Genomic DNA, 230,686 nt, shown 5'->3' on the forward strand with positions numbered 1-230,686 from the left:
CATCGTACGCTTCACCTGTTATACGAGGATGACGATTTCCAATATAAAATGGATTGTTTAATAATTCCTCACGATTTGTACCTACATCTAAAATTACTGGTAATACACGGCTAGGATCGATTCCAACTGCGGCCGTATATACAGCTAATTTCCCAATTGCGATGTTAATTCCACCAACACCCCAATCACCAATTCCTAATATACCTTCTCCATCCGTTACAACGACTAAATCAATATTTTCAGCTGTTGCACCGATATCGGCAAATGCATCTTCAATACCTGATGGATCGTTAATTGATAAATAAATACCACGTGGTTTACGGTATTCATGACTATACCTTTGAATTGCTACACCTACAGTTGGTGTATATACAATCGGTAACATTTCACGTAAATGATCTGTTAATATACGATAAAATAATACTTCATTTCGATCATGTAACGCCGTTAAGTATACATTTTTTAATAAATCATCCGGCTGAGAACTAAATTGTTCATATGCTCGGCGTGCTTGTTCTTCTAATGTTAAAACCGCTGGCGGTAATAAACCTTTTAAACCTAACTCTTCTCTTTCCTCTTGTGTGAAAGCTACCCCTTTATTTAAAAGTGGTGTTGATAATACTTCTGCTCCTCTTAATGTTGTTTCTAATGCACCATTAGAAGCCACTGTAAACTTACTCATAACATCCCTACCTCTATTCATATATAGCATTTCTATATTGTAAACAAAAAAGAGGGGATTGTCCCCCTCTTCTTTTAATTTTTCTTTAAAAGAGTTGCTCCTGCAATCCCTGGATGTGTCATTTCAAATGGATCTAGAATTAACTCTAAATCTTCTTGTGACAATACACCATTTTTCACACAAAGTTCACGAACGGATTGACCTGTTGCAATTGCTTCTTTCGCAACACGAGCTGCTGCTTCATAACCGATATGAGGGTTCACGGCTGTAATAATTCCTACACTTTTCTCAACATACTCTTTTAAACGATCTTCATTCGCTTCAATTCCTTTTAAGCAATTATCTGTAAAGGCACGGAAACCGTTATTCATAATGCTAATAGATTGAAGTAAGTTGAAAACAAGTACTGGTTCCATAACATTTAATTCTAATTGTCCTGCTTCTGAAGCAAGGCAAATTGTATGATCGTTACCAATAACTTGGAACGCAATTTGGTTAATAACTTCTGGCATAACAGGGTTTACTTTCCCTGGCATAATAGAAGAACCTGGTTGACGAGCTGGTAACATAATTTCTGCTAAACCAACACGTGGACCTGATGCCATTAAGCGAAGGTCATTCGCAATTTTAGACATGTTCATCATACATACTTTTAGTGCTGCAGACACTTCTGTGTACGCATCAGTATTTTGCGTTGCGTCCACTAAATCTTCTGCACCAACAAGCGGTAATTCACTAATTGTAGCAAGATGTTTTACAACTGCTTCAATATACTCTGGATCTGCATTTAGGCCTGTACCAACTGCAGTTGCTCCCATATTTACTTCATATAAATGTTGACGTGATTGCTTAATACGTTTCATATCACGTTCAAGTACGCGAGAATACGCTTTAAACTCTTGTCCAAGACGAATTGGTACAGCATCTTGTAAATGCGTACGACCCATTTTAATAACATGGTCAAATTGTTCTGCTTTTAATTCAAATACATCATGCATATAACCCATCGTTTGTAATAAGCCTTCTAATGCATTTAATGTCGCGATATGAATCGCCGTTGGGAATGCATCGTTTGTTGATTGTGCCATATTCACATGGCTATTTGGACTAATATAATGATAGTCTCCCTTTTCCATTCCTAATAATTCAAGAGCACGATTGGCAATGACTTCATTTGCATTCATGTTCATTGAAGTACCCGCACCGCCCTGAATTGGGTCGACGATGAAATGATCGTGCCATTTTCCATCTAGAATTTCTTGAGCAGCTTCTGCGATCGCGCCGCCTTTATTCAATTCCAATCTACCTACATCTGTATTTGCAAGTGCTGCTGCTTTTTTTACAACTGCGAATGCTTGAATTAAACCTTCATGAATTTTGTAACCTGTAATTGGGAAGTTTTCTACTGCACGCATTGTTTGTACGCCGTAGTATGCATAATTTGGTACTTCTTTTTCACCTAAAAAATCTTTTTCAATTCGCACACCATTTTTAACTTCAGTTAATGTTGCCATGATTATTCACTCCTTAACGATTTCTTATGCTGCTTTTGTTTCTTTGACTGTTTCTACATATTGTTTTGCTTTCTCATTATCGAATTCGCCTTCCCACTTCGACATAACAATGGCCGCTAATGCATTTCCTAATACATTGACAGATGAGCGAATCATATCTAAAATGCGGTCAATTCCCGCAATTAATGCGATACCTTCTAGTGGTAACCCCATTGAACCTAACGTTGCTAATACAACAACGAACGATGCACCTGGAACTCCCGCCATACCTTTGGATGTTAACATGAGAACGAATAATAACGTTATTTGCTCCGTCAGTGACATGTGTACACCATACATTTGTGCAACAAACAATGCCGCTAACGCTTGATAAATAGCCGATCCAGTCAAGTTAAATGTATAACCTGTCGGAATTACGAAAGAGGCAACTGCCTTTGGACAACCGAACTCTTCCATTTTTCTCATTATATTAGGTAAAACAGCTTCTGAACTTGCTGTCGTAAATGAAAGAATAAGTTCTTCTTTTAAAATTTTTATTAATGTAAAAATGTTTACGCCAACCATTCGTGCATTAATACCTAATACAATCACAACGAATAGTATAACAGTTACGTATACAGCTAGCACTAGTTTTCCTAACGGAAGTAGTGTTGCTACACCAAATTTTGCAACCGTAACAGCAATTAATGCGAATACACCGAATGGTGCAAACTTCATAACTTGATTTGTAACCCAAAACATTGCTTCGAGTACACCTTCAAAAAAGTTAAAGACAGGCTTTCCTTTTTCTCCAATTGCCGCAACTCCTAAACCAAATAACACGGAGAAGAATATAATCGGTAATAAGTCACCTTGTGAGATAGATTCAAATACGTTTTTCGGTACAATATGAACAATCGTTTCAGCAAATCCTTTCTTCTCTGTTGCATCTGCAGTTTGTTTATAAGAAGAAATATCACTTTGCTGTAAATTGCTCATATCAACGCCAGTACCTGGTTGGAATATATTCGCTGCAAGTAATCCCATTAAAATAGCAATCGTCGTAATAATTTCGAAATAAAGAATTGTCTTACCGCCCAGTTTCCCAAGCTTTTTCATATCTCCCACGCCAGCTACCGCAACAATTAATGCTGAAATAACAATTGGTACTACAATCATCTTAATTAAGTGAATAAATATATCCCCAATTGGTGTGATATAAGAAATCGCCGTTTTATTGCCATAAAAGACTGCCCCTACTACAATCCCTAAAACAAGCGCGACAAAAATTTGTGTTGCCAATCCGAATTTTTTCATTTATGTTCATCCCCTTCATGCGAACGCTTTCAATTTGAATTTATAAAAGCTACTCACACATCATATAAGCGAACCTACAAAATCATACAAAAACCTACAAGTTTGTCACAAAAAATTCAAATATTTTTCTTCTATTTTTCATTGACACCATTTTGTTAAAAAACGATAAAATATACTTGATAAGTAATCAGATTGTTTCGTATAATCAAAAAGATATATACTTAAAACAAATCGAAATGAAAAGGAGTGGATAGTATGAAAAACTACACAAAGCAATTCGTCCTATCTTCTTCTTTTCTTTTTCATTTTCTTAAAAAGGAACAAAGGCATTCGCCTTTGTTCCTTTTTTATTGCGATCTATATAGGGGGAATTGTTATGAGGCCATATAAAAGAGTTTTAATAAAACTAAGCGGCGGCGCTCTTGCCGATCAAACTGGAAATAGCTTTAACTCCAAACGATTAGAACATATCGCAAACGAAATTTTATCCATTGTTGATTTAGGTATCGAAGTATCCATTGTTATTGGTGGCGGTAACATTTTCAGAGGTCATCTAGCTGAAGAATGGGGAATTGATCGTGTAGAAGCTGATAATATCGGTACGTTAGGTACGATTATTAATAGCTTAATGCTCCGCGGTGTTTTAACTAGTAAAACAAATAAAGAAGTACGCGTTATGACTTCCATCCCTTTTAACGCAGTAGCTGAGCCATATATTCGCTTGCGTGCAGTCCATCATTTAGATAACGGTTATGTCGTTATTTTTGGAGGTGGTAACGGGCAACCTTTCGTTACGACAGATTACCCAAGTGTACAGAGAGCAATCGAAATGAATAGTGACGCCATATTAGTCGCAAAACAAGGAGTAGACGGTGTCTTTACAAGTGACCCAAAACATAACAAATCGGCGAAAATGTATCGAAAGCTGAACTATAACGATGTTGTTAGGCAAAACATACAAGTCATGGACCAAGCCGCTTTATTGCTTGCTCGGGACTACAATTTACCAGCACACGTCTTTAACTTTGATGAGCCTGGGGTGATGAAGAAAATATGTTTAGGGGAACATGTGGGGACGTTGATTAATGATGATGTTTCGATGCTTGTGCATGAATAATAGTTATTCCCATCAAAAAAGGTGCCTATAAAAGACACCTTTTTTTCCTTATTTATCACAAATAAAAATCAACCACACCCGCAAATTTCTCCTTGCATCGCTCCCAAAATGATAACTTCTCAAAAAACTCTTTCGTCATTTCTTTCGAATCATGAAAGTCTTGCGTTAACGCCTCATTCACTTCTGAGACGATAGATCCACCATGAATATACAAATTCATCTCATCATTTATATAGAAGCTACGTGCAGTAAAATTTGTAGTACCGATAACAGTTAATTCATTATCAATTAGCATTAACTTTCCATGGAACATTCCTTTTTTATAGCCATATACCTTAATTCCATTATTAACAGCTTGCCGGATATAAGGATATGCTGCCTCTTTAATAAGAGGAATGTCTGGTTTATATGACCAAAGTATTTTCACTGTAACACCACGTTTTTGCGCCGCGATTAAAGCATTCATTAACTCTTTATTTTTCGCTATAAAATATGGCGTCGTAATGACAATCGAATGCTTGGCTTGGTTTATTAACTCTACATATTTTTCAGCGACGTGATGCCCATTGTAACTAACCATTGTATGTAACGTGTTCCCTTTACTAGCCTTATTCGTACTCCTCTTTATATCTTCATTCGTGTCTCGCTTCCAGTCTAAAGCGAACTGTTCTTCTAAATCCTTTGCCCCTTCTCCTCTTACCCTTACATGATAGTCACGCCAATATCCAAATCGCTTATCTTTCCCTAAGTACTCATCCCCGATATTAAAACCACCCGTATATCCAATCTCACCATCTATCGTCGTAATGCGGCGATGATTACGATGATGCAGAGAATAAAAACCAAATGGTAATTGCGGCTCCCTACTATATGTAAAATGCACACCACTTTCCTGTAATTCTTTTTTCATCTTTCTTTCAAATGATAAATCATTAATTAAATCAACCGATAAATATACGTTTACTCCTTCTTTCGCCTTCCCTTTTAATAAGTTTAAAAACGTATGGCTGCTTTTATCATCCGACAAAATAAAAAAATACGTGTAAATAGAACTTTTCGCTTCTCTTATATCAGTAAATAATTGTTTATAAAAAGACTTTCCTTCTACATATAATTGAAAGTCACTATAATGAGGTGCATACTCTGTCGGCATGTTTTTCCCAGCTTCCATTTTCCTACCGAGGGTAACATCGATATGCATCCAAATTAAAATAAAAACGAAAATAGCAATAATAATAGAAGTAACTCGTAATATTTTTTTAATCATTTTGATTTCCTTCCGATCATTTTCTTTCCACCCTTCTATTTTGTCATTCAAGTTTAGATTTCATGCTTCATACAAAAAAAGGATGCGACTTAACGTCACACCCATTTCACATTAAACAAAATTCCTCGCATCATTATTTCTTCCAAACTTATAAATCGCAATTAAGAAAAATGCTATTGCAAAGGCGAATAAGATTAAAATATTCAAATACAACTCAGAGAATGGAATACCTTGCTGTAGTTTTGCTATCGTATCTAGTAACCAGCGCTGCGGTAGGAAATCAGCTACTTTTTGTACCGCTTTTGGCATAATGTCATATGGAAAATAACATCCAGCAAGCAAACATGTTGGTACTATCACTAGATTTTGCATTGCATTTGAAGCAGCCGAACTTTTTGAAAAAGACACAATGACTAATGATAAACCAATTGCAATTAAAGCGAATATCATAAGCACACCAATCATTACTATGACAGGCATATTAATATTTGTATGAAAAACATTCGTCATAAATAATACTGCAATGACAATTTGCAATGTTAGTATCATCATATTTACCGCGACGTTGGACAATATAAATTTCTTTCCATCAATTGGTGTTGATAATAATCTAAAGTACGTTCTATTCTCTTTTTCTTTTAAAATAAATCCTGATAAGTTCACTGCTGAAAACAGCATAAACATAATAAGGTAACCCATCGTTTGGTTTGTCATATCTTTATTTTTCGAAGTATCTTCTAGCGTCTCAGTTTTCATTTTAAATGAACTTTTTTGATACCCTGCGTACATAGTATCAAATGTACTTTGATCTGTTCCTGCTACTTTACTAATAGCTGCTACATTATCAATATAGTTATATAAATATGATTTTATAAATGCTGTTACTTGATCACCTTTAATCGATGCAATCTCGATATGATTAGGTTTCCCTTCTCGAACACTTTTTGAAAAACCAGAATGTAATGTAATAACTCCATCAAGTTTTTTGGAAGTGAGTTTATCTTCTACTTCCGACTCCTTAACCTTACTCACTTTCACATGATTTAACCCTTCTAAAAACTTTATCGTATCATTTGCTATCGGCTCATTTTCTTTATTTACAATCCCGATATTTAACGTACCTTGCCCCGCATTTCCGTATATCGAAAAAGAGATGAGCGTTCCGATTATCGGCAAACTAATAATAATGAATAATCCTTTTTTATTTTTCAAAAGGACAGATAGTGTTTTTTGTATGAGCCATAAAATATCTTTCATACTATAGCCCCTCCCGTCTACGTAATGCAATAATTGCAATTAATAAAAAGAGTGCTGAAATCCCAAGATTTAAACATATTACCGGCAGTGCCGCTCCTACATCGTTTGCATAAATAATTTTCATGACAGCTGTGTTTGCCCACGTTAATGGTGATAAGTTCGTAACGAAATTTTCTTCTACTACGAAGTATGCACCACCAAAAATAGAAGCTAACTGTATAACAACAAGAATAATTGCTCTCGATGATTCAGCTGTTTTCGTAATATACCCGATCCCTAAACCGAAGCTAATTGCTAGAAAGACTTGTGTTAACAAAATAATAAATATAATTCCAAGATGGTCGCCCCAATTCGCTTGAAATACAAATTTGCTAAATAACATGACAAGTAATACGCAAAGGGCGTTTGCTACTAGGCTACCAAGTACTTTTCCAATGAATATTTCAGCCTTACTTATAGGCGCAGCAATGAGACGATCTCCTGTTTTACGTATTCGTTCTCCTCGAATTAAAGAACTCGCTCCCATCCCAGCATATAGTGCGATCATCGTCGTCATTACAACCGCATAGTAATCCATAGAACCTGGCTTTTTCGCAGCTTGTAAAGATGTTTCTTTTATATAATCATTATGATTCCCATTTGAAATAACTGCGCTCACCTTACTAGGATCTACTTTTGCCACTTCGGTTGCTACATTGTACTTATCAACAAATGTTGTAAGCATACCTTCCACAATACTTCCCTCAATACTACTTTTGTCACTTCCGTAAAACTTTGCACCATCTTTATTTAATTCTACATAAGCAGCATATTTATTTTGCTTCACTGCCTCTTTCCCATCTATACCTTCAGAAGCTTTTTTAAAATGAATACCCGATTTATCGACTTCTTTCGTAAATGCTTCAAACGATTGAGAAAATGTGCTACTCGCTTCATCTTTATATAGCACTTGTATATCCTTAATCGATTGACTATCACTATTAAATGCATTCGTTAACGCTGTCCCTAGCACAAGCATAAGCACAATAGGAAATGCTAACATAAAAACTAAAGTTCTTACGTCCCTGAAATCTCTTTTAATATGCATAACTGCAATATTGAAGATGTTCAATTGATGAACCTCCCTTTACCTTTTCTTCATTTACCTTTTATTTATCTCGTAAGTTTCTTCCAGTCAACGTAAGGAATACTGTTTCTAAGTTTGGAGCCTGTTCCTCTAACGAACGGATTTCAATGTCATGATTAATGAAATGCTGAATAATTTTATTTAAATTGTTTAATCCTGCATCCGAGTTTACTTTAATTACGTTCTCTTCAATTTGAACAGCTTTCACACCGTTTATCTCTTTTAACTGCTCTACATCTAATTTTTCTACCGACTTTACTTCAATCCAAATATCTTTCGTGTCGGTAATAATTGCTTTTAACTGTTCTTTCGTTCCTTCTGCAATCACTTTACCGTGATCTACAATTGCTATTTTCGTACAAATCTCTTCTACTTCTTCCATGTAGTGGCTCGTGTAAATAATGGTACTTCCCATTTCATTTAATTTTCGAACAGACTGGAGAATATAGTTTCTTGACTGTGGATCAATTCCAACTGTCGGCTCATCCATAATAATTAACTTCGGTCTATGAGCGATCGCACAAGCGATATTCAGTCTTCGTTTCATCCCGCCAGAAAAGTTTTTCGGGTAATTTTTATGTTTATCACTAAGCCCCACAAATTGAAGTGCTTCCTCTACTCTCGCTTTTAATTCAGCTCCTCTTAACCCGTAAAGTCCAGCAAAGAATTTCACATTTTCATAGGCAGTTAACTCTTCATAAATTGCAATATCTTGCGGAACGATACCAATATTCATCTTCGCAAACCGATTATGCTTCTTTATATTTTTTCCTAATATGCTAATTTCACCTTCATTACTTCTTAACAACCCAGCAATCATATTTATCGTTGTACTTTTACCAGCACCATTTGATCCTAAAAATCCAAATATCTCTCCTTCTTTAATAGATAAAGACATATTATCAACTGCGATGAAATCACCAAATTTTTTCGTTAAATTTTTAATTTCTAATGTATTCATCATTTCACCCCTATTTCGGTTTCTCTGCTATTTATTATAAACAAAAAAAATGAACCTGCTCAGTGCAGAAGTTCATTCTTTTCACATGAGATTATTCACTTTTTTCATATGAGATGATTCATCTTCGTCCCATTCTTTTATATCGGCAGCAACATTGTTACTGAAAAACCACTTGTCCCATCTACAATAATTTTTCCGTTTACTGATGCCGTTCGCTCCTCCATCCCCATAATTCCGAGACCTTTCTTAACGAGAGCTGCACCTTTTCCGTTATCCTTCACTTGTACTTTCACCATCTTGTTAAGTACATAAATATCTATGGAAATGACTGTCGCATCAGCATATTTCATTGCGTTTGTAAGTGTCTCTGTAACATTTTCACCGATAATTTTCCACTGAATAGGAGAAATCATATCTAAGTTACCTTTATATACGAAAGGAATATTTACATCATGCTTACCGGCAAATTCCTCTATGAATAATTTCATACGATGGATACCAATTTGCTCAGTTGGTGGCTTCATATTTTTTAATGTAATGCGAATACTTTCAATTCCATCTTTTGAAATGTGAATTGCATTTTGTAATAACTCGGCAGATTTTTCTTTATCTATTTCCATTAACCTCTTTGCTGCTTCCATTTGAATTAGTGCACCCGTCATCGAGTGGCCAATTTTATCATGAATTTCTTGTGAGAGCCGGTTTCTCTCTTCTAACTTAAATGTGTATTCTGATTGCTTTATGTACTCTTTATTTTCATGTAAGCTTTTCGTCAGCCGCTGCATATCTTTTCGCATCTTATCATTTTGTGATTCAAGCTTTACTACACGCGATATATATCGATCTGCCATAGTTAAAACGAGAAAAGAAAATGCAACAATTAATCCATACGTCATTCGAATATTTTCATCTGTAATAATAATAGGTATCATCATAATGATAAAAAGTTGCCATTTCTTCTCTATATAATGAAATGTCACTTCGTATACATTCAAAGGTAAAAACAAAATAAAAAACGGATGAATCTTCCATGTAAATAACATAACTACGCCAATTGACACAGAAGTTAATATGTTTTTGTACGTATCTTTTTTAAATATAGAAATCAGTACGTTTACAGAAAGATATAAAAGCAAAGTAAATATAATCCATGGTAAGTTCGCGACATTTAAATAAATGTAACTAAACACAATATATATAAAAACAATTAATTTACTTACAATTAACCAAAATTCCATATCATTAATCTACTTTCCCTGTTAAGTAATAAATCGCAATTTGTGTGCGATGTTCTAGTCCAGTTTTCCCTAAAACCGATGTAATATAATTTGCGATTGTTCCCTCTGATATGAAAAGCTGCTTTGAAATTTCTTTATTCGAGAAACCTTTCGCAATTAATGCGATAATACTAAGCTCTCTTTCTGTAAAAAGACTTGTATCTATTTTACATTCGTCCTCTTTGCTTTCCATTAAATTGCACTTAATTTTATCAAGCACTACATCTTGCATAACAGTTTGACCGTTATATACTCCTTTTATTGCATCACGAATACGCTCTGGATCATTATTTTTTAATAAATAACCTTTCGCTCCATTTTTTACTGCGTCCAAAATATATTCATCATCATCGAACGTTGTTAAAATTAGCGGTTTCGTTTTCGTCTCTTCACAAATGAATTTCGTCGCCTCTACCCCATTCATGTTTGGCATACGAACATCTAAAAGAGCGATATCAACGTCGTTCTTTTTGCAATAGTCCACTGCTTCTTTCCCATCATTTACTGTATCTACCACTTCGAATTCTTCATATGTATTTAAAATAATTTTCATGCCTTCTCTAATAAAAGAATTATCATCTGCTATTAATATTTTTATTTTCATGTTTGTTAGTATGGATCTTCCTCTACTAACATTCACATCCTTTCTTCCCGTAACATTTCCCACTTGCTCATTATATACTCCTTTTTACCATTTTTTCACACCTTTTTTCATATAGCCTCCTTTCTAAAAATATATTATTCTTTTTTTACAACATGTGTAGGGTGACCAGTCATTTCTTACGTCTATATAATAGAATGCGTCAAAAAGGAGGGAGAGACCCATTGAGGAAAAACAATTAATTGAAAAAGCACAGCAAGGAAGCGAACATGCTTTTCGTATCCTTGTACAAACGTATCGTCATTATATTTTTCAAGTTATCTTTTCTATTTTAAGACATGAAGAAGATGCGAAAGATGTTACACAAGAAGTATTCGTAAAAATTCACGCCTCTCTCCCAAATTATCAATTTCGCGGATTAAAAACGTGGATGGCGCGTATTGCCACCAATCACGCTATTGATTATAAAAGGAAGAAAGCTAGAGAACACGAAGAACTCTCCTTATGTAAAGAAACTGAGGAAAATATAAAATCCTCTCATAACATTGAAGCTTTACTATTGACGAAAGAGCAAAAATTACTCATTGCTCAAAAACTAAGAGAACTTCCTGAAAATTACCGTGATGTCGTTCTCTCGCATTATTTAGAAGAAAAAAGTTATCAAGAAATTGCTTTGCAGGAAAACATCGAAGTGAAAACAGTCGAAATGAAACTGTATCGGGCAAGAAAATGGATTAAAAAACATTGGAAGGAGGAAGAGTTTCTATGATGCATTATTCAAAAGAAGATTGGCGCAATTATACATTAGATTTTATAGAAAGCAATGAACGTGAATCTATGGAAGAACATCTTTATGAATGTGATCATTGTTTAGCACTTTATATGGAAAGTATTGATGAACAACATGAAAACCTTCCAATGATAAATGATGATTCATTTACGAACGAAGTTATGACGCAAATTAATTTTGAAACACTACAGTCTAATGAATATATAAAAACAAACTCACTAAAACGCACGATTATTCACTACATAATTGCGACTGCGGCTACAATTATTTTTATGGTAAGTGGTTTATTCCAATATATTTTTACAGCGACATCAAATTTCGAGAAATCTTCAAAACATAACGAGTCTTCTATCTCACAACAAATTGTAAACAAATCGGTAGACACATCAAAAAAGGACGGAGGTTCAAAGCATGAATAAAAATCCCTTTTTAGCACTTGTATTAGGGCTAATTCCTGGGCTTGGACATTTATATTTAAAGAAGTTTGGACGGTTTATTTTATATGGCGGAGGGGCTGTATTTCTATTTATCTTTGCAGCATTTTGTACAATAGCATTAGGAGCACGTGATATTGCTTTTCTTTCTCTATTTTTACTTGTCGTGTTATGGGCCATCAATTTATTAGATTTAGTTATTACGATTATTAATCAATCGAAAAAACAAGCTACCGGAGAATTTACAGAGTCCTCTAAAGAGAGCGAGCGATTTTATATCATTCTCCTATCCATCATCCCTGGACTTGGTCATTTCCAATTAGGACTTATGCAACGTGGACTTACATTTTTAGTAGCTTGTACAGGAATTGGAAGTATGATCATTTTCGTTGCCCTTTTAACATCTCAAGAAAGTTTCCTTATCTTTCTCGTAACGTTACCTGTTTTATGGATTTATAATTTCTTCGATGTTGTTCAGCAACTCCAGAAAAAAGAACGCGGAGAGCAACTAGATGACCGTACTATTTTCGAAGAGTTTGAAGAGCATCGAGAACAAGGAAAGAAAAATAAAACATTCGCTTCCATTTTAGCAATGTTTCCTGGAGCAGGACATATGTATTTAGGCCTACAGCGCCGTGGTCTTCAGCTTATGGCAGCCTTTTTACTTTCCATATATTTACTCGACTTATTAAGACTTTCAGCGTTTTTATTTTTAGTACCCATCATTTGGTTCTATAGCTTTTTTGACGCTTTACAGCAAACTGCAAAATACGGAAAAGAACGTGTAAATGACGAGCCTATCATTGATTATTTTATCAATCATCAAAGATGGATCGGTATTGGGTTAATTACACTAGGTGGTTATTATTTATTAGATCAAACAGTCCTTCCTATTTTGAATGATTACTTCGCAACTATATTTAACATTCATCTTAGCGAACTATATTATCGCTATTTCCAAACATCTATCGTTGCACTCCTCTTAATTGGTGGCGGCTTTAAATTGTTACTTGGAAATAAAGAAAACAAAGGTGGTACGAAAGAATGAGAACATGGCGCGTTGGAACATTTTCAATGGGGCTTTCTATTATTGCATTAGGTTGCTTCTTACTATTTTCAGTTATAAAAGGTACTGAGGTATTAGATTCCTTAACAGCATGGTGGCCAGTTTTACTTATCATACTTGGAGCTGAAGTTTTACTATACCTTCTATTCTCTAAAAAAGAGCAATCTTTTATTAAATATGATATTTTTAGTATTTTCTTTATCGGCGTTTTAGGAAGTGTCGGAATTGCTTTTTACTGTTTATTATCAACTGGATTACTAGAAGAAGTTCGTCATTCTATTAACACAACGAGGCAAACGAGTAATATTCCAGACGGACAATTTGATATACCTGAATCTATCAAAAAAATCGTAGTAGATGCAGGACATCAGCCTCTAACGATAGAGGGAAATAATACAAATCAAATTCATCTTTTGGGAACTTATGAAATGACGACGAAAGCAAATGAAAAACTCAATTTAAAACGAGATGATTTCCTTTCCGTTCAAACGGCTGGAGAAACGATGCATATCACATTAAAATCATTACCTGTTCAGCATACGTTCTTTAATTCAGCACCACAGGTGAAACCAACGCTTGTTCTTCCGCAAAATAAAAATGTGGAAATCCGTGCTTCAAATAACGAACTATCTCTTTATCCAGGTCAATTACAAAATAATTGGTTTGTACAAGAAAGCTCAAGAGTGTCTGTCCATCTTGCAAAAGAGAGTGATGTATCTTTAACAGCAGTAACAAATCAAAAAGAAACACATGGAAACACACCTTGGGAACAAGTTGAAGATTTAACGAAAAAAGAAAATAATACTTCAGAAGAAAATCCAGAATTAATCGACCGAGAACATTGGTATAAAAATTCGATTAAAACTGGAAATGGAACGTACAAATTAAATATTGAGAAAGCTTATAATTTGAATATGAACGTTATCGAAAAATAAGAAAAACCTTCCACAAATGTGGAAGGTTTTTCTCATATAATCGCTTTAATTCCTTCTAAAATTAAGCCAATCATAAATCCGCAAACAGCCCCGTTCACTCGGATCCACTGCAAATCTTTACCGACGTTATTTTCGATCATTTCAATTAATTTTTTATCGTCTAGTTTATCAAGGTTTTCTTGTACAAGTTTTCCAATTTTCGAATGATTCTTTTCAACAAGTGTGACAACTTGCTTTTGTAACCAATCTTCTATTTTTTGAACCGTCACTTCGTCTTCTTTTATTTTATTCATTTGCGTTTGTAAAAATGGAATAACATATGTATCAGCAAATTCTTCTTTGTTTACAAAGGTAACTGCTCTTTGTTGTACTTGCTCCAGCATCTCTTTTATTTTGTCAGTAGCATCCCAATTCGCAATCCACTTTTCTTTCCAATTTTCTAATTCCTGTAGTAAAGCTTCATTTTCTTTCACATTTATAATTTCTTGACGAATCTTCGCTAATATAAGTTGTCTTGTGATATTATCAGCATCTTGTAAGCTGTTAATATTACTAATGATAAACTTCTGCAAAATGCCTCCAATTTTATCTTCATCTACAATATTCATAAACGATTTCAAAGTAAACTGCAAAAATCCATCTACTTTTATATTTTCCATCGCCTTCATTCCTAAGCTTCCAAGCTGGTAACGAGCTTCATCTTGCGCTGTCCAATCTTTCACTTTTACTAATATGTAATCAAGTGTCTTTTCATCATATTCTTGCACAACTAATTGATCAACAAGCACTTGTAAGATGTTACTCGTATTAATTGTATGCAAATATGTTTTAAGTTCTTTTTCAATAATAACAGCTAACTTTTCTGTATCTATTGAAACAATCGCTTTCTCAGCAATCGTTACAATTCCCTTTTTCACAGCATCAGACTGCATTTCTCTCTCAGCAATTTGTAGCACCATTTGCGCTAACTGCATTTCTTTTACTTTATTCGTAATACTCTCTTTCGTCAGCCACTCATTTTCTAGCGTATGAATGAGCCCTTTCGTTACTCGTTTACGGTTTTTAGGTAACAAAGCTGTATGCGGAATTGGGATTCCCATCGGATGACGAAATAATGCTGTAACCGCGAACCAATCCGCAAGTCCGCCAACTAATCCAGCTTCAAATCCCCCTTGTATAATCTCTCCAGCTATCGTTCCTTGAAAAGGGATAGAAGCAGCAAAGCCTATTCCCATAACCCCAAGCGAAATACCCGCTATATATTTAGTCTGTAATGACATCGTATACACACATCCTCTTATTATGTAAAATAAAGCTGTTTTGTTATATTTATTCGATATTAGTAATCCTTCATATCTATACTATAAAGAACTATTGTGAAAATAACAAAGATTTTTATGTACATGAAAAAATGAGGCTACAACTAGCCTCATTTTTCTTATATTGTTAATTCCAAACCTTTCTTATAATACCCATTCATCACATCTTCTGGAACCATGCTCCCACCAGTTCCCCACACAATATGAGTACCTTTTTTCACCGTCTCTGTTAACTGTTGCTTTTGTAAATACTCATCTTCTTTACATACATTCACTGGCCCAACCATACCAGCTAATGCAGAAGGCTCTAAATTAATATTTTCCGTATCAGCTAGTTCTTTTAATAGTCTATATAACTCTTCATCACTTACTGTGTAATTTCCACTCAAAAATGGTTCCATCGTTTTACCGACAAATCCAGACGGTCTTCCTACTGCTAGTCCGTCCGCGTCTGTTATATTATCAATCCCGATATCTTGAACGGCGATTTTATCATGAAGTCCTGTCATTAACCCGAGTAACATACATGGAGAATGTGTTGGCTCTGCAAAGAAACAATGGACGTTGTCTTTATACAATAACTTTAAACCAAATGCTACCCCGCCAGGTCCCCCACCTACTCCACACGGAAGATAAACGAATACAGGATGTTCTTCATCTACTATAATCTCTAACTCTTCTAATTGCTTTTGTAAACGAGATGCTGCTACTGCGTATCCTAAAAATAAATCATGTGAGTTTTCATCATCTACAAAATAACAGCTAGGATCTGCATCTGCTTGCTCACGCCCCTCTTCTACTGCTTTACTATAATCAGCTTCATATTCAATAACATTTACACCTTTACTTCTTAATAAATCTTTTTTCCATTCTTTTGCGTCTGCTGACATATGAACAGTTACGTTAAAACCTAGTTTCGCACTCATAATCCCAATGCTTAGCCCTAAATTACCTGTAGAACCTACCGCAATTGAGTATTTTGCAAAAAACTCTCTACATGTATCACTATCTAAAATAGAATAATTATCTTCCTCTGTTAACATTCCATGCTGGAGTGCTAATTTCTCAGCATGTTTTAACACTTCATAAATACCGCCCCTAGCTTTAATTGAACCTGATATTGGAAGATGACTATCACATTTTAATAATAATTCTCCTAGTATAGGTTGCCCGTATTTTTTCTCTAAAGATTGTTTCATAGCTGGTATTTTTACTAAAGGTGATTCTATAATACCATTCGTTTCTTTCGTTTCAGGAAAAACTTTCGCAATATATGGTGCAAAACGCTTTAATCTCTCTTCCGCGTCTTTTACATCTTCTTCATTAAGTGGTGAAGCTGTTATTGCTGTTTCATACTTTTCTATATTCGGGTTTATCCAAAATACTTCTTCTGTTGCAATAAGCTTGTTAACTAATGGATACTCTGCTTTTAATACCTCTATTTCCTTCATTCCGTTTCCTCCTCATATCCTTGTAGCTTGCTATACAATAAATTATAATTAAATTAATTTTAATATAGTTTAACATAAATTATTCATTTCAGTTAATTTTAATTTAATTTATTTAAATATAATTTAATAATCATTAAGGAGAATGTTTTATGGAAAATATAGATATTGGTAAAAAGATTGAAAAGCAAAGAAAAGAAAAAGGTTTAACTAGTAAACAACTAGCAAATATGGCTGAAATTACACCATCTATGTTAAGTCAAATTGAGCGTGGTTCTGCTAACCCTTCCATTCAAACGTTAAAGGTACTCGCAAAGGCACTGGATGTTCCAACATTTAGTTTTCTACTTGAAGAAACAAATACAGACGATTTAATCGTGCGCTCTCATAAACGAAAAAAAATGATTATCGATAATTTATCATATGAAATGCTATCGCCTGATTTCACAGGTAATTTAGCAACAGCAATTATGACTGTTCCCCCAAATACTTCTTCATCAGATAATATTCTAGAACATAAAGGTGAAGAATTAGCATTTGTATTAGACGGAACAATTACATTGTATTTAAATGAAGAAGAGTACACATTAGAAACTGGTGATAGTGTAAAAATACCTGCTTATTTAAAGCATAAATGGGTAAATCAATTCGAGAAAAATGCAATTGTCTTATTTTCTGTTACCCCGCCGATTTTTTAATATATAAAATAAAAATAGCCACGCACGGATACTCTCCGTACATGGCTATTTTTATTTTTTCGGCATGAACAAAATGCCTAAACTAATAACACAAAAACTAAGTATTTGCTGTATTGACAGGCCAAATAGAACCGAATTTTGTTCACTAATAAGCGAAATAACAATATGAGCAGTCCCCTCACAAATTAGAAAAACACTTATATTTTTTCCAGTTCCTAATCTTTCATTTTTCATCCATAACAAACCCATTACACAAAGGGCGAGGATGATCTCGTATACGAAAATTGGATGATATAAAAATTTAGATTCATATATTTTCATTCCCCATGGTAGTGTCGTTTGTGCACCTACTTCTCGATGAAATAGAAAATAAAAGATACTACTCACGCACAATGCAAAAGGCAATGCATCAAGTAAAATACGAAGCGAAAATTGCTCCTTTTTACTTTTCCAAACAATATATGCACTCGCAATTATGCCCCCTATTAAAATGTGCTGCATGCTTCCTACAGCTAGTAATGCTTGCAATGGCGACCTAAAAGCCCATACTGGATTTAAAATTGCCGGTGCAAATTTCCATACAAATACGATAATAAGAAACGCATTTGTTACAGCATCCATCATTTTTTCATACGGTACATTTTGATGCTTCATCTTTCGTTTCATCAGCATAAATCCAAATAGACTTCCAATTATAAGAGATACGGGTTGTAACCTCATGATCCACTCCATCACTGCAAAATCCCCTCTTAACCCTCAATTAATTTTTGAAATTTCTTTTCTAATTGATCTGGAGGTAATACCCCTCGTACATGATCTACTATAATTCCATCTTTATTAACAAAAAATGTCGTTGGTAAAGAAAATACTTTATAATCTAATCCAGCTACTCCATCCATATCTAGAAGAACTGGAAACTCAAATCCATAGCGATCCGCAAATGCAGTTGCTTCTTGTACTGGGTCACTAACAGTTGCATTTACTGCAAAGATTTCAATATCCTTTTTATATTTGTCATAAAAACGAACTAAGTCAGGTGCCTCCATTTCACATGGTCCACACCACGATGCCCAAAAATTAATAATATATGGTTTTCCCTTCGCATCATTTAGCGAATACAACTTTCCATCTAATCCTTTTAATGTTATATTTGGTGCTTTAAATCCTATTTGTGGTAATACTTCTTTCTCTTTTAACTCCGCTTGTTTCGCTTTTCTTTCCTTTTCTTCTTTCTTTGAATTATAAAAGTTAACACCCGCCCAAACGAGTGCTCCTACTAATATAATAGCAATTAGTTTCTTCACTTTTCTTCCTCCTCATTTTTTAAAATCCTGTAAATCCACCAAATAGGCGAATAAAGAACGCTGTAATTTTCGTCATTTGATTTGTATACAATAAAACACCTGTTACAATCATCATTCCGCCGCCAATTTTCATCATGACATTGGCATATGTAACAATCCACTTTACCTTTCCGATAAAGAATGCCATCACGAAAAATGGAACTGCAAATCCAAGCGTATACGCTGTAATATAAAGAAGTGCCCCTTCAGGATTCGTCGCACCAAGCATGAGTACAGCTGAAAATATCGGCCCAACACATGGCGTCCATCCCGCTGCATATGTCATACCGACTAAAATCGAACGAAGATATCCAGTCGATTTACTTCTATACTGCACCTTTTTCTCTGCCATAAGCCACTTAGGCTGAAACAATCCAGTCATAAATAACCCCATCAAAACAATAAAAACCCCACCAATTTGTTGAATCAATTTTTGGTTAGATGAGAATGTTATTCCAATCCAGCTTACCGACAAACCTAACGCATAAAATATAACCGAAAATCCAATCATAAAAAATACGGTATGTATAATCGCTGATTTTTGCATAATCCCACGATTCTCTTTTAAATCTTGAATAGAAACACCTGTAATATAAGATAAATAAGATGGATATAGAGGTAAAGAGCATGGCGATATAAATGACAATACTCCCGCCCCAGCTACAAGCCAAATTGTTAAATCTGCTGCGTTCATTTTATTCCCCCCAAAAACACTACACCTAGTAGTGTTATTTTTTAAAAAAAGAGGCTATATGCACTCTCCGACAATAAGTACAATCGACATACAGAATAAACCTAGTGTTACATATACCGAATTTGTATGTAATGGGATAGTAAGCTTCACAACTTTTTCATTTAACACTTGCTCAATTCGTAAATTTATTGCTGTTTTTGCAAATGAAGCTGTCACACATCGATTTTCCATTGTCTTTATTTTAATTAATTTTAATAACGCGCTACCTAACTCGAATGAGGATTTCATTTTTTGCATCGCATATTTATCTGCTGCTAACTCTTGATACGTATGGTATCGCTGTAGCAGCCCTTTTAGTATCGGGATGTACAACATTCCTTCTGCTAATAACGTAAAACAAAATAATTTTAGTGGATCCCGATTGTTTTGATGATATTCTTCATGAAAAACAATCGCATCAATTTCTTCCTCTGAAAACGTGTGAAGTATCCCTTCTGACATGACAACTTTCGGACGAAATAATCCAATTGTAAATGCTGCAATTTCCTCGGTCGGTAATATATATATTTGTTTTCCTTTTCTAATAAAAGGTACAAGTACTTTTTGTAATTTTTTACTATAGAAAAATTGCCGCCAAACTCTTTTGCACACTATCAGTACAGTAAGTAATAATAATCCAGCTATTATGATACGAATCAACGATAGTTCTTTCATATGTTTTTCTAACTGAAACAAGCAAAACTTTGAAAGAAAGAACGCCTTATTTTGAAAAAGAAATGGATATGTAACGTAATACGTTAACATACAAAAAAAGAGAGTACTAACAATTACTGCTAACAATACGATTTTACGCATTTGCCATTTCATTTTATCGATCCTCTTTTTTTAACTGACTCAATTTATCTTCTAATTTTTTTAGTAAAGTCGGATCAGCCTGCTCTAACTCATCTAACATATGATTTACAACTAAATCTCCAAATTCCCCCATTAATTCCTGCGTCATTTTCTTCGTTTGATTGGATAAAAATTCTTCTTTTGTTTGTACTGCATGATATATGCCACTTCTTCTCACAGTCTGTTTTTCTAAGTGTAGTTTCTCTACTAACCTGTTCATAACTGTCATAACAGTATTAAAATTCACCGGTGATTCTTCACTTAATTTCTGCTGTACTTCTTTAATGGTAATACCTTCAGTGGACCAAACAATCTCCATTATTTTCGCTTCAAGCGGTCCAAAGAAGTGATTTAACCCTTGCTCATTTAACTTATAATTTTGAGTAAACATAGTATGGCTCCTTTCACACTACAGATTGTAGTACAAATTAAATGAAAGGTCAAACACGAATGATATAAACTGCTATCCACTAATTATGAATATCCATTCATTGTAAACCTAACTTCTCTCCAAATGTATCAAAGAGATACTGCTCTAATATTTGTACACTAAACTTCTCATTACGCCCAAGTGCAAATAATTCCCGATTTTTCGCTACGATAGTGTCTAACGGAATAGCTACATTATCCACTATTTTTGTAATTTCAATTATATTACTTTTCACATTGACTTCCGTTTTAAATTCAACGTTCTCCAATACTATATGTGAACGTCTTCCTGATGCAAAAAAAGTAAAGTTAGGATTTTTAACGACGCCAATTTCACTCTCTAATGCATATAAATAATGAAAAATTATATCTCTATGTCCATCTTTTATTACTTTTTCATCCTTCTCATCATCTAAGTATTCTTTCAACTTCGTTGTAAATTCAAATCGAAAATCCACTTTTTTCACGCTCCTTTTTTCATTCTATACCGAATAAATATATTAATATAATTTTACCATATTGTAATACAAGTTCCTATAAAAAGTGAAAAATACGTTTGTAAAATCCCTAGTATTTCCGACGCCTTTATAAAATATATACACTAATTCAATATTAATTAATGAGTCGTTATATCCATTTAACCATATTGTTTCCATATTTTGAAACAATAGTATGCAATATTATATATCAATAAACTGTTTCTAATTCATCACTCTATATAATCATCGTTCCCTTTACTATTCCAATATATTTAAACTGTATTTTCTCTTTATTCATTACATTAGAGAAGGAATGTAACTCTCTTCTATCGAATTTTTACATAACAAAAATGATTAGGTGGTGCTTTACTATGAAATTAGCTGTCATTGGTGGTGGTGATTTACAAGATTTAAATCACTTTCATATTAATGAACGACTTATAGAATTAACAAATAAACAGTACCCAAAAATATTATTCATTCCAACAGCTAGTCATGATGATGAAAGCTATATAAAATTATTTTTAGACACGTTTGAAAACCAATTCCATTGTGATGTACAAATTTTACGTACAATAACCGATATACCTTCTAAATATGAAATAGATGAGATGATTCATTCAGCCGATTTCATTTACCTTGGTGGTGGAAACTATGTTGAAATGCTTACACAATGGAAAGAACATAAACTAGATGAGAAATTACTATTGGCTCTCGAGCAAGGAACACTCATTGCAGGGTATAGTGCTGGTGCTATGTGTTGGTTCACATCTAGTATCCGATCAGATTATGAAGGTTCTGGTTATGTAGAAAGTAACGGATGGGGGATTGTTAACAAAAGGTTTTGCCCACATTATAATCAATTAAATAGAATGAATGCTTTTCATTCCTTTTTACAAAATCACCAAGGTAATATAGAGGGGATTGCACTAGAAGATGATTGCGCTTTATATATTACAGAAGAATCCTTTGAAATTATCGGTGCACCAGAAAAAGCGTGGGAGTTTTATATGAGTGATAAAAAACTTATTAGACAACATTTTGATATCACTTTAAAAAGCTATTTATAAAGTGATACTTTAATCAGTGGGGGTTTTCTTCATCCCCACTAATTATTAGCCCTCATCAATCAGGCTTTTGCGAGATAAACATACGCTTCAAAAAAATGTCCCTAAGTATAAATAACTTAGGGACATTTTCACTATTTAACTAACTAATCGTGTAATTCGTTTCTTCTGCCATGAAAGCTTATAATATGCATACTGTAATATGAGACTAACAATAAATGCTGCTGGGTATCCAATCCATATCCCTTCAATTCCAAGGCTTGTATGGTAAGAAAGATAATATGCTACTGGTACTTCAACTAGCCAAATTGATACAACACCAATAACAGTTGGCCATAATACTGTACCACTCGCTCGCATTGTCGCACTAATAATTTGTGCATGACCGAAAATTAAATAACTCCATAATGTAATCATAACTAAACTATGAGCAATATCAATTGTAGTTTGACTCGTTAAAAATAGTGATAAAATGTCTCTTGAGAACAAGTAAATAAGAGATATTAACATACCACCGATAACATAGTTCATAATAATTCCAGCCTTTACAACTTTCTGCAATCGATCAAATTGATTTGCACCAATTGATTGTGCCGCAAAAATAGAGACTGTAATGCCAAGGCTAACGGCTGGCATTTGTACATAACTGGCAACTTGATTCACGACGCCATAAGCAGCTGTTGCATCCGAACCATAACGATTTACAAACGCGATTACCGCAATTTCAGATAATGAAACTAATATCATATTAATACTCGCTGGAATACCGAGTCGTAGCAATAGCTTTAATAACTCACCATCCATTCGAAGGTATTTCCTTACCGTTCCATCTAGTTGTAGTGGATGATTTTTCTTCTTTAAATACACTAGCATGACAATAAACGTAATAACTGTCGATATAACAGAAGCATATGCTGCTCCATACACATCTAATTTCGGAGCTCCTAACCAGCCAAAAATAAGAATTGGTAATAAGATCATATTTAGCGCTGTACTTACAATTAAAAAGTAAAATGGCGTTTTAGAATCTCCTGTCCCTCTCATAAATGTTGTGTATGCAAAATATAAAAATAATACTGGCATCGATATAAATAAAATTCTTGCATAATGTACACTTATTTCAATTATATTTTCTGGCGTTCCCATTAGACGCATAATATCCATTGCAAAAATACTGCCTATTATCGCCAATGCAACTCCGATAATAAACGTAAATGTAAGTGTCGTACCAACGATAGCTTTTAAACGATCTTCATTTTTAGCGCCAAACGCCTGACCAATTAAAATAGAACTACCCGACCCAATTCCAATTACGAATGAAACGAGTAGGAAAAATAAAGGAAAGAATGCTGATATAGCTGCTAAATCATTGACACCAAGCCATCTCCCTACTACGACCATACCAAATAATTGTCCAACTGATTGAAGTACATTACTTAATAATAACGGTACTAAAAACATAGACATCGATTTCCAAATCGGTTTACTCTCACTTTCTAACTTATGTGACTCCACACCTTCTTTATTGTTATCTGTAGGTGGTTTCAAATTACATTTCTCCTTTTATTAAAAATCTTTTTTCCATCTCTATCTCTTTGTATAGTTGTTATAATGATTTGCTTCTATTCATTTTCTTTCCGCATTATTATAACTTCACCCAATATTGACTTCCATCTACTGTTCTATCTAAAAATCCATATTCAATCAAATATCTTCTTAAAGTCACGAAATCTGGATATACATTTTCTAAAATTGTATTCACTTCTTTTTCGGAATACTTTTGATTACTATCAAACTTTTTCACTAAGTGACGTAATATAATTAATTTACGCTTTTGCTTCTTCGGAAATTTAGAAAGCGGCCCATCTAATCCATCTATAAAATGAGTTTTTAATACTTCATCATTTTCTTCTTCCGTAATATTATATCGATCATCCACCATCGTTGCTGTTCTATGAATTGGTACAAATTTCGTTTGTACCTTCGATTTTTCTTCTGATAATTCCATTAACGCTAAAAATACTTTTGCTTGCTTCATCTTCTCTCGCAATGTAAAACGATGATTACGAATCGTCGATGTGCTACCGCCGTCCATCTCTTTTACAATTTCTTTATCATTCAGTCCCATATGGAAAAACTGAACCATCTTCTTTTGTAAATCGGTTAAACCAGTAAACTTCTTATCAAGATTTAATAAATAATCAAACATAGACGTATGCTCACTATGCATATGCAATTGGACAAACTTCTCTGCTTCATACAAAACTTGATTATGTTGATAAATAACTCCTTTAATAAACGCTTCTCCACATGCTAAACAAATATACTCCTCTGCTTCCTCATCAAACACATACCCTTTTTTCAATTCCTCTACCGACGCATCCCAAAACTTCTCTGAAATATCGTTCACACTAAACACTCCTTCAAAATGTTTATTTAAAAACAAACAAATTACAATTACGTTTATTACCACTTCATCATCTTAACATACAGAAATCAGACATTTCAATGTTTCGTTTACCTATTTTGCAAACTTTTATAAAATCATCTATAAATTCCTCGAATAACCGCTAACTATAATGAAATTATTATTCCATGGAGAAACTGTAATAACTTAATTAAAGTGATATCCGAAATGAAACAAACCCTCTATTTACCCCCTATCAAATATTCCATTTTAACTACAAAAAAGGCGCTTCCTTTTATGGAAGCACCCTTTCATCTTTTATATTTTTTGTAAACAACCTCTACTAAAACTTTACTTGTCTCTATAAATACATGTTTTCGGTTTCCATCCTCAACCATTTTATTTGAACAGCCACTCATAATCATTATACAACTAAATATGACTAGCGCTACATTTCTATTCTTATAAGCCACTTCATGCCACTCCACTATAAAAAAACTTCATTTACATTTATCCTATCAAAAAATTTTACACGAATAACAAACCCCAAAAATATGCAATCTTGCATATTTTCGCGTTTCATTAAGATATTGTGATTTAATTTATTTAAAGAACACTTTTATCGAGGTGACTTACTTGAAATTTAAAGCAAAAAAAAATCCATTTCACGTCATTTTCATTATATTATTTATAATTATTTTTTTCATTTCACTATTCTTCCAAAATGAAAATTCTATTTTTTTTACTCTTATGATGCTGTTAAATATCGTGAATCTTTCTTCATTCTATTTTTCACACTATAATATAACGAAATCATCAATTGTTGTAAAACACGGTTTCATACTGCGCACTGAAATTCCATTTGAAGACATTCGTCACATTAAATACTCTGGCAAAAAACTCCGTTCAGAAAAATGGACTCGACAACAATTAGAAATTGATTACAATTTATTTGATGCCGTGAAAACTTTCGTACCACAAGACGAAGAAAAATTCATTTCACTCTTAAAAGAGAACTGCCCACATATAAAAGTAATCCATTCGACCACTACCAAATAATATTTCAGAACTTACAGTTGTGCAGTTGAAGAAAACATAAAAAGGGATTAAAATTTATATGTGAGAAAGAAGCCCAGATTCGAAATTTCGAATCTGGGCTTCTTCTATTATTCTTTTGGAGCGATCATTTTTTTCGGATCTACAATTTCGTCAAATTGCTCTTCTGTTAATAATCCCGATTGCAATGCTGCCTCTTTTAAAGTTAAACCATCTTTATGAGCATGTTTTGCAATTTTCGCTGCATTTTCATACCCAATATGAGGGTTTAATGCTGTAACAAGCATTAATGAACGATTCACGTTTTCGTTAATTACTTCTTCATCCGCTTCAATACCAACTGCACAATTATCATTAAACGAAACAATTGCATCCGCTAATAAGTGCGCTGATTGTAAGAAGTTATAAGCAATAACTGGTTTAAATACGTTTAACTCAAAATTCCCTTGGCTCGCAGCAAATCCGATTGTTGTATCATTTCCCATCACTTGCGCCACAACCATTGTTAACGCCTCACTTTGTGTTGGGTTTACTTTACCTGGCATAATCGAGCTTCCTGGCTCATTTGCTGGAATAATAATTTCTCCAAGACCACTACGTGGACCACTTGCAAGCCAACGTACATCGTTAGCAATCTTCATTAAATCAGCCGCTAATGCCTTTAATGCACCATGAGTATATACAACTTCATCATGGCTCGTTAATGCATGGAACTTATTTGGTGCAGAAATAAAGTTCTTACCTGTAAATTGGCTAATTTCCTCAGATACCATATCACCAAATTTAGGATGAGCATTAATACCCGTTCCAACTGCAGTACCACCAATTGCTAACTCTTTCATATATGTATTGCTCTCAGCAATCATACGCTCAGTTTTTTCAAGCATACGGTGCCATCCACTAATTTCTTGTCCCAAAGTTAACGGTGTTGCATCTTGTAAATGTGTACGACCGATTTTTATAATATGTTCAAATGCAGTTGCTTTTTCTGCTAAAGTTTCTTTTAACTTCGTAATTGCTGGTAATACGTGATTTTCTACCGCAATTACACATGCTACATGAAGCGCTGTTGGAAATGTATCGTTTGAACTTTGAGACATGTTCACATCATCATTCGGATGAATATGTACGTCAGATCCCTTTTCTTTCAAAATTTGATTCCCGCGGTTTGCAATTACTTCATTCACATTCATGTTAGATTGTGTACCACTACCCGTTTGCCATACGACAAGTGGAAAATGCTCATTCCATTTCCCTTCAATCACTTCATCAGCAGCTTCCACAATTGCTTTTGCTTTCTCTTCTGATAACTTCCCTAGTTTTTGATTGCTAAGGGCCGCACTTTTCTTTAAAATCGCAAATGCTTTTACAATTTCAAGCGGCATTTGCTCTGTTCCAATTGGGAAGTTCTCTTTACTTCTTTGTGTTTGCGCTGCCCATAATTTATCAGCCGGAACTTTTATTTCTCCTAATGTGTCTCTTTCAATTCTGTACTCCATTTTTTCATCCCCTTGAAAATTTAATACCTACATTTCTTATATTAACAGACTTCCCTTCAAATGATAAGGATTCTCACTCATATATATAAATATTTGATATTTATTTTTTAAAATTCCTCTTGACCTAAACTTAAGTTTAGGCTGTATCCTTTCCATTGTGACCTACTAAAAAGATACTGGAGGAATTCAATATGAAAAAATACGCTTTTGTAACAGGTGCAAATAAAGGAATTGGATATGAACTCGTTCGCCAATTAGCAGAGAAAGGCTATCACGTATTTTTAGGTGCTCGCAATGAACAACTTGGTCAAGAAGCTATGAAATCTTTAAATATTTCCAACGTTTCTTATGTTCAAGTAGATATTTCAAATTCACAATCCATTCAAAAAGCAATGAAAAAAATGTATGAAACGACTGATCACTTAGATTTACTAATCAATAACGCAGGTATAGCACTAGACTTCAATACGCTACCTAGCAAATTAAATATTGAAACTTTACGTCAAGGATTTGAAATTAACTTTTTTGGAACTTTCCAAATGATGCAAGCCTTTTTACCATCATTAAAGAAGTCAAACAACAGCAAAATAATAAATGTAACAACTGACATGGCTTCACAAACAATGTTCGCTAATGGTGAAACACATCCAATTAATGCTTTAGGATATAATTCTTCAAAAACAGCTATTAACGCTTTAACATTAGCTTTTAGCAAAGAATTTGGTACTAACGGTCCAGCAGTTTTCGGGGTAACACCTGGTTTTACAACTACCGACCTTAATGGAAATGCACCTGGTGGCCATACAACCAATGAAAGTGCTAAGATTATTATTAAATATGCATTAAGTGCAACAAACTATAATGGTAAAATATTAAATAAAAACGGAATTATACCCTGGTAACAAGAGGATGAATCGCATGTATTATACAATTGGTCAAGTCGCCAAAATGCACCACTTAACTATTTCTCAAATACATTATTACGATCGACAAGGACTGTTCCCTTTTCTTCAAAGAAATGAAAAAGGAGATCGAGTTTTTAACGAAGAAGCACTCAAATATTTAGAGATGATTTTATGTTTAAAAGAAACTGGTATGCCTATTCAAAAAATAAAACAATTTATTGACTGGTCCATGGATGGAGAATCTACTATCCTTCAACGATTAGAATTAATGAAACAACAAAAGATAAATGTTTTACAGCACATTCAAGATACTGAAAAGAACTTAAAAAAGATACAACAAAAAATCACTAAATATGAGCATGAAATAACCTCAATAGCTCAAAATACAAAATAAAAAAATCACCTTCTACAATGTGTAGAAGGTGATTTTTCATTTATGATGCTTGCTTTCCTTTATCCGCATCATCTACATACCAAATGAACTTGCCTGTATATCCGTAAATAACTGCTAAAATTAACGATACAAAACTTAACCACATAAATGGAATATATGATAACGTTGCTACCCCTAAAATACCAGCCATAAAAATACCATTATCCGACCATGGAACCATACCTGAAGTTAACGTTCCACCTACTTCTGAGTTACGTGCTAATACACGACGGTCTATTTTTAGTTTATCATAGCTATCTTCCATAATTTTCGGCGTTAAAATAAGTGATACGTACATCGCACAACCAAATACGTTCGCTAAAAATGCAACGATTAATGTAGACAACGTTACATTACCTGCAGAATTTAATTTCTTCTCAAATTTCGATACGATTACTTTAAGAACACCTAGCTTTTCAAGTAATCCACCAAAACCTAAGCCAAATATAATAACGGCTACTGAGCCAAGCATACCGTTAATTCCACCACGGTTTAATAACTTATCGACAAACTCAACACCAGATTGAATTGAGAATCCATTATAAGCTGTTCCAATTGCCTCCCCAAAGTTCATCCCTTGGAAAAGAGTTGCCCAAATTGCACCGATTAAAGCTCCCATTGCAATTGTTGGCATCGACGGTTTCTTCATTGCTAATAGAACGATAACAATGACCGCTGGAACAAGCATCCATATTTTAATATCAAATTGCTTTAATAAAGCTTCTTTTAAAAACTCTACTCGGTTCAAATCTACATTATCCCCGCCGTACATCCAGCCAGCTACAGTAAACATAATACTAGTAATAATATACGCTGGAACGTCTAATACAAGCATAGCTCGAACGTGAGCAATAACATCTACTTTTGCCATAGAAGCTGCAAGAACTGTACTATCAGAAAGTGGTGATAATTTATCTCCGAAATAAGCTCCCGAAAGAACTGCACCAGCAACAAGCGGAAGTGGTAATCCAAGACCTTCACCAATCGCCATCATAGCTATACCAGCTGTTCCAACTGTTCCCCATGATGTTCCGGTCGCAATAGAAGTTATGGAACAAATAATTAAAGTTGCCAGTAAGAATATGCTTGGGTGGATAAATTCTAATCCATAATAAATTAATGTTGGTACAACCCCACCAGCAATCCACGTCCCAATTAAAGCCCCTACTGCAACTAAAATAAGAATTGCTTCTAATCCATTAGAAATTCCTTTTGTAATTGCATCTTGCAATTCTTGATAACGAAATCCTAACCTTAATCCAAGCGCAATAACTAAAAACCATGAAATAAACAGCGCTAATTGAATTGGGAGATCAAAAATCGTTTGGAAGGAAAAGACGACAGCAAGAAATAGCATTAAAAGAACGATAATTTCTGGTATCGATGGTAATCTTACACTTTTCATTTTTTTCTCTCCTTACAAGTCGATAACATGATATATGTCGTCTTACATGTATGTAGTATACAATTAGCGAAGACAAAACAAAATTTTCATATTATTTCGATTTATTTTTCCAGTATAATATATTGGACACCTTTTCTATTGTAAAAGTAGATGTTACTTTTCGCAATGGAAAATATAAAAAATGTTACATTTTTATTTAGATAGAATAATCTAAGAATAACTTTTTTAATATTTGCCACAATAAGATTTTTTACTATTATCTTCACCTTTTAAGGACTACCATTTTTCTCCCCCAAAAAAGCACACATCATTAAAATGATGCATGCTCCACTTTTATTTATACAAATTTTGTATTTCTTCTTTATTTTTAAGTATCTCCGAAAACTTATCACTACACCCTTTCGGAAATAATACTCCGAGTCCATATGAATGTCCAAACTGAAAATGAGGGTGCTTCGCCTTGATCTCATCCCAAAACTTATACACGCCAAAATCACCACTTCTCACTTCAATATCATGAAATAATACAATACCGTTTTTGGCGACTTTAGGTAACCACGTTTTATAATCATGAGAAACAGCTTCATACGTATGGTAGCCATCAATATGCAAAAGATTTATCGTTTCATCTTGAAACTGATCTATAGCATCATCAAAAGTAGACCGAATTAATTTTCCTATATTAAGGTAGTTAGCGCTCACAACTTTTTCTACTATTTGAAAAACCCCTTCTCCATATGGACCTGTATGCCCATCTCCAGCCCAAGTATCTACAGCAAAACATTTTGTAGTTAACCCACCATCTTTTACTCCCTGACAAAAACTGAAGAAGGAAGCACCTAGATGTGTGCCTAACTCAACTAAAGTTGCTGGTTTTTCAAATCGTACTAAGTCATATGCGAAATTTAAATGCCCACTCCACGCAGATTGTGACCGAATAATAGGACTAAATTTTTCAAAGTCAAACGATGGTTTATGAGTAACCCAGTTCATTGCATATCTCCTTATACACATATTTTTAACAAACCAAATTACTCTTATCTTTATTTTTTTTTCATTGCGATTATGATTATATTTCATAAAAATATGCAGAATTTATTCTTTTGAAATTCAATTAAAGATTCATTGTCTCGCCTTCACTTTAAGCCGGATGATTGTCAAAATGATTCCTAATACAGCACAATTTTTATGGTATATTCCAACCTTAAATCGTAATCATTATGATTTATCATTGATTTTTTCTTTTCTATCTATTATCATAAAACGTAATGATTACGATTTAAAGGAGAGAAATTATTTTATGAAAAAAGTACCTATTACCGTTTTAAGTGGTTTTTTAGGAGCCGGAAAAACCACTTTACTGCATCATATTTTGACTAATAAAAACAACTTAAAAGTAGCTGTTATCGTTAATGATATGAGCGAAGTAAACATTGATGCGTCCCTTATAAAAAAAGGTGGTTTTTCACGCACAGAGGAAAAATTAGTAGAAATTCAAAATGGTTGTATTTGTTGTACACTACGAGAAGATTTAATGATAGAAGTGAATCGTCTTGTTGAAAATGGTGATATTGACTATATAGTTATTGAATCTTCTGGTATAAGTGAGCCTATTCCAGTTGCCCAAACCTTTACTTATACAGATGAAGTTCTTAACATTGATTTAACGAAAAATTGTCACCTCGATACGATGGTTACAGTTGTAGATGCACATAGATTTTGGGATGATTTTGCAGATGGAGAAAGTTTGCTAGACCGAAAACAGGCAATCGATGAAACTGATACTCGGGAAGTTATTGATTTATTAATAGATCAAATTGAGTTTGCAAATGTAATTATTCTTAATAAGATAGACCTACTAGAAAAAGAAGATGTGATAGAACTCCATCATTTACTAAAGAAATTAAATCCTAGCGCCAAGGTTATTGAATCTTCATTTAGCAAAGTACCATTGCAAGAAGTTTTAAACACAAATTCATTTAATTATGAAGAGGCCAGTCAATCGGCTGGCTGGATGCAAGAATTAAATAGTGACCATCATACACCTGAAACGGAAGAATACGGTATTCATTCCTTTGTGTACCGTCGTAAATATCCTTTTCATCCTGAACGCCTTATGAATTGGCTAGAAAAATGGCCATTAGATGTTGTAAGAGCGAAAGGATTTTTCTGGCTCGCCTCTCGTAATACTATGATAGGGCTTCTATCACAAGCTGGTTCCTCTATTACAATTCAAGGTGCTGGTGAATGGATAGCGGCATTACCTGAGGCTGAAAAAAATCAAATCATTACAGAAGAACCAGAAGTATTGAAAAACTGGGATGAACAATATGGAGATCGAATAACTGAACTCGTATTTATCGGAATTGACATGGATCGTTCTTTAATTGAACAATCATTAGATAGTTGTCTATTAACAGAAAAAGAAATGAAACAAGATTGGAATAGCTTTGTTGATCCTATTCCAGCTTTTACTTATACTTCATAACAAAGTGAAAAAAGGCTTCCGTAGCATGGAGCCTTTTTTCACTTTGTAGCACTCTTATTTAACATATTTGCTTTCATAAGAAACACCATTGTACCCAAAACAATTAAGGTAGCATATACGACACCAACTACATCACCTATTTTTTCTAAGCCAAACGGTAATAGTATAGTAGCAACTCCGACTATATAGGAAAATACTCCTGAAAGCTTCGCTAATTTATTTTTATCTCCAACAAACGTTTCTTCTTGATATCCTGCAAACAAAAACAATCTCTTTTTCACATGTATTTGATACCCTAAAAAAATGATAAGTAATCCAACAAATAAACAAACCAAAAATCCTGCTAGCATTTCAATACCACCCTCTCTACAATATTTTACCACGTACAAAAAAAAATTCGTCTCCATTATTAATAACTTTTCATTTAATTAGAAGTTTCAGTTTATTGATGCTCTTTTTTGTGATATATTGCATATTGTATCCAATATATATTTTTGGAAGGAGGATTATATGTCTTATGGATCCAAATCGATTAAAAGGAATTATAATGGTCATAATCGGTGCTTGTTTATGGGGCTTGTCCGGAACAGCTGCGCAACAACTTTTTCAATATGAAAATGTTTCAACCGAATGGTTAGTTACGATCCGTTTGCTTATATCTGGGGTTATTCTACTCATTATTTCATCATTCGGAACGAGAAAAAAAGAGATTTTTGCCATCTGGAAGCAAAAATCCGACGCTAGTAAAATGATTTTGTTCGGTCTTTTCGGCATGCTTGCTGTACAGTATACGTACTTCGCCTCTATTAAAGAAGGAAACGCTGCTGTTGCAACTTTGTTACAATATTTAGCCCCTATATTTATCACTGTATACTTACTTTTCAAATGGAACGTTCGTCCATCAAAAATTGATTATATTTCAATTACACTCTCATTAGTAGGGACTTTTCTCTTATTAACAAACGGGTCTATGCATAACTTAGCTGTATCTACACCAGCTATCATTTGGGGCATTTTATCTGGACTATCTCTTGCATTTTATAGTTTGTATTCAAAAAAATTGTTAGAAAAGTGGTCTTCATCTGTTACCGTTGGCTGGGGTATGATTATTGGGGGTATTGGTGTAACGATTTTACACTTTGTTTCCACAAACGAATTCATTTTATTATCCACTATAAAGTATGTAAAACTAAGTACCCTCCCGCTCATTACATTTGTAGTCATTTTCGGGACACTCATAGCATTTTATTTGTACTTAGATAGTATAAGATACCTTACGCCGAAAGAAACAACGTTATTTGGTTGTACAGAGCCGCTCGCAGCTATTATTTCTTCCGTACTTATTTTGCACGTACCGTTTCAATCTTTTCAGTTATTAGGTGCTTTTTGTGTCATTGTAATGGTGCTTATATTAAGCCAAAAGCCGGATGAAGGAAAACCGAAGCTAAAACTTATGAGTAGAAAAAAACAAAACATACAATGAAAGGATTGAATTATTTATGCCTATCCCTCAAAATTATAAAAAACCTGGAAGAGTTTCCGCAAAGTCACTCGTTTTAACCCAACTACAAGATTGGATTATAGAAGGTGTATTACAACCAGATGAAAAAATTAATGATGGGGAATTGGCGGAAGCACTAGGTGTAAGCAGAACACCAGTTAGAGAAGCTTTACAAATTTTAGAGCTTTCTGGGCTAGTAGAAATGATTCCCGGTCAAAAAACGAAAATTGCTCCTATTAAATTAGAAGACGTATCTATCATTTATGAGACGCTGGCCGGTCTTCACTCAATTATAGGAAAACAAGCACTTCAAAAAGTTACAGATGCTGATATTAAACTACTTTCCGAGATAAATGATACTTTTCAACAATCTATACATGAAAAAGATTCAAAAAAAGCTTTAAAACTAGATATACAATTTCACAATACAATTACTTCTATTGCTAAAAACCGATATATTGAACCTTTTCTAGAAAATATGCAGCTTCACGTTTTACGACTTGAATATTTGTTTTTCCAAAACTTTGTGCCTGCAAGTCAATCTATTAAAGAACATCACTCTATCATTCAAGCACTTCAAAAGCAGGACGAAAAACAAATGGAACAAATGATGGCTCAAAACTGGCTCCGTCCCATGAAAGAAATACAAAAAATGATTTCTATGAAAGAATAAGAAAAGCTGGTTACACAAAAGTGTAACCAGCTCCCTCTTTACTAATCTATATACTATGCCTGAATATTCGCGTAATCTTCAATATCTTCGTACTCTTTTTCCAATTCCTCTAAAGATAGCTCGTATAATTGTCTGTCGCGAATCTTAAACACCCCTGCTCCAATTAACTCATCAATTAAATGCCTCTTACGATTTTCAACAGCAAAACGGAGTTGACTACTCATCTTTTAAAAAACTCCTTTCTACGATCATTGAAAATGATAATCCTTATCAATTACCACTTTTGATTATAAAAGATGATTCTTAATAAGTAAAGTAATCTTATGAAATATTTACCTTACAAAGTATTTGTGGCCACATTATATATATGTATGCCCTGCGAAAAATGTTATGACACTTTTTCTGATCCTTTTTCTTTCATACTTTGCAAGTTGTCTCGCTATGATAAAACTCACCTTCCTTTTCTACTTGGATGGTGACATGTTCTACATGAAACTTCTCCTTTAATACATCCGTAGCTTCTTTTAATACACTTTGCGTTTCATTACCTTTTATAATCAGGTGGCAAGTTAATACTTGAAAATCCGATGTGACAGACCATATGTGCAAATCATGAACTTCTTTTACAATCGCAATCGTTAATAATGTATTTTTCACCTCATCCATATCTATGTGCTGCGGTGCACCTTCCATTAATATATGGACTGTATCACGTGTTACACGCCACCCACTAATAATGACTAAAATAGACACAAGAATACTAGCAATTGCGTCTGCAACATTCCATCCGAAAAATTTAATAAGTAACGCAGCAATAATCGCTCCAACTGACCCTAATAGATCACCTAGTACGTGTAAGAAAGCACTTCTTAAGTTCAAATTACCTTTCACATCTCCGCCTCTCATTAATATCCAAGCTGATAAAATATTAATAAGCAAACCAAGTACAGCAATAATGAGCATCCCATTACTAGCAATCTCAACTGGTTCTTTAAAACGACGAATTGCTTCAATAAAAATGTATATAGAAATGACGATAAGAACGACACCGTTACATAATGCCGCTAACATTTCGACGCGCTTATACCCGTATGTTTTTGCAGTCGTCGCTGCTTTTTCTCCAAGCTTAAACGCAAGTAAACTTAAAGCCAAGGATACTGCATCACTTAACATATGCCCCGCGTCAGATAATAGTGCTAAACTATTTGTTACAAATCCGCCAATAACTTCAGCAACCATAAAGCTTGTTGTTAGTAAGAATGCAAGTAGTAACGCCTTTTTATTTTTAGAATACCCGTGATCATGTGAATGTCCCATACTTATACTCCTTTAAGTGCCATATCTGTATGTTAGTATGAAACAAACTCCCCATCTTTATCCCGGATTGACCGCCCGTAAACCCCGCTTCCTCTGTATACACACTTCGCTACTTTTTAAACAATCCCTTTTTCTCAAATAAAAACAAGACTACTTCTTTTTTATTTTCATATTGTTTACTATTGAAAGAAATTTTAAGGAGGTTACGAAAATGAAACGTTTATTTCTCTGTATGGAGCGTGAACTTGTTGTAGTGAAAGAACAAGATGGTAACTACGAAACGACTTGTCACTTGCAAAATATGCAACCTACCTGTATTGCCGTTGATCCGTTCCAACAAAATCGTATATATTGCGGAACATTTGGACGAGGTTTATGGTTAAGCGACAATGGCGGAGATTCGTGGAGACCAATTGGGGATTCCTATCGCTACTTTGATTTCCCTAAAGAAGATGGTATTTTACACTCCTCTATCACTTCTATAACGATAAGCCCTAATGAACAAGTTAACAGATATGGAGTCGTTTATGTAGGGACTGAACCGAGCGCTTTATTCCGTTCAGAAAACGGTGGTGAAACGTGGACGGAACTTAAAAATATGAAATCATTATTATCTTCTTATACGTGGGCTTTCCCGCCTAGACCTTTTACCCATCACGTACGCTGGATCACAGTTGATCCAAACAATCCAAATACAATTCACGTTTCAATCGAAGCTGGTGCTGTTATTCAAAGTAACGATAAAGGGCATACATGGATTGATAAAAAATTCGGTGCTCCTATCGACGCCCATCAATTACTCATGCACCCCGAAGCCCCCAATCGCCTTTATGCATCATGTGGTGACGGATTTATGGGCGGACCTGATCGTGCCTATCTTGAAAGTTATAACAGTGGAAACAGCTGGATCTCATGTAGTGAAGGACTTGAGCATCATTATTTATACAGCATGGCTATCGATCCAGCTGATTGCGATACTGTTCTCGTTTCTGCTGCGCCAAGTGCCGATCTCGCTCATCACCGTATTCCTTATGAATCTTATATATATCGAAAAACGAAAGATACTCCTTTTGAGCAAGTACAGCAAGGACTGCCGTCTGCAATCGGTACAGTCATTTCGATGTTTGCGACAAATCCAGCAGAACCACATACGTTTTACACTTTAAATAACAATGGCGTCTTTCAATCCAATGATAGCGGCGAATCGTGGGAACAACTAAACATTCCGTGGAAAGATGAGTATAAAACGCAGCATCCGCATGCTTTACTCGTAACTAGTTTTTAACGAAAAAGAGACTGCCTAATGTTTTTAGGCAGTCTCTCTTTTATTTCTTTAAATCAATTACAATATCATCTAACACAATACCCTTATTGCCTCCCAGTTTTCGAGACACGAAACTCTCCTTTACTTGTCCTCCAACTATTGTTACCGAACCATAATTTTCAGGAGTGTGAATTCTTAAATTAACGTGAGGCGTTATTATTAGCTTGGTTGCATTCTCATTGAGTTGTTGGAATGTTTTACTCCAATTAAAATTATAAGAATCCTCACCTGAGCCTCCATTTCCTTCCCCAGAATACTGATTACCTAAATCATCCCTCACTTCTAAATCGATATCCACTCCATCCCATACACCCCTTATTTCTTGAGATACTTCTTGGTTGTAGTATAAAATAAACGACATTGGTGTTATTTCCATTCTCTCCATATTTACTTTTACACCATCTTTTTCTGTACTACCTCTAATCAATTGCTCCTTATTTTCTATTCCTCTTAGATTAATATTAAAATTCCAATCCCCTTTTATCGTTTCTTCTGTTTCTAAAATGTCTATACTTTTTATACTCCATTCAATGTTCACTGTAGTTTCTTTACTACTAACTAGATCGCTGCTTGTTTTTATTAAACCTGTATATTTTCTATCAGCGACTTTAGTAATTTCATTGCTTCCTGATTGGGCACCTGCTCCTTTAATAGTTAAAAAATCCAATGTACTTGGATTTTCGCCTAAATCTCTGTTACTTTCTATAGAATAGTTTATTGATACTGTCTTCCCATCGAAAATCGCATCATTTACCGTTATCTTAATTCCATTGCTTTCTTTTATCATATTTAGTACTATAGCGTATTGTTTATAATTATTATGAAGCTCCGCCGTCTTCTCTACGTCAGCTTTATAATTTTCATATAACCCTGTTCTACCATTATCTAAAAATCGGAATATGTCCCCTACTATTGGTAGTCCTCCAGCGTATGTAGGAAATCCGATGCCAAGCATGGCAACCGATACGCCGACTAAAATAGATGCTGCAGCAACACCTTTTTTCCAACTTTTCATCTTTTTCTTCGTACGTATCGACTGTTTTAAGTTACGCTTCACTTTTTCTTTTTCAATTTCAGAAGTCCCAATTTCCTCAAGTTCTTTTTCATCTATATCAATATCATTTAATAGTTCATAAATATCTTTCATATTGCACTACCTCCAAAACTAATATTCGTAGCATTTTGTTGTAGTTTCTTTTTCCCACGGTACACGCGATTATCGATCGCTGCCCGAGTTAACCCTAACTTGTCTCCTATTTCTTCTGTCTTCATACCGAGAAGATATTTCATAATGAATACTTTTTGATCTAACGGTTCCAATTGATTAATAAGATTCAATAATTCTTCCCTATCTTCCATAACGATTAATTCGTCTTCTGCCGATTTTTTGGTACTAATATGAAACTCATCTGAAATGATTTCTACTTTTTTATTCGCTTTTCGGTAATAATCAATTGCTTTAAACTTTGCAATCGCCGCAATCCATTTTTTAAAGTCACTCGGCTCTCCATGAAATTTATTTGCGTTATTCCAAATGGAAAGAAATATATCATTTATGCATTCCTCCATCAATCCATCATTTTGAACTGGAAGAAGAACTTTATGCGTGATCCCCTTTATAAGTGGTAAGTATGTATCAACAACAAATTCTAAGGCATCTTCTTTTTGCCGCTGTAATCTTTTTATAAAATTTTTCTCATTTGATTTCATGTAGCGATTCCCCTTATTTTTTTGTAAAAGCTTTTACACCCTATATAACGTCCTGAAAAATGTTTTCTCTCATCTTTTTTATTATTTTTTTATGTAATGGAATACTTTTCCTCAGCCATTGTCTCATATAACTTTGCATTTGAAGAAAATTTTCTCAAGTCTACAGTTTAATTCATGTAGTACACTATTTATGTAGTCATTTTTTAACTTAGTGTACATTTTATTTTGTTAATCTACTTTTAATTATTTTAAATTAGGAGATGAGATGTGTATGTGTGGAATTACAGGCTGGGTAGATTGGAAGAAGGACCTTTCCAATGAACATGTTGTTTTAGAAAAGATGGCGAATAGCATTGAGCATCGTGGTCCGGATGCTGAAGGATTTTGGTTTTCACCTAGAGCGGCTTTTGCACACCGGCGATTAATTGTAATTGATCCAGAAGGCGGGACACAACCAAAAACATTCCGTGCTGGTGATTATACGTATGCTCTTACTTATAATGGAGAAATTTATAATTTCCGTGAGCTGAGAGAACAACTTCAAAAATGTGGACATGCATTTGAAACTCATTCAGATACAGAAGTGTTACTACATGCTTATTTAGAATGGAAAGAAGACTGCGTACAACATTTAAATGGAATTTTCGCTTTCTCCTTATGGGATGATCAGAAACAACAATTATTTTTAGCGCGCGATCATTTAGGTGTAAAACCACTTTTTTATACAGAAAGAAATGACAGTATTATTTTCGGTTCTGAAATTAAAGCATTATTAGCGCATCCATCTGTCCCTGCTGAAATTGATGCGGATGGAATAAATGAAATATTTGGATTAGGGTTATTTCGAACTCCAGGATGTGGTGTGTTTAAGCATATTCAAGAAGTACGTGCTGGACATTCTATAACATTTACACGTGATAAAAAAGTAGTTACGAAGTATTGGAACTTAGAAAGTAAGATCCATACAGACTCTATAGAAGATACATCTTCTCATATTTTATCTATTTTACAAGATACAGTAAAAAGACAATTAATTGCCGATGTTCCACTCGTTTGTATGTTATCAGGCGGATTAGATTCTAGTGGTATTACTGCACTTGCGGGGAAAGAATTTGCAGAGGAACACAAAACACTTCACACATATTCAATCGACTTTTTAAATAGCGCGAAAGATTTCGAACTGACATTTGCTCGAACTGGTCTAGATGCTCCTTGGGTAAAACGTGTTTCTGAACATGTAGGGACGTCGCATCATGACATTATTGTGAATGCTGAAGAATTAGCAAATCACTTATTCGTTCCCCTTCATGCGAAAGACTTACCAAGTGCAGGCGAAATGGAAACTTCACTATATTTACTATTTTGCGAAATGAAAAAAGATGCAACTGTAGCTTTATCCGGGGAATCTGCCGATGAAGTATTCGGTGGGTATCCTTGGTTTCATCAAGAAGAACTATTATATGTAGATAAGTTTCCGTGGTTAACAAACTGGAAAAACACATCTTCTCTAATATTAAACGACGTATCAAAGCAATGTAATCCTGAGCATTATATTCATACACGATTCCATGAAGCTGTTCTTGAAGTACCTACTCTTGAAGGGGAAAGTAAAAAATCCGCGAAACAACGCCAAATGTTTTATTTATTTTTAACGAGATTTCTCCCGTTCTTACTTGATCGTAAAGACCGTATGAGCATGGCTGTAGGATTTGAAGTTCGTGTACCGTTTTGCGATTACAGATTAGTTGAATATTTATGGAACGTTCCTTTCAACATAAAAAGTATTGATAATATTGAAAAAGGCATTTTACGTAGAGCACTAAAACCAGCTTTACCTGACGATATACGAAATAGAAGAAAAAGCGCTTATCCAACTTCACAAGACCCACACTACTTACAAACGATTCGTAATTTAACACTTGATATGTGTAGTAATAAAAACAATCCTATTTTCTCACTCATTAACCATTCCATTCTACTTTCAATTGCTGATCAAAGTAATAAAGAGATTAACACTTTTGAAGCGAGGAGTGCTATGGAGTATATGCTACAAGTAAATGAATGGTTGAAAACGTATCATATTCATATTGCTTAACAAAAAGGAGTTCAAGGACAACAAACCTTGAACTCCTTTTTATTATGAATTAGCGCATTGTCTATTTTCAGTATCGATAGACCATCCGATAATGGTGGCACAATCTCTACCTTTCCACTGCAGTACATTTGTTAATACCGGCTCAATCTGTAAGCTATTTCCGTCGTGTAATATTTCTACTAAAGATTGATCATCATCAAACCTTCGTTTATCACACTCTAAAATACCGTCCGTTGCCATTACAATGTGATTCGTACCTTTTTCTAATCCCCTCACACCTGAAGTAAAACAAGGTGTATTTGCTGCGAAAATATTTTTCCTGCCAATATATTCGTAATTCTTCCGTTTATTTAATCGTCCTTTTCCATTCTTCGTTTGCTCAGAATGGAATAAGTATGCGAAACAATCACCAACTGATAGCCAATATAAGAACTCGCCTTTTCGCAAACAAATTAAACATGCAAGTTCTTCATCATTTTGATCACATTTTTCAATAAATAACTCATCTGTGAATAAGGCTAATAAGTACATATGTGTATGATGAAAAGCTAAATGTATTGGGTATGAAAATAATTCTTTTAGTTTCTCTTTTCTTTCTGAAATTGCTTCTATTATATAATTGATATTTTTCGTTTTATGATGTGTATCAAAAATCATAACAAATTCAAATTGTAATTCAGGATCCCACCAAGCAAGCACCGCATCTCCTCTTTCATATGCATCACTTTCTTGATTTCCACCGTATACGCCGACTGAAAGAGGACCACATTTTTCAACATGTATTTCATCTACATACATCTGTTCATGACTAATCCATTTAAATGTATTCACAGCTATCATCCTCTCTCTTGCTAAATGTATACCTTTACACATAGATTACCTTATATTTCAATAAAAATAAACTTTTTCAATATTTTTTATCCAAATAAAAGGATTTTATTTCTGTATTAACGAATATATCTTATTATACGATATAAAAATAGGGGGATTTATTATTATGAAAGACATCAATCAACATTGGGAGAGCATTTATTATCACTTACGATGTGAATATGAGGACAACCTTTCCCACCAAGCAATTCGTATTTTACAAATCGTTTCCCGTGAGAAAAATATAACAATTGGAAAAGTTGCTTCTGAGCTTAGTCTCTCTCATAACACAGCATCTGAACACGTAAAGCGCCTTATTCAAAAGGATTTCCTCCTTAAAGAGAGAAATAAACAAGATGAAAGGGTCGTAAATCTTACATTAACAACCGAAGGAATGGAAGTATTAGAAAAGCATACTTTACTAGATAAAGAAAAGATAAAAATATTAGAATCACAGTTATCAAAAGAAGAACAACAATTAATTGAAAAAGCCTTTTCTTTATTAGCGAAGGAGGCAAAATATGCATTTCCTCGTTAAAGTTATCGTTTCGGCACTTATTATCGGTATCATTACTGAAGTCGCTAAACATTATAGTACGATAGGCGGCTTTATCGCTGCCCTTCCTCTTGTCAGTTTACTTAGTCTATTTTGGATTTCTTTCGAAGGTGGTAACAAACAAGAATTGAGTCAATTTGCTTTAGGTGTATTATATGGATTTCCTGCATCAGCACTACTACTATTTATCGTCTATATTAGTTTAAAAAATTCATTTGCACTTAGTACATCTGTCCTACTCGGTATAGGTGCTTGGTGTATCGTTTTTGCTTGCCAAAAATTATTTCAAACTTAGGAGGAATTATTATTCATAAATTTGTAGAGATATTGGGACAAAATATAGAAGTATATATAAAAGGAAGTAGTAAACAAACTATAGTCATTCAAACTGGAATGACTTGCTCCTTTTATGATTGGCTTCCCATTATGAAAAAGCTTTCCGAGCACTTTACAGTCGTTTCATACCATCGCCCAGGTTACGGAAAAAGTGAGTTGGGAATGTATCCGCGTACTACGATACAAGTAGCAAAAGAACTACATATGTTACTAGACAAACTATATATTCATGAGCCAATCATTCTAATCGGTCATTCCTATGGAGGATTATGTGCACAACATTTTGCGATGTTACATGAAGATAGGCTACAAGCAATTCTTTTAGTTGATTCTACTTCCATGAACTTACACCGATTAGACGAACTTCATTTACCGATTTCTGATCAAACTGATTCTGATGATATGTGGCTTCAAAAATATAATACGTACTCCAAAATGGATGTCGACACACTTTATAATGAACAAAAACCTATGCTCGTCAACAAACCAAAACATTATATAGAATTCTCTACATCACCCTCATTATATAAAGCGACGGTTTCTGAACTATCCGAGTGGAAAAACTGTGCTCGTTCAATAAAAGAGCTAGATATAATATTAGAAATACCATTAATCGTTATCGGTAGAGATCCTCATTATTCTATTACTCAAATGATTGAGGGCGGCATGCCAAAAGAGGAAGCAACACAACTTGAATCGACGTGGCAAAAACTAATTCGTGAACAATTTCACCTCTCTATAAACAGTCAATATATTCTAGCTGAACATGCTAGTCACGGAATAGAAAATGATCGACCAGATATTATCATTGAAGCTATTCACTCATTACACACAAAAAAAGGAAGCAACTAAAGCTGCTTCCTTACTTATCTATTCATAATCTTCTTCATCATCAATTTCTTCATAATACGAATACCCATTGCTTACATATATAGGACCATTCGCAACATCAATACGTAGTACCCATGCCCATGGCACAGCTAAACGTTTATGTAGTGCTCGCCAAAAGTTCATCGATTTTCTTTCATACTCCTGGAACTCCTGTAGTAACTCTTTATAGGAGGAACCGTCTAACTGAATATTTGCTTCTAACAAACGAGAATGGGCACAGTACTGTAACTCTAGCTCAGCAGCAATTTCCATTTCTTCTTCCGTTGCCATACCAATAATTGTTCCATCTGCTGGTGCAATTTCATATACGTTGTGAACTTCAATAAGCCCTTCTTTCTCTTTCTCAAACATGTAAACAGCCTCCTTTAACATATATTTTTTATGTTACAAAGTCATACTTCTACAATAACTTCTCTCTTTCCTCTTTTTTTGATAAACTTTTACAAAATATTTATCCAATGACCTGCTTCCTCTATTCTTTCAGCAGAAATGAAACGATTATTATCAAAAGTTAATTTGTACACGTCAGGCATTTGAATTGTTTTCCAAAACTGAAAATCATATTTCGAATCAAAATAATTCATAAGTAACACCATAATATTCCCATGAGTACCTATTACAATATTCTTCCCTTTATATTTTTCCAATATATTTTGCATGCATAATATAGCACGCTTTTGTGCTACATCATTTGATTCTCCGCCTTCATATGCAAAAGTCCAATCTTCCCACACATTCTCAATGGCATCATTAAAATCTTCTACTGGCTCTGAACTTAATAACCTTTCCCGTAAATCTTCTTCTATTTGTATCGATACATTATATGTATTCGCAATTCCTTGTACAGTTTGAATTGCTCTTTTGTACGGGCTAGAGATCACAACATCAATATGCCCATCTTTTAATAAGCGTGTTACATTTTCTGCATCACAGTGTCCCTTTTCAGATAAAGGCCGTTCACATTCTTCTTTTGTATATGTTGAGTGGGCATGGCGAACGAAATATATTGTCGTCATTTTTCAACTTCCTTTCTTATTTTCAATCTATATTCAATTGCATAATTAGAAAATCCTGTATCATTTATAGAAAAGAGTGCTTTTTAAAAAGCACTCTTTTGTTTACATAATAAAATTATTTCATTATAATTTATTTCTAAATTCCTTACTTGTTATAAAATCTTGAATAAAATAATCTATGTTATTTCTAAGTTTTTGATATGCAACTTGATCATCTATATCGTTAAACATAATTACAACTTCCACCTTATTGCCGTTTTTATCCGTAGTATACAAACTTTTTGTCAATACGAATGCGGTAGAACCACCCTTTTGTCCAGCGTATTCAAACTTACTATTTTTAACTGTTCCGTTAAAAACATTCTCAATTTCATCTTGCATTGATTTTGGAAAATAATTTCTACTATTTATTTTCCCCATTATACTCATATAATCTTTAGCGTTTGCACCCACTAATCGATCTGACCAAATTCGCTGAAATTCCATATCTACCTTTAATGGGATATCCCGTTTTTTCCATTCTTCTTCATCTTTCATCCATTCATGTATTTGTAACACATGTTTATTATACTCATCCTTTGACATGTTACGTATCGTTTCTAAAGATTGATTTTCTGGCTCATGAAGCTCTTTTTCTACATACCCTCTCATATATAGTGAAGCAGTATACGAAGAGAACTTGTCATGACTAGTAAGCTCTAACTCTTTTATACTTTCATTTACTCTTTCTATTCCAAGCTTTTCTAACAAATATGTTGTATTTGCATTCGAACTATAATGAATCATCCCTTTAGCGACTTCTTCCAAAGCGATTTGTCCATTTTTCACTAACTCTCTCGCTTTAGCATCTTCTAACCAGTTAGGATGCGCTCCACCATCAGTGTTTTTAACGTAATATTTTTCTAGCTCCTGCAATGAAATTTGTTCATCTCGACTTATTTTCCCTTCTGATACTTGCTTAGCAAATTCAACTGCTATTACGATTTTCGCCGTACTCGCCAATGGTAATTTTTTATTGGCATTTATAGAAGTTAATACTTCTCCATTTCTTTTAATAAATAATGAACATGTTTCATCGTCTTTATGTTCTTTTATGTACTTTAATACGTAATCAGGATCTTCTTTTGACAAATAGTACTTCATAATGACAAAGAAAGCTATAACAGCTACTAGAATCACTCCTGCAACAATTCCTATAATCTTAAATATGTTCACAATATACCCCCACTGATTATTAGTTGAACCAATCGGCGTTTACGGGCAGCCCGACTATCACCTAACATCTTCGCTCCAGCCGAATTTTAAGGTGGGAGTTTTACTGCCCGTTAATGCCAGATACATTCCCTTCTATATAATTATTATAACGAATTTAATTACAAAATTATACAAAACAGAATAACTCTTCCTAAAAAAGAAAGAGTTACTCTATTTCACATGAAGTTATTTGTCCATTTAACGTAACGACTATATTTGAGTCGTCACTTTCTTTAACATCTTTTAGCCGTTTGGAGTTAGGTGGACCAATTACAACTGACTCCTTAATTGGCGAAAGGTCCTTCTCTAATTTCTCTGCACTTACACCGTATGCAGCTTGAAATACTTCTGGTGGTGTTAATCTAAGTATGTCTGATCCTTCTGCTGTTTCAAACTGATCGTTATTGAAGAACAAATGTAATTGTACTTCTTCTGTTATGGCTGTGATCCAATGCCACCATCCCATTGGAATAAAGACAATTTGCCCCGCTTTTACATGATAATTTTGCAATTGATTCGTTTCAGGATTTAAAATGGATGTAACTGCTTCTCCTGATACAACAACATCTAATTCCCATGCATTCGGATGCCAATGCGGTTCTCGCATATGTCCCTTCGTCATAAATAAATCAACAAATGCTCCTCCAATCATTGCTGGTAACTGCGTTGAAGTAACTTCATATGCAACGTTTTTCTCATCCCTTTTAAAAAAGACATTTTTTCTTGAATCAAAGAAAAGGTTTGGAGTTCCTGAGCTTTTCTTTAAATTTTTATTATCTGGAACATAACCTGACGTACTCATATCATCCCTCTTTTCCGCTCCTAACATTTTGTACTTAACGATGTATCGTATGGAAAAAATAGATGATATGTGCCTATTCAGCACATAATAAAAAAACATGCTTTCATTAGGAAAACATGTTTTGTGATATCCTTCACATTGTTTAGTTAAATAATAACTCTTTTACTTACCATGATGTAACATTAAATCACTAAGTTCTTCTTCAATGTGATTTAATTTCGCAACGCCTTCTTTCCATTTATGAATATAACGTGAAACTCCAACGAAAAATAAAACAATAATTGTAGAAAGAATAATACCATACACGATTGCTACAGTACTCATAGTTACACTTCCTTATAATTAGTAATGTGGTTATTAGTTATATTTTTATTATAAACCTTTTTCTTTTAAAATACTTCGATTTCAACTTTTTGTAACAAAATTGATTTTTCTAATATTTCGTTCGTAAAAATGGCATATTTTTCACAAATTATACAAAACTTCACCATATGTACTATTACCATATGAGTTATATTATTAAATAGAATAAAGGGGATGATATACTATGACGACTTGGTTTATTGTACTGTTAGTTGTATTTGGGGCATTTAAAATTATCGTTTCTAGCCTTCCTAACTCTGTTATTGAATCCATTATTAGCAAGTACGAAACACATCCACAACTTGAAGAAGAGAATGTGACTGTTACTATTAATGGGAAGAGCGTAGAAGACGAAAAAAAGTCTCAAATCATTCATGATTTTAATGAAGGTTTATTTTTAGATCGCTATTATGCACCGCCTCACAATGAAGGCACTCCTTTAATTATCAATGCAAAACGTGGCAAAAAGGATTTTACATTTTATATTTATAGTCACGAGGAGCATGTTGATGTTGTAAAACAACATAAAAAGAAGGTAGTTGCTTATAGTTTACGCTCTAAAAATCTTCAAAATAGTGATATGTTCGTGTCAGCTGACTTAGCTTAATACTCATATATTAGAAAAAGGAATCCACGAAATATGGATTCCTTTTTTCTCATTTACTGAAAAATAAGCTCTGTCTTCAAACTATCTTTCGGTAACAACCATCCTTTTTTCTCTATACTCGCCATTAATAATTCTCTTTGTTTTGTCGCAATACTTTCCTCATTTGTTTTAAACGACACTTCTATTACGAAGTCATCTTCTATCTTCCCAGTATTACTTAATGGCCAAATTTCAATATTCGTTTTTATATTTTCAAATTCACCTGTATATCGTTTCATTAATACAGGACCGTAAATGTGAGAATCCCTTAACATTTCTTCTCCCCAATTCGTATACAACCATTTGTTCATTTTCCCTGGTAACTTTTCTATTAACATATTTTGAGAAGCTTGTTCATTTGGTAAATCAAGTACCCCATATCCTTTCGCACTGTAACTTTTCTTATTTGAAATACTTAACGTTTTCTTCCCAAATCCCCAATCTATTTCCGCCTCATAACTATCAGTTTTACTATCAAATCCTTCTTTTTTAGCTACTTCTAGTGCATCTTGAATTACACCATTTTGAATAGGATATCTTTTTTTATATGTTAGCTCAAAATCTTTACTAAATTCTTTCTTTCGAATTCTCGCAAACCAACCTTCGTTACTTAAACTTTTATTCGCCGTATCTAAAAATTGCACTTGTATTCTTTCATCATTTGTACCAGCTTGGAAATGTTCTAGTACCTCTTGCTTCATCTCTTTGTTATAACCTAATACTTGTTCTGGCTTTAATAATAACTTCACTTCAAAACTAGGTTTCATTGGACTAGCAGCAAACCCTTCCATCACGTTATAAAGGAAACAACAAAAGAAAATGCTTACGAATACAAATACTTTTTTCATATACCTATCCCCTTTACATTTTAAATGACTTCTATACGTTCCATTGCAAGTGAATATATATTTTCATATCCTGCTGTACTTAGCTTTTGTTGTAATCGATCCGTATCCTCTTTATGAGCGTGCACTAACAAAGTATGTTCCGGTAATAATATATTTAACATGGCCTTAACATCACCCATACTTTGATGAACTTTATACGGAACTCGATTCACCCTACATGTATTCCTTACATGCTCTTTCATAACTTTTTCTGCAAAACTCTCTTTCGCAATATGTCCTGTAAAAATAATGGAATTCCGTTCTTCATGCCGAAGTTGTTCATAGTATAACTGTGCGCGTTTCGTTTGCATATTCGCATCACTCATTACAACTATTCCGTAACTATTTTGTATACTAATGTCATGATCCATAACGATTATGTTTCTTTTTAAACTCTCCATAACCCATTGAAGTTCTTCATTATTTCTTATCCAATCTTTATATAGGAACATCTCTTCAAATCCAGCCAAAATTTCTTTATCTACTATAAGCGGAAATTCTTTATATCGTTCATATAAATACAATACTATATCTTGCGCCCTACCAAGTTGCGGCAGCGGTAGTAATGCTATTCCTTTATTTTTCATAACTCGTTCAATTTCTGCACATAGATCATCTAATCTTTCATTTTGCGAAACATCATCAGTATGGTAAGCGGCATCTACAATTGCAATTTTTATATTGCTTCGCAACTTTTCAGGTAAATTAGCTCGTAGTATATTAGATTCTGCGGAATAATCACCAGAATAAAATACGTATGTATTACACATATCCACTAAAAACCAAACCGCTCCTAATACATGCCCACTATACCCCCATTGAAACCGCAATGTAGGAGTAATCTGTATCCATTCATTTGGATTACTAATCTCATCAATACATACATAATTTAAATCTTTTATATTTTGATCGTTATAAGGTACATTCCACCCTTGCGAAAGATTGTAGTTTCTCCATTTTTCAAAATAAGCTGGAAGTTGTTCCTTTGTATAACGAGTTGTCCAAATTTTTTTCTTATATCCATACTTCGCTAATAAAGGTAAACCCATCGTATGATCTTCATGAATATGCGATAAAAATACCGCCTCTAAAAATGGAACGACTTCTCTTTCTATTTTTGGATAACTATCTTCATACGATCGATTAATACCACAATCAAATACGATTTTTGTCTCTTTATTTTTTACAAAATAGCAGGAACGACCGTACTCTCCTGCTCCTCCCCATACTTCTACCCTCATCATGCGACCCCTTTTCTTTTTTGCTCCATATGTTGCAGAAGTAATAAGCATAGTGTTGTAAGTCCAACAGAAACAACTGCCATCGCCATTCCTATAGATACTTCCCCCTGTTCAAATTGAGCAAAAATAAACGTTGCTGACGTTTCTACTGATGGAGGTAATACGAGAAGCGATGCTACTAACTCTCGTATTGAAATCGTAAATGTCATCGCCCATCCAGCGAGAATGCCAGGAATAATAAGAGGCAATATTATTTTCCTAAAAATATAAATATAATTCCCGGAAAAAATACTTCCTGCCTGCACAAGAGAGTCATCAATTTGTCCGAGCGATGATTTTATATACTGCACTGTATAAGGTAAAAAAAGAACAACATACGTTACGATAACCATAACAGGTGTATTGTAAATGGACATAGGCATATATGGTGAATTCCAAAATAAAATAAGACCTACAACCATCACTATTCCTGGTACCATATTCGGTAACATACCGCACATATCAAGCCATTTTTCAGAAGACTTCTTCCCCTTTCGAATCATAAGTGCTAAAAAGACTCCAATCATTACAGCAACAACCGCTGTTACGAGCGAAAAAAGAAAACTGTTCCATAAAGCTTCTAATCCTGGAGAACCCATTGTAAACAATGCTTCATAATGACTTATTGTAAAGTTATTTACATGTAATCCACCGCCTCTTAATTTCGACAATGAAGCAATTAGTATAGAAAAGTATGGGATACCAATTGATACGATTAGCAAACTAATCACATAAACCCATGCTACAACGCGCGCAAATATAGACAAAGTATACCTTTTAGATTTCACACCTTTTCCACTAACCATTGCATATGAATACTTTCGATTCAATACATTTTGCATATACCAAATGAGCATACATGCACTAAGTAATAAAGAAGATAATGCTGTTGCACTACTAAAATCAATCGGCCAACTCGAAATAAATTTATGGATTTCTGATGTTAACACGTGGAATCCTATTCTACGCCCAAATGTAGCTGGTGTTCCAAATTCAGCAATCGTCTTTACGAAAATGAGTAAAGCACCCATGACATAGCTTGATACTAATAACGGCAATATTATTTTTCGTAAACGATAGAAAAAGCTCCCACCATGAACTGCTGCCGCTTCTTCTTTACTACTCCCAATCTGAAGTAACGTGTTTTTCAACATGAAATAAAGGAATGGGAATAAATGCAGACTCATAATTAAGACCATACCTCCTAAACTAAAAAACGATGATGAAATCGTCTTTAGCATCGGAAAAAATTGTTCAAAATAGCCGTTAGGTTGCATGAACAAAATCCATCCCATCGATCCGATATAAGGCGGGGTCATAAATGGAATCATAAAAACAATATCTAACTTACTATACTTTCCTACATCTGTTTTACTCATAATGAACGCCAATGGAAATGCAAATATTGTAGCTCCTATTACAACGAGTACACCTAGCAGCATCGAATTCAGAAAAATCCCAGCTAATCCGCCACTCTGCATGACTTCAAAAGGCTTTAAAAAATTCCAACTGCTATTTTCATATACACTAGAAAATAAAATGAGAAAAAGCGGAATGACGATTAACATCGCCACAAGTAACAACGCTACTGTCATTCCAACTTGTCTTACTGACACGAATCGATTTACCATGTAATCACCATCTTATTGAAATACTTTCTTAAATTGTTTTCCTATTGCATCTTGTTCTTTCTCAACTGTTTTCCAGTCAATATGTAATACTGGAATCTCTTCTACATTCGGTCTATTTTCAGCTTTTATATCTTTTCTACCTGGCAATAAATACGCTTTAGAAACTTGTTTTTGTACATCATCTGATAATAAATAATCAATAAACTCTTTTGCACCTTCTACATTTTTACTACCCTTCATAATGCCTGCTGCACGTGGACTAATAACTGTTCCGCTTTTTGGATATACGATATCAACCGGTTCACCCTTAGCTTTTGCACTGTACGTCATATAATCAACACCCGCAATTACCATATCTTTCGCACCTGTTACAACTGGGTCTAACGCTTCTTGGTTTGCCCCCGCTACTGTACCTTCATTTTTCTTAAGTTGTTCAAATAATTTCCATCCATCTTGTCCATTCTTTTTCACATATCCTGTTACAAAGTCTAAAGCTGAACCTGAAAGTGCTGGATCTGGAAGATTCACTTTTCCTTTCCATTCTCCTTTCGTTATATCGCTCCAATCTTCAGGTGCTGTTTTCACATTTTTTGTGTTGTACACAATTCCTAATGCGGAAGCACTATATCCGAAATAATGTCCTTTATCATCTGACCATTCAGAACGTAGCTTATCAGCTTGTTTCGCTTCTTTATAAGGTAACGTTTGACCATCTTTCTTTAGTCCTTCCATCGCTGGTAAAGAAGCGAGTACGACAACGTCAACGACTGGATTTTTCTTTTCAGCTTCCATTCTCGCTAAAATCTTACCTGTTGTTCCTTGAAACATTTCCACTTTTATACCGGTTTTCTTTTCAAAGTCCTTTTGAATTTTTTCTGCTAATCCTTTCGGTCCTGCACTATATACAACAATTTTCTTTTCATTAGAATTTTTATTTTTTGCATCTGCACTACCTGTCTTTGAACTACAACCTGTTACTACAGCTGAAAATAGTAAAGTACATACAAATAAAGACTTAAGCGAACTGAATTTCTTCATACGACTCTCCCCCTATATGATGAATACATTTTTTTGGTACATATAACGATACCGGTTTACCGACGCTTAGCTTACTATTGTGATAAGCTGTCCATACACCGAGTGTCCCCATGTTTACTTTCACTTCATAACGTTCTCCTACATATGTAACGTGCTGAATTTCACCTGTATACGTATCGCACACTTCATTTTTTGCCCAGTTCACGTGCTCTGGACGAACCATTTGTTTATTCTCTACAAGCCAATTTGCCTTACCAACAAACTTTGCAACAAATTCATGAGACGGCTTCACATAAATATCTTCTGGCGTTCCTTTTTGTAATACTTCTCCTTGTTTCATGACAATAATTTGATCTGACATTGACATAGCTTCCGTTTGATCATGCGTTACATACAATGCCGTTAAGCCAATAGAATGAACGATATCCATAAGCTCTAAGCGCATTTCTTCACGCAAAATTGCATCGAGTGCACTAAGCGGTTCATCAAACAAAATAAAATGAGGTTTTGTTACAATTGCTCTAGCAAATGCAACACGTTGCTGCTGTCCACCAGAAAGTTCGTGTGGATATCTTTTCTCCATACCTTGTAAACGAACTCGTTTTATCGCATCTTCTACCTTTTCTCGTAAATGATTCGTTTGCTTTGTAGCCCTTAATCCAAATGCAACATTTTCAAACACAGTCATATGCGGCCATAAAGCAAAATCTTGAAATACCATACCGATATTCCGTTCATGAGGAGATGTTTTTATTTTTTTCGCACCAGAATACATACACTTATCTCCAAAATATATTTCACCTTTATCCGGCTCTTCAAGCCCTGCAATCATTCTAAGTAAAGTCGTTTTTCCGCATCCAGAAGGTCCTAAAAGTGTGGTAAATTCCCCTTGTTTCATGACAATTTGCAGTGGTTTTAACGCCTGTGTTTGTCCAAATGTCTTTTCTAATCCGTGAATTTTAATATCCATTGTTTCACCTCTCTCCCCTCATTCTTAACCTGCTTTCATTCTATATGGAGGATTTATACTGAATGTTAATGTACTGTAAAGATTAAATTAAAAAACTTCTAATAAACTATTTATTTCTATAGATTTTTTCTATAGTTAAAATAAAAAAGGCGGGCAATTCATAATGAATATCTTAAAATTAGAAATTGTAGTGCTTATTAAGAAATACAAAAAGCTTACGATTGTTGCAGAAAAACTTGGCGTGAAACAACCTACTATTACATTTCATATAAAAAGCTTAGAAGAGGAACTCGGTGTGTCTTTATTTGAATTACGTTCCGGAAGGTATTTCTTAACAGAGGCTGGCGAGGCATTGCATCATTATGCTTGTAAAATAGATGCACTTATGAAAGAAGCTAGGCGGGTCACACAAGAGTTTAAAGATTTTCATAAAGGTGCTATAACAATCGGTGCTAGTTATGTACCAGCGACTTATCTTTTACCAGAAGTTGTTCACCAATTTCAATGCGAATTTCCTAATATAAAAATAACACTCATGGTAAAACCAGCTCCTGAAATTCGAATCATGCTACAAAATCATGAAATTGATCTCGGAGTAATTTCTGCTGCACCATTTGATGAACCACTTTTAAAACAAACGAATGTAATGCCTGATACACTTGTTCTCGCTTTTTCCAAAGAACATCATTTCGCTAAAAAGACAAATGTATCATTACAAGATATCGAAAAAGAACGTATATTATTGCATCGTAATCCATCTACAACGAGAGATTTACTTACACAATGGACACTAGCACATAACATCACATTCCAATCTGAAATTGAACTAGATTCATTAGAAACGATGAAACAAATTTTAAAATACGGGAATGGCGTCGCTTTTATTTCTAAACTTGCTATTGAACAAGAAATACAGCGAAATGAGCTATGCTATATACCAATTCCAAGATTTGAATTTCAGCGTAACATTTATACGATTCATCATGAGGACAGATGGAATTCTAAAATCATTTCTTTTTTACTACATAACATCATTTCTTTCGCAGCCAAAAATTAAAAGGCTGTCGTTATACACGACAGCCTCTTAAACTAAAACTCTATTTATTTTTCTTCGCCTCAATTTTTGCTTGTGCCTCTTCAGCCTTATCTAATGCTTCTGAAACTTTTTTCTCTTTTTCTTTCACTTCATCTATACTATCGACAGCTTTAATAAGTTTATCGATTCCTTCTTCTTCTACTTTTCTCCGCTTTGCCACTCTTTCATTTACTTTCTCTTCCACATCTTTTGCTTTTTGAAGCATATTCTCTGCATTTGATTTTACAGCTTTTTCAAGTTCATCATCTTTTTTCTTTTGTAACACTTCATTTGCAATATCTTTCGCTTCTAAATACTTACCGTCTTTTAATGCTGTTGCTCCGTGATCCATTATCTCGGCAATTTCTTTATATGATTTCGCTTCATTTCCTGATTTCTCTTTTTCTGCTTTTTCGAACCACATTGTTGCATCACTATATTTTTCATCTTTCAATGATTGCATACCTGTTTCAATATACGTGTCATAATTGCTACATCCAGCCATTACAACTAACAGAAAAAGCATAACAAAACTTATTTTTTTCATGATGTTTTCTCCTTTTCTTTGTCTGCTCACTTTACTGTAACATACATGAAAAAGAGTTTCAAAAACTAAAATACTAATTTGGTCATTTTTTATCATTAAGTCAAATTTTCTTTTAGGCTGACACATCCACTTGCTTTTTTGCTACATGCTTCTTCACTCCAACTAAAACAACTAACAATAATCCTCCGCCTATTGTCATCATAACAATGCTAGTCGGTAACATATCTAATAATAATCCATATACAATCATACCAAGCGGTGCAATGGCAGTAGCAATTGTTTCAAGCAAACCGAAAACGCGGCCTAAATAACTTGGATCTGTCGTCTTTTGCAAATGTACTTGCATCGGGATATTTACAGCCATCATTGATATACCCGTTAAAATCATAAAAGCAATATAGTACATAAAACTTACTACTTTCGGAATGGTAACTAACAATGGGAAGACTGTACATAAACTTAAACCCGCAAATAAAAACAGCCCAATATAAACAGAGCGAAACGGATTATTCACTTCTTTACGTACTGATAATGCAATCGCACCAATTAGCATCCCGACTGCTAACATTCCCTCTACAACACCGAGTTGCTTCGAGGATAAATGCAGGTTTTGAATAATAATAAATGGTAGTGAAACGAACAGTGCACTTGCAAAAAAGTTTACCCATAGCCCTATTTTCATTAAACCATATATTTCATGCTGTCTTTTTATATATGAAAAACCTTCTTTTATACTCATCAAGAAATGCTCTTTACTTTCAACCATTTCTTTTTTATATAAATCAAATACGATAAATAATTGTACAATTACCGCTAAAAAGAATGTAATACTATTTAACAGAAAGAACGACTTAATTGAAAAGAAACCAAATACAACTCCGCCAATAATTGGTGCTAAAATATTCGATAATGATGCTGCAGTCTGGTTCAAAGCACTCGCTTTTTGAATACGCTCCTCATCTACTAAATTAGGAATAGACGAAGTTAATGCTACAGAATAAAAACTTGCACAAATTGATAATAATGCCGCTGATACATAAATAAACAGTAGTGATGGCCCAAAAGTAGTTGCAAGAATAAACATAATAAGCATCGTTAAACTACTTAATAAATCTGTGCCAATGACAAGCCATTTTCGATTGACGCGGTCAGCTACAGCACCTGCAATTGGGCCACAGATCATTCTTGGTATTGATCCGCAAATAAGAGTAGTTGCAAACCCCATTCCTGAACCAGTTGTCTTTAATACGTATAACCCCATTGCAAACGTATAAATACCCGCCCCTAACAAGGACGTCATTTTTCCAATCATCATTAAAATAATATTTCTCGTTGCAATCTTCATTTTCCAATCATGTTGACCTATACTTACATCCCCCATTATGACACTCTCCCCTTAAAAGTTAAATTGTGTTAAACTTATTATATAATCAACTTTCCAATTTTTACAACAAAAAGTTTAATTGTGTTTAACTTTTAAATTATAAAGGAGCATATAATGGCTACTCTCGGTGCAAAAATTAAAACGTTACGAAAAGAAAAAAAGCTTACTCAAACTGATTTAGCAGGTTCAGAACTGACAAAAAGTATGCTAAGCCAAATTGAAAACGGAAAAGCTACACCTTCCATGAAAACATTACAATATATTGCTGAAAAACTTGGATGCGAAACGAGTTTTTTACTAGAAGATGATGATGTGGAAACGATAGAACTCATTCAACAAATGGAACAACTAATAAAAGCAAATAAGTACGATGAAGTATATGAGATCTTACTACCTATCGTTCAAAAAGAGCTACCTCCTACTTTGAATACCGCTCGTTTATATAAACAATTTGTAACAGCTGCGGCTAAAATGAAAGATTACAATATTGAACATTACGTGGAAAAGGCTACTTCTATTTTTGAAAAATATACGTTATACCGGGAAAGTACGGAAACAAAATTAAAATTATCCTTTACGATATTCACACGTAAAAAGTATGCTGAATGTTTACAACTCATTGCTAGCATCCGAAATGACTATGAAGAGAAACATTTAGAAATGGATCTCATTATACATATCGAGTTATATTTATATGAGGCGATTATTTTTCTTGCATATGGTAATTACGAACAATGTGAAAGTGTCATTTTAGATGCACTTGCATTTTCAAAAAAACATCAAGTGTATTATAAAACAGATGAATTTTACCGTATTTTATCTTACCAAAAAGTCCTAACGGCTGATAAAGAACAATATTTACATTACATAAAAAAATCAGAGCAATTTGCCATTTTTACAGAAGATACTTTATCTGCAGCGGTTATTAATCTTTTAAAAGCTTACTACTACAACACAATTACTCATGAATATACTATTGCATTAGAACATGTAGAACAATTTCGAGAAAAACTAAAAGATGAGCGAATTTTTCAAGATGATGGATCGTATTATCTTGAAAAAGGAAAAGCTTTGTATGGTTTAAAACAATACGAAGAAGCTTTAAAAACATTACAACGTGCTATCATACCAGATTATATAAACCATCCACTTGATCACGCACGGCTTACAACAGCTGGGGCATATCGTGCTCTTTGTTATGTCAAACTTAATGATAAAAAAAGAGCTCTTGAAGAAGTAACAGAAGCATATGAAATCGTACAGTCCTATCCTGATTCCATCTTCACTTCATTTATTAAAGAAACATTACAAATAATACAAAAACTTTAAGAATGTCTCGAAATGGTATATTATTCCTCTTTTTTAGCAAAGATAATAATGATGGGAGGAATATAAATGAATATTCAACGTGCAAAAGAGCTTTCTGTGTCAGCGGAACATGCCAATGTCAGTTTTCAAGGCATGCCTGTTATGATTCAACACGTCGACGAAAGCAACGAAACCGCCCGCATATATGAAGTAAAAAATCCAGGTCGCGAATTAACTGTTCCAGTTAATAGCTTAGAGGAAATATAAGAAACGCCACTTCAATTTTTTGAAGTGGCGTTTTTCTTTCTTTAGATTATTTATTATAAATTTCTTCTATCTTCTATTTTACATGGGATGAAAAAATTAGAATTTTCTACTTCTTTTCTTTTTGTGACCTGCTAAAATACAAACTATGGATGAATTATTCGTACTATACATTAAGGAGGAAAGACAATGAAATCTGATTTAGAAAAAAACAAACCTTATTATGCAGTTATATTCACTTCTAATTTATCAAATGATACAACAGATTATAGTACCGTTGCCGAAACAATGGAGGAACTTGCGAAACAGCAACCTGGATTTTTAGGTGTAGAAAGTGCACGAGATAATTCGGGCCTCGGCATTACAATCTCTTATTGGGAATCACTTGAAGCAATTGAAAATTGGAAAAAGAACGCCTTACATAAAGAAGCGAAAAAAAGAGGCCGTGAGCAATGGTATGAAAACTTCCACTTGCGTATTTGCCTTGTAGAGAAAGAATACAAGTTTCAAAGAGAAATTTTGTAATGATGAAGAAAAAATTAGCTCTCGTTGTTTCACATGAAATATATGGTGTAAATGATCATATGCATCATGTAATTGACCACTTCACTTCATCTCAAATAGATGTATTTTGCCCGAATCTTCTAAAATTACAACAGGCATTTCATTATAATAATGAAGAAAAAGCATACCAATATTTTATGAACCACATTGGATTTGATGGTGGAAAAAAGCAAATTGAGGAACTCATTCATAGCCTTTCCAATCGTTACGCACATATTGGACTTATCGGCTTTAGCGTTGGAGCTACCATCTCATGGCTATGTAGTAACAATCCAAAACTAGATTTTATTATTGGATGTTACGGCTCTCGTATACGTGATTATGTTCACATGAAGCCTGCATGCGCTACATTACTGATTTTTCCTGAAAAAGAAATTAGTTTTTCAGTATCCTCCTTAACGAAAACATTACAGCAACAAGATAATCCTTTATTAGAAATAAAACAACTACAAGGTGAGCATGGATTTTTAAATCCATACACTGAAAAATATAACGAACACTCTACAAAACAAGTATACAATTTAATAGATTCATTTCTTATGAATGCACTCTTATAAAGGAGGTTCTAATGCCCCTTACATTACTCTTACTTATTTTCATAATCATTGCCTTTATATCAGCGCTAACTCTCATTTTTATAACAGTTAAAAATGAGAAATTTTTAAAACGTCCCTATTCACAATCCATTATCGTTTGTATTTTATTTTTGACAAATTGGGTACTATATGTAACAACTTTTTATTCGTTACTCCCCAAGAAAATGAGTGAGTTCATATTTTTACCCATTTGGTTTTTCCTTTGCATTTTAGGATTTATCGTCTTCTGGCGCGAATGGAGAAATAATCGTGTGTTCTCGATATGTATCGGTTTTCTTTCTTTTATTAGTTTTCTATTCGGAGTGTTGTTGTTAGTTCTTTCAGGAATGTAAAAGAAAAGGAAGAAAAGCACGACATCAACTTTTCTTCCTTCTATCTTTACCTTTAGACTTCACTGTCACTGATTCACAAGGTGTATAATAAATTTGAGGTGTCGCCTTATCAACAAACATCATAAACGTAATAAAGCCGATAATAAAGAAAATAAACAACGTTAACAATATTGCTCCTATCGTTAAAAGTATCATAACACCACCCCTATATATTTCTTATTATTACATCTTTCGCTATTATATAAGCCGAATCCTTTCTAGAAAAAGAAACGTAACAAAATAATCACAATCACTCCAGTTAATACGGTTCCTAATAGACTACGAGTATAGATTGCGACAAGAAATGTTGGAATTGCGGCGATAAGATAATCCCACTGCATCGTCTCATGCATAAATAATACTTGTGCTAAAAGTGCTGCTAATATCGCAATTGGTATGTAATTTAACCATTTTAAACCCCAGTCTGGAATTTGTATTTTACTAAATACGAGAAGAGGCAAAATACGCGGAACGAGTGTGACAGCTCCTGCCGCTAGTAATAGTAATAATACATCTAATCTCATTTCCATTTTTCAATCAGCACTCCAATCGTCGCAGCTAGTAATGTTGCAATAATAACTGCTATACTATCTGGCATAAATAAGTGTGAAACGTATGCGATAATAATCGCTACAATTGCTACACTGAGATGAATTGCTAGTTTCGGTTTACTACTTATTAGCTGAAGTACAAATAATCCGATAAACATCGCTGGTAATGCATAATCCATCCCGTACGTATGAGGGTCTGGTATCCACTCACCAAAAAGCCCCCCGATAACTGTAGCAAGAATCCAATTTAAATACGCTGTTACATTAAGGCCCATCATCCATTTCTCGCCTAAATATCCTTTTTGCGCTGCTTGTTGCACTGCAACGCCGAAAGTTTCATCTGTAATTTGCGAACCAATTATTACATTTTTAAAAAGAGGTATCTTCGTGAAGTAAGGCGCAAGTGCCGCACTCATTAATAAGTGACGTAAATTAACAAAGAACACGGTAAAAATAATTGCTGAAGCTGGGGCACCTGCTGCATACATCCCCGCTAATATAAACTGAGCAGAACCTGCGTAAATTAATGTGGACATAAAGGCGATTTCTATGACCGAAAAACCTGCTGTTTTCGCAATAACACCAGCTGCTATACCAATGCTCAAATATCCAAATACAGTTGGTAAACAATCCTTTACACCTTGCTGAAATGAATCATCGCTCTGCAGTGTCATATGTGCTTGAGCTTTATTCACCATTATCTCCCTCCATTTCTTCCATCGTGCGTTTGCCTGTTACGACATGAACTAAATCTATGTTTTCACGCCATAATGTATCTAATTTATCAGCTCCAAACTCCTTCGTAATCTCTTCCACCATAATATCGTGCCGAACATACTCTGTAGCGACGAGTACTAAAGCTGGATCATACGTTGTCACCGCCCATGAAGTGCTATCATTTGAAAAGTTAGCAATTAATACTTCTTCCCCATCACGCGCGATAACAGTTAAATGACCTCCCATTCTCTTTTCAACGACGTGAGGTGTCATATAATTATGATGAAATGTCGCTCCTATTTTTGTTTCTGGAGCACCAAATAAAATGGAAAAAATATGTACGCCTTCCTCTTCCTTTTGATGAATGAACGGCTCAATCTCGTGCACTTGATCTTCCCATACTGAAATCCATAGCTCTTCTTTTGCTCTATTAATTATATTGCATATTTCTTTCAAAACACGATCATTTGAGCGAATATGCGAAATTACATCAATTTGCCGCTCTTGTTCTAAACAATTTAATTTCTGGTCTAAAAATGCAAAGGACTTTTCAAAGTCTTTTCGCATTCGATCCATTAATTCCGTAGCTGGCACTGGTACATATTTCACTGGTTCAGAAGGAACGATATGCACCGCTCCTTTATCCATCAACTTGCCAAGTACTTCATAAATCATCGAACGAGGTACCCCTGTTTGTTTACTCACTTCGTATCCTGTTACTGGGGAATGTTTTAATAATCCAATGTACGCTTTGCATTCATATTGGGAAAAACCTAGCTTTTGTAACTCTTTTATTATTTCATCCATCGGTAACCCCTCACAATCTACATAGCTCTCATTTGAAAACGATGCATTCATTTTATATTAGTAGTTATTACTATACCTACTAATATAAAAAAAGAAGACCTATAAAGTCAATTGATAATTCTGAAATTTTAACATAAAAGAAAAAGCCTTCTTATGAAAGGCATTTTCTACATAGTATTCCACTTATTTTAACAGCAAAGTATTTAATGAAGTCCCCTCTAAATGTTCACGCAAAGTTGAACCTGTATATTCTTCCCTAAATACACCCGCCTTCACAAATAACGGAATAACTTCACTAAAGAATAGATCCAATGATTTCTGAGGCCCACCTGGAATTGCAATAAATCCATCTAGTGCTCCTGCTTCAAATCTTTCCATAATTTTCCTGAATACATCTTGTGGTGTACCAATCGCAACCCAATGAGCAGAACCAACAACTTCTGGTCGTTCTAGTATTTGTTCAACAGTTGGTTCATTTTCAATGATGAAATTCCGTAATAATTCGGCATGTGTTTTACTGCGTACAGTTTGCTCTCTACTTGGCAACATATCTTCCTTTATCTTACTTTCTAGTGGAATTCCTCTAGCATCTAATCCGAGTACCATTTCAAGTAAAGCCAATCTCTTCTCCATTGTGAGATGTTGATGAGCTTGCCTATGCATCTCTAGCGCTTCTTCATATGTATCACCGATAAAGAAATACAATCCAGGTAATACCCGTACATCATCTTGCTTTCGGCCATGCTTTTCTGCTCTTCTTCTTAAATTTTGACGAAGTTCGATTCCTGATTCTATATCTGGCATCGCGGCGAAAATCGCATCCGCAACAGAAGCAGCGAAATTCCGGCCAGCCTCTGAAGCACCCGCTTGAAATAATGGCATTTCTCCTGAAATATGCTGCGGAATATTAAGTGGTCCTTTCACCTCAAAGTATTCACCACTGTGCTCAATAGGCTTTACCATCTCTCTAATGACTTCAGTGTTATCTACTTTCAAAACTTCATAAGGATGGCTTCTCCAAAGTTTCCTTACTAACTCTGTACATTCGGCAGCTTTCGCATATCGTTCCTCAGATGGCGGCATCCCTGTCTCACCAAAGTTTTCTGCACCATCAATGGATGTGACAATATTCCAACCTACTCGGCCATTACTAATCCAATTTAAAGATTGTAATTGCCTCGCAAGTATGTATGGTGGATAAAACGATGTGGAGGCAGTCGTAACCACTCCAATTTTTTCTGTTGCATACGCAATAGCAGTAAATAATAATGTCGGATCTAACATTACATTCCCCTTATTACGAGCGATTAAATCCGGGTGCGCCACTAAATAATCTGCTTTAAAAACAAAATCTAACTTAGCCTCTTCTGCCTGTAGTGCCAACTCTACTTGTTCATCTATCCCTGAATTAAACATACTCTCTTGTTCTTTCTTTCTAGAAATTAAACATAATCCAATGCAAAGTTTCTTTTTAGTAGACATAAATACACCTTCCCCTTCGTTTTTAATTCACCTAGTTAAACAATTGATACGACCATCACAACTTCCATTCTTATTAAACAACATAAAATGATAATGATTATCATTTTATGTTGTAACTGTAATAAAAGCAACCAAAAAAAGACTCCCCTTAACGGGAAGTCTCCTTTATCTCAATATTTCATTCGCTTCTTTTTCATAAATTTTATCAAATGAAGTCATAATACGCTGAGATGCTTGAATCATTTTTTGACTCGACATAAGATCTGCCATCTCTTTCGTCATATCTACATTTGAATTTTCTAGCATATGATTTTTTACTATTCCTGTTCCATTCGGTAAATTAGCAATATTTCCTTCTGCTAGTGTAAAGCTTTTGTTTTCACGCTGCACGAGACGAGCATTTGTTTCTGCATCTACTGTTTTTGTTTGCAACTGTGCAATTACGATTCTCTTAATATCTGGTTTTTGCAAAGTTCCCTCGTTAATTTCTCTATAAATTTCTCCATTATTAGATACGAAGAAATTCACATTTTCAGGAATACGAATACGTTCATTATTTACATCCATAACATATGCACCAGACGATGTTTGCAAATAACGATCACTATTTAATGTGAAGCTTCCATCTCTCGTTAAAAACGTTTCATCATTTTTAGATGTAACGAAAAATGATGATGTGCCTGCCGCACCGTCATCTAAAAAGAAATCTGTAGCACTATTTGTAATTTGTACATTTCCTTGTACTAAGTTCACATGCGTCGCAGCTGGTACTACAGCGTAATCGACCGAACCGATATTTGTCATAGCCCCATCTCCGCGGCGATATGTGTCTTGTACATCAAATACTTTAGAAGTCATATTTTCTGCTTTAAATCCTGTCGTTTGGGCATTTGCAACGTTATTCGAATGAACATTAATACGCTGCATGTAATTCATCATTCCCATAGAACCTATATAAAGACCGTTCATATTCCTTTGAATAAGGCAACCGCCTTATTCTTCACCTCTTTTCTTACGATGTTTGTAACATTTGTTTCGCTAAATGTTCAGCTGTAGCGATATGTATATGTTGCTTTACGTCTTGTCCGTCTGTCATTAATACAATTGGAGCTGATGAAACTGCTGGGATTTTCAACAATTCGCCACTACTTGCAGTTTCATCAAATTTCGTAAACACGATACCATCTATATGAATATCTTTAAAGTTCGTAATAATTTCAATCATATCTTTACTTTTCATAGAAGCTGATAACGTTAAACAAATATAATCTGGTTCTACTTGTCCCATCGTTTCAATCATTTCTTCTACTGTATCTGACGTACGATAATTTTTTCCGGCTGTATCTATTAAAATATAATCGACGCGTGCTTCTTCTTTAAAATACGTAAGTGCTCTTGTCATTGCCGCTTCATCACGCACAGCGATTACTTCTGATCCAATTGTCTTTACGTAACCTTGCAGTTGCTGTACTGTCCCAATGCGAGAGTGATCTGTCGTAATAAAGCCCACCGTTTTTTTCTTACCGTGAAATTGCCATGCCATTTTCGCAAGCGTCGTCGTTTTCCCAACCCCGGTTGGACCGATTAATGCAATTGTTTGTACTTCTTTTTCAAATACATTTTCAGTGTTGAAGTGAGACCTCATATCTTCCAATATATAGCCGATTACTTCTTCTTCTGTAATCATCGTTGCATTTTCAAACTTCACTTTTAACTTTTCAGCATATGCATGAATGAAATATTGTTCTACATCATTTTGTTCTAGCATCCGAATTACTTTTTGAATAATAAACGGTACAGATTCTTGATTTTCTTTCTTTGCAACTACTTCTTTTTTCTTGGCCGTAACGACTTGTTTCACAACTTTTTGCTTTTTCGTTACTTTCGTTTCTTCCGTCTGTTTCACCACGACGATTCCTTTTTCAAACAGCTTTAATAGCTTCTCTTTCTTTCTTGCCCATTCTTCACTATTTCCTGTTTGCATCGCCGCGTATGACATAGAAGTCGTTACGTTTTCTAAATTGTGCAGTACTGATTGAATTCCATTCGCCTTCACAATTTGTTCTGAAGGATCATTCACAACATCCATTAATTGTTCATGAAATTGTGCTGTTCCTTCATTCACTTCTTCCTGTTTATCCTCTGGAAAAGCAACTAACATTTCATAATCCTTTTTCCAAAAAAACGGGATATTTCGTTTTACACTTTCATCGACAACGTAATAATAATCTGTACCATATTGGTCAAATAACTTTCGATACAATTCATTTTTCGAAGCTGCTTTTATTCGCATTAACGCTTCTTTCTTTTCTGTACTTTCCATTACTTCACCCCCTACTATTCAATATAGGCAATTTGATCTACAACAATTTCTGGTGCTAATTCGCTAATACACAGTACTTGTGCTTCCACTTGATAACGTTCTAGCAGTCTTACAATCGCAAATCTGAAATCTTTTCTACGCGTTAATAACACTGGCTCTCTTCCCATTAAACGGGCTTGTTTAAAGACGCGCTGTACTTGCTCAATGACACGTGTTTCTAAATCTAAATCCCAGTTTAATAAGTAACCTTGATAGGAATTGTTCACAACATCCGCATCTAGCTCTATTGAATCAGAGAAAAGCGCCGCATAAATTTTCCCGTCCGGATTTTTCGCATTTTCACAAATAACTTTTGAAATACATTCACGGACGAATGCCGTTACACCATCAACATGATTTTGATACACTTCTTTTCCGTCAATAATACCTTCAATAATCGTTGGTAAATCACGGATTGAAATACCTTCTTTTAGAAGTTGTTTAATAACATTTTGAACGAGTGATAAATCGATTTCTTTCTTCTTAATCTCTTCTAATAAAACGCCATTATCATTTTCAAGCGAGTTAATTAAGTCTTTCACATGTTGACGCTGAATTAACTCATGAAGATTACGTCTAACGACAACATCTAAATGTGTAATTAATATACTAAGTGGCTCTAACACTTGATAGCCTTTCATTTGCGCATCTTGCACCATATGCTCTAAGATCCAATATCCATCTTCACCGAAGATTGGATCTTTCGCTGGTTCTGCATCTAGATCAGCCATTACGTTCGGTGTTTTTAGTGCTAATAAATAACCTGATTTTAAAACACCTTCAGCCGCCTTCGCACCTTTAATACGAATAATGTAACGACCACGTGGTCTAAAACTCGTATTATCTTTAAAGTTAATGCCAGGAACGTTAATACCAAGGTCAGTAATAATCGATTTCCTCATAAGAACAACTTTATCACGAGCTGTTTCCCCATTAATTTTCTGCTTTACAAGTGCCGCTAAATCTAAACCGAGTTCTACAATAATCGGATATTTATCTGTAAAAACTCCAAATGAATCTTCCACTTGTTGTAATTGCTCATCCTCGCCTTGAATCATTTCTAATTCTTTTTGGAGCTCGTCTTCTTTCTCTTTCTTTATTCGCTTTTTATTGCGAATTCCTAAGAAGATAATTGTTCCACCAACGAGAGCAAACGGTAGGAATGGTAGCGGAGTAAAAATACCCATTGCGATAAACAAACCACCGAGCGCATATACAACAACTTCATGCGCTAATAACTCTTTAAAGATTCCTTCCGTTACCGTATCCGGTGAACCATCAAATACACGCGTTACGATAATACCTGTTGAAATCGCAAGCATTAACGAACCGATTTGGTTTACGATTCCGTCACCGACAGTTAACTGTGTATAATGAAGAGCCGCATCTGCAAAGCTCATTCCTTGCTGCATCATTCCGACAATTAAACCGAAGATGATATTTACGAATAAAATGACAATCCCGAAAATAACGTCCCCTTTAATGAACTTCCCGGCACCATCCATCGCCCCGTAAAACTCTGTTTCCATATTTAACTTTTTTCGTTTTGCTTGTGCATCTTTTTCTGAAATAATACGCTGATTTAAATCCGCATCGATAGACATTTGTTTCCCTGGTAAAGAATCAAGTGTAAAACGAGCTGCTACTTCAGCAGTACGAGATGCACCGTTTGCAACGATAAACTGGAAAATGATTAAAACGATAAAAATAACGATACCAATTAATAAGTTTCCGCCAATTACGAACTGACCGAACTCTTCAATAACATGACCCGCATTTCCGTCTGTTAAAATCGCTCGCGTCGTCGAAACGTTAATCGATACGCGGAAAATCCCGATTAATAACAACATCGTCGGAAATGACTTTAATTCATCCCACTCGTTAATACTTGTAGCTCGCATATAAATAAGTACTGACATACTTAGTAGAAAAACGATAACGATATCAAGTATAAATGGTGGAAGTGGAATTAGGAGCGCCACAACGAATGACGCTGCTAAAAAGATAGAAAAATAGGTTCTTGCAGAATCCATCTTAAACAAAGAGATCCCCTCCAAACGCGCTATTATACTTCAAGTTCATTCGTTTGAATTAAATAGCGCATAACTTCAATTACAGCTACGTATAAATCTTCTGGAATCGTCTCATCTTCCTCGACTTGATAATATAAAGAACGAGCGAGCGGACGGTTTTCCACCATCGGTATTTCTTGTTCACGGGCAAGCGTTCGTATGTATAATGCGAGCTCATCTTCCCCTTTTGCAACGACAATTGGCGCCGCATCAACTTGTTTATTGTAACGAAGTACGACTGAAATATGCGTCGGATTATTTACAATAAACGTTGCACCATCCATCTTTTTCGCAATAGTCCCTTGCAAGATGGCATGCATAAAGTTTTTTCGTTTCCCCTTTACTTGTGGGTCCCCTTCATTATCTTTATGCTCTTGTTTTACTTCTTCTTTTTTCATCTTAATATCTTGCTCGTACTCCCACTTTTGATAAATGAAATCAATAATGGAAAGGACGATTAAAATAATTAAAATAGCTAAAAAGATAAATTTAATTTGCCTAATAATCTCAGTAAGTGACGCCGTCCAGTTAAATCCAATCATACTCACGATCTTCTCTAAGTTCTTTTTAAAAAGAACGTACGCAACGTAACCGATTAATCCCATATAAAACAGTGATTTCAAAATATCTACTAAACTTTTACGACTAAACAATCTCGTAAAATAGTTTTTCGGATTAATACGTGATGCTTTCGGCTTAATGACTTTAGAAGAAAATAAGAAACCGACTTGAATCATATAATTAAATAAATGAAAAGCATATACGAGTATTAATATAGGAGCTGATACTTTTAGTAGCAAAATCCCCATTAAATAAAAATACTCGGTCGAATCTGTATTTTTTCCGATTTGATCAAACAGCACCGCTACAGAATTGGCAATCTCAAACCCTAGCCAATCTCCGAAAAAATAAACGACAACTGCTAATACGAGAATAGAAAATAAATTATTTAAATCTTTACTCCGGGCGATATTCCCTTCTTCACGCGATTTTTTACGCTTCTGCGGGGTGGCCTTTTCTGTTTTATTATCCTTTGCCATACGCGTCCCCCTACTTCGTTAAGAAAAAGTTAAATAGTGTCGTATACTCTTCCAGTAATACATCTGTCATATTTTTAAACACATAACCGAGCATTGGTACGCTCATCGCAATAAATAAAATACCACATGTAATTTTAATGACGAATGCATTCATAAAAATATTTAATTGCGGTGCATTTTTTGCGATTAAAATTAGGACGAAATTAATAATGAATAAGCTTCCCATAAGCGGCAAAGCAATTTCGACCGCTGATGTAATCGCAAATAATAATGTGGCAAGTAGACTATCTAAAAAACTAGTCGTCAACAATTTTGAAATCGCCTCTGTATATTGAAACGACTTTAAAATCGTGGCAACGAAATAGTTAATGCCGCCAAGTGAAATAAAAATAATGAGAAAAAATATATCGAAAATTGTTGATAGTAAAGTAGACTGTGACCCTGCGTTTACATCAAACAAACTTGCCTGTGATAAACCGATATCAAAGTCTAAAATATGTCCGGCCATTTTCGGAATGTTCCACAGCATTTCTACAATTTTTGCAAGGGATAATCCAATTACAATTTGCGTTGCTGCATAAGCTGCGACGTCCCAAACTGTCTTTATGTGAGAGACATCAACTTGATCGGCCACTGTAATCGAAAGACCAAGTCCAAATGTAACCTTTGCCATTGCAGGAATCGACCGTCCTGAAAAGAAAGGTAAAAAATATAAAAATGAAGTAATACGGCAAAACGCAAAAAACGTCGCCGCCCATAATTCCATATTCATTTCAGTTCACCTATCTTAGTACGAACGCAATAGCGATGGAATTTTATCAAATAAATCTAAAATAAGTGTCGTTAACTCTTGAAACATCCACGGACCTAAAATGATAATAACGAGCACTATACTCGCCATTTTCGGTAAAAACGTCAACGTTTGCTCTTGAATTTGCATCATCGCCATAATGACAGCGATGATAATAACGACAATCATACTTACACCGGCAACCGGCATTAAAATCATAACCCCTTTATAAAAAAAGGTTTGAAAAATATCTATAATTGGTGACGTATTCATTTATATGACTCCTATCACATAGCATCAAACGCTTCAGGCGACCGTTTTAAACATTATATCGACGATTTTTGTATATCCACCTAAATATACGAAAACGAGTATTTTAAACGGTAAACTTAAAATCATCGGCGGTACCATCATCATCCCGAGGTACATTAAAAGTGTACTAATAATCAAATCTATAAATACAAACGCTAAATAAATGAACATCCCCGTTAATAATCCTTTTTGAATTTGCGTTAACGTAAAGGATGGTACGAGCGTAAATAATGAAAGGTCTTTCAAATCTTTCGGCAACTCTTCACCGCGTACTTTCAGCATCATTTTTAAATCATGCTTATACGTATGCTTCGCCATGTAATCTTTCATAATTGGAGCTGTCGTCTCCGCAGCTTGACTTACAGTTATTTTTTCTTTCGTCATCGGATCCCACACATCACTCTTTAACTGACCTAACACCGGTTGCATCGTAAATAGTGATAAAAACAAAGCAAGTCCAACAAGCACTTGGTTTGGTGGTAAGTTCATTACCCCAAGTCCTTGACGAGTTATTCCAAGAACGATCATAAAATAAGTAAAATGCGTAAATAAAAGAACGATAGAAGAAGATAATGATAGAAGGGTAACGAGTGCAAATAACTGTACACTTGAATTACTCGTAAACTCTTTTCCATTTTCGAAATTAATAAAACCGTTCGGGGCTGCATACGCTGGATTTACAAAAATAATTGAAAAAACGATAGAAAATACGAAAATAACGGCTAATAATGATAACTGTTTCTTTATTCTCATGATGGATCCTCTACTTTTTTCGTTTCACTCTTCACCGCGTCTTCTAGCGCTTGTTGAAACTGATTTCCTGTTCCTGTTAATTGCACAGACTGCACTCCGTTATTACTAATAACAGTGAATACTTGCTTGCCATCCACTTCAAATAAAAAAGCACTCGTTTGATGATTTAAATATACACCGTCTTTTACTTGAATATGGCCATTTTCACCTTGCTTAAAAAACTGCTGTTTGCGCGTCTTTTTCGTCATATAATATGCACCGTAACCGAGTGCACCAAACAGTAAAACGACTTGAAATAAGGTCGTCATATACGACATATGACTCCTCCTCTACTCTTTATCTTGCATTTGACTTTGCGCCTTCATAAGCGCAGCTTGCTTCTTATCAGCTTCAATTTCAGAAATAATAATGCCGAACTTCTCATCCATTACGATTGCTTCACCGATGCCGACCTTCATATTACTTAAATACACATCTACTTTATGTCCTAAGTTTTTCTCTACTTCAAGAACATCGCCAACTTTTAATTGCTTCACATCACCGAGCGTAATAGATGACTTCCCAAGCTTTACACCAAGTTCAATCGAAATATCTGAAACAGTATCTATATGTGCTTTACTCACTTCATTTCGTTTCCCTGCAAAATCTTCTAATCCCATTAAGGACACAGGAGATACTTCATGCTTCATATGGATCCTCCTACTCTACAAAACTTTTAAATAGGAGCGCCTTACGCGTTCCATCTTTCCCAATAAAACAATTAAATTTATGCTTTCCATCTACATAACCAAGTAATTCATCCGAAACTTTCGTATGAAGCGGAATAATATCGCCTTCTTCAATTTGTTCAATGTCACTCATTGTCATTTTCTGCTCACCAATCGCAACATGAACAGGTTTGTACACTTGATTTACTTTCACTTCCACTTCAGACGTATACTTTTTACGTTTATCTGAAGAATGTTCGACAATATTTTCAGACGTTAATTTATCCATAATTTCTTCAACAGATAAGAATGGAATCCCGATACGCACCGTCGTATTCCAAAAATCTGTTTTCATATTTACGTTCAGTAATGAAATTATATCGCTCGCTGTCGTAATCTTTAATGCATTCGGATCTGTCTCCGTCGTTACAAACTTCGGTTCAATCGCAACAACACTTTCAAATGATTGCTCTAAATTTTTACAAAGAAGCAAGAATATATTATCAAGCGTTAAAAACTCAAACGCCGTTAGCGGTCTGCGCATCGTAAAGTTACGCTTACTATCCCCACCAAGCCAACATTCATGAATATAAATAACAAATGCTAAATCAATCTCAATAACAATTTCTCCAAGCTCTGGTAAACCGAGATCAATTACGCAATATAAATAATAATCTTTCGGCATTTTCTCCACATACTCACTCGTAAATGGAACTTGCTCAACTGTTGAAGGCTCTAACTCAATCGGAATACGCATACGCGCTGACAACGTCTGTGACGTCTGTTTTCCAAACGTAGAAGCAATCGCTTGCAAACTACGTAAATGCTCCACACCGAACTTCTCTGGTCTATTAAAATCATACTCTTGAAATTTCTCTTGCTTCCCTGCTTCTTGTGCAAAAGCTGGCATTTCCTCGCCTTCATTTACCGCCTTCAGCAGGGCATCAATTTGCTCTTGGCTTAATTTTTCGCCACTCATGACAATCCCCTTCCCTACCTTTTCAATTCAACGATTTCAACGTACATCTTCCCGTTTTTCGTCAAAATCTTTCCGGTTCCAATCTCTTCATTCTCAAGCATAAGACGCACCGTATTTTTCGTTGAATTTTCAAGACGATACAATGTACCTTTCGTAATATGAAGCAAATCTTCAATTTTCTTTTTCGTATTTCCGATTTCAAAATAAATTGTTAACGGAATATCATCTTGTAATTTCAAATCTAGCCAACTCCCATATCATGTTCACGAAAATTTCATGTTCTCTCTATATATGAAACTTCTTATTTTGAAACGTCGATATTTAATATTTTTTTAATATATCCTTGCGTTTCTTTAAATGGTGGTACGCCTCCGTACTTTCTCACATTACCAGGACCAGCATTATAAGAAGCAAGCGCCAATACTAAGTCACCGTTATTTTTCTTTAAATAACCGCTTAACTCTTTCACGCCGCCTTCAATACTTTCAGCTGGTGAAAATGGATTCTTCACACCCATCTCCTTCACATTCGCTGGCATAAGCTGCATAAGCCCCATCGCACCTGCATGTGACACCGTTTTCGGATTAAAATTAGACTCTACTTCAATCATTTTTTGAATTAACGTTTTCGGAATTCCATATGTACGGCTAACGCGATCAATAATATCCTCATACTTCCCTTCATTGGAAGAACGTATTTTTTGAATATTATACTTCTTCGTTAATTCCCACGTATCAACAGCCTCATTTTTCGTTTCTGGGAAACGTCGTTCAAACTCTTTTTGCGCGACTTGCACTTCATCTGCTTTCTTCGTTTCAGCCTTTTCTTCAGGCTTACTCACTTCCTCTACTTTATGAATAGATTGTTCCGGTTTAGTAACAACCGTTTCTATTTTCGTAGATTGTACCGGCTGACTCATATCTTCTATGTTTGCCGGCTGCGTAGTACCCTTCGTCTCCTTTGCAGGTTCACTCTGCAACTTCTCTTGAAAACGACTACTAACGAATGCTTGCGGACTACTTAGCTTTTGCTGAATTTGTCCTTTCTTATATGCAAGCACTTCTTTTACTATATTTCCAACTACCATAATATCACCTTTTCGGTAAACAAAGATAATCTAATATTAGAGTTTTTTTTTAAAGTTTGCAATAATCCTTTTAATAATTATGTAATAAAAAAATGAATATATTGTTAAACTGTTATTTTTTTATATTTATTAATTCGAATTTTTAGTTGACACCCGTTGTAGCAAGGATTACAATAAATCTCGAAATTGATTTTTTCGCATATTACCGTTTTTCAATTTGCAGAAAAGTCAATATAAAAAAATGGGGGTTTCTTAACATGAGAATTAATACAAACATTAACAGCATGCGTACTCAAGAGTACATGCGCCAAAACCAAACAAAAATGAGCAACGCTATGGACCGTTTATCAAGTGGTAAACGTATCAACAACGCTTCTGACGATGCAGCAGGTCTTGCAATCGCAACTCGTATGCGTGCACGTGAAAACGGTTTAGGAGTAGCTGCTAACAACACACAAGACGGTATGTCATTAATCCGTACAGCTGACTCAGCTTTAAACTCTGTATCTAATATCTTACTTCGTATGCGTGACATCGCTAACCAATCTGCGAACGGTACGAACACTAGCGATAACCAAAAAGCATTAGACAAAGAATTTTCTGCATTAAAAGAACAAATCGATTACATTTCTAAAAACACAGAGTTTAACGATAAGAAATTATTAAATGGCGATAACAAATCTATTGCTATCCAAACTCTAGATAACGCTGATACAACGAAACAAATCAATATTAATCTAGCTGATTCATCTACTTCAGCTTTAAATATTGATAAGTTATCTATCGAAGGAACTGGTAATAAAACAATCACACTTACAGCAGCAGATATTGCTAAAGATAAAACAAATATTGATGCTGTAGGTACTGCTAAAACAGCATTAGCTGGGTTAACTGGTACTCCAGCTGCAGCAGCAATTAATTCAGCAGTTGCTGACTTTAAAACAGCATTTGCTAAAGCTGACAAAAACTTAATGAGTGATGCACAAATTAAATCTGTTACGGATGCAATTACAGCTTTCGAAGCTGATGCTACTCCAGATCTTACAAAAGCTAAGGCAATCGGAACTGCTTATACTGCACCTGCAGCTGGTGATATTACAAAAGCTTCACCAAACGCTTCTGAAGCAATTAAATCAATTGATGCTGCATTAGATACAATCGCTTCAAACCGTGCAACTCTAGGTGCTACATTAAACCGTCTTGACTTTAACGTAAACAACCTAAAGAGCCAATCTTCTTCTATGGCTTCAGCTGCTTCTCAAATCGAAGACGCTGACATGGCGAAAGAAATGTCTGAAATGACTAAGTTCAAAATCTTGAACGAAGCTGGTATCAGCATGCTTTCTCAAGCAAACCAAACTCCACAAATGGTTTCAAAATTATTACAATAAGCCATTTGAGTTAGTTTCATGAATAAACCTCTCTGCTTGCGGAGAGGTTTATTTTTTCTATATAGATAGATTAAAGCTTCCCTTTTAGCTTAAAGAGAGGCTCTAGCCATATTTAGGTGCGGTCAGAGCTTATATTGACCCCGTCTCATGTATGAAAACAAAAAGATAACGTAAGCATAGGCCTTTTTATCGTTTCATAGCTGTTTATTTGCTTTAGAACACTAACTATATAAATCTATAAGGAGTGTCTATTATGCGTATTGGTACGAATGTTTTGAGTATGAATGCTAGGCAGTCGTTGTATGAGAATGAGAAACGTATAAATGTTGCGATGGAGCATTTGACGACTGGTAAGAAGTTGAATAACGCTTCCGATAATCCCGCTAATGTTGCGATTGTGACTCGTATGCATGCGAGAGCAAGTGGTATGCGCGTGGCAATTCGTAATAATGAAAATGCGCTATCGATGCTTCGCACAGCAGAAGCTGCCCTTCAAACTGTTACGAATATTTTGCAGCGTATGCGTGATTTAGCTGTTCAATCTGCGAACGGTACAAATTCAAATAAAAACCGTGATTCACTAAATAAAGAGTTTCAATCTTTAACAGAGCAAATTAGCTATATTGGTGAGACAACTGAGTTTAATGATTTACCCGTATTTGGCGACCAAAACCGTCCTGTTACATTAGACGATATCGGTCATACAGTAAATCTAACGAAACATATTCCCCCTTCCCCTACACAACATGACATCAAGATTTCAACAGAACAAGAAGCAAGAGTGGCGATTCGTAAAATTGAAGAGGCATTGCAAAATGTATCACTTCATCGTGCTGATCTTGGGGCTATGATGAATCGTTTACAGTTTAATATTGAAAATTTAAATAGTCAAAGTATGGCCCTAACAGATGCTTCTTCTCGAATTGGAGACGCGGATATGGCGCAGGAAATGAGCGATTTTTTAAAGTTTAAATTGTTAACTAAAGTTGCGCTCAGTATGGTTTCACAGGCTAATCAAATACCGCAAATGGTTTCTAAATTACTACAATCGTAAACATTCATCTTCCTTTTTTGGAACGATTCCACACAAAACAAAAGGGAAATACATATAAACTATGTATCTCCCTTTTATTTTGTACCCAAATTTTATTACTGTGTTACAGTCATAACCTGTCCACTACGATCAACCATAATTTTCATTTTACCGTCTTGTGCGTTATATAACCCTAATTTATGCAAATCTTGTTTACATTCTTTTACGAAGTAAGGTAATGTACGAATTTGATCGATATCAGAGCTCGTAATGAAATGAATTAAATGATGCGTCATTTCTTTTATATCATGAACAAGTTCTTCCTTTTCACGCTTTAGTCGTTCATTTTCAGCTCGTAATACATGTAATTCGCCTTCGAGACCACGTACGTTCTTTTCATTTTCCGAACGCCCAGCAGCCATGCTTGAAAGCTTATAAATGCCTTCCATAAACTGTTGGAGTTCATCTTCTTTTCTTTCACTACATTGACTAATTGTTTCAAAATTATCAACGATACCAGATATAACTGTTACAAGGCTTTTTTCATTCTCTGTATTTTGAACTTCTTTTCTTACTTCTTGCTTGTTTTCTTTTTTCATTTCAACGATTTGTTCTTTTACGGGTGTATATTTTCGCTTTCGTCCTGGTTTTTGTTTTTCAATATTTTCAAACGGTATTTCACGTTTTTTCAATTTATAATACGTATTTTGCAATTGACTTTCTGTTTTCGGAAAAAGATTTAGTTCATTTTTACTAACGTATTTTGAAATATTTAAAATGTTTAAACCGTGACGTTGACAAAATTGATACACTTCATACAGTAACTCTAGCTCAGACTTCAGCCATGTAATTGTTGATTTTTCATAAGCTCGCATACCGCCCTGTTTTTCTATATCTATTTGGAATAAAACCATTCTATTATATAAATCGACTAACTCTTCATACTCCACTCGGAATTGTTTCTCTATTTTTTTAAATTCCGTTTCTAATTTCATATCATTCATTTTATTATTTGACATGTTTTGTAAAAGTTTTAATACATTGATTGCTGTGTGGTGATACATAATCTGTGCCACTCCCCCTCATCCTTTCACAATTCTCATCTGACTCCCATGTCTTTTAAGAAATAGCAATTTTTACATATCCATATTATAACATTTCGAAATTGTCTGTCAAATAATTAACATACAAAAACGTATGGAAAGTGTAAAAAAGAAAGAGTATTTTTTAATTAATATGCAATTATACATATTAATTACATATAATTATATTATATGGTATTTTTAATATATTTTCACCGAAAAAGTTTGCGCTACCACGAAATATTACTAACATAAACCCAAATACGTTCTCTTATATTTTTAAACAAAAAAACGTTACTTATTAATTAAACCAATTGAAAATCTCGAAATAGAGACGATTCTTACAACCACAAATACTCCTTCTACCTGTACAGCGTATAGAATACTAAAAAGGAACTAGCCAGTACTACTATAATGGCTAGCTCCTCTATTCCAGCTAAATAGAAAAGATTTGTACACCGCCTCTTCTATAACTATCTCAATGACTCTCTTCTCCTGCTTACTTGAAACCACTCCATATCTTTGGTCTTACATCGTACAGAGCTCTATTAGGCACTGACCGCTTCCAAACTTCCCTAGAGGTTCTATTCCAGCAAAAAAACGCTTTTTAAAACTCTTTTACAACACTAACTTATCAACTAAGCCAATTAACTCTTGAATATCTGGCTTACTTACTTGAGCATTTGCTCCTACAGCTTCACCTTTATGGAATAATTCATTTGTAATTAATGAAGAGAAAATAATAACCGGTAAACGATTCATTATTTCACCATCCTTAACCACTTTCGTTAAATGATGCCCATCCATTTTTGGCATTTCAATATCAGTAATTAGCAAGTGAATGTGTTCAAACATTTTTTCACCTTGCTCTTTCGCTAATTTTTCAATTTGCGCTAACGCTTCTGCACCATTGCTGAAGAAGTTCATTTTCGTATATCCAGCTGATGCTAATGTTTCTTCTAGTATTTGGCGCAGCATTGCTGAATCTTCTGCAATATAAATAACTTTTTCAGCTCGATCTGTTTTTTGTTCTAAGCCTGAAAGTGATTTATTATCATAACCAGTGCCGCTAATTTCACATACAATCTTTTCATAGTCTAATAGTAAAATGATTTTCCCATCTAGTTTTACAATACCAGATGTCGTTTCTTCTAGCCCCATTGATAAGGAAGCTGGTTCATCAATTTGTTCCCATGAAATACGTTGAATACGATGTACTTCATCAACGCGGAAAATAACTTTCATTTGGTTTAATTCTGAGATGATGAATTTCGTTTGATCAAGTGGCTTTGTTGATTTTAAATTAAGAGCCGTTGCTAAGTTAATAACAGGTAAAATTTCACCACGTACTTGAACAACACCTTCAACTGCATGATGAGATTCTGGCACAGTTGTAACAGGGAATGGATTAATGATTTCACGTACTTTCATTACATTGATACTAAATAGGTTTTCACCAACAGTATATGTGACAATCTCTAATTCATTTGTTCCACTTTCTAATAAAATACTTTGTGCTTGTGACATAAAGGTGTCGCTCCCCTTCCAATAATTCCGTATATTTAATTATTAAGCTTTATAAAAGCGAAAAAGTCAACTACCTATATAAAAAATATAGATAGTCGAACAATTTATTTACGCTTAATCTTGTATAAGTGAAGCAAGTGCCTCTAATAACACTTCTTGTGCTCCTACAATTTCTGTCGGCATTGCTTCCCATTTTTTTGAAAGTTCCGTTTCTACTCTCATTCTTAACTCTTGATTCATTTCTTCGAGTACATATTGTTTCGTCGCTATATCAACATCAAGTAACGCGAGTGCATATAGTTCTGGGTCATTTATTTTTTTAAATAATTGTTTTAATATAGCCGGCGCTATATGTTTTAATTTTTCAATATGAATTTCCTTATCCGAAAATAGTAGCTCGTATTGAATAAACGTAACATTTTCTTTAATCACTTTAAAATAGCAATTATTTTTTTTATCATTCACAAAATAACCGTTCGGATCTGCGATAATACTCTCTACTTTACGAATTAGATCTGGCAAACTATTCGCCGCCATTACAGTCCGCTGCTCAACCTCACTTGGCGAAATGAATGTAACGCGATACTTATTCTGCGCCATCCTCCTCACCTCTCCTTTTATAAAAATGTATCCCCACAAACTATCCAAAAGGCACTGGTTTGCTATGAGACAATTATCTTATCTCCAACCATCACAATACCCTTCCATAGCTCTATTTTTACATCTACGAGCCCCTCACAGGACCAAAGATATCACCCATACTATAACTACACTTCGCTTACCACTGCTTAAACTACATTAGTAACTCTCCATATCTCTGTCCTTACACACCAGTCGAGACTCTATTAGGCACTAACCGCTCCAAAACATTGCTGGGTTCACTATCCAATCCTAAAAAAGAGCTTTTAAGAGTTTTTCAACAACTCGATATTATTGAACCAAAACGCAATTTGCTGATCCGTTATCCCTGATAACGTAACAAAAAACTCACGGCACTTCATCTCGTCCTTAAACAGTTGATACTTCCAAACTCCATCACTACCAACACTTACGAAATAAAACTCATGAATACGGCCAATGATGGCTTCCTTTTCACCAAATGAATACGGAGGCACTTGCTTAATTTCAAATTGATCCGGTAAATATATATGCTCTTCTCGTTCCATTTTTAGCACTTGCTCGGCAAGTTCACGTTTATTTTCGAAAAAAGGCAATTGTAAAACTCGCTCTTGTCTTGTCATACGAATAAAAAACCCTTTCTACTACATTACAAGTTTTCTTTATAATATATTATCGAATTAAGTTTACAACTTCATTTAATACTTCATCTGACACTTTAATTACTTTCGCATTTCCTTGGAATCCACGTTGATACAGCATTAAGTCAACGAACTCAACAGATAAATCTACATTGGCCCCTTCTTGTGCGCCACCACGTACTTTACCTGCACCGTTTTGACCAGATGCTCCAAGTGCTAAAATACCTGTTGTATTCGTCGCTGTATAGTTACCATTACCTGTTTTCATTAGACCGCCTTCGTTCGGGAACATCGCAACAGCTAATTGGCCAGCAGATTTCATACTTCCATCAGAATATTTTACCATTACATATCCACCGTCAGCAATGAAGCAATCTTTAACAGTCGCTGCTGCTCTACCATCTACGTCTGTTACTGATAATGTTTTATCTGTTGGATGGTTTGTTAAATGACTTAAGTCTAAATTTATAGAGCCGCCATCAAATGGAATATTGGCTCTTTGCTCTTTTGGATTAGGATTTCCAACAGCATCAAATGTCATATTACCACCTGCACCTTGAACATCCTTAAACTCTGTTTCTTTTTTCGAGTCATTACGCATCTGTACTTTATATGTATAATTATGTTCGCTCGTTTGTTTAAACTCTACACGCATTGTCCATGTATTCCCAGCATTATCATATACAGGTAAATCTTGTGTAATTTGTTTTTCACCAGTTGGAATATTCCCTTTAATTGTCCCTTTCGATGTTCGAATACCACCAATTGCTGTTCCCATTGGAATTTGCAACGGTCCTGGGATTCCAGATAAATCAACTTCACCAGTTGCTTCATTTGCAGGATATGCAAATACATATTGACCTTCAGTATTCGTAATATAGTAATCTGAGGATATCCCAAACGTACCTTTACGAGTAAATTCCATATTTCCGCCTTTTGAATCACCTACAACGAAGAAACCATTACCTTCCATTGCTGCTTGTGTTTTACCACCAGTTAACGTAATTGTACCATCACTATAATCTGTAACCGTACCACTCATTTTCACACCGTTACCAATACTTTTCGGATTCGTTCCTGCGTATTTACCGTCACCTTTTGCACCAATCGAATTGTTATATAGTAAATCATCAAACATTGCTTTTTGTTTTTTATAACCAACTGTTTGTGCATTAGCAATATTATTTGAAGTTACACTTAATGCATTTTGTGTTGCATTCATTCCTGTAATACTTGTATATAACGCTTTAATCATAACGTATGGACACTCCTCATGAATTTGTAGTTTTTACTTCTTCAGTTGTTTTTTGCTCTTCTTTCTTGACATCCTCTGGATTCGTTTCTCCAATCGGTTTATCAGACACTCTCTCAACGAAACGAAGAGATACGACTTTATTATTAATAATGAGCTGTACATCATTATTCTCTGCAAGGCGAACCGTCTCTACTTGACCAGTTACTTTGTTTCCGTCGCCGTCAACACCTCTTACGTACTTCCCTAAAAACTTCATACCGCCATCAAGCGCTGTCGAATACATCGTCGTTCTTAAAGAGTCAACTGCTTTTGTCATATTTTGCACTTGTTCCATAAGAGATAACTGCGCTGTCTGGTTCATCATTTGATTCATATCCATTGCATTAAATGGATCTTGATGTTGAAAACTTGATAAAAACAATTTTAGGAAGTCATCTTTCCCCATTACCCCAGGAGTCTTTTGTGCTCCTGCTGAAACTCCGTTTGTTTGTTGAACTGGCGATTGTACACCATTCACAGATGCGTTTTTTGCTTGCGCTCCTGCTTGTAACGGAATATGATTTGTACTCGTTGTATTTAACCCAACTGTTGGCACGCTTTATTCCTCCAATAATCCCGCAAATTCTTTTGATTGTTGTTTCTCATGTTGCGTACTTGCTAATTTCTGCTTTTGTCTTTGTTCTTGTTCTCGCTGTTCTTTACGGTTTTCATCTTTATCCGAATAGCTAATTTGAATATTAATTTCTTTTTCTTTTAGCTTTAGCCTCAATTCATCAAAAATGATTTCAACACGTTTTTTTGCATCGTGTTTTTCCATTTCTACATGCACATCAATTTGGTCGCCATGCTTTTTCATAAATACAGTTAACGTTCCAAATTTTTCTGGATTTAGCTGGAATAAAACACGTTCTTGTTTCACTACAAATTTTTGCAATGCTTCTACTTGCGCTTCCATTTTCTTTCCTAAGTCAGGTAATGTAACCTTCTCAGCGCCACTACTTGATTTTCCGATTTGATCAGTACTCGTCGCTTTATTTAATAACTCCGCACCCGTGGAACTCGAATCGCTTAACGAATCGACTTCTGGCAACTCTACCTTCACATCATCACTCTCTGATTTCAGAAGATCTACATCTTTAGACTCTTCTTGTTTTTTTGCAATATTACAAGTTTCTGTCTCTACAACTTTCAAAGCATGCATCATTTGCTCTGGCATCTTCACTTTGTCTAACACCATTTGCATTGTATCTTCTAAACATATAGCATTTTTAATATTCATATTTGAAAGGAGCTCTTGTAATTGTTGTAATTCACCTGCGGGTAATTCGTTAAGTTTTATATTTCCATATTCTTTATACAGCTCTTGTATTTTTTGTATGTATTGATATAACAATTCTGGTTGCACACGTAATTGCTCAATTGCAACCATTTGCTCAGATACAGCTAATAACAACTGTTCTGTCTCTTTTTTTTCTTCTTTCTTTACACTTGGTTCTTCTTTCGTTACCGATGGTTTAGAAAGATTATATTCTTTTTTCTCTTCTTTTGGTGCTTCTTCTCGTTTCGTTTTCTCCGTTTTCGGCTGCTGTTTATTTTCCATTCTCAACGTACGATCAAATGAAGAATTTTCATTTTTCGATTGTATTTCTAGCCCTTTTTCTTTTTGCGGAGGTAAACTTTGTTGCACCGGTAATACAGACTGTATCACTACATTCACCTCATCCATTCATACACATTTTTAAATCAAGAAGCATTTTTTCTTCTAGCTTTTCTTGCACTTTTGCAAGCTTCTTACAATCTTCTTGATACATTTCATCAATGACACGTTCTTTTTCTTTTACTTGCTCTAAAAGGCTTTCATTTTTTTGAATAAAACCTTCTGTTTTTTTAATTTTTCGATTCCATTCTTCTATTCTTTCAGGTGAAAACGTATGTGAAGAAAGCATGCCAGCCATAATACGTTGACCAGTTTGTACGACTTTGCTACGTGATTTCACAACATATAAATCATATTCTTTTTTTTGTTCTATTTTTCTTTTTTCAGCTGTTAGTTCGTACACTTCTTTTAAAATATGTTCTTTTTCTTGATTTATTTGCAATTTTATCGTGTCGTACTGCTGTTTATCCACCTGTTTTCATAGCCCCTTCCTATTATAACGCTCTCTTTTTCTATTATATAGTTTTTTTCCAAAAAAATCTGTGAAATATTAAAAAACAAAAAAATAAGACCCCTTTAGTAGAGGCCTTATACTATATGGTGTATCGCTTGAACGATATCATCAAATTGGAAACTATCCGATCGACCTTGCTTTAAAAACGTATTTATATCTTCTACTTTATTTTTACATTCAAAAATATAAGCATTTTCTTCATTTTCTTGAATCGTCCCTAATTTAAAGTACAATTCATTTTCTTTATAAATAGATAAGATTTTTCTCATTTCATTTGCAAGTTGCCAATGGTTAGGCGACACAATTTCTTCCATAATCCTACTTACTGAATCTAACACTGAAATGGCAGGATAATGACTAAGCGTAGCAAGCTCACGCTTTAATACAATATGCCCATCTAAAATACCACGTGCTAAATCTGGTACAGGACCGTTTAAATCGTCTCCATCAACGAGTACGGTATAAATCCCTGTTATAGATCCTTTTTTTGTTTTACCAGATCGCTCTAACAGCTTCTTCATATAACTTTCCATTAACAGTGTTTTACCACCAATCGGTAACTCTTTCACTGCAATATCAACACTTCTACGCGCATCAGCAAAACGAGTGACAGAATCCATCATGAGTAGTACGTCGTTGCCTTGATCACGGAAGTATTCAGCAATAGATGTGGCAAGCTTTGCCGCGCGAAGTTGCATCAGATGGCTTTCATCTGACGTCGCTACAACAACAACGCTTTTCCTCATACCTTCCTCGCCTAATTCTTTTCGAATAAAGTCTTTTACTTCTCGGCCACGTTCTCCTACTAAACTAATAACGTTAATATCAGCTTTTGCATTTTTTGCAATCATTCCAAGTAAAGTAGATTTACCAACACCTGATCCAGCGAAAATACCAATCTTTTGACCGATACCAATTGTTAACATAGAATCAATTGATTTTATTCCCGTTTCAAATACATTAGTAATCTCTTCACGCTCAAATGCATGAATAGGGGGGGCATCTAATTTTATTTTCTGTAGTGGAATGTTTTCAGCGTCCTCATTTAACACTTCACCATTCGCACTTAACACTTTTCCAAGTAAATGATCACCACGAGGTACAACAACATCTTCTGCAATTAATGTAACTGAATCCCCGTAACATACTTTTTCTGTCTGTCCAAATGGGAGTAACATATTATTCTCTTTTTCAATTGCAATTACTTCACATAAAACATTATGTTCTCCAACGAAACAAACATCTCCAATTTTCGCTTTCGGTCCTTTCGCTACGAAGAACTGTTCTTGTACACTATGAACTTTACCAATTTTCGTATAAAACGGTGTTTCGATAAACATATTCCACTTATTCTGTTCATTTATGAGCTTGTTGTTCATACATTTTGCTCCTCAAACAACTTCTCTTCTTCCCATTTCTGACGAAGTTTCGCAAATATAGGTGCAAATTTAAATTCAAAAAACTCTTTCTCTTCCTCCAAAACAAATTCACCGAACTGCAGGGAGAAATCATATTTCCATTCTACTAATTGTAGTAACCAATACTCTTTCGTATTTTCCTTCTCTTCTTGAATACGTTCAAACGTTTCTGGATGTACTGTTATTATTAATTTTTCAAATGAAGTAGGCAACGTTTGAACGATGCCAGTTAAAATTGGTAACACATCAAGTAATCGCGAATCTACCGCTTGGTTTACGATTTTTTCTGCTAGATGAAAAGATTGATCCCACAATAACTCTGTCCATTCGTATGCTGTTTCCTGTTGTTCTTTTTGAAACTGCATACGTGCTGCTTCCATCTGTTCCATTTGTTCATGAATATGCATTTGAAATTGTTCTTTATCTTGTACTAGCTGCTGACGCTCTCGTTCTAGCATTTGCTGCCCTTGTCTTAACTGATTCATTTCCATATGTAATGATTCTTGCTGGGCGCGAAGCTCTGCATGATCAGCTTGTAATTCTTCCTCTTCTATTTGGACTGAAGCTGGTTTTGGAAATTGTAATTCATACGTTTCTTCAGAAAAAGAAACAGAATTCTTCGGAATTCTGTTTTTAAATAAGGACATCCCCTTCACCTCTTTGAACGATAATTCTTCCTTCTTTTTCTAGCTTTTTAACTGTACCTGTAATCGTTTGCTGCGCTTTTTCAGCATCCGTCATCTTAAGCGGTCCTAAGCCATCTAATTCTTCTAGAATCATCTCTTTACGGTTTGAAGACATACATGTAAATAATTTCTCTTTAATTTCTTCTTTTGCAATTTTAAGTGCTTTCGCAAGAACACCGTTATCTGAAATTTCTTCCAATACACGGCGAAGCGCAAGATCTTCAAGACCAAGTAAATCTTCAAAGACAAACATATTTTCTTTAATTTTCTCAGATAACTCATAATCGACTTCATCCAGCTTTTGAAAGACTGTTTTTTCAACACCTCGTGAAACATTATTTAAAATGTTCACAATCGTTTTCAAGCCATCAGTTTTATTAATTGCACTAAATGCCATATTATTTAATTTCGCTTTTAACAACTCACCAATTTGATTAATTAATTCACCATCAACTTGTTCTAGTTTTGCAATACCCATTACCGTCTCTACTCGTTTATGATCTGGCAATCTCTCAATTAATTGAGAAGCAAGTTGCGGTTTAATGTAAGAAGCAATTATCGCAATCGTCTGTGGTGATTCATCATTGAGCACTGTAAGAAGTGGTTCTAAATCTGTAAGTGAATTTAAGAACTCAAACGGATTATCTTTGTTATACCAAAGATCTTCCAATAATTTTTCCAGCTCGTCTTCGGGCATGTTTTTAAATATGCGACGAATGTACTCTTTATCTGGAGTGACTAAGTTTAATTCTTTTACATTTAATTCATATAAGAACTCCCCTAGCACATTTTCTAACGTTTCTGGTTTATATACACGAAACTTCGCAATTTCACGAAGTAATACTTCTTTTTCCTCAGCTGTCATATATTCAATGACTTTTGCTGCCACCCCTTCGTCTAATGTACGAATGAGGATGGCAGCTTTTTCTTTGGAGGAGATTTCATCTAACATCGTTGTTCCTCCCTTACTGTCCGTTTAACCATTTTTTAATTACTTTTGCAGTACCTTCTACATGTTCTTTCGTAGCTTCCTGCACTTGATCATCTAACGTTGGTTCTTTCGGTCCTTCTGGTTCCGGTGTTGGCTCTGGCACTATTTTTTCTTCAGGAATTTCCAGAATACTTTCATTACTTGCGGCAATTTCCTCTTCGGCTAAGTATTCTTCATATTCCTCTTCTTCTCTCTTTTTCTTACGTCTTGCTAAGAAGAACCATACTAGACCAATTAGTGCTAACAAGCCAGCTGTAATTCCACCGAATAACCACCAATTCATACCACTTTTTTCTGGCTCTTTCTCTTTTTCAACTTTCGGCTGGTCGAACTGAACAGTTACAACGTTAACTTGACCGTTTGTAAAGTTTCCATTCGGATCAGCTTGAAGCCCAGCTGCTGTGCCAATCGCTTCTTTGAAAGTAGTCATATCAATTCTTCGTTTTACTAACGTATCATTATCTACCCATACAACAACATTGGTTTTCGTTAATTCTGGATGTTTCTTAATTGTTTCAACTGTTTTATCTATTTCATAGTTTTCAATTTTGTTACCATTTTTATTATCGTAGACAACTTTACCGTTTTGATTATTGTTCGTACCGTAGTTTGGCACGTCGCCGTTCGCTGTAATACCAGCACCTTGCTTCGTATCCGCTCCTTCTTGTGCAGTAGAGCTTTCCTCTTGCTCTTGTTTACTACGAAGTACACCTTTATCGCCATATTTTTCTGACTGACGTGTAACCTCATCGTAGTTTACAGACACTTTCGTATTCACTTTATATTCATTTGACTTAAACATCGTCATTAACGTTGCGTCAATATCTTGCTTTAATTTACCTTCAATTTGATGCTGCATCTCTACTTCTTTTTCATAAGAAGAGGAACTGTTAGAGTGCGCTTCATCTGCTCCTTTTGAGATGATACCTTTTTTACTATCAATAACACTTACTTCTTCTGCTTTCACGCCAGGAACTGCCGCACTAATCATTTGCTGTATACCAGCAACTTGATCAGCTGTTAATAATTGTCCACGCTTCACACCAACAGTAATCGCCGCTGTTCCTTTTGCTTTTTCTTCATCAAAAATTGTTTCTTTTTCAGGTAATGTAATTTGAACATTTGCCGTTTCAACCGTCGCAAAATTTCGTACAATATCTTGCTCCAATTGTTTTTTCGTACCGACAATTTGCTTCATTTTTTTATCTTGCTCACTTGACCCGAGCGAGCTTTCTAATAATATTTCCTCGCCGCTCTTAGAATTAAACGGTAAGCCCATTCCATTCATTTCTTTTCGAACCCATGGAGCATCATTCTTTTGCACACGAATTGAACCATCGGCCGCTAATTGGTAATCGACACCTAACTTCGATAATTCTGCTGTAATCTCTTGTTTATCTGCATCATTTAAATTTTGATATACAACAACATATTTATCTGGCAAGGTGAAGTATAAAAGTGCTCCTGTTACAACCGCTAAAAGCGCAGCACCGATTACTAACTTATGCCACGTTTTTAACGATTGGATAACATTTTTTATCTTTTCCATTTAAACACACCCGTCCACTTTCCTAAATTTGCATATTAATTAGTGACTTATAATTTTCAATAAGATTATCACGTACGAGAGCAGCCGTTTTCATTTGAGATTCAGCTTTTTTTTGCTGAATTAAAACGTCATGTGTTTCTCCTACCCCTTTTGTTAATAAATCATATACTGCTGTTTGCGCATTATTTTGCGTTTGATTCATATCTTCCAATAAATCAATAAACTTTTTTCCCGGAGCTACAGAAGTTTCCGAAGTTTTCGGTGCACCAATTGACTGAATTGCTCCAAATGGCTGTGTATGTAACATTGGTTGAATTTTCATATCCCTATCTTCCCCCTTATCCTCGTCCAATTTCTAAATCTTTATCGAGCATTTTTTTGTTCGCATTTAATACACTTGTATTTGCTTCATACATTTTTTGAGCAACCATAACATTCGTCATTTCAGCAGTTACATCAATATTTGGATAACGTACATATCCTTCTTCATTTGCATGCGGATGCGTCGGATCATACACTAAGTTTTCCGTTTTGTCTGCTTCAATACTTTTTATTTTCACTCCGTTAGTAGGAGCCCCGTCTAACATACTTGCAAAACTATTATTTGATTCTAGCACCACACTACGACGCTCATATAAATCTGCCCCCGGAGCGGCTGTCGTATTCGCATTTACAATATTGTTTGAAGTAACTTCCATCCACTTTCTCGCTGTCGTTAGTCCTGAGCCACTTGCATTCATTGCCTGAAACATCGTTGTCTCTCCTTCTACCTTTAACGTCCACGTGCCGCTTGGTTAATTGCGTATTGTGTATTAATTGCATTAATTGAAATACCGTATAACTGATTTGCTTTCATTAAATCTAGCATTTCTGTCGTTACATCCACACTATTTCCATCTTGATTCTTTTGCATTGATTTCGTTTGAATCTTTGCATATGTATTTTTCATATTTACTGTCGGTAAGTGCATTTCATTCGTTTGATATAAATCTGGATTGCTCTTTAAATCAGCCGCATTGTTCTTATATAACGCACTGCTCTTACTCATCTGCTCAGCAAATGTTACATCTTGTGCTTTATAGCCAGGTGTATTCGCATTTGCAATATTACTAGAAACAGTATTTCGTTTCGTTACTAAATAATTCATATAATGGCTTACATCACTCACTAAATCTGGCATATTCCACACCCTTCCTTTTCTACCTTAATGATCCACTGATGGAAGTTTCACTTCATTATTTATTTTATTATATGTATTTATTAAAATATTAACTATTATGTACCCTTACATATTTTATTCCATTTTTCCATTGTTGTCTTTAGAAAAATACAAAAATATAAAAAAGAATACAAAAAACTGTATACAGACAGTGATCTGTGAACTATTTTCATATATGCACTACACACTAAAGTTCATTTTTATATTATTTAGATTACTACTATTTTTTCATTACAGTCATAAAATGAAACCTCAATCAGCGGAACTATTTACTTAAACAAAGGAATGGATCCCCTTTAAAAAGGGGAAATCCGTTTCCAAACTGTATTATTAATATTTACCGTAAAATGAATTAGCTTTCATTCGTCCATCATTTGTCATAATCATTTCTTCCAAAATCTTTTGCTTATCTCGAATATGCTGCGCTGCCTTAATAATGAATGGACTTACTTCTGCTGCAACTTGCGCACGCGTTTCTTCATCCAATGTCATCATCCAGCGATTTAACATCTCACTCTTCTCAGCAAACTCTCCATCTGACACTTGCAATTCACCGATTTCATTAAAACAGCCGACAAACGTCCGATAAATATCATTGTTCATTTTCAAGTGCTCCGCGGTAACCGTCTATTAAATCTTGTAACACTTTCACAATCGCATCCATATCTTTTGCTTCACGCGTTACTTTCATCGTTTGAATTTGAATGCTAATCCAATCGTATAAACCATAAAGACTATCGTATAAGTCTTTCGTAATTTCAGGGTTTAATTGAAGCTTCAATTCTTCAAAAATACGTTCTAACTTTTCAAGAAGCGCATCTCCTTCTTGTAGTTTAAAAGTGTTTAAAAGCTCTTCTAAATTACGAAACTCTACAATACATCTTTCATAAATAAAAATTGTATTTTTAATCGGATTACTCGTCATAATATCATTTTGCATATAACGTTGCCATGCTTGCATACGATCACTTCCTCAACTTTCATTAATCATCACTTTTTTGTTTTGTCATTGCTTTAATTGTTTTTAGCTGGCTATCAAGCGCCGCTAATGTACTTTCTAATTTTTGATACTTCTTCACAATTTCATCTTGCTTTTGCAAGTTTTGCGTCTCAATATCTTTAATCTTTTTATCTAAATCACTTACACGTGAGTCAATATTTTTTACTCTCTCACCGACTACACCTTTATCACCAAATAGTTTATCAAGCGGCTCTTCCATCATTTTCCCTAAACCGTTAGAACTAAAGAAAAATTGCTTCGCTGCATCGGGTTTTTCTTTTAATGCTTGTGTTAATTTTTCATCATTAACTTCCATCGTTCCATCTTGCTTTAATTGAATACCAAATGTGAATAAATAATTACCATCTTGAGAAAATGTTACGACATTGTTCATCGCTTGACGTACACTTTGCATAATGGCTTGACCTTGGAAAGCCCCACCTTTACCAGCAAAGATATCTACTGTAGCAACAGCTTTATTATAATCTGCAACCATCTTTTTAATAATATTTGATGCGTCTGTTACGTTTGAGTCATTTACTGTGAATTTTAGATCTATGCCTTTTGCTTTTTGATCTACATCTGTACCAGTTCCGCCTTCTGGTTTATTTTCCACCTTTGATTCCGTTACTTTCAATAGCTCAATCTTTACACCTGGCAATGCTTCAATTGTATTACTATCACTTTTCCCCTCAACACCATTAATGCTGTATTTTGCATCTAACGCTTCATTAATAGTATTTAGCTTCATCTCTGTCGTAGGTTTGTTATTCTCATCTATACCTTCCACTTTCGAATAAAACAAATCTGTAAGTACATTAGGCGGTGTCTTTTCTAATTTAATTTCATTCGTTGCCCCTTCTTTTTTCGAGGTCATGAAAATTTTATTTCCAAGTGTATAAGCTGATACGCCATAATCTCCATCATTAATCTTATTAATTAAATCTTTATATGTCATATCAGTTGTTACTTTTAATTCTTTACCGCCTAGTTTTAATGTTTCATCTTTAGGAAGCTTTGCATTTATATCTGTAATGTCATTTGAAGCTATTTGATGACGCTGCGCTAGCTGTGTAATTGTCATATTAAAAGTTCCTGCAATCGCACCACCATCAGCTTTTACATTTATATAACCATCTTGTGTTGTCGTTACTTTTTTCTCATTCCCTTTAAAAGCCGCTAAGTTTTTAAATGTTTGTGTGAAAGAACTAAATTCTGATTTTAAGCTTGTATATAATAATTTATCATTTGTAAGGTCATTCTTTTCTTTCGTATATGGTGTTTTCCTCATATCTAACGCATTCATTTCTAATTCGACGAAGTTTGACGTATCGATCATATTATTTCCGAGGTTCCAAATTTGTTGTCTACCACCAATACCTGTCATCGTTGTTCCTGCCATTTTTCTCACTCCTTATAAGTTACATGTAGTCTAAAATACTCGTTTTACTCATCGTACTAACTGCTTTAAGCGTCGCTTCATACGTTGCATTTATATACGCTAAGTCAGAAATTGCTACCGCTAAATCGACATCCTCAATTTCTTTACGATTTTCTTGAAGCGCTAAATTTTGCTCGCTTAAAATTGTTTTAAATGTTTCCATTGTGTTCATTGTTGAACCAACTTCAGTTGTACGGTTAATGATGCCATCTAAGTTTTTCTTATTTTCTCCTAATAACGGTTGTAACGCTTTTTGGTCACCTTTTTGCATCGCTTCGCTCATCTGTTTTAACGTTTTTATAACTGGAGATAATAATGCTTCTCCGTTACGAAACGCTTTTAATTCATAACCGTCATTTAGTTGCCAATTTACATCATTTTTTCCACCTTGGTATGTACCATCTTCTGTAAATGGTTGCTTCTCCGCACTATCACCACCGAAAATATAACGACCTTGCTCTTTCGTATTCGCTAAATATACAACTTGTTTTAAAATTTGATCAATCTCTGCACCGATGGCTTTCAATTCTTTTTCACCATTTGGCTCATTTAATGCCTGCACCGTTAATTGATCTGCTCTCGTTAAAGATTTAAAAATACCTTGTAAAGTATTCTCAGTTTGTGTTAATACATTTTTCGAATCGGCTAAATCTTTTTGCATTTGTTCCATATTTGCCAATGAATGTTGAATTGCAAATGATTTACTTGCTGCTAGTGGGTCTTCACTCATAAGAAGGTTTTTCTTCCCCGAAGTTACTTGATTTCGGTGATATTGCTGTTGCACGTTCAAATCCATTAACTGATTCTTTGCCCAGCTTGCATTTTGAAATGTAGATACTCTCATCTCTCTCTTCTCCTTTATCTATATTTGAATTGGCGTTAAGAAGAATCCACAGCTTCCTATCGCTATCCTCTTAACTCACTTAACCTACAACTATTTTATATTTCTAGTCTCACATCGATTGGGCCAATGATAGGCATTGAACGCCTCTACCATCCGTAGGTCCTCTTTCTAACCATAAAAAAGAGGGGATTTCTTTTCTAATTCACATTATCTAATAATCGAAAATAGACTATCAAACACTTCATTCATCGTAGTAATCGCTTTAGAGTTCGCCACGAAATATTTTTGGAAGGCCATTAAATTTACCATTTCCTCTTCCATATTTACCCCTTCGACGCTCATCTTCTCTTGCTGAATACCTTCTAATAAGTCTCCATGAATTTTTTGATAAGCATTCACTGCACTTTTATCAGAAGCTACACCTACTATGAATTGGTCTAATGCTTGTTTATTAGAAAGGCCTTCTTTATAATCGCCATCTGTAATTGCTGCTAGTTTATTTGCTGTTTCAGCAGATATTTTCATTTTCGAAATGTCTTTTGCAAATTCTGGATTTAATTTCATATCTTTCGCATAATCGCCAACGAAGAAATCTTTTCCCATCACTGTATTCACTTGATTTTTCACTGAACTCATTAAACCTTCAAGGTTTTTTTTATATTCAACAATCTTCGCTTTCGTATCAATCGCTGATTTTATTGCCCCGCTAGTTACAGAGATTTCTGAACCGTAAATCTCAACTGACATTGGGTCTTTTACTTTATTTAATTGAAGTGGATATGTATCTTGTCCACTTACTGTTAAAACACCATTCATTCTAACGCTCGCAATATTAGGATTCATAGATTCATAAGATACTTCTATATTGGCATACTTAGACATCTCTGTAACGATGCGATCTCGTTCGTCTAACAGTTGATTCGGTACTTGTGTGCCTGCTTGTCCAATTTTTTTATTCGCTTCTGCTAAACTAGCAGCAAGACGATTAAATTCATTAACATGTGCTTCAATATCTTCTGTCGTCTGTGCTTCCACTGTATCTAAATTTTTCGCAAGACGATTTACTTGGCTTGTGAACTTCCCAGTTTCAGAAATTAATGTATCGTAGTAATTTGGTTGTTCTGGATTTTTTGCCACTTCACGAAAAGCATTAAAGAAGCCGTCCATTAAACTAGATAACGAATTCTTTCCTGTCGTCCCAACCATAGATTCTACTCGTGATAACGTTGAATTCATGTAGTTATAGTAAGAGAGTTGCGATAATTGATCATTAAACTGTTTCGTCTTCACTTCATCAGTAATACGATCGACACCTAACGTTTGTACACCGTAACCAATTCTCTGTTCTGGCGTATGACCATTGCTTGCTCCAACAGATCCGTAATTCACCATTTGACGCACATAACCCGGTGTATGAATGTTAGACAAGTTTTGTTTCGTTGTTTGTAACCCCATTTGAGCCGCTAACATACCCGATAGCGGTGTATTATAATCAGATAATCTCATAAAGCTTCACTTCTCCTTTACAATAGTTCATTCATAAAGATTTGCGAATTATTGTTTCGCTCCAAATTATATTCAGAAACGGAATCCACAATACTTTCTGTAGTTTTTAATAGTACGTTTAAGTAATATTGATTTTTTAAAAGAATCATTTTTACATTCTCTTCTAATTCAACTACTTTTTTTTGTATTTTTTCCATTTTTTCAATTTCTTCATGGGAAAAATACGAAAATAACGCACTCACGCGAGATGGTTCAACACCCTTTTCTTTACAAAACTGAACAACCATTTCTTCAAATGCGCTCGATAATCCTTTTAAACCATCAATGTACTGCAATTGCTCTACTTGTAACTTTTGAACTGCATTTACATTTTTATGTTTTAAATTCTCATATATTTGTTCTCCAAGCGTTTGAATGTTTTCATATGCTTTTTGAATAATAACGAGCTTCTCATATAATTGTATGTACATATAGCTTCCTTCCTTTTACAAGACTAAATTTACAATTAAACCATGGATTTCTCCAATTTGATTTAACATTTCTAAATGTCCAGTTTTTGTATTAATTAAGTTCATCACATCTTCTAATTCATTTAATCCCATTTCTGCCTGTTTCACAATCGTCATTTTCTGTGAATATCCGTAACGCGGATGACGAGACATAACGTCTTTATATTGCAATACATTATCTACGTAAAAATTCAAAAATGATTTCACAGTATTTTTGTATTCCATGACATTATCAAGCGTTAATTCCATTTCAATTTTCTCTTTTATTTCTCCAATATTATCGACAAACGCTTCCATTTGTTCTAGCAATTTATCTTTTTTCGGATCTGCATGCAAATTATCCGAAAATGCAAGTCCTGTCCTGACATTTGCTTCTTTCGGCATTTGAGTAGCAGGCGGTATATGCGATAAAATTGGATTATGCGAGATAGAACGTAGCATATATATCACCTATTTATTTTTTTATTTCTTCCTAAACTTAATCGTAAAATCCAGTTATTTATAATTATACTCTGAACAGTAATATTTTGCAGTTATTTTTTATAAAAGATATGTTACAATTTAGCATGAGGTGGCACAATTCTATGAATATTTTTCTTTGTGGTTCAAATCAATTAACGGCATTAGATCAAGATGAAATTAAAAAATTTTTAACTGACTATGCTCACAAACATAAAATTTACATATTATGTTATAAATCTATCGAAAATGAAGTTCTTCGTTTTTTCATCGAAAACGAAAGACTCGCTCAAAATTTATGCCTTTACACGCTACAACCGTTACAAGCATTAACAGATGAATTTCAAGAAGTCGTTCATTACTTAAAAAAACACGGAGCCGAGTATGTTGCTTTTGATCATCCTTCCGACTCCATTTATCGATCAGATTTTATGTTTTTTGTAAAACAAATTATTGAAGATACCGATTTAGTTCTCTGTTTTTATAACGGGGACAAACATACATCTGTCATTCCCATTGACGTTGCAAAAGAAGCGGGTATTGATGCTGTTATTTATGATTTACCAGGTTTACATGAAAAACAGATGAAAAAAAGCTTTGAACAAAAAATTCGTATGATGTAAAGGGGGAGGCACAATATCATTATTGTGCCCATTGTAAATATGATAATTGAACAAGATTATGATCATTTTATCGCGAGTTTTAAACAACAATTCAATATGGATATCGCTTCGTATAAACAAGATAGAATGCGCCGTAGAATCGATGCTTTCATTTCAAGAAAAGGATTTGACAACTACGTAAATTTCTTAAATCATTTACGTACCGATCAAAATTTATTTTTAAGTTTTATAGACTATATTACAATTAACGTTTCAGAATTTTTCAGAAATAAAGAACGCTGGCAAACGTTAGAGACGAAAGCACTGCCAAAATTACTTGAACAAAATAATGGGAAATTAAAAATATGGAGTGCTGCTTGCGCTGCCGGTGAAGAACCATATACACTCTCTTTAATTTTATCAAAACATCTATCTCCATTTCGCTATGAAATTCAAGCAACGGATCTTGATTTTCATATTTTAGAAACTGCGAAACGCGGTCAATATACAGAACGTTCTTTAAAAGAATTACCTATCGATTTGAAAGAGCGTCATTTCACAAAAGAGAATGATACATATTCATTGCATCAAAACATTAAGCAAAACGTTTCGTTCAAACAACATGACCTCTTAATGCAGTCATTCGATACAAATTACGATTTAATTATATGTCGTAATGTAATGATTTACTTTACAGAAGAAGCAAGAGTAAAGCTTTATGAAAAGTTTAGTCGTTCTTTACGAAAAGGCGGTGTACTATTTGTTGGTAGCACTGAACAAATTTTAACACCTGAACGTTACAACCTTCAGCGGTTCGATACATTCTTCTATGAAAAAATATAAAGCGAAACTTTAATCAGCCCATACCAATCGGGCTTTTACGGGATTAAAAAGGTCGTCACAATGAAGTGACGACCTTTTTATATAACTCGAATTAAAATGATACCAACAATCCATATAAAGAGAAAAAGAAACGTCATAGACCATTTATGTTCTTGCATTGTATGTTTCAACGCCTGTGACAATTGTGTCATATTCATTTCTGCGAGCGCTCTCCATACACTGACATCCCGATCTTTTGCCGTGCGGTCTGTAACGCTAATTAAAATGGTTTCGTTAGACAACTTCGTTATATAAGCAGTAATAACCGTTACCATTAAATTTATATTTCCTTCTGAAGAATCACTCTCCACTCTAGAGATAAGTGCACTTATATCTAATAACGGAATATGTACCTTTCTACCAAATGATAGTTGTACTTCAGCGAAATCATATGTTCCATCTAATAAAGGAAGATCTTTTATATGCGCCTGCTTAACAAGTCCTTGTAAACTTCTAATTACTTGTTCAAATATTTTTTCTGTTTGCTTACCTTCTCCAGATAACGTATGTAACTTTTTAAAGAGTTGTAACACTGTATCCATCTCTTTAGAAAGTATTTCCTTCATAATTTTCCCATCGCCTAAACTTGCAAGTAAAATGCCTATTTCATTATTTTTCGAAATGATTTTAGACTGCCCACTAAACACTAAATTACTATGCTTTCGTTCTTTCTGTATTTCATGTTCCGAAATAGCTGCAGGCTGTTTTAATGGTTGTAGCGTCTTATTTTCAACTGTCGTACGGTTAATTTCCATTTAAATGCCTCCACTACTACGAAATAATTAGCCCCATTCTTTATTACTCTTTAAAACTAAAAATAGTACAAATAAACCTGACATAATAGTAAACACATTAGAAGCTTGTACTCCTTGTTCACTTCTTTCTTCTTTCTTATCTTCTGGCTCTGCTTTCTTTTTCGAAACGTCTTGCTTGTCATTTTTACCTGTTTTCTCTTTTTGAGCCTTTACATTACTTACTTCCTTATTATCTGCCAATGGGTCTTTTATAACGTGAGGGAATTCCTCTTTCTCTTTCAATGTTTCTTGTATAAACTCATTTACTTTCTCGTCTTGCTTCGGAATTTGAACAACTGAAAGTTTTTCTTCTGGAAGCACGATCTCTACTTTCGAATCTTCTTGCTTACTAATTTCTTTCTTATCTTCTACTTTATTTTCATTCTCTTGCTCTTCTGTTTTTTTATCATCTTCCATTTTTTGTCCCAAAACAGAAACGATATATTCACTTTCCGCAACAAGTTTATTGCCTGCAGCATCCACTATTTCTACAAATAGTTTATATTGTCCATTTGGCAAGGCATCAGTTAGTTCAAATACTTTTTGCCAATCCATGTCACGCTTGTTGTAGTCTAATAAAAAGGGAATTTCTTTATCATCTTTCCCTTTTAATGTAACGCGCACTTCTTTCACAGCAGATTCTACATCGGCAGCTTTCACTCGTATATGTATAGAATCTCCCTGTTTCCGTTCAATTAAGTTCTCTTTTGCTTCATCAATAGTAACTTTATGTAACTTCGGCAATTCTTTATCTATAGTTGGTGTTTCATTTCCAATACGAACGAGCGGGACTTTCACTTCATTTTCTATGAGCTCTTCCTTCTCATTTTCTTTGTAACTTTGAACGAGATGAAGATTCCAATCACCTTGTAAATCAAAACTCTCGACTTTATAGTTAGCAATCCATCGCTTCGTTTCTTCATCATACTCAAAAGATAGCATTCTTTCTTGTGCATACTGCTCGCCATTTCTTTGTAACTGCAATATACCTTTCATACTTTGAATGTCTTTCTCGTTTGGTTCTACAGTAATCCGCATTTCTTCGCCAACTTTTAGCTCTGGCTTATTTACTGTAATAACACCTTGATCCGTTTCTATCTTTCTTTCGCTCTTTTGTTCATTCGTCACTTCTTTTTGTTCATCTTCACCTTGATTTATTTCTACTTGCTCTGGCTGTTCTTGAAGTTTCTTATTTTCTTCTATTACTTCCAATTTATTCATTTTTTGCTCTGGCTCAATTTGTTCTTCCGCCTGACTTTGCAGGGGGAAGAACAAGCACACATGTATACATAGCCAACTCATTAGAAAAAACTTTACGTTTTTCATCTACTCGTTCAAACTCCTATTTCAACGCCTTATAGCGATTTCGTCACTTTTACTCCGAAAAACCCATCTACATTTACAAGTTCACCATATGCCACTAATACATCATTCACATAAATTCGAATCGGTTCATCAATATCTTCATCTAGTACAACCGCTTCATTTTCTTGTAAACTTAATATATCTTGAATGGTTTTCACAGTACTTCCAAATACAAATTTCACGTTCATTTCTACATTTTGTAGAATGGATGTATCCATATATACTGGCTCAATTTGTTTTACTTCTTTAAATTCAATAGGTTGTACAACTGGTGCCGCAATTTCTTCCTCTTCAATTTCTTCCGGGACAATCTCTTCTTGCTCCTCCACCATTGGATACAGAAGTCTTCTTACCATTTCTTTCGCTTCGGAAATGGGTAAAATTTGATACATTTTCGATTGAAGAAGATCGCCAATTTCAAGATTGAACGTAATTTGAACGAGTTCGTCCACTTCCATTGACTCTCCCAAGTATTCCATTTCTTCTTTTAACGTTACAAATTTGACATTTGGCGGCGTCATGTCCATTTTTTCTTGAAACATTTCCGACATCGCTGTTGCAGCATGCCCCATCATTTGGTTCATGATCTCTTTAATACCGCTTAGTTCTAATTCACTAAGCTCTTTTTCCGGATCAACTTCCCCTGTTCCCATCATCATTAAATCTACCATTGTTAAGGCAACATCTTTCGTAAATACGAATACATTCTCATTCTTTAGCCCTTCAACAAAGTCGACATTTAAAATGACAAATGGCACTGGTACTCCATCATAATGACGAACATTAATCGCCTCTACATTTGGTGTACTAATCGTGACTGGCTGATTTAAAAGCGTTGATAATACCGTTGAAGCTGAACCGATTGAAATGTTCGCAATTTCACCGAGTACATCTTTCTCTTCTTGTGTTAAATGCTCTTTTTCAACATGTTCCTCTACAATCTCAGTTTCAACCAGTTCCGCCGGTTCATCTCTTTCTTCTACTTCACCAGATAATTGCAGTAATTTATTTATCATTCGTTTCGCATGTTCCACCGAAACAATTTGTACAAGTTTAGAGTTTACAAGATTATCTATTTTTAGATCGAACGATACTTTAACTATTGTGTTATTTCCAGTTATTTCAGAGATTTTCTCCATCTCTTCTGATAGCTTTACGACTTTAATTGTCGGCGGAGACATATCTACTGTATCTTGGAAGAATTCCGACATAGATGTAGCTGCGAATCCCATCATTTGATTCATCGCTTCTTGTACAGCACTTAGCTCTAATTCACCAAGTTCTTTTCCTTCTTCCACTTCACCTGTCCCCATCATCATTAAATCAGCAATTGATAGTGCAACATCTTGCTTAAGAACAAGAAGGTTTTCCATATCTAATCCTTTTGTAAAATGAATATTTAACACAACATGTGGAACTTCAACATCACTTGTATCATATAAATCTACCAATTCTACACGAGGAGCAGTAATGTTTACTTGCCTATTTAAAATTGTTGATAATACAGTCGAAGCTGAACCAAATGATATATTTGCGATTTCGCCAAGAATATCGCATTCTTGAGGTGTTAAATGCTCATTTTCTTTTTCTAGCACAATTGTGCTCGTTTCCCCGTTTGTGTGTTGCTCAGGCATTTTCCCTGCCTCCTCATTTCTGTTTTTCTATCAAATGATATAAAGTGACACTTTAATCAGTGGGACTTCTATCCATTCCTCACTGATTATTAACCCGCAACTAGCAGGATAAACTCTCAACTTATTACATTCATTATATTTTAACAAACTGATTATACAAATCGTTACTCTGTATTTATTTCCAGTTATATAATTATTTTTATACATTCATAATAATTAACCAAAAAGCTCCCCAATTGTATACAAGTGGGGAGCTTTCCTTCATTCCTATTATAAACCTTCTGGGTTTAAAATGAGGACCACTCGTCCATCACCGAGAATCGTCGCACCAGAGAAATAGTTAGAACTCTCTGCAAAGAAGTCACCTAATGACTTTAAGACGATTTCTCTTTGACCGATAATTGTGTTTACAATAAGCCCATAGCTACGATGTGTATTACGAACAATTAACACAGGAACCATTTGACCATCATATGACGCAAACGCCTCATCTACTGTTTTTTCACCAAATACTGTACTTAAATGTTTCACTTCAATAATTTGGTTACGATAATTTAACACATCTTTTCCTTGTAAGGATTGGATGTCTTCTCTCTTAATTCGAATTGCTTCCACAATATTTCCAAGAGGTAAAGCATAACGCTTATCGTTCGTTTGAACAAGCATAGATTGAATAATAGACAAAGTTAACGGAAGTTCAATTCTGAATGTACTTCCCTTTCCTTCCTCAGAATCAATAATTAAATGTCCACCTAAACTATGAATCGTATGTTTTACAACATCTAATCCAACACCACGCCCAGAAAGATCCGATACAACTTCAGCTGTACTAAATCCTGGTTGGAATATAAGATCAAACACTTCACGATCTGTTAATCTATTCGCATCTGCTTCTGTTACAACACCATTTTTAATCGCTTTTTCTAATACTTTCTCTTTATTAATACCGTTTCCATCATCCGTAATTTGAATAACGACATGATTTCCACTATGAAACGCCTCTAATTTAATCGTTCCTGTCTCATTTTTACCTGCATCACGTCGTTTTTCAACAGTCTCAACACCGTGATCAATTGCATTTCGAATTAAATGAACAAGCGGATCACCGATTTCATCAATTACAATTTTATCAACTTCAGTAGTTTCTCCTGTAATTTGTAAATCGATTTTTTTACCTAAATCTTTCGCTAACATTCGTACCATACGTGGGAAACGATTGAAGACCGTTTCAATTGGAACCATGCGCATGTTTAAAAGTACATTTTGAATATCTTTTGAAATATCTCCTAATCGATTTAAATGCTCAATTAATTCCTTGTTTTGAATCGTTTGTGCCAATTCATCAATGCGCCCACGCTCAATTACACTTTCTTCAAACATATTCATTAATGTTTCGATTTTCTCTAATTGAACACGAATGGAGCGATTCTCCACTTTAGCATTTTTCGTTTTTACTGTGCTTTTAGCTGGTATAGTATTAGCTGGTTGTTTCGGTGCTTCTACAGGTGATACAACCTGCGCAACTGCAGAAGATTGTATCATTTTCTCTATTTGCACAGCTTCTTGTGATGTATGTCCTTGCTTCACTTCTACTTTCTCAATTTCAGAAATATGAAGCACTACTTGTTTCAATTCTTCTACATTATAATCAGTATCCATAAATACTGTGAACTCAAATCCGAAAGCATCCGCTTCAATTTCTTCAATACTCGGAACAGTTTTTTGTATATTACCTACATTTTGCAATGCTTCTATACACATAATGGCACGTACTGCTTTTAAAATAGCTTGCTGTTCTACCGTTATATGTACTTCATGCGAAACTCCACCATCGTTACCTATATGATCTTGCTCTATATGTTCTGTAGGAGTTACTACATTACCGTGCAATAATGCTTCTAATTTCTGTTTAGTAGAAACTACATCAATATTACCCATTCCGCCTTGTTGTACATCTGCAACCATCTTCTCTAAATTATCAATGCACTCAAAAATCACATCAATAATATCCGCATTGACCACGATATTCCCATGACGGATTTCATCTAACACATTTTCCATCTTATGCGTTAAATCCGCCATTTCCGCAAATTCCATACTTGCAGACATACCTTTAAATGTATGGGCTGAGCGGAATATTTCTCCTACAACATCCATATCAGCTGGATTTTGTTCTAAAGTTAGCACATTTTCATTTAGCGATTGTAAATGTTCTTCTGATTCCTCAAAAAATATATTCAATAGATCTGTTTGCATTTTAATCCCCTACCTGTCTAACAAACATTTCATTTATGTATAACAATTTAGTGTTTTAAAACGAGAAAAAAGGGGGCCACACGTGTATCCTCTATCACTGTTTTGATTCCTTGTGGCACCCCTTTTATATTAGCTATTTGCTACTTTTGTTAAAGCTTCGATTACACGATCCGCTTGGAATGGCTTTACAATAAAGTCTTTCGCCCCACCCTTAATTGCATCTAATACCATACCTTGTTGTCCCATTGCCGAACAAATAACAACCTTTGCACTTGAATCAATTTTAATGATTTCTTTTAATGCTTCAAGTCCGTCCATTTCTGGCATAGTAATATCTAATGTTACAATATCAGGTTGAAGTTCTTTATACTTTTGAATTGCTTCTACTCCATTCTCCGCCTCACCGATAATTTCAAATTCAGAATTACTTTTTAATAAGTTTTTAATCATCGTTCGCATGAACATCGCATCGTCTACAACTAAAATTTTATGTGCCATTCTTTTTGATTCTCTCCTTCTATGTATAAATATATCTTAATATTTCACCTTATCATTCTCACTCATTATACAAAATAAAATGATAAAATTTAATATTTTTTTAAAAGAATTTTCGTATTTTTATTATTTTATTATTAAAATAACAATATACTATTCTTTTATATAAATAACAACGCGACGATTTTTCTCCCAGTTTTGCGGTGAATCATTTGGTACAACTGGCTTTGTGTCTGCATATCCTACCGCAGCTAACCTCTTATCGTCCACATTATACACTTCGATTAAGTGGTGAATCATATTAGCTGCTCGTGCTGAAGATAATTCCCAGTTAGAAGGGAATTTCTCATTATGAATAGGTCTACTATCTGTATGTCCTTCCACAACGATTGGATTTGGTACTGATTGGAAAAATCCGACTAATTGACTCATTATCTCTTTTGCTTCTGGTTTAACGTTCGCATCACCCGTATCAAATATTAAATTATCTACGATAACGACACTTACCCCTGTATCTTCTCGATATACATTCACTTGACTAATACCGTTATTATCTACATATGCTTTTAACTTTTTATATAATTCATCCATTCTCTTTTTTGAGATCATTTTTTCATCATTTTTTTCATGTGTTATATCTGGTATTGTATTTTCCATTACTTTTGCATCTACTTGCTCCGCATCGCTAAACTTTTCAAGCATCTTTGACAATTTTACTGCATCCTGCTTTGATGTAGCAACTAGTAATACAAAGAAAGTTAATAATAACATCGTTAAATCTGTAAAAGTCGTCATCCAACGAGGCGATCCCTTTTGCGGTCGTTTTATCATCATACCACTCCTTGAAATATTAGGCTGCTCGTTTTTCTTTTTTTATCTTCGTTTCGTACACATACGTATCAAGTTTCAACTTTAATTTAGAAGGAATTTGCCCACGATACAATTCTGAAATTGCTTCAATTACAAACTTCTTCTCTGTATATAAATCCTCAATACCACGATACACCTTTTCCGCAAGAGGTATTGCGATCATATTCGCAAGTACTGATCCATATAATGTCGTTAGCATCGCCACTGCCATTCCTGTACCAATTTGTGATGTATCTTGCAAATTTTGAAGCATAATGATAAGACCAATTAAAGTCCCTATCATACCCCAAGCTGGAGCGAAATCACCAATTTTATCTAATAATGTTGCCCCTTTTCTTAGCTCATACACTTCTGTTTCTATATCTTTCATTAACACTTCTTTTAATTCATCTTCATCGTAGCCACTTAACATTAAACGAATCCCCTTTTGAATAAAAGGGTTGTCTACTTGTTCTCCATCAACTTCTAAAGAAAGTAAACCGTTCTTTTTAGACTTTTTCGAAAAATCAACGAACAAATCCGTTAACTGTTCTAAATCTTCTTCTCTTCTATGTAAAACAGTAAAAATACTTTTCGTATATTTTTTTATTTCTCCAAATCGATACGCCACAACAATTGTCGCTGCCGTTCCCCCTATGACAATTAAAATAGATGGAATATCTAAGAAGTTTTTAAAAGCTTTTATTCCACCGCCACTAAGTACGATCGCCGCTATTACAATAGCGAAGCCTACTATAATGCCCATTGGACTAGAAATATCAAACTTCCTTTTTTTTCTTTCTGGTCTAGCAAATACTTGTTTTTCGTCTCCCATATTCCTGCCCTTTCCTTTTCATTTTTATAAAACATTTTTTTATTTTAATAATGCGTTTTCACATATAACGTTCATTATACGCTTATCATCTATTTATCGCAATATACTCATAAAATTGACACATTTCATTTCCATATTAGAATTATGGTATGGAAATAAGAGGAGGATCACGATGGAACATAACATTTTACAAGTCATTGCATTAGCAGAAAAACTAAAATACGAAATGCGACATAGCTGGCTTTCTAACGGACGCCAAGAAAGTGTTGCCGAACATACATGGCGCATGTCTCTAATGGCCATTTTAGTTGAGCCTTATTTAGATCAAAAAGTAAATATTGAAAAGTTACTTAAAATGGTTATTATTCACGACCTAGTCGAAGCTGAAGCTGGCGATATCCCTGCTTTTGATACAATGAATAGTCACGAATTACAATTACAAAAACAAAAAAATGAACTTGAAGCAATTTTAAATATTAAACAAACATTAAAAGGTTCTCTCGGTGAGGAATTATATAATTTATGGATGGAGTTTGAAGCGAAAGAAACGTACGAAGCAAAAGTTGCTAATGCGCTTGATAAATTGGAAGTAAAAATTCAGCATAACGAGGCTGACATTAATACGTGGCTACCAATTGAACATAAAATGACATTCCAAGTCGCAAAACATACAAACTTTGACTCTTTCCTCTCTAAATTACAAAAACTTATTGAACAAGATGGAGAAAAGAAGTTATTAGCTGCTGGCATTGACGTTGAAGCTTGTAAGAAATAATGAAATAAGACACTCTACTAGAGTGTCTTATTTCATTATTGTTGATACTGCCTGCTTGTAAATCAGCTGTTGCTTTCCATCTACTAACATTAAAACTGTAAATTTGTCTACGCCAGCAACTTCTCCGACTATTCTCACACCACTCTTTAAGAAAACTGTAACAGTACCTTTTTCTTCTTTTATTTGTTTATAAAGCTCATCTTGTAAATGTTCCAATAACGTTTCTCCCCTTTCTTTCGTTTAATATCTTAATATGAAAAACTATAAATTATTCATTTATGGACCTTATCTTTTACATTCATAAACTTATTAATTAGTATATCTAAATCTCGGCTAAATAACAAAACTTTATCATGATCCAATCCGTGTCTCGCAACAAGTTGAATTAACTCTTTCTTTTTGTTTTCTATTTTATTTTGTAATCGTCCCATCTCCATCTCTAAACTAAAACTCCCTTTTCCCATAATATTACTTGTAAAATTATAGTACATATTCCCTCATAAAAAAATATAAAAATGGTTTTTTTTACAATTTTTACGTTTTTAACATACTCTTAATCCGTAAACGCTTTATTTAGTAAGATTTCCCGCACATGTAATATAGAAAAACCTGAATCACACAGACATTTGTCTAATTCAAATACAGACTGGCTCCTTTTCCACATGAAAAACATATTGTATATAGTAGTCCATGAATTATATAAATTAATTTACAAAAAGGAGGAAAACACATGAGCTATGGTGGTAGTTGTGCTGGTTTCGGCGGTGGATTTGCTTTGCTTATCGTACTATTCATCCTTCTAATCATTATCGGATGTAGCTGCTGGGGTGGCGGCGGATACGGATATTAATCATCCTATCCTTACTAAATGAACTAAAAACTATACGAAAACAGCTCATATTTGAGCTGTTTTTTCATACTTTCGTATGAATTTATATCCCTCTTATTTCTGATTTGATTTAACAAAATATCGTTTACTATGAAATAAGAAACATTTTTACTAAGGGGGATTACAATGATTAAAGGTCTTTATGAGGCACATTTACCCGTCCGTAACTTAGAAGTATCAATACCTTTTTATGAATCACTAGGGCTAAAATTATATAAAAGAGGTGACGATATTGCTTTCTTTTGGATTAAAGAAAATGAGAGTTGGCTCGGACTTTGGGAAGGAACAGAATACAAAGTTACTTATCACCCATCTTTGCGACATATTGCCTTCCAAGTAAGCTTGCTTGATTTAGAAAATGCAATACATTGGCTAAGTCAAAAAGGAATTTCAGCAAGAAAAGACTTTGGAATGGAGCCAATTGAACCGATCGTTTTTCCAGAATTGGCACACGCCTCCGTATACTTTAACGATCCTGATGGAAATAGTTTAGAATTGATTGCACAATTACCTGTTGAACTTTCTGCAGCAGAGAACATGTATTTAAGTGAATGGAAAAGACAAGTTCAAGCATCATTAATACATGAGGATTAATCTTTTATGTCAGTTTCTTATTCCACACTGCTTAAAACAAATACAAACTTTAGAAAACTGTTTTATGGTCAAACATTAAGTGTACTGGGAGATTGGTTTCATACGGTAGCTTTATTCACATTCGTTTATAGCGTAACAGAATCTCCGTTTATGATCGCACTAACTTTTATGAGTAAAGGGTTACCTCAACTTCTTCTTAGTCCTTTTATTGGAGGGTTTGTGGATCGATTTCCAACAAAGAAGATTATGATTTCCACCGATGTTTTAAGAGGAGTTATTGTACTCACTTACTTATTAGCAACCTATAAGATTGAAATTATTTTCGTAGCTAATATATGTTTGTCGGTCCTCTCTTGCTTATTTGAGCCTGCTAAACAATCAACTCTAAAAATGATTATTAGGCAAAAACATTTAGTAACTGCAAATACACTTTCTAGTACAGTTAATGGCTTTATGTCAATTATGGGCGCCTCATTAGGTGGGATTATCGCCCAGGCTTTAAGTATAGAAATTGCTTTTATCATTAATAGCCTATCCTACTTTGTTTCCGCTTTAATCATTTATAAGTTGAATATCCCTTCTCACAAAAAATTTAACATAAAAAAGTCATTTTTTGTGGATATAAAAGATGGATACACGTACATATTACAGAAAAAAATTATATTAGCATTAATTCTTGTCGGAATTTCATGGGGGATTATTGGTGGTGCTTATCAACTTCTTTTAACAATTTATGCCGAAAGGATCTTCCATGCTAATATTGGAATTTTATATAGTGTTCAAGGATTAGGTCTTATTATTGGTAGTCTATTCGTTAATCTATATGTATGTAAAAATAAGGAGACAATGAAAAAAGCATTTGGCTTGGCGTACTTACTACAAGGATTTTTCTTTCTCGGATTCGTTCTATCCAATCAGCTTATTATCGGTATTATTACTTTACTCTGCATGCGTATCGCAGGGGGGATTATCGTCCCTTTAGACACAACCTTATTACAAATGTATACCGAAGAAAACATGATTGGTAAAGTTTTTTCATTTCATTATTCCATATATGGTTCTCTCATTCAGCTATCTATGTTTATTACAGGCTGGCTTTTAGAAACCCTTTCTCTCCAAGTAATTGGTAGCCTGTTAGCTATATGTTGTATTTTTGTTAGTTTTATATGGCTTTTCTTATTTTATCGCGGGAAGCTTAGTGAAGATCCTACTGATACTATATAGCTCACTGCTAACTTTTATTTGCTCTCATTCATTATTTTTGTATAACAATTTAATGAAATAAAATACAAGTCATTTCATTTCATTAAAAGGCCCTTTACTTGAACACCATTTGAGAAAAATCAAATATTTATGTTAAAATAAAAGTAAGATTGTGAAAGATTGCACTTATTCTATAGGCTCAAAATAGCTAAATTCGATTTTTGTAGTAATAAAATACGTATTGAATTTGATTAAATAGGGGGGCTATTTTGGAGATTACATTAATTTTCATATGCATAATATTGGTGGCTTCTGTTTTGCAAGCCAGTACAGGATTTGGCTTTTCCATAATGGCAACACCTTTCTTACTCATGTTATTTTTACCACAAGAAGCTATACAAATAAACATTATTCTATCATTAATTATTTCCATATCACTCATTTGGAAAATAAGAATGGACGTTGATTTTATTTTACTGAAACGGTTTATTTTTGGAAGTATAGCCGGTGTACCTTTTGGAATTTTAATCTTCATTTCCGTTAACATAAACACTTTTAAATTAACAATTAGCATCCTACTCTTACTATTAACATTGTTGCTACTATGTAACTTTAAGGTTAGATCAACACCATTTAGAGATTTCGTAGTTGGTGGATTATCAGGTCTTTTAACGACAAGTATCGGTATGCCAGGACCTCCCTTGTTACTTTACTTTACAGGAACTGATACTGAAAAAGAGAAGTTAAGAGCAACTACTTTAGCTTTTTATCTGTTTATATATTTCATTAGTCTACTAACTCAAATACTCTTTACTGGAACGGACATAACAATTTGGAAATCAAGTTTTTATGCAATTCCAATTGTATTTTTAGGTTTGTTTATAGGTCAAATTATTTTCAAATGGCTTAATCAACAAGTTTTTAAAATATTTACATATATCCTTTTGAGCTGTACAGGTATTTATCTTCTTATTGATAGTTTGAATTCGTTATAGAAAATGCTTTAGATTGCGCAATAACAGCTTGGTTTAAATGAAATTATTGTTGTATTTTTAAGTACGGAGCAGTATTTCACTCCACAAATCAAATAACTTTATTTTCAATTTACAAGTACTAATCCACCAATAATTCTTTCATGAGTAGATTATTTGAAAACTACAAGATCCTTTTAATATTAATTAAGCGATAAAAAGCGGCTATTATGCCGCTTTTTATTTTTATATTAAATATGGTAAAGCTAGAAGGCTACCCATTGCTATTACAAATACACTGAAGAAAATCATCCAACCTTTTTCTAAATCTGTATACTTTCCTACTTTTACTCCGCGTTTTTTTAACTCTATAATAATCATTGCAATTTCATGTGCATACGCAACACTTCCAAATTGTATATATTTATTATTATATTTAATCTCAAAGACATTTTTCATTTTTTTTATGTTGCGAAACGGATTGTATATCCTCTATTGGCACGCTATGTTCATTTGTCTTTTTAAAATAACAATCTAACCCTTTCATTATCACCCTTTTATTCGTTAAAACGATATAATAATAAAAGGTAGCTCCTGCGTATAATATATTTGGTATGACTTTACTATTTACCATACATCCTTCGTCTACTAGCAGTTCCTTCTCAATTTCTTCACCAGTTTGTAATTCGTTGCGAATTGATTCTTCTAACATTTGTACAGTTAATTTTTTTAATAGTTCTCCATTTCTTACATAATACTTATCTATATTTATAGACTCATTCGCTTCTTTCTCTAAACGTGTAATTTCTTCTTCTGAATATTGGAGCTCATTTAACATCGATAATAATCTTTTATCCATATTACACACTCCCTTTCCACAGTTTTTGAAGTTTTTTCTTTCCACGAGAGATTCGATTGTATATATAGTCAGCCGTTACTTTTAATTCTTTTGCAATATCGTCAATGGAATATCCATCAATATACCTCTTTAAAAAGATATATCGATCCTTTGTATTTAAATCTTGTACGATTTCCATAATCTCTTCTTGTTCTATTTCATACTTATCATGGATACCTGCATCTATTTCTACGTCTTTATCAATTTTATTCTCTTTATATACTTTCTTTTTATATTCCAATGCCTTTAATTTAGTAATACCAATCATCCAAGATTTTAAGTTGCCCTTTTCTATATCAAATTGTTCGATTTGAAACCAAATGATAGTAAATACATCATTATAACAATCATCCACATATTGTTTTTCAATAGGGGTACTTAATGATTTATGAATAATGTACAAAATTAATTTTCCATATTAATCAATCACTTCTTTCAAAGCATCTTGATCACGTTTTTTCATTGCTATAATTAAATCCTCTTCAGAATCGAAAATCATAAACATCTTCCTTCCTCAGTTCCCCTTTAGCAGCTGCCTTTACTTACTATTGGCATTTCATTCTCATTTTCTATCACTTTTGTAAAAATTTATTAATTTTTTATTTCTATGTATATGATAACAAATAAAATACCTAAGTTCAGAAAGTAGTATCTACAATCTGAACTTAGGTATTAACAATTAATTTATTCACTTATACTAACGTTTCATCACAAAGCTCTGTTACATTTTTAAAGTATTGCAAGTTCTCCTTCGCTTCAGCTTCATTAAATAAATTGAGTTGCTTCATTATTTCAGTAGCAAATTCAACATATGCAGACCCTACCGCTGTTATTATTTTCCCATCAACAGTTACATCTTTGTTTTGTTTATATTCCCATTCATGTAAATGTGCTAATTGTTTTTCATCTGATGTTAATGATGTTGAGAATTTCTTCTTATTCAGCACTCCTGCTGCATGTAATAAAGATGTTCCTGCACAAATACCCGCTATCCATTTATTTTGCTTATGTAATTTGTTCACAATAGATAACAATTGTTCATTTTCTAAATGATCAAAAATATGTCCGCCTGGTACGATAAACACTTCATAGTTCTCTATTTTAATTTGCTCAATAGAGACATGTGGTTGACACAAAAAACCACCTTCTCCTGTAACGTTTTTTCCATCTACAGTTGCCGTTATTATTTCAAATTCCTTACTTTTCAAAAACAAGCTCGCTATATTCACTTCAAATTCTGCAAATCCATCAAATAGAAGTATTAAAGCTTTCTTCATTTTATCTCCTCCCTCTATAGCTATTCGAACACTATCTCATTTCTCTTTTTACTCATTTTTTATTTAACCCTTTCTCACTTAAAAACTCTTTCATATGCATTCTTTTCTCTTTGGACATAAATGAGCTCATTGATTCCGTCCATGTTATGTTTTTTTGATTTGATGATCTTTCTTTGTAATATGCGCTCATCGTTTCATCATATTCGTTTAATAATTCATCATATTTCTTTTCATCATATCCATTTTCATGAAGAATTGCTGCTACCGGTAAACGTGGTTTAACTCCATGTTCTTCATCTGGCACACCGACTGTCATTCCAAACACAGGATATACTTTATCCGGTAAATGAAGCAATTCACTCACTTCTTTCGGGTTATTACGAATACCACCAATATAACAAATACCGTATCCTAATGATTCCGCTGCTAGTGCTAAGTTTTGCGCAAAAAGTGAAACATCTACCGTCGCAACGATAAAATCTTCCACCCCTTCATGCTTTATCTCTGTACCATGCTTTTCACACGCCATTTCAAGTCGCTTTAAGTCTGCACAACAAACAAAGAATGCTGCACACTCTTTCACGTGACGATTTCCGGATAGTTCTGCTAGTTTAGCCTTTAGGTCTTGATCGGTTACATATACAACAGAATAGGCCTGTACAAAATGCGAGGAAGCGGCATGCTGCGCAGCTTGAACCATTCTTTCTACTACATCTTTCGGAATGGATTCTTCTTTATATTTACGAACTGAAACGTGTTGCTCCATTTTATGTATGATCTCATTCATGAAAAACACTCCTTTTTTCTCTTCATAATGAAAAATTAACATATCTTTTTCAATATTCACAACTTATAAGCACAAAAAGAGCAATTCTTTTTGAATTGCTCTTTTTAAAATGTCTATCGATACGGTAAATGAAATTATATCAACGATAATTTAAATATATCAACGATTCCTTGCACTATATCAACGATTTTTCGAATATATCGACGATTCGACAAGAAATATCGATTTACCGACAAATAACGACGAAATTACCCCAATTTATTTCTCGTCTTATTACGCTGCTTTCAAAACTTTAATACCTTTTACGATATTCCAAATGAAGTAGTAAATTCCTACAAGAATGAATACTGCATATGTGATAGCCATCCCAATTCCCGCGCCATCAGATTGATCGAAGCCTAAACCGTATACGCCTGATACTGCTAATCCAGCAAATAAGATTGCGTACGGAAAAACATGTGACCAAAATGCTTTTTTCGCGTGATATTTCACTTCATCTTCCGCAACGAAGTACACGATAATTGGCAGTAAAAATGGTGCAAAAAAGATACTAAAGTAACATAGTGAAGATAATATATTATTTCCTTTCATCCGATTCACCTCTAAATAGTTTTTGTTATCTTTATTATGTCAGGAATCCATTCTAGAAACTATCGCTTTACCTTTCATTAAGATGACAGTTTTGTAAGATTTTCCTCAAAATAAATCCCGCCTCGAATTTCGGGCGGGATTACTTTCACTATATTCGATTCATAAACCAATATTGCGTAATGGCTAAATATTCTCGGACATTCGATGGGATGATAATTGGCTTCGGTGTTTTGGCAGGAAGCCCTTCTAATTGCAAACCTTGTTTTGCTGCTATTTTTTTCGCTCTAAACATATGGAAATCGTTTGTTACGATCATACCTTTTTTCATATTGGCTGGAATTAACGGTTTTGAGAATGTAATATTCTCATCTGTACTCGTTGATTTATCCTCCATTATAATACGGTCTTCTGCAATATTTTGTTTCATTAATCCTTGTTTCATCGCTAATGCTTCTGAAATATCTTCACATTTTCCTTGTCCGCCAGATACGATAGCAATTGTTTTCTCATGTGATTTTAAATATTCAGCTGCTTTATCAATACGATATTGTAATGAGTACGATGGTTTCGTACCATTTACTTTCGAGCCTAATACAATGATATAATCAGCATCGTCGGTAGCTTTCATATGCCCATGCTTATAAATGTTATATTGTAAAAAAACCGCGTACACGGCGCAAACCGTTATAATTGCTATAATATACTTAATTATTTTCTTCTTTCTCATATCCATATACTCCTATGTTCTTTGCTTCTTTCATCATAATATCCATTTATTCGTTTGTATACAGAAAAATTCCAAATAACCCTTATTTATCCTCTAAAAGGTAATATTTCTATTATTTTTGGGAATAGTAAGTACAACTTCGCACGAAGGAGTGTCCCTATTGCTTCTCTTTTTATGTAACGTATCATTCTTTTTTATTTTATTTTTACTATCGCTTAAGTTACTCGGTAAATCCGCATTAGCACAACTAATTCCTCATGATTTTGGAGCTATTATCTTTTTATCTTATTTAGCTTTTCAAGCCATACCAGTCGCTGGTGCTTTACAAGCATTTCTCGGTATGGTCGTTATTACATGTTTGCACTTACTTCTTACAAAATTAAGCTTACTCAACAAACTAAATCGTTTCATTCTCGGACACCCCATTATTTTAATTAAACATGGTGATATTATTTTTGAGAACTTACAAAAAAGTAGATATCCCATACCCGAATTGCTTTCTAACCTTCGCGTCGCCGGATATCCAAGTGTTCATGAAATTGAATACGCTATTTTAGAAGCGAATGGAGCCATTAGCATTTTACCAAAGCGAGAACTTGTACCATTGACTCCAAAGGATATGAATATACATGTTAAGTATGCTGGATTACCAATCGCCCTTATTGTCGATTCTCAAATTCAATACGATAACTTAAAGTTGATCCATAAAGACGAAAAGTGGTTATATAAAGAGTTAAAAGAAAAAGGCATCACAAATATTAAAAATGTGGCTTTTGCGTCTGTTCAAGAAACGGATGGGTCTTTTGCGATTAGTTTAAAAGAATGAAAAAATCCCCTTACTTGCTCAAGGGGATTTTCTTCATTATATTGCTTCTTTCTTTCCTGCCATATGTAACGGAACAGGATGTTTCATACGATTCATCGTAAATACGATAATTGCTGTCAATACTTCCGCAACCGGCATAACGAGCCAAATTCCGTTTATTCCAAATAACTTTGGCATAATCCATAACAACGGAATAATAAATAGTAACCCTCGGCTCATTATAATAAGTACTGATTTCTTCGTTTGTCGCACTGATTGGAAGTACTCTCCATACACAATGTTGTAGCCTAAAAATACGTATTGGATAAAGAACAAGCTAATACCTGTTAACGTTAACTCCAATAGTTCTGGCGATTGGACATCAAATAGACCAATGATATATTTCCCGAAGAATAATCCGACAATTATCGCAATGCCTCCGAGTACAACCGCAATCTTCACAGCAAACTGTAATCCTTCACGCAATCTTTCTGATAAATTTGCACCGTAATGGAAACTGGCGATTGGTTGTAATGCTGCTCCAACACCAAAGAATAATAGTAATGCCATCGCATGAATGCTATTCACCATTGCATAGGAAGCGACTCCTACTTCTCCTGCATATTGAACGAATGCGATGTTAAAACCAATCGTTACGATTGCTACTGTACTTTCTGCTGTAAAACTTGGGAAACCAATCACCATTATTTGTTTAACCGTATCCCATTCAAAATGGAATTTCGTCCACTTTAAAATACTACTCTTTCTAAAGAAGTGAGTTAATAATACAAGGAAACCAATTGTTGCCGAAAGAATAGTCGCTGAAGCAGCACCTGTTACACCCCATCCAAAGATGAAAATAAAGATATAGTCAAACACTATGTTTAATACAGCCGTTACAACAAGACCTGCCATTGCTAAATTAGGATTTCCATCATTTCGTATAAATGTACTTAAAATATTTTCTAACACGTATATCATTCCAAATGTTAATAACACGTGTAAATAGTCTAACGCATACGGTAAAATCACTTCATTTGCACCGAATAAGTATGCTAAATCTTCTATTCTCCATACGCAAATAGCCGCTAAAACGCCTACGATAATAACTGCTACAGTCATAGATTGCGTAAAAATAGACCTTGCTCTTTCAAGTTTATTTTCGCCTAGTGCAATCGAATATAATGTTGCTCCGCCCATTCCAATCCATAATGAAATGGAGAAGAAAATCGAAAATGCTGGAATAGCGACGTTTACTCCCGCTAAACCGTTCGCTCCAACTCCCCTACTAATCATGACCGCGTCAATCACAATATTAACTGACATTAATACCATTCCGAGAACTGCTGGTATTAAATATGAAATAAATAAACTTTTTATCGGTTTTTCTCTTAATTTTTCTGTTGCTTCCATACTAATATGCTCCTTTTTTCAACGCTCTGTTCACAGTTTAAACCTTCAAGTAACTTGAAGGTCAAGAGAGAATTTAAAAATAGGTAACTTAATTATCGTCATTGATGCCGATTTGTAATTAGTACGAGTCTTACACCTTATTTCATTGTTTTTTCATTATAGGGATTTGAATTTCCGTTACTTGCTCCTCTGGATTTTCTGTTACAGACCAATCAATTAATGCAATCTCAATCGAATCTCCGCTCACTTCATATCCCTCTTGAGAGATGTATTTCATTAACTCCTTGTATGTTTCATCTGTTTCTTCATATGGTCCATGATGATAAGCACACGCAAATATACCTGCTTTAATTTCATCTGAACTATGTACTTGAAAAGGCATATAATCCAAAAGAATAAAAACACTATTGTATGATTGAAATTCATTTTGAATTAATGCTTTTTTGGCAACCGTTACACCGATATCTCCAGAGAATAAGCTATTATCTATTTGTTTCATATTTTTCTGCAACGAATGGATATAATACTCAAACATATCATCTGTTGTATTTGGTGCAACCGCAATCGCTGTAATCTTTCGCTGCGGGATTTCTTTAACTATGATTTTTTCAGCTTTTACTTTCGTCGCTTCCTTAATTACATAAATTCTATGTTCCATTTTTGCTAAAGCATACTCAATTTCTCTTTGCTTCTTTAACATCATTTCTTGTTGCTTTTCAAGTAAATTAAGCGCATAAGATGGGTTCCGCTCATCAATATATTTCTTAATTTCCTTTAACGGAATATTTAACTGTCGTAAAAATTTAATCGTATCTAACAGTGAAAACTGATCAATTGTGTAATAACGATAATTCGTTTGCGGATCGACAATAGACGGGTGAAAAATTCCTTTTTCATCATAATACCTTAATGTAGATTCTGCGATATTATGCATTTTTGCCATTTCTCCAATTGTAAAGCGTTTGTTTATTAACATATTCCATTCTCCAATTCATTAAAAATGTTTCCTTATTTCTTCTTATTATATATTGATTCCCTCTATACCTAAATCGAATCTCATCATGAAAATCTGCTATTTTTTCATTGATTTTTTATAAATTTTATTATATATTGATTACAGGTTCAAATTACAAGTTCAAAAGAACCTGTAATAAGACCCTTTGTTTAATGGGTTTTACATATTTTCATTAGGCAAATTCCGAGAAATCGTTTAATAAAAATACAAAGTGATAAGGAGAGGATCAAATGGAATTCGAATTTTTCTTTCAAATTGCACTTATTTTATTAAGTACAAAGCTTGCTGGTGACCTTAGTGTTAGATTAGGTCAACCTTCTGTACTCGGTAAATTAATTGTCGGTATCGTTATAGGTCCAGCTGTATTAGGTTGGATTGAAAACTCAGAACTTCTAACACAATTAAGTAATGTTGGTGTTATTCTTTTAATGTTTATGGCTGGACTTGAAACAGACTTAGAAGAATTAAATGCAAATCGTAACTCTTCTTTAGCAGTTGCACTCGGAGGTATCATTCTTCCATTCGTAGGTGGTTATGTTTCCGGTCTTGTTATGGGAATGGAACAAGGGAACGCTGTATTTTTAGGATTACTTCTATGTGCGACAAGTGTTAGTATTTCCGTTCAAACACTTCGCGATTTAGGTAAGATGAAAACACGTGAAAGTACAACGATGCTTGGAGCAGCTGTATTTGATGACATTCTTGTTGTTATTTTATTAGCATTCGCAATGAGCTTCTTAGGTACAGACGATGTTAACTTAACAATGGTTATCTTGAAGAAGGTCGTATTCTTCGCTTCTATTATTTTAATCGGATGGAAAGGTGTTCCAGCGATTATGCGTTGGTTATCACCACTACGCGTATCTGAGTCTATCGTGAGCGCGGCTCTTATTATCTGTTTCTCATTCGCATATTTCGGCGAATTATTAGGAATTGCTGGTATTATCGGTGCTTTCGCAGCTGGTATCGCAATTTCTCAAACGAACTACAAACATGAAGTAGAAAAGAAAGTAGAACCGATTGCTTACGCAATGTTCGTTCCAGTATTCTTTGTTAGTATCGGTATGAATATTACATTTGATGGTATTGGTAATCAAATTTGGTTCATCTTAGCATTAACAGTTATCGCTGTCTTCACAAAACTAATCGGTTGTGGATTTGGTGCACGCATGACTGGATTTGATGCAAAGTCTTCTGCAATTATCGGTGCTGGAATGGTTTCACGTGGTGAAGTTGCACTTATCATCGCAGGAACAGGTCTTTCTTCTGGACTATTAGCACAAGATTACTTTACAGCTATCGTTATTGTCGTTATTTTAACTACAATGATTACACCACCAATGTTAAAATACACTTTTGGTGCCAAAGATAAAGCAATGAAAGCAAGTAAATAAGTTTACTATAATAAAAGGAGATTACTATTTTATAAAATAGTAATCTCCTTTTTCATTTTCTCTTTAAACAATCTCATTCGTCTTTAACCATTTTTCAAAAATAGTCCTTGCTTCTTCATCATCAATATTATCACGAAATGAATATACTTTAATGCCATAGTCATCGATATATTCACCTAGCTTCATTTCCTCCACTTTCTTATAAAAATCGTCTACCTCATAGTGCGGAATATAAGCATCCCAAACTGGTTCCTTTATTCTTTTGTACGCTGTCACTTCTAAATCATATCCATCTTCATAATATCCGATGTGATAATGTTGACTAGGGTCATATTTCTCCATTCATATCCCCTCCCTTTAAAAAACTACCATATTTCACGTAATAAACAAAAGCGAGCCTTATATTACAGCTCACTTTTGTTCTTTTATTTGATTAAATACGCTCCATCGCTGTCTTCAACGTACCAACAACGAAAGCAATTTCTTCACTTGAAATAACAAGAGGCGGCGCTAATGTTAAAACATTATTATACCCTGCTGTTGTCATACCGTTTCGTCCTATAATTAAACCTTTTTCTTTACAAGCATTTACAACAGTCGCGATTTTGTCGTTATCAATTGGTTCTTTCGTCTCTTTATCATTTACTAGTTCAATTCCTACTAATAGACCTTTCCCTCTAATATTTCCAACTAGCGGATGTTCCCCGATTTCTTCTTTTAATTGCTCTAATAAAAGTGAGCCCATTTGTGCAGAGCGTCCAATTAAATCTTCATTTTCCATAATCTCTAAGTTTTTAAGTGCTAATGCACAAGCCGCCGGGTTTCCACCAAATGTATTAATATGGCGGAAAAATTCATATTCCCCAGTTCCTTTAAATGCTTCATAAATTTCTTTTTTCACAGCTGTTGCTGATAATGGTAAGTATGCACTCGTAATACCTTTCGCCATCGTAATGATATCAGGCTTAACATCATAGTTCATAAATCCAAATGCTTTTCCTGTACGCCCGAAACCACAAATCACTTCATCACTAATGAGTAGCGCACCGTGTTTTTGACATGTTTCATGAACAGCTTTCATATAGTCTTGTGGTGGCATTAAAATACCTCCGCCTGTAATGATCGGCTCCATAATAAATGCGGCTATCGTTTCACTTAATTCCCATGTCATAACACGATCTACTTCTTTCACACACTCTACATCATAAATATTTTGTGATTCCATTTCTGGCATACGATAACAATCTGGCGGTGTTACGTGTAAAAATCCTGAGGCAAAAGGCTCATATTGATATCTACGCTGCGCTTGTCCCGTCGCTGCCATTGTCGCCATTGTATTTCCATGATATCCTCGGTAACGTGACATAAATTTATAACGATGTGGTTCACCTTTATGTGCATAGTATTGCCTTGCTATTTTAAAAGCTGTTTCATTCGCTTCTGACCCACTATTTGAGAAGAAAATAACATATTCTCCTCCAAGCCACTCATTTAACTTTTCAGCAAGCTTTATTGCTGGCTCATGTGATTGCGACATCGGAAAGTACGATAATGTTTGTAATTGTTCATAAGCGGCTTCTGCGAGTTCTTTTCTTCCGTACCCACTATTTACACACCAAAGACCACTCATACCATCTAAATATCTTTTTCCATGTATATCTTCAACCCAGCACCCTTCTGCTTTTGCCCCTACCATTGTACTACTTGGACTAAAGGGACGCATGCCGTGCCAAACATATTGCTCATCTTTTGCTAATAATTCGTCAGTTTGTTTCGTTTTCATCATTTCTTCCACCTTCCATAACAACTTATTTTTCACAAAAGCTGCGCTGGTGCCATGATGATTTAAATTTCTCCCTGCTTATTTTCATTCCACAAAATTATGACAAATCCTACTTACAACACAGTAATATTTATCCCGCATTCACGGGCAGTAAAACGCCCACCCAAAAATTCAGCTGGAGCAAAGAAGTTAGGTGGGAGATTAACTGCCCGTAAAAGCCCGATTGGTGCGGGCTAATAATCAGTGAGCATGAACCCCCCCTACTGATTAAAGTTTCACTTTATAAGAAAATGACAAAAGAAAAAGAGCTTTTCTTTTAATACGAAAAGCTCCTCTTTTTTAATGTGAAGATGCGTCGTTAATACCATGACCAGTATTCGATTTCACAAGAATTTCATCAAACTTCGCTACATCTTCTTTCTTACTAGAGAAAATAGTTCCTAAATATGCTGCTAGGAAACCAAGCGGAATCGAAATAATGCCAGGTGTCGTATATGGGAATAAGGCTTCTCCAACAAAAATAGCTTTTCCAGCTACAGGGTTCCAGACGTTTGGACTTAACGCTACAAGAACAATTGCTGATACGAGTCCAACGACCATACCAGAAATGGCACCCGTTGTATTAAAACGCTTCCAATAGATTGTAAATAATATAACTGGTAAGTTTGCACTAGCCGCGACTGCAAATGCTAATGAAACTAAAAATGCTACGTTTAAGGTTTGCGCAAATAACGCAAGTATAATAGATACTACAGCTACTCCAATCGAAGCATAACGAGCCATTGACACTTGCTCTTTTTCAGTAGACTTTCCTTTACGGATAATCTCGTTATAAAAATCATGCGCAAATGCTGATGCTGCTGTTAATACAAGTCCTGCTACTACAGCTAAAATGGTTGCAAAGGCAATGGCTGATACGAAAGCAAATAAGAAGTCCCCACCTAATGCTTTAGCTAATAAAGGTGCTGCCATATTACCAGCAGGATTTGCTTTAATAATCGCCTCATTTCCTACAAATGCTGCTGCTCCAAATCCTAAGAAAATTGTCATAATATAAAATGCGCCAATTAACCATGTCGCATACACAACAGATTGACGTGCCGTTTTTGCATCTCGCACTGTAAAAAAGCGCACAAGAATATGTGGTAATCCAGCTGTACCAAGTACTAGTCCTAAATTTAAAGAAAGTGTATCAAGACCATCTTTATACTTTACTCCTGGATTTAAAAACGAATCTTTTAATGGCGTAGCTGTTTTCATTTGAGCAAACATTTCAGTCACACTAAAATTAAATTTTGCAAAAACGATAACAGAAATAATAAATGTACCAGCCATTAGTAATACAGCTTTAACAATTTGTACCCAACTCGTAGCAGTCATACCACCAAAAATAACGTACACTGTCATTAATGTGCCAACGATTAAAACTGCTGTCGTATATTCTATTCCTAATAATAATTTAATAAGTGCACCCGCACCGACTAATTGGGCAATCATATAAAAAATTGAAATTGTCATCGTATTCAGGGCAGCAATACCGCGAACTTTTTTCGCATCAAAACGCGCTGCAATCATATCCGCCAATGTGTACTTCCCTAAATTTCTAAGCGGTTCTGCAACTAGGTATAATACGACTAAATACGCAACTAAAAATCCAATACTATAAAAAAATCCATCAAATCCAGTTAACGCTATCGCTCCAGCAATACCGAGGAATGACGCAGCAGACATATAATCCCCAGCGATGGCCAGACCATTTTGCCAACCAGTTAATCCCCCTCCAGCCGTATAAAACTCACTCGCATTTTTCGTTTTTTTCGATGCAAAATAGGTTATGACGAGCGTACCAAGAACAATAATTAAAAATAGTGCAAACGCAGTAGTATTCAAATTCAACTCCTCCCTTTTTGCATATCTTGTAGAATTTTTCGCGAAATTTCATCAAAGGATTGAGCTTTCTTACTATAAATCATACATAATGACCATGTCATAATAAATTGCGCAAAAGCAAATACCCATGCCCATGTCACATCACCGAATGCTGGTGTATTAAGCACTTTCGAATACGATGTTAAAATAGGTAGCGCAATAAAAAAACTGAAAAAGAAAATACTCATTGGAACGATAAACTTCTTCTTCGTATTTAATAACAATTGAAATTCTTCTGACTGAACAACCTCTGTATAATTCACTTCATTTTGCAACTTACGTGCTGACGTATCATCTCGTTTCATCCCCTACTCCCCTCTCCAACTCGAAATGCACTTCCCCTTCGTATACACAAAGACTAAATTTTATAAATATTCAGAAACTTATTTTCATTTTAGACAATCCATACATTCCTGCAAAGATTTTTCGGTAGACATTTTTCGTCAATTTTCTCTAAATTTTTAATATACTTTTTCACAATAAAGTGCAACTTAAATCCGTATGGGTTTCGTACACCCCACACCGATTATTAGCCCGATTCTAACAAATACCCGTACACATTTTTTCCTCGTTAAGAAAGAAGTGGTGCTTATCGCACCACTTCTTTCCTTTTCTAAATTACGAGCTGTTTCGCTTAATTCAACGTCTTTTCCATCTTTAAGCGTTCCAAATATAAAATCGAATACTGGATTTGAAACACCAAACCAAAACTTTTCGTTTTTATAATGGTTTAATATATGCTGTTTTTTTAGCCACCTTCCAAACTTAGTGACGGGACGAATCGGCTTATGTGCAATATAATGTTTCCATTCATAAACAAGGAGCATGATAATCATTCCGATTCCAAATGAAAGTGTAACGGTAACACTTTTTGTAATACCATATGATATAAGTAAATATATAGTAAAGCTAGGTACACTAAACCATACAGGCAAAAATAAAAGTTTCAAATCATCTGGGTATACGTGATGATCATAATGTAATCTTCTTAACATTTTTAATAAAAATACGTTTTTAGGCGGCTTTAAATGGAATAAAAAACGATGGGTCATATATTCGTTAAGCGTATAAAAAACAATACCAAACAGACACGCTAACATACCGATCCATGTGAAAAATTACATTTTTAAAATAATGATGAAAATAAATAAAATACTATACATAATAACAATATCATGCTGTAAAAAGAACTCTTTCCCTGCTCTCTTCATCTTACTTCCCCTTTTTCCAAAAAAACAGCCGCAACGTATCGTTACGACTATTTCTTTTCTATTCACTTTACAAATTTGCCCGCTGTTCTATTGTCGAGAAAAAATTGTTTGTTCCAAATATATTTTGCTTCGGAATAATGTGTTCTACTGCAAACACTGTTACTTCTCCCCTTTGTACCTCTCCAATAATGAGTCCAAATACTTCATGATTTACTGCAAACGTTGGTTGTTTCGTTTGTAGCAATCTGGCTGCAGTATTAAATACCGCTTCATATAATGGATCCCTATCAGTAATTTCTTTTCGGATTTTTGGTGCTAACGTAATAATAATTTCTTTTCCGTCAATAGTGGTTCGATACATAAAAATCTCCCCTTCAATCTTATGTGAACAACTGTAAAGCTTTGTATGCAAAATGGATAGAATATCCTACTAAAATAATACCTGCTCCGGCTGTTATGTAGCCAAGTGCTTTCTGTTTTAATAAAGTCCTTCCAAAATGTACAGAAAAAGCAATATTTAAATTCCATAAAATAATACCAACAATAATGCATAGACTGTACAAGAAAGCTTCTTGTTTCGTTACCTTCGTAAGCAATGAGCTAAGTGTGCTTCCATATATACCAAACCAAAAAACAAGATTTAATGGATTGGATATAGCAATTAAAAATCCTGCCATAAACGATTGTTTAAGGCCACCTACCTCTTCTTTTTTATATTCCATATTCGAGTGGGAAATTCCTTGTTTTACACTTTGAAATCCTAAATAAAATAATAAGAAAAACCCCGTGCAATACATAAGAGCTTGTACGTATGTATACATAAACACAGAAGATAAACCGAAATAAATGAGAAGCATAAACAAAACATCTGCAGTCATTCCACCAATTCCAACAACCCACGCATGCCAAAACCCGCGTTCAATTCCTCGTTTTAACATTTCAATATTAATTGGACCTACTGGTGCCGCTAATGAAATACCTAATACAATTTGCTGTATAATTGCTCCAAACATCGCTCTATCCTTTCTACTTCCTTTACTATTAAGTAATGATGTAACCTTTAAAAATAGACTAGCTTTCATAATAAAATACCCTTTTTTATCCAAAATATACAAAAGAGCCATCTAGATGATGGCTCTTATTTCTCTACCTTATGATGAAAAGGACATTTCCCTTTTATTGGCTCAATATCGTCTCCAATAAAATATTGTTTCCATTCTCGATGGTCAGGATCACCGTAATGACTAATGTTAGGATGTTTCGGCAGCTGATCCCACTTTTCAACTCGTTCACGAACCATTTGTCTTGAATACGCCCCTTTAGGACGATCACCTTCTAATCCATCGAAAATGGTACGTGGCTGAAATCCAATAACGAGTGAATTTCCTAAATGCCTAGTCTTTCTCTGTTTATAAGCCGGTGCATTCCCAAATGCAAATATCGGTTCACCACCGAATGAAAATTCCCATAAATAATGATTTGGATCTTCTGGAACTTGCTGCGGCCATGTTTGATTATCGTGTTCATGTAAATACTGTAGTACTTTCCAAAAGTAATCACGATAATATTCAAGTGATTGTTCTTCACATTCCGGTTCCACAAAAAGAAAAAATCCTCTTCTTACTATTGGACGCTCTTTCATTAATTCTAAAAAAGATAACATTGTATGTGGCAAATGACTCCAATCATTATGAGAAAGAAATGAATAACGAAGTTCATTTTTTTTCAACGCTGTTAAACCGAAATAACATGGGAAAGTTGCTTCTAACACGATGCTTGAAAAATTTTGAAATTCTTTTGCAACCCAATTCGGTATATCCGTTCTCGTTCTCATTCCTTCATTATCTAATAAGTAAGACTTATTCATTCTTTCACCTCATTATGTATAGCATTCAATAGAGAATATTACATAACCGGCCTGTCCTATACCTTTTTAAACATTTGACCAAAAAATTATTTAAAAATACAAAAAAATAAAATCGCTTACTTGACTAATTTCTACCAATTCGTGTATATTTAAATTAATCATTTAGCAGAATATTCAAGATTATAGCATTTTTAGTTTATATTATCTTTTCAAATGAATTTCACTAAATGAAAAAAGCAAATGTTTTTAGGAGGAATTGTAACATGCAAGGAAAAGTAAAATGGTTTAACAACGAAAAAGGTTTTGGATTTATCGAAATGGACGGCGCTGACGATGTATTCGTACATTTCTCTGCTATTCAAGGTGACGGCTACAAAGCTTTAGAAGAAGGTCAAGAAGTATCTTTCGATATCACTGAAGGAAACCGTGGACCTCAGGCTGCTAACGTAGTAAAACTTTAATCCAACATATGACAGGAGGTTACCTTACTTGGTAACCTCCTTTGTTATTCCTTTGTATATTTCCGTTTTACAGAGCGAAAACTATGTGAAATGCGCAATTCACAAAGGAGGCAATTACAATGGGTTCAGAAGTAAATGATTTTGAAGAAGTGAAATTCCGTGTAGAAACAGCACAAAAAATGGTAGGTTCTGCAACAATTTCAATGGATCCAGACACACTGGAGCATGCCACTACTGCAGTAGAAGCAGCTCGCTCTCAACTTGAGATTATGAAATCTGTTGCAACAGATTTAGATGAGCCATTTTTAATGAATGAGGAAAAGAAATTAAGTAAGTGCGAGCATCAATTACATGAAGCGAAGCACTAAAAAAACATCCAGAGAGTTTTCTCTGGATGTTTTTTTATGACAACTGTTCTCCATATTTTTTCAACGTTTCTCCAACTGTACATTGCCTAATACAAAATGAATGGGCATAATATTTACTATTCGTTTTCCGATTATGTTCTCGTAAAAAACATCCTTCACAATACGTTTCTAATAAGTCATTTACCTCTGTAATGAGTTGCTTTTTATCCACCTTTGCACCTCTCTATTCGGTTATTTCTTTATGACTATCAATGACTGTCCCTTCTAATGCTTGCGTTGCTAATTGATGTGCTTCTTTATTTTGTTTTCTAGATATTGGCTCACATACAAGCTTTAATTTCATTTGCTTCGCCTTTCGTTCAATTTGATCTAAGTAATGATTTAAATGCTCATCATAGCAAGGCCATTCTCCAGCCAATTGCTGCAGTACAACTTGAGAGTCTCCACGAAGCGTAACTGCTTCATACTTAATCCCTAATTCTTCGAGTATATTTATACCGTATAATAATGATGCATATTCGGCTTCATTATTATCATATATACCTTCTATATATGCGTTACGGCGAATTCGGTAGTTTGTATTTCCTTTTTTATAATACACACATATACCTACTCCAGCTTCTTTCGTCTGAAGATCATACCCACCATCAAAATAAACATGTATTTCTTGAATCTCTTCCTCCACTTGTTTACTCAGCTTCTTCATTTCTTTTAATGACCATTCTGCATCCATTTCATCGTAAAATAAAAGTTCTTTCGTTCTTCCTGTTTTCTCAAAATCCTCCGCAAATTGAAGTACTTCTTCTATGTTCATATAATCTGTCGTTAATTCCGTCTGCAATCCGCGTTTTGTTTTATATAACCAATGAATTTTATATTTCATGCTAAATTCCCCTTATATAAGAATTCTTATTTATATTTTATTATATTTTATCAAGAGTCACAGTATTATATTCAATATAATCACATACAAAAAGAGCTATCCCTATAGGAATAGCTTTTTCATCTATTACATAAATCTTTCAAATTGTACTCGCTTATTAATCCAGTACATTACAGGCATACCAATCGCCATTACTACGAATTCACCTGCTGCACATGTTAACCAAGTCCACATAAATGGTAAATCAAATGCAAGATGAAGTTCAATTGCAATCATAAACATTGTAATCGTAAAGATAACTGTATTAAAAATCATACGAGCCCAAACACCTTTAATGAATCGCATAGAAATAATCGTTGCAACTAATGCAAGAATAGATTGCCCTACTCCAAATACTAAATCATAAGCGACCATAGGTGAGAAAAAGAGATTCGTTAAAAATACACCTAATACAATTCCGTAACTTGCTTTCTTATTAAATACAACGAGATGATTAAACATCTCTGAAATACGAAACTGTACACCTGTAAAGCCAAATGGCTGAATAAGCATAGAAACAGCAATATATAATGCCGCTATAATACCATTACCGACTATTGTTCTTATATTCATGACAAAATCTCCTTAGTTTTTTTACGTGGGATGGTTTCGAACCACGTTATTCGTTTTTTAAGCAACAAGATTATATTCTACGCATTAGACACGCTTTCGTCAATAGATTCCTATCATCAACTACCTTTTTTCTTTTAGACAACGTATAATGAAACATATGAAAGATTTAGGAGGTTTCACTTCATGACAGCAACAATACAAAATGAAAAAGTGATCGTTTCCATTTCTGACAAAGGTGCAGAATTGCAAAGCGTTCGCTTAAAAGAAGATAACACAGAATATTTATGGCAAGGTGATTCTACTTATTGGGGACGTCGCGCACCAATTTTATTCCCAATTGTCGGCCGATTAGTAGATAATACATACTACGTAGACGGTAAACCATATTCTTTAACTCAACACGGTTTCGCTCGTGATCTTACGTTCTCTGTAAAAGAACAAAGTGAAACAAAAATCACTTATATCGTTACTAGTAATGAAGAAACATTAAAAAAATATCCTTACGAATTTGAACTACTCATTTCTTATGAGGTAGAAGAACAAAATATACATGTTACATATGAAGTAAACAATCCTGCTTCAAAAGAGATGTTCTTCTCAATCGGAGCGCACCCTGGATTCAACTTCCCTCTATTAGACGGCGAATCATTTACAGATTATCATCTATCGTTTAACGGTTCTGAACGCTTAGAAACAAGTGTATTAGAAGGACCTTATCTTTCAAGTAAAAAACATTTAATCGCTGAAAATACGAATGAATTGCCACTTACATACGATTTATTCAAAAATGATGCACTTATTTTTGAAAATATGAATACGAATGAAATTTCTATTCGTTCTCATAAACATAATAAATTTGTAAAAGTAGAATTTGAAGGATTTCCATTTGTCGGCGTATGGACACCAGGGGATAACGCACCTTTCTTATGTATTGAACCTTGGTATGGAATCGCTGATGAAATAAATCCAGCAAAAGATTTCAAGGAAAAAAAAGGAATTCAATCTTTACAAGCGAATGAAACATTTACATGCCGTTACAGCATCACAATCGGATAAAGTGAAACTTTAATCAGTGGGGGATATTCATCCCCACTGATTATTAGCCTTCACCAATCGGGCATTTACGGGCAGTTGATCACCCACCTAACTTCATTGTTTCAGCCGAGTTTTGAGGTGGGTGTCTTACTGCCCGTTAACGCGGGATAAGTACTCTATCCCCTACTTCAAAGAAACATTTAAGTAGGGGATAATCTTATAATTTGGAGGTTTCTCATTTTGATTGAAGTGTATATTGATGGTGCATCAAAAGGAAATCCTGGTCCTTCTGGTGCGGGAGTATTTATTAAAGGCATACAGCCACCTGTACAATTATCATTACCACTTGGAACAATGTCCAATCATGAAGCGGAATATCATGCTTTACTTGCAGCATTAAAGTATTGTACGGAGCATAATTATAACATTGTCTCTTTTCGTACAGATTCGCAACTTGTCGAGCGAGCTGTTGAAAAAGAATACGCAAAAAATAAAATGTTTGCACCACTATTAGAGGAAGCACTACAGTACATAAAAAGTTTCGATCTCTTTTTTATTAAGTGGATTCCAAGTAGTCAAAATAAAGTCGCTGATGAATTAGCTAGAAAAGCTATCTTACAAAATTAACGGGGGTATGAGTGTGAAAAAAGAGTGGATTGCTCCTCTCGCTTTATTATTTGTCTCTTTTATTTGGGGAGCTACGTTTGTTGTCGTTCAAAATGCTATGTCTTTCGTTGGTCCATTTACTTTTAATGGTCTTCGCTTTTTATTCGCTGGAATTATTTTATTATTCGTTCAAATGATTTTCTCACAAAAAACTTCGAAACAAGATATAAAGCAGAGTAGTTTTGCCGGATTAATTGTTGGATTCTTTTTATGCGTTGGCTATTTATTGCAAACATTCGGCTTACTCTATACAACTTCTTCAAAAGCAGGTTTCTTAACAGGACTAAGCATTGTTATGGTTCCAATCTTATCTTTTATCTTTTTAAAACAAAAGGCTACCATTTTCGTCGTACTCGGTATCACTGTGGCAACAGCCGGTTTATATTTATTAACAGCTGCTGATTCTTTTCAATTAAATATAGGAGATATACTTGTTCTCGGTTGCGCAATCGCATTCGCTGCCCATATTCTCATTAACGGTTTCTATTCTAAGAAAATATCACCTTTATTACTAAGCACATCCCAAGTATTAACTGTTGGTATATTTTCTTCTATTTGCGCTTTTTTATTTGAAGATTGGGAAAATTTATTTTCAATATCGCTATGGACGAATCATTCCTTTTTATTCGCCCTATTTCTAACTTCCTTATTTGCGACATCCATTGCTTTTTTCATTCAAACATCGGCTCAGAAACATACTTCTCCAACGAGAGTAGCAATTATTTTCGCAATGGAGCCCGTTTTTGCTGCATTAACAGGTGTTCTCGTTGCTAACGAACAACTTTCTATGTCTGCTATTTTCGGATGTCTATGTATTTTTCTAGGCATGATTTTTGTTGAACTACCTTCCAAAACAAAAAAAGAAGCGCAGGCCGCGTGAAGTTACGCTTGTAACTTCCGCATAAAAGCCTTAGCGCTTTTTTTATCTGTAATTTCTTCTTCTTTCAATCGTTCTAATAACGCAACAAAATAACTGCCATCAAACTGTAATTGATGTTTAATTGTCGCTTCTATTGCTGCGTTCACAATTCCATCAGATGCACCAGTATATCCTTGCCCGAACATAATAAACCCTTGTGCTTCCTCTGATAATTTAAATCCTTTCGTATGTAAGAATGAAAGATAATCTTCTACTGTTTGCATGATATTCCCACCTACTCAAAAATTCTCCACTTCCTATCATACATGTTTTTACACACTATGAGAATGAAATTTCTTTGACAACTTTGTAAATCAATCGTTTACTTCGCTTGCAATGGAGGATTTCCTAACAATCTGAAGGAATATGTACAGTGGAACTTATTTCATATTAAAGGGGAGACACGATGAAACAAGCACTATTAATTATCGATGCTCAACAAGAATTAATTGATGGAAATGAGCAAGAAAATGAAGTTTTTCGTAAAACTGAGTTATTAGTTACACTAAATACAGCTGTACAGAAAGCAATTGATTCAAATGCCCTTATTGTTTTCGTAAGAGATATCGATGTTGCTTCTGGTAGCGGCGTGGGATTTGAAGTACATAATCAAATTCAAGTACCTCAGTCTGCAATCCTCATTAATAAAGCAGCAACGAATTCATTCTATGGCACTTCTTTACTTGAACTTTTAAAAGAAGAAAAAATTAATCATATTGTGATAGGTGGATGTAAAACTGAACATTGTATTGACACAGCTGTTAGGACAGCAACTGTACAAGGATTTGACATTACATTAATTAAAAACGGTCATTCCACAACTGATTCTAACGTATTGTCTGCAGAGCAAATTATTGGTCATCACAATAAAATTTTACACGGTCATTATAACGTTGATCATTTTTCTATGGTGAGAGATATCGAGGAAGACCTCTTCCAACCAACTCACGACCAATATCGTGATTAATAAACAAAGAATCCTTCATTCAGAAGGATTCTTTGTTACCCAAAAATTTGTGCTGCAATACTATATAGTTCTCCATTTCTTTTCAAAAATTGAGCACTATTTTTCATCATAATTGGTGGTGTATTCACCTTTTTAAAACCAGTAACCTCTAATTCTTTCACAAAATCTTTCTTTCCTTCTGGTACATCTATTCTTAATTTCCCATTATGCCCTTTTGCTAAATAATGAACAATATTTATTGCCATCTCATCATTTTTAGCAACTACCGGTCCTAATATTTTATTTTCCGGCGTTTGTATACTCAAACCATATCCTATTATATTATATTTTGTTCCTTATCCTTCACAACAGTGCACTGTTCACTTTGCATCATTCTTTTCTTTAAAAACTCTTTTCTATTTGTTCCAAACGCATATTCATCTATTTTTATTATTTCTTCTAAATCACCTTCTTCATAATCCATCATATATTCTTCATTTCTTGCACATTTATGATTCGGATTGTACGAGTTACATATGTATTTAGAAACATAGCTTGCCACCCTAAATCCTAGCTTTTCGTATAAATACTTCCCCTCATCCGTTGCAATAAGCATAATTGGTGTTCGAGCTGATACGCTATTCATGCATGAATGCGTTATCGCCTTTCCAATTCCTCTTCCTTTATAATCTGGATGTACAATTACCATTCCAATAGACGCTACTTTCTCCCCATATAATATTATTGCCGCGCTAGCAATAAGTTTCTTTCTCTCATTCCACACACCATATACAATGCCTGCGTTAAAAATCGTCTCAATTTCTTCTCTGCTATAATCCCAACCAATATAAGAAGATAACGCAACAATATCGTCTATTTTTTCTTTTCTAATACGCTCCACTCTCATTTCCAATTCAATCATACTCCATCCCCTTATCTAGACATTTAAATCATTATTACTAAATCAACTCGTACATGTTTCCCTTTATTTATCACACACATATCCTATTTTGACCAAGACTATATTGTAAATGAGGTGACAACATGCCCATTACGAATCGATTTTCTACCACCACAAACGGCGCACTCGCTATTACAGGAAATACTTTAGGCTTAAGTAAAATTAGTAATCAAAATCGTGCTGGTACAATCGGGGCAATTGGTGCATTCGCAACTACGAATACCGCTTTACAAGTACCTACTTTTCCTGCTGGTACAACGTTAAACTATACACAAAATAGTTCTACCGCTATTTTAAATATCCCTGCTGGTAGTACTATTCTTTACGCAGAACTCGTTTGGGGTGGAAACTATTTATCTCGTGATCAAAACATTACGAGTGTATTAGGAAACCCAGTTTCCTTTACAACACCTGTTTCAACATACTCGATTACTCCTTCAGCTGTTACGGCTTCAAACCAAACATTCGTTTCAAACTCTATTACATTTGGCTTTTACACTCGTTCAGCAGACGTAACAACCCTTATTCAAGTGGGAGGTTCTGGTTCCTATACTACAGGCGCGGTTCCTGGACTTGTAGATCCTATAGATGCTTCTAATGGAACAATTAATTCGGCTGGATGGACGCTTATCGTCGCTTATCAAAACGGGACATTGCCAGCAAGAAACTTAACCATTTATGTAGCGGGTAACCGTGTTTCTGCTGATACTGGTAGTGCAGATGTAGCTGTTTCTGGATTTTTAACACCTTCAGGAGGACCTGTAAGCGGGAGATTATTTTTAAGTTCTATTGAAGGAGATGCAGATTTAATAGGGGATCAAGCATTATTTGGACCAAATTTCAGTTCATTAAATGCATTATCTGGGCCAAATAATGCTGTAAATAATTTCTTCGGTTCTCAAGTTAATAATGCTGCAGGAAACTTAGATACAACTGGGACATTTGGAACGCGAAATCAAAGTGCTTCTACAGGTACAAACATCTCCGCTGGAAGACAGGGCTGGGACATTACTTCCATTGACATTTCCTCTTATTTAACAAACTCACAAGTATCCGCCGCAATCCGTTTAACTACTAACGGAGATGCATATATGTTAAATACAGTCGGCTTACAAATTAATATAAACTCCCCAAATATACAAGCAACGAAAAGCGTAAATAAAAGTGTTGCTGCAATTGGAGATATTCTCACTTATACAGTTACTATCCCTAACACCGGACTTCTTCCTGCCAATAACGCTATTTTTATAGATAGTCTACCTAACGGTACTTCTTTTATACCCGGCACTGTAACAGTAGATAACGTACCACAAACAAATGCAAATCCTGCAGCTGGTATATCTCTTGGAACAATTAATAATGGTACTTCTCGCACAGTAACTTTCCAAGCTACTGTCGTTTCTCTTCCAAGTCAAAATCCTATCTCTAACACTGCTAATATTACATTTCAATATACACCCATCGCCGGAGGAACAACCTTTAATGGTCTTGCAACAAGCAACTCTGCTGGAACACAAATTAACCTCGCAGATATTAATGGAACAAAATCAGTTAACAAACTTTTTACCGATATTGGTGAAACATTAACTTACAGTATTGCCTTAGCTAATATAGGAAATATCGCTGCAACGAATATTATATATACGGATCCAATTCCTAGCGGGACTACTTTCATTCCAGGGAGTGTAACTGTGAACGGAGTTACTCAAGCAGGAGCAAATCCCGCTAATGGTATATCAATTGGATCAATTGCCGCAAATTCTACTACTACTATTTCATTTCAAGTATTCGTTCCTTCTATCCCCCAAACAAATCCAATATTAAATAGTGGTACAACAACATATCAATACATTCCTGTACCAAATCAACCTGCAGTAAGCGGAACTGATACGACCAATATCGTATCTACTCAAGTGAATAACGCTACTGTAACTATGGCAAAAGCAGTAGATAAAAATTTTGCAGATATTGGTGATACACTAACGTACACCGTTTCCTTTACAGGTACAGGTAATACAAATGCGAACAATGTTATTTTTACAGATATCATTCCTACTGGAACAACTTTTGTTCTAAACAGTTTAACAATAGATGGCACGACACAAGTGGGCGCAAATCCCGCTACCGGCGTGAACATTGGATCTATCCCAAGCGGCACAATAAAAAATGTTGCATTTCAAGTAGTTGTAAATACAATACCCGCGTCAAATGTCGTATCTAACGGATCAAGCGCTTCTTACCAATATACCGTCAACCCTAGCCAATCACCCGTTACAAAAAACATTTCTTCTAATCTCGTTTCCACTCAAATTAACAATGCGAATGTAACATTAACAAAATCAACTAACAAACAATTTGCCACAATTGGCGAAACGATAAGTTATACAATCCTTATTACAAACAGTGGAAATGCGGCCGCTAATAACGTTCAACTAACAGATCCACTTCCAAATGGAACGATTTTAACATTAGGTTCTGTAACGCTCAATGGCGTTTTACAAAATGTAGATTCTCTCGTTGCTTTACCTATCGGCACAATTCCCGGCGGTGCTACTTTCACCTTATCCTTCCAAGTAACAGTCATTAACATTACTGCACAAAACCCTATCATTAATAACGCTTTCGCCTCTTATATTTACACTGTAAATCCAAGTTTGCCACCGACTTCAAAAACAGCAAATTCTAATTCTGTTACATCAACAATTAGACTAGCAAATCTCCATGCTAATAAATCTGTAGATAAAACGTTTGCGGAAGTTGGCGATGTATTAACTTACACCTTCGCTCTTACTAACGATGGGAATGTTGCAGCGAACAATGTATTACTATCCGATTCAATTGCGAATGGAACCGCCTTTGTACCAAATAGCGTTATAGTTAACGGTGTTACTCAGCCAGGCGTTACACCAACTAGCATCAATATTGGTATCATCAATGCTAATACTACAATTACAGCTTCATTCCAAGTAGTAATAACTAGCATTCCAAATCCAAACCCTATTTCAAATAGCGCTTCCATCTCCTATAACTTTATCGTTGATCCAAACACTTCACCTGTAAGTAAGAACACTACTTCAACCACTACATTTACTCAAGTAAACGATGCAAATGTCATTTCAGCCAAAACAGTGGATCGAGAGTTCGCTACCGTAGGGGATATATTAACTTATACTGTTACTTTGACGAATGCAGGAAGTGTTTCTGCTGATAGCCCTACTTTCGTAGATACGAATCCAGACGGTACTACCTTTATTCCAAACACTTTTCTTATTAATGGTGTACTTCAAAATAACGCAGATCCAAATATAGGTGTTCCGCTACCTTCCATTGCTGCTAACGGTTCACTTACTGTCTCTTATCAAGTAACCGTCACCTCTTTACCAACACAAAATCCAACATTAAATTCATCTAGTACACAGTATAGCTTTATTTTAAATCCGGGCGATCCACCAACAATAGAAACATCTGTAAGTAACACTGTAAGTACACAAATTAATTTAGCAAATGTCGTTATTGTCAAAGAAGTAGATTTAACTATCGCCGATGTCGGGCAACCAATCACATATACAATTTCTTTAGCTAATCTTGGCAATACTATAGCAAATAATGTTATTGTTACCGATATAATCCCTAATGGCACCACTATCGTACCAAATAGTATTTTTATAGGTGGTGCTTTACAACTAGGTGCAGACCCTAGTACCGGTCTTCAAGTCGGCTCCATTCCTTCGGGTGGTTTTACAACGATTGTTTTTCAAATAAGTGCAAATGGGCTAACTTCACCAAACCCAATTCAAAACAGCGCTTCACTTCAATATAGCTTTATTGCTGATCCAAACTTACCTGCTCTCGTTAGAAACGCCGCTAGCAATATAGTAACTACACAAATTAATACTGCTAATATCGTTGCTACAAAACTAACGAGTACAAACTTCGCTGATGTTGGTGATGTCATATTATATGCGACTATTTTAACGAATAACGGGAATATCCCTGCTTCTAATGTAACATTTACAGATATCATTCCAGCGGGTACCCTCTTTATTCCTAATACTGTAACGATTAACAATATCCCTATAGCCAATGCAAATCCTGCTAACGGCATTTTTATCGGTACGATAGGAGCGAATGCATCACGTATCGTTTCATTTCAGATTTTCGTACCAAGTATCCCTGCTGTAAATCCGATTACAAATCAATCAGGCACTACATTCCAATACACGTACGATCCATCCAAACCAGTTGTAATGCAGATGATTGCTTCTAACACTGTACAGACAACTATTAATAATGCAACGATTACCGCTGCAAAATCTGCAGATAAACAGTTTGCGAACGTAAATGATATTATTACGTACACGACTACTTTAACGAATAACGGGAACACACTTGCATCAAATGTAATATTTACAGATGTAATTCCAAACGGAACATCGTTTATTCCTAATAGTGTTACTGTAAACGGGAATACACTGCCTAATGTCAATCCAGCAAGCGGAATTGCAATCGATCCAATAAATCCGAATGCGCATACGATCATCTCGTTCCAAGTACAAGTAAATTCTATCCCGAATCCAAATCCAATCCCGAACCAAAGCAATACAACGTACCAGTATGTCGTAGATCCTAACTTACCTCCAGCATCCGCTAATGCGCTGAGTAATGTAATAACAACCCAAATTAATAACGCTACTATTGTCGCTACGAAGTCTGTGAATACACCGACAGCTGCAATTGGTGATATCGTTACCTATACGATTGCAGTAACAAATACAGGTAATATCCCTGCTAGTGCAACTGTTTTAACGGATGGGCTTGGCGCAGGAGCTTCATTTATCCAAAACTCCGTAACGATCAATAATGTTCCACAACCAGGATTAGATCCATCACTTGGTGTTCACTTGGCAGATATTTCGCCAGGAGATACTGTATTCATTACTTTTCAAGCACAAATTTTAGCGATACCGCCTAGTGGCACATTAACAAATAATGCTCTTGTAAATTATGAATATACCGTGAATCCAAACCAATCTCCTGCTGTTGGTAGCACCGTAACAAATACAACAGTTACACCAATTATTGACGCTACTTTAGTAATAAATAAAAGCGCTAGTACAACTTTCGCTACAATTGGTGATACAATTACATTCACTTCATCTGTTACAAACACCGGAAATACTACTGCGAACAACATTATTTTTACTGATACAATTCCAAACGGTACTACCTTTATCCCAAATAGCTTTAAGATAAATGGTGTAACCGTTCCGAATGCAAATCCACAAAACGGTATCAATATTGGTAACTTGAATTCAAATGTATCTGTTACACTCAGTTTTCAAGTGAACATTACAACACTTCCAAACCCGAATCCAATCCCGAACAAATCATCGCTTCAATATAGCTTTATTGTAGATATAAATGAACCGCCAGTTTCACGAACAGTTCAATCTAATAAAACTTTTACACAAGTAAATACTGCTTCTGTTATCGCAACAAAAACTGCAAGCAGTGCTTTTGCTGCTGTTGGAGATACAATTACGTATACAACTACCCTCACCAATAGCGGAAATACTACCGCAAACACACCTGTTTTTATCGATATATTACCACCTGAACTTTCATTCGTTCCTGATAGCGTACAAATTAATACCATCCCACAACTTGGATTTAGACCAGATAGCGGGATTTCTTTAGACTCAATTCCAGTTGGAGGAACGATAATAATTAGCTTTCAAGCTATCGTTGGCTCAATACCAGCTACAAATCCAACTTTGAACCAATCTAGCACGACATACTTGATCATTGTTGATCCTACCCAACCACCGGTGACAGAAACCGCTACAAGTAATCCAACTTTAGTTCAAATTAACGAAGCAATTATTCAAGCAACGAAAAGTGTGGATCGACTATTTTCTGACGTAGCACCTGGAAATTCATTTTTAACGTATACTGTTTTATTGGAGAATATAGGAAACACAACTGCTACGAATATCATTTTTACAGATCCTATTCCAAACAATACAGTATTTATAGAAGATAGCGTTCGAGTAGGCGGGGTTTTATTACCTGGGGTAAATCCAGCGAATGGGATACCAATTGGGGATATTATTGCAGGAGATTTTACAAATGTCACCTTCCGCGTGCAAGTAGTTAGCATTCCAAATCCAATTTTCACAATTGGACCTGGTGGACCAAACTCACCGGTTGTAAATGGTGCCTCCATTGACTATCAGTTTATTACAGGACCTAATTTACCACTCGTTTCAAGAAGTACGACATCCAATCCGGTTTCGACACAAATAAATTCCGGAGAAATTGTGGCAATCAAATCTGTAGATAAAAATTTCGCAACGATTGGCGATACAATTTCTTATACAATTACATTAAGTAACCCTGGAAATGTCACTTCACAAAATATAATTTTCACAGATATTTTACCTGACGGAACGACATTCATATCTGGCACTCTTACAAACGATTCTGGTACACAGCAAATCGGAAATCCAGCTAACGGGATTCAGATTGGAAATATAAACCCAAATGGAACGGCCGTTATTACTCTCAACGTACTTGTTACAAACATTCCAAGTATAAATCCAATTTCTAATTTTAGTTCGGTACAATTTGCACATGTGATTGATCCTAGCCAACCTGCCGTATCACAAACGAATGTGTCTAATACTGTTTCGACAACTATTAATAGTGCAATTTTAACAACCCAAAAAAGTGCTGATAAATCTATAGTTTCAGTTGGAGATACAATTACGTATACCACTACTATTACAAATACAGGGAATACAGCAGCAACGAATATAACATTCACAAGCGCTATTCCAGCTAGCACTACATTCATATCAAATTCAGTCACAATAAATGGCGTTCAGCAGTCTGGTGCACAACCGGCACTTGGAGTAAATATACCAAATATCGCTCCTGGTGAGACAGTAACTGTTACTTTCCAAGTAAATGTTATTTCTGTTCCACCTTCAGGTTCAATTATGGGTAATGACACAATTTTATATTCTTATACTGTTGATCCAAACAGCACTCCTGCTACTACTTCTACTTCAACGAATATCGTTACAACCCCAGTACTAGATGCTATGATAACGATGATTAAATCAGTCGATCAAACACTTGTAACGCTAGGTGATACCATTACCTATACGACCATTTTAACGAATAACGGAAATACAAATGCAACGAATATTACTTTCACTGACCTTATACCAGATGGTACAACGTTTATTACTGATAGCGTTACAATAGATGGCATCACGCAAATTGGTCTTAATCCTAATACAGGTATTACGATTGGAGCAATTGCTCCTAGCAGCTCAATATCTATAGCATTTCAAGTGACCGCTACTTCTACACCAGTTCAAAATCCTATTGCAAATTCCGCTACTGCTTCGTACACATTCATCGCTGATCCAAATGCACCGATTGTTTCAAGAAATGTTACTTCAAATACAACGTTGACTACAATTAATACAGCTACCATTCTTTCATTAAAACAAGTCGATAAGTCCTTTAGTCGTATTGGAGACACACTCACCTATACTGTCACTTTAACAAACAACGGAAACTCATCCGCACAAAATGTTATTTTCACAGATACAATACCGAGCGGAACTACATTTATTGCAAACACATTTTCTATTAATGGAATTCCTCAAAGTGGTGCGGATCCATCGAACGGTGTAAATATTGGTCCTATAACAGCCGGGACTACAGTAAATGTTTCCTTCCAAGTAAACGTAATCTCATTACCAACCGAAAACCCAATTGTAAATTTCTCATCGACATCGTATCAATTAGTCTCACCACCTGATGCGGAAACTTCAATTAGTAATCCTGTTTCAACGCAAATTAAAGAAGCCATATTATCCATGACGAAAAATGAAAGTGTATCCTTTGCAGATATCGGGCAAACTGCTTTTTATACCACTTCTATTTCGAATGTAGGCAATACAGATGCAACGAATATTGTATTCACAGATGTATTACCAAGTGGACTCACGTTTGTTCCTAACACATTAACTGTCGATGGTATTTTACAACCTGATGCAAACCCAAATACAGGTGTATTACTTGCAACACTTCCACCAAATGAAATATATAGTATTGTTTTTCAAGTTACAGTGAACAGTATTCCACCTAGTAATCCGACACCCAATACAGCATCTACTAATTATGAGTTTACTGTTGATCCAAATAATCCTCCTGTTTCAAGTACAGCTAATTCTAACACTACGCTTCTTCAAATAAACAACGCGACTATTATTAGTACAAAAACAGCGAATCTTACTTTTGCGGATATTGGTAACATAATAACGTTTACACTTAACCTTCCTAATACAGGGAATGTGGCTGCAACTGATGTAACGATTATCGATATTCTTGATAGCAATTTAAGTTTCGTTCCAAACAGTTTCACAGTTAATGGGCAAACCATTCCAAACGCTGATTTATCCACTGGTGTAAATATAGGCCCCATTAATGCTAGTAATGCGGCAATCGTCACATTCCAAGCAACTGTTACTACACTTCCAACACTTAATCCCATTTCTAATTCTGCTTCTACCACATATCATTACGTCGTTGACCCTAGCCAGCCATCTATTACAACTTCCAATCAATCTAATACAACGACAACACAAATTAATAGTGCTATCCTTACTGCACAAAAAAATTCAAATGTATCTACGGTAGATATCGGGCAGGATATTACCTACACCGTTACAATTACAAATAGCGGAAATGTTAGTGCAACGAATGTTATTTTTACCGACCTTATTCCAGACGGAACTTCCTTTGAACCGAATAGTTTTACACTTAACGGAACTAGCATCCCAAATGCGGATATCGTTACAGGCGTTCCAATTGGTGATATCGCGCCAAACGAATCTGCCGTTGTAGCATTTCATATTAATGCCAATGAAATTCCGCCTATAAATCCTATTACCAATCAAGCTAGCGTTAGCTTTCAACATATCGTTAATCCAGCCAACCCTCCAGTTTCAAAAAACATTACTTCCAATAGTGTTACAACAAAAATTGAAAGTGCTATTTTAAACACTATGAAAATAGGAGATAAAGCATTTGCAACGATTGGTGATACGATTACGTATACAACGACTATTACGAACACAGGAAATATTCCAGCTAACAACGTTGTTTTCTCAGACCCTTTACCGACATGGACACAATTTGTTGCAGGATCCGTTGTTGTTGATGGCACTCCATTACCATCTGCTTCCATTATTGACGGTGTTGGTATAAATACAATCAATCCAAATCAAACTGTAACAATCATATTCCAAGTGCAAATCGTAAGCAATCCAACAACGTTCACACCTGAACTCCAAAACTTAGGGTTTGTTAACTTCCAATATAACGTAGGCAATGCATTACAGGCTCAGCCTGGCAACGTGGAAACGAACGTCTTCGTTACTTCTATTAACTCAGCAATACTTTCAGCTGTAAAAACTGCTAGTACAGCCTTTGCGAATATCGGAGAAACGATCACTTATACGGTTTTGATTCAAAATAGCGGCAATACAAACGCTACGAATCTAAACTTCTCAGACCTGATTCCAGCAGGAACGATCTTTGTTGAAAATAGTTTTGCTGTAAATGGCAGTATCATTCCAGGGGCAAATCCAAATAATGGAGTTAATATCGGAACCGTTAGCGCGAGTAGTTCCTTAACTGTTACTTTCCAAGTCATAGTTACATCTACTCCACCTTCAAACCCAATTACAAACGTAGCATCTATTCAATACGCATTTATTGTTGACCCGGCAGCCCCTCCTGTTACAGGCACAATAAATTCTAATAGCGCTTCAACACAAATTAATAACGCTACTGTTACAACGGTTTTAGAAGCAAATCGAACAATCGTATCTATCGGAGATGTAATTACGTATACAGCAACATTAACAAACACTGGAAACTTTCCTGCAAATTCTGTATTACTCATTAATGGGATTCCTGAAGGGGCATTATTTGTTCCAAATAGTGTTACGCTTAACGGGATTTCACTCCCAGATGCAAGTCCAACACTCGGTATTCCAGTTGGTATTATCGCACCAGGTGATTCTGCTACTATTACGTTCCAATTTCTTGCAACTTCTATTCCACCTCAAGGGGCAATCATAAATCAAGCCATTACAAGTTACACGTATATCGTCGATCCGAGTCAACCTCCAGTTACAGCAACATCCTCATCTAATACGGTGACTACAGCTGTCGTTGATGCATCGTTATCTGCAATTAAAAATACAGATTCTCTCGTACAATCTACTGACGGTACAATCACTTACACAGTAGTCGTTCAAAATAACGGAAATACAACTGCAAATACAGTTACTTTAACAGATTTAGTCCCAGAAGGAACTGCATTTATCCAGAATAGCGTGACCATTAATAACATCTCAGTTCCAGGTGCCGATCCAAACGTAGGAATACCATTAAACTCCATCGCGCCGTCAGAAATCGTCACCGTCACATTCCAAGTTATCGTCCAATCCATTCCAAGCGTGAATCCAATTTCTAATACAGCCCGTATTGACTATACTTTTATCTCTGATCCGACCGCTCCTATCATCTCTCGAACAATTACGTCTAATCCAGCTTTCACACAAATTTCGGACGCGACTGTTCTTTCTTTAAAAGCAGTCAATGCACAACAAGCAACAACAGGTGATATTTTGACTTATACGATAACACTAGAAAATACCGGAAATATTCCAACTACTAATCTCATATTTTCGGATACTATCCTCCAAGGGACTACATTCGTAGAAAATAGTTTTACACTTAACGGAACAGCTATACTTGGTGCAAATCCAAATGTAGGTGTTACTTTGCCTAACCTAGCAGCAAACGCTACTCACCTTATTTCGTTCCAAATTCTTATTAACGATTCATTCTCGCAAGAATCAATTACAAATCAATCCAATACAACGTATACAATTCAACCAGATCCAGGGCAACCGCCTATTACTGAAACATCTACAAGTAATATCGTCATTACAAATTTCGTGCAAGCACAATTGACAATTACAAAAACATCCAATCCAACAACTGTAGATATTGGTGGAACTATACTTTATATTTCTGAAGTGAAAAACATCGGTAATGTTGATGCAATAAATATTATTTTCACAGATTCTATTCCAGCTGGGACTACATTCGTTCCCGATAGTGTCACAATTAACGGTGTCCTGCAGCCAGGTGTAAATCCAGAAAACGGAATACCGATTGGAACAATTCCAGCAAACAGTTCCAAAACGATACTATTTCAAGTGCAAACAAATAATCCACCTACTGAAACTGAAATTGTAAATCAATCTTCAGCAACTTACCAATATGTAAGTATTTCTACAGCTCCACCGGTGAATCGCTCTGCAAATTCTAACGTTGTTACAACATCACTTCAAAATGCAAATATTATTTCTGTCAAAAGCGCGGATGTAACTTTCGTAGCAATTGGGCAAACTATTACCTACACAAATACACTACAAAACATAGGAACCGTTCCAACTAACAATACCGTGTTCATTGATAACATTCCAGAAGGTACTATATTCGTCGAAGATAGCTTATCAATAAATAATGTGATTCAGCCTGGAGCAAATCCTGAAAACGGAGTAATTCTTGGCACGATACAACCAAATGAAACAGTCACTATTTCATTCCAAGTACAACTTACAAATATACCAGAAAACAATACAGTCATTAACATTTCAGACACTTCATATGAATACCAAATTGACCCTAGTTCTCCAATTATTCAGCGTAGATCGTTATCAAATGCAGTAAACACGGAAGTGCGGACGGCTAATGTTCGTGCAATTAAATCGGCCAATAGATCCATTACACGCATCGGTCAAATCATCACATATACAGTCGCAGTTACAAACGCTGGTACAGTACCTATTACAAATACTCTCCTAATTGACGCGATTGCAGCTGGCACCACATTCGTTCCAAATAGCATTCTTGTAGATGGCGTACCTAGACCTAACGAAAATCCAATTACCGGTATCAATATCGATATAATTCTTCCAAATAATACAATTATCGTTACTTTCCAAGTAAGCGTAGTCTCTACACCTTCTCAAAATAACATTAATAATATCGCCGTCATCCACTATGAGTATCAACCAGACCCAAGCTTACCACCAATTTCAGAAACGACCTCCTCCAATACTACAAATATACAATTTATTGATGCTATTCTTATCGCTACAAAATCCGCTAATACAGTATTAGCTAATATTAATGAAACCATTGAATATACAGTACTCATTCAAAATAACGGATCCACTACAACTAACTCCATCTTTTTTACAGATACTATAGAGGATGGAACAGTATTTATTCCAGGAAGTGTCATAGTTAACAATACTGTACTTCCTGCAGCAGACCCGAATATCGGCTTTTCCATTCCTAATATCGCATCAGGTCAAATGGCTACAATAACATTCCAAGTTTCCGTTACGAATTTACCAGCTGTAAATCCAACACCTAATACTGCAAACATCGTCTACGACTTTATTTTCAACCCTGACTTTGCACCAATTCAAAAATCTACTATTTCCAACACTACTTTCGTTCAAATTAATGATGCTGATATCGTTTCACTTAAAACTGTTGATTTGACTTCTGTAACGATTGGTGGCATTTTAACTTATACAACAACTTTAACGAATACAGGAAATACGGATGCTACTGCTGTTGTATTTACAGACAACATTCCTGATGGAACAACCTTTATAGACGGTAGCGTTTTAGTAAATAACATTCCACAGCTTAACGCCAATCCAAGTACCGGTATACTCGTAGGAACGATTGCTCCTAACATTTCTATCCCAGTCACATTTTCTGTTACAGTCGTAGCTCTTCCAGCTAGCGGCCATGTTCAAAATCAATCAACTTCTCGTTATACGATAAACGGGGAAGAACAAATATCGAATAGTAACATTACCTTCACTGAAGTTATTTCTGCTAATGTAATTGCGACAAAAACAACACCTATCCAATATGCTGACCTACAAACTATCATTCCTTATACAATTTCCATCATAAATAACGGAAATATACAAGTGGAAAACATTATCGTTACAGATATCATTCCAGCAAATACGAGCTTTATAGAGAATAGTGTTATTGCGAATGGCAACGCTCGTCCAAATGACAACCCACTTAACGGTATACAAATTGATAGCATTCCGCCTAATACGACAGCAACTATTCTATTCCAAGTACGGGTTACTTCCATTCCGCAAACAAACCCAATCTCTAACACGAGTACAATTCAATATGAATACACAGTACCAGATCAACCACCTATTACCGAAACTATTATTTCATCAGCTGCCGTAACAGAAATTCATCACGCGAATTTAAATAGTAATAAAGCTGTTGACCTTGCATTTGCAACGGTCGGTGATACGTTAACGTATACGATTATCCTAAATCAAACTGGTAATGTTGCAGCAAATGATGTAGTTATTCAAGATATTATTCCTCAAGGTACTACGTTTATTGAAAATAGCGTCATTGTAAACGGAGAAACTCTTCCAGGAGTGAATCCAGTAAGCGGCATACCAATTGGCACTATAATGGTAGGTGGAAATGCTATCGCTTCCTTCCAAGTAACTGTAACTTCTATTCCAACACCAAATGAACTCAACAACGAAGCAAGTACTACTTTTAACTATATAGTCAACCCAAATAACGTACCTGTTACAAATACGACTACAACAAATACCGTCACAACAACCGTCCAAAATGATAATGTCATTGCTATAAAATCTGTTAATGCCACGAATGCATTACCTAGTCAAACTTTAACGTATACAATTACAATTACTAATAGTGGAAATGTAACGATTGAAGATCTTTTCGTTGTAGACACCGTACCAGTAGATACAGCCTTCATTACTAGCAGTGTTACAATTAACGGAATTAATCAACCTAATGCGAATCCCGAAAACGGCATTACATTAGGAAACCTTGCTCCTAATGAATCTGTTGTCATTACGTTCCAAGTAACAATATCTTCTTCGACTCTTCAACCTACAATTAATAACAATGCTTCTGTTTACTATACTGTTATCATTGATCCAGATGAACCACCTATTACAATTACAAAGCAAACAAATACCGTTACAACAACACTAATTGAACCAATGATTAGCATTGAAAAAACAGCTGATAAATCTATCGTAGCGATAGGAGATACCATAACTTTCACATTAGAAGTGATAAATCATTCAACAATTCCTACAATTAGTACTTCCGTCTTAGATATGATTCCAGCTGGTACAACATTTATAGAAAACAGTGTAACAATTAACGGTACTCCAGTTCCAAATGTTCGTCCAGACACTGGTATTAATATTGGTTCTTTATCTGCAGATGCAGTAGCAACTATAACATTTCAAGTTCTCGTAACTTCTATTCCTTCTAACAGTACAATTATAAATTCTGCAATAGTTACCGCTGCTTTTCAATTGACACCACAGGATCCAATTATTACTTCCATTGTTAATTCAAATATTGTTCGTATACCAGTTCAATTTGCAACTGCAACAGTCACGAAAAATGCTTCCGTCAGCTCAGCTTATTTAAATCAATATTTTGATTACACGGTGCGTATTACGAATACTTCCGAGATTTCACTTTCAAATATCTCGTTACAAGACACCATTCCAGCAGGTTTACAATTTATAAACGGCACTGTCTTCATTAATGGGGAACGCTCGCCATTAGCGAATCCGAATATCGGTTTCCTAGTCGCTACTAATTTGGAACCGAACGAAACAATTATCGTGTTATTCACAGTACAAGTGATAAGTCCACCTATTCATAATGAATTTAAAAACACAGCAAACGTTTCTTTACAACTTCAAGTCTCGCCTACCGATCCACCAATTACAGTAACCGTTACAAGTAACGAAAACATCGTCACCTTTATTCCAGAAAATCCAGATGACACACTACCAAATTTTAATTGTTTCTTTGACGGTGAACGTTTCATACGCATTACTCCTCGAAATATACGAAATTACTTTTGGACTTGGATTTGGTGGCGTTAATCAAAAAAGAAAAAGCTTGTAGTTCGGATAATATCCAAACTACAAGCTTTTTTCATAAACAAAATTATCAATTGCTAGCAGCACTATATGCTACATGTCGTTTCTCAATCCGTTCTTCAATTTCTTTCATATTCTCTTTATTAGTTAGTAGGGACTGTTTATTTTCTATTAATAATTGTTTAAAGGATTTTCTCACTTTTTTTCGCATGTTTATTTTCCTCCTTGGGGGATGGTTTATATAAAAGATAACTTGAAACTTTAATCAATGAAAGGATGTACCCTCACTAATTATTAGCCTACATCAATCGGGCCTTTACAGGGAGTTACTCTTCCATCATCACTCTTTATTCAGCGATAATATTGATATAGAAGTCCCACCGCCCGTTAATGCGGGATAAGGATTTATCTGTGTAGACTTATAATAATTGATTGTTGTGAAATCCATTTGAACTTCACATGAAAACTCCGTTTATTTTCTGACAACTTTGTGAACAAAAAAAGAAAGACCGATTCATTCTAAATCGGTCTTTCTAGTATTTATAACATGTTTATTAATATTTCAGGTCTTCCCCAATTCATTTCGTTACATACAAAGCGTAGTTTTTCTTCGTCCATTGTGTGTAACCCTTCTTCTAACGAACATGAAATTGGAACTTCACAATGAATTTGCGCTAATTGTAAAGAGATATTTAAATTCTCTAAATCACTTTCAATTTTTGTACGCTGTGCTTTCGTTAATGATGCTATATTTTCTAGTACTGCCGATACTGTGCCGTATTCTTGAATAAGCTTATACGCTGTTTTTTCACCAATACCTTTTACGCCTGGATAGTTATCACTCGTATCTCCCATGAAAGCTTTCGCATGGACAATTTGCCAAGGTTCTACACCTTTCTCTTCCATGATTTTTTCCGGTGTATAATACTCGTAATTTCCAATTCCTTTACGAAGAAGCATAACTGTAACATTCGTATCAACAAGTTGAAGTAAATCTGTATCACCTGTCAAAACGTAAACTTCTGCCTCATTGCAATATTGTTTTGCAAGCGTACCAATACAATCATCCGCTTCATAACCTTTCATGCCTATTACAGGCATAGATAATTTCGCAGTCATTTCTTGCACTAAATCAAATTGCGGAATTAATTCTTCTGGCGGTGCTGCACGATTTGCTTTATAATTCGAGAAAGATTCCGTTCTAAATGTCGTACTTCCCATATCCCAGCACGTTACAATGTGCGTTGGTTCGATTGCTTGTGTTGCTGTTAATAAATGCTTCATATAACCATGAATCCCGTTCGTCGGGGTACCATCTTGTCGTTTCATAAATTGTCCATAGACACTTGTTGCGTAAAAAGCACGAAATAATAGTGCCATACCATCAACTAATAATACTTTTTTCATAATTCCTCTCCTACTAACCAAAAATAATAACCCCACGTTATCACGTAAGGTTATATAAATAGATTACCATTCTACGTTTTTTCAACTTTGTCTATTATACATTGTTTTTATATATTTAGCATCATTAACACATTAAGACGTTCTACTGCAACAAGTATGAAGTATTCCTGAATACGTATTTTTACCTGTTGAAACAACTACAGCCTTTGCATTTCCACCAATAATATTAGTACCTTTAAAACATACATTTTCAAGTTCAAGTGGATTATAGTCTTTCATCCGTTTTAATGGAATAAATCTTTTACGTTCAAGGTGGTAGCAACTTTCAAATTTCTCAACATTTGCATCGTTCCCTGTCAATACAGATTCATTTACTAATAAATCATTTGCATAAATGATACGTACATCTGCCGGTACTATATCACCTTCTGAAAGAAAAATCATATCTCCTGGTACAAGTTCTTGTACTGGTAACTTCATCATTTTCAGTTCGTTATTTAGCCCTGTACTACTAGCACATTCTACTCTAGACACAGTAATTGTTTCACATTGCAATTGATCACGCACATGTTGTTTTGAAAAACCTGGAATCATTCCACTTAACTTCATTATTACTTCTGCAATACGCGCTCTTTTTGAAGTTAATTCATTTCGACCGTATACTTGAATACGTTTTTGCGCCTCTTTCATAGATAATCCGTCTCTTGTTGTTTTAAAATACGCAAATACAGATTTTACATCTCTTGTTGCAATTTCAATTAATAAATCTTTATTTTTTTGAAGCATTGTTTGTTCTTTCATTGATTTTTTACTTCGTTTATATGACGTGTTACCCACAGTTTTGTTTACATATAACATATTATCGTCTCCTCCTTTACAACATAGGAAGAAACGCTTTGTTTCTCAATTTATCCACTTTACCGTGAAAGTGTCTAGCGCTTCATTATGTATATAAACGCTACGTTATGATAAATATAGAGGGAGGAACAAGTCGTTTCCTGCCTACATCATATATTTTTGATTTGAAGTATATGGGTAACGGAACCGAGTCAGAATTTGACATGCTCCTCACCTCCTCGTTTATTTTTATAGTTTATACTATGAAATGACTCATAGATTGGTAACAAAAAAGACCCTTACTCATAACAGAGCAAAGGTCATTGCATACACAAATAAACGATTCCTAATATAATTAGAAATCTACGGACCTCTCCCTCGCCGAGTTTTGGCACTGTATAGCATAGGTTCATTACCAGCTACGTTAAGAAAAACCTTAATTCGATCATTCCTGTTGACCCATTGGCGTCTCTCGACATTTTTGGGCAGTAGCATTTCTCTATACAGGAGCCTCACCTAACAGAGACTTATTTTAATTACATAGAAAATGTTACTCTTATTTAAAATAGATGTCAACACTTTGTATGGAAACTTTTCCTTATTACAGAAAAGCCCTCTCTGTTGTTAGCCTATTTTCTCATATATAGTACAAGTTAGCGAACGAAAAAAACTTACGTATAAAACGTAAGTTTTTAGTAAGTTACACAACCAGCAATTACAATACCAATTGAAAGTGATAAAAACATAAGAAATAGGCCGACTGCTTGATTATCTTCTTCAAGGCTTTTATTTATATTAAAGCGTGGTGTAAGCCACTCAGCTAAATAATAAACAATAATTTGGGATGAAATACCAACCACTCCCCACGAAACCATATCCAAAAGTGAAGTGGAATTAGCGGCCGTTGAATATAAAACGATAGCTAGCCCGAGTACCCTTCCTCCAAGTACATAACTTACCGCTTTGTTACCCTGAGCCATTAACTTAAATTCTTTCACTTTCGTTGTCACTTCCATAAGGAACAAACCGATACATAAAAGTGCGAGTGATACTGCTAAATATAGTAAAAAATTAATCATTTATTTTCCCCCTTCTTAATACCTACTGGTAAATAATAAGATTCATTTCCTGTAATCTTTTCCCCAGCACGTATACCAATACTGCTCGCTTTTCCAGCGATTAAAAACGCCCCAAACACATACGATAGTTTCTCCATCCCTTTTTCAGTTTCCAAACATACAACTGGAAGCTCTATATACTTTTGAAATATAGGCAATGACGTTTTATATGTTTCATGAGCATTTCGAATCATAATGTTCGTGTCTTTATCACGAATTGTAATTGTGTCACCTTCCCTACCAAACGAAGGTTTTTGAACGAAAGAACCTTTTCCTAAAAATAAATCTGGTTCTAAATATGTAGGTAACATATATTCTTTAATCCACTGTTGTTCCTCATTTGTATAAAAGGCCCCTTCTTCTGCTAATCCCCAAATAAGACACTGAATTGATTTTGGCTGAAGTAAAAAGGCAGACAAAGGATTTATTATAGAGAGATTTCCGTCTTTTACAAGTTGTAAAAGTTCGACACCTACAAAATCTCCAGTTTCAGGATCTTGATCCTCAATCAAATCTTCTACCGGATACGTTTGGCGGTACAACACATCAATTTTCACACCGTCATTATCTACTAATGCATCCTTTGTAATTCTAAGTTCTGACATTGGAATCACTTTATTTTCAACATGACATAGCTGACTCAAATACATAGTCGTATTCCAATCCTCTATATGTTCATGATGTGCTGTAAAAACGACATTTGGATTATCTATTCCCTTTACAGCCTCCATTACGGCTTTTGTAATACCAGAAGATAGTAACCGCTCTTGATTTATATTTGGATCATCGTAACCGAATTCTTCACAAACTTTTCCATTCATTTGAAAGCATTCCATAATAAAAGTTGGTGTATCACTATTAAATTCAAGCATTTTAATTTGATTATCATCGGTTAAGACAAAATCAAATCTTGAAATGATAGATTCAGGATACAATTCTTTCATTCTAATAAAAGGTAAACTTGCAGGTGGAAATCCAAGTTCAAGAAGCTGTTCGTCACATAAATTGCGCAGAAGTCTAGCAGTCTTAAAAAATATTTTCCCCATTCGTTCAGTCGCTATTTGTATTTGTTTCATAGTGCGAAACGTTATTGGAAACACATGAAACAAACTATATTCACCTTCATATAAATCCGCCCAAAAATTCGGATATTTCGAATAAAACTCATTTCGATTTCTTATGTATTGCGACATATTTTAGCCCCCAAATCCTCCCTTTGAACCGCTTCCAATTCCACCTTTAAATTCCGCAGACGATTGATACGATTTAAACGCCGATGAATTTTTAAAAGTGGATTTATTTTGATAGTATCTCCCACCATAGAAGTAATGTCCACGATAACCTGAACTACTATCATCACACTGCCATACCCCAAGTTCATCATCCCAATCCCAATCTGAACAACTATTATCATTCGGTTTTGGGGGAAGATCTTGTGCGCAGCCAAATAAGGTGCCAGTCATTAAAGACGTGACGACACCACCTACTAGCCATTTCGTTTTAGTCACCTTCGCACTCCCCTTTTTAAATTCTATTCCTATTATATAGCAGAGCATGATAAAGTAGAAGAAAAAGGAAGAAGAGGGATAAAATGCGCTTAGAATATCGACTCAATGATGAAACGGAAGGGTATCCTGCTTTATGGAGCTACGCAAATATTTCTAATTCTGAAATCGTCGCACGCATGACTTGTGAATATTTTATAAAAGATAAAAATACATATGTTGTTACTGCAACATCAGTAGATCCAGACGGAACAGCAGTTATATATATTCAAAAAGAAGTCTTTGCAAATGATCCTTCAGACCCTACGTACTCCCATATAGGTTTTGAAATTAGAGAACTAAGGGAAACGAGTTCCAGTATAGTAGAAAGTAAAGATATATGGAATTACGAAGAAATTTTACCATCTCTCCATTCAGATATTATATATATTCAGCGAGATGAACGTCATATGGAATTCACCCTAGATTCAAGAGAAATTGATGAGGACCGGAAATGCTACATTTATTATGGAAACTTTACAGGTGAATTGAGATAACTTAAATATATTTATACAACAAAAAAACCTTACGTATAAAACGTAAGGTTTTTATATAGCCCCACATATGCCGTTCTCTCTAGATGTCCATAAACCTGCTCTCACAGGTGGATGTTCTCACAAATGTTTGTAACTTCCTTCTTAAAAAGATGGCTTGTTATCTACATTTAAATATTGAACTTCCGTATTATACTTATTGGTTTAAGACATGCATAAGCTACGTACACCGTAGGAATTTTATATAATGTTAGTTGAAATAAGACCCCCGCACGTGCCGCTCCTCGTAAATGTCCAAAAACCCGCTACTCGCAGGTGGATGCCCTCACAGTTACCGTACATCTTCCTCCACAAGGAAGGCTTGATGATGGTCGCTAAATATTGAGCTTCCGTATAACTAACATCGGTTTTAGACATAAATAAGTTACGTACACCGCAGGATGTATTATTTGCTTTTCGTTATATTATCACATTGTATCCAATGTGTAAAATACAATCTTTTTCGAGCAATCTCTTGCTTGTGACCTTATTTTAATACAAATTATTTTTGCATGCAAGTGATTAATCTTCTTCTTTTGCAATTTGATTTTCTGGATAAGAAATCCAATCACTCCAGCTGCCTGCATACAGTTTAACATTTTGGAAACCTGCTAATTTTAATGCAATGATGTTCGGGCATGCCGTAACACCAGAACCACAATATACAATTGTTTCCTTATATTTCGAAAGATTTTGGAATCGTTCTTGTTGTTCAGGTTCCTTTTTAAATTGTCCTGATTCTAGAATTCCATCCTTCCAAAAATAATTTACTGCTGTCGGAATATGTCCTGCCTTCGGATCAACAAGTTCCTCTACACCAGCATAACGTTTTGGTTCTCTAGAATCAATTAACGTAACGTCTACACCTGTATGAATATTCTCTCTAACCGTTTCCATCGTAACAAGCATATGATCTTGTACGTTGGCTTTGAATGTTTTTCGTGCAACAACAGGTATTTCCATTGTTGTATGTAATCCATTCTCTTTCCAAGCTGGTATTCCGCCATCTAATATATATACTTTCTCATGTCCTACATAGTTTAATAACCACCATAAACGAGCAGCATTTGCACCAGCTTGACTGTCATACGCAATCACTGTCGTATGTTCATCAATACCAGCTTGCGAAAGCTTGTCTGCAAACTCCTTAATATTTGGCAATGGATGGCGGCCACCATGTGCTGTTACAGGACTTGATAAATCTAAATTCAAATCAAAATATAGCGCATGAGGAATATGTTCTTCTTCATACTTTTCTTTACCCCAATTAGGATTCGCTAAATCAAAACGACAATCGATTATACGGACATTCTCATCTTCTATATGCGCACGTAACCATTCGACTGTAACTATCATCTTTAACGACCTTCTTTCTCTTGCAAACGACTTACATACTCCATAACCATATCTTTTGTAACAAGTTTACGCTGCGGTGCAACGCCATTTTTTGCAAGTTCATTAATTTGTTTCGTTACCATATTAATGACATCAACCGAAAATTCTTTCCCATTTGATGCAAGTGATACTGCTGCCTCAATAGCTGTTTCACGCTGCGCATCTAATTGTAAAAATGCTGTTACAATTTCATTTTGTTTACGAGAATGTGCTGTAATTGCTTTGTGTACTTCCATCTTCTCTTCCCCCTAGATAAGTTATACTTTCGTATTTAATTCCATTGCAAGCCGAATCATATCACGGCATACAATCCCATTTTCAATAATCTCTTCTTCATAATGCTTTGAAAAGTAATCAAAATCAATAGAAAAAATACGAAATCCACATTTTTGATATAAAGTAAGTTGTGAAACACTAGAATTACCTGTACCAACTTCAAGTTTACACATACCATATCCCTTAGCAGCTTCTATCGCATGCTTTAATAGCTTCTTTCCAATACCTTTTCCTTGCATATACTCTACAACCGCAATATTCATAATTTCCATCGTCTTCGGCCTTGTTTCTAAAAGAACATATACACCTATAACTCTGTCCTCTTGCTTAGCTACATATGTTAATCCTCTTTGTATATATGCATCAATTTGCCGTTCACTTGGATCGGCAAGTAGCAATAGCGATTTCGGTATAGCTTCTTTTGAGATATGATCTATTACAACAGACATAAAAATCCCCCTCCTCTATTGTTCTAAACCCTCCTTGTCTACCATAAGTAATAGAAAGGAGGGATTCACCATGGACAACAATGAGAAAAAATGCAACGTCATCTCTATCGATGGAAAGAAGAAGAAAAGCGACACGTATTCCTATCCAAAATTAGTAGTAGAAAACAAAACATATGAGTTTTCTTCATTCGTCTTATGCGGTGAAACACCAGACGGCAGACGACTCGTTCTTACTCATATGATTTCTACTGATGAGTTTGCAGGGTTCGTAAAATCTTTAGATACGGTGCTACAAAAGAAAATTGAGCGAATCTTTTTTTCATAACGACTATATAATATAAATTTCTTTTTCAATTTCTACTAACTGCTTTTGTAGTTGCTCTTTACTTTGTTCATATAGTGTTACATCAATTGTTTCAGCTAAAGCAAATAATATACTTTCATAATAATTCTCAATATCTTGCTGCATCACTTTTTGGAATAAACCCCATTTTGCATCCCACTCTTGCTTATAATGATGAACGAATAAGCTTTCTTCATCAGCTACATAGTTTGATACGAAAGGTTCTAGTATAGCTTTTGCATCTTCTTGCATGAAAGCTTTATCATTTTTTTCAAAAAAGCTTTTCTCATTTTTAAAATGCGCTACTGCTTTTTTGAAATCTTTTATTTCAACTGAAGGAAACGGTTCTTTATGTGTAATATCTTTATATTCATAATCCGCTGTTCCATTCATAGAAATTGATTCATTTTCTACTTTACAGTTCACTACAATTTCTTTCTTTGCACGCTTCATCGCTTCATCTATCCATTTTTCAAGGCGTAATGATGTCGCACGCATTTCTTGTAATAAATCATGTTGAATAAATGCCACTAATTCCATAACGCACTGTTGCAACTGCGCTTTTACATTTCCATCCGTTCGAAGTGACGCTGGATTAATAAATTCAGTAAACACATCGTTATAGCGTAGGAATAGACGCTGATGCACGTAATAAAGCAATTCTTTCACTTCATTTTGCATCGCTTGTTCTTCCGCAAGCACACTATATGATGAAATAATATGAAGTAGTTGATCACGCTCTGCTTCATATTTTTTTGTTTGCTTCTCTTTCTCGTCATTCCCCTGCTTTGCACCAGTTATCATATTTACTAAAAGCTGATCTGCCCCTTGCAATGCACCGTATAAAGCATGCACAGATACGAGCATTAAATCTCTCATCATAAAGGACGTAAACGATTCTTCAAACTTAGCAATCCCAGAGTTTTGTAAAATACCGTACTTCTCTTTTTCAACACTCTTTCCTTGCTTCTCTTCAAGCGCACATAAACTTGAAATTGCAAATAAACGCGGATTTCTAATACCATATTGTAGTAACTGGTCTGCAATATAACCTTTTACCATTTCAAGTTCTTCTTCGGACTCTGCTAAATCGGCCGCATTAATTAAGAAGAACATTTTATCAAGAGCAAAAGTATCCTTTACACGTCCAAGCTGAATTAAAAATTCACGATCAGCGCGAGAGAATACATGGTTATAATATGTTACAAATAAAATAGCATCTGCGTTTTTAATATACTGGAATGCAACGTCCGTATGGCGGGCGTTAATAGAATCCGCTCCAGGTGTGTCTACAAGCGCTACTCCCTGCCTTGTTAAAGCACAATCATAATAAAGCTCCATATACTCAACGAAACATGATTTCTCTTCATTCGCTACATAATCAGCGAACTCTTCTAATGTAACTTGTATTTGTTCCCCTAAATGAGCAGAAACGGCATCGTACCCTTTTTGTACCGCTCGTAAAAAGCTAAATGTTGTTTTTTGCTTTCCACTTGGCGAAGGGTATTTCATAACTTTATCAATTTGCGCTAACGCTTCATCTAGCGTAGTAATCTCATAATGAAACAGCTTATAAACAGCTTTCATATCATCTAATAATGCTTGCTTTGATTTAAACTGAACAATGACTGTTCCGTGCGGTTTTTCCTCTGTAACAGGCAAAATTTGATTAATCGTTGCCGTCGTCGGATTTGGTGATACAGGAAGTACTTTCTCACCAAGCAATGCATTGGCAAATGATGATTTCCCAGCACTAAATGCTCCGAATAACGCGACTGTAAATTGTTTCGTTTCCACACGTCGCCTTTTTTCTATTACCTCTTGCTGTACATGTTTCAGCGCTGGCAATGGCTCTAGTATCGCTTCAGCTTTTTTCACTTTTTCTAATATGCGCTGAATATTTAATACTGCCGTACCTTTCATCTCTTCCTCACGAACCATTACATTCTCGTTTACAATTTCTTGCTCTTGTAGTGTGAATTTCTCACTAACAATTTGTGTTTTACGTTGCAATATCTCATCTATTTGCATTCCTTCAGGCGTAGCAACACGATCGTGCCAAACATTTTGTAAATAACCTTCATATCCCTCAAAATTTTTACTGTATTGTAATTGCATTTCTTTCGCTGTTTGCAACATCGTATATGTTTCAATTTCTTCTTCAATACGAGCAACTGCTTCTTTCACCTTTTGCTTTAAAACGACAGCACTCTTATCAAAAATTTGTTGCGATTTTATAAAATAACGTTTCTTTAGTTCGTTCGCTACATCCGCTGTATACAGCAGTAAGTAATCCCCTGTAAAACCCGCACCTTGTTTAATTACCTCGCCTAACAATTCTGGTCCGAAAGCAATTTCTAAAGCATATATGTCTTTCCCAATTTCCTCTGTGAACAGTCCTTCTTCTTTTAAGAAAGCTACAATAAATTCTTTCACATGAAAATCAAGTTGTGTTTCAACAGTCTTTTGCAAAGCAGAATAAAAAGCATCTACACGTCTCTGTTTTTCTTGCTCCGTCTTTCCTTTCGCAAATAACAAACCAACTTTAAATTTTGTTAATTTCGTTTCTAAATACGCATTTGCCAATTCTCTCATTTCAAATGGCATTAAATACGCATTATCTAATATAGCTTGTAATCCTTTTATAAATTCGTTTTTCACATGAGATTCTTTACTAGCCTCACGCTTTTTCGTTTCAGTTAATTCTTCCTTTTTTTCAACCACCTCTAAAATGGAAAGCGGTGATGCTAGCTCTTCCTCATATTTCAAAAGATCTTTTTCATTTTCAGAAAGAATAAACGAGAAATGTTCCCCTAATAAATATTCTGTTTCTCGCTCCATTCCAGTTCTTACATACTGCTCTTTTTCTTCCATAATAGAAGAAATTAACGATTCTAAATTTCCAATTTCATTATGTGGATGGTTCATCATTCGTAATGACGTATAATAAACACCATCTACTTCAATATCCCAGTTAGAGAACGATTGTTTTACGCTATCTTTATAATTCTCAAACGATAATTCATTTTCTTTATGTTTATCTATTTGATTTACAACGAGATAAACCGTTTTATTACGTTGTTTCAATTCTTTAACAAATTGTAAGTTCACTTCCGATTGGACGTGATTATAATCCATCATATAAAAAATTACGTCTGCTAGATGAAGTGTCGATTCTGTCGCTAGTTGATGGGCATCATCTGTCGAATCAATTCCTGGTGTATCAACTAACATAACTCCCTCAGGAATTGGCGCATCATTTCGATAAATATGAACACCAATTACCTCATCGCCATCTTTACAAATCTGTTTTAATTCTTCTGCTGAATATGCACCGTCATATTCGTACTGTTCTCCAGATTTGACCGTTACAACAACACGATCTAATCCCTTTTCAATTTTGACGACGTTAGCGCTTGTCGGAATCGGACTTGTTGGTAACAACTGCGCTTTATATAGATGATTCATCATCGTTGATTTCCCTGCCGAAAAGTGGCCGCAGAATGCTATCATAAGCTGCTCTTGTTTATATTTTTGAATCACTTCAAACAACTTTAAGCTATTCTCTGCATCGCCGTGTTTTTGCCACTCTTCATAAAAACAAACAAGTTTTTTCATACCGTTTGTCTGTACTATGTTTGTCATCCCCTTGTTCCCCTTTATCCAAGATGTATATACTTTTCCCCGCTATTTGCGAGCTCTTAATCAGTGAGAGATGCATCTCCCCATTGATTACAGTTTCACTTTACTATCATACTAAATTTTCAGCATATTCTCATTAAAAATAAAAAATCCCTTTCATTCTTTTTACAAATGAAAGGGATTTTATGTCATTTTATTCATTTTGCTGTTCCTACTCCATTTAAAACATATTTCGCAATAACTGCATATACAGCGACTGTACCTGCTACTAATGCATATATCATACTCGCGCACCAACCTTTTTTTGATAATGATTATCACTTTTGAATACATTTTATCATTAAAGAGAATCATTATCAACAAATTTCTAAAAAAGAAAGCTCCTTCGGGAAAAGGAGCTTTACTGCCTGTTTTAAAGAAGTTTAAAACTTGCTGTGCACTCTTATTATATCTCATAATACACATCTTAACAGTTTTAAAAATTGGAAATCCCCTCTATCCCCTCCCCCTTACATTTTGTATAATAAAAGGGAATTACTTATTAAGGAGGAAAATAATGACACAAAATCTCACGCAAGGCGAGAGGATACACTCAATTGATATCATTAGGGGAATAGCTGTACTAGGTATTTTTCTTGTTAACTGGCCTATTATTGCTGGAATTGACTCACGTGATCTTTCAGGAGTTTATGAGGGACTAGATAGTTATATCCGTCTAATTTACGATATGTTTATTCAAACAAAGTTTTATACTATCTTTTCGTTTTTATTCGGACTAGGCTTTTATATTTTTATGACTCGTGCTGAAGCGAAAACAGATCGACCAAAAACTTTATTTGTTCGTCGCTTACTTATTTTATTATTATTTGGTTTCTTACATTATGTGCTTTTATGGGACGGAGACATTTTACATACTTATGCAATCGCTGGATTTTTCTTATTTTTATTTTATAAGAGAGAACCTCGTACCATTTTAATATGGGCAATTGCTTTATTAAGTATTTTTCAATTTCTTATACTAATTGCTAGTATTAGTGTTGCCTTAATGTCAAAGGCTGAACTTGGATTCTCCTTACCAGTCATGCCACTTGAAGACTGGGTGTCACAAATACAAAATCGTTTCCATGCATTTTATGCTGATGGAATAGTATTAAATATTACAATGCTCCCAGAAACAGTTGGGCTATTTTTACTTGGTTTATACGCCGGTAAAAAGGATATTTTCCGCCGCACGAAAGAGTTAGATACAAAACTTAAAAAATGGCAAATTATTACGTTCATTTTAACATTACCAATGTGGTTCTTCATGGTCCGTTACTTCTTATCAAAACCATTTTATGAACCAATTTATATGCAGGCCTTTACAATGTTCAGTGGAAAAACATTATTCATCTTCTACATTTTCACGCTAATGCGTTTATTACAAAAAGAAAAATGGCAAACATTATTACGCCCATTCCAATATGTTGGACGAATGGCGTTAACAAATTACATCTCACATACAATTGTTACATTACTTGTATTCGGACTATTGTTCAAAAACGATTATCTTGCTCCATTATGGGTAGGACCTCTATTTTGCATCAGTTTTTATACGTTACAAATCTTTATTAGCCGCTGGTGGCTTTCACATTATCAATACGGGCCACTTGAGTACATTTGGCGGCTTGGTACGTATGGGAAAATGATGCCACTTAAAAAGAAAAGCAAGGTCTCATAACGAGACCTTGCTTTTCTATGCTTCTCTTACTGCATTTTGCATCGAAACTGGCTCTTCTTTTACTTTCCCTTTTCGCTGCGGCACCATATTAAATACAATATTTAAAAGGACTGCTGATGCACTTCCTAGCACAATTCCGTTATCTGTTAAAATACGAATATTTTCTGGAAGTTGTGAGAATAATGTCGGAACGACTGTAACCCCAAGCCCAATTCCGACAGAACATGCAACAATTAATAAGTTTTCTTGCTTTCCAAAATCAACGCTACTTAACATTTTAATACCATATGCCATAACCATACCGAACATCGCTAACATCGCACCACCAAGTACTGATTTCGGAATAATTGTTGTAATAGCTGCGATTTTTGGAATGAACCCAAGAACGATTAACATACCACCACAAGTATAAATAATAACGCGATTTCTTACTCCTGTTAATTGAACAAGTCCTACGTTTTGAGAGTAAGTTGTATATGGAAATGCGTTAAAAATACCACCTAACACCATCGCTAACCCTTCTGCGCGATAGCCTTTTGTTAATTCTTTTTCACCGATCTTTTTATTACAAATATCAGATAACGCAAAGTATACACCTGTTGCTTCTACAATCCCTACACAAGCAACGAGAATCATCGTAATAATTGGCGTTAATTCAAATGTCGGTGTACCGAAGTAAAACGGCTGAATACCGTGGAACCAATTTGCTTCTCCAACAGCTTGCAAGCTTACTTTCCCCATAAACGCTGCAACGATTGTACCGAACAAAAGACCTAATAAAATAGAAATAGAACGGATAAATCCATCAAAGAAACGATACATAATGATGATAAATAATAATACGCCAAATGCTAACGCTAAGTTTTCAAGACTTCCGAAATCTTTGCTTCCTACTCCGCCAGCCATATCATTAATCGCTGCTGGAACAAGTGTAACTCCAATTACAGTAACAACAGACCCTGTTACGACAGGGGGAAATAATTTTACAAGCTTTCCAAATAATTTCGCAAAAATAACAACAAACAAACCGGCAGCAATAATTGCTCCATAAATAGAAGACACGCCGTATTGTTTCCCAATTGCAATCATCGGCCCAACCGCTGTAAATGTACAACCTAGTACAACTGGAAGTCCAATACCGAAAAAGCGATTTGATAATGCTTGTAAAATTGTTGCAACGCCGCACATTAATAAATCAATTGAGACTAAATATGTTAACTCTTTTTGATTTAAGCCAAGTCCGCCTCCCACAATAAGTGGAACGATAATTGCACCGGCATACATAGCAAGCATATGCTGCATACCTAGCGATGCGATTTTAAATGGATGTTGCTTCATCGCTTATTTCACCTCCGCAGTTTCTTGCTGTACAAATGTAACTGTGCCGTTATCAAGTGATGCAATTTCTGCTAGTGACTCAACACGAACGCCTTGTTCACGAAGCTTCTTTCCTCCATCTTGAAATGCTTTTTCAATAACAATTCCAATTCCCGCAATGCTTGCTCCAGCTTGCTCTACTAAACTCATTAAACCCAAAGCAGCCTGACCGTTTGCTAAAAAGTCATCAATGATCAATACACGATCATTTTCATCAATATGAGTGCGAGATAGTGAAATTTCATTTGTTTCTTGTTTTGTAAATGAATATACGTTTGCAACATACATATTATCTTGTAACGTTAACGATTTACGTTTTCTTGCAAAAATTACTTTTACACCAAGCTCTAATGCAGCCATAACCGCTGGTGCAATGCCAGAAGATTCAATCGTCACGATTTTTGTAATGTTCTCTTCTTTAAAACGTTTAGCAAATTCTTTTCCAATCTCTTGCATAAGTACCGGATCAATTTGGTGATTTAAAAATGCATCTACCTTTAATACGTCACCAGATAAAACCTTTCCTTCGTTCAAAATCTTTTCTTGTAATACTTTCATGTTTGTTCCTCCTCTTATGCAATAAAAAAACTCCAAAAGCCGCCACCACTCGTTACAAGTGAGAGACGTGCTTTTGGAGTTTCGCAAAAAAGAATGCTTAACAAGCAAATATATTCGTCCTCACTCATAGTCAAAGTATTTACGGTACTTCGGTAGAAACTTGCAGGCCATATCCCCGCGATTATATGAGTGTAGCTAACTATTTATTTTATAGAAGGATTATAACGCAATTTTTATACTTTGAAAAGTATTTATTAATAAAACACGTACAAATTTTATAAAAACACTATTTTCGTTCGATTTTTGCAAACTCTTACATTCACTATTACAACTTCGTTAAAATGACTGGCCCATCTTTTGTAATCGCAATTGTATGCTCGTATTGAGCAGATAATTTCCCATCCATCGTTCTTGCAGTCCATCCATTTAAATCAACTTTAGAATAGCGCATACCTACATTTACAATCGGCTCAATTGTAATTACCATGCCTTCTTGCAGCTTAGGTCCTTGTCCCGGTTTACCAAAATGAAAAATTGCTGGTTCTTCATGAATCTCTTTACCAATCCCATGCCCCGTAAAATCTCTTGCAACAGAAAAACCTTCAGCATTTGCATAACTTTCAATTGCAAAACCAATATCCCCTACATGATTACCGATTACCGCCTGATCAATTCCTTTATATAAAGCACTCTCAGCCACTAGCAATAACCTTTTTGCTTCGTCAGAAACATCCCCTACTATATATGTCCATGCAGAATCTGATAGCGCACCATTTAAGTTTACTACCATATCAATTGTGACAACATCTCCCTCATTTAAAGGAACATCGGCCGGAAACCCATGACACATTTCATCGTTTACAGACGCACATATCGCATATGGATACCCGTTGTAACCTTTCTGCTCAGATGTTGCACCATGCTTTTCTAAATACGCTTCAACAAACGTCTCAATTTCTTGTGTTGTTATTCCTGGTTTTATCATTTTTCCTATTTCTCTATGACATGAAGCAAGTAATTTCCCAGATTCATGCATCAAATCTATTTCACTTTTCGTTTTAATTGTAATCATTCTACCCCTCCTTGCTAAGCTTGCTATTTGCTACTAAAGTTCAATCATACACACCCTCTAGCAAAAATTCCAATTACAAAAGCAAACATCATTTATTTCTATTTTTTAATATACATTTTTTGGATGTTTATTTAGTGTTTTTTATTGATATTCACTTATAAACAACGTATATTGTTACTATACTATTAAAAGGAGGGTTTTTAAAAATGATGCATGCAGGAAGACTACGTCAGCAAACTTTGAACACTAAGTAACTTAATATGTTCAAAGGCTCTGTTTTCATAAAGCAGAGTAAACGGGATTAGTCTGCACATTTTTAATAATCTTCAACGGAAAAGTACACTTTCTACATGGAGAAAGGCAGATATATATCTGTCTTTTTGTCGCATGTTTTTTCATACAAAGAGAGACCTCTATTTCTTATATCCTCGTTTACTCTTAACCACAGACAGAAGCCCGTCTGTGGTTTTTTTATGATTACATCTTCTTATATCTCACTAATTTGATCCTATTGGTGTAGTTAGGGGGAAAATGGTAACAGAAAACGTACTCAAGCATTAAGATTAAAATAAGCATTTGGAGGAAATAAAAATGAACACACTTAAAATTAAACAATTAGCAACTAAGGAAGGCCTAAATATCTTAGAAGATTCAATAAAAATCAATGAATCTGGTGCTGACTTTCAAGTAGCACACGCTAAAGAACAAAACGGAGATAAATGGATACTAAGAATTCCTCGTAGACCAGAATCTATGAGACATGCCCTACAAGAAAAAAAGGCATTGGAAATCATTAAAAACCATGCAGGATTCCAAGTTCCTGATTGGTCTATATTCACTGAAGACTTAATTGCCTATAAGCAACTAAGTGGCGTTCCTGCTGCCACTATTGATATAGAACAACAAGGATATATATGGAGCTTTAATGAAAAAAACGCACCATCTGAATACCATATTTCATTAGGAAAAGTTCTAGCGAATTTACACTTATTACCTCAACAAGAATTTAATAATATCGGCATTGAAATTCTTACTGCTAATGAATTAAGAGCTTCTATGAAACAAAGGATGAATCGAGTGAAGGAACAATACTATGTCAATCAAAAATTATGGGATCGTTGGCAAACATGGCTAACTGAAGATTCTTTTTGGCCATCTCATGTAGGAATAACGCATGGGGATATACATCCAGGTCATATCCTGATTGATAAGAAAAATAATGTAACTGGCTTAATCGATTGGACAGAAGTAGGGATAGCTGATGTTTCTATAGATTTCACATCACATTATCTGCTCTTTGGGAAAGATGGACTAACAAAGTTAATTAGCTCTTATGACAATGCTGGTGGTAAAACTTGGTCAAGAATGGATGAACATATTATCGAACTTCTAACAACAAGTAGTATCACTGTTGCTGAATATGCTCAAGTGTCAGGTTTGAAAGAGATGCATGAAGCAGCTGTACACATGCTAGCAACTGAAAGTTAATGTAGTTACAAAAAAACTTTAAACTAAAAAACAGAAGAACTCTCTTCTGTTTTTTAGTCATTTTTACATATATAATTCATTTTCAAAAACTCAAAACAACTACCGTTCGTCTCCTGGATAAACGTTCCAACTGCTTCAAATCCTGCCCTTTTATATACTTTAATCGCTCTCTCATTAAATGTCGCTACTGAAAGTGTTATATAGTTGCAGCCGTATTTTTCTTCACTAAAATCTAGTCCAGCCTTCACGAACTTTAACCCTAATCCATTGCCAGCTATATCAGGTCTCATTCCAAGTCCTATATCAACCGTTTGATTATTCATTTTAGAAAAACTCAAGTAACCAATGAGAGTACCATTTTCCTTCACAGCAAACGTATCGTTCCCTCTCATTTCCATACTTAAAAACTCTGCTAAATCTTCTTGATCTGCCTCTATATCATAAAAGGAATATTTCCCTTCATAATGCCAGTTGTATGCAATTTCCTCTGCTTCCTTTTGGTTCATTACTGTAAATGTATAATCCATTCTCCCATCTCCTTTAAAAAAAGAGCTGCAATTAAGCAGCTCTTTTTTATAACTCGTATATCTCTCTATACTTCGCTTCTAAATAATCAGCTAAGTAGTTTGCATTTAGCCCTTCACCTGTTACATCTTCTAAAATTTCAAGTGGCTTTTTCGTTTTGCCATATTGATGAATGTTTTCTGTTAACCACTCACGAATTGGCGTCACGTTACCTTCTTCTAATAATGCATCAAAGTTTGGAATATCTTTTAACATTCTTTGCTGAAATTGCGCTGCATACATGTAACCAAGCGCATAAGATGGGAAGTATCCAAATGAGCCACCAGCCCAGTGAACATCTTGTAATACACCTTGTGCATCATTTTCTGGACGAATTCCTAAATATGCTTCCATCTTATCATTCCAAGCCGCTGGTAAGTCCTTCACTTGTAGTGTACCATCAAATAATTCTTTCTCAAGCTCATAACGAACCATAACATGAAGCGGATATGTAAGCTCATCTGCTTCTATACGAATGAATGAAGGCTTCGATTCGTTAATCGCATCATAAAACTCATCGACTGATATATCGTTAAATTGACCGTCACTATACTCTTTTAATAAATCATAATTTTTCTTCCAGAATGATTTATTACGACCGATAAAGTTTTCAAAGAATAATGATTGCGATTCATGAATACCCATAGATGTTCCACTACATAGCGGTGTACCCTCAAATTTTTCTGCAATATTTTGTTCATATACAGCATGACCGCATTCATGAATTGTTCCAAACACAGCCATACGGAAATCTTTCTCATCATAGCGTGTTGTAATACGAACATCCCCTCTATTTAATGTAATTTCGAAAGGATGTACCGTTTCATCAAGACGCCCTGCTTCAAAGTCATAATTCAATTGCTTTAATAGCTCTAATGTAAAGTTCTTTTGTTTTTCTTTCGAAAAGTGTTCCGATAAAGCACTTGTTTTTAATCCCTTTTTAGACTCTGAGATTTCTTTTACAAGCGGCACGATACGCTCACGAAGTTGACCAAATACATGATCTAACACTTCTACTGTAATACCAGGCTCATACATGTCTAATAATGTATTATATTTATATGTTTCGTAACCCCAATATGTAATAAATTTCTTTTTGAATTCAACAATTTTTTCTAAATACGGACGGAACATTTCGAAATCAGATTTTTCGCGTGCTTCTTCCCACACACTTTCCGCTTTCGCTTCTAATTTCACATACGCTTCGTATTCAGCTTGTGGAATTTTCTTATTTCTATCATATTCTTTACGACACTCTTCAACCATTTTCTTCGTCGTTTCAGAAAGTTTATCTTCAGATATTAAAGCTTCAAGCTCAGTTAAGTAGTTCCCCATCTCATCTGAAGTCGACATAGCAAACACTTCTGACGAAAGCATCCCTATGACTTCTGAACGCTGATCCACACCTTTTTTTGGTGCACCCGTTCTTAAATCCCAAAACATTAAGCTTAATGCTTCTCCGTAATTTTCTATCTTCTTCACATATGTTAAAAATTGTTTTTCTACTTCATATGTAGCAACTGTCATCGTATAAAAGACCTCCTTTTTCTACCTCAAACTTATTTCGACACGGAAACATAAATTCCTTTTATAATAGAAAAAAAGCTTGGCAAGCGCCAAGCTTTTCCTTACAATACTTTACCTTCTACCGGAAGTACCTTTTTCACTGCTTCTATCACTTTTTCATCTTCCGTATCTGATAAGAAGATTGATATAGCACCTTTATCGTCGCTCGTACGAATTAAACGTCCAATCCCTTGACGAAGACGTAAAATCATATATGGCACATCTACATCCCAGAATGGATCATTTACGTGCTTACGTTTCGCTTCAAACACAGGATCGTTTGGAGGGAATGGTAATGACCAAATTATTACATGTGATAATGATGAACCAGGAATATCTAAACCTTCCCATAAATGAACGGCACAAAGTACAGTCTCTTCTTCATTTTGGAAACGAGAAACGAGCTGACTAATTTCTTGATCCCCTTCATATAAGAACGGAACTGACATTTGCTCTTTACTTACATATTCTTTGAACGCTGCAAGTTCTTGCGTTGTACGGAATAATACGAGCGTACGTCCATTCGTTTTCTGTATATTTTCAAGTGTATATTGACACTTTCTTTCCCATTCATTTTCTTTCGTATGCGAAAGTAAGTTTACTGCCATTTGCTCTTCATAATTAAACGGTGAGGCAACTGAGAATGATAAGTAATCTTTTACCCCTAAGCTATTTGCAGTAAATGCGAACGAATCGTTGTCCGATAATGTCGCAGAAGAGAAAATGTATGGAATTTTCTTCGAGAATACTTTTTCTTGTAACACTTCTTCAACTGCACGCGGCATAATAACTAACGTGAAGGCACCATCACCTTCTTCACCCCACGTAATTACATTTTTCTCATGCATGAAAAGACGAAGTGAATGTTCTAACACATCTAAATGTTCATCAACGATATTTAAATCGTATGTGTTTACTGTATGCATTTCACTTTCAAATACTAGTGCATCACCGACTTCACCGATTTTTGCATAAAGTCTTTTCGCTTCTGCGGTTACTTTTTCTGTCACAGTAATTTCTAAACGATCAGAACCTTCAATTTCCTTTTTATTCTCTTGTAACACATCAAAGAATCGCTCTGTTTGCCAAATTGTTTCTTCTACTAAATGTGCAAACTCTTCACGAATATCGTTCTGTAACAATCTCGTTAAAAGCTGCTCCATCATCGTTTGCTTTAAACGGTACGTTAAAGCTTTTTGAGCTGCATATTCTACAAGATGTCCTTCATCGAATACAACGCAGCTACTTTCAGGTAATAATGGAATTTGTCCTTCACGTTTACGAGCATCGTACGTCCAAATATGATCCATATAAAAATCTTGAGAACAAATGATTAAATCTGCCGCTTTACGATAATGTTCACGAGAAAGAGTTTGTCCACAACGATGACGTGAATCACAAGTGAAGCAATCTTGGAAGTAATCCCAGTTTACTTTTGACCATTCCTCATCATTTAAAAGTGGAAATTCTTTTCTGTCACCATAGTGAGTAAAGTTTTGCATCGTACCATGATCAAATACAAACTGTGGTAATTCATAATATACGTCTTCAATTACTTCTGGAGCTCGTCCACTCATAACATCTTCAAGTTTACGTAAACATAAATAGTTATCCATCGATTTCGCAAGTCTTACGTCAACAGATAGTCCTAATGCTTCTGATAACTTAGCAATGTCCCCTTCTTCTTTCACAAGCTGCTCAATTAATGTTTCATCTGCACAAGCGATAATAGCAGGTTTTCCTGTATAACGCGCATAACAAATTGCATATAAAAGGTATACAATCGTTTTCCCTGTTCCTACACCCGCTTCTGCGAACATAACTTTTTTCTCTTGGAAAGCACGCTCTAATTGAAACGCCATAAAGATTTGTTCATCACGCTCTTCAAAGCCTTTTTCCGGAAGGATGTCGTAAAATACATCTCCAATCCACTCATTCAACTTATCATAAAAATTATCTTGTTTTCCTACTTCAAATGGTAATCTCTTCTCAGTAAACATCCTTAGCCTCCAACCAAAAAGTTTTTCTATAAAACGATATAGTAACTGCTACTCATATGTGTGCAGCCACTTTCCCCTGTTGCAATACTTAGAAATACACGAAAAAAAATTTTCCTTTCGAAAAAGGAAAATTTTCTTCTATATTAATGACTTTAAATACCGTTTATCAATCGCTGTTTCATGTGAAAGAGCTGATAAATATTCTTCTTGCGCTTTTTGTATCTCATCTACAATTACGCCTTGACTATCCACTTCTTTTCCGAGCTCATCATACGTACGGTGAATAGCTTTTTGAATCATCGATAATTGAAAACTATCCATATCACTGCCTCCTTTACGCATTACATAATAGCCAGTATATGCGTGCTGGAGGAGTTTTATACTATGAATTACGCGGTGGACGTTTTCCGAAGTATTGGTAGTAATCTGTACGGATAAATCCGTTAAATAGTTTACGTTTCTTCGATGCATCTTTTCCGTAACACTTCTCAAATGCTTCGTAACTTGTTAATACATACGCTGACCACGTATCTAATGGGCGGAATACTTGTCCCATTTCTTTATACAGTTGTTCAACGAGTGCTTTTTCACTTAAACGTTCTCCGTATGGAGGATTCGTTACGACGTAGCCATAATCCTCTTTTGTTGTAAAATCTTTTACTTGCATTTGTTTAAATGTGATTAAATCACCTAAACCTACTTCTTCTGCGTTTTCTTGTGCAACTCGAATCATACGATGGTCAATATCAGATCCAATGATTTGTAATGGTTGATTATAATTTGCTAAATCTTCAGCTTCTTGACGAGCTTCGCGCCAATTTTGTTTCCCAACCCAGCCCCATTCATCCGATGCAAAGCCTCGGTTAAATCCTGGTGCGATATTTTGTCCAATTAATGCGGCTTCAATCGGAATTGTTCCAGATCCACAGAAAGGATCCACGAAAGGACGATCTGGCTTCCAGTTCGTTAATTTAATTAAAGACGCAGCTAATGTTTCTTTTAAAGGAGCTTCCCCTTGATCCATGCGGTACCCACGTTTATGAAGTCCAACACCACTCGCATCAATTGTTAATGTTGCAATGTCTTTCAACATTGCAATCTCAATACGGAATAATGGACCATCTTCTTCAAACCAAGTTGTACGTTTATATGTTGTTTTTAATTTTTCAACGACAGCTTTTTTAACGATACGTTGGCAATCCGAAACACTGAATAACTCAGATTTTAGAGATTTACCGATAACAGGGAATTCTCCGTTCTCTGGAATATAATCTCCCCAGTTTAATGCTTTCGTTTTTTCAAATAGCTCATCAAATGTTGTTGCTTTAAATTCGCCAACTTTAATTTTCACACGGTCCGCAGTACGTAACCATAAATTCGTGCGACAAATCGCCTTTTCATCTGCTTCAAATGTTACTTTGCTGTTTTCTACTTGACATTCATAACCAAGATCGCGAACTTCTCGGGCAACTAACGCTTCAATACCCATTGCCGCTGTTGCAATTAAAGTAACTTTTCCCATTTGCATTCACCTCTTATGTATATTCAAACAATAATTAATAGCAATTTGTCCTATTAATCATTACATTTTACGAAAATTTTTCTCATTAACCATTGTAACTCATAATTTATAAATTCATACAAATAAAAAGCCCTCCTCTAACAAAGGAGAGCTGAGTTATTTCATAGTTGGTTCATAACGTTCTGTAAGCCATGTTCTGTTCCTTTGTACTGCAAACGGCCCACGCCTCGTACTCCGGTAGCAATCATCTATCTACAGGTTATGAAAACCTGTCCTTTTCCGTCGTTCATTTCCTTGGAAAAGATTCCCCTACCATTATTTGGGTTTCTCGCTCGTGGGGTTTACCTCGTTCCACTCCTATCATTTCTTCAAGGACTTCGTCACTGTGGCACTTTAAAGGTAGTCAAACCATATCCGAAAGGACTTAGGTTTTTTCCCTGCCGTTAAACCAGCCTTACAGCCAGAATACCCTAGCTTATGAATTGGCTAGGCACGAACACTACAGCCATCTCAGGCCGTGCGAGCATGGACTTTCCTCTACAACGTTGGCGTTGCAGCGATTGCCCAAACGTTATGACATCCATTAGTATAGTGGAAACAAAAAGATTTTGCAATGTTTTTTTCTATGTACAATGCCTCAACCTTGTTTCCACCTTATTTTATTCGTATAACTTACTTCCAAATACAGCTTTTTCTAAGTTAGATAAACGTTTTAAAATATCCGTATTCGTGTTGTTATATACCGGTTGTGCAACTGGTGTTTGTACAGGTTGTTGTGGAGCTTGTGTTGCAGCTAGTTTTTGTTCTTCTAATTCTCGTTTTAAACGAACATTTTGTTGCTTCAATTGATCAAATTCTTTGTGGAAAGCTTCATAGTCTTTAATAATCATATCAAGAAACTTGTCTACTTCTTCTTGTTGATAACCTCTCATACCTGTTTTAAATTCTTTTTCCAAAATATCTTTCGCCGTTAATTTAATTTTATCCGAAATCATTTTCTTCACCTCAAATTTTTGCCAAAACTTTCATTAACTAAATTTTTTCAGAAACAATGCCTTTTGTCAATCATATATACGAGTACAATATTACATATTACTCTGCATTATTCCACTGTTCCTCTTCTATTATATCTTGTAAATCAGAAAAAAGAATGAAATAACTGTGATAATTTTCTATTTCTCCTTTTTTCTTAGCTACTTCTACAATATATTTAGGACTCCCAGGCTTTTCTTCATCATATACAGCTAAAAGAGCATCACTTTTTTCAATAAAAAATTGATTCTTTAATTTAAATTGCTCTGGGCTTTCGTACTTCCGTTTCGTAATACTATCAATGTGATCTGCTTGTGAAAGAATAAATTCGTAATATTCACGGTTATCTTCTTTCCAATTTTCTTCTTGTTCTAAAAAAGGAGTAAATACCGCTAATTTTAAATCTGGATATGCTACTTGAATTTCAAAAACAACTTCAGCAGCCCACAATTCTACACCTAGCTGGCCGCTTATAATAACCCACTCCAAACCATCTTCTACAAAAGCAGTTAATTTACGATGCAGCGCTTTTTTTATGCAGTCTACTCCTGGATGATCCTTTTTAAATATTCCAAGTTCAAATGGCTTATATCCTGTTACAGCAACAACTTTCATATCAACACTCCAATTACAAAAAAAGAACTAGCATTTTGCTAGTTCTAACATATCATTTACTTTTTAAATATTCCACCAACATTTGGTCCTACATTTGGTCCTACATTCGGTCCTGGTCCAAACGGTGATACATTCGGTCCTGGTCCAAATGGGGATACATTCGGTCCTGGTCCAAATGGGGATACATTTGGCCCTGGTCCAAATGGAGATATTTGATGACCGTGGTGATGGTGACCATGACCACATGGTCCACATCCACCGCCAAATCCTGGATCGATTGGATCTACAACATTTACATTTGAGTTTGTTTGCGGGAAGAAGTTTTGGTTTTTAATTTGTTGATGGTGTACATGTGTCGTATGCGTTGGGAAAATGTGTGGCACCACCGTTGTTGAAAAAGAATGTGTTACACACTGTTTCGTCGGATGAATGACAGGAGCAGTCGTACAAATAGGTCCTACAGGCTTATGCCCTCCAAAACAAGGATGACAATGATGCATAGTTTTTTCTCTCCTCTCTCGTTAAGAAAATCTGATTACACTTTACAATATGAGAAAAGAGGTGAAGCCGTTTGTTATATATACCCATTTGTTTCATGGAAATTTGTCTAGTGCTACACTTCATTCATACTATTTCATTATGGACAACAAACCATCATCACTTACCAAAGAACCCTCCAACCTGCTTAACAATCCCCGTCACTTGATTCATCGCATTCATCATTTGTCCAGCTGTATTCATCATTTTATTCACATCATAGTTACCATCTGAATTTTTAAATTGGGAAACAAAGCTCGAAAACTGACTTGGTTGCTGTTGTTGCTTTTGTTTATTCATCGTCGGATACGGTTGTTTTGGCGGATAAAACATCGCTTGTTGATTTCCATAGGGAGATGATGGTGGTGGTGGCATATAATATTGTGAGTTCATATAAGGTTGCTGCTGATTCATATAGGATTGTTGCTCTTGTTGCGATTGATTCATATAGGGTTGCTGCTGTTGCTGTTGATTCATAAACGATACTTCAAATGGCTGGTAATAATTTTGATTTCCATAATGAGGCTCGAAAGGATACATATTATACCGTAAATATGTATCCGTATTATATTGGTACATATTTTGCTGTGCATATGGATTTGGTTGCTGATATACGTTAGATTGTTGAAACATGCATTCTCTCCTCCTTCACATAAGTTTCTACATATATAATATGTACTTGTAAAATAATTTGTGTGACGGAGTATCTGTCTATTTTTGTCGGAAGTTTAAATTTTTAAAAAATTAAAAAAGAAAACCCTTCCATGCTATGATAATTAAGAAGAAGATTCTCATGGGGGAGGAATCAACATGGTATTAGGGGATTTAAAACAAGCGTTTTCTCAAAAGAAGGGGTATTACACAGAGAATGTAAATGAATTATTAGACTTTGCGAGACATTGTTATCTCGAAGGAAAAATATGTATATCGGATTACCGAACATTAATAAAAGAATTAGAAATAAACGGTGCAACAAAACCTACAACAATGACAGAAGCTTAAAAAAACAAGAGGGTTTCCCCTCTTGTTATTTACATTGCTCAACTATATTTTGCAAAGTATACGAAATGGCTTGATGTGTTTCAAAAAAACGTTTACCTTTTCCTTTATTTACAAAACATTGTAACACATTCGTTTGTAAATTATCGTACACTTGATCAATTTGCTGTACATGTATATACTTCGGTTTTTCTTCCTTAATCCACGTATAAGCTAATTCTTTCCACACCTTTAATTCCTCATCTACTATGTCTACAAACGGCTTCATATCCTTATAAAAGTCATATTCAATTATTTCTCTTTTTTTTACATTCGCTTCATTATTATACTGCATGAGTTTTTCTGAAGACTGTATTAATGCTTCATACTCCATTTCATTCCCACCTTATTATGCACTCACTACGATGTTTTGAAACGTCTTCACCCAATTCCCTTTTTCTTCGTGATGCACTAATTTATTTTCCATATGCTCAATATGCATTTCTGTTATTTCTATCTTATTACATATTTTTTCGCTCTTATCCTTCAATGCATGATTTATTCTAATTCCTATATTCATTTCCAGCAAATCGAGAGAACTTAACATTTGATCCATTTTTTTCATTACATCTACTTTCTGAACCATCGCCATATACAAAACGCCCCCTTCTTTGCTTTTCCTTTGTCATGTAATTTCGCCGGATAATTCTTCACTCCTGCACACATGACAAAACTAGTTGTTATTCGTCAAAGAAATCATTTTGAATGTCATTTATAGAAATGGTAACAATACAAAAAGGAGGTGTATGAAGATGGCAAAGAACAAAAACGAAAAAAAGAAAAAACAAAACAAACAACAAAATAAACCCGAGACTGGTAATCCAAAGCTTGATGGCCCAAACTTCCCTGCTACATAAAGTGAAAGTTTAATTAATGGGGCTTTTCCAAACTACTAATTTCTAAATCCCCCTTAATCTTCTACTTTCATTCAGTTTTGAGATTAAAATCTTAACACACTTAGCAGGATTTCTTCACATTAAGAAGTCCCATCTTCATTTATAAAGATGGGACTTCTTTTTTATTATATCATGAACTCGTCTATTCTTTTAACAAAACGATTCACGATAGAAACTGCATAGATCTGCTCCCTCTTTCTTCTATACCATTCCTTTATATTAACTTCATCCTTCGGTTCTTCAAATAAAAACAATGCATTCATTTTCGAATCTTCACAAAACCAATCCCTCATTGTTATTTCCTCATGTGCAACAAGAGAATACACATCTCTTAGTGCAGGTGTATAGGATTTTCTAGTTCCCCTTAAGTAATATTCATAATCTTCTCTAGAGCCAGTATGTGTAGTTTGTAGTGCAAACTTATAAAATAAACGTTTATAAGTCGGATGAAACAATAACCACGCTAATTTTTTCCCAAGCTCTATACGCTTTTGCAACGTTTCAAATTGATAAACTGAAAACCCATACATCCCTCCTTCAATGGTTGGAAAAATAACTGCACTAATATGCAACATGTCTTGAACTTTAAAAAGCGCCGTATGAAATACATGTTTTTTAAAGTAGCTATTCTCAATAACTGGTTTTTGAATTTTATTTTGCTCATTTATAATAAGCGCTGTCATAAGCCTATTCATATCTTTTTTCTCCCAGAAAAATGTCCATTCTTTTTCCATGAAAAGTGATACGTTGAAAAATTGCAACAAATGAAAGAGAGGTATACGTCTCCTCTTGCTTTCTTCATATAGTAGTAACTGTGGAAATGCATCTAAGAAAATAATCCAATTAGCCTGTTCATATATGAGAAACAAATGTTTTTTTACTAATCGAGGCAAAACAGTAGCATAATATCTTCCTTCTAAATCAGTCATATTCCAGCCTGCATTTCTCGAAACCATACTCGCTAAAAAAGACCACCTGATTTCACTATTTCTTACATAAAATTTTTGATACGATTGTGTCCGAGAAATGTTGTCCATATTAGCTATTTCTGTTTTCTTTTTAATAGTGTGAATGATTGCTTTTTCTTCTTTTGTACAAACCATATTTTTACGATATTGTTTTATTTTTTCGTAATCATTCCATGTAAACATAAATAAGTCATCATGCCTTTCTTCAAAAAGGTCACATCTTTTTTCATTTTTTGATATAATCACCTTTGTAAGTAATTCTTAACAAGTTGGGAGTGGACACACTATGACCATTCGTTACCCAAATGGAAAAAGGTACAATCAAGCTTCACTACCTCCTAAAACACCAATAAAAAAACATACTTATAGTAATAGAGGTATGTCCCTTGAAGAGGAATTGAATGAAACAAATCAATATTACTTAACCCATAATATTGCATGTGTACATAAAAAACCTACACCTCTTCAAATTGTAAAAGTAGATTACCCCGCTCGAAGTGCTGCAGTGGTAAAAGAAGCGTATTTTAAACAACCTTCTACAACGGATTACAACGGTGTATACAAAGGGAAATACATCGATTTTGAAGCGAAGGAAACAAAAAACAAAACTAGTTTCCCACTTCAAAACTTCCACCTTCATCAAATTGAACATATGAAGCAAGTAATTGCTCATAATGGAGTTGCATTTGTTATTATTAAATTTACACTTTTTGATGAATTTTATTTACTCGATGCGAAACATATTATTGCATTTTGGAACCGTCAAAATAATGGTGGGCGTAAGTCAATTACTAAAGAAGAAATAGAAGCGCATGGATCATTGTTATCATGCGGTTATCACCCTCGGATTGATTATATCCGTGTACTAGACACGGTTTATTTTTCGTGATAGAGTCATCACTAAGGCTCTTTTTTCGACTTTTGAGGGAGAGAATGAAAGGTAGGAGAAAGTATAATGTCAGATAATTATCGTTCTCGTACAGAACGAAATCATGCGAAAAATCAAACGGAAGAAACAAATAAAGAAAAAAAACCAAAGAAAAAAGGCTCCTTTTTTAAGAAGTTCCTTATAGGTTGTCTACTTCTTGGTATCGTTGGTCTCGTAGCTGGCGTTTCCGCTTTCTTTGTTATGGTAAAGGACGCTCCAAAATTAGACAAATCAAAACTTGTCAATCCTTTATCAACAAAATTTCTTGATAAGAACGGAGATTTTTTCTATGAATATGGTGCGGAAAAACGAACCCATGTTACTTACGATCAAATTCCAAAAGTAGTTGAAAATGCATTCCTTGCAACTGAGGATTCACGTTTCTATGACCATAATGGAATTGATTTTAAACGAACTACAAAAGCAGTTATGGAAAATGTCACTGGTGGTTTCGGTTCCCAAGGTGGTAGTACGATTACACAACAAGTAGTTAAAAACTATTTTCTAACGATGGAAAAAACCGCAAAACGAAAAGTGCAAGAATGGTACTTATCTTACAAATTAGAGCAACAATACTCTAAACATGAGATTTTAGAAATGTACTTAAATAAGATTAATCTAGGTAATCGCTCTTACGGTATTGCAACAGCGGCCCAAAAATATTATCAAAAAGATTTAAAGGACTTACAATTACATGAAGCTGCGATGCTCGCTGGCTTACCTCAAGGTCCTAACATTTATGATCCAACAAAACCAGAAAATGTTGAACGAGCAACAAATCGTCGTAATATTGTATTAACATTAATGAATCGACACGGCTATATAACAAAAGAAGAAATGAATAACGCAATAAAGATCCCTGTAACTGAGGGTCTAAAAAAATCAGAACTAACTGAAATGAAGTTTCAAGCATTTTTAGATGCTGTCGTAAAAGAAGTTGAAAAAGAATACCCTGATGTAAATATCGGTTCAGATGGTTTAACGATTCATACAACCCTTGATCGAGGTGCTCAAGAGTACGCTGAACAAATTATGGATGGCAATCTCATTAAGTATCCAAACGATCAGTTCCAAGGATCATTTGTATTTATGGATACACAGTCTGGAGAAGTTCGAGCAATTGGTGCTGGGCGTAAAGAAAGTAAGTCTACTTTCAAAGGTCATAATATGGCTGTTGATTTAAAACGCCAAGTTGGTTCAACAATGAAACCAATTTTCGATTATGGTCCTGCAATTGAAAACCTTCAATGGTCTACTTATCATCAATTAAATGACTCTGAATATACTTACTCTGATGGCACAAAGATTAAAAATGCTACCGGTAATTTTAAAGGTGACGTTTCACTTCGTGAAGCATTGAAGAAGTCATTAAACATCCCGGCTTTAAAAACAGCTCAAGCAGTCGGTATTCCTAAGGCAAAAGAGTTTGCTGAAGGTTTAGGCATGACGTTTAAAGATGGGATAGCACATGAATCTACTGCAATCGGTAGTAATGAAAGCTCTCCGTTAGATGTCGCTGGGGCTTATGCAGCATTTGGAAATGACGGTGTATACAATAAACCTCATTTCGTTAAAGAAGTTATTTTCCCAGACGGAAAAAAGAAAAGCTTTAAACCGAAAGAACAACGTGCAATGCACGACCATACAGCTTACATGGTTACTGACGTTCTTCGTGACGTAGTAAAACCTGGTTCCGGCGGTACAGGGCCAACAGCATATGTTTCTGGCTTTGACGTTGCTGGTAAAACAGGAACACAAAACTTTGATGCAAGAGATGTAAAAAAATATGGCATCCCAGCTGATGCTAACAGAGATAGCTGGTTCGCTGGATATACACCACAATATACGATGGCTGTGTGGACTGGTTACGAAAAGAATGGTCCAGAAAATTACATTAGCGATCGTTATACTAAAATTGCGCAACAAATGTTCCAAGTAATGATGAGCAAATTCGCTACAGATAAATCTCGTTTCGAACGCCCTTCTTCTGTACAAGAAATAAACGGCGAGCTATACGTAAAAGGTGCGAAAAAAGATGCAATTAAAGAAATTAAAGTAGATCCACCTAGTGGCCTTAATGTCGCTTTCGATGGCGCTAGTACAGTTACACTAAACTGGTCTGGCCCAACAGCAGTTGATGCTTATGCGGCAACTTATAAAGCTACAGACGGTTCTAGCGGTAGCTTATCAGTTAGCGGTACAACAGCTACTCTTGGTGGTATTAAGCCTGGTGTTACTTACAGCTTCTCTGTAGTAGCGAAAAAAGGTACTGGAACAAGTCCTGCAGTTGGTGCATCCTTCACTGCCCCTGGTGGAACTCCAGACGCTAAGAAAGCTGAGGAAGAGGCAGCCAAAAAGAAAGCCGAAGAAGAAGCTAAGAAAAAAGCTGATGAGGAAGCTCAGAAAAAAGCTAATGAAGATAAACTAAAACAAGAAGAAGCTCAGAAAAAGGCTACTGAAGAACAGCGTAAACAACAAGAGCAACAAGAACAACAACGTAAACAACAAGAAGAGGCTCAAAAGAAAGCTGAAGAAGAAGCTAAGAAAAAAACTGAAGAAGAAGCTAAGAAAAAAGCCGAAGAAGAAGCTAAGAAAAAAGCTGAAGAAGAGGCTCAAAAGAAAGCTGAAGAAGAGGCTAAGAAACAACAAAATACAGGTGAAGATACACCTCACGCAGACGGAAATGTTGTTACAACAGAGTCTTAATACAAAAAAAGAAGTCCTTTCTCTTAACGAGGAAAGGACTTCTTTTTTGTTATCATTTTCTTTACATATAACTTTTCTATTTCAATATACAACTGTGCTAACTGAATATAAGAATGATAATTATTTGGTTTCTTTATAATGAACGAATATCGCTCCATAAAATTAACTGGTTGTACTTCCAATTCACTCGTGTAATCTTCCATTTCATTCAAACTATGAACAGGTTGCTCATTTAGCCAATATACAATTGATAACAAATGTGCTGCAAAAAGAATCATCGGGCCTTCAGCTTCTTGTTTCTTTCTGTTTCGAAATAATGTGGCAATGTCTTCATGCTTATTTTTCCATACATTCAACATTACCGGAATACTGTTTTCAATTTCATTCCACGGCTCATATTGTCTTTCTATATCAAATATAAAGTAAGTATTTTGTATGATTTCTTCAAAAGATTGGTCTGTATGATACTTAATCGAATTTGCGTTTTTTTGAAAAAATGGTAAGTACCGAAATTCTTTCGGTACTCCTATAACTCGCTCCATCCTTTATTTCCCCTTCATTCGCTTCTTTCCTTCGCGACACACTTCTAGCAATCGACACTCTTCACATTGTGGTCGCTGCGCTTTACAGTGATAACGTCCAAAGAAAATCAAACGGTGATGTGTAACGCCCCATTCATCCATCGGAATTTTCTTCATTAATGTTTTTTCGACTTCTAATACAGAGTCTTTCCATCTACAAATCGCTAATCGTTTGCTCACCCGCTCTACATGCGTATCGACAGCAATTGCCGGTATCCCAAATGCTACCGATACTACAACATTTGCTGTCTTCCGTCCTACACCAGGTAACTTCGTAAGCTCATCTCGATCTTTCGGCACTTCTCCATTGTAATCATCTAATAACATTCGGCACAATTTTTGAATATTTTTTGCTTTATTTCTATACAATCCAATAGAACGTATATCTTGTTGTAACTCTTCTAGAGAAACACTTAAATAATCTTCTGGTGTTTTATATTTTTGAAATAAATTTTTCGTCACTTTATTTACAAGTGCATCTGTACATTGTGCAGATAATGCCACTGCAATTACAAGTTCGAATGGATTATCATGAATCAATTCACAATGTGCTTCTGGATACATATCCGCCATTGTGTCTAAACAATAACGAATTTGCGTTTTATTTAACATAGACTTCCTCCTACATTACTGCTCCAACCAATTATAAAAAGGCACTTTCCCAGTAAATTTCGTCTCTTGTGTTGTTACTTGTTGCGCTCGTTGCTGATTTGCTCTAAATTTCCGTCCTTGATTTTGAGCTTGATCTACTGTTTTAATTCCATTCTTTTTCCACTCAAATAAAATACGATCAATATATCGGAAGTTCAGCTTACCGCTCATCACAGCTTCTCGTAGAGCCGCTTGAATTAAATTCGGATGATGTTGATCTTGATCCTCCCACATTCCCAATGTTTCACATTCAAATGGAGAAAGTGGTCTTCCGAATTCTTTTTCAAATACTGTATATAAATTTACTTGCAGTTGTTTTTTTTCTTTTTGTTCTTCCTCTATTGATTCATTCATTAAGAAATGCAATATTTTTTCCCATAGCGGTTGTAAAGAATAACTTTCACACATCATCGCTTCTGATCTTTGTCCACCTTCTAGTGATAAAAAACCTTTTTGAATCAATGTTTGAATTACTTCCATACATTTCATTTCCGCTATTGTCATTCGTTCGGAAATCTCCGACGGAGTCGGAAACGAATTTCCCGATTCTAAAAATGTATGCACATGAAGTAAAACCATAAATTCCGTTTCATTTAACCCTAATTTTTTATAATGCATCATAAGTAATTTTGGAATCGCAATGCTTCCCTGTTCAAACCACTGTAACATCATTTTCTTTTTCATCACCAAACACCTCGTTCTCTAGTATAACACACCTTTCGCTATTTCTTTTTGCCACAATTCGTCAAAAAAACCTCCCTATTATATAGAGAGGTTTTTTATTGTATTAACGAAATATACAATTAAGCTTTCACTTTACTTTTCATAAACGTATGAATACGTTCTAATGCTTTCTCTACTTGTTCAAGAGATGTCGCATATGATAAACGAACGTTATTTGGAGCCCCAAATCCTGTACCCGGCACAAGAGCAACTTTTTCCTCTTCTAATAAAGCTTTCGCCCACTCATCAACTGTATCATATCCTGATAAAGCTACAGCCTCTTTTACATTAGGAAATAAGTAAAACGCGCCTTGCGGTTTAATACAAGTAAAGCCAGGGATTTGAATTAATTTATCATAAATAATGTTTAATCTCTCTTCAAATGCTTGGCGCATTGTTTCTACAGGTTGTTGTGAGCCTGCATATGCCGCGATTGCGCCGTATTGAGCGATTGAAGTAGGGTTTGACGTACTATGACTCGCTAAGTTCGTCATCGCTTTAATCAGCTGCTTATTTCCAGCTGCATATCCAATACGCCATCCTGTCATAGAATGAGATTTAGATACACCATTAATAATTAGGGTTTGTTCTTTTAATGCATTAGAAAGCTGGGCAATTGAAGTATATTCCGCACCACCATAAATTAACTTCTCATAAATTTCATCTGAAACGATTAAAATATTATGTTCTAAACATACTTCTCCAAGCTGTTGTAATTCTTCTTTGCTATAAATCATTCCTGTTGGATTGCTCGGTGAATTAATAATAACTGCTTTCGTTTTCTCTGTAATTGCCTCACGCAACTGCTTTGCTGTAATTTTGTACTCATTGTCTTCTAAACCTTCTACATAAACCGGATTACCGCCAGCAAGCTTTACTTGTTCTGGATAGCTTACCCAGTAAGGAGTTGGGATGATAACTTCATCTCCTTCATCAAGCAACACTTGGAATAATGTATATAATGCATGTTTTGCACCATTACATACAATAATTTCAGATGGCTCATACTGAATGCCTTGATCGCGCGTAAATTTCTTCACAATTTCTTGTTTTAACGATTGTAATCCACCTGTTGGCGTATATTTCGTATGCCCTTCTAACATCGCTTTATGCGCAGCTTCCATAATATGCTCTGGTGTATTAAAGTCAGGTTCTCCTGCCCCTAATGCAATTACATCATGACCTTCTGCCTTTAACGCTTGTGCCTTTGCTGTAATTTCTAAAGTTGAAGACGGTGTTAAAGCAGCTACTCGCTTTGCTAATTTCATTTGTAGTTCCCCCTACATCTATTTTTGAGCGCTATATCGTCTTAAAAACGACCCATCTTTAAATTCAAGATAGTAGTAATTATAACGATTGTCATAATCAATATATGTAACTTCCCATAATGGTACTTCTACTGGTACACCATCTCTAATACCTTTTTCAAAGCCTAATTTCACTTTCAGAATTTCTTTCGGCTTTCTTTTTGATTCTTTATCGCCGACTTGTTCTATTGTTCTTTGTATAGCCTCTTTTTCGGAAATACCTTCACTCTTTTTCCTTACTACGGTATCCCCTTTTTTCTCAGGCACCCAAACGATAAGATGTTCTCCCTTTTCATCTGTACCCTGTACGACTGTATATGCAGCTTTTCCGTTGTAATAATCAACAGATGTCACTTTTGTAAGCTTTGCTTTTTCTTTAGCAATTTCTACAGATTTCGACTCTTTGGGAATTTTCTTGTCCATCGCTTTATTATAAACATACGCCCCATATATTCCGCTAGCAACGATAACGATAATGATTGCAAAGATCCACTTTTTCATTGTATCACTACGTTCTGTAAATCGTAAATACAGCTGTTTCTTTGTCTTTTTCGTCTAATGCTAATCCGAACATGAGGTCCTGCTCTTTTAACGTACGATTCAAACTATCAACAATTTTATACAAATCTGACGAATATTTAATACGCGTCGTTGATAGTACTTCGATTTTCTTCTCCATGAAAAAACTCCTCCGTTACACAAAAATTTCTAATTATAGAAGAACGCAATGCGGTTACAATAAGAGTACATTCTTTACAACCCCTGCTTCATCACCCATCTATTATAGCAGGACATGTACAGCAAAAAAAGGTTTCAAGTCGAAAACCAATACATTTTGTATACAAGAAGTAAGAAAAATAAAATTCCTCCTACCCACATTTTTTACGCCTGAAGTTTATAAGTACTTCAGGCGTATTTTTCTTCCAATTTTTATTCATTTGACGGTTCTTCTAATTGCACCAACAACTCTTCTAACGGTCCTTCATAAAGAGGTACGTTAGGAATTGATTGTAAAAATCTTTTTCCATAGGAAGAACTCGTCAATCGACGGTCTAACACTACTACCGTCCCCGTATCAGTATTCGTTCGAATTAAACGCCCAAATCCTTGTTTGAAACGTAATATTGCTTGCGGGAGCGCTAATTTTGCGAATACATCCTCACCTTGATTTTTTAGCCATTCACCTTTCGCTTCCATCATCGGCTGATGAGGAGGTGTAAAAGGAAGACGGACAATGACAAGACAACTCAAGGCATCTCCTGGAATATCGATTCCTTCCCAAAAACTGCTCGTGCCTAACAATATTGACTTGTCGAACTCTTGAAACTTTCGAATTAAGCGACTTCGACTCCTATTGTTTACACTTTGTGTTAATAATAGATAGCCTTCTAATTCATCATTGCTTTTCAAATTCGCATACGCTTCTTTCAGCATTTCATACGAAGTGAATAAAACGAGCATTCTCCCTTTTGTAACTTTTGCTATCTTGGCAATATGTTCCGATACAGATTCAATATATTCCTCATTACTTACTCGCTTAATAAACGGTACATCCGTTGAAACCATTAATTTCATTTGTTTCTCATAATGGAATGGCGATTGAACCTGTAAAGTATTTGGAGCAAAATCATGTAAGCCAAGCTCTTCTTTTATATAGTCAAATGTATCGTTAACTGTTAATGTTGCAGATGTAAAGATAACACTCTTTTTTTCTGTTAAAAATTCATCAGCAAACCTTTCACCAATATGAACTGGTTGCGCGTATAAAATGGTTGAATGAATCGTTCCTTTCGTCTCCGTCTCCATCCAAGTTACATATGCATTTTTTTCCAATATGAGCAACTGTAATGATTCTGCCATCTTTCTCAGTAACCCACTTAAATGCATAAATTCACCCGTAACAACATGCATTTCCCACTCTAACTTACTTTGCAATATATCTACTTGTTTCTCAAGTATGGTCACTATTCTTCTTAATTCATATACAAAACGATTTGTTAACTCAACAATACTATCCCACAACTTACCTTGCTCTACTTCCGTGTTATATCGATAAATGAGCGGCATATTGTTCGTTCCTTGTTCTTGTTTTGTTTGTTTAAATATAAAAGTACGTAACATTTGGAATAGTTCATCCGCATCAAATTTAAGTTCCTTCAAACTATGGCTTATCATACGGAAAGTAGAACGGGATGCTTGCTCTGATTTTTTCATCATTTTATATACTTTAGAAAGCACATCATCCGTTTCTAGTGTACCAAGTCGAGATAAAATCAATTGAAAATACATACAAGAGAACTGTTCACCTAGTGTTCTACTCGCAGCTTCTTCAATATGATGAGCTTCATCAAAAATTATATGTTCACATGAAGAAAACAGTGGTTCTTCACTTGAAAAATCTTGAAATAATAATGCATGATTTGTAATAACGATATCTGCAAATAAAGCTTTATTTTTCGCTCGCTGATAAAAGCATCGACTAAACCAATTACTTTGCATACCGCCCGGACTATACGCATCACTACAAATACGATTCCAAAGTAACTTTCCGCCCTCTGGAATATTTAATTCATCTCGGTCACCTGTTTCAGTTTTTAATAACCAAACTAAAATTTTCGCCTTCGTAAGTGCCATATCGTAATTTTTTTCTTCCTCTTGCAAAGCATATTCAAATTTATGTAAACAAAGATAATGCTTTCTCCCTTTTAGAAGAGCTGTCTCAAATGAAAATGGCATTATTTTTTGCAATAACGGAATTTCTTTTTCAAGTATTTGTTGTTGAAGTTGTACCGTTTGTGTACTGATAACGACAGGTTCTTCTTTTTTATTCGCAAAATAAAGACTAGGAAGTAAATAAGCAAGAGTCTTTCCCGTCCCTGTACCTGCTTCAATAAGAGAAAAACGAGAATCTCTTAACGCCGTATATATCTCTTTCATCATCATTTGCTGACTTTCTCTTCTTTCAAACTTCGGCATATGTAATTCCAGTTTATCCATCGTTTTATTCAAGAAAGCATCAAACTTTAATGAATATGTTTCTCCAAGACTTAAGGAATAGTTCCGTTTTCTCAGTGCAATATTGCGATACACTTCATATTCCGCTTTTATTTCTTTACCATGCATTACTTTCTTTAAAATATTTTCAGAAAGCACATCAGCTATATCACTTTGGAAAACATCACTCAATTCATAAAGTGATTGTAATGTAACAAGTGGTAATTTTTCAATTTCATTTAAAAATTGTAAAAACAGCTCTGCTGTCGCAAGAGCATCACTATCCGCACGATGTGGTTGATCGTGTTCGAGTTCATGTTTCTTAGCTAAATCACGTAATTTATAACTATCGGCTGTTGGCAAAAGAATTTGTGCCAATTCAACCGTATCGATTTTAGGACAATGTATTTCTGTATATCCAGCCTGCCTTAATTCTTCGTTTAAAAAATTCCAATCAAAGTGAACATTATGCGCAACGAAAGCGGCACCTTGTAATAGCTCAACAATCATCGGGGCTACATCTTGAAATAACGGGGCTTGTTTTACAAGACTTTCATCAATCCCTGTTAATTCTGTAATAAATACGGGAATCTCTCTCTTTGGGTTAACAAAAGATGAAAAAATCTCCAATATCTCTCCATCTTCTACTACAACAGCTGCAATTTGGGTAATTTTATCTTTCCCGTCTTTCCAGGAGTTTCCTGTCGTCTCTAAATCAACAACGACATAACGTTTACTCATATATGTAACACCTCAATTTCTTACCTTTCAAACAACAATAATTCATATAATGTTACTATACCACGTTTTATCTCATCTTAATGAAAAGATACACAAAAAAGCTATCTCCTGATATAGAGATAGCTTTCCTCTTTTATAATATTGTACCAGCCTTTTCAGCACCTAACATTTCAACAATTTGATTTTGATCGTCTAACACTGCAATTTTTGGTTCTTGTTTATGAACCTCTTCTTCCGTAACTAAGCCATAACAAATTATAATTACTTTATCTCCCGGTTGTACAAGCCTTGCTGCAGCACCGTTTAAACAAATAACACCGCTACCGCGTTCGCCTTTAATAACATATGTCTCTAAGCGCGCACCGTTATTATTATTTACAATTTGAACTTTTTCGTTCTCTACAATATTTACTGCATCCATTAAATCTTCATCTATTGTAATACTACCTACATAGTTTAAATTTGCCTCCGTTACAGTTGCACGATGTAACTTTGCTCTCATCATTGTGCGAAACATAGATGCTCCCCCTTATTTAACCGTTAATGTTATATTGTCAATTAATCTTACATTTTCAAACTTAACTGCAATAGCTAAAATGATTCTTCCTTCCATTTCCCCTACTATTGCCAATGACGGATATGCATATAAATCCGCATAATCTACAGTACCTTTCGTATACGTCTCAATATGTTCTTTCACAAGATTTGTAATGATTTCTGAATTACGTTCGCCTGCCTCAATTCTTTCTTTCGCTATACATAGACTGCGGTATAAATGAGAAGCCTCTTCACGTTCTTCTTGTGATAAATACACATTACGAGAACTTTTTGCCAATCCATCTTCTTCTCTTACAATATCAACTGGTACGATCGTTACTGGAATATTGAAATCAGTTACAAATCCTTCAATTACAGCAACTTGTTGTGCGTCTTTCATACCGAAATAAGCACGATTTGGCATTACAATATTAAATAATTTCATTAGTACAGTCGCAACTCCAGAAAAGTGACCAGGTCTTTGTTTTCCACATAATACGTCAGTACGCTTTACAACTTCTACTGTTGTTGTTTGTTCTGCCGGATACATTTCTTCTACACTCGGATAAAATAAATAATCCACACCGTTTTCTTTTGCTACACTTTCATCTCTCTCAATATCACGAGGGTATCGCTCTAAATCTTCGTTCGGCCCAAACTGTAGTGGGTTTACAAACACACTTAAAACTACAATTTCATTTTCTTCTCTTGCCTTGCGTAATAAAGTAGCATGCCCTTCATGTAAATAACCCATCGTTGGAACAAAACCAATATTCTTTCCACTTGTACGAAGTTCGCTCGTAATTTGCTGCATCTCTTGCACTGTAGTTATGATTTTCATTACTGTTTTCCCCCGTATAACGCTAAGCATTCTTCTTCTTTCATTGTGAACGAATGTTTCTCTTCAGGAAATTGCCCTGTCTTCACTTCAGCAACATATTGAGAAATCCCACGTACAATTTCCTCTTGAACAGACGTATACTGTTTTACGAATTTCGGAACACGATTTACCCCATATGAGATGAGATCATGATATACAAGAACTTGCCCATCTACTTTTTGTCCCGCTCCAATCCCGATTATTGGAATTGTTAATTGCTTCGAAATTAATTCTGCTAACTGCATTGGCACACATTCTAACACAAGTGCTATCGCACCAGCTTCCTCACATTTCTTTGCATCGTCTATTAATTTCTTTGCACTTTCAGCATCTTTTCCTTGCACTTTATATCCACCCAATACTCCCACAGATTGAGGAGTTAAACCTAAATGCGCTACGACAGGAATTCCTGCATTCGTTAAATAATGAATCGTTGATATAACTTCTCCAGCACCTTCTACTTTCAGTGCATGTGCTCCGCTCTCTTGAACGATGCGGCGTGCATTCACCATCGTTTCTTGTAACGATATGTGATAAGACATAAACGGCATATCAGTTACAATAAATGTTTCTTTCGCTCCGCGGCGTACAGCTTTCGTATGATGAATCATATCCTCTACTGTTACAGGTACTGTTGAATCATATCCGAGTACAACCATCCCAAGAGAATCTCCAACTAAAATCATATCAACTTCAGCTTCTTCTGCTAATTTAGCAGAAGGATAATCATACGCCGTTAGCATCGTAATCGGCTCACCTTGCTCTTTCATCTTCAAAAAATCTGTTTTTGTTTTCAAAAACTACTCCTCCTTTATGCAGGAGAGAGGCGATGGCCGAAATCATATAAAAAACCCCTCTGGCCATAAAAGGGCAGAAGGGTTGTGTGTTAGTCGGCATTATTCATCCCTCTGTCCCAGTCCGTTATTGGATCAAGGCAGAATCCAAGTTATTATTTTTTGTACTGCTTCGAATCATGGTGCAGTTCGCTCTGATACTGCCCACATTCGAACTAATTATAGCAAAGTACAAAAAGAAATTACTACATTTTTTTGAAAAAATAATTTTTTATTTCCATTACGGTATGTGAAATTTAACTAGATAGTGTATATGCTATATAGTTTTTACAGAGAATTCAGTCCTAAAAAATAAGTGGGTGTGTTTCCCATACATACCTTACAACTCCAAGTTAATTTCTTTTGTAATCCATTTAAATGCAAAAAATTGATTTAAAGATACTGATATTTTATTTGACTGTATAGTATAAGCCTAAAACTAATGATGCAGGTTAATTGAAGAAAAGCACTTAGAAAAGGAGAATTGCGAATGTCTATGAACAAGTGGTTATTTCCATTACTCGGTTTGTTTGTAATGATTGTGAGTGTGATAACTTTAGACTCCATCAACGTAGTTGCCTCAGCTAACGTCGTAACACAACCTATTGAGTCAACGAAAGTGATTGAAGTCGAACTTAACGATGATTACTTTAATCCGAATGTCATCACTATTCCGATTGAAGAAACAACAACATTGTTATTAAAAAATAAAGGTAAGAACGAGCACACCTTTACAGTGAAAAAACTCGGAATTGACGTCGTAGTTGAGTCAGGAAAAGAAAAAAACATTACCGTAAAACCTAAAAATACTGGTACATATGAATTAATATGTAGATACCATCTCCTTAAAGGAATGGAAGGAAAAGTAATAATCAAATAATAAGCAGCGCTAATCGAACGTTACTCTACATACAACTTAAGTTGTAAAAAGTGTATTGTCACATTACAAAGCCTACTCAAAAATATTGAAATAAAAAAGAAGTTCCAAAAAAGGAACTTCTTTTACTTCATTTCGATATCCGCAGAATGAATATGATGTATTTTCCCTTCATGGTCCTCTAGAAGCAATACACCCTCTTCTGTAATCCCTTTTGCTAGCCCCGTAATCGTCTGTCTCATCGTTCGGGCAGTAATTTCTTTCCCGATGCTCACAGCGTAACTTTCCCAAAGAATTTTAATTACAGAGAAACCATTTTGTAAATACTCTTCATATAATTTTTCTAGTTGTAAAAAGATTTGTTGCATAAGTTCCGCACGAACAATTGGCTTACCTGATTCAATCGCTAAAGAAGTGGCAATTTGCTGAATTTCCTTATCAAAATGTTCTTGTTTTTGATTCGCATTAATACCAATTCCCATAATGACAGCATTGATTTTATCAGGATCCGCTTGCATTTCTGTTAATATACCTACAGCCTTTTTACCTTGAATTAAAATATCATTCGGCCATTTAATTCCTACATTTACACCTGTGCATTTTTCAATTGCTTGTGCAACGCTAACAGCCGCTAGCAGAGTGAGCTGCGGGGCATGATGAACCGGGATCGATGGACGCAAAATAATACTCATCCAAATTCCTGTTCCTTTTGGCGAATGCCACTTTCTACTTAAACGGCCTCTACCTGCAGTTTGCTCTTCCGCAACGACAATTGTTCCCTCTTCTACTCCTTCATAAGCAAGTTTTGCTGCAATATGCTGAGTAGATTCAACTGATTCTTCAAAATAAACCGTTCTACCGATACGCTCTGTTTGTAATCCTAACTGAATTTCATTAGCAGTTACTTTGTCTGGCTTCCCCGCAATGCGGTAACCTAATCGACGCACAGCTTCAAGTTCATATCCCTCATTCCGAAGGTCCTCCATATGTTTCCACACAGCGGTTCTTGAACAACCAAGTTTATCACTAATCGTTTGGCCAGATACAAACTCTCCATCCGCTTCAGAAAAAACTTGCAACAACTGCTTTCTTATAGTAGATTGCATCTTTGCAGCCACTCCCTTATACTCTCTTTCTCATTAACTACATTTCCTTGTACGATCGCTTCTTCGATTTTTTGAAGCATTTCAGCAACCCACGGACCAGGCTTTTTATTCGCCCAGTTTAATAGATCATTCCCACTCACATTCATTTCTTGACGACCCTTGATTGGCAATGCATGAAACATTGATTGTACTCGTTTAACAGATGTAGGGTTATAGTTTTCAATCATCGCTTCATATACTCTCTCTGCCATTTCAGCGATATGAATTCCCGTTTTATAAAGAAGGACTGTATCCCAATCCTTCTCCTTTCTCGTACGAATTGTTAATAAAACTGCGACAATATCTTTTATTTTTTTATTCGAAAACTTCCATTGACGTAAAAATACAGATGGATGCTCTTCTCCGATACAATATAAGAAAAATGCCCATGCCTCAATGTCTGTTTCAAAAGAATCCCATTTATACTGCGTAGCTTTTAACAGTCTCTCTTCTGACATTTGTAAATAGGGCAAATGAGAAAATAGCTTCGTCTCTACTAATTCTTTGAGGCCCTTCACACAATAGGTACCAGTTAACAGTTTCTCAAACTCTACTGTGATGCGCTCAATTGCTATATGTTCTAGCAAGTGTCCATACGTTTCAATCGCTTGCTTCGTTTTCGTTTCTAAAGAAAACCCTAACGTACTTACAAACCGAATGCCACGCATCATTCTTAGTGCGTCTTCTTGAAAACGATTCGCTGCATTTCCAACTGTCACAATTTCTCTCTTTTGAATCGCTTCCTGCCCAGCAAATAAATCCACCATTTCGCCTTCTTCTGTCATGGCAATCGCATTCATTGTGAAATCACGACGTTTTAAATCCTCTTCTAATGAACGAACAAATTGAACACTACTAGGTCTTCGAAAATCTTCATATTCGCTTTCTGTTCGAAAAGTGGTTACCTCATAAGGTTCACCATTTTCTACAACAATTACAGTTCCATGCTCAAGACCAACAGGAACATGTCTTGGGAATATATCCATTACTTCTTCTGGTAAAGCAGATGTCGCAATATCAATATCTCCAATCGGCCTATCGATAATAAGATCTCGTACGCTCCCACCAACAAAATAAGCCTCATGTCCTTGTTGTTTTAATATCTCAATAATAGAACTAGCTTTTTTAAATCTTTCCATTTTTGTCATCCCTTAGTATGTCATAGTAAATTGCTTCATATTGTGAGACGATTTTTTCTGAGCGGAACTGCTCATAAACACTTTCTCTTGCTCGCTCTCCCATATTACGGTGAAGCTCTTCATTCTTTAATAGCTGAATGGCTTGATTGGCCACACCTGTTGTATCGCCAACTTCACATAAATATCCTGTTTCACCATGTTGAATGACTTCTGGAATACCTCCAACCCTTGTTCCGATACAAGGTACACCACACGCCATCGCTTCTAATAAAACAAGACCAAAACTTTCCTTCTCTGATAGAAGCAACATTAAATCACTCATCGCAAGCAGTTCTGCAACATTATCTTGCTTCCCTAGGAATAAAACGCGATCTTCAATATGTAAATTCTTCACTATCTGTAAAATTGTACAAAATTCTGGTCCGTCTCCAACAAGAAGCAATTTCGCATCAACTTCTTTAGCAACTTTAGCAAATGCCTGAACAACATCCTGCACACGTTTCACTTTACGGAAATTTGAAATATGAATAAGTACCTTTTCACTCTCACTTATACCGTATTCTTTCTTTAATTGAGACATATTACGCTTGAAATATACACGTTCGTCTATAAAGTTATATACCGTTTGAATGTCTTTATTTGGTTTTACAAGCTCATGCGTTTCGTCAATTAATGAATGCGAGACAGCAGTAACAACATCAGACTGCTCAATACCAAAACGAATTAAATTATTTAACGAAGGGTCGGAACCTAACACAGTAATATCTGTTCCATGCAAGGTTGTAACAATTTTAATACGCTCTCCAATCATTTGTTTCGCTAAATAAGCACAAATTGCATGTGGTATTGCGTAATGCACATGTAAAATATCAAGACTTTCTCTTTGTGCAACCTCTGCCATTTTACTCGCTAATGCTAAATCATATGGTGGATATTGAAATACAGAGTATTGATTCACCGTCACTTCATGAAAATAAATGTTTGGATACACTTTATTTAATCGAAATGGTAAACCCGATGTAATAAAATGAATTTCATGCCCGCGTTCCGCCAATTGCTTTCCTAATTCTGTTCCAACAACTCCAGAACCACCTACAGAAGGATAACATGTAATACCTATTTTTAATTTCATTTACATCCCCCTATTAAATCAGCATGTAATAAAACCGGTTTCTTACTCATAAATCCTTCGGCATACAAGACTCCAACTTCTTTCCCAAACATCTTCTCACGAGCGACCACAGTTTCAACGTAACCCTCTGTTAACGGCGTCTTAACACCATCACTCCCTGTTGAAAACTGACTTTCATACGCTTCTAATGCTTCCACTTTTTGCGATAGGTACTCACTAATATCTATACAAAAATTCGGTTTATGAAAACCATTAATCATATAATTATAAAAAGACTCCACACGATGTGGTGGAAGTTCTGGCATATATTTACGGATTCCTGCTGAAAAAATAGCCTCTTCCACAAGCTTTGCACAATTTGCATGATCTGGATGACGATCTTCATAATATGGTGCAAAAACGAGTTTTGGTTTATATGTACGGATTACCTTTACAATTTCACGTATAAACTCTTCTTTCATATACAAGCCACGATCTGGCATCGCTAAATTCAGTCTCGTTTTTACTCCCATTATACGAGCTGCGGTCTTTGCTTCTTCTTTTCTCAACTCTATCGTTCCATTTGAAGAAAGGTCAGCTTCTGTTAAATCACAAATACCTACTTCAAACCCTTGCTTCGTATATTTTGCAATGGTACCCGCCATGCCGATTTCAACATCATCGGCATGAGCACCAAACGCTAATATATGTAATCCACTCATAATTGTTCCCCTCATTTTCTTAACTTGCGATAATCTAAATCCCCTCGTTCTAATGCGTGCATTAACATTTCAGCACTTGCCATGTTCGTTGCAAGTGGAATCGCATATACATCACATAAACGAAGTAATGCATTTACATCTGGTTCATGCGGCTGAGCAGTTAGTGGATCTCGGAAAAAAATCACCATATCCATATCGTTTTTTGCAATCATGGCACCGATTTCTTGATCGCCACCAAGAGGACCTGACTGATATCTTGTTACATCTAAGCCAGTTGCCTCCATAATGCGAAGTCCTGTCGTTCCTGTTGCAAATAATTCATGTTTTTCAAAAATCGGTTTATATGCGTACGCAAACGAAACCATGTCATTTTTCTTTTTGTCATGTGCGATTAAGGCAATTTTCATCCGTTTTTCTCCCCTTTAGTCGATAATGTTTTCTAAACCGTACACAAGATGATCAATGTTCATTACTGTTTCAATTGATAGTTTTACACCTGACATAAATGATGCACGATTGAATGAATCGTGGCGAACCGTTAACATTTGTCCATCCCCGCCGAACATTACTTCTTGGTGTGCAATAAGTCCTGGTAAACGTACACTATGAATGTGAATACCGTCTACATTTGCACCACGAGCACCTTCTAGTTGCTCTACTTCGTTTGGATGACCTTGCTGCTTTGATTCACGATTTTGACGAATTAATTCTACTGTTTTGACAGCTGTACCAGATGGTGCATCTAATTTTTGATCATGGTGTAATTCAATTACTTCAACGTCTTGGAAGTACTTCGCTGCCATTTGTGAAAATTTCATCATAAGAACTGCACCAATTGCAAAGTTTGGAGCGATAATTGTTCCTACTTTATTTTCTTTTGCATTTTCTGTTAATTGCTTTAGTTCTTCTTCCGTAAATCCAGTTGTACCAATAACAGATCGAAGTCCACGTTCAACTGCAAGTGTCACATGTTTCTTTCCAACTTCTGGTGTTGTTAAATCTAATAATACATCTGCTTCCACTTCATCTAAACAAGTATGTAAATCTGCGTAAATCGGTGTATCTAACATCGGCATACCAGGTAAGTCTGAAATCTTTTCTCCAGCGTGCTTATAGTCTACTGCTGCTACTAAATTGAAATGTTCTGTTCTTTCCATAAGAAGGACTGCTTCATGTCCCATACGTCCTCTTGGTCCAGCGATAATTACTTTAATTTCTTTCATTATTCTTTCTCTCCCTCATCAATGCGTGTCCAGCGATCTTTATCACGTGTATTAAATTTTTCCATTACAATGTTATGCGCTGTTTCTAAATCAATATTTAAACTATTTGCCATACAAATCATAACAAACAATACATCTCCAAGCTCTTCTTCAATACTACGTTCTGTTTCAGTTGTTTTCTTCGGTTTCTCACCATAGTAATGGTTTACTTCCCTCGCAAGCTCTCCCATTTCTTCCGTTAAACGAGCCATCATTGCAAGCGGACTGAAATAACCTTCTTTAAACTGACCAATATATGCATCTACTTCTTTCTGCATATCTTTCATCGTTTTTGCTTCCATACTAATCACCTCTAATCCTTCCTCTTTCATGTTAGCCAATTCATCGCGATTTGACAAATATTATTCCCCGCCAAACACCTATTTGCGACCCTTTTTTGGATAGACTATAATGAAGTGAAACTTTCTTTTGCGGTTTTGGCAAAAGATCAGCTAAAATCAATTGTTTTTTTATAGCCTTCACTATTTTTATTAACAACTAGAAATTACTTATCATTATGTTTTACCGTTTCAGCGGAGCAATGCAATCTACATAATTAGGGGGATTTCTATATGACATCAAGTTTGAAGATTCGAAATATCATTTTCATTTTAATCGGTTCCGCTATTTTTTCTTTCGGTATTGTGAATATCAATATTGAAAATCACCTTGCAGAAGGTGGATTTACCGGTATTACACTATTATTGTATTTTCTATTTAAGTTTGACCCTTCTTATTCAAACTTAATTTTAAATATCCCTATATTTTTTATTGGTTGGAAGTTACTTGGAAGAACGACATTTATCTATACACTAATCGGCACATTCAGCGTATCTTTATTTCTATGGATTTTTCAGCGTTACGACGTTCTTAACTTACATTTAAACTTACAAAATGATATGACACTCGCGGCTTTATTCGCCGGGGCATTTATCGGTATCGGTCTTGGCATAATATTTAAATATGGGGGGACTACTGGCGGTGTAGATATTATCGCAAGACTCGCTCATAAATATGTTGGCTGGAGTATGGGGAAAACAATGTTTATGTTTGATGCTATCGTCATTATCGTCTCTATTCTTACCTATTTATCATACCGCGAAGGCATGTATACGTTAGTTGCTGTTTTTATCGGAGCGAAAGTCATTGACTTTATGCAAGAAGGAGCCTATGCGGCAAAAGGAGCAACTATTATCTCAGATAAAAACGATGAAATTGCTGCCCAAATTTTATCTGACATGGAGCGCGGAGCAACCTTTTTAAAAGCTGTTGGATCGTATACGAAAGTGGAACGGAACGTATTGTATTGCGTTGTCGCTAAAAATGAAATCGTGAAATTAAAAAATATAATTACTTCTGTAGATCCTCATGCCTTTGTTGCTGTAAGTGACGTACATGATGTAGTTGGTGAAGGTTTTACATTAGATGAAAATAAAAATCCGTTACATAATTAAATTCAACTAGAAAAGCTCTTTAGCTTTTCTAGTTTTTTATTACATATCTTTTCAGCTTCTCCCAATCCTCATAAATAAGCTCCAACAAACTCCGATTATAAAAAATAGAAGCTGGATGAAAGGTCGGAAAAATAGAATATTCTTTTTCTGTCCATACAAATTCTGTACAGCAACTATCTTTCAATTGTTGCACGGGTTGTTTTAACAATTCTCCATGAACATCTGTAATTTTATGATTTTTACCGACTAAACGCTGTAATGCAATATTACCAAGCGTAACGATAACAGGAGGGTCTATATGTTCCAACTCATAATCTAATAAAGGTGCATGAGCAAGTATTTCTCCTTGATTTGGTGTTCTATTATACTTTTTCTGTATTTTTTCGCCATTTCGTTCTTTTTTCTCTCGCCATTTATATGGCCTACTCCGGACCGCACTCGTAATATATACTTCTTCCCTTGTAACATGAATACGTTCTAAAAACTCCATTAAATGTTTTCCAGCTCTACCGCTAAACGGAATCCCATTATGAATTTCTGTTTCACCAGGTGCTTCACCAACGAGCATAATTTTGGGGTTTCCAGGGCCTTGTCCACTTAGAAAACCTTCTAGCTGATACGAAGCACTACGCTCTTTCACTTGCTTTACTATATGGTCTGGATATTCCATTATCTCCCCCCTCATCGTATGCTACTTAATTATGATTTCCCTACAATATTTCTTTCATTTTATCCTGTCCATTTATTACAGATAATAAAAAAAGACTATCAAAGTGATAGTCTTTAGTCGTCGCTACGCTGCATACCAGTATATATTAATACAAGACGTAATAATTCAAATACCGCTACAGCTGCAGCTGCTACATATGTTAATGCTGCCGCATTTAATACTTTACGAGCTTGACCGTACTCATCTGTCGATACGATACCAAGTGCTTCAATTTGTTGCATTGCGCGTTTTGATGCATCAAACTCAACTGGTAATGTAACAAGTTGAAAAACAACACCTGCTGCCATCAAAATAATTCCTAGCAACAATAAACCAGACATCTGTGCAAACACACCAATTAAGACGAAAACCCAAGACATATTCGAGCCAAAATTAGCAACTGGCACTAATGAATGACGAACACGCATGAAATTATAATCTTTTGCATCTTGAATCGCATGCCCTACTTCGTGTGCTGCTACTGCTGTACCAGCAACTGAATGGCCATAATAGTTATCTGTTGATAATCGAACTGTTTTGGCAGATGGATCATAATGGTCTGATAAATGACCTGGCGTTTCTTCTACAGCTACGTTGTATAATCCATTTTCATCTAAAATTTTCCGAGCCACTTCTGCTCCTGTCATACCTGATGTTGAATAAACTTGTGAATACTTGCTATAGGCACTACGTACTTTTGACTGTGCATACAACGGTATGATCAAAATGATCGCGAAGTAAATTAAATAAAACATCATGAACCTCCATTGAAGTTTTAATTATAGTACTTCTCATTCTATTTTTTTCTGCCACCATTGTCAATGAATAAACCTTACAATCCGTATCTTTATTTATCCCGCTATTTGTAGACAGTTAGACTCCCACCTCAAAATTCTGCTGGAGCAAAGAAGTTAGGCGGTATATCCCACTGCCCGTAAACGTCCGATTGATGAGGGCTAATAATCAATGGGGGGTGAACCTCCCCACTGATTAAAGTTCACTTTATCTCATTATCTATTTTTAGAATGTACATTACTTTTTCTTTTCTCTCGCTCGCCTTTATACTTTCTCCATCCAACATAAGTTAATGTGAATAAAATAAGTCCTCCAGTAATTGTCATAAACCAAATGAGAGAGGAGGCAATTTCATCTTTTTTTACTGTGTGAAATATCTTTTGCAAATCTCCTTTAATGATTCCTAATTGCATTTGCCCGCCTTTCGTTTTTAACATAACGTTACGAAATTCATCCAAATAAGATAAATGAGCATTTACACGTTGCACCTCGTTTTCTGGCAAAGCAATCATTAGGCTTGGGTAAATAATATTAAATTCATTTAAGAATGTATTTAACGTTTGCTGAAACTGTCCAGTATCTTCTTTTTTCATCGCTTTTTCCATTTGAGAAAAAGCATCCATTACTTTCCCTTCTCTTTCCATCCAAAGCGGTTGATATTTCGATACTTGCGCATCAACAGCAAGTTGTAATGCTATCACATTATCAATTTTAACTTGCTTACCTAAATCTTCTTCCGAGAGAGATTGTTTCGCTTTGTCGTAAGCTAAAGAAATGACTCTAATTTGATCTGGTGTTACTTCTTGCTTCTTTTCATTCCCCTTCACTAAAAACTGCTCCGAGAAATATTGTAATACTTGTACTGCTTTTTCATCTTCATTACGCTTCACTAACTGTAACGAGTCGTCTAGCAACCCCGTTAGTTCACTCCACTCTTCAGCATATATACGTAACGGAAACATTATAATTAGAAATGCTATCAATCCAATTAATGTTCGCTTCATCCCGGTCCCCCCTATAACTACTAGTACAAAATATGTGGAATTGGACAAGAATAGAACAGAACTGTCCCGAAAAATATATTATCGTTTTACAAACAAAAAAATTCTCTTTAAGCAGAGAATTTTTCCTTTGAAATCCTTTTCTTTTTTACGAAATATCTATACAAGCTGTAACAAAGTATACTACCACCTAAAATGAATAATAAAATAGCACACGCCGCATGCATAAAAAATTCTTCTGGTAGCATTAAAATAATCGGATCCGATTCAATATCAAACATCCAATAATCGTTACTGAATAACAGCTTATGGAATAATACAAAACTCTTTTCAAAATTAATAGCGATTGGCAACACCAGTGCTATCGGAAATATAATTGTTACAATCGATCCATGCAGTAAAAATTTTTCGTTTTTTCTTTTTAATAAATAAACGCCGCCTATCACTACAATCATAATTGTCGCATACATCACATATTGAATCTTTACTATAATATTTTTAACATCTACAAAATGAATACGACCATTTGTAGACATATCTAATGTCGGTAAATGTAATGCTCCGTCATAAAACGGAGATAAATATGTAATTAGCACATCATAATTTCTCTTAATTTCATCTTTTGTCATATCCGCTAAATCTGGAATGTTTAAAAAATCAATTTCAAAATAATACAGCCATTTTCCATATACAACTGCCATTGTTGCAAGTGCAAAAATAGAAAATGCTATGCTATATGAAACAACTAACGTAATCAATCGATCCAATATTTTTCCACTCTTACTTCTCTTCATTTTCTCCCCCTAAATGTTCACACCATCATAAAGAAAACTGTTTTCGGCGCTCACGTACGCAATAATAGTATGTGATGCACAGTACGACAATACTTAACCAAAATGTAAAATAACCAATTTTCTCTACAAACAAATGCATAATTCCGTATCTCGGCATTTGCCAAAATAAATAATCAATTGCGTCATTATGTAATGTCCATATACCTGCTACTACAAAATGCCATTTTTTTATACGGTAAAACGGAGCATATAACAATCCCTGCACTGCCATTGCAAAATGCGATAGCATTAACATATACCCCATCAAGCCAATAGGACCTTTTACATAAATCATAACCCCATTTACAACAACAGCCCATATACCATATTTTATTAAAGTTACAATTGCCAGCGCCTCTATTAATCCCCAGTTTCGCTTTAGCAAGAAAGCAATTAAAACAAAGACAAAAAAGAGAGTCGCCATAGGACTATCTGGTACAAACGGCCAAAATATAGGTGACGTTTCTTTTAATTGATTTCCATACCATATAAATCCGTAAATTGTACCTAGTATGTTAACAATCAATAAAAATAATAATACTGAGCGTTGTCTTAACATTGCATACAAGTAAACCAAGCTGTATGTCCAACACCTTTCATTCTTTCCTCAAACTCTACTCTATTATATAGTAAACTTTCTGTCATCAAAATAAAAAGCTGACCACAAAATTTGTAGTCAGCTTTTCTATTATTTTTTATTATACTTTGCAACGAATTCCGAAAGCTTTTTCAGTTCTTCATCCGTACCTTTAAATACACCTTTAGGCATAGAACCTTTTCCATCTTTCGCAATTTTAGCGATTTCTTCAGGTTTTAAAGTTAAGTTCTGCAAAGCTGGTGCTGCCGCCCCGCCTTGTAAATTATCACCATGACACGTTAAACAAGTATTTTTTTGCATTAACTTGTAGCCGTCATCATTTTTATCAACTGGTGCTGTTTTTACAATTGCACCTTGTTTCTTTGCAGCTTCCCAGTCGTGGTGTGCTACAGATTCCCAAGTTAAAAAGATAATCGATGCAATTGCTAAAAGCATAAATCCAGTTGCTACAGGACGCTTCAACGGGCGTCTTTCTGGACCTCGATCGAGAAATGGAGCTAACAGTAATGCTCCAAACGCAATCCCTGGCATAATAAACGCTCCAATTACAGTAAATGAACCAGAAGCATAAGAATACTTTAGTAACTGATACAAAAATAAGAAATACCAATCTGGAAGTGGTATATATCCGGCATCTGTCGGATCCGCCATTCTCTCAAGCGGTGACGGATGTGCCACTGTTAAACATAAATAACCGATTAAAAAAACTGCACCAACCATCCATTCTTTTAACAAGAAGTTCGGCCAAAATGCTTCTGTTTTTCCTGGGTATTCAGAATAATCTTTTGGAATATTTGGTTTCCGAGCTACTGGTACTCGAGAATCTCCTACAAATTTCATTCCTTTGCCGCGATGCATAATCTCCCTCCTTTAGTTCTTTCCCCTTTAATTTAGCAATCTCTTATAGTGGACCGGAAATACCTTGTTTGCGAATCATGATGAAGTGGAAGGCCATTAAACCTAGAAGTGCTGCTGGTAAGAAGAAGACATGAATAGCAAAGAAGCGAGTTAATGTTTGAGCGCCAACAATTTCGGAATGACCAGCGAGTAATGTTTTAATATAAGGACCAATGAGCGGCGTTTGCTCTGCGATTTGAATCCCTACTTTCGTAGCAAATAACGCTTTCATATCCCACGGTAATAAATATCCGGTAAAACCAAGACCTAACATAACAAAGAAAATAAGAACACCAACAATCCAGTTTAACTCACGAGGTTTTTTATACGCACCTTGGAAGAAAACTCTGAGTGTATGTAAAAACATCATTACAATTACGAGACTAGCACCCCAGTGGTGCATACCACGAACAATTTGCCCGTACGCAACTTCATTTTGTAAATAGTAAACAGATTCCCACGCATTTTTAATATCAGGCACATAATACATCGTCAAAAACATTCCAGATAAAATTTGAATTACAGTAACGAAAAAGGTAAGTCCTCCAAAGCAATAAACGAATGCAGAAAAGTGATGTGCCGGGTTTACATGTTCAGGTACTTCATGATCAGCGATATCGCGCCATATCGGTGTAATATCTAAACGTTCATCTACCCAATCATAAATTTTATTTAGCATCTACTTTGCACCCCCTTTTGGCTTCGCTTTTCCTAAATACAGCGTTCCATCTTTCACTTTAGACTCGTACACATCAAGCGGAGCAAGTGGCGGTGTGCCTTTAATGTTCATACCATCTTTTGTATAACGTCCTCCGTGACAAGGGCAAAAGAATTGATTCGGATGTGCTTTGTCCGAATTCCAGTTCACTGTACACCCTAAATGTTTACACACTGGAGAAAATGCAACGATGTCTCCGCTTTCATCTTTATGCACCCAAGCAGATTTTGGCTCTTCAGACTTGTACCATCCGTCAACCTGTTTCACCTTAAAGTCGAAACGCTTCGGCTCTGTTGTAATATCCTTTACTTGCGCAACAGCAACCATATCTGTTCCCGCTTCTTTTCTTAACACCGGATCAAGCGCAAATCGCGTCATCGGCATTAAAATACCCGCTGCCATAAAGCCTCCTACTCCTGTAAGTGTGTAATTTAAAAACTGTCTTCTTGACACACGATGTTCTTTCTCGCTCACGAAAATTTCCCCCCTCTATCAGAAATTGTCCCCTCGTGAAAAATAATATAAAAAATAAATACTAGGACACTATCATGATATAATACCCTCATGCACAGGTCAATATCATACTACTCATAATAATAAGAACTTTCTGTTTATTGCTATTTTCCCCATTTTTCTTCTAACATTACCATTATATTTTTTATATGAGCGTGAATGACTTCTCTCTTCGCTTGATCACTAAATTGTTCTAACGCTAATGAGGGTAACCAAAATAAATCCCCCTGTAACTCTTGCATATCTTCTTTCCATGAAAAATCACTTGTAACATAAGCAATATGTTTAAAGCCTTGACTTTGTAAATGATCTGTCCATTCTTGCAAACGAGCTTTTTCATTCTTTTGACTTTCTACTAAATACGTAAATGCAGGTAGTAAAAGCACTCTTCCTTTATATTCTCTTTCCAACTCCATACTCAACAATTCAATAAATTCACCTTGTTCTACTACCGTTTTCATTTCTTTTGCTGCTGAAATTGACAAAAGAGGTATTACCCCTGTATCTACATACTCCCTTGCTTGCTCAAACTGTTCCACGTCTTTTACAATCCATTTCACATTTCTTCCCTCCCTCCAACTAAAATGACAGAACTTTCACTTTATATATATTAAACCATACTAAAAGGGGTAAAAAAAGAAAAACTACCCAAGATAGGTAGTTTTTCTTAAAAAATTCCGAAATTTGTAAAAATTTAATAATTCAAATAAATCCTATAAAGTCTTTAACTCCGCCGTTAACCTATGAAACGCTTCCTTATCTTGCTTATCCAACGCTTCATCAATTTGTTTCAAAAGACGTTCTCTTCTAAATGAAAATACACTCTCTTCTAAAAATCTCTCTGCAAGTAAACGATCTTTTTCATTTACTTCAATATGCTTTGGTAAATATGGATTGTCTTCTAATACAGCTACATAGTTTGCGTTTTGGAACGATGATTTAAAGTTGAGTTGAATATAAATATCCTCATCTCGATTTAAACGAATATCATGAAACGATTTTTCAGCATCTGTTGTCATAACATTTTGTTTAAAAAAGTGAAACGGTGTGTCTTTCACGCAATTTGCTGACATCACTAAGCCACGCGGACAATATTTTGCATGCTCTACGAAGTGGACTTTATGCATTAATTGGTCGTGACTCATTAAATAATTCAAAATCCATACACATTCACGCTGTTTCAGTTGGTAATTATTCAAAAACCATTTCACAAAATCCTTCTTCTCGTTTACAGAAACAGGGGTATTCATAGCAATTAAGTCCCTCCTCTGTCTTTCTCTTTTCTTTTTAGATTCAAGAAGCGGCATTCAGTTTCCTTCCAACTTATGAAAAATCCTCTAAATTATATAACAACTCTTCAATATGAATTTGTGTCGGGTCTAGTTGTAATAACTGAGTAAACACTTCTTTGGCCTCTTTTCGCATTCCTTCTTCCAATAAGAAATAACCGTACTCTTCCAAGAAGTCTGGATGATTCTTAAAAGAAGTATATGCACTTTCATAGTGCTTTAATGCATCCGAATACATTTCTAATTGTTTTTTTGCAAACGCAAGATCCCAAAGTAGTTGTGTATCTGGCTCTCCGCTATCAATAGCACGCTCTACAACTGTGATTAACTCTTCATACTTTTCTTGTCCTTTTAAAATATATGCATATTTTAATATTGCACCTAAATGTCCTGGATCTAACTCAAGCGCTTTTTGAAGCACTTCCTCTGCCTCTGCTACTTTTCCTAATTTAGCTGCAATGCTCGCTAATTCTACATAAAACGGAACAGCAAGCTCATCTACTTTAATTCCTTCTTGAAGTGTTTCATAGCTTTCTTGCAGCATTCCTTCTTTTTCATAGCTTTTCGCTAAATACATGTATAGTGATGCGTACTCAGGATCTAATTCTTTTAGTTCTTGCCAAGCACCAATTGCTCTTTGATATTCTTCTCCTTGATATAATGTGAAAGCATATCCAAATAAGGAGTGAATATCTTTTTGCCCCTCTAAGCCTGCTTCATAGTAAGAGATCGCTTCTTCCCAGTTTCCAATTGCACTTAACGTTTCTGCGAGACGAAGTGCAATGACAACACCCCCCATTACTTTATGTTCCGCTAATAGCGACTCGTAATAAGTAATTGCCTTTTGTTCTTCACCTTTACTACTATATAATTCTGCTAATCCAAACGTAATAACAGGTTCGTCAGGCATCAATTCTTTCGCCTTTAATAGTTTTTGCTCTGCTACATCATCAAAACCTTGCATTTGGAATAAATCTGCAACAAGCAATAACGATTGAACATATAAATCATCATTTTCTGGAATATCATGAAGTACTTCAATCGCTTCATCTTCTTTATCTAAATCAATATATAATTCTGCTAAAAATACCGTAAATTCACTCTCTTCCGGATATAGCAAGCGTAAATCTTCTGTTATTACTAGCGCCTCATCCGTAAACCCAAGTGTATGATAGTAGCGAGCGATATCATACTTCTCTTCATCATTCGCAACTTGTAATTGTTCTTTTAATAATTGTAATCCTTTTTCCGCTTCACCATTTTCAATATATGACACAGCTTGTTCAAACTTTTGCATAAACGTCTCCTTTAATTCTAAAAAATATTCTCTTCTGTTCATTTACCTCGCTATTAACGGGCAGTAAGACCCCCACCTCAAAATTCAGCTAAGGCAAAGAAGTTAGTTTGGGGATCAACTGCCCGTAAAAGCCCGATTGGTTCAACTAATAATTAGCGGGGGATAAACAATCCCCCACTGATTAAAGTTTCACTTTATCATAAGCAACGCACTGTTATAACGCAACCTTTAGAATGAGCATGCTCCTTCTTGTACTTTTTCTTATAGCGTAGCTACTTGTTCAAAAAGTTCGGATGTGACACCGATCCCTCACTACTTTCTATTGTACCGTTTTCTTTCATGACCGTGCAAATAACTTCCCTTATTAATTATGAAGCAACACCAACCAAGCTTTTAGGAGTTGTTCATGCGGGATAAAAAAGACTCCTATAAAAGGAGCCTTCACAATTTCTTAAGAATAGGTTTCTTCTTTCTTAACTTGCTCATTTACAAGCTCTTTCAGTAATTCTATAATTTCATCATTTTCTTCTTTCAATCCGACGGTAATACGAATGCCATCATGTATTCCAAATGCAGCACCAGAACGAACAATATATCCTTTCTTCATTAATCGTTCGAAAGCTTCATTACCAGAAATACCAAGTTTTAAGAAAATGAAATTTGTTTGAGACGGATAATAGAATACGTTATATTCCTTACAAAATGCATAGTATTGATTTAACCCTTCAGCATTTTTTTGCACACAGTCTTGTAAAAATGTTTGATCTTCTAATGCAGCTATTGCTACAGCTTGGGCTACAGTCGATGTATTGAACGGTAACCTTGCTACTTCCAACTGCCCGATTAACTTCGCATCACCAATCGCATATCCAATTCGAAAAGCAGCTAAGCCATATGCTTTTGAAAATGTACGTAATACCATAAGATTTTCATATTTTTCAAGAAGTGGCAATGTTTGCGGATAGTCTTTTGCTTCCGCATATTCATAATATGCTTCATCCATAATAACGAGCGCTGACTTAGGTACTGATTCTAAAAATGAAAGTAATTTTTGTTTCTCTACATATGTACCTGTCGGGTTATTCGGATTACAAATCCACACAATCTTCGTTTTATCATCTACTTGTTGTAACATTGCATCTAAATCGTGAATGCCATCTTTAAGTGATACTTCACGAACTTCTGCCCCTTCAATAACAGCATGGTGATGGTATTGCGAGAATGTGGGATTCGCCATTACAACATTTGTTCCTTCATGTAGTAAGGCACGGCTAATCATTTGAATAACTTCATCTAACCCACTACCAAATAACAGTTGTTCCGCTTTTACACCTAAATGATCAGCTACTTTTGTCCGAAGTTCAAAAGCATATCCATCTGGATAAAGAGCGTATTGACTCACTAATGATGTTAACGCTTCTGTCACATTTGTAGAACAACCGAATGGATTTTCGTTCGATGCTAATTTCACAATTTTTGATAATCCATATTCTCTTTTTACTTCTTCAATATTTTTCCCAGGTACATATGCTCTCAAAGTTAACAATTGCTCTTTCACTCTCATTTTTCTTCCCCCAGTCATTTTATTGAATTCGATTACAGTAAGGGATTATAATCCCTTACTGTAATCTTTTATCATAACCGTCACTATTACGAAAACACCTCTAAATAAGCACTTCATAACTGTTCCCTATATTTTTAAGCCATATCCTTTTGAAATGCTTCTAACGCAATATGAACAGTCTCATCAGGAATAGATACGACGTTCACCACCCCATATTCCTGCATAAGTACCATATGAATTGTTCCAGCATTTGCTTTCTTATCTTGTTTCATCAGTTGAACGAGGCGCTCTACATTCAAATCGCTTGGCATTTTTGGATAGCCGTATTGCAAGAACCACTGCTTTATCTCTTCATAAGCAAGATCAACTTTATACACTTGCTCACTTAAAAATAAAGCAAATAACATCCCAACTGCTACTCCGTCACCGTGAGTAATATTTCCATATCCAATCTCTTTTTCAAGAGCATGCCCTAGCGTATGTCCAAAGTTCAAATGAGCACGTACACCTTTTTCTGTTTCATCTTGCGATACAATATTTGCTTTTACAGGAATCGCCTTCATTAATATGTGAATTAACTTCTCATCACGAAGATCCGCCAATGTTTGCACTTCTTCTTTTAACCAATGATACAGTTCAACATCACCAATCAAAGCATGTTTTATCACTTCTGCAAAACCTGAACGCCATTCTTTTTCAGGAAGAGAGTATAAAAATGGTGTATGATATACAACCGCTTCTGGCTGATGGAATGCACCAATCATATTCTTCCCTAACGGATGGTTAATTGCTACTTTCCCGCCTACTGCACTATCGTGAGCTAATAAAGTCGTTGGAACTTGGACAAAGCGAATGCCACGCATAAACGACGCAGCAACAAAACCAGCCAAATCTCCAATCATTCCGCCTCCAAGTGCGATAATTAAAGAATTTCTATCTAATTTATTTTCAAGAGCTGACGTATGAGCCGCATAGAAATTTTCAAAAGACTTCTCTTTTTCACCACTCGGTACAACGAATGAAAATACTTCTTGCTCTACTTGCAATGCATTCACAACTGTCTGTAAATGTAAAGATGCAACAACTTCATCTGAAATGATCATTACGTTAGATACAACTGGCTGCATATTTTGAACAAATGTTGTCAAATGTAATAATGCCTCTTTCCCAACATGTACATCATATTCTTTTGATTTCGTTTGAATATGTATGTTTTCCATTAAAATCCCCTCGCATATTCATTATGTTTCTCCATATTTTCACGAATAAGATCCATACGATCTAATCCAAATTGTTCTATTAAAGCAGTCGCTAATTCCCAAGCCACAACAGCTTCTGCAACGACACTAGCTGCTGGTACAGCACAACTATCTGAACGTTCAATGCTTGCTGTAAAAGGTTCTTTCGTATCAATATCCACACTTTGAAGAGGTTTATATAGTGTAGGTATCGGTTTCATCACACCGCGTACAACAATTGGCATTCCAGTCGTCATACCGCCTTCTAATCCACCTGCATGATTCGTTCTTCGTGTATATCCACGTGCTTCATTCCACAGAATTTCATCATGAACTTCACTTCCGGGTCTATGCGCTGCTTCAAAACCAATTCCAATCTCAACACCTTTAAAGGCATTAATGCTCATAATCGCGGCTGCTAATTTCGCATCCAGTTTTCGATCATAATGCACATAACTTCCTACTCCAATTGGCATTCCTTCCACAATTACTTCAACGATGCCACCGATTGAATCACCATTTGCTTTCGCATCATCAATTGCTTTTATCATTTGGTTGCCAGCTTCTTCATCTAAACAACGTACAGGTGATGCTTCTGTAATACTTTTTAATTCTTCAATTGAACGATACGTAATCTCCTTAGCTTGTACACCGCCAATTTCAATTACATGGCCTGCCACTGTAATACCAAGTTCCGCTAACACTTTTTTAGCAACCGCACCAGCAGCAACACGCACTGTCGTTTCGCGTGCTGAAGAACGTTCAAGTACATTTCTCATATCTCTATGACCATATTTAATCGCACCATTTAAATCAGCATGCCCAGGTCTTGGTTTTGTTACTTTCCTCTTCATTTCTTTTTCTTCTTGTTCCGTTAACGACTCTGCACCCATAATTTTTGTCCAGTGTGCAAAATCACGATTTTCAACAACAAGTGCAATTGGAGAACCTAATGTCTCTCCATGTCTAACACCACTTGCAATTTGCACTTGATCTGTTTCAATTTGCATGCGTCTACCACGCCCATATCCCTTTTGCCTTCTAGCTAACTCTTCATTTATATCATCCGCTACTAAAGGCAGTCCTGCTGGAATACCTTCTATAATCGTTGTAAGTTGTGGACCATGAGATTCACCAGCTGTAATATATCGCATACGTTATTCCTCTTTTCGTATATGTATTTATCTCGCTATATTAAGCAATGATATTATCTTTCATTACTCTAAAAATATGAAAGAAATTATATGATTGATCAGCCATTCGCTTATTCTCCAATAAGCCTTTTACTTTACATATCAATATATCATAACCGCTCTAACTTCGTAACTAATCCAAATAAAAAAAGTGCAAGAAGAATACCCCTATTCTTCTTGCACTTTTTACTATTATCACAGTGATTAAAGCGTTTACAAATTATTTCAAAATAATTAGTAAATCCATTCATTCATTAATTTTGAGTAGTCTACCAATTCTTCTTCTTTAAAGAAAATAGCAATCTCGCGCTCTGCGCTTTCTAAAGAATCAGAACCGTGGATAATGTTTTTCGCAACAGTTACACCGAAATCTCCACGAATTGTTCCAGGAGCCGCTTCATGTGGTCTTGTTTTACCCATCATATTACGAGCTGTATCTACTACACCTTCACCTTGCCATACCATTGCAAATACAGGTCCAGATGTAATAAAGTCTACTAATTCACCAAAGAAAGGTTTTTCCTTATGCTCACCGTAGTGTTGTCCAGCAATTTCCGGAGTGACTTGCATTAATTTTGCACCAACTAATTGAAAGCCCTTTTTCTCAAAACGAGCTACAATTTCCCCAATGAAGGCACGTTGTACACCGTCTGGTTTTACCATTAGAAATGTTTTTTCCATAAAAAATCTCTCCACTTCTGAATTATGTATGTAATTGTATATCCCCACACACATATTAACACCCTTATCACAATTGTGCAATAGTTTTGAAATAGAGAGATTATTTTATTTTTTAGAATAAACACTAAAATTTTCGTTTTCCAATATACTTTGCAACATTTTGTAATGCATACTTTGCTTGCCCACGTGGGAGTGGTTTTATTATTTCCAATGCTTTATGTAAATAACGTTCGCTAAACGCAAATGTTTGATCAATAGCTGTACTATTTTTTACAGCATCAATAATTTCTTTCATTTCACTTGCTGTTGTATTTTCATGTACAGAAGTGATTTTCTTGCGGAGTATTGGATCTTCCATCGCATATAAAGCAGGCAGCGTAATATTTCCTTGTAGTAAGTCACCACCAGCAGGTTTTCCAAGTTTCTCTTCTGTTGAAACGAAATCTAAAATGTCATCAATAATTTGATAAGACATTCCTACGAAATACCCATACCAAAACAAACGATTTACCGTATCACGATTAGCACCAGCAGCAATCGCCCCTAGCTGACAACTCGCAGCAATTAATAATGCTGTTTTTCGCTTTATCCTTCTTAAATACGTTCGTAAATTTTGGTCATAGTTATATTTATCTTTAATTTGTTCAATTTCACCTTTACATACTTCTAAAATTGTATGCGACAGTGCCTGATGCGCCTCTGGAATTTCGATATTTGTTACACATTCAAGAGACTTAGCAAACAGATAGTCTCCTGTATACATTGCAATACGATCTCCCCATTTCGCATTCACAGTCGCACTACCGCGTCGTAAAAACGCTGCATCAATAACGTCATCGTGAACGAGAGAGGCCATATGAATAAGTTCCAACGCAACAGCGACGTGCTTAATTGCGTCTAACTTATAATCCCCGAATTTCCCTGCAAGCAACACGAATACAGGACGAATTCGCTTCCCACCAGCTTCAATGAGTTGTAATGCCGCCTCTTCTACTAATGGCTGTTCAGAAGCAACTGTCTTTTTTAATTCTTTTTCTATTACATTAATATCCGATCGTAAAAAAGAGTACATAAGTTGTAACTTCATATTGTTCACCTTAACCTAAAACTTCTTTTTTCTATTTTGATTCTGGTTTCATACCTAAATGCATCGCTGCTACTCCAAAAGTAAATGGTTTCACTTGTACACGTTCAAGTCCAGCTTCCTCAAACATTTGAGCCAATTCTTTCATCCCTGGGAATGTACTAGCGGATTCTTGAAGCCATGAATATTCTTTATAGCTTTTCGCAAACATCTTTCCAAATAACGGCATGATATATTTAAAGTATAAAATATACCCTTGTCGAAAACCAATCATTGTTGGTTGCGATGTTTCTAGGCAGATTACTTTACCACCTGGTTTTACTACACGTGTCATTTCTTTTAATACGTGTAAATAATCTGGTACGTTACGTAAACCAAATCCAATCGTTACATAATCAAATGTATGATCTTCAAATGGAAGTTCCATTGCATTTCCATGTAGAAGTTCTACTTGTTTTAATTGTAACGCCTCTACCTTTTGTTTACCGACAGATAACATGTTTTCACTGAAGTCTAGACCAACAACCTTCCCCTGCTCACCTACAGCTCCTGCTAGCGCAATTGTCCAATCCGCTGTCCCGCAGCACACATCAAGCGCTTTACTGCCAGGTTTTACATCCATAATACGCATCGTCTCTTTACGCCATGCTTTATGTCTTTGAAAACTAATTACAGAATTCATCACATCGTATTTATCTGAAATTTTCTCAAATACATCATGTACTCTTTCTTCTTTTGATTGTTGCATGCTCGTACCTTCTTCCAATGTAAAATTGCTTATGTCTTCGATTTATCTCTTAACACAGAATTTATTTCACTTATGTCTGTGTGATCTTCTAAAAATTGATCTTCTTTCTTTCGTAATTCCATCATCCATTCATTAATAACTGTTTCTGCATCAGCCTTATCCCCTAAAGCCTCTTGCACTGCTTGAAAAACAGGTGAATGTTGTTTATCAGCATACAGTTGACATTCTTTTTGGAGACGATTTTTCCCTAATACATACGTTATAAATGGTTTCCAATGTGATAAATGGAAATGATCACATGTTTTTTGAAGGAGCGCAGATTCAATCGTTACTACACTCTCCATTATGTTATCCATCTTGTCATGCGCTTTTTGGTATAGCATAATTTTATGTTCATTAATCTCTTTAATTCCTTCAGCAAGCGCGCGAATTAAAACAATATCACGATTCATAGACAATAAGTAATAATATAGCCCACTATAGTAATCACCTGCAAGTACTGTTAACTGGCGGCGTTTATGCGATTCAATCGCTTCTTCCCCCGCTTTGTTTGATACTCTTTCATGTGTATCAAGCGCAATTTGCACAAGCATAATCGTTACTACATAATGCTCAATTTGTTCTATATGTAAATTTTCACTTTTTAAAGCTCCATATAACAATGCTATTTTCTCTTCATCAATACATGGTTCTTCAATATAGTTTATAAAATAAGGATGGCGTAATTTCTCCATCAATTTCTCTTTTATACCCGCATACCCTCCGTAGATGTCACACACAAAAAATCACCCTTGTTTTCTAATTCATAAAACTTATTATAACACATACATTCTATTTTCTATAACCAAAACTTGGCTACACCTTCCATTGATGTAAGCAATCTTTCTATTCTCACTCTGCCCAACTAACACTATATCATTTATTTACTTGTAAAAAAAAGAAAAGCAGTTTCCCGCTTTTCTTTACTTCGTTTTAATAAAAGATAAAATTTCACTACGCGCTGCAGCATCATTTTCAAGCACACCACGTACTGCCGTCGTTATCGTTTTCGCACCTGGTTTTTTCACACCACGCATCGTCATACACATATGTTCTGCTTCTACTACTACCATTACACCATGCGGCTCTAGTACTTCCATGATAGAATTAGCCACTGTTGATGTAATACGTTCTTGTAGTTGTGGACGACGTGCAATTGTATCTACAGTACGAGCTAATTTACTTAACCCCGTCACCTTTCCGCCTTGCGGAATATATGCAACGTGAGCAACTCCATAGAATGGAACTAGATGATGCTCACACATCGAATAAAATGGTATATCTTTTACTAGTACAAGCTCTTCGTGATCTTCTCCGAATACTTTATGCAAATGCTCTTTTGGATCTTCATGCATCCCCGAGAACACTTCTGCGTACATTTTTGCAACGCGCTTCGGTGTATCAAGTACTCCCTCACGATTTGGGTCATCTCCGATTGCCTCTAAAATAAGGCGTACTGCGTGTTCAATTTGTTCTAAATTAACTTTTGCCATCCGCTAGCCCTCCCGAAAACCTAAAAGTGATACGAACACATTCTAGCATATTTATGTTTTTAAAAGCAAAAAGAAGAGTTCCCAAAAAGGAAACTCTTCTTCCCTGTTAATATGTAAGGATTATTTAACCGCATCTTTTAACGCTTTACCAGGTTTGAATGCAGGTACTTTACTTGCAGCGATTTCAATCTCCTCACCTGTTTGTGGGTTACGACCTTTACGAGCCGCACGCTCACGAACTTCGAAGTTACCGAATCCGATCAATTGTACTTTATCACCTTGTTTTAAAGCTTCTAAGATAGAATCAAAAACAGCGTCTACTGCTTTTGTTGCGTCCTTTTTAGAAAGGGAACTTGCTTCTGCAACAGCATTGATTAAATCTGTCTTGTTCATGCCATTCACCTCCTCCCAAAGATAAGACTGTATAATGATCATAAAATGAGTCTTACTTTCATTTGTAGGCAATTTTTACAAATTCTATACTACAAAGATGTAGATAAATCATTATCAACGCCTATATTATACGATTCTCCTTTATAATTCAATATTTTTAAGGAAATTGTTACTCTTAAAATGTGAAAATCTGATGAAACTTGACAATTTACAACAATGTATTAGATAATGACTGTTTATTTTTCTATTCCATACGTAAAAAATAAAAAAATCCCTCTACAATGAGAGGGATTTTTTCTTATAATATAATCGCAATTAATCCGCCAGATCCTTCATTAATAATTCTTTCTAGTGTTTCTTTTAATTTATATCTAGCATTTTCTGGCATTAAAGATAGTTTTGCTTGAATTCCTTCTCGAACAATAGAGCTAAGCGAACGTCCGAATATATCGGAATTCCAAATTGATAATGGATCATCTTCAAAATCTTGCATTAAATAACGAACTAATTCTTCACTTTGCTTTTCAGTACCAATAATCGGCTCAAACGTCGATTCAACATCTACTTTAATCATATGAATAGATGGAGCTACCGCTTTTAATTTCACACCAAACCTTGAACCGTGACGTATGATTTCCGGCTCATCTAAGCTCATATCAGCTAGTGCAGGTGCTGCTACACCATATCCTGTTTGCTTTACCATACGCAGGGCATCCGCCACTTGATCATATTCTATTTTCGCATGAGATAAGTCGAGCATAAGCTTCAGTAAATGATCTTTCCCTCGAATTTCTACCCCTACTACTTCTTTTAAAATTTGATCGTACAATTCATCTGGCGCATATAAATCAATCTCTGCCACACCTTGCCCCATATCAATGCCAGCTAGACTTGCCCGATCAATAAATTCATATTGACTAAACTGCCAAACGACACGGTCCACATCACGAAGACGTTTTATATCCTTCACAGTCTCTTGAACTGCTTCTTGATAACTTTTGCGTAACCAATGCCCTTCATTTAGCACCATTACCCAACTAGGAAGGTTTACATTCACCTCTAATACTGGGAACTCAAATAACGCTTCTCGAAGTACATTATATACATCTGTTTCTCTTAAACTCTCTACACTCATCGCAATTACTGGTATATCATATTCTTCAGATAAACTTTGGCGTAATTGCTCTGTATCCGGATGATACGGCTGTACAGTATTGATAATCATAATGAAAGGCTTTCCAACTTCTTTTAACTCATTTACAACGCGTTCTTCTGCCTCTATATAATCTCTTCTTGGTATTTCGCCAATCGTTCCATCCGTTGTAATTACAACACCAATTGTTGAATGTTCTTGAATTACTTTGCGCGTGCCGATTTCTGCAGCTTCATGGAATGGAATAGGCTCTTCATACCAAGGAGTATTAATCATACGCGGGCCATTCTCATCTTCATAGCCTTTTGCTCCTGGAACCGTATATCCAACACAATCTACTAATCGAATATTTACTTCAAGTCCTTCATCTACTTCGATAGAAACCGCTTGGTTTGGAACAAACTTCGGTTCCGTCGTCATGATTGTACGACCAGCAGCACTTTGAGGCAGTTCATCCTGCGCTCTTTGGCGGTCAGATTCATTCTCAATGTTCGGAATAACAACAAGTTCCATAAATTTTTTAATGAATGTTGATTTCCCTGTTCGAACAGCTCCTACAACTCCAAAATAAATATCACCGCCTGTGCGTTCCGCAATATCTTTAAAAATATCTACCTTTTCCAAGTGATTCCCTCCCTCAAAATTTTTGGGAATAATTCCGCGTATATAGTCAACTAATACCTTCTCTAACGTTGCCTATAATATCTGATATAATATAATGGTATTCTAGAAGTTCGGACAATATATCAAATAATTTTGTCCAATTTCATATGACTATTTAAAAAATACTTTTTGTTTGCATCACAAGTTGTATAACATAAAAAACCTTTCTTCTAGAACTTATTCGCTAAAAGAAAGGTTCATGACTTATGATTTAAAAAAAATTGGTTCTCCGTCCTTCACCGTATACGGTAAAGAATATGCGGGAACAAATGGGGAGTCTTTCGATAGTATATTTCGAATATCTTCTCCTTCCTTAAATTGCCCTTCATTTTTTTTCAACACTTCATATAAGTCGATTCTGTAGTCAACAAATACTTCTCCTTTTTCATTGATTACAAAAGGAAGTCCTTTACCAGAATACGGACTTGTCACTTGCGGTACATCTTTATATCCTAGTTTTTTGTAATCCAATTCATATACCCCGTCTGAAATTACTTTTTTAAACGGTGGATATCTATGTTCATCACGGTACATTCTCAATTTTAATGATAATTCCTGAATTTGTTCAACCATCCTTATATCAATTAACTTTACGGTCGGATTTGTTTCAACATCTATTAATACGTATTGGTATACCCCTCCACTTTCATACGCATTCCCTGGTGCTTCTTGTATGTAGCGCGGAGCAATTTTTTGAAAATCGATTGGATACTTTTGATAAATAGGTGTACTCATATCACGCGTTTTAATTGGCAATATCCCACCATTTTGTTCCTTATATGTCGTAATAGCTTTTTGAACAACTTGTAACTGATCTTCATAAGGAACAGCATTTTGTTTCATATTTTCTTTCGGATACATACACCCTGTTAAAACGCTGATGCAACAAAATATTAAAATAATATGGATTTTTTTCACTAACAATCACCTTTTCACGCTAGTATAACTTACTTCTTATGTAACATTTTGAGATACACTCCTCTTACTGCTCCACAGGTCCACTAAATACAACAAGAAAAATAACAATACCCGACACAATCATGAGGGTATACGCTACTAACGCTGTAATCCCTTTCAGAAATTTATTTTTCATTTTATGCCTACTTAATAAAATAAAAACTACTGCAACAAACATAAATCCCATTGCCCCTAAGGAAAACCACATTTTTATAAGCCCTTCTGACATATATACACCCCTTTACTTTCAATCTATTTTTATACTATTTTAACAAATTAAAATCTTTAAACAAATACAATTCATCATTTTAATGCAAATTAACAAAATTTATGTACAAAAATAAAACCGAAGCGCATTATTTTGCGCTTCGGTTGACCAAATATGCCCTTACCAGCTCTATTCCCATTCTTTCATGGCTATCATATGCAATCTACAATCTCTTTGTTTCTCATAATTTATTTTTTAAACATTTTGCTTAACGAGCCAAAATCTGCTGGCATATTATTGTTAATAATCGCTTTTACAATTTGATCCTCTTGCTCTTTCGGCACCTCACGTCCTGCCATAAGAGCTACTTGATGAATCAATTGACGAAGCACAGTTTCATCACGTAAATTCGCATTTTGTACAGATGACGCTAATTTAAAAATATCCTCTTTGTTCACTTTCGCTTCCTTCTCAATATTATTAAAAATGTTATTATCCATTCTTTTCACCCTCTCCTCAAGTTACACTTCATCCTATGCAAAAATAAAAAAATGGTGAAAAGACCCAATCAAAAAATAAAAAAGCGACAGGAGTACAAATTGTACTTCTGTCGCTTTTATTTAAAGTAAATCAGGTATAGCTTCCACTTCATGTTTTCGAACGCGTCCCATCAATGAGCCTACTGCATCCTTTACATTATTCCCATTGAACAACACGTCATATAAAGCAGCTGTAATCGGCATTTCAACTTCCATCTTCTCTGCCAATTCATGAGCAGCTTTCGTTGTTCTTACGCCTTCTACAACCATCCCCATACTTTCTAACACTTCTTCTAAAGAGTGCCCTTTTCCGAGCATATTTCCAGCGCGCCAATTTCGGCTATGAACACTTGTACAAGTTACTATCAAGTCTCCCATACCAGTTAGACCAGCGAACGTTAAAGGATTTCCGCCCATTTTTCTTCCTAAACGAGCAATTTCCGTTAAACCACGTGTCATTAATGCCGCTTTCGCATTATCACCTAATCCAAGACCATCCGTTATCCCTGCAGCTAATGCGATAATATTTTTTAACGCACCACCAAGCTCAACTCCAACAATATCAGGATTTGTGTATACACGGAAGTAGCTATTCATAAACAAATCTTGTACTTCCTCAGCCGCTTCCATACGCTTCGCTGCCGATGTAACAGTTGTCGCTTGACGTAAGCCGACTTCTTCAGCATGACTCGGTCCAGACAGTACAACAACATCTTTAATCAAGTTCTCTGGAATTTCTTCCTCAATCACTTCCGAAATACGTTTTGACGTACCTGGTTCGATCCCTTTACTTGCATGAATCCACGTAACTGGTTCTGTAACAATTTCTTTCATCTCTTGTAATACATCTCTGTACGCTTTCGTCGGTACTACTAACAGTACTGTATTTACATCTACTAATGCTTCTTCTAAAGAAGAGTAGGCTACGATTGTGCTTGGCAATGTAATTCCTGGAAGATATCGACTATTCTCATGTTTCGCATTAATCTCATCCATAAGTTCAGAACGATTTCCCCAAATACGTACATCATGTCCATTGTCAGCTAATACCATCGCTAACGCTGTTCCCCAGCTACCTGCTCCTATTACTGTGATTTTTGTCATAAAATCACATCCTCTCCATTAGTCTCTTGCTCTAGCGATAATGTGAATCGGTGTTCCTACAAAACCGAACGCTTCACGTAAACGATTCTTTAAGAAGCGCTCATATGAAAAGTGCATTAATTCTGTATCGTTTACAAACACAACAAATGTCGGTGGTTTTACCGCAACCTGTGTCGCATAGAAGATCTTCAGACGGCTACCATTATGAGTCGGCGTTGGATTCATCGCTACAGCATCCATAATTACATCATTTAATACATTCGTTTGTACACGGATACTATGACTTTCATTTACTTCATTAATAACTGGTAACAATGTTTGTGTACGTTTTTTCGTTTTCGCAGATAAGAATACAATCGGTGCATAGTCCAAGAATTGGAAATGAGCACGAATATTTTCTTCAAATGCTTTCATTGTTTTCTCATCTTTTTTCACTGCATCCCATTTGTTTACAACGATAATAACAGCTCGTCCTGAATCATGAGCATATCCAGCAATTTTTTTATCCTGTTCAATAATTCCTTCTTCTCCGTCTAAAACGACTAAAACAACGTCAGAACGTTCAATCGCTCTAAGCGCACGAAGTACACTATATTTTTCTGTGCTTTCGTATACTTTCCCTTTTTTACGCATACCAGCTGTATCGATAATTACATAATCTTGACCATCTTTGCTATATGGTGTATCAACAGCATCACGTGTCGTTCCTGCTATATTACTTACAATTACACGTTCTTGACCAAGAAGTGCATTTACAAGTGATGATTTCCCTACGTTTGGACGTCCAATTAAAGAGAAACGGATTGTTTCATCGTCATACGCTTCTTCTTCAATCTTCGGAAAATGATTTGCAGCTTCATCTAACAAATCACCAAGTCCTAAACCGTGTGTACCTGAAATCGGGAATGGCTCACCGAATCCTAATGCATAGAAATCATAAATGTCACTACGCATTTCTGGATTATCAACCTTATTTACCGCAAGTACAATAGGTTTTTTAGAACGATATAAAATTTTAGCAACTTCTTCATCTGCTGCAGTTACACCATCGCGACCATTCGTCATAAAAATGATAACATCTGCTTCATCAATCGCTACTTCCGCCTGTTGACGAATTTGTGTCAAGAACGGCTCGTCTCCAATATCAATTCCACCTGTATCAATAATGTTAAACTCATGATTTAACCATTCTCCCGCACTATAAATACGGTCTCGCGTTATACCTGGTATATCTTCTACGATTGAAACTCTTTCTCCAACAATTCTATTGAAAATAGTAGATTTTCCTACGTTCGGGCGGCCTACTATTGCTATTACTGGTTTCGGCATATACTTTCATCCTTTCAACTTGCTTCTGTTTATTATGTAAAAAACCCTTCTTTGTGCAAGAAGGGATTTGCATTCCAGAATATTTCTCAACGTATCAAAACACCTCATATTATAACACACGTTGCTAATGTTTCACAATAATATATACATTCTCTTGTAAGCGATGCGCAATACCATCTAATATCGCCTCTAAATTATTTGCAACAAATTCTAGTTCCTCTTTCGTCTCACAAGTAAATAAGGGAGCTCCGCCTGCAAACTTTTCCGGTGTCGTTGTAATTACTGCGAGAATAACACTTTCTAACATCATCTTTTATCTCCCCTTCCTTTCGGGGCTTCCGATGACATATGAACGGCACTTTCTAGCGTTGGCACATTCCCTATGACACCTATCGCTTTCTCGGCATCTTGGTCTTGCGGCAAGACAAAGATGCCAACTCTTCCATCTTCTAAATCACGCTTTGCTAACGGTACAAGTGCTGGTGTACCTGAATCCCTATATATCCCTAGAGCAACAGAGACATCATGTAAAATAGCTTGCCGTTGTCCTAAATTTGCAATTGTAACCATCGCATCAATTGATTTCGGTTTTAAAATAAAACCCATTCCATATTTCATAATTTCTTCTTGCCTTGCCGGCAATCCAATATTCATAATATAAATATTATCAATATAAAGCCCCGCTCCTTCAAAGCGAAGCGGTACATGCTCGATATCAACAAGATCATGTAACCTTTTGCCTGACATTAATTTTTTCGCAATAAAAAATGCTATTATAGCCATAATTACTCCAGCAATCCATGAATGGAACCCTATATACGCAAACGTCGTTGCAAACGACGTTAACATCGCCAAATAGTTGCGACTTTCAAAAACTAATGCAATTCCTTCAATGTATGTATTTCCACGCGGTACGAGCTCATATCCATCTAATTGTTGAAGCGTATTTCTTTCCATATTACGCACATCACGAAATTGCGTCGCTGCTAACGTAAGAAATGTAATGGCAGAAAAATCTTTTTTCAAAATAGACGGGATTGCAATCGCTCCTAAGGCTGCGGCAATTAACCCCATCGCAATATGAATAATTTTCCCATGAAGCCTCGTTGGATATTGCCGCGTATCCGTGCGAAGCATTAACACTCTCGTTACCGTCCCTGCTATTACGCCACATAAAATGGCTGGTGTATATTCAGTCATGTATTACCCTCGCCTTTCTTTTACGTGTTTTCCGCTTAAACTGTTCCATGTATACTGATACTTTTGCAATCCAAAATAAAATTGTCATAAACAATGTAGAAACGGCGATGATATCAAAAAACGCTAAACTACCGTAATCATAAGGGAAGTTTAGTTTTCGAAAAATAAGTGTCACTAACAACTCTCCTTGCAACATCCCTATATATAAAGAACATAATCGCAGGAAACGATCTCCATGCAATAAAACTGATGCATACACAAGGGCACCACTTAACAGAAACAACCTATCCACCACAATCCAAATCGGGTCATATACTTCTAACAAATGAAAACTTGTATATAACATTGCAATAATAAGCGCCGAAAGTAAGGTATATATTTTTTTCCAAATAGAATATAGCGTAATCCCTATAAAAGAAATAATACAAAGTAAAAGAGCATTTATTGATACCGTGAATGAAGTAATCGTTACATGTAACGGAGAGCAAATTATAAAAATCAATATACAAGCACTTAACTTCCATCGAATAGATTCCTTTTTCATAAAGAAAGTTACGATAACCCACCCTATCCAAGCTACAAAATAAAAAGTACTCCCATCCATCATTTCACCTCCTATGTTTTCCATTATGGGAACTTTTTATGAAAGTTAATCCCCCTTTCTTTACGCATAGTTTTTTCATATAACAGCAACACTTTTAATAAGGAGGTGCTATTCACAATGGGTAAAGATCGCCAAGAACGAAAACTAAGAGAATCACGCCGCGTTGAATCGGATCGCGACCAATCACTTCAATATCCTGGTGCAACAAGTCTTGATACACCGGAGCAAGCTCGCAAGCAAAATCAGCACTAAACATACAAAAAGACGGTTTCGATATTGGCCGAAACCGTCTTTTTTCATAATTATTTTAATGTTTTTATTTATATTGAAATAATATTTTATATACTAATCTTCCCATGACTTAATTTCACCTTCACCTATTTCCCATAGGAAATTTAAGCTCTCTCTAATAATTCAGCATCACCTCTTCTATATTTTTTCATTTTTGCAACCTCTTTTTCAATTGCAAATTCCGCCGAATAATATTTTTATATACAATTAATCTTATTAAACGTCTGTTTTTTATAGAATACTAATTCCGTTCCCTACTTTATATTACAAAAAAGAATAGAAAACAAAAAACCAACCGTTCGGTTGGTTTTTTATCTCCTACTATAATGCGTTGTATCAATACCACGCTGCATTAACCAATGATACGTTTCGCCCTTTACAACAAGAGGTACAGATTGCAACTCTTCTATCGTCTTCGCACCAAGAGCTGTCATAATAAATTTTAAATCTGTATGTAAAAGATCAATTTCATCCACTAACTTCTCGATACCATCTTGCATTAAAATACGTAAAAAGTATCCAGCAAATGCGGTTGTATTCGCCCCTAATGCGATTACCTTCGCCACGTCAAGCGCTGTTTGTATGCCCCCAGATGCAATAAAAGAGAGGTTGTTATTTGTAGAGGTTGCTTCAATAATCGAGGTAGTTGTTTGTATGCCCCAGTTATTAAAATAAGAAAGCATTCGCTGTCTTCTTTCATTTTCAACAGCAGCAAAATTTGTACCACCTTGTCCACCAATATCAATTGCCGTTACACCTATACTCACTAACTGTTGCACTGTTTCCTTACTCATCCCAAATCCAACTTCTTTTACAATGACAGGAATTTTACTCTTTAAAACAATTTGTTCAATCCGCTGAAGTACCCCCGTAAAATCACGATCTCCTTCAGGCATCGTTAACTCTTGTATAACATTTAAATGAATTTGTAGTGCGTTTGCTTCAATCATATCAACGGCACGCTCTGCCTGTTCGACAGTTGCCTCACTACCTAAATTCGCAAAGAAAATCCCATTTGGATTTATCTTTCTAACGACCTTATAAGAAGCCGCCTCACGCTCATCTTTTAACGCTGCCATTTGCGAACCTACAGCCATAGCGAGATTATGATGTTTCGCTACATATGCTAGTTGCTCATTAATATGTAACGTTTGCTCTCCTCCACCACCAGTCATCGCATTGATAAAAATCGGCGAACTTAGTGAAAGTTCGCCGATTTTTGTTTCACATGTTATAGTATCATAACTTGAATTTGGCAAGCTTTGATGCACAAAATCAATATCATGAAAGCCATGCGTACGAGACTGACCAGTAGAAAGAGCATATTCAATATGATCTAATTTACGTTTTGCCCTTACCACTCGTACCCCTCTTTATTTCTTTAATTTTTTCAGTTGTTCACCAATAATATCACTTAATTGGAAAGTAGCAGAATCAGCATTTGGCTCATATTTGCTATAATCTTCTGTTACATTATTTTCTTCAAGTGCTTCTTTTATACTTAAAGAAATACGTTTTTCCGCTACATGTACTTCAAGTACTTTCACTTTTACTTCTTGTCCCATTTCCAATACTTCATTTGGATTTTTCACGTGACGATTTGCAATTTGAGATACGTGCACAAGCCCTTCAACGCCAGGTAAAATTTCAACGAAAGCACCGAATGTAACTAGACGTTTTACTACTCCCTCACGAATATCACCAGCTTTTATTTCACCAGCAACATTTTCCCAAGGTCCCGGCTGAGCTGCTTTAATTGATAAAGAGATACGTTGCGTATCAGCATCAACAGATAGCACCTTTACCTTTACCTTTTGACCTTGCTCTAGCACTTCAGATGGTTGCTCCACACGTTCGTGTGAAATTTGCGAAATGTGAACTAAACCGTCCACACCACCAACGTTAACGAAAGCACCAAAATCCGTTAATCGTTGTACTGTTCCTTCAACAATATCCCCTTCTTTTAACGAAGAGATTGCTTCTTTTTTCTTAGAATCTAGTTCTAATTCTACTACCGCTTTATGCGAAAGGATTACACGATTTTTTTCGCGGTCTAATTCAACAATTTTTACCGCTAATGTTTTTCCTTTATAGTCAGAAAAGTCTTCTACATAATGTACTTCTACAAGTGAAGCTGGGATAAAACCACGAACGCCTAGGTCCACAACTAATCCACCATTCACGATATCTTTTACAGTAACATCAAATACATGACCAGAAGTAAATTTCTCTTGTAATTCTACCCATGCTTTTTCTGCATCAACAGCACGTTTAGATAAAACAAGATCATCTTCTTCTAATTTAATAATTTTCAATTCTAGCGTTTGATCTAATTCTACAACATCGCTTGCTTTTTCAATATGAACGTTAGCTAATTCACTAATTGGAATTACGCCATCTGTTTTGTATCCAACATTTACAAGCACTTGTTTTTCTTCAACCTTCGTTACAGAACCTGTAACAACGTCACCAACTTGTAATTCTTTTGAATCCATAACTTCTTCATTCATTTTCTCTACCATGGAAATACCTCCCTACAGAATTGACAAAGCATTTTTATGTATATACGAAATGAAAACAAATGTTTTCATTTGCATGTTTAAGAATTTATCATCACATACTCTTTTTCAATAGCATTCATAAGAAAATATATTAATCCTATATAAATAGTATACAGCAAAATCATCTTGAAGAAAGTATGTTTTGAAATATAATAGCGAATATATTCTGACAGTTTTGTTCCTCTTTAACTAACTTCTTATAAATCGGCTCATTTGTCAAGGAAAGAGACTCACAATTCACGTATCCTTTACATTTCTATACAAACAAAAAAAGAAAGAGGATAATCCCCTTTCTTTATTTCGCAAATACTCCTGAAACAATACCCATAATTTTTTGGACAACTTCTTCAATTGATAAAGAAGTTGTATCTAATTCCAATGCATCATCAGCCTTTTTTAGAGGAGAAACTTCGCGTTCTGAATCCAATTTATCACGCTGAGCAATTTCTTCTTGTAACTGCTCTAAATTAGAATCGAAACCTTTATTTATATTTTCTAAATGTCTTCTTTCCGCTCTTTCTTCTACAGAAGCAAGCATAAAGATTTTCACTTCAGCATCTGGTAACACATGTGTACCAATATCACGGCCATCCATTACAACGCCGCCTTTTTCCGCTAATTCTTGTTGACGACGAACCATTTCTTCACGAACAAGACGATGCTTTGCCACAATAGATACTCGATTCGTCACATCAGGCGTACGAATAACTTCCGAAACATCTTGTCCATTTAAAAATACAAGTTGTGTATTTTCTCCTTGTTGAAATTCAATATTCACATTTTTTACAACTTCCATTAGCTTTTCTTCATTTTCAATATCCACTTTTTGTTCAAGGGCTGCATATGTAATAGCACGGTACATTGCGCCTGTATCAATATAAACGTAAGAAAGCTTCTTTGCCACAACTTTTGCAACTGTACTTTTCCCAGCAGCTGCTGGACCATCTATAGCAATTGAAATTCTTTTATCCATTGTAACACCTCATTTTTTCACTTATAAAACAAAACGAAAAGCAGGTATTCATCCCTGCTTCTTCTCATTTGCTTCACGTCATTAAATCCTCAATTATTGTAGCATAATCCTTCCTAGAAGAAAACGAAAACTACCTACTCACCTGTAAGATTTCTTCTTTATTTTTCGCGACGACACCTTCATAATAAACAATTTTAGATAGATATTTTATTGATGACTTATGTATAAATAACAATTGCACAATACAAAGACAAATAAATTGAATTATTAATATACGAATGATAATTTTCTCCACCTTCTTCAAGATATCCACTCCTTCCCACCATATACTTACACATTACATTTCATGATTTTATACAACGTACATAGCGCAATTAAATTTATTGTCATGTTCCAAGCATGCTTTTATACATTTTCATTGTCGAATTTACTCAAAACATGTTATGTTCTAAATGTATTTTTCAACTTGAAAGGGGTATAAGCATTGAAAAGAATCCTAGTTTTACACACAGGTGGAACAATTGCAATGGAGGAAGATAAAGAAACTGGGGTCGTACAACCAGGAGAAAAAAATCCTCTTTTAAAATTCATTCCTGATTTAGAAGGCGATGTTGATTTAATCGTTGAAGATGTGTTCCATCTACCATCTCCTCATATGACACCAAGCGAGATGTTACAATTACAAGTCATCATTGATGAAAGAGTAAAACAAGACAACATTCATGGCGTAGTCATTACGCATGGTACGGATACATTAGAAGAAACCGCATATTTCCTAGATTTAACAGTCAAAGCAACTATTCCAATCGTAGTAACAGGCGCAATGCGTTCTAGTAATGAATTAGGTGCTGATGGTCTATATAACTTCTTATCAGCTGTAAAAGTAGCTAGCAGTAATGAAGCTGCAGAAAAAGGTGTTCTAGTCGTATTAAACGACGAAATTCATTGCGCTACAAATGTAACGAAAACACATACAAGTAATGTTGCAACATTCCAAAGTCCACAATATGGACCAATTGGAATGGTAACAAAACGTGGTGTTGTCTTCCATCACGCTTTAGTACATCATGAAACGTATACAGTAAATAACATCTCTAAAAACGTCGTTGTTCTAAAAGCATATGCTGGTATGGATGATACATTGTTAGCAGCAATTGAAAACCTTCCAGTTGACGGAATTGTCATTGAAGCGCTTGGACAAGGTAATTTGCCTCCACGTACACTCCCTAGTTTAGAACGATTAATAAGCAAAGGAATTCCAGTCGTATTAGTTTCACGTTGCTTCAATGGTATCGTTCAAGACGTATATTCATATGAAGGTGGCGGCAAACAATTAAAAGATATGGGCGTTATATTCACATACGGCTTAAACGCTCAAAAAGCACGTATTAAATTACTAGTCGCATTAGAGAATACAAAATCACATGAAACAATCCAAAATATGTTTATGCACGAATAAAAAAAGCTGTCGAATTTTTCGACAGCTTCTTTTTATTTTTCTCTCGACGCAATGGTTTGCGCAATCGCATCTCCATGAAATCTACCGTTCTCGATAAATATTTCATTTGCATTATTCCCAGCGGCAATTACACCTGCAATGAAAATATTTTCAGTGTTTGTTTCCATTCTATCCTCTGTATAAATCGGACGCCCAGTTTCTTCATCAATTCGAACGCCCATCTCCGTTAAGAAACTATGATCAGGATGGTAACCCGTCATCGCAAATACAAAATCATTTTGGATTGTAAATGCCCCGTCATCAACGGTATACGTTAATGTATGTTCAGTAATTTCTTTCACATGAGCCCCAAAATGCATTTGAATTGTACCGTTTCGTACTAACGCCTCAAATTCCGGTAAAATCCACGGCTTAATGCTCGGCGAGTACTCACTTCCACGATACAGTACCGTTACACGCGCTCCTGCTTTAACAAGTTCCAACGCAGCGTCTATACTTGAGTTTTTTCCACCTATAACTACTACATCTCGATCAAAATAAGGATGTCCTTCTTTAAAATAGTGAGCTACTTTCTTCAGTTCCTCACCTGGAACATTCATATAATTTGGATTGTCATAATATCCAGTGGCTACAACAATATATTTCGCTATATATATTTCTTTATGTCCGTCACGTTTCGTCGTCTCAACCTTAAAAACTTCTCCATCTTTTTGAACTTTCTCTACTCGTTCGAAAGCATTTATGCGTACAGATTTACGCTTTACTACTTCGCGATAATACGCAAGTGCTTGATTTCGAACTGGCTTACGGTTTTCGGTAATAAAAGCTACTTCACCAATTTCTAATTTTTCACTAGAGGAGAAAAATGTTTGATGAGTTGGATAATTATAAATCGCATTTACAATGTTTCCTTTTTCAATTACTAACGGATTAATCCCTACCTTTTGCAACGAAATTGCTGCTGCTAATCCGCACGGACCGCCTCCAATTATGATAGCTGTTTCTTTCTGCATACTCGGTTCACTCCTAGTCTTCTACCTCTGCACTATTTATAAAAACAAGAAAAAACCTACTTACAACAGTAGGCACCTATCTTTATTGTATTCATTTTTCATACGTTTGTCATCTAAACGAAACGTACATCCGATAGACATCTGCTAAAAACTGTTGAAATCTAATACCTTGTTTCCCTAATACATTTTCAGGATCAATCTTTCTAGCTGGATCAAGTGTTTTATGTGATACGATATCTTTTTTCGGATTCAAGCCAAAGTTTTGACATAAATAAGCATGATACCATGTAAAACGCGTATACGCTTCCCAAAAGTTAACATCACCGCCATAACAAAGTTCCACACCAATGGCAGCCTTATTCGCATCATAACCATATAAGTCATTATCCGTCGACACACCATATCGAACATGATACGCAACTTCATTTATAGGAACAATTTCCAATATTGTTTTGTCATCTATAAATGTATGCGCCGAAGCTTTCGGTTGTATTTCATTAAAGTAATCCCGATTTCCTATTGCATTGCTACCAGGATTCCCTGTATCATGACTTACAATAAACCTTACTTTAGAAAGAGGAATTCCCGGTCGTGAACTTCCATATCCAATATAGTTACGCTCTATAGGAAACATCGCCATTACTACCAACTCCCGCTTTAGAAAATTACCTTACTTCCTTATATATGTATTCGGTAGCAATGTCCTTATCGCATATTTCTTACACGAAGAGAAAATCGAAAATATTTGATGTGAACACCATAAATAACAAAATACTTACAGCGACTCCATAAAAACCGTAAAACCAAACACAATCTTCTTTCGTATCTAAGCCGAAAAATTCATTTACTGATTGTAATAATGCGCCACGCTTACTTTGTTTGTTTCGTAATACTTCCACTCGTTCTACAACATCTGCTGGCATCATAAATCTTTGGTCTACTGTCATTTTCATCATTTATCTCTCCTTAAAATCATTTCCGTTTTGTTTATCTAAGGAGAGTATAGCACGTTTGTTCGTATAGAACAAGCGTTCTTTTATTTTTTTATTTTATTTTTCAACAAGCCAAGTAATAATCGTGAATATAACAGCGATAATCGACCCTACTACAACCAAACCAAATATTAAAAACAATAAGCCTTCTCCGAACATCCGAACGACACTTGTTTTTCGGGCTTTCATCGTTCTTGAGAGTTCTCCCTCTAACCTCTTAACCTTTTCTTCTAATTGTTCTACTCGTTCCATCATTTCATTTTCCATATACAACACCTCACACTAATACTCCAACAAAAAAACGTGATTCCCTCGAAAGGAATCACGTTTTTTCACGATATAATATTATACCCAACCTCTGAAGCGACTTGCTTCAGCCATTTTACGAACACCAACCATATAAGCTGCTAAGCGCATGTTCACTTTACGAACTTGTGCTGTTTCATAAATAGAATCAAATGATCTTACCATTACTTTTTCTAAGCGTTGTTCTACTTCTTCTTCTGTCCAGTAGTAACCTTGGTTATTTTGTACCCACTCAAAGTAAGATACTGTAACTCCACCAGCACTTGCTAATACGTCTGGAACAAGTAAAATTCCGCGATCTGTTAAAATTTTAGTTGCTTCTAAAGTTGTTGGACCATTTGCAGCTTCAACAACAATTTTTGCTTTAATATTATTAGCATTTTCTTCTGTAATTTGGTTCTCAATTGCAGCTGGAACTAAAATATCGCAATCAAGTTCTAACAATTCTTTGTTTGAAATTGTATTATTAAATAGTTTTGTTACTGTACCGAAGCTATCACGACGGTCTAATAAATAATCAATATCTAATCCATTTGGATCATGTAATGCACCGTAAGCATCTGAAATTGCAATTACTTTCGCACCTGCATCATGCATAAATTTAGCTAAGAAGCTACCCGCATTACCGAACCCTTGAACAACAACACGCGCACCTTTAATATCAATGTCGCGTTTTTTTGCAGCTTCGCGAATACAAATTGTTACACCTTTCGCTGTTGCTGTTTCACGTCCGTGTGATCCACCTAATACAAGTGGCTTACCTGTAATAAATCCTGGTGAATTAAATTCATCAATACGGCTATACTCATCCATCATCCATGCCATAATTTGAGAGTTTGTAAATACGTCTGGAGCCGGAATATCTTTTGTAGGACCAACGATTTGGCTAATTGCTCGTACATAACCGCGGCTTAGTCTTTCTAATTCACGGAATGACATTTCACGTGGGTCACAGATAATTCCACCTTTACCTCCACCATACGGTAAATCAACAATACCACATTTTAAACTCATCCAGATCGAAAGTGCTTTCACTTCATTTTCTGTTACATTCGGATGGAAGCGAATTCCACCTTTCGTTGGACCAACAGCATCATTATGTTGCGCACGATATCCTGTAAATATTTTAACAGTCCCGTCATCCATACGAACTGGTATTTTCACTGTCATCATACGAATTGGTTCTTTTAATAATTCATATACTTCGTTTGGATAACCCAATTTTTCTAATGCTTCACTAATAACAATTTGTGTCGAATTCAATAGTTCAAAATGTTGTTCCCTTTGTTGTTGTGTTTTTGTTTGAGTTCCCTTTTCGGCTACCATAGTAAGTAAACCCCCTGTAATTTCACTTGTTTAGTAAACCTTCATTGCCTAGTATACACCGTTAAATTTGGAATGCAATAGAAAACGCTAACAAATATATACAACTTATTTCGTATTGCAAGCGTTTTCACTATTATTATAGTCCTTTTATTGCTTTTAGAAAAGTAAAATACTTAAATATTTAAATATTTTTTATCTCACTCGAATACAGCGTCGCGAAACGGTATATTTAATTAAGAAAACGTTTGTTTAAATATTTATAATTGACCCTAGCCTTACTCCTCTTATCCAAATAAAATACAAAACCCCAGCTATGTTATATTAGCTGAGGTTTTGCTTTTTCACAAAGTAATTGTATACTTGTTCAATTGCTTGAGAAGCCATTAATTCTTTACCATACTCCATTACACGGTAAATGGTTGCCGTAGACGGATTACCGTATTCTGCTAAAATAGCTATAAAATCCGCCTTCAATAATTGTATTTGCTCTTCTTCTTCCATCCAAAGATAGAAACGCCCATCCCACGTATATAACTTTCCGCCAGTTACACCAAGGTTATATAAGCGATTCGACAGGTTAATTACGTCGTCTAGTGTAGCAAACTCATAAAGTATGTGCTCGCTCTCATCTAGAGTCACTTGCATTTCAATAAACTCGTCACGGAACTCATCATCTGTATCCACTTCTTGATTTTCCTTCGTTACTATTACAACCATGCCTTGTGCTTGTAGAGAAAATACTTCAACTGCAATTGGACCATCTGCTTCAAATCCTAATTCTTTATTTGCTTCTTGCATCATATCACGAAATAGTTGCTGTACTTTCGGTGCATTTCTCCATAAATCCTCTTTCGTTAATCCTCGTTCAGATAAATCA

General features: G+C 35.2%; 242 protein-coding genes, 3 other RNA genes, 3 pseudogenes and 3 riboswitches (2 of these 251 only partly in view). Of the genes and pseudogenes, 54 read left to right on the forward strand and 194 right to left on the reverse strand.

Annotated features, from left to right (window positions below; translation table 11 throughout):
• The 3 genes from malS to JDS95_RS06150 all read right to left on the reverse strand — a co-directional run.
• Window positions 1–682, reverse strand: partial view of an oxaloacetate-decarboxylating malate dehydrogenase gene (malS, locus tag JDS95_RS06140; RefSeq protein WP_199690324.1) — the 5' end (the start) only. The gene continues 1,031 nt to the left of window position 1, outside the view; 682 of the gene's 1,713 nt are visible here — the first part of the coding sequence; it begins with the start codon at window positions 680–682; the stop codon falls past the left edge of the window.
• Between the two features lie 74 nt (window positions 683–756).
• Window positions 757–2,196 (reverse strand): aspartate ammonia-lyase, encoded by a 1,440-nt coding sequence (aspA, locus tag JDS95_RS06145; protein ID WP_000224192.1) that lies wholly within the window; start codon window positions 2,194–2,196, stop codon window positions 757–759.
• Window positions 2,197–2,220: 24 nt separating this feature from the next.
• Window positions 2,221–3,492: a cation:dicarboxylate symporter family transporter gene (locus JDS95_RS06150; protein WP_000713298.1), complete on the reverse strand. Its 1,272-nt coding sequence runs from the start codon at window positions 3,490–3,492 to the stop codon at window positions 2,221–2,223.
• A gap of 376 nt (window positions 3,493–3,868) precedes the next feature.
• Here JDS95_RS06150 and pyrH point away from each other — a divergent pair, with 376 nt between their 5' ends.
• The gene (gene pyrH, locus JDS95_RS06155) at window positions 3,869–4,609 is read left to right on the forward strand and encodes a UMP kinase (RefSeq protein ID WP_001248057.1); all 741 of its coding nucleotides are present in this window, start codon (window positions 3,869–3,871) and stop codon (window positions 4,607–4,609) included.
• Between the two features lie 55 nt (window positions 4,610–4,664).
• Here pyrH and cls read toward each other — a convergent pair whose 3' ends face one another.
• The 6 genes from cls to JDS95_RS06185 all read right to left on the reverse strand — a co-directional run bounded on the left by cls (window position 4,665) and on the right by JDS95_RS06185 (window position 11,101).
• Complete coding sequence (gene cls, locus JDS95_RS06160) at window positions 4,665–5,876, reverse strand: cardiolipin synthase (protein ID WP_199690325.1); 1,212 nt, start codon at window positions 5,874–5,876, stop codon at window positions 4,665–4,667.
• Between the two features lie 111 nt (window positions 5,877–5,987).
• Window positions 5,988–7,133 (reverse strand): ABC transporter permease, encoded by a 1,146-nt coding sequence (locus tag JDS95_RS06165; protein ID WP_199690326.1) that lies wholly within the window; start codon window positions 7,131–7,133, stop codon window positions 5,988–5,990.
• A gap of 1 nt (window position 7,134) precedes the next feature.
• The gene (locus tag JDS95_RS06170) at window positions 7,135–8,244 is read right to left on the reverse strand and encodes an ABC transporter permease (protein WP_001020185.1); all 1,110 of its coding nucleotides are present in this window, start codon (window positions 8,242–8,244) and stop codon (window positions 7,135–7,137) included.
• Between the two features lie 37 nt (window positions 8,245–8,281).
• Window positions 8,282–9,220, reverse strand: coding sequence for an ABC transporter ATP-binding protein (locus JDS95_RS06175; RefSeq protein ID WP_001093807.1), 939 nt, complete (start codon window positions 9,218–9,220; stop codon window positions 8,282–8,284).
• A 137-nt stretch (window positions 9,221–9,357) separates the two neighbouring features.
• Complete coding sequence (locus tag JDS95_RS06180) at window positions 9,358–10,458, reverse strand: sensor histidine kinase (protein WP_199690327.1); 1,101 nt, start codon at window positions 10,456–10,458, stop codon at window positions 9,358–9,360.
• 4 nt (window positions 10,459–10,462) lie between these two features.
• The gene (locus JDS95_RS06185) at window positions 10,463–11,101 is read right to left on the reverse strand and encodes a response regulator transcription factor (protein ID WP_002043001.1); all 639 of its coding nucleotides are present in this window, start codon (window positions 11,099–11,101) and stop codon (window positions 10,463–10,465) included.
• Between the two features lie 277 nt (window positions 11,102–11,378).
• Between JDS95_RS06185 and JDS95_RS06190 the strand changes: the two genes are divergently transcribed.
• From JDS95_RS06190 to exsE, 4 genes are read left to right on the forward strand one after another with little or no spacing between them, the layout of a single operon-like run.
• The gene (locus JDS95_RS06190; protein WP_073990713.1) at window positions 11,379–11,867 is read left to right on the forward strand and encodes an RNA polymerase sigma factor; all 489 of its coding nucleotides are present in this window, start codon (window positions 11,379–11,381) and stop codon (window positions 11,865–11,867) included.
• Entirely contained in the window at window positions 11,864–12,307 is a 444-nt protein-coding gene (locus JDS95_RS06195) for a hypothetical protein (RefSeq protein WP_000972353.1), read from the forward strand. Before JDS95_RS06190 ends, JDS95_RS06195 begins: the two co-directional genes overlap by 4 nt.
• A complete protein-coding gene (locus JDS95_RS06200; protein WP_001039084.1) occupies window positions 12,300–13,370 on the forward strand; it encodes a hypothetical protein in 1,071 nt (356 codons plus the stop codon). Before JDS95_RS06195 ends, JDS95_RS06200 begins: the two co-directional genes overlap by 8 nt.
• Complete coding sequence (gene exsE / locus JDS95_RS06205) at window positions 13,367–14,323, forward strand: exosporium protein ExsE (RefSeq protein ID WP_001261390.1); 957 nt, start codon at window positions 13,367–13,369, stop codon at window positions 14,321–14,323. The genes JDS95_RS06200 and exsE overlap by 4 nt, the downstream gene beginning before the upstream one ends.
• Window positions 14,324–14,355: 32 nt before the next feature.
• Here exsE and JDS95_RS06210 read toward each other — a convergent pair whose 3' ends face one another.
• Entirely contained in the window at window positions 14,356–15,603 is a 1,248-nt protein-coding gene (locus tag JDS95_RS06210; protein ID WP_199690328.1) for a DUF445 domain-containing protein, read from the reverse strand.
• 158 nt (window positions 15,604–15,761) lie between these two features.
• Window positions 15,762–17,093, reverse strand: a complete 1,332-nt coding sequence (locus JDS95_RS06215) for a D-serine ammonia-lyase (protein ID WP_144467520.1) — start codon at window positions 17,091–17,093, stop codon at window positions 15,762–15,764.
• A gap of 149 nt (window positions 17,094–17,242) precedes the next feature.
• On the opposite strand from JDS95_RS06215, the gene JDS95_RS06220 reads away from it, so the two are divergent.
• The gene (locus JDS95_RS06220) at window positions 17,243–17,788 is read left to right on the forward strand and encodes a helix-turn-helix domain-containing protein (RefSeq protein ID WP_000427659.1); all 546 of its coding nucleotides are present in this window, start codon (window positions 17,243–17,245) and stop codon (window positions 17,786–17,788) included.
• 51 nt (window positions 17,789–17,839) lie between these two features.
• Here the strand turns inward: JDS95_RS06220 and JDS95_RS06225 are convergent, their stop codons facing one another.
• The 6 genes from JDS95_RS06225 to JDS95_RS06250 form a co-directional block, all read right to left on the reverse strand.
• Window positions 17,840–18,520, reverse strand: coding sequence for a prolipoprotein diacylglyceryl transferase family protein (locus tag JDS95_RS06225; protein WP_000454794.1), 681 nt, complete (start codon window positions 18,518–18,520; stop codon window positions 17,840–17,842).
• 17 nt (window positions 18,521–18,537) lie between these two features.
• Entirely contained in the window at window positions 18,538–19,092 is a 555-nt protein-coding gene (locus JDS95_RS06230; protein WP_000733179.1) for a TlpA family protein disulfide reductase, read from the reverse strand.
• A gap of 19 nt (window positions 19,093–19,111) precedes the next feature.
• Window positions 19,112–19,825, reverse strand: a complete 714-nt coding sequence (gene ccdA / locus JDS95_RS06235) for a cytochrome c biogenesis CcdA family protein (RefSeq protein ID WP_199690329.1) — start codon at window positions 19,823–19,825, stop codon at window positions 19,112–19,114.
• Window positions 19,826–19,879: 54 nt separating this feature from the next.
• Window positions 19,880–20,692 (reverse strand): M56 family metallopeptidase, encoded by an 813-nt coding sequence (locus JDS95_RS06240; RefSeq protein WP_000871945.1) that lies wholly within the window; start codon window positions 20,690–20,692, stop codon window positions 19,880–19,882.
• 1 nt (window position 20,693) lies between these two features.
• Window positions 20,694–21,110: a BlaI/MecI/CopY family transcriptional regulator gene (locus JDS95_RS06245; protein WP_000495072.1), complete on the reverse strand. Its 417-nt coding sequence runs from the start codon at window positions 21,108–21,110 to the stop codon at window positions 20,694–20,696.
• A gap of 97 nt (window positions 21,111–21,207) precedes the next feature.
• A complete protein-coding gene (locus JDS95_RS06250; RefSeq protein WP_000347531.1) occupies window positions 21,208–21,606 on the reverse strand; it encodes a DUF3942 family protein in 399 nt (132 codons plus the stop codon).
• Window positions 21,607–21,998: 392 nt separating this feature from the next.
• On the opposite strand from JDS95_RS06250, the gene JDS95_RS06255 reads away from it, so the two are divergent.
• Complete coding sequence (locus tag JDS95_RS06255; RefSeq protein ID WP_000762102.1) at window positions 21,999–22,697, forward strand: peptidase E; 699 nt, start codon at window positions 21,999–22,001, stop codon at window positions 22,695–22,697.
• Between the two features lie 135 nt (window positions 22,698–22,832).
• Here JDS95_RS06255 and JDS95_RS06260 read toward each other — a convergent pair whose 3' ends face one another.
• Both JDS95_RS06260 and JDS95_RS06265 read right to left on the reverse strand, forming a co-directional pair.
• The gene (locus tag JDS95_RS06260) at window positions 22,833–24,242 is read right to left on the reverse strand and encodes an MATE family efflux transporter (RefSeq protein ID WP_000804166.1); all 1,410 of its coding nucleotides are present in this window, start codon (window positions 24,240–24,242) and stop codon (window positions 22,833–22,835) included.
• 97 nt (window positions 24,243–24,339) lie between these two features.
• Window positions 24,340–25,104: a DUF2087 domain-containing protein gene (locus JDS95_RS06265; RefSeq protein WP_000997951.1), complete on the reverse strand. Its 765-nt coding sequence runs from the start codon at window positions 25,102–25,104 to the stop codon at window positions 24,340–24,342.
• Window positions 25,105–25,737: 633 nt separating this feature from the next.
• On the opposite strand from JDS95_RS06265, the gene JDS95_RS06270 reads away from it, so the two are divergent.
• Window positions 25,738–26,160, forward strand: coding sequence for a PH domain-containing protein (locus JDS95_RS06270; protein WP_000669052.1), 423 nt, complete (start codon window positions 25,738–25,740; stop codon window positions 26,158–26,160).
• Window positions 26,161–26,267: 107 nt separating this feature from the next.
• Here the strand turns inward: JDS95_RS06270 and fumC are convergent, their stop codons facing one another.
• Window positions 26,268–27,656, reverse strand: coding sequence for a class II fumarate hydratase (gene fumC / locus JDS95_RS06275; RefSeq protein ID WP_000456622.1), 1,389 nt, complete (start codon window positions 27,654–27,656; stop codon window positions 26,268–26,270).
• A 191-nt stretch (window positions 27,657–27,847) separates the two neighbouring features.
• Between fumC and JDS95_RS06280 the strand changes: the two genes are divergently transcribed.
• Both JDS95_RS06280 and JDS95_RS06285 read left to right on the forward strand, forming a co-directional pair.
• Window positions 27,848–28,558 (forward strand): SDR family NAD(P)-dependent oxidoreductase, encoded by a 711-nt coding sequence (locus tag JDS95_RS06280; protein ID WP_199690330.1) that lies wholly within the window; start codon window positions 27,848–27,850, stop codon window positions 28,556–28,558.
• A gap of 16 nt (window positions 28,559–28,574) precedes the next feature.
• Window positions 28,575–28,955, forward strand: a complete 381-nt coding sequence (locus JDS95_RS06285; RefSeq protein WP_000291852.1) for a MerR family transcriptional regulator — start codon at window positions 28,575–28,577, stop codon at window positions 28,953–28,955.
• A 40-nt stretch (window positions 28,956–28,995) separates the two neighbouring features.
• On the opposite strand, the gene nhaC is transcribed toward JDS95_RS06285, so the two are convergent.
• Both nhaC and JDS95_RS06295 read right to left on the reverse strand, forming a co-directional pair.
• Window positions 28,996–30,399 carry a Na+/H+ antiporter NhaC gene (nhaC, locus tag JDS95_RS06290; protein WP_000843971.1) on the reverse strand — a complete coding sequence of 468 codons (1,404 nt, stop codon included), beginning with the start codon at window positions 30,397–30,399 and terminating at the stop codon, window positions 28,996–28,998.
• A 333-nt stretch (window positions 30,400–30,732) separates the two neighbouring features.
• Window positions 30,733–31,392, reverse strand: coding sequence for a class I SAM-dependent methyltransferase (locus tag JDS95_RS06295; RefSeq protein WP_001104662.1), 660 nt, complete (start codon window positions 31,390–31,392; stop codon window positions 30,733–30,735).
• A gap of 307 nt (window positions 31,393–31,699) precedes the next feature.
• On the opposite strand from JDS95_RS06295, the gene JDS95_RS06300 reads away from it, so the two are divergent.
• Entirely contained in the window at window positions 31,700–32,887 is a 1,188-nt protein-coding gene (locus JDS95_RS06300; protein ID WP_070173012.1) for a GTP-binding protein, read from the forward strand.
• Between the two features lie 38 nt (window positions 32,888–32,925).
• Here JDS95_RS06300 and JDS95_RS06305 read toward each other — a convergent pair whose 3' ends face one another.
• Entirely contained in the window at window positions 32,926–33,237 is a 312-nt protein-coding gene (locus JDS95_RS06305) for a DUF3784 domain-containing protein (RefSeq protein WP_199690332.1), read from the reverse strand.
• A gap of 167 nt (window positions 33,238–33,404) precedes the next feature.
• Between JDS95_RS06305 and JDS95_RS06310 the strand changes: the two genes are divergently transcribed.
• The gene (locus JDS95_RS06310) at window positions 33,405–34,370 is read left to right on the forward strand and encodes a DMT family transporter (protein WP_199690334.1); all 966 of its coding nucleotides are present in this window, start codon (window positions 33,405–33,407) and stop codon (window positions 34,368–34,370) included.
• 16 nt (window positions 34,371–34,386) lie between these two features.
• On the forward strand, window positions 34,387–35,061 hold the full coding sequence (locus JDS95_RS06315) for a GntR family transcriptional regulator (protein WP_085449955.1): 675 nt from the start codon (window positions 34,387–34,389) through the stop codon (window positions 35,059–35,061).
• Window positions 35,062–35,114: 53 nt separating this feature from the next.
• On the opposite strand, the gene fbpA is transcribed toward JDS95_RS06315, so the two are convergent.
• The gene (gene fbpA / locus JDS95_RS06320; protein ID WP_000098300.1) at window positions 35,115–35,285 is read right to left on the reverse strand and encodes a Fur-regulated basic protein FbpA; all 171 of its coding nucleotides are present in this window, start codon (window positions 35,283–35,285) and stop codon (window positions 35,115–35,117) included.
• A 193-nt stretch (window positions 35,286–35,478) separates the two neighbouring features.
• The gene (locus JDS95_RS06325) at window positions 35,479–36,378 is read right to left on the reverse strand and encodes a cation diffusion facilitator family transporter (RefSeq protein ID WP_199690336.1); all 900 of its coding nucleotides are present in this window, start codon (window positions 36,376–36,378) and stop codon (window positions 35,479–35,481) included.
• A 211-nt stretch (window positions 36,379–36,589) separates the two neighbouring features.
• Here JDS95_RS06325 and JDS95_RS06330 point away from each other — a divergent pair, with 211 nt between their 5' ends.
• Complete coding sequence (locus tag JDS95_RS06330) at window positions 36,590–37,663, forward strand: WD40/YVTN/BNR-like repeat-containing protein (protein ID WP_144467522.1); 1,074 nt, start codon at window positions 36,590–36,592, stop codon at window positions 37,661–37,663.
• A gap of 40 nt (window positions 37,664–37,703) precedes the next feature.
• Here JDS95_RS06330 and JDS95_RS06335 read toward each other — a convergent pair whose 3' ends face one another.
• The gene (locus JDS95_RS06335) at window positions 37,704–38,849 is read right to left on the reverse strand and encodes a DUF4179 domain-containing protein (RefSeq protein WP_085449956.1); all 1,146 of its coding nucleotides are present in this window, start codon (window positions 38,847–38,849) and stop codon (window positions 37,704–37,706) included.
• Window positions 38,846–39,412 (reverse strand): sigma-70 family RNA polymerase sigma factor, encoded by a 567-nt coding sequence (locus JDS95_RS06340; protein ID WP_000840025.1) that lies wholly within the window; start codon window positions 39,410–39,412, stop codon window positions 38,846–38,848. Before JDS95_RS06340 ends, JDS95_RS06335 begins: the two co-directional genes overlap by 4 nt.
• A gap of 271 nt (window positions 39,413–39,683) precedes the next feature.
• On the opposite strand from JDS95_RS06340, the gene asnB reads away from it, so the two are divergent.
• On the forward strand, window positions 39,684–41,507 hold the full coding sequence (gene asnB / locus JDS95_RS06345) for an asparagine synthase (glutamine-hydrolyzing) (protein ID WP_000333950.1): 1,824 nt from the start codon (window positions 39,684–39,686) through the stop codon (window positions 41,505–41,507).
• 42 nt (window positions 41,508–41,549) lie between these two features.
• On the opposite strand, the gene JDS95_RS06350 is transcribed toward asnB, so the two are convergent.
• Complete coding sequence (locus JDS95_RS06350; protein WP_002043012.1) at window positions 41,550–42,380, reverse strand: PP2C family serine/threonine-protein phosphatase; 831 nt, start codon at window positions 42,378–42,380, stop codon at window positions 41,550–41,552.
• Window positions 42,381–42,504: 124 nt separating this feature from the next.
• Here JDS95_RS06350 and JDS95_RS06355 point away from each other — a divergent pair, with 124 nt between their 5' ends.
• From JDS95_RS06355 to JDS95_RS06365, 3 genes are read left to right on the forward strand one after another with little or no spacing between them, the layout of a single operon-like run.
• Window positions 42,505–42,915: a MarR family winged helix-turn-helix transcriptional regulator gene (locus JDS95_RS06355; protein ID WP_000651923.1), complete on the forward strand. Its 411-nt coding sequence runs from the start codon at window positions 42,505–42,507 to the stop codon at window positions 42,913–42,915.
• Window positions 42,899–43,228, forward strand: coding sequence for a DUF3147 family protein (locus tag JDS95_RS06360; protein WP_000545617.1), 330 nt, complete (start codon window positions 42,899–42,901; stop codon window positions 43,226–43,228). Before JDS95_RS06355 ends, JDS95_RS06360 begins: the two co-directional genes overlap by 17 nt.
• The gene (locus JDS95_RS06365; protein WP_002093795.1) at window positions 43,189–44,121 is read left to right on the forward strand and encodes an alpha/beta fold hydrolase; all 933 of its coding nucleotides are present in this window, start codon (window positions 43,189–43,191) and stop codon (window positions 44,119–44,121) included. The genes JDS95_RS06360 and JDS95_RS06365 overlap by 40 nt, the downstream gene beginning before the upstream one ends.
• Window positions 44,122–44,139: 18 nt before the next feature.
• Here the strand turns inward: JDS95_RS06365 and JDS95_RS06370 are convergent, their stop codons facing one another.
• The 6 genes from JDS95_RS06370 to JDS95_RS06395 all read right to left on the reverse strand — a co-directional run bounded on the left by JDS95_RS06370 (window position 44,140) and on the right by JDS95_RS06395 (window position 47,738).
• The gene (locus JDS95_RS06370; protein ID WP_000461765.1) at window positions 44,140–44,511 is read right to left on the reverse strand and encodes a hypothetical protein; all 372 of its coding nucleotides are present in this window, start codon (window positions 44,509–44,511) and stop codon (window positions 44,140–44,142) included.
• 89 nt (window positions 44,512–44,600) lie between these two features.
• Entirely contained in the window at window positions 44,601–45,176 is a 576-nt protein-coding gene (locus JDS95_RS06375; RefSeq protein WP_144467523.1) for a histidine phosphatase family protein, read from the reverse strand.
• A 123-nt stretch (window positions 45,177–45,299) separates the two neighbouring features.
• A complete protein-coding gene (locus JDS95_RS06380) occupies window positions 45,300–46,391 on the reverse strand; it encodes a serine hydrolase (protein ID WP_001019993.1) in 1,092 nt (363 codons plus the stop codon).
• Between the two features lie 205 nt (window positions 46,392–46,596).
• Window positions 46,597–47,232 (reverse strand): cupin domain-containing protein, encoded by a 636-nt coding sequence (locus JDS95_RS06385; RefSeq protein WP_144467524.1) that lies wholly within the window; start codon window positions 47,230–47,232, stop codon window positions 46,597–46,599.
• A gap of 162 nt (window positions 47,233–47,394) precedes the next feature.
• Window positions 47,395–47,556, reverse strand: a complete 162-nt coding sequence (locus tag JDS95_RS06390; RefSeq protein WP_000108701.1) for a hypothetical protein — start codon at window positions 47,554–47,556, stop codon at window positions 47,395–47,397.
• A gap of 65 nt (window positions 47,557–47,621) precedes the next feature.
• Window positions 47,622–47,738 (reverse strand): hypothetical protein, encoded by a 117-nt coding sequence (locus JDS95_RS06395; protein WP_002011946.1) that lies wholly within the window; start codon window positions 47,736–47,738, stop codon window positions 47,622–47,624.
• Window positions 47,739–47,779: 41 nt separating this feature from the next.
• Between JDS95_RS06395 and JDS95_RS06400 the strand changes: the two genes are divergently transcribed.
• The gene (locus tag JDS95_RS06400) at window positions 47,780–48,202 is read left to right on the forward strand and encodes a YfmQ family protein (RefSeq protein WP_000214566.1); all 423 of its coding nucleotides are present in this window, start codon (window positions 47,780–47,782) and stop codon (window positions 48,200–48,202) included.
• Between the two features lie 53 nt (window positions 48,203–48,255).
• Here JDS95_RS06400 and JDS95_RS06405 read toward each other — a convergent pair whose 3' ends face one another.
• The 5 genes from JDS95_RS06405 to JDS95_RS06425 are packed head-to-tail and all read right to left on the reverse strand — an operon-like array spanning window position 48,256 to window position 54,047.
• Window positions 48,256–49,089 (reverse strand): hypothetical protein, encoded by an 834-nt coding sequence (locus JDS95_RS06405; protein ID WP_000755332.1) that lies wholly within the window; start codon window positions 49,087–49,089, stop codon window positions 48,256–48,258.
• A 20-nt stretch (window positions 49,090–49,109) separates the two neighbouring features.
• Entirely contained in the window at window positions 49,110–50,372 is a 1,263-nt protein-coding gene (locus JDS95_RS06410; protein ID WP_033658363.1) for an MBL fold metallo-hydrolase, read from the reverse strand.
• Entirely contained in the window at window positions 50,369–52,039 is a 1,671-nt protein-coding gene (locus JDS95_RS06415) for an ABC transporter permease (RefSeq protein WP_144467525.1), read from the reverse strand. Before JDS95_RS06415 ends, JDS95_RS06410 begins: the two co-directional genes overlap by 4 nt.
• Before the next feature lie 12 nt (window positions 52,040–52,051).
• Complete coding sequence (locus tag JDS95_RS06420) at window positions 52,052–53,077, reverse strand: ABC transporter substrate-binding protein (protein ID WP_000714709.1); 1,026 nt, start codon at window positions 53,075–53,077, stop codon at window positions 52,052–52,054.
• The gene (locus JDS95_RS06425) at window positions 53,055–54,047 is read right to left on the reverse strand and encodes an ABC transporter ATP-binding protein (RefSeq protein ID WP_000351785.1); all 993 of its coding nucleotides are present in this window, start codon (window positions 54,045–54,047) and stop codon (window positions 53,055–53,057) included. Before JDS95_RS06425 ends, JDS95_RS06420 begins: the two co-directional genes overlap by 23 nt.
• A gap of 163 nt (window positions 54,048–54,210) precedes the next feature.
• On the opposite strand from JDS95_RS06425, the gene JDS95_RS06430 reads away from it, so the two are divergent.
• The gene (locus JDS95_RS06430; protein WP_144467527.1) at window positions 54,211–55,104 is read left to right on the forward strand and encodes a LysR family transcriptional regulator; all 894 of its coding nucleotides are present in this window, start codon (window positions 54,211–54,213) and stop codon (window positions 55,102–55,104) included.
• A 40-nt stretch (window positions 55,105–55,144) separates the two neighbouring features.
• Here the strand turns inward: JDS95_RS06430 and JDS95_RS06435 are convergent, their stop codons facing one another.
• Together JDS95_RS06435 and JDS95_RS06440 are read right to left on the reverse strand one after the other, a co-directional pair.
• Entirely contained in the window at window positions 55,145–55,669 is a 525-nt protein-coding gene (locus tag JDS95_RS06435) for a COG3014 family protein (protein WP_000723949.1), read from the reverse strand.
• 112 nt (window positions 55,670–55,781) lie between these two features.
• Window positions 55,782–57,050, reverse strand: coding sequence for an MFS transporter (locus tag JDS95_RS06440; RefSeq protein ID WP_000503120.1), 1,269 nt, complete (start codon window positions 57,048–57,050; stop codon window positions 55,782–55,784).
• Between the two features lie 117 nt (window positions 57,051–57,167).
• Between JDS95_RS06440 and JDS95_RS06445 the strand changes: the two genes are divergently transcribed.
• The 5 genes from JDS95_RS06445 to JDS95_RS06465 all read left to right on the forward strand — a co-directional run bounded on the left by JDS95_RS06445 (window position 57,168) and on the right by JDS95_RS06465 (window position 60,117).
• Window positions 57,168–58,382, forward strand: a complete 1,215-nt coding sequence (locus tag JDS95_RS06445) for a helix-turn-helix domain-containing protein (RefSeq protein ID WP_000212333.1) — start codon at window positions 57,168–57,170, stop codon at window positions 58,380–58,382.
• Window positions 58,383–58,448: 66 nt separating this feature from the next.
• Complete coding sequence (locus JDS95_RS06450; RefSeq protein WP_001025738.1) at window positions 58,449–58,628, forward strand: H-type small acid-soluble spore protein; 180 nt, start codon at window positions 58,449–58,451, stop codon at window positions 58,626–58,628.
• Between the two features lie 186 nt (window positions 58,629–58,814).
• Entirely contained in the window at window positions 58,815–59,150 is a 336-nt protein-coding gene (locus JDS95_RS06455; protein WP_000834000.1) for an antibiotic biosynthesis monooxygenase family protein, read from the forward strand.
• Between the two features lie 2 nt (window positions 59,151–59,152).
• Window positions 59,153–59,746, forward strand: coding sequence for a dienelactone hydrolase family protein (locus JDS95_RS06460; protein WP_033657381.1), 594 nt, complete (start codon window positions 59,153–59,155; stop codon window positions 59,744–59,746).
• A gap of 11 nt (window positions 59,747–59,757) precedes the next feature.
• A complete protein-coding gene (locus tag JDS95_RS06465) occupies window positions 59,758–60,117 on the forward strand; it encodes a hypothetical protein (RefSeq protein ID WP_001131598.1) in 360 nt (119 codons plus the stop codon).
• Window positions 60,118–60,141: 24 nt separating this feature from the next.
• Here JDS95_RS06465 and JDS95_RS06470 read toward each other — a convergent pair whose 3' ends face one another.
• The 17 genes from JDS95_RS06470 to JDS95_RS06550 form a co-directional block, all read right to left on the reverse strand.
• Window positions 60,142–60,312: a DUF3951 domain-containing protein gene (locus JDS95_RS06470; protein WP_000602233.1), complete on the reverse strand. Its 171-nt coding sequence runs from the start codon at window positions 60,310–60,312 to the stop codon at window positions 60,142–60,144.
• 62 nt (window positions 60,313–60,374) lie between these two features.
• Window positions 60,375–60,686, reverse strand: coding sequence for an AzlD domain-containing protein (locus JDS95_RS06475; protein ID WP_000425939.1), 312 nt, complete (start codon window positions 60,684–60,686; stop codon window positions 60,375–60,377).
• The gene (locus JDS95_RS06480; RefSeq protein ID WP_000247290.1) at window positions 60,677–61,405 is read right to left on the reverse strand and encodes an AzlC family ABC transporter permease; all 729 of its coding nucleotides are present in this window, start codon (window positions 61,403–61,405) and stop codon (window positions 60,677–60,679) included. Before JDS95_RS06480 ends, JDS95_RS06475 begins: the two co-directional genes overlap by 10 nt.
• Window positions 61,395–62,231: a TrmB family transcriptional regulator gene (locus tag JDS95_RS06485; protein WP_000343347.1), complete on the reverse strand. Its 837-nt coding sequence runs from the start codon at window positions 62,229–62,231 to the stop codon at window positions 61,395–61,397. The genes JDS95_RS06480 and JDS95_RS06485 overlap by 11 nt, the downstream gene beginning before the upstream one ends.
• Before the next feature lie 183 nt (window positions 62,232–62,414).
• The gene (locus JDS95_RS06490) at window positions 62,415–63,713 is read right to left on the reverse strand and encodes an NtaA/DmoA family FMN-dependent monooxygenase (protein ID WP_000104861.1); all 1,299 of its coding nucleotides are present in this window, start codon (window positions 63,711–63,713) and stop codon (window positions 62,415–62,417) included.
• Between the two features lie 165 nt (window positions 63,714–63,878).
• Window positions 63,879–64,682, reverse strand: coding sequence for a flagellar basal-body rod protein FlgG (locus JDS95_RS06495; protein WP_001013924.1), 804 nt, complete (start codon window positions 64,680–64,682; stop codon window positions 63,879–63,881).
• Between the two features lie 43 nt (window positions 64,683–64,725).
• A complete protein-coding gene (flhF, locus tag JDS95_RS06500) occupies window positions 64,726–66,036 on the reverse strand; it encodes a flagellar biosynthesis GTPase FlhF (protein WP_000446161.1) in 1,311 nt (436 codons plus the stop codon).
• A 14-nt stretch (window positions 66,037–66,050) separates the two neighbouring features.
• Entirely contained in the window at window positions 66,051–68,117 is a 2,067-nt protein-coding gene (gene flhA / locus JDS95_RS06505; protein WP_000475625.1) for a flagellar biosynthesis protein FlhA, read from the reverse strand.
• 23 nt (window positions 68,118–68,140) lie between these two features.
• Complete coding sequence (gene flhB, locus JDS95_RS06510) at window positions 68,141–69,187, reverse strand: flagellar type III secretion system protein FlhB (RefSeq protein WP_001030092.1); 1,047 nt, start codon at window positions 69,185–69,187, stop codon at window positions 68,141–68,143.
• Between the two features lie 10 nt (window positions 69,188–69,197).
• Entirely contained in the window at window positions 69,198–69,959 is a 762-nt protein-coding gene (locus tag JDS95_RS06515; RefSeq protein ID WP_001055699.1) for a flagellar biosynthetic protein FliR, read from the reverse strand.
• 15 nt (window positions 69,960–69,974) lie between these two features.
• A complete protein-coding gene (locus tag JDS95_RS06520; protein ID WP_001098085.1) occupies window positions 69,975–70,250 on the reverse strand; it encodes a flagellar biosynthetic protein FliQ in 276 nt (91 codons plus the stop codon).
• Window positions 70,251–70,283: 33 nt separating this feature from the next.
• Complete coding sequence (locus JDS95_RS06525; RefSeq protein WP_001220581.1) at window positions 70,284–71,042, reverse strand: flagellar type III secretion system pore protein FliP; 759 nt, start codon at window positions 71,040–71,042, stop codon at window positions 70,284–70,286.
• Complete coding sequence (locus JDS95_RS06530) at window positions 71,039–71,359, reverse strand: hypothetical protein (RefSeq protein ID WP_000121176.1); 321 nt, start codon at window positions 71,357–71,359, stop codon at window positions 71,039–71,041. Before JDS95_RS06530 ends, JDS95_RS06525 begins: the two co-directional genes overlap by 4 nt.
• Window positions 71,360–71,371: 12 nt before the next feature.
• On the reverse strand, window positions 71,372–71,731 hold the full coding sequence (gene fliN, locus JDS95_RS06535; protein WP_000680016.1) for a flagellar motor switch protein FliN: 360 nt from the start codon (window positions 71,729–71,731) through the stop codon (window positions 71,372–71,374).
• A gap of 10 nt (window positions 71,732–71,741) precedes the next feature.
• Window positions 71,742–72,728, reverse strand: a complete 987-nt coding sequence (gene fliM / locus JDS95_RS06540) for a flagellar motor switch protein FliM (RefSeq protein WP_000012359.1) — start codon at window positions 72,726–72,728, stop codon at window positions 71,742–71,744.
• Window positions 72,729–72,742: 14 nt separating this feature from the next.
• Complete coding sequence (locus JDS95_RS06545; protein WP_000775712.1) at window positions 72,743–72,967, reverse strand: flagellar motor switch protein FliN; 225 nt, start codon at window positions 72,965–72,967, stop codon at window positions 72,743–72,745.
• A gap of 62 nt (window positions 72,968–73,029) precedes the next feature.
• Window positions 73,030–73,815: a lytic transglycosylase domain-containing protein gene (locus tag JDS95_RS06550; RefSeq protein ID WP_088055374.1), complete on the reverse strand. Its 786-nt coding sequence runs from the start codon at window positions 73,813–73,815 to the stop codon at window positions 73,030–73,032.
• 257 nt (window positions 73,816–74,072) lie between these two features.
• Here JDS95_RS06550 and JDS95_RS06555 point away from each other — a divergent pair, with 257 nt between their 5' ends.
• Window positions 74,073–75,206, forward strand: a complete 1,134-nt coding sequence (locus JDS95_RS06555; protein ID WP_070172956.1) for a flagellin N-terminal helical domain-containing protein — start codon at window positions 74,073–74,075, stop codon at window positions 75,204–75,206.
• Between the two features lie 253 nt (window positions 75,207–75,459).
• Window positions 75,460–76,260 (forward strand): flagellin N-terminal helical domain-containing protein, encoded by an 801-nt coding sequence (locus JDS95_RS06560; protein WP_199690338.1) that lies wholly within the window; start codon window positions 75,460–75,462, stop codon window positions 76,258–76,260.
• 95 nt (window positions 76,261–76,355) lie between these two features.
• Here JDS95_RS06560 and JDS95_RS06565 read toward each other — a convergent pair whose 3' ends face one another.
• The 22 genes from JDS95_RS06565 to JDS95_RS06670 all read right to left on the reverse strand — a co-directional run bounded on the left by JDS95_RS06565 (window position 76,356) and on the right by JDS95_RS06670 (window position 95,137).
• Entirely contained in the window at window positions 76,356–77,303 is a 948-nt protein-coding gene (locus JDS95_RS06565; RefSeq protein ID WP_199690362.1) for a DNA-binding domain-containing protein, read from the reverse strand.
• Window positions 77,304–77,939: 636 nt separating this feature from the next.
• Window positions 77,940–78,848: a chemotaxis protein gene (locus JDS95_RS06570; RefSeq protein ID WP_098821482.1), complete on the reverse strand. Its 909-nt coding sequence runs from the start codon at window positions 78,846–78,848 to the stop codon at window positions 77,940–77,942.
• A 114-nt stretch (window positions 78,849–78,962) separates the two neighbouring features.
• Window positions 78,963–79,448 carry a LysR family transcriptional regulator gene (locus JDS95_RS06575; RefSeq protein ID WP_097957117.1) on the reverse strand — a complete coding sequence of 162 codons (486 nt, stop codon included), beginning with the start codon at window positions 79,446–79,448 and terminating at the stop codon, window positions 78,963–78,965.
• A 305-nt stretch (window positions 79,449–79,753) separates the two neighbouring features.
• Window positions 79,754–80,089 carry a DUF3964 family protein gene (locus tag JDS95_RS06580; RefSeq protein ID WP_000198187.1) on the reverse strand — a complete coding sequence of 112 codons (336 nt, stop codon included), beginning with the start codon at window positions 80,087–80,089 and terminating at the stop codon, window positions 79,754–79,756.
• A gap of 49 nt (window positions 80,090–80,138) precedes the next feature.
• Window positions 80,139–81,362: a flagellar hook protein FlgE gene (locus tag JDS95_RS06585; RefSeq protein ID WP_000588325.1), complete on the reverse strand. Its 1,224-nt coding sequence runs from the start codon at window positions 81,360–81,362 to the stop codon at window positions 80,139–80,141.
• Between the two features lie 16 nt (window positions 81,363–81,378).
• Complete coding sequence (locus tag JDS95_RS06590) at window positions 81,379–81,957, reverse strand: flagellar hook assembly protein FlgD (protein WP_001143458.1); 579 nt, start codon at window positions 81,955–81,957, stop codon at window positions 81,379–81,381.
• A 3-nt stretch (window positions 81,958–81,960) separates the two neighbouring features.
• Window positions 81,961–83,070: a flagellar hook-length control protein FliK gene (locus JDS95_RS06595; RefSeq protein WP_199690339.1), complete on the reverse strand. Its 1,110-nt coding sequence runs from the start codon at window positions 83,068–83,070 to the stop codon at window positions 81,961–81,963.
• A 10-nt stretch (window positions 83,071–83,080) separates the two neighbouring features.
• On the reverse strand, window positions 83,081–83,491 hold the full coding sequence (locus JDS95_RS06600; protein ID WP_000360857.1) for a hypothetical protein: 411 nt from the start codon (window positions 83,489–83,491) through the stop codon (window positions 83,081–83,083).
• Window positions 83,492–83,607: 116 nt separating this feature from the next.
• Window positions 83,608–84,912, reverse strand: coding sequence for a flagellar protein export ATPase FliI (gene fliI, locus JDS95_RS06605; protein WP_001060538.1), 1,305 nt, complete (start codon window positions 84,910–84,912; stop codon window positions 83,608–83,610).
• Window positions 84,909–85,598: a FliH/SctL family protein gene (locus JDS95_RS06610; protein ID WP_000051699.1), complete on the reverse strand. Its 690-nt coding sequence runs from the start codon at window positions 85,596–85,598 to the stop codon at window positions 84,909–84,911. The genes fliI and JDS95_RS06610 overlap by 4 nt, the downstream gene beginning before the upstream one ends.
• Window positions 85,585–86,589, reverse strand: a complete 1,005-nt coding sequence (gene fliG, locus JDS95_RS06615) for a flagellar motor switch protein FliG (protein ID WP_000883355.1) — start codon at window positions 86,587–86,589, stop codon at window positions 85,585–85,587. Before fliG ends, JDS95_RS06610 begins: the two co-directional genes overlap by 14 nt.
• Window positions 86,590–86,602: 13 nt before the next feature.
• Complete coding sequence (locus JDS95_RS06620; protein ID WP_000411361.1) at window positions 86,603–88,177, reverse strand: flagellar M-ring protein FliF C-terminal domain-containing protein; 1,575 nt, start codon at window positions 88,175–88,177, stop codon at window positions 86,603–86,605.
• 22 nt (window positions 88,178–88,199) lie between these two features.
• A complete protein-coding gene (fliE, locus tag JDS95_RS06625; protein ID WP_000701668.1) occupies window positions 88,200–88,499 on the reverse strand; it encodes a flagellar hook-basal body complex protein FliE in 300 nt (99 codons plus the stop codon).
• A 16-nt stretch (window positions 88,500–88,515) separates the two neighbouring features.
• Window positions 88,516–88,929, reverse strand: a complete 414-nt coding sequence (flgC, locus tag JDS95_RS06630; RefSeq protein WP_000484909.1) for a flagellar basal body rod protein FlgC — start codon at window positions 88,927–88,929, stop codon at window positions 88,516–88,518.
• Between the two features lie 20 nt (window positions 88,930–88,949).
• Complete coding sequence (flgB, locus tag JDS95_RS06635) at window positions 88,950–89,357, reverse strand: flagellar basal body rod protein FlgB (protein WP_001113112.1); 408 nt, start codon at window positions 89,355–89,357, stop codon at window positions 88,950–88,952.
• A 369-nt stretch (window positions 89,358–89,726) separates the two neighbouring features.
• Window positions 89,727–89,999 (reverse strand): hypothetical protein, encoded by a 273-nt coding sequence (locus JDS95_RS06640; protein ID WP_001058081.1) that lies wholly within the window; start codon window positions 89,997–89,999, stop codon window positions 89,727–89,729.
• On the reverse strand, window positions 89,989–90,357 hold the full coding sequence (locus tag JDS95_RS06645; protein WP_001149525.1) for a flagellar export chaperone FliS: 369 nt from the start codon (window positions 90,355–90,357) through the stop codon (window positions 89,989–89,991). Before JDS95_RS06645 ends, JDS95_RS06640 begins: the two co-directional genes overlap by 11 nt.
• A gap of 22 nt (window positions 90,358–90,379) precedes the next feature.
• A complete protein-coding gene (locus tag JDS95_RS06650; RefSeq protein ID WP_144467530.1) occupies window positions 90,380–91,798 on the reverse strand; it encodes a flagellar hook-associated protein 2 in 1,419 nt (472 codons plus the stop codon).
• Between the two features lie 19 nt (window positions 91,799–91,817).
• Window positions 91,818–92,681, reverse strand: coding sequence for a flagellar hook-associated protein 3 (locus tag JDS95_RS06655; protein WP_001266434.1), 864 nt, complete (start codon window positions 92,679–92,681; stop codon window positions 91,818–91,820).
• 207 nt (window positions 92,682–92,888) lie between these two features.
• Window positions 92,889–94,187: a flagellar hook-associated protein FlgK gene (gene flgK / locus JDS95_RS06660; protein WP_199690340.1), complete on the reverse strand. Its 1,299-nt coding sequence runs from the start codon at window positions 94,185–94,187 to the stop codon at window positions 92,889–92,891.
• 17 nt (window positions 94,188–94,204) lie between these two features.
• Window positions 94,205–94,657 carry a flagellar export chaperone FlgN gene (flgN, locus tag JDS95_RS06665; protein ID WP_000275890.1) on the reverse strand — a complete coding sequence of 151 codons (453 nt, stop codon included), beginning with the start codon at window positions 94,655–94,657 and terminating at the stop codon, window positions 94,205–94,207.
• 15 nt (window positions 94,658–94,672) lie between these two features.
• The gene (locus JDS95_RS06670) at window positions 94,673–95,137 is read right to left on the reverse strand and encodes a YaaR family protein (RefSeq protein WP_000946323.1); all 465 of its coding nucleotides are present in this window, start codon (window positions 95,135–95,137) and stop codon (window positions 94,673–94,675) included.
• Between the two features lie 143 nt (window positions 95,138–95,280).
• On the opposite strand from JDS95_RS06670, the gene JDS95_RS06675 reads away from it, so the two are divergent.
• Entirely contained in the window at window positions 95,281–95,778 is a 498-nt protein-coding gene (locus tag JDS95_RS06675; protein ID WP_001020087.1) for a hypothetical protein, read from the forward strand.
• A 39-nt stretch (window positions 95,779–95,817) separates the two neighbouring features.
• Complete coding sequence (gene cheR, locus JDS95_RS06680; protein ID WP_000582868.1) at window positions 95,818–96,600, forward strand: protein-glutamate O-methyltransferase CheR; 783 nt, start codon at window positions 95,818–95,820, stop codon at window positions 96,598–96,600.
• Window positions 96,601–96,677: 77 nt separating this feature from the next.
• Here cheR and JDS95_RS06685 read toward each other — a convergent pair whose 3' ends face one another.
• The 7 genes from JDS95_RS06685 to JDS95_RS06715 all read right to left on the reverse strand — a co-directional run bounded on the left by JDS95_RS06685 (window position 96,678) and on the right by JDS95_RS06715 (window position 104,867).
• Complete coding sequence (locus JDS95_RS06685) at window positions 96,678–97,394, reverse strand: hypothetical protein (protein WP_199690341.1); 717 nt, start codon at window positions 97,392–97,394, stop codon at window positions 96,678–96,680.
• Between the two features lie 27 nt (window positions 97,395–97,421).
• A complete protein-coding gene (locus tag JDS95_RS06690; protein ID WP_085449968.1) occupies window positions 97,422–98,759 on the reverse strand; it encodes an Ig-like domain-containing protein in 1,338 nt (445 codons plus the stop codon).
• 29 nt (window positions 98,760–98,788) lie between these two features.
• Window positions 98,789–100,432, reverse strand: a complete 1,644-nt coding sequence (locus JDS95_RS06695) for a flagellar motor switch protein (protein ID WP_001115037.1) — start codon at window positions 100,430–100,432, stop codon at window positions 98,789–98,791.
• 270 nt (window positions 100,433–100,702) lie between these two features.
• Entirely contained in the window at window positions 100,703–102,688 is a 1,986-nt protein-coding gene (locus tag JDS95_RS06700; RefSeq protein WP_199690342.1) for a chemotaxis protein CheA, read from the reverse strand.
• 129 nt (window positions 102,689–102,817) lie between these two features.
• The gene (locus tag JDS95_RS06705; protein ID WP_000940571.1) at window positions 102,818–103,186 is read right to left on the reverse strand and encodes a response regulator; all 369 of its coding nucleotides are present in this window, start codon (window positions 103,184–103,186) and stop codon (window positions 102,818–102,820) included.
• A 150-nt stretch (window positions 103,187–103,336) separates the two neighbouring features.
• Window positions 103,337–104,014, reverse strand: coding sequence for an OmpA family protein (locus tag JDS95_RS06710; protein WP_000596044.1), 678 nt, complete (start codon window positions 104,012–104,014; stop codon window positions 103,337–103,339).
• 19 nt (window positions 104,015–104,033) lie between these two features.
• On the reverse strand, window positions 104,034–104,867 hold the full coding sequence (locus JDS95_RS06715) for a flagellar motor protein MotP (protein WP_000502107.1): 834 nt from the start codon (window positions 104,865–104,867) through the stop codon (window positions 104,034–104,036).
• Between the two features lie 172 nt (window positions 104,868–105,039).
• Between JDS95_RS06715 and JDS95_RS06720 the strand changes: the two genes are divergently transcribed.
• A complete protein-coding gene (locus JDS95_RS06720; RefSeq protein WP_000400765.1) occupies window positions 105,040–105,642 on the forward strand; it encodes an HD domain-containing protein in 603 nt (200 codons plus the stop codon).
• Between the two features lie 27 nt (window positions 105,643–105,669).
• On the opposite strand, the gene hfq is transcribed toward JDS95_RS06720, so the two are convergent.
• A complete protein-coding gene (gene hfq / locus JDS95_RS06725) occupies window positions 105,670–105,858 on the reverse strand; it encodes an RNA chaperone Hfq (protein WP_000400654.1) in 189 nt (62 codons plus the stop codon).
• 56 nt (window positions 105,859–105,914) lie between these two features.
• Window positions 105,915–106,133: an aspartyl-phosphate phosphatase Spo0E family protein gene (locus tag JDS95_RS06730; RefSeq protein ID WP_000291696.1), complete on the reverse strand. Its 219-nt coding sequence runs from the start codon at window positions 106,131–106,133 to the stop codon at window positions 105,915–105,917.
• A gap of 239 nt (window positions 106,134–106,372) precedes the next feature.
• Between JDS95_RS06730 and JDS95_RS06735 the strand changes: the two genes are divergently transcribed.
• The 4 genes from JDS95_RS06735 to JDS95_RS06750 all read left to right on the forward strand — a co-directional run bounded on the left by JDS95_RS06735 (window position 106,373) and on the right by JDS95_RS06750 (window position 109,323).
• Window positions 106,373–106,492: a YjcZ family sporulation protein gene (locus JDS95_RS06735; RefSeq protein ID WP_000120179.1), complete on the forward strand. Its 120-nt coding sequence runs from the start codon at window positions 106,373–106,375 to the stop codon at window positions 106,490–106,492.
• 165 nt (window positions 106,493–106,657) lie between these two features.
• On the forward strand, window positions 106,658–107,125 hold the full coding sequence (locus tag JDS95_RS06740; RefSeq protein ID WP_000589701.1) for a VOC family protein: 468 nt from the start codon (window positions 106,658–106,660) through the stop codon (window positions 107,123–107,125).
• Between the two features lie 6 nt (window positions 107,126–107,131).
• Window positions 107,132–108,349, forward strand: coding sequence for an MFS transporter (locus JDS95_RS06745; RefSeq protein ID WP_144467012.1), 1,218 nt, complete (start codon window positions 107,132–107,134; stop codon window positions 108,347–108,349).
• A gap of 248 nt (window positions 108,350–108,597) precedes the next feature.
• Window positions 108,598–109,323, forward strand: coding sequence for a sulfite exporter TauE/SafE family protein (locus JDS95_RS06750; protein ID WP_000406809.1), 726 nt, complete (start codon window positions 108,598–108,600; stop codon window positions 109,321–109,323).
• 222 nt (window positions 109,324–109,545) lie between these two features.
• Here JDS95_RS06750 and JDS95_RS06755 read toward each other — a convergent pair.
• The 6 genes and pseudogenes from JDS95_RS06755 to JDS95_RS06780 all read right to left on the reverse strand — a co-directional run bounded on the left by JDS95_RS06755 (window position 109,546) and on the right by JDS95_RS06780 (window position 113,579).
• A pseudogene (locus JDS95_RS06755) lies at window positions 109,546–110,158 on the reverse strand (PH domain-containing protein).
• A 1-nt stretch (window position 110,159) separates the two neighbouring features.
• Window positions 110,160–110,603 (reverse strand): sigma-70 family RNA polymerase sigma factor, encoded by a 444-nt coding sequence (locus JDS95_RS06760; RefSeq protein ID WP_226534309.1) that lies wholly within the window; start codon window positions 110,601–110,603, stop codon window positions 110,160–110,162.
• A gap of 286 nt (window positions 110,604–110,889) precedes the next feature.
• A complete protein-coding gene (locus tag JDS95_RS06765; RefSeq protein ID WP_000709471.1) occupies window positions 110,890–111,474 on the reverse strand; it encodes a type 1 glutamine amidotransferase family protein in 585 nt (194 codons plus the stop codon).
• A 52-nt stretch (window positions 111,475–111,526) separates the two neighbouring features.
• Window positions 111,527–112,261, reverse strand: coding sequence for an oxygen-insensitive NADPH nitroreductase (nfsA, locus tag JDS95_RS06770; RefSeq protein ID WP_001002408.1), 735 nt, complete (start codon window positions 112,259–112,261; stop codon window positions 111,527–111,529).
• A gap of 273 nt (window positions 112,262–112,534) precedes the next feature.
• A complete protein-coding gene (locus tag JDS95_RS06775; protein WP_000678050.1) occupies window positions 112,535–112,852 on the reverse strand; it encodes a magnetosome magnetite crystal formation protein family in 318 nt (105 codons plus the stop codon).
• 148 nt (window positions 112,853–113,000) lie between these two features.
• Entirely contained in the window at window positions 113,001–113,579 is a 579-nt protein-coding gene (locus JDS95_RS06780) for a YdcF family protein (protein WP_199690343.1), read from the reverse strand.
• Window positions 113,580–113,739: 160 nt separating this feature from the next.
• Here JDS95_RS06780 and JDS95_RS06785 point away from each other — a divergent pair, with 160 nt between their 5' ends.
• Window positions 113,740–114,405 (forward strand): DUF421 domain-containing protein, encoded by a 666-nt coding sequence (locus JDS95_RS06785; RefSeq protein WP_199690344.1) that lies wholly within the window; start codon window positions 113,740–113,742, stop codon window positions 114,403–114,405.
• A 36-nt stretch (window positions 114,406–114,441) separates the two neighbouring features.
• On the opposite strand, the gene JDS95_RS06790 is transcribed toward JDS95_RS06785, so the two are convergent.
• The gene (locus JDS95_RS06790) at window positions 114,442–115,797 is read right to left on the reverse strand and encodes an MATE family efflux transporter (protein ID WP_199690345.1); all 1,356 of its coding nucleotides are present in this window, start codon (window positions 115,795–115,797) and stop codon (window positions 114,442–114,444) included.
• 142 nt (window positions 115,798–115,939) lie between these two features.
• Window positions 115,940–116,773, reverse strand: a complete 834-nt coding sequence (locus JDS95_RS06795) for a MerR family transcriptional regulator (protein WP_000906738.1) — start codon at window positions 116,771–116,773, stop codon at window positions 115,940–115,942.
• Window positions 116,774–117,042: 269 nt separating this feature from the next.
• On the opposite strand from JDS95_RS06795, the gene JDS95_RS06800 reads away from it, so the two are divergent.
• The gene (locus JDS95_RS06800) at window positions 117,043–118,206 is read left to right on the forward strand and encodes a cation:proton antiporter (RefSeq protein ID WP_000393900.1); all 1,164 of its coding nucleotides are present in this window, start codon (window positions 117,043–117,045) and stop codon (window positions 118,204–118,206) included.
• A gap of 63 nt (window positions 118,207–118,269) precedes the next feature.
• On the opposite strand, the gene JDS95_RS06805 is transcribed toward JDS95_RS06800, so the two are convergent.
• From JDS95_RS06805 to JDS95_RS06840, 8 genes and pseudogenes are all read right to left on the reverse strand, one after another.
• Window positions 118,270–118,548, reverse strand: a complete 279-nt coding sequence (locus JDS95_RS06805; RefSeq protein ID WP_000417075.1) for a DUF3986 family protein — start codon at window positions 118,546–118,548, stop codon at window positions 118,270–118,272.
• Window positions 118,549–118,639: 91 nt separating this feature from the next.
• Window positions 118,640–119,989, reverse strand: coding sequence for an aspartate aminotransferase family protein (locus tag JDS95_RS06810; protein ID WP_000850988.1), 1,350 nt, complete (start codon window positions 119,987–119,989; stop codon window positions 118,640–118,642).
• A gap of 339 nt (window positions 119,990–120,328) precedes the next feature.
• Window positions 120,329–121,879 (reverse strand): solute symporter family protein, encoded by a 1,551-nt coding sequence (locus JDS95_RS06815; protein WP_206773830.1) that lies wholly within the window; start codon window positions 121,877–121,879, stop codon window positions 120,329–120,331.
• A 2-nt stretch (window positions 121,880–121,881) separates the two neighbouring features.
• A complete protein-coding gene (locus JDS95_RS06820) occupies window positions 121,882–122,223 on the reverse strand; it encodes a DUF485 domain-containing protein (RefSeq protein ID WP_000817371.1) in 342 nt (113 codons plus the stop codon).
• A 186-nt stretch (window positions 122,224–122,409) separates the two neighbouring features.
• Window positions 122,410–123,129: pseudogene (locus JDS95_RS06825) on the reverse strand (sterol desaturase family protein).
• Window positions 123,130–123,196: 67 nt separating this feature from the next.
• Entirely contained in the window at window positions 123,197–123,490 is a 294-nt protein-coding gene (locus JDS95_RS06830) for a hypothetical protein (protein WP_000286358.1), read from the reverse strand.
• A 19-nt stretch (window positions 123,491–123,509) separates the two neighbouring features.
• Complete coding sequence (locus tag JDS95_RS06835; RefSeq protein ID WP_001196845.1) at window positions 123,510–124,253, reverse strand: LysE family transporter; 744 nt, start codon at window positions 124,251–124,253, stop codon at window positions 123,510–123,512.
• 14 nt (window positions 124,254–124,267) lie between these two features.
• On the reverse strand, window positions 124,268–124,996 hold the full coding sequence (locus JDS95_RS06840; RefSeq protein ID WP_001043780.1) for a YqcI/YcgG family protein: 729 nt from the start codon (window positions 124,994–124,996) through the stop codon (window positions 124,268–124,270).
• Between the two features lie 263 nt (window positions 124,997–125,259).
• Here JDS95_RS06840 and cspB point away from each other — a divergent pair, with 263 nt between their 5' ends.
• Together cspB and JDS95_RS06850 are read left to right on the forward strand one after the other, a co-directional pair.
• The gene (gene cspB, locus JDS95_RS06845; RefSeq protein ID WP_001161728.1) at window positions 125,260–125,457 is read left to right on the forward strand and encodes a cold shock-like protein CspB; all 198 of its coding nucleotides are present in this window, start codon (window positions 125,260–125,262) and stop codon (window positions 125,455–125,457) included.
• Window positions 125,458–125,576: 119 nt separating this feature from the next.
• Window positions 125,577–125,825, forward strand: coding sequence for a DUF2564 family protein (locus JDS95_RS06850; protein WP_000534393.1), 249 nt, complete (start codon window positions 125,577–125,579; stop codon window positions 125,823–125,825).
• A gap of 34 nt (window positions 125,826–125,859) precedes the next feature.
• On the opposite strand, the gene JDS95_RS06855 is transcribed toward JDS95_RS06850, so the two are convergent.
• The 3 genes from JDS95_RS06855 to JDS95_RS06865 form a co-directional block, all read right to left on the reverse strand.
• Window positions 125,860–126,036, reverse strand: a complete 177-nt coding sequence (locus tag JDS95_RS06855; RefSeq protein WP_000358801.1) for a zinc-finger domain-containing protein — start codon at window positions 126,034–126,036, stop codon at window positions 125,860–125,862.
• Window positions 126,037–126,048: 12 nt separating this feature from the next.
• Window positions 126,049–126,708, reverse strand: coding sequence for a ribonuclease H family protein (locus JDS95_RS06860; RefSeq protein ID WP_199690347.1), 660 nt, complete (start codon window positions 126,706–126,708; stop codon window positions 126,049–126,051).
• A gap of 126 nt (window positions 126,709–126,834) precedes the next feature.
• Window positions 126,835–127,320 (reverse strand): QueT transporter family protein, encoded by a 486-nt coding sequence (locus JDS95_RS06865; RefSeq protein ID WP_001026463.1) that lies wholly within the window; start codon window positions 127,318–127,320, stop codon window positions 126,835–126,837.
• 6 nt (window positions 127,321–127,326) lie between these two features.
• Window positions 127,327–127,371, reverse strand: a riboswitch (PreQ1 riboswitch).
• A gap of 132 nt (window positions 127,372–127,503) precedes the next feature.
• Here JDS95_RS06865 and JDS95_RS06870 point away from each other — a divergent pair.
• The 3 genes from JDS95_RS06870 to JDS95_RS06880 all read left to right on the forward strand — a co-directional run bounded on the left by JDS95_RS06870 (window position 127,504) and on the right by JDS95_RS06880 (window position 129,901).
• Window positions 127,504–128,376, forward strand: a complete 873-nt coding sequence (locus JDS95_RS06870) for an aldose 1-epimerase family protein (protein ID WP_000127407.1) — start codon at window positions 127,504–127,506, stop codon at window positions 128,374–128,376.
• 219 nt (window positions 128,377–128,595) lie between these two features.
• Entirely contained in the window at window positions 128,596–128,982 is a 387-nt protein-coding gene (locus JDS95_RS06875; protein WP_000573867.1) for a reverse transcriptase-like protein, read from the forward strand.
• A 13-nt stretch (window positions 128,983–128,995) separates the two neighbouring features.
• Window positions 128,996–129,901: a DMT family transporter gene (locus JDS95_RS06880; RefSeq protein ID WP_199690349.1), complete on the forward strand. Its 906-nt coding sequence runs from the start codon at window positions 128,996–128,998 to the stop codon at window positions 129,899–129,901.
• 2 nt (window positions 129,902–129,903) lie between these two features.
• Here JDS95_RS06880 and JDS95_RS06885 read toward each other — a convergent pair whose 3' ends face one another.
• Entirely contained in the window at window positions 129,904–130,164 is a 261-nt protein-coding gene (locus JDS95_RS06885; RefSeq protein ID WP_001195212.1) for a DUF6123 family protein, read from the reverse strand.
• 182 nt (window positions 130,165–130,346) lie between these two features.
• Between JDS95_RS06885 and JDS95_RS06890 the strand changes: the two genes are divergently transcribed.
• A complete protein-coding gene (locus JDS95_RS06890; protein ID WP_000806328.1) occupies window positions 130,347–130,907 on the forward strand; it encodes a cysteine hydrolase family protein in 561 nt (186 codons plus the stop codon).
• Window positions 130,908–130,942: 35 nt separating this feature from the next.
• Here the strand turns inward: JDS95_RS06890 and JDS95_RS06895 are convergent.
• A pseudogene (locus JDS95_RS06895) lies at window positions 130,943–131,808 on the reverse strand (GNAT family N-acetyltransferase).
• Window positions 131,809–131,930: 122 nt separating this feature from the next.
• Here JDS95_RS06895 and JDS95_RS06900 point away from each other — a divergent pair.
• A complete protein-coding gene (locus JDS95_RS06900) occupies window positions 131,931–146,963 on the forward strand; it encodes a DUF11 domain-containing protein (RefSeq protein WP_199690351.1) in 15,033 nt (5,010 codons plus the stop codon).
• A gap of 67 nt (window positions 146,964–147,030) precedes the next feature.
• On the opposite strand, the gene JDS95_RS06905 is transcribed toward JDS95_RS06900, so the two are convergent.
• The 6 genes from JDS95_RS06905 to JDS95_RS06930 form a co-directional block, all read right to left on the reverse strand.
• Window positions 147,031–147,171, reverse strand: a complete 141-nt coding sequence (locus JDS95_RS06905) for an FbpB family small basic protein (protein ID WP_001228051.1) — start codon at window positions 147,169–147,171, stop codon at window positions 147,031–147,033.
• Window positions 147,172–147,500: 329 nt separating this feature from the next.
• Window positions 147,501–148,367: a 5'-3' exonuclease gene (locus JDS95_RS06910; protein WP_000757079.1), complete on the reverse strand. Its 867-nt coding sequence runs from the start codon at window positions 148,365–148,367 to the stop codon at window positions 147,501–147,503.
• 132 nt (window positions 148,368–148,499) lie between these two features.
• A complete protein-coding gene (locus tag JDS95_RS06915; RefSeq protein WP_000967620.1) occupies window positions 148,500–149,225 on the reverse strand; it encodes a P-type ATPase actuator domain-containing protein in 726 nt (241 codons plus the stop codon).
• Between the two features lie 344 nt (window positions 149,226–149,569).
• A riboswitch (M-box (ykoK) riboswitch) is annotated at window positions 149,570–149,735 on the reverse strand.
• Between the two features lie 161 nt (window positions 149,736–149,896).
• Window positions 149,897–150,283 carry a DUF350 domain-containing protein gene (locus JDS95_RS06920; protein WP_000606852.1) on the reverse strand — a complete coding sequence of 129 codons (387 nt, stop codon included), beginning with the start codon at window positions 150,281–150,283 and terminating at the stop codon, window positions 149,897–149,899.
• The gene (locus JDS95_RS06925) at window positions 150,280–151,515 is read right to left on the reverse strand and encodes a glutathionylspermidine synthase family protein (RefSeq protein WP_199690353.1); all 1,236 of its coding nucleotides are present in this window, start codon (window positions 151,513–151,515) and stop codon (window positions 150,280–150,282) included. The genes JDS95_RS06920 and JDS95_RS06925 overlap by 4 nt, the downstream gene beginning before the upstream one ends.
• A gap of 3 nt (window positions 151,516–151,518) precedes the next feature.
• The gene (locus tag JDS95_RS06930; RefSeq protein ID WP_000169030.1) at window positions 151,519–151,830 is read right to left on the reverse strand and encodes a hypothetical protein; all 312 of its coding nucleotides are present in this window, start codon (window positions 151,828–151,830) and stop codon (window positions 151,519–151,521) included.
• 83 nt (window positions 151,831–151,913) lie between these two features.
• Between JDS95_RS06930 and JDS95_RS06935 the strand changes: the two genes are divergently transcribed.
• Complete coding sequence (locus tag JDS95_RS06935) at window positions 151,914–152,363, forward strand: hypothetical protein (RefSeq protein WP_001235513.1); 450 nt, start codon at window positions 151,914–151,916, stop codon at window positions 152,361–152,363.
• Window positions 152,364–152,417: 54 nt separating this feature from the next.
• Here JDS95_RS06935 and ssrS (JDS95_RS06940) read toward each other — a convergent pair.
• From ssrS (JDS95_RS06940) to JDS95_RS06960, 5 genes are all read right to left on the reverse strand, one after another.
• A non-coding RNA gene (gene ssrS / locus JDS95_RS06940) (6S RNA) lies at window positions 152,418–152,601 on the reverse strand.
• Window positions 152,602–152,622: 21 nt separating this feature from the next.
• Window positions 152,623–152,805, reverse strand: a non-coding RNA gene (gene ssrS, locus JDS95_RS06945) — 6S RNA.
• Window positions 152,806–152,921: 116 nt separating this feature from the next.
• Entirely contained in the window at window positions 152,922–153,755 is an 834-nt protein-coding gene (locus tag JDS95_RS06950; protein WP_000637529.1) for a sulfurtransferase, read from the reverse strand.
• Window positions 153,756–153,757: 2 nt separating this feature from the next.
• The gene (locus JDS95_RS06955; protein ID WP_000451803.1) at window positions 153,758–154,030 is read right to left on the reverse strand and encodes a YpbS family protein; all 273 of its coding nucleotides are present in this window, start codon (window positions 154,028–154,030) and stop codon (window positions 153,758–153,760) included.
• 21 nt (window positions 154,031–154,051) lie between these two features.
• On the reverse strand, window positions 154,052–154,519 hold the full coding sequence (locus JDS95_RS06960; protein ID WP_000117676.1) for a GNAT family N-acetyltransferase: 468 nt from the start codon (window positions 154,517–154,519) through the stop codon (window positions 154,052–154,054).
• Between the two features lie 70 nt (window positions 154,520–154,589).
• Between JDS95_RS06960 and JDS95_RS06965 the strand changes: the two genes are divergently transcribed.
• Window positions 154,590–154,844 (forward strand): DUF3931 domain-containing protein, encoded by a 255-nt coding sequence (locus JDS95_RS06965; protein ID WP_000369740.1) that lies wholly within the window; start codon window positions 154,590–154,592, stop codon window positions 154,842–154,844.
• A 3-nt stretch (window positions 154,845–154,847) separates the two neighbouring features.
• On the opposite strand, the gene JDS95_RS06970 is transcribed toward JDS95_RS06965, so the two are convergent.
• Window positions 154,848–158,507 carry a dynamin family protein gene (locus tag JDS95_RS06970; protein ID WP_000182120.1) on the reverse strand — a complete coding sequence of 1,220 codons (3,660 nt, stop codon included), beginning with the start codon at window positions 158,505–158,507 and terminating at the stop codon, window positions 154,848–154,850.
• A gap of 553 nt (window positions 158,508–159,060) precedes the next feature.
• Here JDS95_RS06970 and JDS95_RS06975 point away from each other — a divergent pair.
• Window positions 159,061–160,224 (forward strand): DUF418 domain-containing protein, encoded by a 1,164-nt coding sequence (locus JDS95_RS06975; protein WP_000193176.1) that lies wholly within the window; start codon window positions 159,061–159,063, stop codon window positions 160,222–160,224.
• A gap of 15 nt (window positions 160,225–160,239) precedes the next feature.
• On the opposite strand, the gene pbuX is transcribed toward JDS95_RS06975, so the two are convergent.
• The 3 genes from pbuX to JDS95_RS06990 all read right to left on the reverse strand — a co-directional run bounded on the left by pbuX (window position 160,240) and on the right by JDS95_RS06990 (window position 163,231).
• Window positions 160,240–161,562 (reverse strand): xanthine permease PbuX, encoded by a 1,323-nt coding sequence (pbuX, locus tag JDS95_RS06980; RefSeq protein WP_000809231.1) that lies wholly within the window; start codon window positions 161,560–161,562, stop codon window positions 160,240–160,242.
• Window positions 161,563–161,565: 3 nt separating this feature from the next.
• Window positions 161,566–162,159: a xanthine phosphoribosyltransferase gene (locus JDS95_RS06985; protein WP_000866492.1), complete on the reverse strand. Its 594-nt coding sequence runs from the start codon at window positions 162,157–162,159 to the stop codon at window positions 161,566–161,568.
• A 107-nt stretch (window positions 162,160–162,266) separates the two neighbouring features.
• A riboswitch (purine riboswitch) is annotated at window positions 162,267–162,368 on the reverse strand.
• Window positions 162,369–162,484: 116 nt separating this feature from the next.
• Entirely contained in the window at window positions 162,485–163,231 is a 747-nt protein-coding gene (locus JDS95_RS06990) for a type I methionyl aminopeptidase (RefSeq protein ID WP_000628447.1), read from the reverse strand.
• 591 nt (window positions 163,232–163,822) lie between these two features.
• On the opposite strand from JDS95_RS06990, the gene mphL reads away from it, so the two are divergent.
• Window positions 163,823–164,719, forward strand: coding sequence for a macrolide 2'-phosphotransferase MphL (mphL, locus tag JDS95_RS06995; protein WP_085449980.1), 897 nt, complete (start codon window positions 163,823–163,825; stop codon window positions 164,717–164,719).
• Between the two features lie 53 nt (window positions 164,720–164,772).
• On the opposite strand, the gene JDS95_RS07000 is transcribed toward mphL, so the two are convergent.
• From JDS95_RS07000 to JDS95_RS07045, 10 genes are all read right to left on the reverse strand, one after another.
• The gene (locus JDS95_RS07000) at window positions 164,773–165,246 is read right to left on the reverse strand and encodes a GNAT family N-acetyltransferase (protein WP_000386697.1); all 474 of its coding nucleotides are present in this window, start codon (window positions 165,244–165,246) and stop codon (window positions 164,773–164,775) included.
• A gap of 46 nt (window positions 165,247–165,292) precedes the next feature.
• Window positions 165,293–166,810: a carboxypeptidase gene (gene ypwA, locus JDS95_RS07005; protein ID WP_000215061.1), complete on the reverse strand. Its 1,518-nt coding sequence runs from the start codon at window positions 166,808–166,810 to the stop codon at window positions 165,293–165,295.
• A 101-nt stretch (window positions 166,811–166,911) separates the two neighbouring features.
• Window positions 166,912–168,849 carry an ATP-dependent DNA helicase gene (locus tag JDS95_RS07010; RefSeq protein ID WP_000493721.1) on the reverse strand — a complete coding sequence of 646 codons (1,938 nt, stop codon included), beginning with the start codon at window positions 168,847–168,849 and terminating at the stop codon, window positions 166,912–166,914.
• Window positions 168,850–168,987: 138 nt separating this feature from the next.
• Window positions 168,988–169,170, reverse strand: coding sequence for a DUF3921 domain-containing protein (locus JDS95_RS07015; RefSeq protein ID WP_000376898.1), 183 nt, complete (start codon window positions 169,168–169,170; stop codon window positions 168,988–168,990).
• 61 nt (window positions 169,171–169,231) lie between these two features.
• Complete coding sequence (locus JDS95_RS07020; protein ID WP_000521231.1) at window positions 169,232–170,371, reverse strand: THUMP domain-containing class I SAM-dependent RNA methyltransferase; 1,140 nt, start codon at window positions 170,369–170,371, stop codon at window positions 169,232–169,234.
• Between the two features lie 180 nt (window positions 170,372–170,551).
• An RNA gene (gene rnpB / locus JDS95_RS07025) (RNase P RNA component class B) lies at window positions 170,552–170,943 on the reverse strand.
• An 87-nt stretch (window positions 170,944–171,030) separates the two neighbouring features.
• Window positions 171,031–171,366, reverse strand: a complete 336-nt coding sequence (gene gpsB / locus JDS95_RS07030) for a cell division regulator GpsB (protein ID WP_000622427.1) — start codon at window positions 171,364–171,366, stop codon at window positions 171,031–171,033.
• Between the two features lie 97 nt (window positions 171,367–171,463).
• Window positions 171,464–172,018 carry an SLOG family protein gene (locus tag JDS95_RS07035; RefSeq protein ID WP_000869383.1) on the reverse strand — a complete coding sequence of 185 codons (555 nt, stop codon included), beginning with the start codon at window positions 172,016–172,018 and terminating at the stop codon, window positions 171,464–171,466.
• 56 nt (window positions 172,019–172,074) lie between these two features.
• On the reverse strand, window positions 172,075–172,518 hold the full coding sequence (locus JDS95_RS07040; protein WP_000546286.1) for a spore coat protein: 444 nt from the start codon (window positions 172,516–172,518) through the stop codon (window positions 172,075–172,077).
• Between the two features lie 157 nt (window positions 172,519–172,675).
• Window positions 172,676–173,188, reverse strand: a complete 513-nt coding sequence (locus JDS95_RS07045) for a YppG family protein (RefSeq protein ID WP_000487694.1) — start codon at window positions 173,186–173,188, stop codon at window positions 172,676–172,678.
• A gap of 177 nt (window positions 173,189–173,365) precedes the next feature.
• Here JDS95_RS07045 and JDS95_RS07050 point away from each other — a divergent pair, with 177 nt between their 5' ends.
• The gene (locus tag JDS95_RS07050; RefSeq protein WP_000242658.1) at window positions 173,366–173,557 is read left to right on the forward strand and encodes a YppF family protein; all 192 of its coding nucleotides are present in this window, start codon (window positions 173,366–173,368) and stop codon (window positions 173,555–173,557) included.
• Between the two features lie 25 nt (window positions 173,558–173,582).
• Here JDS95_RS07050 and JDS95_RS07055 read toward each other — a convergent pair whose 3' ends face one another.
• From JDS95_RS07055 to JDS95_RS07065, 3 genes are all read right to left on the reverse strand, one after another.
• Window positions 173,583–173,927: a YppE family protein gene (locus JDS95_RS07055; RefSeq protein WP_000455491.1), complete on the reverse strand. Its 345-nt coding sequence runs from the start codon at window positions 173,925–173,927 to the stop codon at window positions 173,583–173,585.
• A 15-nt stretch (window positions 173,928–173,942) separates the two neighbouring features.
• Window positions 173,943–174,185 (reverse strand): hypothetical protein, encoded by a 243-nt coding sequence (locus JDS95_RS07060; protein ID WP_001252045.1) that lies wholly within the window; start codon window positions 174,183–174,185, stop codon window positions 173,943–173,945.
• Between the two features lie 429 nt (window positions 174,186–174,614).
• Window positions 174,615–175,640, reverse strand: coding sequence for a DUF2515 domain-containing protein (locus JDS95_RS07065; RefSeq protein WP_002105458.1), 1,026 nt, complete (start codon window positions 175,638–175,640; stop codon window positions 174,615–174,617).
• 103 nt (window positions 175,641–175,743) lie between these two features.
• Here JDS95_RS07065 and recU point away from each other — a divergent pair, with 103 nt between their 5' ends.
• Together recU and JDS95_RS07075 are read left to right on the forward strand one after the other, a co-directional pair.
• On the forward strand, window positions 175,744–176,346 hold the full coding sequence (gene recU / locus JDS95_RS07070) for a Holliday junction resolvase RecU (RefSeq protein WP_000155587.1): 603 nt from the start codon (window positions 175,744–175,746) through the stop codon (window positions 176,344–176,346).
• A gap of 66 nt (window positions 176,347–176,412) precedes the next feature.
• Window positions 176,413–179,091 (forward strand): PBP1A family penicillin-binding protein, encoded by a 2,679-nt coding sequence (locus JDS95_RS07075; protein ID WP_001283081.1) that lies wholly within the window; start codon window positions 176,413–176,415, stop codon window positions 179,089–179,091.
• A 23-nt stretch (window positions 179,092–179,114) separates the two neighbouring features.
• Here the strand turns inward: JDS95_RS07075 and JDS95_RS07080 are convergent, their stop codons facing one another.
• The 10 genes from JDS95_RS07080 to panB all read right to left on the reverse strand — a co-directional run bounded on the left by JDS95_RS07080 (window position 179,115) and on the right by panB (window position 188,302).
• Window positions 179,115–179,633, reverse strand: coding sequence for a YpoC family protein (locus JDS95_RS07080; protein ID WP_000442696.1), 519 nt, complete (start codon window positions 179,631–179,633; stop codon window positions 179,115–179,117).
• Between the two features lie 3 nt (window positions 179,634–179,636).
• Window positions 179,637–180,284 carry an endonuclease III gene (gene nth, locus JDS95_RS07085; protein WP_000933024.1) on the reverse strand — a complete coding sequence of 216 codons (648 nt, stop codon included), beginning with the start codon at window positions 180,282–180,284 and terminating at the stop codon, window positions 179,637–179,639.
• Window positions 180,285–180,299: 15 nt separating this feature from the next.
• Window positions 180,300–181,007: a DNA replication protein DnaD gene (gene dnaD, locus JDS95_RS07090; RefSeq protein WP_000728536.1), complete on the reverse strand. Its 708-nt coding sequence runs from the start codon at window positions 181,005–181,007 to the stop codon at window positions 180,300–180,302.
• A gap of 119 nt (window positions 181,008–181,126) precedes the next feature.
• Window positions 181,127–182,314, reverse strand: a complete 1,188-nt coding sequence (gene aspB / locus JDS95_RS07095) for an aspartate transaminase AspB (RefSeq protein ID WP_000761567.1) — start codon at window positions 182,312–182,314, stop codon at window positions 181,127–181,129.
• An 18-nt stretch (window positions 182,315–182,332) separates the two neighbouring features.
• Complete coding sequence (locus JDS95_RS07100; protein ID WP_000758736.1) at window positions 182,333–182,854, reverse strand: cell wall elongation regulator TseB-like domain-containing protein; 522 nt, start codon at window positions 182,852–182,854, stop codon at window positions 182,333–182,335.
• Between the two features lie 7 nt (window positions 182,855–182,861).
• Window positions 182,862–183,032: a YpmA family protein gene (locus JDS95_RS07105; RefSeq protein ID WP_000412179.1), complete on the reverse strand. Its 171-nt coding sequence runs from the start codon at window positions 183,030–183,032 to the stop codon at window positions 182,862–182,864.
• A gap of 251 nt (window positions 183,033–183,283) precedes the next feature.
• The gene (gene dinG / locus JDS95_RS07110) at window positions 183,284–186,088 is read right to left on the reverse strand and encodes an ATP-dependent DNA helicase DinG (protein ID WP_000044975.1); all 2,805 of its coding nucleotides are present in this window, start codon (window positions 186,086–186,088) and stop codon (window positions 183,284–183,286) included.
• A 133-nt stretch (window positions 186,089–186,221) separates the two neighbouring features.
• Window positions 186,222–186,605, reverse strand: coding sequence for an aspartate 1-decarboxylase (panD, locus tag JDS95_RS07115; protein WP_000490175.1), 384 nt, complete (start codon window positions 186,603–186,605; stop codon window positions 186,222–186,224).
• Between the two features lie 12 nt (window positions 186,606–186,617).
• Complete coding sequence (gene panC / locus JDS95_RS07120) at window positions 186,618–187,466, reverse strand: pantoate--beta-alanine ligase (RefSeq protein WP_000692376.1); 849 nt, start codon at window positions 187,464–187,466, stop codon at window positions 186,618–186,620.
• The gene (gene panB / locus JDS95_RS07125; RefSeq protein ID WP_000851101.1) at window positions 187,466–188,302 is read right to left on the reverse strand and encodes a 3-methyl-2-oxobutanoate hydroxymethyltransferase; all 837 of its coding nucleotides are present in this window, start codon (window positions 188,300–188,302) and stop codon (window positions 187,466–187,468) included. Before panB ends, panC begins: the two co-directional genes overlap by 1 nt.
• A gap of 526 nt (window positions 188,303–188,828) precedes the next feature.
• On the opposite strand from panB, the gene JDS95_RS07130 reads away from it, so the two are divergent.
• Window positions 188,829–189,218 carry a cupredoxin domain-containing protein gene (locus JDS95_RS07130; protein ID WP_000062349.1) on the forward strand — a complete coding sequence of 130 codons (390 nt, stop codon included), beginning with the start codon at window positions 188,829–188,831 and terminating at the stop codon, window positions 189,216–189,218.
• A gap of 122 nt (window positions 189,219–189,340) precedes the next feature.
• Here JDS95_RS07130 and JDS95_RS07135 read toward each other — a convergent pair whose 3' ends face one another.
• Genes JDS95_RS07135 through JDS95_RS07165 form a run of 7 tightly spaced genes read right to left on the reverse strand, consistent with a single transcriptional unit; the run spans window position 189,341 to window position 194,896 of the window.
• Window positions 189,341–190,321, reverse strand: a complete 981-nt coding sequence (locus tag JDS95_RS07135; RefSeq protein WP_001192039.1) for a biotin--[acetyl-CoA-carboxylase] ligase — start codon at window positions 190,319–190,321, stop codon at window positions 189,341–189,343.
• Window positions 190,306–191,499 (reverse strand): CCA tRNA nucleotidyltransferase, encoded by a 1,194-nt coding sequence (locus JDS95_RS07140; protein WP_000439298.1) that lies wholly within the window; start codon window positions 191,497–191,499, stop codon window positions 190,306–190,308. Before JDS95_RS07140 ends, JDS95_RS07135 begins: the two co-directional genes overlap by 16 nt.
• Window positions 191,486–192,631 carry an N-acetyl-alpha-D-glucosaminyl L-malate synthase BshA gene (gene bshA, locus JDS95_RS07145; protein ID WP_000768312.1) on the reverse strand — a complete coding sequence of 382 codons (1,146 nt, stop codon included), beginning with the start codon at window positions 192,629–192,631 and terminating at the stop codon, window positions 191,486–191,488. The genes JDS95_RS07140 and bshA overlap by 14 nt, the downstream gene beginning before the upstream one ends.
• Window positions 192,628–193,332 carry a bacillithiol biosynthesis deacetylase BshB1 gene (gene bshB1 / locus JDS95_RS07150; RefSeq protein ID WP_000015658.1) on the reverse strand — a complete coding sequence of 235 codons (705 nt, stop codon included), beginning with the start codon at window positions 193,330–193,332 and terminating at the stop codon, window positions 192,628–192,630. The genes bshA and bshB1 overlap by 4 nt, the downstream gene beginning before the upstream one ends.
• Window positions 193,333–193,343: 11 nt before the next feature.
• Window positions 193,344–193,739 (reverse strand): methylglyoxal synthase, encoded by a 396-nt coding sequence (locus tag JDS95_RS07155; protein ID WP_000684758.1) that lies wholly within the window; start codon window positions 193,737–193,739, stop codon window positions 193,344–193,346.
• Window positions 193,740–193,754: 15 nt separating this feature from the next.
• Window positions 193,755–194,555: a dihydrodipicolinate reductase gene (dapB, locus tag JDS95_RS07160; RefSeq protein ID WP_000658795.1), complete on the reverse strand. Its 801-nt coding sequence runs from the start codon at window positions 194,553–194,555 to the stop codon at window positions 193,755–193,757.
• Window positions 194,555–194,896 carry a nucleotide pyrophosphohydrolase gene (locus JDS95_RS07165; protein WP_044810165.1) on the reverse strand — a complete coding sequence of 114 codons (342 nt, stop codon included), beginning with the start codon at window positions 194,894–194,896 and terminating at the stop codon, window positions 194,555–194,557. Before JDS95_RS07165 ends, dapB begins: the two co-directional genes overlap by 1 nt.
• A 270-nt stretch (window positions 194,897–195,166) precedes the next feature.
• On the opposite strand from JDS95_RS07165, the gene JDS95_RS07170 reads away from it, so the two are divergent.
• Window positions 195,167–196,048, forward strand: a complete 882-nt coding sequence (locus tag JDS95_RS07170) for a YitT family protein (protein ID WP_000204285.1) — start codon at window positions 195,167–195,169, stop codon at window positions 196,046–196,048.
• A 28-nt stretch (window positions 196,049–196,076) separates the two neighbouring features.
• Here JDS95_RS07170 and JDS95_RS07175 read toward each other — a convergent pair whose 3' ends face one another.
• The 29 genes from JDS95_RS07175 to JDS95_RS07315 all read right to left on the reverse strand — a co-directional run bounded on the left by JDS95_RS07175 (window position 196,077) and on the right by JDS95_RS07315 (window position 220,888).
• Window positions 196,077–196,718, reverse strand: a complete 642-nt coding sequence (locus JDS95_RS07175) for a uracil-DNA glycosylase (RefSeq protein ID WP_085449981.1) — start codon at window positions 196,716–196,718, stop codon at window positions 196,077–196,079.
• A 113-nt stretch (window positions 196,719–196,831) separates the two neighbouring features.
• Window positions 196,832–197,512 carry a zinc metallopeptidase gene (locus JDS95_RS07180; protein WP_000499535.1) on the reverse strand — a complete coding sequence of 227 codons (681 nt, stop codon included), beginning with the start codon at window positions 197,510–197,512 and terminating at the stop codon, window positions 196,832–196,834.
• A 255-nt stretch (window positions 197,513–197,767) separates the two neighbouring features.
• A complete protein-coding gene (gene ypjB, locus JDS95_RS07185; RefSeq protein ID WP_000831604.1) occupies window positions 197,768–198,556 on the reverse strand; it encodes a sporulation protein YpjB in 789 nt (262 codons plus the stop codon).
• A 107-nt stretch (window positions 198,557–198,663) separates the two neighbouring features.
• Window positions 198,664–199,347, reverse strand: coding sequence for a lipoprotein intramolecular transacylase Lit (gene lit / locus JDS95_RS07190; protein WP_000830608.1), 684 nt, complete (start codon window positions 199,345–199,347; stop codon window positions 198,664–198,666).
• Window positions 199,348–199,372: 25 nt separating this feature from the next.
• Window positions 199,373–199,963 (reverse strand): lipoprotein heptaprenylglyceryl N-acetyltransferase LhaT, encoded by a 591-nt coding sequence (lhaT, locus tag JDS95_RS07195; protein WP_134853369.1) that lies wholly within the window; start codon window positions 199,961–199,963, stop codon window positions 199,373–199,375.
• Between the two features lie 111 nt (window positions 199,964–200,074).
• Window positions 200,075–200,842 carry a menaquinol-cytochrome c reductase cytochrome b/c subunit gene (gene qcrC, locus JDS95_RS07200; protein WP_000554601.1) on the reverse strand — a complete coding sequence of 256 codons (768 nt, stop codon included), beginning with the start codon at window positions 200,840–200,842 and terminating at the stop codon, window positions 200,075–200,077.
• Window positions 200,843–200,885: 43 nt separating this feature from the next.
• Window positions 200,886–201,560: a menaquinol-cytochrome c reductase cytochrome b subunit gene (qcrB, locus tag JDS95_RS07205; RefSeq protein WP_000932700.1), complete on the reverse strand. Its 675-nt coding sequence runs from the start codon at window positions 201,558–201,560 to the stop codon at window positions 200,886–200,888.
• On the reverse strand, window positions 201,561–202,073 hold the full coding sequence (gene qcrA / locus JDS95_RS07210; RefSeq protein ID WP_001290419.1) for a menaquinol-cytochrome c reductase iron-sulfur subunit: 513 nt from the start codon (window positions 202,071–202,073) through the stop codon (window positions 201,561–201,563).
• 143 nt (window positions 202,074–202,216) lie between these two features.
• Window positions 202,217–202,672 carry a YpiF family protein gene (locus JDS95_RS07215; protein WP_000871316.1) on the reverse strand — a complete coding sequence of 152 codons (456 nt, stop codon included), beginning with the start codon at window positions 202,670–202,672 and terminating at the stop codon, window positions 202,217–202,219.
• 153 nt (window positions 202,673–202,825) lie between these two features.
• On the reverse strand, window positions 202,826–203,362 hold the full coding sequence (locus JDS95_RS07220; protein ID WP_001095919.1) for a ReoY family proteolytic degradation factor: 537 nt from the start codon (window positions 203,360–203,362) through the stop codon (window positions 202,826–202,828).
• 73 nt (window positions 203,363–203,435) lie between these two features.
• The gene (locus JDS95_RS07225) at window positions 203,436–204,698 is read right to left on the reverse strand and encodes a tetratricopeptide repeat protein (RefSeq protein WP_001168692.1); all 1,263 of its coding nucleotides are present in this window, start codon (window positions 204,696–204,698) and stop codon (window positions 203,436–203,438) included.
• 451 nt (window positions 204,699–205,149) lie between these two features.
• The gene (gene hisC, locus JDS95_RS07230) at window positions 205,150–206,262 is read right to left on the reverse strand and encodes a histidinol-phosphate transaminase (RefSeq protein WP_001264040.1); all 1,113 of its coding nucleotides are present in this window, start codon (window positions 206,260–206,262) and stop codon (window positions 205,150–205,152) included.
• Between the two features lie 134 nt (window positions 206,263–206,396).
• Window positions 206,397–207,482, reverse strand: coding sequence for a 3-dehydroquinate synthase (gene aroB, locus JDS95_RS07235; protein ID WP_000427689.1), 1,086 nt, complete (start codon window positions 207,480–207,482; stop codon window positions 206,397–206,399).
• The gene (gene aroC, locus JDS95_RS07240) at window positions 207,482–208,654 is read right to left on the reverse strand and encodes a chorismate synthase (RefSeq protein ID WP_001269353.1); all 1,173 of its coding nucleotides are present in this window, start codon (window positions 208,652–208,654) and stop codon (window positions 207,482–207,484) included. Before aroC ends, aroB begins: the two co-directional genes overlap by 1 nt.
• Before the next feature lie 273 nt (window positions 208,655–208,927).
• Entirely contained in the window at window positions 208,928–209,374 is a 447-nt protein-coding gene (gene ndk / locus JDS95_RS07245; RefSeq protein ID WP_000415890.1) for a nucleoside-diphosphate kinase, read from the reverse strand.
• Between the two features lie 124 nt (window positions 209,375–209,498).
• A complete protein-coding gene (gene hepT, locus JDS95_RS07250) occupies window positions 209,499–210,461 on the reverse strand; it encodes a heptaprenyl diphosphate synthase component II (protein ID WP_199690355.1) in 963 nt (320 codons plus the stop codon).
• A 31-nt stretch (window positions 210,462–210,492) separates the two neighbouring features.
• A complete protein-coding gene (gene menG, locus JDS95_RS07255) occupies window positions 210,493–211,206 on the reverse strand; it encodes a 2-heptaprenyl-1,4-naphthoquinone methyltransferase (protein ID WP_001187664.1) in 714 nt (237 codons plus the stop codon).
• A gap of 29 nt (window positions 211,207–211,235) precedes the next feature.
• Window positions 211,236–211,985 (reverse strand): heptaprenyl diphosphate synthase component 1, encoded by a 750-nt coding sequence (locus JDS95_RS07260; protein ID WP_000332836.1) that lies wholly within the window; start codon window positions 211,983–211,985, stop codon window positions 211,236–211,238.
• A 183-nt stretch (window positions 211,986–212,168) separates the two neighbouring features.
• Entirely contained in the window at window positions 212,169–212,738 is a 570-nt protein-coding gene (gene folE, locus JDS95_RS07265) for a GTP cyclohydrolase I FolE (protein WP_001151479.1), read from the reverse strand.
• 120 nt (window positions 212,739–212,858) lie between these two features.
• Window positions 212,859–213,131, reverse strand: coding sequence for an HU family DNA-binding protein (locus JDS95_RS07270; RefSeq protein WP_001043860.1), 273 nt, complete (start codon window positions 213,129–213,131; stop codon window positions 212,859–212,861).
• 298 nt (window positions 213,132–213,429) lie between these two features.
• Window positions 213,430–214,908 carry a stage IV sporulation protein A gene (gene spoIVA / locus JDS95_RS07275; protein ID WP_000416518.1) on the reverse strand — a complete coding sequence of 493 codons (1,479 nt, stop codon included), beginning with the start codon at window positions 214,906–214,908 and terminating at the stop codon, window positions 213,430–213,432.
• Between the two features lie 243 nt (window positions 214,909–215,151).
• A complete protein-coding gene (locus JDS95_RS07280) occupies window positions 215,152–215,865 on the reverse strand; it encodes a hypothetical protein (RefSeq protein WP_000719829.1) in 714 nt (237 codons plus the stop codon).
• 64 nt (window positions 215,866–215,929) lie between these two features.
• A complete protein-coding gene (locus JDS95_RS07285; protein WP_001289001.1) occupies window positions 215,930–216,133 on the reverse strand; it encodes a DUF2768 domain-containing protein in 204 nt (67 codons plus the stop codon).
• A gap of 227 nt (window positions 216,134–216,360) precedes the next feature.
• Window positions 216,361–216,612 (reverse strand): stage VI sporulation protein F, encoded by a 252-nt coding sequence (locus tag JDS95_RS07290; protein WP_000369753.1) that lies wholly within the window; start codon window positions 216,610–216,612, stop codon window positions 216,361–216,363.
• Window positions 216,613–216,732: 120 nt separating this feature from the next.
• Window positions 216,733–217,755, reverse strand: a complete 1,023-nt coding sequence (locus JDS95_RS07295; protein ID WP_000161759.1) for an NAD(P)H-dependent glycerol-3-phosphate dehydrogenase — start codon at window positions 217,753–217,755, stop codon at window positions 216,733–216,735.
• Window positions 217,756–217,773: 18 nt separating this feature from the next.
• Window positions 217,774–219,084 carry a ribosome biogenesis GTPase Der gene (gene der, locus JDS95_RS07300; RefSeq protein WP_001125887.1) on the reverse strand — a complete coding sequence of 437 codons (1,311 nt, stop codon included), beginning with the start codon at window positions 219,082–219,084 and terminating at the stop codon, window positions 217,774–217,776.
• Between the two features lie 124 nt (window positions 219,085–219,208).
• On the reverse strand, window positions 219,209–219,394 hold the full coding sequence (locus tag JDS95_RS07305; RefSeq protein WP_000979055.1) for a capping complex subunit for YIEGIA: 186 nt from the start codon (window positions 219,392–219,394) through the stop codon (window positions 219,209–219,211).
• A complete protein-coding gene (locus tag JDS95_RS07310; protein ID WP_000141591.1) occupies window positions 219,391–220,284 on the reverse strand; it encodes a YIEGIA family protein in 894 nt (297 codons plus the stop codon). The genes JDS95_RS07305 and JDS95_RS07310 overlap by 4 nt, the downstream gene beginning before the upstream one ends.
• Window positions 220,277–220,888 (reverse strand): YphA family membrane protein, encoded by a 612-nt coding sequence (locus tag JDS95_RS07315; RefSeq protein ID WP_000349115.1) that lies wholly within the window; start codon window positions 220,886–220,888, stop codon window positions 220,277–220,279. Before JDS95_RS07315 ends, JDS95_RS07310 begins: the two co-directional genes overlap by 8 nt.
• A gap of 117 nt (window positions 220,889–221,005) precedes the next feature.
• On the opposite strand from JDS95_RS07315, the gene JDS95_RS07320 reads away from it, so the two are divergent.
• Window positions 221,006–221,140 (forward strand): YpzI family protein, encoded by a 135-nt coding sequence (locus JDS95_RS07320; RefSeq protein WP_000513901.1) that lies wholly within the window; start codon window positions 221,006–221,008, stop codon window positions 221,138–221,140.
• A gap of 350 nt (window positions 221,141–221,490) precedes the next feature.
• Here the strand turns inward: JDS95_RS07320 and JDS95_RS07325 are convergent, their stop codons facing one another.
• From JDS95_RS07325 to JDS95_RS07340, 4 genes are all read right to left on the reverse strand, one after another.
• Entirely contained in the window at window positions 221,491–222,540 is a 1,050-nt protein-coding gene (locus JDS95_RS07325; protein ID WP_000251051.1) for a type 2 isopentenyl-diphosphate Delta-isomerase, read from the reverse strand.
• A 12-nt stretch (window positions 222,541–222,552) separates the two neighbouring features.
• The gene (gene rpsA, locus JDS95_RS07330) at window positions 222,553–223,701 is read right to left on the reverse strand and encodes a 30S ribosomal protein S1 (RefSeq protein WP_000229553.1); all 1,149 of its coding nucleotides are present in this window, start codon (window positions 223,699–223,701) and stop codon (window positions 222,553–222,555) included.
• Window positions 223,702–224,035: 334 nt separating this feature from the next.
• A complete protein-coding gene (cmk, locus tag JDS95_RS07335) occupies window positions 224,036–224,713 on the reverse strand; it encodes a (d)CMP kinase (protein WP_000361259.1) in 678 nt (225 codons plus the stop codon).
• Between the two features lie 130 nt (window positions 224,714–224,843).
• Complete coding sequence (locus tag JDS95_RS07340) at window positions 224,844–225,017, reverse strand: DUF5359 family protein (RefSeq protein WP_000754949.1); 174 nt, start codon at window positions 225,015–225,017, stop codon at window positions 224,844–224,846.
• 180 nt (window positions 225,018–225,197) lie between these two features.
• On the opposite strand from JDS95_RS07340, the gene ansA reads away from it, so the two are divergent.
• The gene (ansA, locus tag JDS95_RS07345; RefSeq protein WP_000822002.1) at window positions 225,198–226,172 is read left to right on the forward strand and encodes an asparaginase; all 975 of its coding nucleotides are present in this window, start codon (window positions 225,198–225,200) and stop codon (window positions 226,170–226,172) included.
• 32 nt (window positions 226,173–226,204) lie between these two features.
• On the opposite strand, the gene JDS95_RS07350 is transcribed toward ansA, so the two are convergent.
• The 6 genes from JDS95_RS07350 to JDS95_RS07375 all read right to left on the reverse strand — a co-directional run.
• Window positions 226,205–227,185, reverse strand: coding sequence for a YpdA family putative bacillithiol disulfide reductase (locus tag JDS95_RS07350; protein ID WP_001168501.1), 981 nt, complete (start codon window positions 227,183–227,185; stop codon window positions 226,205–226,207).
• Window positions 227,186–227,294: 109 nt separating this feature from the next.
• Window positions 227,295–227,825, reverse strand: coding sequence for a peptidoglycan recognition protein family protein (locus JDS95_RS07355; RefSeq protein ID WP_001240652.1), 531 nt, complete (start codon window positions 227,823–227,825; stop codon window positions 227,295–227,297).
• Between the two features lie 79 nt (window positions 227,826–227,904).
• Window positions 227,905–228,141 carry a DUF3961 domain-containing protein gene (locus tag JDS95_RS07360; protein ID WP_002042997.1) on the reverse strand — a complete coding sequence of 79 codons (237 nt, stop codon included), beginning with the start codon at window positions 228,139–228,141 and terminating at the stop codon, window positions 227,905–227,907.
• A 93-nt stretch (window positions 228,142–228,234) separates the two neighbouring features.
• Window positions 228,235–228,444 carry a hypothetical protein gene (locus JDS95_RS07365; RefSeq protein ID WP_098162478.1) on the reverse strand — a complete coding sequence of 70 codons (210 nt, stop codon included), beginning with the start codon at window positions 228,442–228,444 and terminating at the stop codon, window positions 228,235–228,237.
• 78 nt (window positions 228,445–228,522) lie between these two features.
• Window positions 228,523–229,809 carry an NAD-specific glutamate dehydrogenase gene (gudB, locus tag JDS95_RS07370; protein WP_000225171.1) on the reverse strand — a complete coding sequence of 429 codons (1,287 nt, stop codon included), beginning with the start codon at window positions 229,807–229,809 and terminating at the stop codon, window positions 228,523–228,525.
• Window positions 229,810–230,130: 321 nt separating this feature from the next.
• Window positions 230,131–230,686 carry the 3' portion of a genetic competence negative regulator gene (locus JDS95_RS07375; protein ID WP_001235404.1) on the reverse strand. It continues 53 nt past the right edge of the window, so 556 of the gene's 609 nt are visible here — the last part of the coding sequence; its start codon lies off the right edge, out of view; its stop codon occupies window positions 230,131–230,133.

Origin of the sequence: Bacillus cereus group sp. N24, from assembly GCF_016483345.1 — a bacterium.
Lineage (GTDB): Bacteria > Bacillota > Bacilli > Bacillales > Bacillaceae_G > Bacillus_A > Bacillus_A toyonensis.

Coding starts and splice junctions, on each gene's coding strand:
- JDS95_RS07170 (WP_000204285.1), top strand. CDS start 195,167: ATGACATCAAGTTTGAAGATTCGAAATATCATTTTCATTTTAATCGGT.
- JDS95_RS06195 (WP_000972353.1), top strand. CDS start 11,864: ATGATGCATTATTCAAAAGAAGATTGGCGCAATTATACATTAGATTTT.
- JDS95_RS07105 (WP_000412179.1), bottom strand. CDS start 183,032: ATGGAGAAGAAAATCGAAGTACTATCAACGACGCGTATTAAATATTCG.
- gpsB (WP_000622427.1), bottom strand. CDS start 171,366: ATGATTTCGGATAAAATTAAATTAACGGCGAAAGATATTTTGGAAAAA.
- JDS95_RS07225 (WP_001168692.1), bottom strand. CDS start 204,698: ATGCAAAAGTTTGAACAAGCTGTGTCATATATTGAAAATGGTGAAGCG.
- JDS95_RS06985 (WP_000866492.1), bottom strand. CDS start 162,159: ATGAAAGTATTACAAGAAAAGATTTTGAACGAAGGAAAGGTTTTATCT.
- JDS95_RS06565 (WP_199690362.1), bottom strand. CDS start 77,303: ATGTATCACCACACAGCAATCAATGTATTAAAACTTTTACAAAACATG.
- JDS95_RS06305 (WP_199690332.1), bottom strand. CDS start 33,237: ATGCTAGCAGGATTTTTGGTTTGTTTATTTGTTGGATTACTTATCATT.
- JDS95_RS06450 (WP_001025738.1), top strand. CDS start 58,449: ATGAATATTCAACGTGCAAAAGAGCTTTCTGTGTCAGCGGAACATGCC.
- JDS95_RS07155 (WP_000684758.1), bottom strand. CDS start 193,739: ATGAAAATTGCCTTAATCGCACATGACAAAAAGAAAAATGACATGGTT.
- fliN (WP_000680016.1), bottom strand. CDS start 71,731: ATGAAGCATGAAGTATCTCCTGTGTCCTTAATGGGATTAGAAGATTTT.
- JDS95_RS06610 (WP_000051699.1), bottom strand. CDS start 85,598: ATGTCCTTATTTAAAAACAGAATTCCGAAGAATTCTGTTTCTTTTTCT.
- JDS95_RS07130 (WP_000062349.1), top strand. CDS start 188,829: ATGTCTATGAACAAGTGGTTATTTCCATTACTCGGTTTGTTTGTAATG.
- JDS95_RS06375 (WP_144467523.1), bottom strand. CDS start 45,176: ATGACGACAATATATTTCGTTCGCCATGCCCACTCAACATATACAAAA.
- JDS95_RS06445 (WP_000212333.1), top strand. CDS start 57,168: ATGGCTACTCTCGGTGCAAAAATTAAAACGTTACGAAAAGAAAAAAAG.
- lit (WP_000830608.1), bottom strand. CDS start 199,347: ATGAAGAGAAGTAAGAGTGGAAAAATATTGGATCGATTGATTACGTTA.
- JDS95_RS06820 (WP_000817371.1), bottom strand. CDS start 122,223: ATGAAACGAGATGATACGTCAGCACGTAAGTTGCAAAATGAAGTGAAT.
- JDS95_RS06640 (WP_001058081.1), bottom strand. CDS start 89,999: ATGAACAATGATATTTATCGGACGTTTGTCGGCTGTTTTAATGAAATC.
- JDS95_RS07175 (WP_085449981.1), bottom strand. CDS start 196,718: ATGGAATATCCAGACCATATAGTAAAGCAAGTGAAAGAGCGTAGTGCT.
- JDS95_RS06830 (WP_000286358.1), bottom strand. CDS start 123,490: ATGTATCGAACCACTATTGACGGAAAAGAAATTATTATTACGTTAGCA.
- asnB (WP_000333950.1), top strand. CDS start 39,684: ATGTGTGGAATTACAGGCTGGGTAGATTGGAAGAAGGACCTTTCCAAT.
- JDS95_RS06420 (WP_000714709.1), bottom strand. CDS start 53,077: ATGAAGAAATTCAGTTCGCTTAAGTCTTTATTTGTATGTACTTTACTA.
- JDS95_RS06550 (WP_088055374.1), bottom strand. CDS start 73,815: ATGGTAGTTGGAAATATAGTAAAAGAAGTGCTTGCATATAAGAAAGGA.
- bshA (WP_000768312.1), bottom strand. CDS start 192,631: ATGAAATTAAAAATAGGTATTACATGTTATCCTTCTGTAGGTGGTTCT.
- exsE (WP_001261390.1), top strand. CDS start 13,367: ATGAGAACATGGCGCGTTGGAACATTTTCAATGGGGCTTTCTATTATT.
- JDS95_RS07045 (WP_000487694.1), bottom strand. CDS start 173,188: ATGTTTCAACAATCTAACGTATATCAGCAACCAAATCCATATGCACAG.
- JDS95_RS06360 (WP_000545617.1), top strand. CDS start 42,899: ATGCATTTCCTCGTTAAAGTTATCGTTTCGGCACTTATTATCGGTATC.
- JDS95_RS06690 (WP_085449968.1), bottom strand. CDS start 98,759: ATGAAAAACGTAAAGTTTTTTCTAATGAGTTGGCTATGTATACATGTG.
- JDS95_RS06335 (WP_085449956.1), bottom strand. CDS start 38,849: ATGAAAGATATTTATGAACTATTAAATGATATTGATATAGATGAAAAA.
- JDS95_RS06655 (WP_001266434.1), bottom strand. CDS start 92,681: ATGAGAGTATCTACATTTCAAAATGCAAGCTGGGCAAAGAATCAGTTA.
- mphL (WP_085449980.1), top strand. CDS start 163,823: ATGAACACACTTAAAATTAAACAATTAGCAACTAAGGAAGGCCTAAAT.
- ypwA (WP_000215061.1), bottom strand. CDS start 166,810: ATGACAGTTGCTACATATGAAGTAGAAAAACAATTTTTAACATATGTG.
- aroC (WP_001269353.1), bottom strand. CDS start 208,654: ATGCGATATATTACAGCTGGTGAATCTCATGGTCCACAACTTACAACG.
- pyrH (WP_001248057.1), top strand. CDS start 3,869: ATGAGGCCATATAAAAGAGTTTTAATAAAACTAAGCGGCGGCGCTCTT.
- panD (WP_000490175.1), bottom strand. CDS start 186,605: ATGTTTCGCACAATGATGAGAGCAAAGTTACATCGTGCAACTGTAACG.
- JDS95_RS06905 (WP_001228051.1), bottom strand. CDS start 147,171: ATGCGAAAAAAAGTGAGAAAATCCTTTAAACAATTATTAATAGAAAAT.
- JDS95_RS06840 (WP_001043780.1), bottom strand. CDS start 124,996: ATGAATAAGTCTTACTTATTAGATAATGAAGGAATGAGAACGAGAACG.
- JDS95_RS07010 (WP_000493721.1), bottom strand. CDS start 168,849: ATGTTTACTGAGAAGAGATTACCATTTGAAGTAGGAAAACAAGATAAT.
- JDS95_RS06560 (WP_199690338.1), top strand. CDS start 75,460: ATGCGTATTGGTACGAATGTTTTGAGTATGAATGCTAGGCAGTCGTTG.
- JDS95_RS06575 (WP_097957117.1), bottom strand. CDS start 79,448: ATGGCGCAGAATAAGTATCGCGTTACATTCATTTCGCCAAGTGAGGTT.
- ndk (WP_000415890.1), bottom strand. CDS start 209,374: ATGGAAAAAACATTTCTAATGGTAAAACCAGACGGTGTACAACGTGCC.
- JDS95_RS06870 (WP_000127407.1), top strand. CDS start 127,504: ATGACAGCAACAATACAAAATGAAAAAGTGATCGTTTCCATTTCTGAC.
- hisC (WP_001264040.1), bottom strand. CDS start 206,262: ATGAGAGTGAAAGAGCAATTGTTAACTTTGAGAGCATATGTACCTGGG.
- ccdA (WP_199690329.1), bottom strand. CDS start 19,825: ATGAACGCAGCAGATTTAACAATTTGGCTTGTAGCTGGGGCGGGAGTA.
- JDS95_RS07320 (WP_000513901.1), top strand. CDS start 221,006: ATGGGTAAAGATCGCCAAGAACGAAAACTAAGAGAATCACGCCGCGTT.
- JDS95_RS06735 (WP_000120179.1), top strand. CDS start 106,373: ATGAGCTATGGTGGTAGTTGTGCTGGTTTCGGCGGTGGATTTGCTTTG.
- rpsA (WP_000229553.1), bottom strand. CDS start 223,701: ATGGTAGAGAAAATGAATGAAGAAGTTATGGATTCAAAAGAATTACAA.
- JDS95_RS06860 (WP_199690347.1), bottom strand. CDS start 126,708: ATGAAATATAAAATTCATTGGTTATATAAAACAAAACGCGGATTGCAG.
- flhF (WP_000446161.1), bottom strand. CDS start 66,036: ATGGAAAGTACAGAAAAGAAAGAAGCGTTAATGCGAATAAAAGCAGCT.
- JDS95_RS06765 (WP_000709471.1), bottom strand. CDS start 111,474: ATGAAGAAAGCTTTAATACTTCTATTTGATGGATTTGCAGAATTTGAA.
- JDS95_RS06580 (WP_000198187.1), bottom strand. CDS start 80,089: ATGACAAGACAAGAGCGAGTTTTACAATTGCCTTTTTTCGAAAATAAA.
- gudB (WP_000225171.1), bottom strand. CDS start 229,809: ATGGTAGCCGAAAAGGGAACTCAAACAAAAACACAACAACAAAGGGAA.
- JDS95_RS06700 (WP_199690342.1), bottom strand. CDS start 102,688: ATGCAAACAGATCTATTGAATATATTTTTTGAGGAATCAGAAGAACAT.
- JDS95_RS06415 (WP_144467525.1), bottom strand. CDS start 52,039: ATGGTAAATCGATTCGTGTCAGTAAGACAAGTTGGAATGACAGTAGCG.
- JDS95_RS06255 (WP_000762102.1), top strand. CDS start 21,999: ATGAAATTAGCTGTCATTGGTGGTGGTGATTTACAAGATTTAAATCAC.
- JDS95_RS06490 (WP_000104861.1), bottom strand. CDS start 63,713: ATGTCTACTAAAAAGAAACTTTGCATTGGATTATGTTTAATTTCTAGA.
- JDS95_RS06455 (WP_000834000.1), top strand. CDS start 58,815: ATGAAATCTGATTTAGAAAAAAACAAACCTTATTATGCAGTTATATTC.
- JDS95_RS06695 (WP_001115037.1), bottom strand. CDS start 100,432: ATGCCTGAGCAACACACAAACGGGGAAACGAGCACAATTGTGCTAGAA.
- JDS95_RS07285 (WP_001289001.1), bottom strand. CDS start 216,133: ATGTCAGAAGGGCTTATAAAAATGTGGTTTTCCTTAGGGGCAATGGGA.
- JDS95_RS06795 (WP_000906738.1), bottom strand. CDS start 116,773: ATGTTAATAAACAAACGCTTTACAATTGGAGAAATGGCAAAAATGCAT.
- JDS95_RS07315 (WP_000349115.1), bottom strand. CDS start 220,888: ATGGATGGGAGTACTTTTTATTTTGTAGCTTGGATAGGGTGGGTTATC.
- JDS95_RS06925 (WP_199690353.1), bottom strand. CDS start 151,515: ATGTCGCAATACATAAGAAATCGAAATGAGTTTTATTCGAAATATCCG.
- JDS95_RS06710 (WP_000596044.1), bottom strand. CDS start 104,014: ATGATAAAACGACCGCAAAAGGGATCGCCTCGTTGGATGACGACTTTT.
- JDS95_RS07220 (WP_001095919.1), bottom strand. CDS start 203,362: ATGAATACCCCTGTTTCTGTAAACGAGAAGAAGGATTTTGTGAAATGG.
- JDS95_RS06390 (WP_000108701.1), bottom strand. CDS start 47,556: ATGAGTACTGTAGCAATCGTGTATGGTATTATTCTTTCTACAATTATT.
- JDS95_RS06955 (WP_000451803.1), bottom strand. CDS start 154,030: ATGGAAGTACACAAAGCAATTACAGCACATTCTCGTAAACAAAATGAA.
- fliG (WP_000883355.1), bottom strand. CDS start 86,589: ATGTTAGATGAAATCTCCTCCAAAGAAAAAGCTGCCATCCTCATTCGT.
- JDS95_RS06740 (WP_000589701.1), top strand. CDS start 106,658: ATGATTAAAGGTCTTTATGAGGCACATTTACCCGTCCGTAACTTAGAA.
- menG (WP_001187664.1), bottom strand. CDS start 211,206: ATGCAACAATCAAAAGAAGAAAGAGTACATGATGTATTTGAGAAAATT.
- JDS95_RS07305 (WP_000979055.1), bottom strand. CDS start 219,394: ATGATGTTAGAAAGTGTTATTCTCGCAGTAATTACAACGACACCGGAA.
- hepT (WP_199690355.1), bottom strand. CDS start 210,461: ATGAAGTTACAACTTATGTACTCTTTTTTACGATCGGATATTAATGTA.
- JDS95_RS06165 (WP_199690326.1), bottom strand. CDS start 7,133: ATGAAAGATATTTTATGGCTCATACAAAAAACACTATCTGTCCTTTTG.
- JDS95_RS07310 (WP_000141591.1), bottom strand. CDS start 220,284: ATGACTGAATATACACCAGCCATTTTATGTGGCGTAATAGCAGGGACG.
- JDS95_RS06935 (WP_001235513.1), top strand. CDS start 151,914: ATGCGCTTAGAATATCGACTCAATGATGAAACGGAAGGGTATCCTGCT.
- JDS95_RS06210 (WP_199690328.1), bottom strand. CDS start 15,603: ATGTCATTACAGACTAAATATATAGCGGGTATTTCGCTTGGGGTTATG.
- JDS95_RS07360 (WP_002042997.1), bottom strand. CDS start 228,141: ATGATGAAAATGACAGTAGACCAAAGATTTATGATGCCAGCAGATGTT.
- cmk (WP_000361259.1), bottom strand. CDS start 224,713: ATGGATAAAAGAATTTCAATTGCTATAGATGGTCCAGCAGCTGCTGGG.
- flgB (WP_001113112.1), bottom strand. CDS start 89,357: ATGCCAGATTTAGTGAGTGATGTAAGCCATTATATGAATTATTTAGTA.
- JDS95_RS06670 (WP_000946323.1), bottom strand. CDS start 95,137: ATGCTACGTTCTATCTCGCATAATCCAATTTTATCGCATATACCGCCT.
- JDS95_RS07295 (WP_000161759.1), bottom strand. CDS start 217,755: ATGACAAAAATCACAGTAATAGGAGCAGGTAGCTGGGGAACAGCGTTA.
- qcrB (WP_000932700.1), bottom strand. CDS start 201,560: ATGCTAAATAAAATTTATGATTGGGTAGATGAACGTTTAGATATTACA.
- JDS95_RS06520 (WP_001098085.1), bottom strand. CDS start 70,250: ATGAATACGTCACCAATTATAGATATTTTTCAAACCTTTTTTTATAAA.
- JDS95_RS06890 (WP_000806328.1), top strand. CDS start 130,347: ATGAAACAAGCACTATTAATTATCGATGCTCAACAAGAATTAATTGAT.
- JDS95_RS06730 (WP_000291696.1), bottom strand. CDS start 106,133: ATGTACTATAATTTTACAAGTAATATTATGGGAAAAGGGAGTTTTAGT.
- JDS95_RS06475 (WP_000425939.1), bottom strand. CDS start 60,686: ATGGAAATGAGATTAGATGTATTATTACTATTACTAGCGGCAGGAGCT.
- JDS95_RS06990 (WP_000628447.1), bottom strand. CDS start 163,231: ATGATTACAATTAAAACGAAAAGTGAAATAGATTTGATGCATGAATCT.
- JDS95_RS06620 (WP_000411361.1), bottom strand. CDS start 88,177: ATGGAAAAGATAAAAAATGTTATCCAATCGTTAAAAACGTGGCATAAG.
- fumC (WP_000456622.1), bottom strand. CDS start 27,656: ATGGAGTACAGAATTGAAAGAGACACATTAGGAGAAATAAAAGTTCCG.
- JDS95_RS06410 (WP_033658363.1), bottom strand. CDS start 50,372: ATGATGAGGGTAGAAGTATGGGGAGGAGCAGGAGAGTACGGTCGTTCC.
- JDS95_RS06530 (WP_000121176.1), bottom strand. CDS start 71,359: ATGTCGTATATGACGACCTTATTTCAAGTCGTTTTACTGTTTGGTGCA.
- JDS95_RS07015 (WP_000376898.1), bottom strand. CDS start 169,170: ATGGATAGTTTTCAATTATCGATGATTCAAAAAGCTATTCACCGTACG.
- JDS95_RS07100 (WP_000758736.1), bottom strand. CDS start 182,854: ATGAAAAAGTGGATCTTTGCAATCATTATCGTTATCGTTGCTAGCGGA.
- ypjB (WP_000831604.1), bottom strand. CDS start 198,556: ATGAAGCGAACATTAATTGGATTGATAGCATTTCTAATTATAATGTTT.
- JDS95_RS06240 (WP_000871945.1), bottom strand. CDS start 20,692: ATGAAATGGCAAATGCGTAAAATCGTATTGTTAGCAGTAATTGTTAGT.
- JDS95_RS06310 (WP_199690334.1), top strand. CDS start 33,405: ATGGATCCAAATCGATTAAAAGGAATTATAATGGTCATAATCGGTGCT.
- JDS95_RS06775 (WP_000678050.1), bottom strand. CDS start 112,852: ATGAAAGGAAATAATATATTATCTTCACTATGTTACTTTAGTATCTTT.
- JDS95_RS06370 (WP_000461765.1), bottom strand. CDS start 44,511: ATGTTTGAGAAAGAGAAAGAAGGGCTTATTGAAGTTCACAACGTATAT.
- flgC (WP_000484909.1), bottom strand. CDS start 88,929: ATGTTTCAGGCAATGAATGCAAGTGGCTCAGGACTAACGACAGCGAGA.
- JDS95_RS06910 (WP_000757079.1), bottom strand. CDS start 148,367: ATGAAAAAAGTATTATTAGTTGATGGTATGGCACTATTATTTCGTGCT.
- JDS95_RS06400 (WP_000214566.1), top strand. CDS start 47,780: ATGACGACTTGGTTTATTGTACTGTTAGTTGTATTTGGGGCATTTAAA.
- JDS95_RS06350 (WP_002043012.1), bottom strand. CDS start 42,380: ATGTGTAAAGGTATACATTTAGCAAGAGAGAGGATGATAGCTGTGAAT.
- JDS95_RS06885 (WP_001195212.1), bottom strand. CDS start 130,164: ATGCAAACAGTAGAAGATTATCTTTCATTCTTACATACGAAAGGATTT.
- cheR (WP_000582868.1), top strand. CDS start 95,818: ATGATAATTGAACAAGATTATGATCATTTTATCGCGAGTTTTAAACAA.
- JDS95_RS07040 (WP_000546286.1), bottom strand. CDS start 172,518: ATGCATCATTGTCATCCTTGTTTTGGAGGGCATAAGCCTGTAGGACCT.
- JDS95_RS06180 (WP_199690327.1), bottom strand. CDS start 10,458: ATGGAATTTTGGTTAATTGTAAGTAAATTAATTGTTTTTATATATATT.
- fbpA (WP_000098300.1), bottom strand. CDS start 35,285: ATGAGTAGTCAACTCCGTTTTGCTGTTGAAAATCGTAAGAGGCATTTA.
- JDS95_RS07035 (WP_000869383.1), bottom strand. CDS start 172,018: ATGAAAGTTGTTGCTGTAACAGGATATAAGCCATTTGAACTTGGAATA.
- pbuX (WP_000809231.1), bottom strand. CDS start 161,562: ATGAAGCAACATCCATTTAAAATCGCATCGCTAGGTATGCAGCATATG.
- JDS95_RS06470 (WP_000602233.1), bottom strand. CDS start 60,312: ATGATACTTTTAACGATAGGAGCAATATTGTTAACGTTGTTTATTTTC.
- JDS95_RS06805 (WP_000417075.1), bottom strand. CDS start 118,548: ATGGAGAAATATGACCCTAGTCAACATTATCACATCGGATATTATGAA.
- JDS95_RS06215 (WP_144467520.1), bottom strand. CDS start 17,093: ATGAAGGAAATAGAGGTATTAAAAGCAGAGTATCCATTAGTTAACAAG.
- JDS95_RS06965 (WP_000369740.1), top strand. CDS start 154,590: ATGGACAACAATGAGAAAAAATGCAACGTCATCTCTATCGATGGAAAG.
- aspA (WP_000224192.1), bottom strand. CDS start 2,196: ATGGCAACATTAACTGAAGTTAAAAATGGTGTGCGAATTGAAAAAGAT.
- JDS95_RS06555 (WP_070172956.1), top strand. CDS start 74,073: ATGAGAATTAATACAAACATTAACAGCATGCGTACTCAAGAGTACATG.
- JDS95_RS06300 (WP_070173012.1), top strand. CDS start 31,700: ATGAAAAAAGTACCTATTACCGTTTTAAGTGGTTTTTTAGGAGCCGGA.
- JDS95_RS06485 (WP_000343347.1), bottom strand. CDS start 62,231: ATGGATGAAATAATAAAAGAGTTACAAAAGCTAGGTTTTTCCCAATAT.
- JDS95_RS06975 (WP_000193176.1), top strand. CDS start 159,061: ATGACACAAAATCTCACGCAAGGCGAGAGGATACACTCAATTGATATC.
- aspB (WP_000761567.1), bottom strand. CDS start 182,314: ATGAAATTAGCAAAGCGAGTAGCTGCTTTAACACCGTCTTCAACTTTA.
- JDS95_RS07080 (WP_000442696.1), bottom strand. CDS start 179,633: ATGGAGCGAGTTATAGGAGTACCGAAAGAATTTCGGTACTTACCATTT.
- JDS95_RS06920 (WP_000606852.1), bottom strand. CDS start 150,283: ATGATTAATTTTTTACTATATTTAGCAGTATCACTCGCACTTTTATGT.
- JDS95_RS06950 (WP_000637529.1), bottom strand. CDS start 153,755: ATGATAGTTACAGTCGAATGGTTACGTGCGCATATAGAAGATGAGAAT.
- nhaC (WP_000843971.1), bottom strand. CDS start 30,399: ATGAAAAGTGTAAGATTACCATCGATACCAGAAATTATCGTTCTTTTA.
- JDS95_RS06780 (WP_199690343.1), bottom strand. CDS start 113,579: ATGAGAAAGAAGAAAATAATTAAGTATATTATAGCAATTATAACGGTT.
- nfsA (WP_001002408.1), bottom strand. CDS start 112,261: ATGAATGAGATCATACATAAAATGGAGCAACACGTTTCAGTTCGTAAA.
- JDS95_RS06395 (WP_002011946.1), bottom strand. CDS start 47,738: ATGGTAATAGTACATATGGTGAAGTTTTGTATAATTTGTGAAAAATAT.
- JDS95_RS07165 (WP_044810165.1), bottom strand. CDS start 194,896: ATGGAAGCAAAAACGATGAAAGATATGCAGAAAGAAGTAGATGCATAT.
- cspB (WP_001161728.1), top strand. CDS start 125,260: ATGCAAGGAAAAGTAAAATGGTTTAACAACGAAAAAGGTTTTGGATTT.
- JDS95_RS06465 (WP_001131598.1), top strand. CDS start 59,758: ATGCCCCTTACATTACTCTTACTTATTTTCATAATCATTGCCTTTATA.
- JDS95_RS06745 (WP_144467012.1), top strand. CDS start 107,132: ATGTCAGTTTCTTATTCCACACTGCTTAAAACAAATACAAACTTTAGA.
- JDS95_RS06325 (WP_199690336.1), bottom strand. CDS start 36,378: ATGGGACATTCACATGATCACGGGTATTCTAAAAATAAAAAGGCGTTA.
- JDS95_RS06405 (WP_000755332.1), bottom strand. CDS start 49,089: ATGAAAAAAGTATTTGTATTCGTAAGCATTTTCTTTTGTTGTTTCCTT.
- folE (WP_001151479.1), bottom strand. CDS start 212,738: ATGGCAAAAGTTAATTTAGAACAAATTGAACACGCAGTACGCCTTATT.
- JDS95_RS06850 (WP_000534393.1), top strand. CDS start 125,577: ATGGGTTCAGAAGTAAATGATTTTGAAGAAGTGAAATTCCGTGTAGAA.
- JDS95_RS06330 (WP_144467522.1), top strand. CDS start 36,590: ATGAAACGTTTATTTCTCTGTATGGAGCGTGAACTTGTTGTAGTGAAA.
- JDS95_RS07050 (WP_000242658.1), top strand. CDS start 173,366: ATGGTATTAGGGGATTTAAAACAAGCGTTTTCTCAAAAGAAGGGGTAT.
- JDS95_RS06385 (WP_144467524.1), bottom strand. CDS start 47,232: ATGAGTACGTCAGGTTATGTTCCAGATAATAAAAATTTAAAGAAAAGC.
- JDS95_RS07180 (WP_000499535.1), bottom strand. CDS start 197,512: ATGTTTTATTTAATTTACTTCGCGATCATTTTGATCATACCGTTGTAT.
- recU (WP_000155587.1), top strand. CDS start 175,744: ATGACCATTCGTTACCCAAATGGAAAAAGGTACAATCAAGCTTCACTA.
- flhB (WP_001030092.1), bottom strand. CDS start 69,187: ATGGCAAAGGATAATAAAACAGAAAAGGCCACCCCGCAGAAGCGTAAA.
- JDS95_RS06525 (WP_001220581.1), bottom strand. CDS start 71,042: ATGAGAATAAAGAAACAGTTATCATTATTAGCCGTTATTTTCGTATTT.
- JDS95_RS06355 (WP_000651923.1), top strand. CDS start 42,505: ATGAAAGACATCAATCAACATTGGGAGAGCATTTATTATCACTTACGA.
- JDS95_RS06810 (WP_000850988.1), bottom strand. CDS start 119,989: ATGAAAACGAAACAAACTGACGAATTATTAGCAAAAGATGAGCAATAT.
- cls (WP_199690325.1), bottom strand. CDS start 5,876: ATGATTAAAAAAATATTACGAGTTACTTCTATTATTATTGCTATTTTC.
- panC (WP_000692376.1), bottom strand. CDS start 187,466: ATGAAAATCATAACTACAGTGCAAGAGATGCAGCAAATTACGAGCGAA.
- JDS95_RS07140 (WP_000439298.1), bottom strand. CDS start 191,499: ATGGAAAGATTTAAAAAAGCTAGTTCTATTATTGAGATATTAAAACAA.
- JDS95_RS06960 (WP_000117676.1), bottom strand. CDS start 154,519: ATGTCTGTTGTAATAGATCATATCTCAAAAGAAGCTATACCGAAATCG.
- JDS95_RS06185 (WP_002043001.1), bottom strand. CDS start 11,101: ATGAAAATAAAAATATTAATAGCAGATGATAATTCTTTTATTAGAGAA.
- JDS95_RS07020 (WP_000521231.1), bottom strand. CDS start 170,371: ATGGGAAAAGTTACTTTAATTGCAACAGCGGCAATGGGTATTGAAGCG.
- JDS95_RS06915 (WP_000967620.1), bottom strand. CDS start 149,225: ATGTTATATGTAAACAAAACTGTGGGTAACACGTCATATAAACGAAGT.
- dnaD (WP_000728536.1), bottom strand. CDS start 181,007: ATGAAAAAGAAAATGATGTTACAGTGGTTTGAACAGGGAAGCATTGCG.
- JDS95_RS06685 (WP_199690341.1), bottom strand. CDS start 97,394: ATGGAAATTAACCGTACGACAGTTGAAAATAAGACGCTACAACCATTA.
- JDS95_RS06835 (WP_001196845.1), bottom strand. CDS start 124,253: ATGGCTCTTTTGTATATTTTGGATAAAAAAGGGTATTTTATTATGAAA.
- JDS95_RS06340 (WP_000840025.1), bottom strand. CDS start 39,412: ATGAAATCAAATGAGAAAAATTTTATAAAAAGATTACAGCGGCAAAAA.
- fliE (WP_000701668.1), bottom strand. CDS start 88,499: ATGAAAATTCAACCAATGTTACATACACAGCCATTTGGAGCAATTCAG.
- aroB (WP_000427689.1), bottom strand. CDS start 207,482: ATGGAAAACATACATATTCAAACGAAATCAAAAGAATATGATGTACAT.
- JDS95_RS06175 (WP_001093807.1), bottom strand. CDS start 9,220: ATGAATACATTAGAAATTAAAAATTTAACGAAAAAATTTGGTGATTTC.
- der (WP_001125887.1), bottom strand. CDS start 219,084: ATGCCGAAACCAGTAATAGCAATAGTAGGCCGCCCGAACGTAGGAAAA.
- JDS95_RS06200 (WP_001039084.1), top strand. CDS start 12,300: ATGAATAAAAATCCCTTTTTAGCACTTGTATTAGGGCTAATTCCTGGG.
- dinG (WP_000044975.1), bottom strand. CDS start 186,088: ATGAGTAAACGTTATGTCGTTGTTGATTTAGAGACGACAGGAAACTCC.
- JDS95_RS06315 (WP_085449955.1), top strand. CDS start 34,387: ATGCCTATCCCTCAAAATTATAAAAAACCTGGAAGAGTTTCCGCAAAG.
- JDS95_RS07075 (WP_001283081.1), top strand. CDS start 176,413: ATGTCAGATAATTATCGTTCTCGTACAGAACGAAATCATGCGAAAAAT.
- JDS95_RS06585 (WP_000588325.1), bottom strand. CDS start 81,362: ATGATTAAAGCGTTATATACAAGTATTACAGGAATGAATGCAACACAA.
- JDS95_RS06865 (WP_001026463.1), bottom strand. CDS start 127,320: ATGAATATAAGAACAATAGTCGGTAATGGTATTATAGCGGCATTATAT.
- fliM (WP_000012359.1), bottom strand. CDS start 72,728: ATGAGTGGCGAAAAATTAAGCCAAGAGCAAATTGATGCCCTGCTGAAG.
- JDS95_RS06460 (WP_033657381.1), top strand. CDS start 59,153: ATGAAGAAAAAATTAGCTCTCGTTGTTTCACATGAAATATATGGTGTA.
- JDS95_RS06570 (WP_098821482.1), bottom strand. CDS start 78,848: ATGTCACAAGCACAAAGTATTTTATTAGAAAGTGGAACAAATGAATTA.
- JDS95_RS07290 (WP_000369753.1), bottom strand. CDS start 216,612: ATGGATAATAACATTTTTAATAATATTGAGAAGGAAGCGAAAGTGAAC.
- JDS95_RS06790 (WP_199690345.1), bottom strand. CDS start 115,797: ATGGAAGCAACAGAAAAATTAAGAGAAAAACCGATAAAAAGTTTATTT.
- JDS95_RS07365 (WP_098162478.1), bottom strand. CDS start 228,444: ATGGAAAATGAAATGATGGAACGAGTAGAACAATTAGAAGAAAAGGTT.
- JDS95_RS07060 (WP_001252045.1), bottom strand. CDS start 174,185: ATGGCGATGGTTCAGAAAGTAGATGTAATGAAAAAAATGGATCAAATG.
- JDS95_RS07355 (WP_001240652.1), bottom strand. CDS start 227,825: ATGGCGATGTTTCCTATAGAGCGTAACTATATTGGATATGGAAGTTCA.
- JDS95_RS06295 (WP_001104662.1), bottom strand. CDS start 31,392: ATGAACTGGGTTACTCATAAACCATCGTTTGACTTTGAAAAATTTAGT.
- nth (WP_000933024.1), bottom strand. CDS start 180,284: ATGTTAAATAAAACGCAAATTCGTTATTGTTTAGACACAATGGCGGAT.
- JDS95_RS06435 (WP_000723949.1), bottom strand. CDS start 55,669: ATGAAAAAAATAAGTTTTGTTATGCTTTTTCTGTTAGTTGTAATGGCT.
- JDS95_RS06645 (WP_001149525.1), bottom strand. CDS start 90,357: ATGCAAGCATGGCAACGTTATATGCAAAATGATATTATGACGAGTAAT.
- JDS95_RS06970 (WP_000182120.1), bottom strand. CDS start 158,507: ATGACAAACATAGTACAGACAAACGGTATGAAAAAACTTGTTTGTTTT.
- JDS95_RS06675 (WP_001020087.1), top strand. CDS start 95,281: ATGAATATTTTTCTTTGTGGTTCAAATCAATTAACGGCATTAGATCAA.
- qcrC (WP_000554601.1), bottom strand. CDS start 200,842: ATGCATCGCGGCAAAGGAATGAAATTTGTAGGAGATTCTCGAGTACCA.
- JDS95_RS06705 (WP_000940571.1), bottom strand. CDS start 103,186: ATGGCACATAAAATTTTAGTTGTAGACGATGCGATGTTCATGCGAACG.
- dapB (WP_000658795.1), bottom strand. CDS start 194,555: ATGAAAGAAATTAAAGTAATTATCGCTGGACCAAGAGGACGTATGGGA.
- JDS95_RS06220 (WP_000427659.1), top strand. CDS start 17,243: ATGGAAAATATAGATATTGGTAAAAAGATTGAAAAGCAAAGAAAAGAA.
- JDS95_RS06150 (WP_000713298.1), bottom strand. CDS start 3,492: ATGAAAAAATTCGGATTGGCAACACAAATTTTTGTCGCGCTTGTTTTA.
- JDS95_RS07350 (WP_001168501.1), bottom strand. CDS start 227,185: ATGCAGAAAGAAACAGCTATCATAATTGGAGGCGGTCCGTGCGGATTA.
- JDS95_RS06800 (WP_000393900.1), top strand. CDS start 117,043: ATGGAATTCGAATTTTTCTTTCAAATTGCACTTATTTTATTAAGTACA.
- flgN (WP_000275890.1), bottom strand. CDS start 94,657: ATGTACATACAATTATATGAGAAGCTCGTTATTATTCAAAAAGCATAT.
- JDS95_RS06720 (WP_000400765.1), top strand. CDS start 105,040: ATGGAACATAACATTTTACAAGTCATTGCATTAGCAGAAAAACTAAAA.
- JDS95_RS07135 (WP_001192039.1), bottom strand. CDS start 190,321: ATGCAATCTACTATAAGAAAGCAGTTGTTGCAAGTTTTTTCTGAAGCG.
- JDS95_RS06495 (WP_001013924.1), bottom strand. CDS start 64,682: ATGAACGGTCTTTATATAGGTTCTATGGGAATGATGAATTACATGCAG.
- JDS95_RS06900 (WP_199690351.1), top strand. CDS start 131,931: ATGCCCATTACGAATCGATTTTCTACCACCACAAACGGCGCACTCGCT.
- JDS95_RS06430 (WP_144467527.1), top strand. CDS start 54,211: ATGAATATCTTAAAATTAGAAATTGTAGTGCTTATTAAGAAATACAAA.
- JDS95_RS06515 (WP_001055699.1), bottom strand. CDS start 69,959: ATGAATATGGAATTATGGGCGGCGACGTTTTTTGCGTTTTGCCGTATT.
- JDS95_RS06280 (WP_199690330.1), top strand. CDS start 27,848: ATGAAAAAATACGCTTTTGTAACAGGTGCAAATAAAGGAATTGGATAT.
- JDS95_RS06225 (WP_000454794.1), bottom strand. CDS start 18,520: ATGGAGTGGATCATGAGGTTACAACCCGTATCTCTTATAATTGGAAGT.
- fliI (WP_001060538.1), bottom strand. CDS start 84,912: ATGAACAACAAGCTCATAAATGAACAGAATAAGTGGAATATGTTTATC.
- JDS95_RS06285 (WP_000291852.1), top strand. CDS start 28,575: ATGTATTATACAATTGGTCAAGTCGCCAAAATGCACCACTTAACTATT.
- JDS95_RS07270 (WP_001043860.1), bottom strand. CDS start 213,131: ATGAACAAGACAGATTTAATCAATGCTGTTGCAGAAGCAAGTTCCCTT.
- JDS95_RS06440 (WP_000503120.1), bottom strand. CDS start 57,050: ATGGGGGATGTAAGTATAGGTCAACATGATTGGAAAATGAAGATTGCA.
- bshB1 (WP_000015658.1), bottom strand. CDS start 193,332: ATGAGTGGATTACATATATTAGCGTTTGGTGCTCATGCCGATGATGTT.
- JDS95_RS06425 (WP_000351785.1), bottom strand. CDS start 54,047: ATGGATATTAAAATTCACGGATTAGAAAAGACATTTGGACAAACACAG.
- JDS95_RS06480 (WP_000247290.1), bottom strand. CDS start 61,405: ATGGTGAATAAAGCTCAAGCACATATGACACTGCAGAGCGATGATTCA.
- JDS95_RS07055 (WP_000455491.1), bottom strand. CDS start 173,927: ATGGAGTATGAAGCATTAATACAGTCTTCAGAAAAACTCATGCAGTAT.
- JDS95_RS06245 (WP_000495072.1), bottom strand. CDS start 21,110: ATGTTTACTCAAAATTATAAGTTAAATGAGCAAGGGTTAAATCACTTC.
- JDS95_RS07065 (WP_002105458.1), bottom strand. CDS start 175,640: ATGTTTACATGGAATGATTACGAAAAAATAAAACAATATCGTAAAAAT.
- JDS95_RS06715 (WP_000502107.1), bottom strand. CDS start 104,867: ATGGGAGACGAAAAACAAGTATTTGCTAGACCAGAAAGAAAAAAAAGG.
- flgK (WP_199690340.1), bottom strand. CDS start 94,187: ATGAGATTATCTGATTATAATACACCGCTATCGGGTATGTTAGCGGCT.
- JDS95_RS06650 (WP_144467530.1), bottom strand. CDS start 91,798: ATGGCAGGAACAACGATGACAGGTATTGGTGGTAGACAACAAATTTGG.
- JDS95_RS07000 (WP_000386697.1), bottom strand. CDS start 165,246: ATGGATTATACATTTACAGTAATGAACCAAAAGGAAGCAGAGGAAATT.